Origin of the sequence: Bradyrhizobium sp. CCBAU 53421 (assembly GCF_015291625.1) — a bacterium.
GTDB lineage: Bacteria > Pseudomonadota > Alphaproteobacteria > Rhizobiales > Xanthobacteraceae > Bradyrhizobium.
Window position 1 is genome coordinate 6,690,624 of the sequence record NZ_CP030047.1, and the last position, 230,686, is coordinate 6,921,309.

Consider the following 230,686-nt stretch of genomic DNA (forward strand, 5'->3'; position numbering starts at 1 on the left):
ACGCTGTGCATCGGCGCCGCCAACCGCGACCCCGCACAATTCCCCAATCCCGAAGGCTTCGACGTCGCACGCACGCCGAACCGTCACCTCGCCTTCGGCACCGGCGCGCATCAATGCGCGGGGATGGCGCTGGCGCGGCTCGAAGGCGCCATTGCGATTTCGCGCTTCCTGGCACGCTTCCCGAACTACGCGCTCGACGGCGAGCCGGTGCGCGGCGGCCGGGTGCGCTTCCGCGGCTTCCTCAGCGTGCCCTGCAGCATCAACGCATAGCGAGCATTGTCCCCTGCGAATTTGGCCGGTGACCCTACTTCCCTGTGGAGGAACTGATGCCCAAATCAGTTGCGAGGCGCGCATTGATGTAATGTGGTGCGCGACAGCGGGAGTGACGCAGGATGAGTCCATCGGTCACTGATCTCCTCGCAACCGAAGCGCGGTTCGGCACCTACAATTACGAGCCGATCGGGGTCGTGCTGTCCCGCGGCGAAGGCATCTGGGTCTGGGACACCGACGGCAACCGGTATCTCGACTGCCTCTCCGCCTATTCGGCGGTGAGTCAGGGCCACTGTCATCCGAAGATCCTGGCAGCAATGATCGAGCAGGCGCGTCGGCTGACGCTGACCTCGCGCGCCTTCCACAACGACCAGCTCGCTCCGTTCTACCGCGAGCTCGCGGAGCTGACCGGCTCGCACAAGGTGCTGCCGATGAACAGCGGCGCCGAGGCGGTGGAGAGCGCGATCAAGTCGGTGCGCAAATGGGCCTATGAGGTCAAGGGCGTGCCGGACGGGCAGGCCGAGATCATCGTCTGCGCCAATAATTTTCACGGACGCACGCTCGGCATCGTCGGCTTCTCGACCGACCCGGGATCGCGCGACCATTTCGGCCCGTTCGCGCCAGGCTTCAAGATCATCCCGTTCGGCGATGCCGCGGCACTCGAGCAGGCGATCACGCCGAACACCGCGGCCTTCCTGGTCGAGCCGGTCCAGGGTGAAGCCGGCGTCATCATTCCCCCGCCGGGCTATTTCGCCCGCGTGCGCGAGCTGTGCACGGCGCGCAACGTGATGCTCGTGCTCGACGAGATCCAGACCGGGCTCGGCCGAACCGGCAAGCTGCTCGCCGAGCAGCACGAGGGCATCGAGGCCGACGTGACGCTGCTCGGCAAGGCGCTGTCGGGCGGCTTCTATCCGGTGTCGGCGGTGCTCTCGAACAATGCCGTGCTCGGCACGCTGCGGCCGGGCCAGCACGGTTCGACCTTCGGCGGCAACCCGTTGGCCTGCGCGGTGGCACGCGCAGCGCTGCGGGTGCTGGTCGAGGAAGGGATGATCGAGAACGCGGCGCAACAGGGTGCGCGCTTTCTCGCCGGACTGCAGGACATCCGCGCCAACGTCATCCGCGAGGTGCGCGGGCGCGGTCTGATGCTGGCGATCGAACTCCACCCGGAAGCCGGCGGCGCCCGCCGCTACTGCCTGGCGCTGCAAGCACGTGGCATCCTCGCCAAGGATACCCACGAGCACACCATCCGCATCGCCCCGCCGCTGGTGATCACGGCCGACCAAGTCGACTGGGCGCTGGAGCGGATCACGGCTGTCCTGACCCAGGATGTTTCCTGACGGTTCCCTGCGTCGGAGGACCGCACCGCCGGCTACGGCCAACAAGAACGATTTCGACGTCTGTGCGTTGAAGCTCTACGGGCAGGAATGGACGGAGAGCCACGCTCATGCCTCCCCGCGGGATCTACTTGGCTGTACTTTTCGTTGGTGCCGCGATGCTCGCGGCGAGCGGCGCGGCCGCCCAACCACAACACATAAAGGGTGGAGCGCCAGCAGCGGCGGCACGTCCCGCCGCGCCGCCAGCGATGGCGCGTCCTTCCGCGCCGATGGTGCACGCCGCCCCGCCTGCAATGGCAAGACCGCCTGCAATGACTCGGCCGGCCGCACCTGCGTTCCATGCCCCGCAGCGACCGGCGATGGCGCCGCGCCCGGCGCCGCATTTCGCCGCTCCATCACCGCGCCAGGCTCCCCATATCACCGCGCCACGCGTTGCAACGCATCGACCCGAATTCCGTCGTGGGGCACCGCCGCAGCGCCCTGCTCCCCATGTGGCCGCGCCATCGCGCCCGAGCCCACCGTCGCGCTTGAGCGAACGGCCGTCGCCGACCGATCGAATTCAACAGCGCGCGCAGCAGCGGCAGCAGCTCACCCAGCAACACCAGCAGGCCGCGCAGCAGCGACAGCGTGACACGCTCTCGCGCCAGACCGCGGAGCGGCAAACCCGGATCGATCGCCTGCAGCAACGCGTGCAGCAGCTGCAGTCGCAGAATGTCCAGGGCGCACGCGCGCAGCGCGTCCACGACCGTGCCCTGCAGGCGCAGAACCGCCTGCTGCAGCGCGAGCAGCGCTCACAGCAAGCCGATCTTTCCCGGCAGCAGCGATTGGGGCCGGCAGCGACGGTCGGGGCCGCCACCGCGACCACGGCAGCGACGCAGGCGGCCCAGCGCGAGCGATTTGCCGCACGCTTCCGCGAGCAGGCGGGCGCGCAAGACCAGGCGGCGCTTGCGGCGCGCCAAGGCGGCTGGGCGCCCCGGAATGCCTGGCGGCGCGGCCACCGCGCGGCGTTCGTGGCATGGCTTGGCCCGGTGTTCCTGCCTTACGCCTATTCAGACATCTTCGACTACACGTTCTGGTCCTATGCCTACGAGCCCGGCTATTGGGCCTATGCCTATGACGACTTCGTCGACACCGTGTTCTGGGACACCAACAGTCCTTACTCCGCCTATGCCAGCATTGAGCCCGGCGATTATCCGGCGACCGCAGGCCGCGCTCGATCCCGTCAACGCGCCGATACGAGCCCGCTGGCCATCAAGCAGCTGTGCGGTGAACCGGACAAGGGCGTCACGGCCTGGCCGCTTGCCGACATCGCGCGGGCGGTACGGCCGAGCCAGCAGCAGCGCGCCTTGCTGGACGACCTGAAGACATCAGCGGCGGAGGCTGCCAATGTCTTCAAGGACACTTGCACCGACAGCTATGCCATGACGCCAACCGGTCGCTTGCGGTCGATGCTGAACCGCATCAGCGCGACGCTCGAGGCGATCAAGATCGTGCGGCCCGCCCTGGAGAATTTCTACAGCTCACTCAGCGACGAACAGCAGGCCCGCTTCAATGCGCTCGGTCCACATGTCGGCGAGCGTTCGCCGCAACAGCAGGAAGCGACCGCGCAATCCGGCAATTGCGGCGATTCGAAATCCGACCTGGCCCGATTGCCGATCAACCGGATCGAGGCCTCGCTTCATCCGGCGGGCAAGCAGAAGGAAGCGCTCGATCGCTTGAGCGACGCGACCACAAGGGCCATTGCGGACCTGCAGGCGGCCTGCCCGAACGACGTGCCGCTGACCCCGGTCGGCCGGCTGGAGGCGATGCAGCATCGGCTCGAGGCCATGCAGAAGGCCGCGCAGCTGATCGAGCCCGCGCTGGACAAGTTCTACGCCACGCTGAGCAGCGAGCAGAAGGCACGCTTCAACACGCTGCAGCAGGTCGCGAGCCCCTGAGGCCGCCGGCCTGCGATCTTGACGCCCCGATGCGCGCGACACCGGTCCCCCGTCTTGCCTTTGCGGCCGCCGCACAGCAATGTTCGGCACCGGCATCCCGATGCCGTGTCGAATGACGGGGCAGGAATGAAACGCAGTTGGACGAGTATCGGCGAGCTGCGCGAGCGCTGGGGCGATTCCCTGCTGACCGTGCTCACTGTCCTGATCATGATCATGATGTTCGTGATAGCGCCGCTCCAAGCCCTCGGCCTGTTCGAATTCCAGATCTTCGAGCTGCTGCTCGCGCTGTTCCTCGTCGGCGGCGTGTTCCTGATGTCGGGAAGCGCAATCGCGGTCACCGCGATGCTGGTTGCGCTTGCCATGATCGTCACGGGCGGAGTCCTGAGGCTGCATTCGCCCTCGATCCTCGACCTCAATCTGTTCGCCGGCTCGTGGCTGATCGTCGGCATCACCCTCGCCGTGACGGTGGCTCGCGCGACGTTTGCGCCGGGCCGCGTCACCTATCACCGCGTGATCGGCGCCGTCTTGCTCTATCTCTCCGTTGCCGTGATCTTCTCGGCACTCTACACCTTCATCGGCACGCTGCTGCCGAACGCCTTTTCCGGGATGAAGATGGAGGACAGTCCGGCGCTGGCGAACCAGCTGATCTATTTCAGCTTCATGACGCTGACGACCACCGGCTATGGCGACGTCGCCCCGCTGCACCCGATCGCACGCAGCCTGTGCAATCTCGAGGCGATCTTCGGCCAGCTCTATCCCGCAACGCTGCTGGCGCGGCTCGTCACGCTCGAGATCACGCACAGCGATCAGGATTCGTGAGCGCGATGCAGGATAGCCGGGCGGCTATCTGAACCGCAGGTTTGCGCGAGAGAGCTGGCTGATCGAGGAGCACCCCATCAACCGCATGTCCCGCACCAGCTCCGCCTGCAAGAGACCAAGCGCCCGCTCGACTCCGGCCTGGCCGGCCGATGCCAGTGGATAGAGATAGAAGCGTCCAAGGCCGACGGCCTTGGCGCCCAGCGACAGCGCCTTGAGCACATGGCTGCCCCGCTTGATGCCGCCGTCCATCATCACGTCGATCCGGTCGCCCACGGCATCGACGATCTCGGCGAGTTGATCGAACGCCGCCCGCGAGCCATCGAGCTGCCGGCCGCCGTGATTGGACAGGATGATGCCGGTGCAGCCGATCTCGACCGCGCGTTTGGCATCGTCCACCGACATGACGCCCTTCAGGCAGAACTGGCCATTCCACTGCCGGACCATTTGCGCGACGTCGTCCCACGTCATGGCCGGATCGAGCATTTCGGTGAAATAGCGCCCGATCGACATGGTGCCGCCGCCCATGTCGACATGCTCATCCAGCTGCGGCAGCTTGAAGCTCTCATGGGTGACATAGTTGATGGCCCACGCAGGCTTGATGGCGAATTGCAGCATGCCGCCGAGCGTGAGCCGGAAAGGAATCGAAAACCCGGTCCTCAGGTCGCGCTCGCGATTGCCGCCGGTGATGCTGTCGACCGTTAGCATCATCACGTCGACGCCGGCCTGCTTGGCGCGCTGCATCATCGCCGTGTTCAGGCCGCGGTCCCGGTGGAAATAGAACTGGTAGACCTGCGGCGTCGCGTAGGCCTTGCGCAATTCCTCGAGGCTCACGGTGCCGAGCGAGGACACGCCGAACATCGTACCGAATTTCGAAGCCGCGGCAGCGACGGCCCGTTCGCCCTGATGATGAAACAGCCGCTGCAGCGCGGTCGGCGAACAATAGAATGGCGTCGCCAGCTTCTGCCCCATCACGGTGACCGAGAGATCGACGTTCTCCACGCCGCGCAGGACGTTGGGCACCAGGTCGCAACGCTCGAAGCTCGCGGTGTTCTGCCGAAGCGTCGCCTCATCGTCCGCTCCGCCGTCGATGTAATCGAAGATCGGCCCCGGAAGCCGCCGCCGCGCCAGCTCGCGAAAGTCATGGAAATTGTGGCAATGGCTCAAGCGCATGTCGTGCTCCGAAGGTCCGGACCGCGGCGTTCGACGGCCCCCAATTGCCGTTCACACCCACAGCCTCCGGAATAACGGGCATGCTTCGCCTTGTCCACCGAACCTGCCGTTGGGTCAGACCACCGAACGGTGCCGTTCGATGCAGGTCCGCAGCACCTCGTCCAGCGGCCGGCTCCACCAGTCGTTCGAGAAGATCTCGATCTCCGAATAGCCGGCAAATCCCTGCGCCTCGACCATCGCGCGCACCGACTTGATGTCGATCACGCCGTCACCCATCATGCCGCGGTCGTTGAGGATGTCCCTGGTCGGCACCAGCCAGTCGCAGACGTGGAACGCGAGCAGCCGGTCCTTGCCGGCGCGCGCGATCTGGCTCTTCAGCTCCGGATCCCACCAGATGTGATAGACGTCGAGCGCGACGCCGATCGCGCCAGTGCGGCCGGGATCGAGCGCATCGCAGATGTCGAGCGCGTGCTTCGTGGTGTTCACGCAGGCACGGTCGGCCGCATAGGCCGGATGCAGCGGCTCGATCGCGAGCGGAAGCTTTGCCTGTTTCGCATAGTCCAGCAGCTCGGCGATGCCGTCATGGACCTGATGGCGCGCTGCCGCGATGTCCCTGGACGCCGCGCTGCCCGGCCGCGAATATTGCGGCAGGCCGCCGACCACGAGCACGATGCAGGAGGCACCGAGCGCGGCCGCCTCGTCGACCGCGCGGCGGTTGTCGTCGCGCGCTTCGCTGCGATGCGCATCATCCGCCGTGAACATGCCACCGCGGCAATAGCCGGATAGATCGAGCCCGGCATCCTTCACCGCACGCGCAGCGCGGTCGAGGCCGACGGCTGCGACCTGGTCACGCCAGGGATCGATGGCGCGGATGCCGTGACGCGCGCAGGCCTCGATGATGGCGAGGAGATCGCCCTGCTTGCGGACGGTCGCCGTGTTCAGCGACAGCCAGCGGTGATCGTTGGAGAAGTCGCGCATCAGGCGTCGATACCTCGGGTGGCCAGGATCGTCGTCATCCGGCGCGTCGCGAGCTCCGGATTGGCGAGCAGTCCCGCCTGGTCGGCGAGCCGGAACAGCTCGGCGAGATGCAGGGTCGAGCGCGCACTCTCCTGTCCGCCGACCATCGTGAAGTGATCCTGGTGCCCGTTGAGGTAGGCCATGAACACGATGCCGGTCTTGTAGAAGCGGGTCGGCGCCTTGAAGATGTGGCGCGACAGCGGCACCGTTGGTCCCAGCACGTCGTGGAAGCCGGCCTCGTCGCCCGCAGCGAGCCGCGACAGTGCGTAGGACGCCGCGGGCGCGATCGCGTCGAAGATGCCGAGCAGCGCATGGGAAAATCCCTTGTCGTCGCCCGCGATCAGCTCCGCGTAGTTGAAGTCGTCGCCGGTGTACATCTTCACGCGCGGATCGAGCCGCCGCCGCATGTCGATCTCGCGCTGCTTGTCGAGCAGCGACACCTTGACGCCATCGACCTTGGCCGCATCGGCGTTGATGATCGCGACCGCCGTGTCCATCGCCTTGTCGAGATCGGCGGAGCCCCAATAGCCTGACAGCGCCGGATCGAACATGTCGCCGAGCCAGTGGATGATCACGGGCTCGCGGACCTGCGACAGCACGCGGTCATATACCTTGGCGTAATCCTCCACATTCCTGCCGAGCTTGGCCAGCGCGCGCGAGGCCATCAGGATGATGCGGCCGCCGGCCTTTTCGACCGCCGCGATCTGCTCCTCATAGGCACGGATCACGTCGTCGATCGACCTGGCATCTTCCACCGCGAGGTGGTCGGTGCCGGCGCCGGAGAACACCAGCGCGCTACCCTTGGCCTTTGCCGCGTTCACCGAGCGCTGGATCAATTCGAGCGAGGTGGCCCAATCCAGGCCCATGCCGCGCTGCGCGGTGTCCATCGCCTCGGCAACGCCGAGGCCGAGATCCCAGACGTGCTCACGAAACGCGATCGTCTTGTCCCAGTCGATTGCAGCCGTCAGCCAGGGATCGACGTCGGCGCGCGGATCGGCCACCACATGGGCGGCGGAGAACGCCACACGATTGAGCGTGCCCTCGAGCTTCGCCGGAAAGGTCCGCGACGCCGCGAGGCGATAGGTCTCGAGGCCGCCATCGGCAGTCGGCAGCTTCAGCGACAACGATGACTTTGTCAGGATAGGCTTGGGCCTGACCGGCTTGTTCATGACAACGTCCTTTCTCAGACCACGATCGGGGCGACGTCGATCCAGCGCCGCTCCTTCCAGCTCTTCAGCGCGCATTCGGCGAGCTGCACGCCCTTGGCGCCTTCGAGCAGGGTGTACTTGTAGGGTGCATCCTCGCAGACATGGCGGATGAACATCTCCCACTGCTCCTTGAAGCCGTTGTCGTAGACGACATTCTCAGGCAGCTTCTGCCAGTCGGCATAGAAATCGTGCAGCCGCTTCTCGTCCGGATTCCACACCGGCCGCGGCGTCGCCTGGCGCGCCTGGATCACGCAGTCGGTGAGCCCCGCCACAGCCGAGCCGTGGGTGCCGTCGACCTGGAAGGTGACGAGGTCGTCGCGGTAGACCCGCGTCACCCAGCTCATGTTGATATGGGCGATCACGCCGCCCTTCAGCTTGAAGGTGGCGTAAGCGGAATCGTCGGCGGTCGCCTGGTACTTCTTGCCCTTCTCGTCATAGCGTTCGGGGATATCGGTCGTCCCGATGCAGACCACGCTTTCGACCTCGCCGAAGAGGTTGTCGAGCACGTAGCGCCAGTGGCAGACCATGTCGAGGATGATGCCGCCGCCGTCCTCGGCGCGGTAGTTCCACGACGGCCGCTGCGCTTCCTGCCATCCGCCCTCGAACACCCAATAGCCGAATTCGCCGCGCACCGAGAGCATGCGGCCGAAGAAGCCGGAGTCGCGCAGGAAGGCGAGCTTCTTCAGGCCGGGCAGGAACAGCTTGTCCTGCACCGTGCCGTGCTTGAGGCCCTTGGCGTTGGCGAGCTTCACGACCGCAACCGCTTCCTCGAGGTTCGTTGCGATCGGCTTCTCGCAATAGACGTGTTTGCCGGCATTGATCGCCTTGGTCAACAGCGAGGGCCGCGCCTGCGTGGTGGCGGCGTCGAAGAACACGGTGTCGCCCTTGTCGGCGAGCGCACGATCGAGATCGGTGGCGTGGCGCTCGATGTTGTAGCGCTTTGCCAGGGCGCCCACCTTCTCGGCATCGCGGCCGACCAGGATCGGGTCAGGCATGATGCGATCGCCGTTGGCGAGCTGCACGCCGCCCTGCTCGCGGATCGCAACGATCGAGCGGATCAGATGCTGGTTGAGCCCCATCCGGCCGGTGACGCCGTTCATGATCAGGCCGAGGCGTTTGGTCGTCATACTGTCTGCTCCTGCGAAACGCGTGGTGTGGGCCGCTTGAGCGGCTGCATGGTGGACCAGTCCGGATGGATCGAACTGGCAAAGCCTGATGCTGTGGCGATCGATCCGGTCAGGAGATCGCCGTCATGGATCGCAAGGCGGACCTTGCCGCCGGCGCGCGTGTAGAGATCGAGATGCGCGGTGAGAAAGGCGTCGGCCTCGTCGGCCGGGGTGTCGGCAAAGCCGTCGACGTAATGATGTCCGTTGCGCTCGGCATGGGTAACGCCGATCAGCGCCCCGAGCGCAAGGTCCTGCTGCACGCCGAGCCCGGCCTGGCAGGTCAGGTCCTCGCCGCTGATGAAATACCGGCCACCATCCGTACTCCACGCCGCCGCACGGGTGGCGTTGATGACCGACTTGTAGATGCCCTTGCACGATTTCGAGGAGATGCCGCGATAGCCGAGCGCCCGCGCCTGCGGGAACGCATCGTAGGAATCGTCGGCCTCGTCGATGATGAAACTGCGCGCGGCCAGCCCCCCGAGCGGCGAAGCCTTCGTGATATCGCGCGGCATCGGCTGTTCGATATAGAGCAGGTTCGCCGCGATCGGCTCGAGCGCCGCGTCGTGATCGAGCCGATCGACCAGCGCGCTCAGCGCCGCAAGGTCGGCATATTGCTCGTTGGCGTCGAGCGTGATCTTCGTGGCGTAAGGCAGTTTTGCAAGCTCTCCGCCGATCCGCGCCAGCCGCGCGGCGTCATGGGCGGGATCGCCGTTCAGCTTGAGCTTGAAGTAGCGTGCACCGGCGTTCTCGTTGGGATCGGCGACGCCGCCCTCGCCTTCAACCTTGTCGTCCATCCCGACCGTGTGCCTGACCGCGACACGATCGAGCCGCCGGCGCGACGACAGGAACCGCGCGATGGCAGCCTCGTCGATATCCGGCGTCAACCGCGCATCGATGCCGGCGACATTCCCGGCCATGCCGTCGAAGAAGTTGATGCCGGCCGCGCGCAGCAACGCATCCAGGATCGCCTTGTCGATCTCGGCCGGGCCGAAGCTCGCGGCAAGCGGTGGAATGTCCTCCGCAGCGCAGGCCGCGACCTGCGGACCGATGCACGCGGCGTGCAGGCTGAATGCGGTGTCAAAGCCCCCACTCGCCAGATAGAGCTCGCGTGCAACGACGAGCGAGCGGCGCAGGCCGTCGAGCGACTGCGCCTCCGTCAGATGCGGCCGCTTGTCGAACCATTTCGGCGCCAGCATCTCGGCGCTGGCGCCGGTCGCCCGGCCCTTGCCCTCCACCTCGATCTCGGCCCGCACGAACAACTGCGTCGACGCGGTGATCGTCACCGCGCCGAAACGGAACGGCCGGGCGAACACCAGCGGCCGTTCGAAGAAGGCGATATCGTTGACCTTGAGGCGAAGCGGCATTGACAGCTCGGGTGTTAATCCAGCGACCCCTGCGTGAAGAAATGCTTGCGGATCCGCTGCACCAGTTCGGTGAAGACGGGATCGGACATCGTCTCGAGCGAGCGCGGCCGCGGCATCGGCACGTCGTAGATCGCGGCGATGGCGCCGGGGCGCTCGGTCATCACCAGCACGCGGTCGGCGAGGAATACGGCTTCCGGGATCGAATGGGTGATCAGGAGCACGGTCTTGCCGGTCTCGCGCTGAATCCGCATCAGCTCGACATTCATCCGCTCGCGCGTCATGGCGTCGAGCGCGCCGAACGGCTCGTCCATCAGCATGATCTTGGGATCGTGCACCAGCGCGCGGCAGATCGAGGCCCGCTGCTGCATGCCGCCGGAGAGTTGCCAGGGCAGCTTCTTCTCAAAACCCTCGAGCCCGACCAGCTTCAGCAGATTCTTGGCGCGGGCGAGATATTTGTCGCGTGGCAGGCCCTTCATGTCGATCGGCAGCATCACGTTGGAGAGGATATTGCGCCAGGGCAGCAGCAGCGCGTTCTGGAAAACGATGCCGACATTGCCGTGCGGCTTCGTCACCGGCTCGCCGTCGACCAGCACCTCGCCTGATGTCGGCGGCAACAGGCCCGAGATCATCTTGAGCAGCGTGGACTTGCCGCAGCCGGACGGCCCGACCACGACAAAGAACTCGCCGTCATTGATGGTGAAGTCGAGCGACCGCAGCGACGGCACGTCGCCGTCGCGCGAGCGGTAGGTCTTCGATACGCCGGACAGCTTGATGCCCGGCGTCGCGCCGGCCGCGCGGTCCGACACCAGGCGCAGATGCGCGGCGGGCTGACTGACGTCGGCTGGTTTGGTTGCAGGGATCATCACAGCCCTCTCCACCCGTCGTCCCTGCGAAAGCAGGGACCCATACGCCGTGTCCTCTCATTCGGGCACACGGGGAGGGACCTTCCGCAACAACTAACGCCGGGGCTTTTGGGTCCCTGCTCCGTGCGCAACAGCGCTCTCGGCAGTGACGACAGTTGAGTGTGGCTCACGAATCCCCCTTCGGCAGATAGTCGTTGGTGTAGAACGCCTTCGGATTGGCTTTGGCCTTGGCGTCGAGGCCGCCATATTCGACCATCAGATTGACCGACTCGGTCATGTTCTGGTCGGTGACCTGGAACGGCCGCTTGGCCTTGGTTTCCGCCGTGCGATAGAGCGGGATCGTCAGCTCGAAGCCTTGCGTCAGCGTGTCGATCTTGCCGCCCTTCGGGTTGGCGTCGAGGATCGACTGCGCCGCCGCCTTCGGCTCCTTCTCCGCGGCTTCCACCGCCTTGGTGGTCGCCGACATGAAGCGGCGCACTAGGTCGGCATTGGCCTTCACATAATCGGAGTTCGCGATGATGCCGGACGACACCATGTTGATGCCGTAGTCGGCGAACTTGATCGGATAGACGTCCTTAGCCGTCGCGTCCTTGATCTTCATCGACTGGTCCATGACGTAGCCGAGCAGCAAATCCGCCTGGCCGTTGATCACGGCGTTGAGCTTGGTCTGGCCATCGCCGGCGACGGTCTGGAAGTCGCTTTCCTTGAGGCCGGTCTTCTTCAGGAACAGCGGCCAGATCTGCGTCATCGAGTCCGCCGGCGTGATCGCGACCGTCTTGCCCTTGATGTCTTCCGGCTTCCTGATGTTCTTGTCGACGAAGCCCATCGCCGACATCGGACTGGTCTGCAGCAGCACGCCGGTGGCAATCACTGGCGCGCCCTTCACCGCCGCACGCATCATCGTCGGCACGTCGACATAGCCGAAATCGGCGGTCTTGGCGGCCGCCGCCTGCGTGGTGGCAGCCGAGCCGCGGCCCTCCTGGATCTCGAGGTCGATGCCCTCGGCGGCATAGATGCCCTTGGCCTTGCCGTAATAGAACGGCGCGTGCTCGCCATAGACGTACCAGTTCAGCATCAGCACGACCTTGTCGGCCGCGGCGGCTGGCGCCACGGCAAGCGCGGTCCAGGCCAGTGCGGCGCCGGCGACCGCAATCAAACGCTTCATGGTTGTTCTCCCTTTATTGTACCGCGGTCCTTGTTGTGTGGGCCGTTTGTCCGGTTGCTACGCTAGGACGCGAAGCTGATGTCGTCGCGCTGGCTGACGTGCCAGGGGATCACCAGCCGCTCGATGCGGTCGACGACCCAGAACAGAATGACGCCGAGCAGCGCCAGGATCACCAGCGCGGCGAACATCGTCGGCAGGTCGAAAGTCCCGATCGAGCGCTGCATCACATAGCCGATGCCGGAATTGGACCCGACGAACTCGCCGACCACGGCGCCGACCACGGCGAGCGTCACCGAGACTTTCAGGCCGGAGAAGATCGCCGGCATCGCATGCGGCAGGTTGACCGCGCAGAACACCTTGAAGCGGCTGCCCTGCATCGCGCGCGCCAGGTCAACCATGTCGGGATCGACCGCCCTGAAGCCCTGCACCGCCGAGACCACCACGGGGAAGAAGCCGAGCAGGAACGCGGAGATCACCTTGGGGATGATGCCGAAGCCGAACCACACCACGAACAGCGGCGCGATCGCGATCTTCGGCACCGATTGGGAGAACACCAGCAGCGGATAGACGTAGCTCTCAACCGTCTTCGAGCCCGCGATCAGCATGGCGACGGGAATACCGAACAGCGCCGAGAGCAGGAAGCCGCAGATCGTCGCATAGGTGGTCGGCCAGGACTGCCGCAGCAGCTCCGGCCAGTCGCTCCACAGCACCGCGACGACGTCGCCGGGCGACGGGATCTGATAGGCCGGGATGTGGAACAGGTGGATCGAAAGGTCCCAGGCCACCACGATGACCACCAGGAACAGGAACGGACGCACCCACGCCGCATTCAGCACCTTCGACACGCCCGAAGGGCTCTTCGCCTCCGCCACGTCACGCTCCCTTGCAGTCCCTGTTGTTGGTCCAGAAATTAACCCGTTGGATAAATACTGTCCAGCCCCTCGCGCGCGACAAAATCGCGCCGAAGCACGCGACTTTCGTCAGGCGAGATTTTTATCGATGAGGGATGCGTAGCCCGGATGAAGCGGAGTGCAATCCGGGACCACATCATCCGCAGATGCTACTCCCCGGATTACGCTTCGCTTCATCCGGGCTACGCGGCCGCCGGACCTCACACCACCCGGTGTTCCGCCGTGCGCAGCACCGGCATCGCGCTACCGAACGCCGCGGTGGATTTGCCGGTCAGCGCCGCCAATACCAGCGCGGTCATGTGCTCGAGGCGCTCGTCGCGGGCGTCCTTCTTGAGCAGGTCGCGGCCGAAGATCACGCTCAGCGTGGCGCTGTTGGAGAGATAGAAGAATGCCAGCCCCGCAATCGAGATATAGAGCTGCACCGGATCGACCGCGTCGCGGAAATCGCCGCTCTCGACCCCGCGCGTCACCACGGTGCGGATCATCTCGACAAAGGGCGAATGCATCGACTTCACCTTGGTCGAGCGCTTCAGATGCTTTGCCTTGGCGAGGTTCTCCGTGTTCAGCAGTGCCAGGAACTCGGGGTTGCGCAGAAAATAGTTCCACGTGAAGTCGATCAGGCGCCCGATCGCCTCGGGCGGGTCGAGATGCTCGAGATCGAGCGTGCGCTCCTCGGCGCGGATCTTCTCGTAGGCGCCTTCCAGCACCTCGAGATAGAGATCCTCCTTGTTGCCGACATGGTAGTACAGCATGCGCTTGTTGGCGTCGGCATTGGCCGCGATGCGGTCGACCCGCGCGCCCGCGAGGCCATGGGCGGCGAATTCCTGCTTGGCCGCCTCGAGAATCCGCAGCCGCATCCCCTGGGGGTCGCGCTGCCATCTCTGTACTCGCTTTGCCTTCGCCAACTCGACCGCCCGGTGATGCTGAATAGATGAATGTAGCATGACGCGCGGCGTTTGAGAACGAATGTTGTCGTGACGGCCATGCGGGAATATTTCTCGCAGCGGCCCGCTTCGTCATTCCCCGGTGCGCAATTGCGCACCTGAGGGCGTGCCACCGGGTCGCGCGAACGCGCCCGATGACAGGCTCGGCACGAACCCGGAATCCATTCATCCACGGCATTCATCCACGGAACGTGTTGCCTGATGGATTCCGGGTTCTCGCTTCGCGAGCCCCGGAATGACGGAGGAAATGAGCACTCATTTGCCCGCCGCGCACGCTGCCGTGACGACGCGCGGATGAGACGCGGCCTAGTCTGGCTTTCCCTGCGAGGGCTGCACCAGGAGCGTCGGCACACCGCAGGTGCCGTTGCGCACCGTCATCACGCGCGTGCCGGGCTTGCGTCCGGTGCGAATCTCCGAGACGTCGACGCCGGCGGCAACCAGCCGCGCGCGCGTGGCATCGATCTCGGCGACGCGCCAGCAGATGCCGCGCAGCCGGTCCGGCGCCTCCGCCTTGCCGCTTTCCTTGGCCGGCCGGTGCGTGACCTCGACCACGAGGTCGCCGCAGCGGAAGAACATCAGCCGGCCCCACTCGGGATGCGAGCGGTCGAGCGCCATGTCGAGCCCGAGCCGCGCGCCATAGAGCGCGGCGGCGCGTTCCGGGTCGGCGGTCGAGACCACCACATGATCCATCGCGGTGATCGAGGCGGGCGTGGTGCGCACCGACAGCGGCCGCTCCTGCTCCCGCTCCAGGAAGAACATGCGCACGCCGCGCGTCGCATCGGTCGCCGCGCGCGTCCGCTTCCACGACAGCGTGGCGCCGCTGGTCTCGTCGCGGCTCTCGACCTCGGCGACGGGCTCGGGCTTCAGCGTCAGCCGCTCGAGCCTGCGGTGTGTCCTTACGATATCGCTGGTGCGGAAGCAGAGGCTCGCGAGCCCCTCGCCTTGCGTGACGAGCGCACTGCGGACGCGCTGGGCGGCCTCGTCATCGCCGCGCGGCGCCATCAATTCCAGCGTCGTGTTGTCGAGCGTGAACAGCACGCGATCGGCGCCGTCGCCGCTGTTGCGCCAGGCCGGCGCCCGCGCGAACAGCGTCTCGTAGGCGGCACTGGCGGCCGTGATGTCGCCGGTGAGGACGACGACGTGATCGAGACCGGTAATCATGGCGTCGGCCTCCCCGAATCTGCCGTCATTGCACTGCTCCTTGCGAATCCCGGAACCGCAGCCCGCCGCGGGCCGTTATGCCGCATACCAGAACGGGGTGGCACCTCCATCATCTCTACCTGTAAACCAAGCAGGGTTGCGAATAATTTCAGCGATATCGGCCGATCAGCGGTGCTAGTCTCACGTTCGGCCGGGACCACACCAAGCGACGACAGGAAGCGAATGCAGGCCCTCTTCATTGGACAGACCTATATCGACGTCACCTTCATCACGGATCACATGCCAGTTGGCGACGAGAAACACGTTGCGGACGCCTATGCCGTGTCGTTCGGCGGCAACGCGGTGACCGCGGCGTTCTGCTGCGCCAAGCTCGGTGTCGAGCCGGACCTGATCGCCACCATGGCCAATGACTGGCTGGGACGGATGTTCTGGGACATGGCCGACCGGTATGGAATCTCGTTCCATCCCCGCAAGGTCAACTCCTCCTCGTTGTCCTTCATCATGCCCAATGACGGCAAGCGCGCCATCGTCCGCTGCCGCGACGACCAGCACATCCACCCTTTTCCGCTGCTGAACATCAAGGGCTGCCGCGCGCTGCACATCGACGGCCACCAGCCGGACGCCGCGATCCATTATGCGAAGCTGTGCCGCGAGGACGGCATCATGACCTCACTCGACGGCGGCGGCCTGCGCACCAACACCCACGAACTGCTCGCATTCATCGACGTTGCGATCGTCGCCGAGCGGCTATGCGAGCAGATGGACAAGACGCCGGAGCAGATGCTCGACTATCTCAAGGGCCGCGGCTGCAAGGTCGGCGGCGTCACCATGGGTGAGCGCGGCCTGCTCTGGTACGACGAGGCGGGCACGGTGCAAACGCTGCCGGCGTTTCCGATCCCGCGCAAGCGGGTGATCGACACCAACGGCGCCGGCGACGTCTTCCACGGCGCCTACATCTATTCCTACCTCGCGAATCCCGGCAAAGCCTGGCATGAGCATTTCGAGTTCGCGCGCGCGGCGTCGACCTTCAAGATCCAGAAGCTCGGCAACGAGGCCGGCCTGCCGACGCTCGCCGACATCGCCGCGGTCAGGCAGGAGTTTGGCGCCATGGTCTGACAAGGGTAACTGGGCATGGGGCGCGTCTTCGTCGCCGGCAGCATCAACATGGACGTGGTGGCGACCGCCGAGCGCCATCCGAAGGTCGGCGAGACCGTGGCCGGCGAGGCCGTGCTGTATTTTCCCGGCGGCAAGGGCGCCAACCAGGCGGTGGCATCGGCAAAGCTTGGCACGCCGACCACGCTCATCGGTCGGATCGGCATGGACGCGTTTGGCAAGGAGCTGAGAGCATTCCTTGCCGCGCAAGGCGTCGATCTCTCCTTCGTCAAGACCACGGACGGCACGCATTCGGGCACCGCGATCATCACGCTTGCCTATGCCGACAACACCATCGTCGTCGTGCCGGGCGCCAACGGGCTGGTCGATGCCGATGATGTCGCAGCCCCTGTGCTTGCCAGGGGTGACGTCGCCGTCAGCCAGTTCGAGATCCCGCTGCCGACGATCGCGGCGTTCTTCGGCCGAGCCCGCGCCGCCGGCGCCACCACGATCCTCAACCCGGCGCCGGCGAAACGCGCCGACAAGGCATTGCTCGATCTGGTCGATGTCCTGATCCTCAACGAGACGGAGCTCGGCCTGCTGACCGGGCGCGAGCTCAAGGACGAAGACGGATACGAGACATTCATGGAGGCCGCGCGGTCACTGCAGGTCCGCGAGGATCAGATCATCTGCGTAACGCTGGGCAAACGCGGCATTGTGGCCCTCATCAATGGCAACATGCACGTCGATCAGGGGCGAGCCGTCAAAGCCGTCGATAGCACCGGCGCTGGAGACTGCTTTGTCGGAGCCGTCGCGGCGCTGCTCGCGGACGGACAGCCGATCCAGGCCGCGATGTCATACGCCAACATTGCTGCGTCGATCTGCGTCCAGCGAATGGGTGCCGCACCGTCCATGCCGACGGCTGAAGAGGTGAAGGCCGTTCTCTCCACACGTCGTCCCGGCGAAGGCCGGGACCCATAACCACCGGATACAGTTTGGGGCACGCGTGCGTGACTGCGTTCATCTCCGCCAACCACAGCCGCGGATTATGGGTCCCGGCTCCGTGCGCAATCGCGCACTCGGCCGGGACGACGCTTGCTTACATTTGCGCCAGCGCACTCTTTAAATCAAAACTCGCATCCGCCGCCTGCTCCGGCGTGATCGAACCGCCTGCGCCGAGCAGACGGCGGCCGAACATATGGTCACCCGCGCGATTGACCGACTCGATGCCGAGCAGTTTGTCACCGCGATAGCAGAACGCCGAGAACGCGCCCGCCCCGCGGTCGCCGCGCACCACGACGCGGTCGTAGCCGGTGGTGAGCCCCGCCATCTGCAGCTTGTCGGGGCCCTGGTCGCTCCAGAACCACGGCAGCCCGTCATAGACCTCGGACTTGCCGGTCAGCCGCGACGCCACGCAGCGCGCATGGTCGGTCGCGTTCTGCACCGACTCCAGCCGCAGCGATCCGCCAAAACGCTTGCTGGTGTAGAGCGCGCAATCGCCGATCGCTGACACATTCGGATCGGCGGTCAGAAGATGCTCGTCGACGATGATGCCGGATGCGACCGGCAGGCCGGCCTCCGCGGCAAGCTCGACGTTCGGCAGCACGCCGACGCCGACCACGACGAGATCGGCCGGGATGTGCGTCCCGTTGCTCAGGCTGACGCCGGTGACCTTGGCGCCATCGGCCTCGATCGCCGTGACCTGCACGCCGAGATGAATCCGGATGCCGGCCGCGCCATGCCGCGACTGCGAGAATTCGGAGATCTCCGCGGTCACTGCGCGCGCCATCACGCGCGAGGCGAGCTCGACCACGTCGACCTCGAGGCCCTTGGCCCGCGCTGTGGCGGCGAATTCGAGTCCGATGAAGCCTGCGCCGATCACCACGACGCGCATGCCAGGCGCGATCAGATCGCGCAGCGCCTGGCTCTCATCCAGGATGCGCAGGTAGCGGACTGCGTCGAGCTTGGCGTTGGGAATATCGAGCAGCCGGTTCCGCGCGCCGGTCGCGAACACCAGATGGCCGTAATCGAGCGACGCGCCGGACGCGAGCGCCACCTTCCGCGCATTGCGGTCGACCGCATGAGCGCGATCGGTGATCAGCTCGATCTTGTTGTCCTGGTAGAACTTGTCGGGCCGGAACATCAGGGTCTCGGGCCCGCCGGTCCCCTTCAGATAGGCCTTCGACAGCGGTGGCCGCTGATACGGCAGATGGCCTTCGTCATTGATCAGGGCTATGCGCTCAGAAAAGCCGGCCTGGCGCAGCGACGCCGCGAGCTGGAAGCCGGCATGTCCGGCCCCGACGATGATGACCGAGCCTGTCATCGGAACAACCCAAATACGCGCGAGCAGGAGTGACCCATGCCGTTTCCTCTTGTCGATGTTAGCTTGCTTGCCCCGTCTCCACAGCGCTCGTGTCTGCGTACCGAAGGCGCGGGCCATTTGGCCCCATGGCTCGCGCCGATGCAAGGGGGGTCCGGGGCGATTCTGGACCTAACAAACGCCGGTCCCCGACGCCGGGCCGGATTGCCACGGCTCCCGCCAGGGCCTTAAATGTCCGGAACTAACAAGCCCAAGGTCTTCAAAATGCCAGCACCCGTCTCTCCCAACGACCCCGCTCTGCTCCGCATCGACGGCGCCATCGCCACCATCACGCTGAACCGGCCGGCCGCGTTCAATGCGATCGACCTGACGATCGCCAAGAAGCTCGAACAGCTCAGCGCCGAGGTCGAGGCCAGCAAGGACGTTCGCGTGCTGGTCATCGAAGGCGAAGGCCGCGCCTTCTGCGCCGGCGGCGATCTGCAGACCATCGGTGCCGCCGCCGAAGCCAACAATGTCACCCCCGTGGTCAGCGAGATGCTGCATCACTACCACGCCTTCATCGAGACGGTGCGGCGGATGCCGAAGATCGTGCTGTCCAGCGTGCATGGTTCGGCGGCCGGCGCCGGCATGGGCCTCGCCTTCGTCACCGACCTGTGTATCGCCGCGGAGGATGCCCGCTTCACGCCGGCCTATGCCAAGATCGGCGTGTCGCCGGACGGCGGCAGCACGGTCGGCATCGTCGGCACGGTCGGCACCCGCCGCGCGCTGCAGATATTCCTGGCCGAGGACGGCTTCACGGCGCAGCAGGCCTATGAATGGGGACTGGTCGTCAAGACCGTCCCGGCGACGGAGTTGAAGGCGGCCACCCGACAGCTCGCCGAGCGCCTGGCAAAGAATCCGCCCGCCGCGATCGCGGCAACCAAATCACTGGTCTATCAGGCTGCCACCACGCCGACCAGGCAGCAGCTCGATGCCGAGGAACACAAGATCATCATCTCGATGCACACCGAGGATTTCCGCGTCGCCGTGAAGAAGTTCACCAGCAAGTCGAAATAGGGGTGGCTAATTCGGGCAGATGTATCCGGTGCCGCCGGGTGCCTTGAAGCAGCCGACCGATTCCGGGATCACCTGCTTGGGCAGCCACAGCACGACCTTCGGGAAATAGATCGTGAAGCAGATCGTGACCAGGAACACGACGTAGATCGGCAGCGCCGCTCGCAGCGCTTTTGCAAAGCTGATGCCGACGAATTTCGAGGCCATCAGCAGCACCAGCCCGTAGGGCGGCGTGATCAGGCCGAAGGCCAGCGTCGCGATCAGCACCACGCCCATATGCACGCCGTTGATGTCGCCGGCCTGGGTCAGCGCGTTGACCAGCGGCATGAAGATGATGATGGTCGGCACCGGCTCGATGAAGTCGCCGACCACGGTGAACAGCAGCACCATCAGGAGCATGATGAGGTGCGGATCGTTGCCGGCGATCGAGGTGATCCAGTCGGCGATGTAGATCGCGCCGCGCAGATAGGCCAGCATCCAGCCGAATGCATTCGCCGCCCCGATCGTGATCAGCGGTAGCGAGAATATCAGGCCGGCGAGACAAAAATCATACGGGATCTTCTTCAGGTGCCCGCGGTTCAGCGCCGGGATCACCACGAGGATGATGTAGGCGACCGCGACCACGCCGGCCTCGGTCGGCGTGAACCAGCCGGTCAGGATGCCGCCGAGCAGGATCACCGGGATCATCAGCGGCAGCGCGGCGTCGCCGGCGGCGAAAACGACCTGGCGCAGCGGCGCGCGCGGCTTGCGCAGGCCTGATGGACCGAAGAAATAGCAATAGATCATCAGCCCGAAGCCGATCATCAGGCCGGGCACCACGCCGGCCATGAACAGGCCGGCGATCGAAACGTTGCCGACCGCACCATAGACCACGGCCGTGATGCTCGGCGGCACCAGCGCCGCGATCGTCGAGGCCGAGGCGATGATCGCGGCGATGAAGGCCGGCTCGTAGCCTTCGCGCCGCATCGGCCCGCCGAGCGCCCGGCTCATGACCGCGACATCGGCGGTGGTCGAGCCCGACATCTCCGAGAAGAACATGCTGAAGACGACGACGACCTGCGACAGCCCGCCCCTGATATGCCCGACCAGCGAGACCGACAAATTGGCGATGCGGACCACGACATTCGCCGAGCTCATGAGCTCGCCGACCAGGAGGAAGAACGGGATCGCAAGCAGCGCCTCGGAATCGACGCCATCGAATATCTTCTGGATGATCGCTGCGAGCGATACATCCGACAGCGCCGCGCCGATGAACACGCCGGCCATCAGCGAGAACGGCACGGGCACTCCGAGATAACCGAAGAACAGGAAGCAGGACGACATCAGCACGAGCACGACCGGTGCGCTCACGGCTGCACTCCCGTGGTCGCGCCGGTGTTGATCACCGGAATCGCAAGCCCCTCGTCCGGCGGCTCCGGATGATCAAAGCCGTGGCGGATGCCGTTGACGAGCTGCTCGATCGTGAACAGGCCGATCAGGATGCCGGACAGTGGAATCACCGCATAGAGCGACGCGATCGGTGTGCCCGACGGCAGGCGGAAACTGCCGAAGCCGCGGAGGTAATTTTGATAGCCGTACCAGACGAGGCAGAAGGCAACGCCCAGCACCACCAGTCGGATGATAATCTCGACGACCAGCCGCGCCCTGCCGTGCATCGCCTCCGAGAGCGCGGTGAGATAGAGATGGTCGTTGCGCCTGGTCGCAACCGCGGCGCCGATGAAGATTGCGTAGATGAACAGCGTCGAGGTCACCTCCTGCAGCCACAGCCAGGGATGACCGATGGTGCGGGTGACGATGTCGGCGGTGACCGAGAGCGAGAAGCCGAAACACAACAGGCCGCACAGCATCATCAGGATCAGCTCGAGCCGATCCAGTGCCTGCCATTTCAGATGCCGCTGCCGTTGCAGCACCAGTCTGTCGGCCATGGCCATGGCTCAAACTCCGTCGTCCCGGCGACGGCCGGGACCCATAACCACCGGCCTGAGTTGTTTGCAAGGAAAGGTGGCCACCGGATTGCACCACTGAGAAGCCGCGGCGTATGGGTCCCGGCTTTCGCCGGGACGACATGAATTGCCCTTAGTTGACCGCGCGGATCAGGTTCTTGATCTTCTCCGCGTGCGGACCGAGTTCCTTGGCGAGCTTGTCGAGATAGGGATCGGCGATCGCGGTGAAACTCTTCTTGTCCACGTCCTCGACAACCTTGACGCCGAACGACTTCAGCTTGGTTAGCGCTGTGCGCTCCAACTCGAAGGCCTTCTGCGGCTCCTTGGCACTGACCTCGTTGGCGGCGGCCTGCACCCACTGCTTCTGCTCGGCGGACAGGCTCTGCCAGAGCTTATCGGAGACGAACAGCAGGGCGTTGTTGGCCTCGTGCTCGGTGATCGACAGCACCGGCGCGACCTCGTAGTGCTTGTTGACGAGATAGACGTTGATGCTGTTCTCGGCGGCGTCGACCACGCCGGTTTGCAGCGAGGTGTAGACGCTGCCGAACGGCATATGCACGGTCTGCGCGCCATAGGCCGGGAACATGGTGTCCTCGGTCGCGGTCGCCTGCACCCGGACCTTCATGCCCTTGAGGTCGCCGACGTTGTGGATTTCCCGCTTGCTGTAGATGTGGCGCACGCCTTGCGAGCCGGTGCCGATCACATGCAAGCCCTGCGTGGTCTCATCGATCATGGTCTTGATCGCGTCGAACACCTGCGGGTCCGCCAGCGCCTTGATCACATGGGCGTCGTTGCGGAACAGGAAATGCAGCGACATCACACCGGCCTGCGGCGAGATCGTCGCAGTGTTGGCGGAGGAGATGATCGCGAACTCGATATCGCCTGATTTGACGAGCTGCAGCAGTTGCGGCTCCTGGCCGAGTTGCGCGCCGGGATATTGATCGACGATCAACGTGCCCTTGCTCAATTCCTTGAGCTTTTCGGAAAAGAGATCGCCGGCAACCGAATAGCCGGTGTTGCGCGGCTGGTCGTAGGCGAAGCGGAAGTGCTTGACCTCCTGCGCGCCGGCGCTCGCGGGCAGCAGCAACGCTGCTGCGGTCATGGCGATCCCGACGATCCTGGCTGAATAGCCCATCGCGACGTTCCCCCTGTTTTTTAATTGACGCGATCATCCCACCAGTCCCGCGGGATTGTCAATAAAACAGAGGTAAACAGCTCGTCATAGGCGCCAACGAGCGCCGCGTCGTAGAAATTATCGACAATTTGGCTGCTACCCCGAACTTTGCGCGTCACTTTCCCTTGGCGCGCATGAAGTCGAAGTCGCAGCCCTCATCGGCCTGCAGGATGGTCTCGTTGAAGAGATGCGCATAGCCGCGCTTCGCCCAGTCAGGCGTACCGGCCGGTGCGAGTGCTGCGCGACGCTTCTGCAATTCGGCCTCGTCGACCAGCAGATCAATGCTTCGCTTGGCGACATCGAGCCGGATCATGTCGCCGTTCCGCACCAGGCCGAGCGGACCGCCGACGGCTGACTCCGGCGTGATGTGCAGCACGATGGTGCCGAACGCGGTGCCGCTCATCCGCGCATCGGAGATGCGGACCATGTCCTTCACGCCGGTGCGCGCGAGCTTCTTCGGGATCGGCAGGTAACCCGCCTCCGGCATACCCGGCGCGCCCTTCGGGCCAGCATTGCGCAGCACCAGCACATCGTCGGCGGTCACATCGAGCGCGGGGTCGTCGACCCGCAGCGTCATGTCCTCGACCGACTCGAACACCACGGCGCGGCCGGTGTGCTGGAGCAGCTTCGGGCTCGCCGCCGACTGCTTGATCACGGCACCGCGCGGCGCGAGATTGCCATGCAGGATCGCCATCGCGCCTTCGGACTTGATCGGATTAGCCCTGGGGCGGATCGCGTCCTGTCCGGGCACGTCCTCGGCGCTGGCGACGACGTCGCGCAGGGTCTGGCCGGTGATCGTCCTGGCATCGAGATCGATGAGGTCGCCGAGCTGCGCCATCAGCTTCGGCACGCCGCCGGCATGATGGAAATGCTCCATATAGTGGTCGCCTGACGGCTTGAGGTCGACCAGCACGGGCACCTCGCGACCGAGCCTGTCGAATGCCTCGAGGTCGATCTTGTGCGGCGAGCGGTTGGCGATGGCGGTCAGATGAATGAGCCCGTTGGTCGAGCCGCCGATCGCCTGCATGACGACCTGGGCGTTGCGGAACGACGACGGCGTCAGGATCTCGCTCGGCTTCGGCCCCTTGGTCTTCGCCATTTCGGCGGCGACGCGCCCGCTGGCCTCCGCGGAGCGGAAGCGTTCGGCATGCGGCGCCGGAATCGTGGCGCTCATCGGCAGCGACAGGCCAAGCGCCTCGGTGATGCAGGCCATCGTGGACGCCGTGCCCATCACCATGCAAGTGCCGACCGACGGTGCGAGACGGCCGTTCACCGCCTCGATCTCGGTGTCGTCGATCTCGCCGGCGCGATACTTGCCCCACAGCCGGCGACAATCGGTGCAGGCGCCGAGCACCTCGCCCTTGTGATGGCCGACCACCATCGGCCCGACCGGGATCACCACCGTCGGCAGATCGGCGCTGATGGCGGCCATGATCTGCGCCGGCAAAGTCTTGTCGCAACCGCCGATCACGACAACCGCATCCATCGGCTGGGCGCGGATCATCTCCTCGGTATCCATTGCCATCAGATTGCGCAGATACATCGAGGTCGGATGCGCAAAGCTCTCGGCGATCGAGATCGTCGGGAACACGAACGGCATCGCGCCCGACAGCATCACGCCGCGCTTCACCGCCTCAATGATCTGAGGCACGTTGCCGTGGCAGGGATTGTAGTCGCTGTAGGTGTTGGTGATGCCGACGATCGGGCGATTGAGCGCATCGTCGGAATAGCCCATCGCCTTGATGAAGGCCTTGCGCAGGAACAGCGAGAAGCCGGCGTCACCATAGCTGGTCAGTCCCTTGCGAAGTCCGTCGGCCATTTTCTTCTCTTCCGGTGGTTGGTCGGCCGCACTTAAGGAGCGACTGGAATTATTGTCAATATGAGATAATTCGGCAGGGAAGCACGGCAGGTCTGCGGCAAAATCGCCCCCATTATTGACAATAACCCTGACGCCATGCTGACCTCCGGCGTCGATCCGAAGCCGAGCGCGCATGACAGCCGAGCCCACATTGCCCGAACTCCAGGCCCCCTCGCGTGAGGAGGAGCAGGCGGAAGTGATCCGCCGGCTGGAGGAGGACATCATCTTCGGCCGCTTCGCGCCCGGCCTACGGCTGGTCGAGGATACTCTGATGCAGCGCTACGGCGCGAGCCGGCATTTCGTCCGCCAGGCGCTGTTCCAGCTCGAACGTCAGGGCATCGTGCTGCGCGAGAAGAATGTCGGCGCCACGGTGCGGTTCTATTCGGCGGAGGAAGTGCGGCAGATCTACGAGGTGCGCGAGATGCTGACGCGGCAGGCCGCGCTGATGATCGCCCTGCCCGCGCCGGACAGCCTGATCGACCAGTTGAGCGAGCTGCAACGGCACTACTGCATCAAGGCCGAGGCGCAGGACATGCGCGGCATTCACGAAACCAACGATGCGTTCCACCTCGCGCTGTTCTCTGCCTGCGGCAATCCCTATCTGGTCCGCTCGCTGCAGGACTACATGAACCTGACGCTGCCGATGCGCGCCAAGAACCTCGCCGACAGCGATGGCCTCGCGCTGTCGCGCCGCCAGCACGAGCTGATGATCGAGCTCTTGAAGGGCCGTGACAGCTGGGCGCTGGCCCAGCTCTGCGTCGATCACATGCAGTACAGCAAGGCGGATTACCTCGTCCGCATCTCCAACGACAAAAAGCCGCAATAGCGCGATACGCGGCCTCCTCGTGAAGGAGACGGCGATGCGCTATGTGGCTTTGTTGATGGGATCGCTCGCCGTGCAGCTTGCGCTCGGCGGTGTCAGTGCAGCGGCCGATCCGCGCGCCACCGAGCTCAGCTATGAGCCCTGGAGCAAGACCTGCCTGACCCAGGCGAGCTGCTTCGTCGCGGCCGCCGCGCGCGGCCAGTGCGCGCCGTCGGGCGGCACCATCAGCATCTCGCCGCAGAGCAGCACGCGCGCACTGCTCACCGCCAATGTCGGAACGCGGACCATGCTGGAAGGCACCATCAGCCTCAAGATCGATCAGGACGAACCGATGCAGATCGCCAGGACGCACTGCTACACGCTCGGCTGCGGCGGCACGCTGGAGGCCAACGGCGGGCTGATCGAACGGCTGAAGCACGCGCAAACGATCGTGGTGGAAGCGAAGAATCTGACGGGACAGAAGATCAGCCTCACCTTCCCGCTCGCGCATTTTTCCCAGACCTATGACGGGCCCGGAAGCGCACCCAAGGCATCCGGGCAAAGCTCGAATGAGCCGCAGCGCCAGCACACCGAGGCCGTGAAGCAGCTGCCGCAGTGCGACGACTGATCACTTCTTCCAGTCGATCACCCTCGTCCGGTCGCCATCGAACTCCATGCTGCAGAACGTGCCGCCCTGGTAATAGTCGCCGACGGGATCCGGCGGCAGCTTGGCCTGCTCGGCCATCGCATGCTCGCGAAAATCTTCGCCACGCCCGGTCGGGCGATAGCCGAGATCGTAGGCGCGGTGATTGTCCCACCACGAGCGCTCATTGTAGGACGCGCCGTACAACACCTCGAAATGGATGTCGGGATGTTCGAGCCCGATCCGGCAGAGCTGAACCAGATCTTCCGGCTTGAGCCAGATCGAGAGCCTGCGGTGATCGAGCGGCGCCTCACCGAAATTGCCGATCCGGATACAGGTCACCTTGATGCCGTGCTTGTCGGCATAGAGCGCGCCGACGCCCTCGCCGAACACCTTGCTGACACCATAACGACTGTCCGGCCGCGCGGTGACGTCGGTACCGATGCGGTGATGGCGCGGGTAGAAGCCGACCGCGTGATTGGATGAGGCGAAGATCACGCGCTTGACGCCCTGCTTGCGCGCAGCCTCGAACAGATTGTACCCACCGATGATGTTGGCCTGCAGGATCGCATCCCAGGAACCTTCGACCGAATAGCCGCCGAAATGCAGGATGCCGTCGACGCCCTCGCAGATCGCCTCGACCTCTGCGAGGTCGGCGAGATCCGCCGCCTTGAATTTCTCGTTGCTGCCGAGGTCGGAGGGCTTCTTGATGTCGCTCAGCAGGAGGTCCGGATAGATCGGCGGCAGCAGTTTGCGCAGGCTGGTGCCGATTCCACCCGATGCGCCGGTCATCAATATGCGTGGCATGCCGTCCCTCGTCTTTCCTGTTTGCTGCAGCCGAATTGCGGTCGCAGGCCGACAATGATAGCAAACCATGCGCTCAAGGAAACACCATCGAAACACAACAACGAGAACAGCAAATGTCCGATGTTCATTCCGCCGGCTGGCGTCCCGCGACCTGTTATCCCGATCCCGCGATCCACGCGCTCGATCCGCGCTTCGAGAAATACTGGCTAAAACTCTCCGCCGTTGAGCGCATCGCCACCGGCCTGCGCTGGGCCGAAGGTCCGGTGTGGTTCGGCGACGGGCGCTATCTGTTGTGCAGCGACATCCCGAACCAGCGCATCCTCAAATGGGAGGAAGAGACCGGCGCGGTCAGCATCTTCCGCAAGCCGTCGAACTTCGCCAACGGCAACACCCGCGACCGCCAGGGCCGGCTGATCACCTGCGAGCATGGCGGCCGCCGCGTGGTGCGCACCGAATATGACGGATCGATTACGGTGCTGATCGATTCCTTCGGCGGCAAGCGGCTGAACTCGCCGAACGACGTCGTGGTGAAATCAGACGGCGCGATCTGGTTCACCGATCCGATCTTCGGCCTGCTCGGCAATTACGAGGGCTACAAGGCCGATCCCGAGATCGAGCCCAACGTCTACCGGCTCGATCCCGAAACCGGCAAGGCCAGCATCGTCGCCGAGGGCGTGCTCGGCCCGAACGGGCTGTGCTTCTCGCCGGACGAGAAGATCCTCTACGTCGTGGAATCCCGCGGCGAGCCGAACCGCAAGATCCTGGCCTACGATGTCTCCGCAGACGGCAAGACGATCTCCAACAAGCGCGTGTTCATCGATGCCGGCCCGGGCACGCCCGACGGCATGCGCTGCGACATCGACGGCAATCTGTGGTGCGGCTGGGGCATGGGCGATCCCGAGCTCGACGGCGTCGTCGTGTTCGCGCCCGACGGCGTCATGATCGGCCGCATCGCGCTGCCGGAGCGCTGCGCCAATCTCTGCTTCGGCGGCGTGAAGCGCAACCGTCTGTTCATGGCGGCGAGCCAGTCGATCTATGCGCTCTACGTCAACACCCAAGGCGCGCTCGGCGGGTAAGTCTCTTCGTCGTCCCGGCCGAGTGCGCAATTGCGCACGGGGGCCGGGACGACGATGAAAACTTCTACCTTCCGTAACGTCTGACGCCGGAGCAGTTGCCTGCCCCGGCGCCAGAAATCGTGTCTCTAGTACTTCAGCTTACGCGGCGTTGTAGCCGGCGACCGCCTTGGCCTCGAGATATTCTTCCAGGCCGTAGCGGCCCCACTCGCGGCCGTTGCCGGACTGCTTGTAGCCACCGAACGGCGCGGTGCGCTCGTTCGGCACGCCCTGCAGGTTGACGTTGCCGGCGCGGATCTGGCGGCCGACGCGGCGCGCGGTCTCCACGGTGTCGCCGTAAACATAGCCAGCGAGACCGTACGGCGTGTCGTTGGCGATCTTGACGGCTTCGGCTTCGTCCTTGGCGCCGAGGATGGTCAGCACCGGTCCGAAGATTTCCTCGCGGGCGATCGTCATGTCGTTGGTGACGTCGGCGAAGATCGTCGGACGGACATAGAAGCCCTTGTTGACGCCCTCGGGCAGGCCCGGACCACCAGCGACGAGCGTTGCGCCCTCGTCGATGCCCTTCTGGATCAGCGCCTGGATCTTGTCCCACTGGCCGCGGTTGACCACCGGACCGATCGTGGTGCCGTCGGCACGCGGATCACCGGCCTTGGTCTTGTCGGCGACGCCCTTCGCGATCGCGGCCACTTCCTTCATCTTGGAGAGCGGCACGATCATGCGCGACGGCGCGTTGCAGGACTGGCCGGAGTTGTTGAACATGTGCATCACGCCGCCGGTCACTGCCTTGGCGAGGTCCGCACCCTCGAGGATCACGTTCGGCGACTTGCCGCCGAGTTCCTGGCTGACGCGCTTCACGGTCGGCGCCGCGCGCTTGGCGACGTCGACGCCGGCACGGGTCGAGCCGGTGAACGAGATCATGTCGATGTCCGGATGCTCGCTCATCGCGGCACCCACCTCCGGGCCGAGGCCATTGAGCAGGTTGAACACGCCTTTCGGCACGCCGGCTTCATGGAGGATTTCCGCGAAGATCAGCGCCGAGGTCGGGGTGAACTCCGACGGCTTCAGGATCATGGTGCAGCCGGCAGCGAGCGCGGGTGCCACCTTGCAGGCGATCTGGTTGAGCGGCCAGTTCCACGGGGTGATCATGCCGACGACGCCGACCGGCTCGCGCACGATCACGGCGGTGCCCATGGTCTCCTCGAACTCGTACTTCTTGAGCACTTCGAGGGTATTCATGAGGTGGCCAAGGCCGGCGCCGGCCTGCAGCTTCTCGGCCATCGGCAGCGGCGCGCCCATCTCGTCGGAGACGGCGGCGCCGATCTCCTTCATGCGGCCCTTGTAGACCTCCACGACCTTGGTGAGCAGCGCGATACGCTCCTCGCGGCTGGTCTTGGAATAGGTCTCGAAGGCGCGCTTGGCGGCGGCGACTGCCTTGTCGACATCGGCCTTGGAGCCGAGCGCAATCTCATACATCGCTTCTTCGGTCGCCGGATTGACGACCGGGGTGGACTTGCCTTTGACGACGGGATCGACCCAGGCGCCGTCGATGTAGAATTGCATGCGATTGACCATCGGAAACCTCTTGTAGGGGGCGTATGGATAAGGGGAACGGAAAGCGTTCGGCAGGCATCCTTGCACGAAAGCAGTGCGAATTGAACCCGCCATATGCGGGGCGCGGCTCGTGCGCGCGAACGGGATATAAGGCGCGAGGCGCGCGGGTGGCAAGGCGTGCGTCACCCTCCCCTGGAGGGGGAGGGTGAAAGCAAGTGTCACACCGCCATCTTGCGATGCCGCACCGGGGCGCCGGCCGAAACGCTTTCCGCCGCATCGATGATCGCATTGGCGTCGATGCCATAGTGGCGGTAGAGGTCGCCGATCGTCCCGGTCTGGCCGAAATGCTCGACACCGAGCGCCTCGACCCGATGGCCGCGCACGCTGCCGAGCCAGCCGAGCGAGGCCGGATGGCCGTCGATCACGGTCACGATGCCGCAGTCGCGGCCGAGCGGCGCCAGCATGCGCTCGATGTGACTCAAATGCTGCACGCCGCGGCGGTCGCGGCGCAAATTCCGCGCGGCGGACCAACCGGCATAGAGCCGGTCGGCGGAGGTTACCGCCAGGAGACCGACATCGCGGTGGCTCTCGCCGATCAGGCCGACGGCCTCGATCGCCTCCGGCGCGACGGTGCCGGTATACGCAATGACGATGTCGCAGTTCGGGCCCGGCTTGCGCATCCAGTAGGCGCCCTCGGTGATGTCGCGCTGCAGGTCCGGTGTCATGATCCGTTGCGGCTGCTCCAGCGTTCGCGTCGAGAGTCGCAAGTAAACCGAACCGCCCTCGGCGCCCTCGCGCTGCATGTGGCCAAAGCCCCAGCCCATGATCACGGCAAGTTCATCGACGAAGCCCGGATCGAACGAGGCGAGCCCGTCCTGCCCGATCCCGATCAGCGGCGTCTTGATCGATTGATGCGCGCCGCCTTCCGGCGCCAGCGAGATGCCGGACGGCGTCGCCGCCACCATGAAGCGGGCGTCCTGGTAGCAGGCATAGTTCAAGGCATCGAGCCCGCGCTCGATGAAGGGATCGTACAGCGTGCCGACCGGCAGCAGTCGCGCGCCGTTGATCTGGTGCGACAGGCCGAGCGCCGAGAGCATGATGAACAGGTTCATCTCGGCGATGCCGAGCTCGAGGTGCTGCCCCTTCGGCGAATACTCCCAGGTATAAGCGGACGGGATCTTCTCCTGCCGGAACAGGTCGTGGTTCTCCAGTTTCGCGAACAGGCCGCGGCGGTTGACCCAGGCGCCAAGATTGGTCGACACGGTGACGTCGGGCGACGCGGTGACGATGCGCGAGGCGAGCTCGCTGTCGCCGCGTGCCAGCTCGTGCAGCACGAGGCCAAAACCCTGTTGCGTCGACATCTGCGCCGAAGCCTTGAAGGCCAGCCGCTCCGGCACGTCGATTTCAGGCGCCGAGAGACGGCGGCGTCCTTCGCGGTTGAACGGCGCCTCGGCCAGGAACGCCTCGAGTTGCGTGGGCTCTTGCGACAGGCCCTCGAACTTGTCCCACTCGTGGCCGGTGCGGATGTTCTGCGCGGCGCGCCACTTCTCCATCTGCGCCACCGTCATCAGGCCGGCGTGGTTGTCCTTGTGGCCCTGCATCGGCAGGCCGACGCCCTTGATCGTGTAGGCGATGAAGCAGACCGGACGATCGTGGTCGATCGCCTCAAAGGCCTCGATCATGCTCGCCATGTCATGGCCGCCCAGATTCGACATCAGCGCCAGCAGCTCGTCGTCGCTGCGGCGATCGATCAACGCCGACACCTCGCCCTGGTCGCCGATGTCGTCGCGCAGATGCTTGCGGAATGCCGCGCCGCCCTGGAAGCAGAGCGCCGCATACATCTGGTTCGGGCAATTGTCGATCCAGCGTCTGAGCGCCTCGCCGCCGGGCTCGGCAAACGCCTCGAGCATCAGCTTGCCGTACTTCACGATCACCACGTCCCAGCCGAAATTGCGGAACATGGTCTCGAACTTGGCCCACAGCCCCTCGCGCACCACCGCGTCAAGCGACTGCCTGTTGTAGTCGACTACCCACCAGGTATTGCGCAGGCCGTGCTTCCAGCCTTCCAGCAGCGCCTCGAAGATGTTGCCTTCGTCCATCTCGGCGTCGCCGACCAGCGCGATCATGCGGCCCTCGGGCCGCTCGCCCATCCAGCCATGCGCCTTGACGTAGTCCTGCACCAGCGAGGCGAACAGTGTCTGCGCCACGCCGAGACCGACCGAGCCGGTCGAGAAGTCGACGTCGTCGACATCCTTGGTGCGCGAGGGATAGGACTGCGCGCCCTTGTAGCCGCGGAAATTCTCCAGCTTGTCGCGGGTCTGGTGGCCGAACAGATACTGGATCGCATGGAACACCGGGCTCGCATGCGGCTTCACCGCGACGCGGTCCTGCGGACGCAGCACCGAGAAATACAGCGCCGACATGATGTTGGCGAGCGAGGCCGACGAGGCCTGGTGGCCGCCGACCTTCAGCCCGTCGGCCGAGGGCCGCACATGGTTGGCGTGGTGGATGGTCCACGACGACAGCCACAGCACCTTGCGGGCCAAAGCGGACAGCATGTCGAGGCGTTCAGGCGCGATTCCCATGTCAGTGTTCCTGGCAATGCTCCCAGCGATATCTTCGATGTTACTGCCGCGGGGGCCGCCGAAAATCTCAATTCCACGCGACAGCACAGGAAAAATTGGGATAAATTCCCACGATCCGGCCTCCACCAGCGAGTTCATCCCAATGCCTGCCCTCGATGCGATCGACCGCAAGATCCTGAGTCTGCTCCAGACCGACAGCCGCATGACCATGCAGGAGCTCGCCGACAAGGTCGGGCTGTCGGTGTCGCCCTGCCACCGCCGGGTCAAGCTGCTCGAGGAGCGCGGCGTGATCTCGCGCTACATCGCGACCGTCGACCAGAAATCGCTCGGGCTGCATGTCTCGGTCTTCATCTCGATCAAGCTCGCGCGCCAGAAGGAGGAAGACCTCAACCGCTTCGCGCGCGCGATCTCGAAATGGGACGAGGTGCTCGAGTGCTATTTGATGACCGGCAACCGCGACTATCTCTTGCGCGTCGTCGCCGCCGACCTCTCCTCCTATGAAGCATTCCTGAAGAACAAGTTGACCCGGCTCGACGGCATCGCCTCGATCGAGTCGAGCTTTGCGCTGAGCCAGGTGAAGTATTCGACGGCGCTGCCGGTGTGAGTGTTGGTGAGTGACTCCACCGTGCCAACACCACGCGTCGTCCCTGCGAAGGCAGGGACGACGATGAGGGTGGGCCGCGATTCAAGTTGCCACACCATGCGGGTCATCACCCGCTTTCGCGAGGGCTTTGCGAAAGTCGAACAGCTCGACGGGGCCGGACGGCTGTTGTTTGGGCCGGTTAGCGGCTGGACGGGCCAGCCATGATGGCGGTGCCTCGTTTGGTTAGGCGATGTGGGGTGGCGTCCTGGCCCATCGCTGGAGATTGATCGCGGTCGCGGCGAGCTGGAAAGCTGCGGCATTGCGTATCAGGCCCCGATAGCGGGCACGCGCAAGGCCGTAGACGCGCTTGAGCAATGCGAACAACGGTTCGATCGGCGCGCGTCGATGCGAGATGACCGCGTTACGACGCACCGCCCAAGGCCCCAAGCGAAGCCAGCGGTTGTGTCTGCGCATAATGCCGTCGCGAATATCCATCTGCTTCAGCCGCCCACGTCGCGCGATGGTATCGTAGGCTTTGTCAGCGTAGACTGTTGCCTCGTCGCCGCAGATCAGCTCGTCGGCGGGCACGGTGTCGTTGACATTGGCTGGCGTAAAGGCAAGGCGCCGGATGATGCGACTGCCTTGGTCCATCGCCACGTGCATCTTGTAGCCGAAGGCATATTTGCCGTCCTTCCTGGTCCAGGCGGCGTCAGGATCGTGAGGGCTTTTGACCAGCTTGCTGGCGGGGCGCCCGTCCGCATCCGGGGGCAAATCGGGATCCGGTGGTTCGGGCGGATTAACCGCCGAGCGGATCAGCGAAGCGTCAATCAATGTGCCGCGCTTCAAGACGAAGCCGGACTTCTCGATCTGCGCCGTAATCAGGGCAAAAGCGCGCTCCGCCAGCCCGCTCCTGGCCAGTTGTTCGCGGAAACGCCACAGCGTGGAATGATCCGGTACCGGCTCACTCAGCGACAGGCCCAGGAAGCGCCGGAACGACAGGCGGTCCACCAGCGCCTCCTCAAGGCCCGGATCGGACAACCCATACCATTGCTGCAGCAACAGCGCCTTAAACAGCGCCAGCGACGGGTAAGCGGGCGCTCCCATCGACCCGCTACGCAAGCCGCTCAGCAGCGCTTCAATCGCGCTCCAGTCGACCAGTTCCGATACTCGCTGCAAAGGCGCGTTGGCTCGAGCCGCGTCATTCACCAGCCCGTCGGTAAAGCTCAATTGACCAATCTGCCGCTCCGCCATCCGTTCCTCCGGCGAATCCTTCACCAAAGAGAATCATCCCGGCAGACTTCTGCAAAGCCCTCGCGAAAGCGGGTGATCCAGTATCCCAGAGCCGGGGTGCGGCCCGGCGCAGCTGAACGGGCCAAAGTCGGGCCTCGACAAGTCAAGCCTCGAATTGCGTCGATTTGTTTGGCGCGTGATCCCGGGCAATACTAGACTTGCTGCCATGGGACGCTCGAAAGATCCCGCCACAACGCACGGCCACAGCGACCAAGCCACCCGGACGTGACGGGCGGAGGGCGACCGGCCGGGAGGAAACCGGATGATCTCGGCCCGCTCGCATGTCGAGGAAATTGCGCATGTTGCCCTGGGCAAGGGCAGCCAGCGCGACGCGCCCGTGGTCCAGTCGTGGCTCCGGTGCCTCAACGATTATCGCCTCGATCCGGCCCATGCGCAGGAAGCCTATATCGTACCTGCGACCCAATTGAAGGAACATCGCGAGCAGTCGGACGAGTTGATCCGGATCGGCCGTTCGGCGGTCGAGGGCCTGTTCCGCCACGTCATGGACCAGCACTATGTACTCCTCCTCTCGGATGCCCGCGGCGTCACGGTTGATTTCATGGGTGACCCGACATTCGACAATCAATTGCGCCGCGCGGGCCTCTACCTCGGCTCGGAATGGTCCGAGAGCCGCGCCGGCACTTGCGCCGTCGGCGCCTGTATCGTCTCGGGCGATCCGGTCATCATCCACCAGGACGACCATTTCGACACCAGCCACATCGGCCTGACATGCACGGCGGCGCCGATCTTCGACACGCTCGGCGACCTGACCGCCGTGCTCGACATCTCGCAATTGCGCTCACCGACGGTCAAGGCGAGCCAGCATCTGGCCCTGCATCTCGTCACCACTACGGCCCGGCGGATCGAGCTCGCCAACCTGATGGCACGGACACGGCACGACTGGATCCTGAGGATTTCCCGTTCGCCCGATTTTCTCGATGTCGACCCCGAGGCGGCGATTGCCATCGACGCCAACGGCCGCATCTCCGGCCTGACGCATGGCGGCTTCCGCGCGCTCGCACGCATGTTCGATCCCCAGCCCGGCGCCACGCGCAGCGTGATCGGCACGCCGATCTCGCAATTATTCGACATCGACGTCGACGACCTGCCGCGCTTCACCCGCAGCCGGGCCGACCGGGAACGCGTGATCCGGACCCGTTCCGGCGTGATGCTGTTTGCAGGCGCGATCGCGCCGGTCACGCGCGCGCGCGGCCTGCCCGCCGCCGATCGCATCCCCCGCCCGTTGCGTGAACTGAGCTTTGGCGATGCCGCCATGGAAGCGGTGCAATTGCGGGCGTCCAAGCTCGCGCTACGGGACGTGCCGATCCTGATCCAGGGCGAGACCGGCGCCGGCAAGGAATTCCTCGCCCGCGCCATTCACGACATCCGCCCCAACCCCGGACGCTTCGTTGCGGTGAACTGCGCCGCCATCCCGGAGGCGTTGATCGAGTCCGAACTGTTCGGCTATGCAAGCGGCGCATTCACCGGTGCCGCACCGCGCGGCAAGGTCGGCCTGATCGAGGCCGCCGACGGCGGCACCCTGTTCCTCGACGAGATCGGCGACATGCCGATCGGACTGCAGGCGCGACTGCTTCGCGTGCTGTCCGAGGGCGAGATCACGCCAGTCGGCGCGCACCGGCCGAAGCCGGTCAGCTTCCGCCTGATCTCGGCATCGCATCACCGCCTCGATCAGCTCGTCGCCGACGGCCGTTTCCGTCGCGACCTGTTCTTCCGTCTCAATGCCGCGACGCTGATGTTGCCGGCCTTGCGCGAACGGCAGGATCTCGACGGGCTCGTCGATCACCTGCTTGGCCGGATCGGCGCCGACGAAGGCCGCGCCATCCGGCTCTCGCCCGCTGCGCGCATGGCGCTGCGCCGCCATCCCTGGCCTGGCAACCTGCGTGAGCTCGCCAACACGCTCCGCGTCGCCGTAGCTCTCGCGGACGGATCGGAGATCACGCCGGAGGATTTGCCCGTGACGCTGCGCAATCCTTCGGAGCCGGCGGCATCGGCAGGCGATGATCTCGCCGCCGAGCTCGCCGCCTGCGGTGGCAATGTCTCCGAACTCGCACGCCGGCTCGGTGTCGACCGGTCGACCATCCATCGCCGCCTCCGCCGCCTGAAACGAAGCTGACGCACCTGTGGCAGGTGTGGCGCCACAGCTGTGGCGCTGCCACGCTGCGCGACACGCTGACGCGTCCCTAAATGCTTGATTTCATGTGACCTGCTCGCCCGGCCTCCTTGGCATGCAGCTTGCGCTCCCTTGGCCGAACGCCGCGATCGCCGATCGCCGGCGTAATCACCAAGAGGAGGAAATGCATGCTGGACACCACTGCGAACGCCAAAGCTGAAGTTCTGCTCAGCCGGTTTGGCAAGGCACTCGAGGACGGCGACATCGACGCTGCTGTCGCGCTGTTTGCGACCGACTGCTACTGGCGCGATCTCGTCACCTTCACCTGGAACATCAAGACGGTCGAAGGCCGCGACGGAGTTCACGATCTGCTCACTCACACCCTCAGGACGGCCAAGCCGCGCCAGTGGCGCGTCGCGGAAGGTGAGACCGCCAGCGAAGCCGACGGCATCCTGGAAGCCTGGATCAGCTTCGAGACCGACGTCGCACGCGGCTACGGTCTGGTCCGCTTCCGCGACGGCCTGATCTGGACGCTGCTGACCACAATGGCCGAGTTGAAGGGGCATGAGGAGAAATCCGGCTTCACCCGACCGCTCGGCGCCAAGCACGGCGTCAATGCCGGCGCCAAGAGTTGGAAGGAGGAGCGCGAGGAGGAAGCCCGTTCCCTCGGCTACACCACGCAGCCCTATGTGGTGATCATCGGCGGCGGCCAGGGCGGCATCGCGCTCGGCGCGCGGCTGCGCCAGCTCAACGTGCCGACCATCATCATCGAGAAGAACGACCGGCCCGGCGACAGCTGGCGCAAGCGCTACAAGTCGCTCTGCCTGCACGATCCGGTCTGGTACGACCATTTGCCCTATATCGACTTCCCGAAGAACTGGCCGGTGTTCTCGCCCAAGGACAAGATCGGCGACTGGCTCGAGTTCTACACCAAGGTGATGGAGCTGAATTACTGGACCCGAACGACGGCGAAGCATGCTTCCTTCGATGAGACGACCAGGGAGTGGAATGTCGTCGTCGATCGCGACGGCGAGGAGATCGTGCTGAAGCCGAAGCAGCTGGTGTTTGCCACCGGCATGTCCGGCAAGCCGAACATCCCGAAGTTCAAGGGGATGGACCAGTTCAAGGGCGAGCAGCATCATTCCTCGCAGCATCCCGGGCCGGACGGCTACAAGGGCAAGAAGGTCGTCGTCATCGGATCGAACAACTCGGCGCATGACATCTGCGCCGCGCTTTACGAGAACGGCGTCGACGTCACCATGGTGCAGCGCTCCTCGACGCACATCGTCCGATCCGCGCCGCTGATGGAGGTCGGCCTCGGCGATCTCTATTCGGAGCGCGCGGTGAAGGCCGGCGTGACGACGGCGAAGGCCGACCTGATCTTCGCCTCGCTGCCGTACCGGATCCTCCATACCTTCCAGAAACCGGTCTACGACAAGATCCGCGAGATGGACGCCGATTTCTACGCCGCGCTGGAGAAGGCCGGATTCAATCTCGACTTCGGGACCGACGATTCCGGCCTGTTCATGAAGTACCTGCGGCGCGGATCGGGCTACTACATCGACATCGGCGCCTCGCAACTGATCATCGACGGCAAGATCAAGCTGGTCGGCGGTCAGGTCGAGGAGATCACGGCAAGCGGCGTCAAGCTCGACAATGGCCGCGAGGTCCCCGCCGACGTGATCGTCTACGCGACCGGCTACGGCTCGATGAACGGCTGGGTCGCCGACCTCGTCAACCAGGGGACCGCCGATAAGGTCGGCAAGGTCTGGGGCCTCGGCTCGGATACGCCGAAGGATCCCGGCCCCTGGGAAGGCGAGCAGCGCAACATGTGGAAGCCGACGCAGCAGGAAGCGATGTGGTTTCACGGCGGCAACCTGCATCAGTCGCGCCACTACTCGCACTACCTGGCGCTCCAGTTGAAGGCGCGCCTGGAGGGCATCCCGACACCGGTCTACGGACTGCAACAGACCCATCACAAAGGCTGAGACTCATCGTCCCGCCTGGTCTTTCGCTCCCGGACCAGGCGGGAATTTTTCACAGACAAGGGCTGGCCGGCCGCCCTCCGCATCTCGCCTGCACCAGGCTTTTCAGCCGCAGCCGAAGGCAAATCGCTCGCCTTCGTCGCCCTCGCCCCCATGTCCCGCCCCGCAAATTAAGTCGCCGCGACCGGATCGTCGCGGGAACCCGGCGGCTGGCCTCGATGTTGATGTCAGGCATCACTGAGTATCCGGAGGTGAGAACAGATGCTGAGGGCTGCCCGTAGCAAACACGCCGTGTTGACATTCGCCGCGATCCTCGCAGTCGCGGCATCGGCCGCGCTGTTCGCAGGCAGCGCCTACGCACGCGGCGGTGGCGGCGGTCACGGCGGCGGAGGCCACGGAGGCGGGGGTCATGGCGGTGGCGGCTTTCATGGGGGCGGCGGTGGTTTCCATGGTGGCGGCTTCCACGGCGGCGGATTTCACGCCGGCGGCGCGCGTGGCGGCGGCTTTCACACCATTCACCCCGCTGCAAGAGGCGGCACGAGGTTCAGCGGCGCTTCTGCTGCGCGTCATTCCCAATTCCGTCCAGCCGCTCACGCCGCGCGCACCGCGCCGAACATAGCTGCCGGCCGCCGCGCGGCCTCCCCGGCCGCGATGCGGCACAATGCGAGCGCCGTGGGGCACGCGCTAACCTCGCGCCAGGTCAGCACCGCCCTGCGCCAGCCCGGCGGCTTGCGCAATCCGATGACACGCGCCGCGATCACGACGGCCGCCGCCGGAGCCGCCCTGGGCGGCGCTGGGTGGTGGCGCCACTCGAACGGCGGCTATGGCTGGGTCGGCCCGGTCTTCTGGCCGTACGCCTATTACGATCTCTACGACTACGCCTGGTGGGGCTGGGGCTACGACCCGTACTTTTGGGATTACGGCTATGGCGATCTTTATGCCGGCCTGTTCGGTCCCTATGACTACGATGCCTTGAGCGGCTATGCCTATTACCTGCCCGGCTATGCCGGTCCCCGGCCGCCGGCCACGCGGCGATCACGCGCCATTGGTCAAACTACAGCCCTCGCCGACATGTGCGGCAGCGACAGGAGCGATATCGCGGGCTTCCCGATCGAGCAATTCCGCAGCGCCATTCAACCCAATGCGGAGCAGAGCGCAGCGCTCGACGACCTCGCCGGCGCATCGCAGAAGGCGTCCGCGACCATCCTCAATTCATGTCCCAGGGACGTGCCGTTGACCGCACCGAGCCGGCTCGCCTCGATGCAGCAACGGCTCCAGGCGATGCGCGACGCGGTCGGCATTCTTCAGCCGGCGCTGGAGAAGTTCTACGGGCTGCTCAGCGACGATCAGAAAGCCAAGGTGACGGCTCTGGTGGCAGATCAGCACCGCGGCCAGCGCGAGGCGACGGCGGACAACGGCAGTTGCAATACGGCGCAGCCTGCCCCCATCGCATGGCCCGGCGACGTCATCGAGCGCGATGTCAAGCCAACCGACGCGCAGCGGGCGAGCCTCGACGCCTTGCGGGATGCAGCGACAAAGGCCGAGGACACCTTGAAATCGTCCTGTCCGCCCATCGACGCGCGCACGCCACCGGCACGCCTTGCGGCGGTCGAGGCACGCCTCGATTCCATGCTGCAGGCGATCGGCACGGTGCGTCCGGCCCTGGATGGCTTCTACAGCGCGCTCAGCGACGAGCAGAAGGCCGCGTTCGATGCGATTGGCCCCGAGCGGGACGGCGGCAGGAGCGCGATGGCCGCCGCTAGCGGCGACGAACCGCCGCGAAGCCGTCATCGCCGTTACCACCATCATGGTCCCAATGTCGGCGGCATGATCTTCCGGATGATGGGCTTGTGAGGCGCGCGATCGCCTCACGTGCTTTGGCGGATACCAACTCGCGGCATCTCAGCGGGGCAACCGGCCGGAGCAACCGGGCTACGGCGCGATCCATATGCCGATCACGATGATAGCCAGCGAAACGGCGATCACCAGCATGTCGGTCGTGAGCCATTCGGGCATTCCATTTGATGGCTGCTCGCTCATGTCCGCGACTCCTTCTGTTCGCGTCGAGCCAATATGCTGAAGCCGAACAGCGCGAACGAGGATGAACTAGATCACATATCGGCGCGACAAGCGGTCGCTGCGAATTTCATGCATCCGCGCGCCCTCAAGTTGCAGCACGCGAGTGATCTGCCGCGCAGGTTTCTGAACATGTTCGATAGTGCCGGCGGTGCACGGTAGCACGTCATCGAACCGCGCGCTCTCAAAACCGCAAGCGACCGTCCTGGGGAAGACGGTGGGTTACGCTTCGCTAACCCACCCTACGCCCTCACAGCACCTTGCGCTGCGCCAGATTCTTCATCAGCGCACCGACGCCGAAGGTCCAGGGCTCGCATTCGTCGCTGCCCCGCATGCGGTTGACGAGTTTGCCGAGCTGCGGCGCGTCGATGGTAACGATGTCGTCGCGCTTGTGGGTGAACCCCTCGCCCTTGGCGTCGCGGTCCTTCACGGGCGCGAACATCGTGCCGAGGAACAGCGCGAAACCGTCGGGATATTGATGCACGGCGCCGATGGTCTGGGCGACCAGATCGGTCGGGTCGCGGCTGATCTTGCTGATCGAGGAATGGCCCTCGAGCACGAAGCCGTCGGCGCCTCTCACGGTAAGGCCGACATCCATCTTCCTGACGTCGTCGAGCGAGAAGGTCTGATCGAACAGCCGGAGCAGCGGGCCGATCGCGCAGGACGCATTGTTGTCCTTGGCCTTCGACAACAGCAGCGCCGAGCGGCCCTCGAAGTCGCGCAGGTTGACGTCGTTACCGAGCGCGGCGCCGACGATCTTGCCGGCGGCGGAGACCACAAGCACGACCTCGGGCTCCGGATTATTCCAGGTCGACTTCGGATGCAGCCCGGCATCCATGCCTGACCCGACCGAGGACAGCGTCGGCGCCTTGGTGAAGACTTCGGCGTCGGGACCGATGCCGACCTCGAGATACTGGCTCCAGGCGTTCTGGTCGATCAGCACCTGCTTCAACCGCATCGCCTGCTCGGAGCCCGGCTTCAGCTTGGAGAGATCGTCGCCGACGAGGCGCACCACCTCCTTGCGGATCGCCTCGGCCGACGACGGGTTGCCGCGTGCGCGCTCCTCGATCACGCGCTCGAGCATCGAGATCGCGAAGGTGACGCCGGCGGCTTTCAGCACCTGCAGATCGACCGGCGCGAGCAGGTGCGGTTTTGCCCTGTCGCGGCTGTCGGGCGGCGTGTTGGCGAGGATGGCGTCGAAATCGCCGATCCGCTCACCACGCGTGGCGCGCAAGGCTGCGGCGGGATCGGCTTCCTCGCACAACGCGCTCACGGTCGGGAAACGCGCGGTGACGTCGAACACGCCGTCCGCCCGCACCGCGACCACGGCCGGCCCGCCGGCCTGCGGCAGCCACACCCGTCCGACCAGCGTGCCGGCGGTGCCGTCCTCCGGCAGGACGTCTTTTGGCGTGAGCGAAATCATCGGCGTCTCCTTTTTTGATCTTGTGATCACTTGTTAGCACAGACCGCCCGGCAGCGTGAAACAGCAGTCATGCCAATGTCATAGAGGGGTAACATCGCCCGTCAATGCTCCCCGTCGTTCCATCTAACACACTGAAAGACGGACCTTCATGACCGCCTCCGCCCTCACCGACGAAGCCATGCGCGACGAAGCCCTGCGTGAGGAAGCTTTGCGCGCCCGCATCCATCAGGAAATGGCCGACAGCCTCGACGAGGAACTCGAGCTCGAGCTCGACGACATGAGGCTCGACGAGCTCGACCATGACGGCGCCGCCGGCAAGCCGTCGATCGACCGCAAGTTCTACTTCCGCGAATTGCTGCGGCTGCAGGGCGAACTGGTCAAGCTGCAGGACTGGGTGCAGCACGAGAGGAAGAAGGTCGTGGTGCTGTTCGAGGGCCGCGACTCCGCCGGCAAGGGCGGCGTCATCAAGCGCATCACCCAGCGGCTCAACCCGCGCGTCTGCCGCATCGCGGCGCTGCCGGCGCCGAACGAGCGCGAGCGCACGCAATGGTACTTCCAGCGCTATGTCTCGCATCTGCCGGCCGGCGGCGAGATCGTCCTGTTCGACCGCAGCTGGTACAACCGCGCCGGCGTCGAGAAGGTGATGGGTTTCTGCACCGACGAGCAATATGAGGAATTCTTCAATTCGGTGCCGGAATTCGAGCGCATGCTGATCCGCTCCGGCACCATCCTCTTGAAATACTGGTTCTCGATCACCGACGAGGAGCAGGCGTTCCGCTTCTCGATGCGGATCCAGGATCCACTCAAGCAGTGGAAGCTGAGCCCGATGGACGTCGAGGCGCGGACCCGCTGGGAGCTCTACACCAAGGCCAAGGAGACGATGCTGGAACGCACCCATCTACAGGACTCGCCGTGGTGGATCGTCGATGCCGTCGACAAGAAGCGCGCCCGGCTCAATTGCATCTCGCATCTGTTGAGCCAGATCCCCTATCAGCAGGTCACCCACCAACCGGTGGCGCTGCCGCCGCGGGTGCGCAACCCCGACTATCACCGCGGCCCGATCCCGCCGGAGATGTACGTGCCGGGAAGGTATTGATGCGGGCGCGCGCTCGCTCAGCTCCATCTCCCCGTTCTTACGGGGAGATGGTTGGGGCGAGGGGCTGCCTCCGCGCCGGCGGGTAATGTTACGCTCGCCGGGTGAGGCGCGCCTGCACAGTTTCGGAATAATAGAATAGTGCCACTGATTTGCCCGACATGTCAAGCTGCCGTGTCGAATGCCGGCACGCCGCCGGCTACTGTGCATGGGGTTGTTTTCGATATTTGGCAGAGCACCCCTGCGCAGGCCGGCTATACGCGATGAGCCTGCCGCAAGCTGGGACAAGGTGAAGAGATGGGCATCTTCTCTTCGCCACGCCTACCAATGGTGCAGGCGCGCGCCCTTGCTGGCAGAATGCCGGCACGCCGCCGGCTACTGTGCATGGGGTTGTTTTCGATATTTTGGCAGAGCACCCCTGCGCAGGCCGGCTATACGCGATGAGCCTGCCGCAAGCTGGGACAAGGTGAAGAGATGGGCATCTTCTCTTCGCCACGCCTACCAATGGTGCAGGCGCGCGCCCTTGCTGGCACCGGATACCGACGCTAGGCTTCCCCGATCTGGTGCAGGGAGGCCCGCTTGACTCAATCCGACGACATCGCAATTTCCGAAGATCGCCGCGACGCGCTGCGCTATGCGCTCGGGATCGGCAGCGGCGCGGCGCTCGCGGCCGCGATGGCCACCCCGGCCGCGGCGCAGGCGCAAGCCGACAATACACTCGACCGCATCAGGGCCAACAAGGTGCTGCGGATCGCCGTGCTGCCGGGCGAGCTGCCTTATTTCAACAAGGACCTCGCCACCGGCACCTGGTCCGGCTTCTCGATCGAGATGGCCAACGACCTCGCCAAGCTGCTCGACGTCAAGCTGGAATATGTCGAATCGACCTATGGCAACTCGATCCTCGACCTGCAGGCCAACAAGATCGACCTCGGCTTTGCGCTCAACCCGACCCCGCAGCGGGCGCTGGTGGTGGATTTCACCAATCTGGTGTTTCCGCATCCGTTCGGCGCGATGCTGAAGAAGGGGCTGGAGGCCAAGACCTGGGCCGACATCAACAAGCCCGAGGTCAAGATCGCGGTCGACGTCGGCTCGGCCAACGAGGCGGTGGCGCGGCGCTTTGCGCCGAACGCCACCATCAAGTCGCTAAAGTCGCGCGACGAGGTGATGCTGGAAATGTCGTCGGGTCGCGTCGACTGCGTGGTCAACGCGCTGGTGCTCGGGCTGACCGCGATCGCCAAAAACCCGAACCTCGGCACCTACAAGATCCTGGCCTCGCCGTCGGTGACGATCGCGAGCGGCACCGCGGTGCGGCGCGAGCAGGACAAGCGCTGGCGCGATTTCCTCTCGGTGTGGATCGACTACAACCGCGGCATCGGCCAGATGCGCGAATGGTTCGTCAAGGGCCTCGGCCTCGCCGGCGTCAAGCCCGAGGACGTGCCGGTGGAGCTGAATATCTGAGGTTGAGGATGTCTCCGCTTAACCTCGCCCCGCGCTTTGCGGGGAGAGGTCGGATCGCATCGCAGATGCGATCCGGGTAAGGGGCGAAGCACCTTGCTCAACAAGCACCGAACTGCTCGCCGGATAGAAGCCCCTCACCCCAACCCTCTCTCCGTAAGAACGGGGAAAGGGAGCGGAGAGGTCACACCTTGTCGTAGGTCAGCCCGCGCTCCAGCCGCCTCGCCACCAGCGTCGACGGAAACAGGATCGCAAAATAGATCAGCGCAACGATGGTGTAGACCTCGAGCGGCCGGTAGGTGTCGGCGTTGATCAGCGTCGCGTTGTAAACGAGATCGGGCACCGCGATGATCGAGACCAGCGAGGTGTTCTTGAGCTGCGTCACCGACTGGTTGACATAGGGCGCCATCATCGGCTTCAGCGCCTGCGGCAGGATCACGAGCCGCATCAGGCGCCAGCCGCGGAAACCGAGTGCCTTCGCCGCGTCCCACTGCCCGACCGGCACGCTCTCGATCGAGCCGCGCACGATCTCGGCATAGAACGCGCCGCCATAGAGCGACAGCACGCTGACGGCGGCGACATGCGCCGGGATGTTGACGCCGATCACGACCGGAAAGGCGTAGTAGAACCAGATGATCTGCACCAGCAGCGGCGTGCAGCGGAACAATTCGATATAGGCGATCAGCAGCCAGTCGATCACGGGAATGCGCCGCAGCCGCAGCATGCCGACGATCAGGCCGATCAGCGTGCCGAGGATGATCGTTCCGATCGTGTAGGCGATGGTCCAGCCGAGCCCGAGCCAGAACAGATGGCTGTACTTGGCGAGGATCCCGAAATCCCAGACGTAGTTCATCCTGCTCCTCGGTTGCCGCGCATGACGCTTTGCGCGCCCAGCATCGCAGGCGGCCTCGCGCGAGTCACGCGATATACCGGGCGGGCGAAAATGCCTTCATCTCGAACGGCAGCGTGGCGCCTGCGATCATCGCAGCGATCGCAGCGCCCGTTCCGGGGCCGGTGGTGAAGCCGATATGCTGGTTGCCGAAGGCGAGCCAGAGCCCGCGATGCCGCGGTGCCGCGCCGATCATCGGCAGGCTGTCCGGCAGCGTCGGCCGCGCGCCGCGCCAGCGCTCGCCGACCGCGTCGCCAAATTCGACCACCTCACGCGCCATCGGCACCACTGACTCCAGTTGCGCATAGTTCGATGGCGCGTCGCGGGCTGTGAGCTCGACGCCGCTGGTGACGCGAATGCCCTGCTCCATCGGCGTCATCAGGAAGCTACCCTCCGCATCATGGATCGGCCGCAGCAATTTGCGTGCCGGGTTCGGCACGAAATGCTGGTGATAGCCGCGCTCGAATGCGAGCGGCACGCGATAGCCGAGCGGCCGCAGCAGCTCCGCCGACCATGGGCCGAGCGCGACCACGACATGGCGCGCGGCGATCTCGCCGTCGGCAAGCTGCACGCGCCAGCCATCGTTCTGTTGCTCGATCCGCCGGATCTCGGATTGCCGCACCGTGCCGCCGCTGGCGGCGAGCATCTGCGCATAGGCCTTGACCACCGCGCCCGGTGAATCGACCGATGCCGTCTGGCTGTGCAGCAGGCCGACACGATAGGCGGGGATAATGTTCGGCTCGAGCGCGGAGATCGCCTGGCGATCGAGCACCTCGCTTTTGATGCCGAACTCGGCGAGCGCCGCCTGCTCGGCCTTGGCGGTCGCAAGGCCGTCGCCGCGCCAGGCCTTGAGCCAGCCGGTCTCGCGGATGCGATGGCCGGCACTGGCCTGCACGATCCAGTCGCGATGCAGGGTCAGCGACGTGCCGATCAGACCGTGCAGCGCCGCGGCGCGCGGTTTTGTTTGCGCCGGTGTCGCCGCGGCGAGGAAGCGGATCACCCAGCCGGCATTGGCGAGCGCCCACGGAAGATTCCAGCGCAGCGCCGGATGCGTGTTGGTGAGATATTTCGGTAGGTTCTTCAGCAGCGACGGCGTGTTCAGCGGCAGGATCGAGCCCGACGAGATGATGCCGGCATTGCCGTAGGAGGTCTCGCAGCCCGGCTCGCGGCGGTCGACGATGACGACGGAGAGTCCGCGCTGCCGTGCGGCAAGCCCGGCCGAGACGCCGACCATGCCGGCGCCGAGCACGACGACGTCAGCCTTCTGTGCGGACATGCTCTCGCTCATGCCGTCACACCAAGGTCAGGCCGCCATCGACCGGCAGCGTGGCGCCGGTGATGTGGCCCGCTTCCGGCGACAGCAGGAACGCCACGACCGCGGCGATCTCGTCGGGCTCGGCCAGCCGCTGCATCGGATTGGCTTTCGCCACGCGCTCCCAGGTCGCGGTATCAAGCGCGCCGAACAGGCCGGGATCCTTGCGCGTATAACCGGGCATCACGGCATTCGAGGTGGCGCCCGATGCGGCGAGCTCGATCGCCAGCGACTTCACCAGCACCTCGAGCGCGGCCTTCGCCGCAGCCGATCCCGGATAGGTCGCGCCCGGCACGAAGCGATGCGGCCCGAAGCTGGAGACCGCGACGACGCGGCCCCGCGCGCTGCGCGCGAGGTCGGGCAGCGCGGCGGCCGCGATCTCGTGGAAGGCCGCCGCCATCACGGCGAAGGCGCGCTCCAGTGCCTCGCGCGGCAGGCTGGCGAATTCGCGCCGGTCGGCAAAGCCCGCGGCGTGCACGATTGCATCGATCGGCCCGAACGCGGCACGCGCCGCCTCGACCAGCGACGTGCCCGCGCCGGCCTTGGCGAGATCGCCGGTCGCGATCGCAACCCTCGCGCCCTTGCCGCGGCATTCCTCCGCAACCGAATTCAACCGCGCGAGGCCGGCCGCCTCGGCGCCCTGGCCATGCAGCATCAGCCCCTGATCGGGGCCGGCGAGCCGGCGCGCAACCGCCGCGCCGATGCCGGAGCCGCCTCCCGTGATGATTGAAACGCGCATGCGGTGGGTGCTTCCAGAGGACAGCGAACTATAGGTTCGGTGTCACGAAATGCAAACCGCGCGACGCCATCGACTTAGCGCCACGGCTCGACCAGGATCTTGGTGTGCGCCTCCGGATTGGCGAGATCGGCAAAGGCCTGCGCGACGCCGTCGATGCCGACGCGGCCGGTGACCAGCGATGCGGCATCGACCTGGCCTTCCGCGATCAGGCGCAGCGAATAGGCGAACTCCTCCGGCGTGTAGCCGAGCACGTACTGGACGTTGAGCTCCTTGATGATGCCGAGCATCGGCTCGGACTTGTCGGTCTCCATGCAGACACCGACCACGACGACGCGGGCGCTGCGCGGAGCGCCCTCGAACACCTGCTGCAACACGCCGGGCACACCGACGCATTCGAAGATCAGCGCGGGCTTCAGCGGCGGCAGCAGCGCCTGCAGCGGCGGCCGTGCCGCCTTCTCCGCCTCGGTCATCTGGGCATGCTCGGCCCAGCTCGCATAGGGCTGCGTCCTGGCCGGATCGACCACGACATCGGCGCCCATCTTCTCGGCGAGCAGGCGCCGCGCCGGCGAGTAATCCGCGGCAACGATCGGACCGATCCCCTTGATCTTGAGCGCCGCAATCACCGCGAGCCCAACCGGGCCGCAGCCGATCACCAGCGGCACCTCGCCGCCTTTGATGCTGGCCATCGCCACCGCGTGCACGCCGACCGCAAGCGGCTCGGTGAGCGCGGCGTGCTCCGCCGCAAGGCCGTTCGGCACTTCGAGCAGCAGCGGCTCGCTGAGCAGCATCTGCTCGGCATAGGCGCCGAGATAATCGTTGGAATAGCCGATGCCCTTCGGGCCCTCCGGCGTCAGCAGCGCCGGCAGCGAGCAGACACGCGTGCCGGGCTTCAGCTTGCGCGTGGTGCCCGGGCCGTAGTCGAGGATCTCGCAGCAGAACTCATGGCCGAACACGACGTCGCGCGACAGATCCATAGGCGTGCGGCCGGGCAGGAACTTGCTCAGCTCCACCATGCGGTGGGCATGCTTGCGCGCGTGCAGGTCGGAACCGCAGATGCCGCAGGCGAGCGATTTGACCAGCACCTGTCCGGCGCCGGGCTTCGGCTCCGGCATCTGGTCGACGACAATCTCGCCGTTTCTGAAGATCGCTGCGCGCATGTTCTCTCCCGCGTGGGTTTCGCCCCACTCATTTTGATGCGTATTTCGTCCCGCGAAATACGCTGTCGCGGATCAAATCCGCGACAGGCTTTCGCCGCAGGAGGCTATAGCACGGAGGGTCACCACGTATAGCGCATAACGCCCTTGCCGGCGTAGGACTGGGTGACGTTGGAGAATTCACCCTCGAAAGTCGCAGCCGCCGACCAGCCGTTGCGCCACTTGATCTCCGCCGAGGCGGTGGTCAGCGCGGACTCGCGGGCCTGCGCCGCACCGTTGACCACGAAGGCCGCCCCCGGCAGCGCCTGGAACACGGACGCGGCGCTGCGGTTCGGGCTGAAATCGTGCGCCCAGGCGACGCGGCCGCGCAACGTCACGATCCCGCCATCGACCGCGAAGGATTTGTCGGAGCGCAGGCCGAGCTCGCTCCTGACGTCGGTGACGCTCTTCGCCGCATAGTTCAGCGCGAAGGCGCCGCCGCCGGAGACCACGCTCTCCGCGTAGTTCGGCAGCTCGAAGCTGGTGAACTGCGCCGCCGCATAGGGCGACAACCCGATCCACGGCGTGGCGTAGCGATAGCCGCCCTCGAACCGGCCAGACCAGGCGTTGGCATTGAAGTTTGCGCGCAGGTGATCGGCGCCTGCGGCGGTGACGATGCGGTCGGTGGTGATGTCCTGCCAGCCATAGGCGAGCGCTGCGCTCAGATACGCCGCACCGACGGTGTGACGGACGAACGCGCCGGCCTGGAACAGGTCCGAGCGGCCCCAGCCGAGACCGTTGGTGCTGAAGCTGGTGGCGCCGCCGGCGAGCGCAAAGCCTGCAATGGTGTTCGGCGAGAAACGGTAGTCGGCGCCGACTGCGGTGCCATAGAGGCTGCTGCTGGTGCTGTTGGAGCCCAGCACCGCGTTGCCGCTGGTGGTCTGCGAGCCGCCATAGCCCGCCGTCCAGACGCTCCAGCGCTGCACGAAGTCGAGCTGCGGCGGCGGCGCCTTGGCGTAAATCGCAGCCAGCGCATCGCGCGGCTCGGTCGTGCGCGCTGCATACGCCAGCGAAGCGCTCTCCTCGGCAAACGGAGTGGCGCTCGCGCCGCCACCAAAACCGCCATCGCGCCCGGCGATGAATGGATCGGTCAGCAGACCGAGGAACTGGTTCATCGCGTTGAACGTCGCCTGCTGCGAGCCGGTCGCGCTCTCGCCCGAAGCCTGGGTCAATCCATTCGGCGAGAGTCCCGCGTAAGTCAGTTTGATGCCGCCATTGGCACTAAAGAAGTTCTGCAGCGTCGCGGCAACATTGATCTGGTTGACGTTGAGCTTCGATTTCACGGCGTAATCAAGCGCGAGATTGAGATAGGCATTATTTGCGTCGTAGCCGAGCGTTGCAACCAGACCCGACGGCAGCCCGGATGAAGCGACACCGGCGAACACGCCGTTGCGACCGCCGGCCGCCGACAGGATGGTGTATTGCCTGGCGATCGTGCTGCCGGCAGCGATGCTGACACCCACCGATCCGGCAAGCGCCGCGGTGCCGGTCACCTTGGCTGATGTGGCGGCGGTCGCATTGAGCCCGACCAGATACAGCGCGCCAGACTGGAAGGCGAGATTGCCCGCCACGTTGAGGAATGCGCCCGGTGTCGCATTGCCTGGCAGCAGGATGCCACCGCTCGCAATCGTCGTATTGCCGACGGTGCCGATACCGGAGAGCGCGCCGCCTGAATTCACCGTGACTGAACTCGACGACACGATCGAACCATCGACTTGCAGGACGCCGCCATTGACAACGGTAGCTCCGGTATAGGTGTTGACACCCGAGAGAGTCAGCGTGCCACTGCCGGTCTTTTCCAGATTGCCAGGCCCGGCCGGGCCGCAACCGCAGGGATTGGAATCCGCGATCACGCCGCTGACGACTGTCGAGAGATTGTTGCCACCGACCGCGAGCGTATTGCCGCTACCGATGTAGTAGGTGCCCGAGCCCGCGATCGAACCTGCCGTGATGCGACCATCACCGTTCGGCCCAAGGCTGCCGCCGAAGTCGACATAGCCGGTTCCCTGGGTGATGAACTGCGCGGCACCGCCGGTCGCGTTGTCGACGAACTTGACGCTCGCGCCGCTCTCGGTCGTGATCATGGCGTTTCCGGCCGTCGCATATCCGGCAAAGATCAGCGCGCCGCCGGACCGGTTGGTGATCGTCGCGTTGCCTGCGGTCGGCGCTTCGGTCGCGTCGCCGAACGGGCCGAAATAGGTCAAGCCGCTGTTGTCGATGTTTGCGTTCGCCGCGGTGCTGCTCTGGAAGAAACTGATATAGCCGGTGGCGGACGTCGTCATCTTCGCCGACGCCGCCGACGAAAATCCGAGGAAATACGTCGAGCCGCCGTTGTTACCATTGGTGTTGTCACCATTGGTAATGGTGGAATTGCCGGCAGTGCTGCTGTCGCCAAACACCGTGGCGCCGAAATTCCGGTTGACGATCACGGCCGTCGACGCCGTCGTGGAATTGTAGAACGTCGTGCTGGCGAACCCGTTGAAGCCGTCGTTGACGATCTTGGTGATGCCCGCCGTGTTGGCGTTGACGATCTCGAACCTGCCGTTGACAGTGACTTCGCCGACGATCGAGGCGGTGTGGCTGGCGTCGCCGAGTTGCAGCGTTGCGCAATTGCAGATCGTGGTGCCGCCGGCATAGGTGTTGGAGCCTGTCAACACCACGCGGCCGAGGAAGGCCGAAGCGCCCAGCACTGACAGTCCACCGGCGCCGCCAATGTTGCCCGAGTAAGTGAAGGTGTATCCGTTGCCGTCGATGCTGCCGCCGGTGGCGTTGACCTGCGCGTTGTTCGCGATCGTGTAGTTGCCGCCGGCCTGCAGCGTCCCGCCGTCGAAGGTCAGTAGGCCGGTGCCGATCGCCGACGAGACGATCGCGCCCGGCGTACCCACGGTGCCGACGCCGACTTGCAGCACGCTGCTGCCGCCGGCAACGCCGCACGCAGTGCCGCAGATCGTGGTGCCGCCGGTATATGTATTCGCTCCGGACAGCACCAGCGTGCCGCCCCCGTTGAGCACGATATCGCCGGCACCGCTGATAGGCCCCGACATCGTGTTTGTGGTACCGGCGGCGACGGTGATGATGGGATCGCTGTTGATGACGATAGTGTTGGCGATGTTGAAACCGTTGCCGTCCAGCACCAGCTTGGTGAGACCGGCAAGCGTCTCGCCCATCTTCAGCGTGCCGCTGCCGAGTGCATTGCTGTTGCGGATGACGAGCGTTGATCCGTCGCTCACCGAGGTGCCGCCGGTGTAGGTGCTGGCACCGGTGACGATCAGCGAGCGCCCAGCATCCAGCTTGACGGCAACCGAGGCGTCGGTGGCCAAGCCATTGAGGCCCGTTATGCCGGAGATGGTGACATCGCCCGACGCGCCGGCCGCGCTGGTTTGCAGGAACGTCAGGCTGGCACCGACGCCATTTGCAATCGCAAGATTGCCACTGAGCGTTCCACCGATCGACGTCAGCGTATTGGCTCCGCCGGTGAAGCCGATCGCGTTGCCCTGCGCACCCGGGCCGCCGCCGCCGGTGATCGTCCCGCTGTTGATGATGGTCAAGCCGCTACCGACGATTCCGGAACCGCCCGTGCCTGCTGCACCGGGCTTCCCCCGCGTGCCGCCGGTGGACGGCTCGCCTTGATTCGCGTCGACATCGGACACCTGCGCGCCGCCACCACCGCCCGCACCGCCCGAGATCGAGCCGGAATTCCTGATCGTTGCGCCTGGCGCACTGACGACGATGCCGGTGCCGCCGTCACCTCCGCCGCCACCAACATCGCCGGCGCCGCCCGCACCGCCATTGCCGCCTGTGATGCTGCCGCTGTTTGAGTGGATTCCTGCGCCGGTGATGGTGAATGCACTGCCGCCCGCACCACCACCACCGCCGCCGCCAGCGATTTGGGCTGAAGGGTTCGAGGCGTTGACGCCACCGTCGCCGCCCCTGCCGCCATTGCCGCCCATCACTATCCCGTTATTGTTCAGCGTCGCGCTGGACGTTCCGCTGAGACCGCCGCCGCCACCGCCACCACCGCTCGCGGTAAATGAACCGATCGTTCCAGCAACGCCATCCTGTCCGGCCGCGCCACCGGCACCGCCGTCGGGAGAGGCGTTATTCCCGCCGGGGCCGCCGGCACCTCCGGCGGCGCCTTCAGCGCCGCCGCCGCCACCACCACCGGTGCATTGGCACGAGCGATTCGGAGCGCCGCCGTCGCCGCCGACGCCACCGCTCACACCGGGAATGCCGCCGGCGCCGCCATATTGTCCTGTCGACTGATAATTACCCTCGCCGCCGACGCCGCCGTTTTGTGCGACAACCGGCCCGGCGAGCAGAGCGGTTGAAAGGATGATCGCGACCATCAACCAGCCTCGCCGACGGATTCGCGCGCAGCCCCACTCCCGCATTGCCCCAGCCCCAAATCGATAGCGCCGCGCGGACGCGGCTTGACCCGAATGGGCTATCTTGCAACTCGCGGGAGGCGCGTCTTCTCAAGCCGTGCACAGTCAGCGCATCAGGTCGGATTCAGGGCGTCTGTTGTAAAATGGATACGCGCGGTTAGGCGTTCGGCGACGGCTCGCTGGCCACCGCCAACACTTGCGAGCGGCGGATGCGCTCGCGATGCGCGGTGTAGAGGCCGGAGGCGACGATGAAGCCGGCGCCGAGGATGGTCCAGTGATCCGGCACCTCACCGAAGATCAGGAAGCCGAGGATGCTGACCCACAGCAGCTGCGTGTAGGAGAACGGCGCCAGCACCGAGGCATCGCCGTAGCGGAACGCCAGCACGACGATCCACTGTCCGACGGTTGACGCGACGCCGATCAGGATGCCGAACATGATGTCGTGCCAGGTCGGCGTTACCCAGACGAACGGCACCAGCGCGCTGACGATGGCGACGCCGACAATGGACGAATAGGTCATCACGGTAATCGGACGCTCGCTGCCGCTCATCATGCGCGTCAGGATCAGCGTGGCGGCCCAGGCCAGCGCCGAGACGATCGGAAAGACCGCGGCGGGATGGAAGGCGCTGGTGCCCGGCCGCAGGATGATGAACACGCCGGCGAGGCCGACCGCGGTCGCGACCCAGCGCCGCATACCGACCTTCTCGCCGAGGAAAGCGATCGACAGCGCGGTGACGAACAGCGGCGAGACGAAACTGGTGGCCGAGGCCTCGGCGATCGGCAGGAAGCCCAGCCCCGTGATGAAGATCAGGGACGAGCCGAGCAGCGCGGCGCCGCGCAGCACGTGCAGGCCGGGACGGCTGCTGCGCAGCGCGAACAGCGGCGTGCCCGGCAGCATCGCCGGCGTCATGATCAGCGCGAACACCAGGAAGCGGATCCAGGCGATCTCGATCGAGGGCAGCGTGGACGACAAATATTTTGCAGTGACGTCGGACGTGCCCAGGAACACCGTCGACAGCAGGATCAGCGCAATGCCCCTGAACGGCCGGTCGGTGCGCGCCGGCGCTTTATCGCGTGCCACGCTTGTCTTTGCGGACGTCGTCTTTGCGGGCAATACGAGGGGAACGCTGTCCAGCCTGGCGGCTACGGCGGGGGGCGGTGTCACGGCAATCTCGATGAGCAAAATAAGGGGAATCTGCGGTTCACACAGAACGCCAATTCCGCAGCGAGAACAATGCCTGAAAACGGGACTCCGATATGCACCAGCGCGCGCGACCGCCCGTCGCAGCCTGTATGCGGCCGCAATTGCAACAGTTTGTTAAGAACTGTGTGGAGCGGAGCCGCGTGAATCCCGCGAATTAGAGCATCGGCAGCGAGCGCGGCTTCGGCCCGCGCGGGAACGCCGCGTCGAGCGCGGCAATCTCGTCGCCGCTGAGCTTGAGCGTTCCCGCCGCGGCATTCTCCGCCGCGTGGTCCGCGCTCGACGCCTTCGGAATCGCGAGCACTGACGGCAGACGCGTGAGGAAGCTCAGCGCGACCTGGCGCGGCGTCGCCCGGTGCGCCTGCGCGATCGATTGCAGCACCGCTCCTGATTTGCTCGACAGCGCGGGAAAATCATTGTGGCCGAACGGCGAGTAGGCGACCACGGCGACGCCATGCTGCTCGCACCACGGAATCACGGCGTGCTCGATGGCGCGCTCGCGCAGATGGTAGAGCACCTGGTTGCAGGCGATCTTGCCCTCGCCCGCGACATCGCGCAGTTCATCGAGATCGTCCGCGTCGAAATTGCTGACGCCCCAGGAGCGGATCTTGCCGGCCGCCATCAGTTCGTCGAACGCCGCGACCGTCTCGGCGAGCGGGTAGGTTCCGCGCCAGTGCAGCAGATAGCAATCGAGACGATCGGTCTTCAGCCGCTTCAGCGAGCGCTCGCAGGCGGTGATGGTACCGCGCCGCGACGCGTTGCTCGGCAGCACCTTCGAGACCAGGAACAGTTCGTCGCGGCGGCCGGCGATGGCGTCCGCGATCACGAGCTCGGCGTCGCCATACATCTCGGCCGTGTCGATATGGATCATGCCGGCATCGATGCCGCGCTTCAGCGCAGCGATCGCCGCCTTGCGGTCACCGCGATCGAGATACCAGGTGCCCTGCCCGATCACCGGGACCTGCGGGCCGCTGTTGCCGAATTTTCTGGTCTGCACGATTGCCTCATTCTGCGTGGGTCGTATCTCGCCCCGTGCAGAACGATAAACGAAACGCTCAACAATGTCTCCACACCGCCCGACGGTGTCTCCACATCGTCGTCCCGGCGAAAGCCGGGACCCATACTCCGCAGCAGGCGTAGTTGGTGGGACTCGTCATTCCAACTGTGCGCAACAACAGCCACTCGTGGTCATGGGTCCCGGCTTTCGCCGGGACGACACCTATTATGCGGCGCGTTATATGTGCGCGCTCGCGCGATCCCATCAGCGCGGATCCTCCGATCCGCGCCCTTATTGCCCGCGTTACGCGCGGTCAAACGTTGAGATTCATCCACACCGCCTTCGGCTCGGTGAAATTGTCGAGCGTGGCGGTGCCGTGCTCGCGGCCGAGGCCGGAGTCGCGCTCGCCGCCCCACGGCAGCCGCACGTCGGTATAGCCATAGGTGTTGATCCACACCGTGCCGGCGCGGGCCTTCTTGGCGAAGCGCTGCACACGTCCCATGTCGGCGCTCCAGACGCCGGCAGCGAGGCTGTAGGCCGTGCCGTTGGCGATGCGCAGCGCATCCGCCTCGTCCTTGAACTTGATCACGCTGACGACGGGACCGAAGATCTCCTCCTGCGAGATCCGCATCTCGTGCGCGACATTGGCGAACACCGCGGGGCTGATGAAGTAGCCGCGGTCGCCGACACGTTCGCCGCCGGTGGCGAGATGCGCGCCCTCGTTCTTTCCGATCTCGACATAATCGAGGATCGACCGCATTTGCTTCTCGGAGATCACGGGTCCGAGCGCGGTGGCGCGGTCCGCGGGATCGCCGATGCGCAAGGCTTCGGCGCGCGCGACCAGGCGCTCGACCACCTCGTCATAGGCCTTTTCCTGCACCAGGACGCGCGAGCCGGCCGAGCAGACCTGCCCGGCATTGAAGAAGATGCCGGCGGCCGCGGCCTTGGCGGCGGCCTCGAGATTGGCGTCGTCGAAGATCACATTGGCGGACTTGCCGCCGAGCTCGAGCGAGACGCGCTTAAAGTTGCCGGCGGCGCCCTTCATGATGCCGCGGCCGACGCCGGGCGAGCCGGTGAACGTCACCTTGTCGACATCGGGGTGATTGACCAGCGCGTCGCCGACGACCCGGCCGGGTCCGGTCACGATGTTGAGCACGCCCTTCGGCAGCCCGGCCTCGAGCGCGAGCTCGCCGATCCTAAGCGCCGACAGCGAGGTCAGCTCGGCCGGCTTCATCACCACCGTGCAGCCGCAGGCCAGAGCCGGCGCCAGCTTCCACATCCCGATCATCAGCGGGAAATTCCACGGCACGATCGCGGCGACCACCCCGACCGGCTCGCGCACCGTGTAGGTCAGCGCATCGTCGCGCGTCGAGACGACGTCGCCGCTGATCTTGTCGGCCCAGCCCGCGTAATAGGTCAGCGTGTCGATCGCGGCCGGAAAATCCTGGCGCAGCACCGCCGCGATCGGCTTGCCGGCATCGAGGCTCTCAAGTGCCACGATCTCGTCGGCGTTCTGCTTGAGCAGCTCAGCCCACCTCAGGAGGATGTGGCCGCGCTCGGCGGCGCGCATGGTGCGCCACGGCCCCTCGAAGGCGCGGCGGGCGGCCGCGACCGCGCGGTCGACGTCGAGCTCATTGCCTTCGGCAATGGTCGCGATCACCTGCTCGGTGGCGGGATTGAGCGATTTGAAGGCTTTTCCGGACAGCGAGCGGACGCGGGCGCCGTCGATCAGCAGCAGTTCGTCCCGGACGGGCGGGGCGTGGCTGAAGCCGCGCTCATAGTCATATGCAACCGACATCATATTTCCTCCTGGTGTTGCTCTTCAACCTAGGAGGCTTTGTCCAGCAGTAAATATGATATCTTGTGCCTATTGCATGCCAGGATATGAAATCAACTTCATAAATGGTGGCCACGATGCTGCAGATCGAGATCGAGACCGTCTGGCGCTTTCGGAAAGAAAACTCGCCGCAGACCGCGGTCGTGATGCTCGGCATCCTCAACGAGATCAGGAAGACCGGGAAGATCACCAGCGCCGCCAACGATGCGCAGCTGTCCTATCGCCATGTCTGGAACCTGATCGAGCAATGGTCCGAGTTCTTCGGCGTGCCGCTGGTGGAGACCCAGCGCGGCAAGGGCTCGAAGCTGACGCCGTTCGGCGAGAAGCTGGTGTGGGCCGGCGAGCGCATGCAGGCGCGGCTCGGGCTGCAGCTCGAGAACCTCGCGCAGGAACTGGTCACCGAGATCAAGCCGTTCCTCGAGCAGCGGCCGCAGGTCATCCGCGTTCATGCCAGCCACGGCTTTGCGGTGTCCAAGCTGCGCGAGTTCCTCGATCGCGCGGGCGGCGTCGGCGTCGACCTCCGCTACGTCAGCAACCAGAACTCGCTGGTCTCGCTGGCGCAGGGTGCCTGCGATCTCTCCGGCGTGCATCTGCCGCGCGGCGAATTGCGCGCGCAGAGCATCAAGGCCTGCCGCGAATGGCTCGACCCGCGCGAGGACCGCGTGATCAATTTCGTCACGCGCGAGATGGGCCTGATGGTCAAGCGCGGCAACCCGCTGAAGATCACCTCGCTGAAGGACCTGGTCGAGCGCAAGGCCCGCTTCGTCAACCGCGACCACGATTCCGGCACGCGGCTGCTGTTCGATCAATTGCTGGCGCAGCACAAGATCCCGCAAAGCCGGATCAACGGCGCCCAGCACATGGAGTTCACCCACGCCGCGGTCGCCGCCTATGTCGCAAGCGGCATGGCGGATGCGAGTTTCGGCGTCGAGGCCGCCGCACGGCAGTTCGGCCTCGATTTCATCCGCCTGCTCACGGAAGATTACTTCTTCGTCTGCAAGCGTGCCTTCCTCGAGACCGAGCCGATGCAGCGGGTGCTCGACATCATGAAGAGCAGCGAGTTCCACAAGGCCGTGGGTGCCCTTCCCGGCTATGTCGCCTCGAATACCGGCGCCGTCAGCGGCGTGAAGGATTTTCTCGAGAAGCTACATTCCGACCGCTGACCGGCCCCGCGCCGCGGCGGCTGGACTCGCCGTGACCCACCGCGCTATATTTGAGATTATATAGCGAAAAGACTGGACGTTCGAGATGCGACCACCCCGCTCCGCCATTGCCATCCGCCATGTGGCGTTCGAGGATCTCGGGCTGCTGGCCCCGATCATGGAGCGTGCCGGCTGGAGCGTGTCGTTCTGCGATGCGCCAGTCGACGACCTCGCCGATCGCGCGATTCGCGACGCGGACCTGCTGATCGTGCTGGGCGGGCCGATCGGGGTCTACGAGACCGAGACCTATCCGTTCCTCTCGACCGAGATCGCGCTGCTGGAACAGCGGCTGCGCCGCGGACTGCCGACGCTCGGCATTTGTCTCGGCGCGCAGTTGATGGCGCAGGCGCTCGGCGGCCGCGTGTTCCCGGGCAAGGTCAAGGAAATTGGCTGGGGCCCGGTCGAGCTGACGGCGGACGGCAAATCATCCTGCCTGCGCAACCTGCACAGCAAAGTGCTGCACTGGCACGGCGACACCTTCGACCTGCCCAGGGGTGCGGTACGGCTGGCCGCGAATGCCGATTACGAGAACCAGGCCTTCGCTTATGGCCGCAACGCGCTGGCGCTGCAATTCCATCTCGAAGCCGATCCGCGCCAGCTCGAGGAATGGTATGTCGGCCACGCCATCGAGCTGTCGGCGGCGAAGGTCTCGATATCAGAACTGCGCGCGGCGACGCATGCTCTGGCAAGGCCGGTCGCCGTGCAGGCCGAGCAAGTGTTCGGCGACTGGCTGTTGTCGATCGCACCAGGCGACAGCGTGCTTGGTTCCAGCGCAGGCGGCTGAGTCGGCGCGAACAATGCAGCCGAAGGGCGTGCAGTCGCCCTTGAAGCAGTCAGGAGTTCATGACCTGTTGCCCGCACTGACGGCGTAGCTGCCAGGCCCGAAGCTTGCGATCATCGCGAGTGCGCCGAGCAGGCCGAGGTTCTTCAGGAAGTTGATGGTCTGGGCGACGACCTGCGCCTCCGGTGCCGCCCAGAAATTGTGGAACATCAGCGTCGCGGCGATGGTGAACAGGAACAGGATGGCGGCGGCGGGGCGCGCGAACAGGCCAAGCACGAGCGCGATGCCGCAACCAAGCTCGACCGCGGTCGCGCCGGCCGCGAGCACGGCGCCGAGACCATCGGCCGCGCCGAGCCGTGCTGCGGTTGCCGAGAACGCCATCGCCTTGCCGATGCCGCTGTAGAGGAACAGCGGCGCGACGGCGAGGCGCGCGAATAGCAGCACCAGGGATTCCGGAAGTCGTGCAGCGCCGGTCTCTGTGGCGGCATAGGTAGAACCGGACATCAGTGGTCTCCTTTCGTGTCGATCGCTATTCCGCGGGTGCCGTGTCGATGGCGGCAGGCTGCACCGCGGTGGTAAGTCCAAGCGAGCCGATCGCGAACGCGCCGACGATCGCGGCCCCGCCGATCACCCAGAACACGATGTCGGGCCCGCCGGTCACCTGCTGCAGCAATCCGATCAGATAGGGCCCGAGGATCGCGCCGACCCGGCCGACACCCAATTCCATGCCGACGCCGCTGGCGCGCAGCAGGGTCTCGTACGAGCCCGCGGTGAAATTGTTGAGCACGTGCTGTGCGCCGATGATGCAGAAGCCGGCGATGGCGACGATCGCGAGATTGACGCCATGGCCGCTGACGAACACCAGCGCCAGCACGGCAATGCCACCGGTCAGCCACCATGTGGCAAGGTAGCGCGGCGTCAGCGACAGATTGCGATCGGCCAGCATCGCGAGCGTCAGCCCGCCGACGAACGACATCGCCTGCATCAGCGCGCCGAAACCGAACGATGCCGCAAACGTCTCGCCGCGCTTCTGCATGACCGTCGGGATCCAGCCGGTCAGACCGAAGATCGCGAACAGGCTGAGGAACGCGGTGATCCAGATCGTCAGCGAGACGCGGCGATAGCGCGGGCTCAGCAGCGCGGCGATCGGATTGGGCACACTGCCGGCATCGACCGAGACGAAGCTCGCGTTGCGATAGACCGCGGCGCGCTCCGGACGCAGCCGCCCGAGCAGCGCGCGCAACGCCTCGGTGCGGCGCCGCGCCGCCAGGAATTGCGGGCTTTCGGGCAGCACCGCGTGCGCGACGAAGGTCAAAGGGATCGACAGCGCGCCGAGGTAGTAGAGGATCTGCCAGCCGAAATGCGGCGTCAGATAGACGCCGACGAGCCCGGCGCAAACGCCGCCGAGCGACCAGCCCAGCGTCACGCCCCATAATGAAAACGCGTTGCTGACCCGGCGCGGCGCCAGCTCGTTGACGAAGGTCGTGCCCAGCGGCAGCAGCACGCCGAGACCGAGGCCGGTCGCGAAGCGCAACGCGCAGAAACTCCAGAAATCGCTGGCAACCGTTGCGGTCAGCAACGTGAAGACGTTGACGATCCAGAGCCCTGCCAGAAGCGTGCCGCGCCGGCCGAGCCGGTCGGCGACCGTGCCATGCCCGACCGCACCGAACAGGAATCCGACGAGGCCCGAGCTCACCAAAAACCCCGCTTGGCTCGGCGACAGCCCCCATGGCTTTGCCAGATAGTGGATGACATAGGCCGGATTGAACGTGTCATAGCCGTCGAACAGCGTGATGAGCGTGATCAGGATGCCGAGGAGGATGTGCAGCCGGCCGACGGCCGCACTGGACAACTCCTCATGCACGTCGAGTTCGGGCGAAGTGCTCACCGTTTCCTCCCTTGCAACAAATGATGCGCCCCTGCTCTGCGGCAGGCTTGATGCGCGCGCTTAGAGCCTGAACAGCCTGCGGGCGTTGTCGCGGCCGATCTTGATGCGATCGCCCTCGGCGATGGTCGCGCTGTCGAACCATTCAGCGGCATGGTCGATGTTCTCGAACGGCCAGTCGGCCGAGAACAGGATGCGGTCGGCGCCGATCTCGAGCATCGCGTCGATCAGCGCCTGGGTGCGGAAGTTGCCTGACGTGGTGATGTAGAAATTCTCGCGGAAGTAATCGGCGATCTTGCGCTTGGCCGGATAGACGTTCTGCGCGCGCATCCACTTGTTGTGGTTGTCGACCCGCCACATCGAGTACGGCAGGCCCTCGCCCATGTGGCCGAGGATGATCTGCAGCCGCTGATGGGCGTCGAACAGTCCCGAGCCCATCAGGCGCAGCGCGTGCACCGCGGTTTCCTGCCCGAAGGCCCAGGTCGGGCCCATCAGCCAGCGATGCCCCTCGTAGATCGCGGCGTCCTTCGCCAGCGGGTTGCGCGGATGCAGGTAGAACGGAACGTCGAGCCGCTCGACCTCGGACCAGAACGGCCAGAACTCCTTCCGGTCGTAGTAGACGGCGCCGTCATGGCCTTCGACCTCGCTGAAGCCGTTGACCAGCGCGCCGCGGAATTTCAGTGCGCTGACGCAGCGATCGAGCTCGCGCGCGGCGGCTTCCGGATCCTGCATCGGCAGCGCGGCCAGGCCCTGGAAGCGCTCAGGCCGCCGCGCGACCTGCTCGGCCAGGAAATCATTGGCGCGACGCGACAGCTCCAACGCGCGGTTGCGGTCGGGAATGGCCTGGATCGCCGGCGCGTTGAGCGACAGCAGCATCAGTTCGATGCCGTGCGCATCCATCTCGGCGAGCCGGCGGTCCTGGATGTCGAGCAGGCGGGCCTTGAGCTCGACCCAATCGTCGGCCGGCGAGAAGCCCGCGCTGTCGCGAACCGTCTCCTCGATGGCGAAGTGCTCCTCCAGTGCGATCTTTCCCTGCATCGGCTGCTCCCTTCGGGCCCGCGTCCTCGTTTCCGTGTTGACAGAGCAAAGCATCCGGTTCAAATATTTGTCAATGATAAAGTTGCAAATGCAAATGATTGAGATGCAACTGTTGTCGATGCGAAGACCGGCAGCTATTCCGGGCAGACATCTGCTGCCAGGAACTAACTCCATGTACCGATTTTCGAATTCGCTGCCCTACCTGCTCGCCCGGCTCGGCGTGCGGATGGGCGATCTGTTCGTCCGCGTCATCCGTCACGAGAAATTGACGCTGCCGATGTACCGCGTGCTCGCCGCGCTTTCCGAGCAGGGACACCCGCTGCGGCTCGGCGAGATCGCCGAACTGACTTCGGCCGACGTCTCGACCTTGTCGCGCATCGTTGCCGAGATGAGCCGCGCCGGCCTTTTGACGCGCAACCGGCCGGAGAACGACCAGCGCAGCCTGCAGGTCGCGCTGACGCCGAAGGGCGCCGAGCTGGCGTCCAGGCTGATGCCGATCGCCCAACACTATGAGGAAGTCGCAACCGGCGCGATGTCGGCGAAGGAAGCGGCCGAGCTCAAGCGGGTGCTGGTCGAGCTCTACAAGAATCTCGATCAGCTCGAGCACGAGGTCGAGGCCGGCCTGATCGAGGTGCCCGTAGCGGCGGCATCGAAAGAAGCGCGCGAGCCCAAGGTCGACATCAAGGGCAATGCCGGCCGGCGGCGCAAGATACCGAGGAAATAGAACCACCAGGGAGAGGACATGCGCAGGGATCCGATCATCATTGCAGGCGGCGGCATCGGCGGACTGGCCGCGGCGGTCGCGCTGGCTCGCAAGGGATTTGAGATCACCGTGCTGGAACGCGCGCCGCGCTATCAGGAGATCGGCGCCGGCATCCAGCTCGGTCCGAACGCCTTCCATGCCTTCGACCTCCTCGATCTCGGCGACGCCGCCCGCGCGATTGCGGTGTTCATCGACCAGTTGCGGCTGATGGACGCGATCTCGGCCGAGGAGATCACCAGCATCGATCTGACCAGCTATTTCCGCCAGCGCTTCGGCAATCCCTATGCGGTAGTGCATCGTGGCGATCTGCACGGCATCTTCCTGCGCGCCTGCGAGGCGCATCCCGGCATCACCTTACGCAGCGATTGCGATGTCGTCGGATATGACCAGGACGGCGCGACGGTCGTCGCGCGGCTGAAATCTGGCGAGCGCATCAAAGGTTGCCTACTGATCGGCGCGGACGGACTCAGGTCCCGGATTCGCCAGCAGATGGTCGATGACGGCCCGCCGCGAATCGCCGGCCACACCACCTATCGATCGGTGATTCCGACCGACCAGATGCCGGAGGATCTGCGCTGGAACGCCGCCACCCTATGGGCCGGCGCCAAATGCCATCTGGTGCACTACCCGCTGTCGGGCTGGAAGGTCTTCAACCTCGCCATCACCTGCCACAACGATCCCTTGGAAGCCTTTGCCGCGAAGCCAGTCACCCACGAGGAGGTGCTGGAAGGCTTTCGCGACGTCCATCCCCGCGCCAAGGCGATCATTCACCACGGCAAGGACTGGAAGGCCTGGGTGACCTGCGATCGCGATCCCGTCGAGCGCTGGGTCGACGGGCGCGCGGTGCTGCTCGGCGACGCCGCGCATCCGATGCTGCAGTACTTTGCCCAGGGCGCCTGCATGGCGCTGGAGGACGCGGTCTGGCTCGCCGAGCTGCTGGGCGAGATGCCCGATCGCATCGAGCATGCCCTGGAGAACTACCGGCAGGTTCGGCTGATGCGCACGGCGCGGGTCCAGCTTCAGGCCCGCGAACTCGGCACCCACGTCTATCATCCATCCGGCGTGCACGCGCTACTGCGCAATCAACTCATCCGCGAGACCAGCCTCGAGAAATTCTGCGACAAGCTGGCCTGGCTGTACGACTCGCCCTTCACGGAACGGCCGCGCGTCGCCGCCTAGCCGAGCCCGCTGATGTCGGCGACCAGCACCGTGCCCGTCACCGATTCCGTGATGTACAGCCGGTCGCGTTTGGCGCCGCCGATCGCGACATTGGTGCAACTTGGCCCGGCGCAGGACTTGATCCGCGCGATGCACTCGCCGTTCGGTGCGAACACGAAGACGTGGCCGAGCGAGGCGTGCGCGACGAACAATCGCCCGGCCCTGTCCATCGTCAGGCCGTCGGGGCCGCTGGGGCCGAACAGCGAGCAGAAGCGGCCCACTTTGGAGACGCTGCCGTCCTTCATGAACGGCGCACGCCAGACCGCATTGTCGCGCGTCATGGCGACGAACAGCACGGCCTCGTGCGGATCGAGCACCAGCCCGTTCGGGCTGATGCCGGTGTCGATCAGGCAGTCGAGCGCACCGCTCGTGCGCAGCCGATAGACCCGGCCGGTCGGATCGTGCAGCCCGGTCTGGCCCTGATCGGTGAAATAGATGTCACCGTTCGTGGCGATGTGCAGGTCGTTGCAGCCGCGGAACGATTCCGAATTGCGCGAACGCAGCAGCGGCGTGACCTCACCTGACTTGGCATCGAGCTCCATCAGCCCGTGCCGGTAATCGGCGATCAGGATGCGCCCCATCGGATCGATCTTCAGCCCGTTCGGCCAGCCGTCATATTCGGCGACCTGGGTCCATGACTTGTCCGGCGCGATCCTGAAGATGCGGCCGAACGGAATGTCGACGATGTAGAGATTGCCGTCAGCGTCGAATGACGGCCCTTCGATGAAGCAGTCGGTCACCGCGCCCGGCCGATTGGCGTCGGCCCACTCGCTCGCCACCTTGCGGCGGAACTCGGCCGGCACGGCGGAGAAGGTTTCGGTCGGGATCGGTTTCGGCGGCGTTTCCAGGAACATCATTTTTTTGGTTCACCCGTTGGCGGAACGGGGTGGACCATAGATCGATCTTTTCGTCATTGCGAGGAGCCCGCGCCAAAATTGCAAATGCAATTTTGCGCTGAAGCGAACGAAGCAATCCATCTCTCGGCAAGCGGAGATATGGATTGCTTCGCTTCGCTCGCAATGACGTGGATAGAGTTTCCGCTCGCAGCGGAACCGACGTCACGCGGCAAGCGCCGCCGACGACGACCGCCCTACTCCGCCGCCTGCGGGCCGCCATAGGCTTCCGAAATCATATAGCCCGACAGCGTGCCGTAGGCCGCCGTCCATGCAGCGGCGACATCGGGCGTCCAGGCGGCGCCGAGGCCTTTCTCCAAGGTCCAGAGCAATGCGCCGCCGACCACCGGATAGTGCTCGGGCCTCGCGCCATAGTTGACATGACGCTTGGCGAGTGCACTCGCGGCCGGCAGGATCGTGTCGAGATTGCTCAGCCCGTTGACGACGACGGCGAGCGTCGTCATCAGCTTCTTGCGCTGCTCCTTCATGTCGGCGGGAAACATTGCCTTTACGGCTGGCGCGACTTCGAACAAGCGATCGTAGAAAATGACCGCAGCTTGCTCCGAGATCGGCGCGACCTTGCCAAAGCTTTCCTGAACCAGCTTGATTTGGGCCGGATTCATCTCAACTCTCCTCGGTTCTGAAATGAATTCTGAAATGACTTTCCAAAATGCCAGCATTGGTAGCCGCATCCGGCGTTTCGGTTCAAAGCGGACGCGTTTGCCGCCGGCGTGATCATCAAGCCGCCTCGACGAAGCTGTGGCGCTCATAGAGGAATTCGAGCACGCGCTGCCGGCACTTCAGGTAGCCAGGGTTGTTCGCGAGCTCGAGCCGCTTGCGCGGGCGCGCCAAGGGTACCTCGAGCACCTCGCCGATCCGCGCGCTCGGGCCGTTGGTCATCATTACGATGCGATCCGACAGCAACACGGCCTCGTCGACGTCGTGGGTAATCATCAGGATGGTGTTGCCGAGCTTCTGGTGCAGCGCCATCACCGAATCCTGCAGATGCGCCCGGGTCAGCGCGTCGAGCGCGCCGAACGGCTCGTCGAGCAGCAGCACCTTCGGCTCCATCGCGAGCGCGCGTGCGATGCCGACGCGCTGCTTCATGCCGCCCGAGATTTCGCTCGGCCGCTTGTCCTTGGCATGCGCCATCTGCACCAGGCTGAGATTGTGCATCACCCAGGCGTCTCGCTCGACCCTGCTCTTGGTTCTGGCGAACACCTTGTCGACGCCGAGCTTGACGTTCTCGTAGACGGTCAGCCAGGGCAACAGGCTGTGGTTCTGGAACACGACGGCGCGATCAGGCCCCGGCGAGTTGACCTCGCGGTTCTCCAGCAGCACGCCGCCATTGGTGGCGCCGGTGAGGCCGGCCACGATGTTGAGCAGGGTCGACTTGCCGCAGCCGGAATGGCCGATGATCGAGACGTATTCGCCCTTCTCGATCGTCAGGTTGATGTCCTTCAGAACTTCCGTGGTAGCGTTGCCGCGGGTGAAAATCTTGTCGATGTGATCGAGCTTCAGATAGGCCTGCATGACTGGTCCTCCTCAGTTCGCCGCCGTGCCGCGGGTCACCACTTTGCCGAGGCCCGCAATGAGCCGGTCGAGCACGAAGCCGATGATGCCGACATAGAACAGCGCCAGGATGATTTCGCTGATGTGCGAGGAATTCCACGCATCCCAGATGAAGAAACCGATGCCGACACCGCCGATCAGCATTTCCGCGGCCACGATCGCAAGCCAGGACAGGCCGATGCCGATGCGCAGGCCGGTGAACATGTAGGGCGCGGCCGCCGGGATCATGATCTTGGTGAAGAACTCCAGCGGATTGAGCTGCACCACGGCAGCGACGTTACGGTAGTCCTGCGGGATGTTGCGGATGCCGACCGCGGTGTTGATGATGATCGGCCACACCGAGGTGATGAAGATGACGAAGATCGCCGACGGCTGGCCGTCGCGGAATGCGGCGAGCGACAGCGGCAGCCAGGCCAGCGGCGGAATCGTCCGCAGCACCTGGAACAGCGGATCGAGCCCGCGCATCGCCCAGACCGATTGCCCCACCAGCGTGCCGAGCGCGATGCCCGCGATCGCCGCCAGCGAGTAGCCGTAGGCGACGCGCTGGAGGCTGGCGGAAAGATGCCAGAACAGGCCCTTGTCGATGCCGCCATGGTCGAAGAACGGATCGAGGATCAGCTCCCTGGTGTCCTTGAACACTTTTGACGGCGGCGGCAGGCTGGAGCCGGCTCGCCGGCAGATCAGCTCCCACACCACCAGTAGCAGCGCGACCACGAACAGTGGCGGCACCACGCGCACCGCGGTCTCCTTCGCAATCCTCGCGTAGGTCTCTGCGCGCGGCGGGCGCTTCGGCGTCATGGTCACGACCGGCGCGGGGGCGGTCGGCGGAATCGCCACCGCCGACACTTCGGTCTTCATGGCAGGCATCGACATTGACAGATGATCTCCGTGAAAAAGGGAGAGCCGCGCGCGAGGCGCAGCTCCTCAAATCAGACGTCGACGCGCTTGATGGACAGCGACTTCAGGTAGGCGGCGGGATCGGCGGGATCGAACACCTTGCCGTCGAAGAAGGTCTCCTTGCCGCGCGAGGTCGAGGTCGGGATCTCCGATGCCGGCACGCCGAGCTCCTTGGCGGCCTCCTTCCAGAGATCCTCGCGGTTGACCTTGGCGATCAGCGCCTTGGTGTCGAAGCCGGCCTCATACTTGCCCCAGCGGATGTCCTCGGTCAGGAACCAGAGGTCGTGGCTCTGATAGGGATAGGAGGCGTTGTCGCTCCAGAACCGCATCTGCTGCGGCGAGTTCTCGACCACGCGGCCGGTGCCGTAGTCGAACTTGCCCTTCATGCGATCGCTGATGTCTTCCACCGGGCAGTTGATCCACTGCCGCTTGGCGCAGATCGCCGCGGTCTCCTCGCGATTCTCCACCTTCTCGCACCACTGCTGGGCTTCCATCACGGCCATCAGCAGCGCCTTCGCAGCCTTCGGGTTCTTGTCGACCCAGGCAGCGCGCAGACCGAAGGACTTCTCCGGATGCTTGTCCCAGAGCTCGCCCGTCGTGATCGCGGTGTAGCCGATCTCCTTATGGATCAGCTGCAGATTCCACGGCTCGCAGACGCAGAAGCAATCCATCGTGCCGACCTTCATATTGGCCACCATCTGCGGCGGCGGCACCACGATGGTCTCGATGTCCTTGTCGGGATCGATGCCGCCGGCGGCGAGCCAGTAGCGGATCCACAGATCGTGCGTGCCGCCGGGGAAAGTCATCGCGGCCTTCACCGCCTTGCCGGAGGCCTTCTTCTTCTCCAGCGCCGCCTTGAACGGCCCAGTGTCGATGCCGACCTTGAGATCGGCATATTCCTTGGCGACCGAGATGCACTGACCGTTCAGATTGAGCCGCGCCATGATGTACATCGGCGTCGGCTGATTGTTCTGCGTCACCTTGCCGGCCGAGATCAGGTACGGCATCGGGGTCAGGATGTGCGCGCCGTCGATGCCGTTGCCCTCGGAGCCGAGCACGAGATTGTCGCGCGTGGTGCCCCACGAGGCCTGCTTCTGCACCTCGACGTCGGGCATGCCGTACTTGGCGAAGATGCCCTTCTCCTTGGCGACGAACAGCGGCGAGGCGTCGGTGAGCGCGATGAAGCCGAGCTTGGCGCCCTTCACTTCCGGGCCCCCGCCCTGCGCGAATGCACCGGCGGGGAAGTTGAGCCTGGCCGCTGCGAGCAGCGCGGCGGCGCCGCCGGTTGCCTTCAAGAGCCGGCGACGGCTGATCGCGCGGCCCGGGGGCTTGATGGTGGGCTTGGTCATCGGTCGTCCTTTGCGTCGTTGCGTTGCGGTGATGCGGCTTTGCGTCGAGCGCCCTCCTTCGGGTGGCGACGCGCGCAGGGCGCAAATGGGCATGCACCGGGGAGGCCCCGGTCTGGCGGCGTCAGAAATCCGATGGGGTGGCCTCGAGGGACGGCTTCAATGGCGTCGGGGCTTGACTATTCAAGCCTTGTGCCAAGCTACCGCACCGCAAAAATCGATTTTATTGCAAAGTCTTGCGCAACATGTCGCAGCGCGCGTGGAGCTTGCGCGCGCTGCCAAAAATTGCGATTCGCTTAAATCTTGTGCGCCGCACAAGAATTGGGCAAGCGCCTTCGATGATCGCGATCAGGCGTCTTCGGCAACCTTGGTGCCGAGCGGCGCCGGCGCCATTCCGCCACCGGGCTTCACGCGGAATTCGTAGGTCATCAGGCTCCACGGACCATCCGACCGCGCGCCATCCGGCATCACAGCATCGGTGCGCCGCTCGACCTTGGCGATCAGCTCGTCCTTCACGCCGAACACGACGTCGGAATCGATGTACTCGTCGCCTTCGACGAACACATGCGTGATCAGCGGCTCATGGCCCTTGGCGTTGACCAGGAAGTGCACATGCGCCGGCCGCATCGGATGCCGGTTGGTCTGCGTGATCATCTGCCCGACCGGGCCGTCGGTCGGGATCGGATAGCTGCAAGGCACGATAGTGCGGAAGAAGAAGCGGCCGTCGGCATCGGTGATGAAGCGCGCCCGCGACGACGGGCCTTCGCTGGCATAGCTCGGCTTCTGCGAGTCGTAGAACCCGTCGTCGTCCGCGTGCCAGACATCGACCGGCACATTGGCCAGCGGCTTGCCGTCGAGATCGGTGACGCGGCTTTGCACGAACATGCGCTCGCCGGGCAGGCTCGCCGAGATGTCGGTGCCGTGCGGCGTCACCTTGTGCTCGCCGACATAGAACGGGCCGAGCACGGTGGTCTCGGTCGCGCCGCCGCGATCCCTGTGGTTGACCGCATCGACCAGCATCGACACGCCGAGCACGTCGGACAGCAGGATGAACTCCTGGCGGATGTCGGTGCACTTCTGACCGGTGCGGGTCAGGAAGCCGATGGCGTGGTCCCATTCCTCGAAGGTGAGATCGGTCCTGCGCACAAAATCGTGCAGCGACTTCACCAGTTCCTGCAGCAGGAACTTGGCCCGCGGATCTGGCGTCTGGTCGAAGCTGCGGATGACGGCGGCGGTGAGCTCGGTTTCGTTGAACTGGGTCATCTCGGCGTTTCCCTTGAGGGCCCTTCAGGGCGCGATTGCAGGGGCGACCGTACACCACCGGCCAGGTGCCGGTAAGCGGCAGCCGATTGCTGCAGCGGACACTTTTCGGCTATCAAGGCTGCCTCGCCAGCCGGAGAAAATCCCCGATGTTAGCTCCCACGCCCGCCTCGCCCGAATCCGCGGGAATGTCGACCACCGCCCTCAACCGCCTCGAAGCGCATTTGAAGAGCCGCTACATCGATTCCGGCCGCTTTCCCGGCACCCAGGTCCTGATCTACCGCCGCGGCAAGATCGTGCATTCCACCGTCCAGGGCTTCGCCGATCTCGAGCGCAAGGCGCCGATGAAGGACGACACCATTTTCCGCATCTATTCGATGACCAAGCCGATCACCTCGGTCGCCTTCATGATGCTGGTCGAGGAAGGCAGGGTCGCACTCGACGAGCCGGTCGCCAAATACATTCCGGAATGGAAGAACCTCGGCGTGTTCGTCGCCGGCACCGCGCCGGCGTTCCTGACCCGGCCGCCAACGCGGCCGATGCAGATCGTCGACCTCTTGCGCCACACTTCGGGCCTCACCTACGGCTTCCAGCAGCGCTCCAATGTCGACGCCGCCTATCGCGAAAAGAAGATCGGCGAGGTCATCAAGGCCGGCACGCTCGACAGCATGATCGAGGATCTGGCGAAGATCCCGCTGGAGTTCTCGCCGGGTGAGGCCTGGAATTACTCGGTCTCCACCGACGTGCTCGGCTATCTCGTCGGCAAGATTTCCGGCATGCCGTTCGAGCAGTTCCTGAAGGAGCGTATCTTCATGCCGCTCGGCATGAACGACACCGACTTCTTCGTGCCTTCAGACAAGGCGCACCGCTTTGCCGCCTGCTATTCCGCCGACCCGCAGGGTGGCTTCAACCCGCTCGCCGCCGAGCGCAAGGGCACGCTGACGCTGCAGGACGATCCGACCACCAGCTCGTTCCTGTCGCCGCCATCGCTGGTCTCGGGCGGCGGCGGACTGTGCTCGACCGCGGCCGACTATCTGACCTTCTGCCGCGCGCTGCTCAACGGCGGCGAGCTCGGCGGCGTCCGGCTGCTCGGCCCGAAGACGCTGAAGCTGATGGCCAGCAACCATCTGCCCGGCGGCGTGGACCTGCCGGCGATGTCGCGCTCGATGTTCGCCGAAGCCGCCTATAACGGCATCGGCTTCGGCCTCGGCTTCGCCGTCACCATGCACCCGGCGCAGACGCTGATCGCGGGCAGCCCGGGCGAATTCAACTGGGGCGGCGCCGCGACGACGTCGTTCTTCATCGATCCGGCCGAGGAGCTGATCACCATCTTCATGACCCAGGTGCTGCCGTCGAGCGCCTATCCGCTGCGGCGCGAGCTGCGCACCATGGTCTACGCCGCGATCACCGAGAGCAATCTCTGACCAAAAGTTCTTCCGCGGCGCACGGTGTGCGCCGCGGAATTTTCAGATTGCCGGTCATTTCCTTTGGCGGACTTTTCCCGCCTCCCCTACGCTCACCGCAAATGGGCACCGACCCGGGGACATCGTGCCGAAACTGACATTGCCAGTGCGTCTCGCGCTTCTGGTCACGGGGACGATGTTGCCGCTGATCGTTTTCGCGGTCGGGATCGTCTTCCACAACTACCAGCGGGATCGTCAGGCGGCCACGCAGCGCGTGCTGGAGACGGCGCGCAGCATCCGACTGCTGCTCGATGCGGAAATGCAGCGCATGACCGGCGGGCTGCAGGTGCTGGCGCTGACCAACTCGCTGCGCAACAGCGACTTCGACAACTTCCGCCGCGTCGCGGCCGGCTTCCTCGACCAATACGGCAAGGACGGTGTGGTGCTGGTGGCCGACCGCCGCGGACGCCAGGCGTTCTCCTCGCTGACGCAGGACACCGCGAGCCTGCCGCCGCGCAACAATCTCGAGATCGTCGAGAAGGTGTTTGCGACGCGGCAGCCGCAATACTCCAACCTGTTCTTCGGCGAGGTGAAGCAGCAACTGATCATCACCGTCGAGGTACCGGTGATCCGCGACGGCGAAGTGCTCTACGACATCTCCTTCAGCCCGCCGATCGAGGTGTTCCAGGCCATGATCGAGAGGCAGCGCCTGAACCAGGACTGGACCATCTCGATCTTCGACGGCGACGGCGTCAACCTCGCCCGCGTGCCAAATCCGCAGGCGACCATCGGGCAGCAGGCTTCGCCAACGCTGTTTGCCGAGATGTTCCGCCGCAGCGAGGCGACACTGCCGACCGTCTCGCTCGAAGGCGTGGCGTTGATCACGGGCTTCACCCGATCGCGCCTAACCGGCTGGACCGTCGCCGCTGGCATCGCCGAGAACTCGCTGGTGGCGCCGCTGTGGCGCTCGCTGGCGATCACCAGCGTGATCGGCGGCGTCCTGCTGCTGGTCGGCCTCGGCTTTGCGGTGCGGATGGCGACCACGATCGCGCGCGGCGAGATGCTGCACGATCTCCTGATCGAGGAGCTCAACCACCGCGTCAAGAACACGCTGGCGATCCTGCAATCGATCGCCACGCAGACCTTCCGCAGCGCGAGCCGCGCCGAGCGCGACAAGTTCGAGGGACGGCTCGGCGCACTCGCCGAGGCGCACAATTTGCTCTCCACCGACAAATGGCAGGGCTCCGACCTCCAGGACGTGGTCAGCCGCGTGCTGCGGCCCTATCTCTTGAACGCATCCGAGCGGGTCAGGATGTTCGGACCGCGCGTGCCGCTGTCGCCCCGGCTTGCCCTGGTGCTGTCGATGCTGCTGCATGAGATGGCGACCAACGCCGCCAAATATGGCGCGCTGTCCAACGACACCGGCACGGTGACGCTGGACTGGGAAATCCTCGGAGAGAGCCCCGGACCGAAGCTCCGGATGATCTGGACGGAGGCCGGCGGCCCACCCGTCACGGCGCCGGTGCAGCGCGGCTTCGGCTCCCGCCTGATCGAGCGCAGCGCCCGCGACCAGCTCGGCGGCGAGGCCAGCGTGGATTTCCTGCCCCACGGCGTCGTCTACACGGTGACCTGCACCCTCGAAACCGCCGACTGACCGGGCAAATGCCCCCCAAACCTGCGACATCTTGGCACGCAAGTTGCTAAGATGGGACGAGTTCGGCCGGCCAGAACACCGGCCAGAGACAGGGGGAGTTCATGTCGACCATCGCAGCGGAAGCCACAGTTGCACGCAAGCCGCTCTACACATCGTTGTTCGTGCAGGTGCTCGTCGCGCTGCTGCTCGGTATCATCATCGGCATGGCCGCGCCCGATTTCGCGATCGGGCTGAAGATCTTCAGCGACGCCTTCCTGAAGCTGATCTCGATGATCGTGGCGCCAATCGTGTTCTGCGTGGTGGTGCACGGCATCGCGGGCGCCGGCGACCTCAAGAAGGTCGGACGCGTCGGCGTCAAGGCGCTGGTGTATTTCGAGGCGATGACGACGGTCGCGCTGGTGGTCGGCCTGATCCTGGCCTACCTGTTCGGGCCCGGTCACGGCATGAACATCGACACCTCGACGCTGGATGCCAAGGCGCTCGGCAACTATGCCAGCAACGCGCAGAAGCTGAAGGGCGAAGGCATCGGCAGCTTCCTGCTCAACATCATCCCGACCACCTCGTTCGACGCGCTGTCGCGCAACGACGTGCTGCAGGTCTTGTTCTTCGCCATCATCTTCGGCGTCAGCCTGGCGCTGGTTGGCGGCGAGAAGGGCGAGAGGATCTCCTCGTTCATCGACGCGGTCTCGACCGTGCTGTTCCGCGCCATGGGCCTGATCGTGCGTTTCGCGCCGATCGGCGTGCTTGGCGCCGTCGCCTACACGGTCGGCAAATACGGCGTCGGCTCGCTGAAGCAGCTGCTGTCGCTGGTGGCGCTGTTCTACGTCTCGGTCGCGGTCTTCGTGCTCGGCGTGCTCGGCACCGTGATGGCGCTTGCCGGCATCAATATCCTCAAGTTCCTCGGCTACCTGCGCGAGGAGTTGATGATCGTGGTCGCAACCGCATCCTCCGACGCGGTTCTGCCGCAGGTGATGCGCAAGCTGGAGCGCTTCGGCGTCAAGGATTCGGTGGTCGGCCTCGTGATTCCGACCGGCTATTCCTTCAACCTCGACGCGTTCTCGATCTATCTGACGCTGGCGGTCGTCTTCATCGCGCAGGCAACCAACACGCCGCTATCGTTCGGCGACCTGCTGCTGGTGCTCGGCGTGTCGCTGATCACCTCGAAGGGCGCGCATGGCGTGCCGGGCTCGGCGATCGTGATCTTGGCGGCGACACTCAATGCCGTGCCAAGCATCCCGGCGATCGGCCTCGTGCTGGTGCTGTCGGTCGACTGGTTCATCGGCATGGCGCGCGCAGTCGGCAATCTGATCGGCAACTGCGTCGCCACCGTCGTGGTCGCGGCATGGGAAGGTGACCTGGACCGGGACAAGGCGCGCCGCGTGCTTGAAGGCACCGAGGCAGTCGACGTCACCGCGGGCTGAGTCGCGCGACACAACCCGGCGGCGTCCCGCGCACGGCGCGGGGCGCTGGCTTACTTGATCAGCCGCAGATACGGCGGCAACTGCCTGGTCACCGGTTCCTGCACCGGCTCATCCGACGCGATCATGTCACACAGCGCCTTCAACTCGGAATCCGTCACCTTGTGCAGTTCCATCCGAAGCTCGAGGATGGCAAGGGACAACAGCCGCGCCGTCTCCGTGTTCGCCCGGTCAGTCAGAAACGCCTGACATTCTTCCAGGGTTGCCAGCAGCGCCAGCAACCGTTCTTCCGTATTTGCGACCGGCATATCTTCCACTCCCGAAGCCGCGAGGTAGAGTCGAGGTGTTCCCCTCTTCCGCTTCATTTGGCCTCTCCTGCCAGAGTTCGCCGGCTTTCCGTAGGCGCACAATTGTTCCCGATGATTCAGAACTTTTAGGCAATTGTCCAGCAACATTCCGAAAGCCTGACTTGGACTTACGTCAAACTTTTGGTTTTCGCGGCGGTTCAGTCAAGCAACCGCAGACCGTCGCCGCGACCTCAGGATGCACTAGCTGGGGTTGCATCCATACTAGGACGCTCGTACAATATTGGCTGCCCGTAGAACTACGGGAGCAGTGCAATGCCGCCCAGTAAGCATGCGCGCAAAATCTGTGTCGATCAAACTCGCGCTAGTTGTGGTTTGGTCAATATTTTGCCAAATGTAGAGGGCGGGGTGTCGACAGACACCTTGGCGCGGTCGACTTCAGGTAGTCGACCGAGTCGGTACTTGGGTGTTTCCAATGCGCATGTGCGTTTGGATACTATCCCGCGATCTTCTTGGATTTCGTAGTTCAGACGAACTGACGATCCACTCGAGCTTAACGCGGTACATCATGAACGTGTCCCTGACCCGACCGGGCCAGGGATTCTCGATTTGAAGGACGGGTCACAAGAATGAACAGATCAGCAGCAAAGAAGATGAAGCAGCGCAGTGCCGGCAAGCCTGACATTGAGTTGGGTAAGCGGATTCGCCTGCGCCGTGTCGAGCAGAAGATCTCGCAGGCGGAGCTCGGCGACAAGCTGGGCGTCAGCTTCCAGCAGGTGCAGAAGTACGAGAAGGGCGTGAACCGTGTCGGCGCCGCCCGCCTTCAGCAGATCGCGAGCGCGCTGGACGTGCCGGTGACCTTCTTCTACGACGGCGACAACAAGGCCCGCGAAGTCGAGAGCCTGCTGTTCCTCGACAGCGCGTTCAGCCTCCGGTTGCTGCGCGCCTACAGCAAGATCAAGGACCAGACCGTGCAGCGCCAGCTGGTGTCGCTGATGGAATCGATCGCCGCCAACGAAGACTGACGGCAGCGCGGTACGGTCGCGAGACCGCGAGCGCGATCGACCAGAACGAGCGGATCGGCCGGCAGCCGGTCATGGAGCTGCCACGCGCCGGTCGAACCGGGAAGATATCGAAGCGCTGCCATCGGCGATGGCAGCGCTTTTTCTTTGTCCGTTCGGCGCCGCCAGGTCCTTGCCCCCGGCTTCGGCACAACGCGTGAGCGGTCTCCGCGTTGATGCGCGCCACAAGGTCGTGCGGCCGCGATGCCGACGATGGCGACAGCCCCAGGCCGGCAAGACGGTCACGGTAATGTTCCGACCGCAACCAAAACTTAATCAAGACGCAACGGTCTCGGGATAGATCATCACCTCCGGACGAACGCGCCGCCCCCTCCATTTTTCGCGCAAGCGACGCAGTCCGGAGAATCGAGATATGCAGAGAGTGACACTCGTCGTCGCAGCCACGATGCTTGCGGCTCTACCGGCATTCGCCCAAACCGCGGGCGCGCCCGGCCCGACTGCGCCGGTCCCGCCTCATCATGCGCTGCCGGCTGCGGCACCGGCGGCCACCCAGCCAAGCCAGGCCAAGTCGGCCTCGGTCGCGGAAACGCGATCGGCTGCCGCGCTCGCGTTGTCGCGCGAGCCAACCTACGACCAGGGCAGCGCACAACGCATTCGCGACGTGGCGAAGAGCTATTCCGATCTCGCCGCCCGCGGCGGTTGGCCTACGATCCCCGCGGACGCGAAATTTGCGTTGGGCATCCAGGGCGCCAATGACGATCTGCTGCGCAAGCGTCTGATCATCACCGGCGACCTTGCCGCCGACAAGGCCGCCGGCGCCTATGATGAAGTCCTGGCCGACGCGGTGAAGCACTTCCAGACACGCCACGGGCTCGCGGCGACCGGCACGGTGACGCCGCGGACGCTGGCTGCACTCAACGTTCCCGTGCAGAAGCGGATCAAGCAGCTCGAGGCCTCGCTGGAGCGGCTTGACCAGATGGATTTCCAGTTCGGCCAGCGCTATGTCGTGGTCAACGTTCCCGCCACCTTCGCCGAGGCCGTCGAGGACGACAAGGTCGTGCGGCGCTACCGCGTGATCGTCGGCAAGACCGAGAAACCCTCGCCGACGCTGACGTCCGAGATCACCGACGTCATTCTCAATCCGACCTGGACGGTGCCGTTATCGATCACCAAGACGGAGATCGCGGCGCATATGCGCAAGGATCCGACCTACCTGTCGCGCATGCACATGGACGTGCTCGACGCCCACGACAACCCGATCGATCCGCGTTCGGTCGACTGGTCGGGCGATCACGCGCAGAACATCACGGTGCGTCAGCAGAGCGGTGCATGGAATGCGCTCGGCGCGGTCAAGATCGACATGCCGAACTCCTATTCGGTCTACATGCACGACACCAATCAGCACAGCCTGTTCAACGACGACTATCGCTTCGATTCGCATGGCTGCTCGCGCGTCGACAATGTCCGCGACCTCGCGGCATGGCTGCTGAAGGACCAGCCGCAATGGACCCGCGCTGCCATCGATGCCGCGATCGCCGCCGGGCAGCGTCAGGACGTCCGCATGCTGAAGAAGGTGCCGGTGGCCTGGGTCTACCTCACGGCGTGGATGACGAAGGACCGGACCATCCAGTTCCGCAACGATGTCTACGACCAGGACCAGCAACTCCTTGAAGCCACCGCGGAGGAAGCTGCCTTCTTCAACAAGGCCGCCGAACATCCGCTGACCACGCAGTAGGCGCTTTTCCGCGAAGCGCGACCAAACGTCATCACGTCTTGTTTGCGCCTCGCCATTCTGTCGCGCGGCCAATTGTCGCCCGCGCATCGAGCGACCTCACAACTCCCGCATTTCCTGCGTTGAACCGGCGTCGCCGGAACCAAGTGCACCTGCCTGTCTTTTTGTCGCAGCAACGAAGTGGCCGCGTGGACGTTTTCAGGCTTCAACCAAGGAGATCTCAATGAATATCAAGCTTGCCGTTATTGGACTGGCCGCGCTCGGAAGCGCAGCTTTGATGTCCGGTGCGGCGTCGGCGATGCCGAACGGGCTTCCGCAGGCCAGCCACATCGCAGGCGAAACGTCCAATATCGACAAGGTGCGCCAGGTCTGCGATCGCTGGGGCCGCTGCTACTGGCAACCGGGCTACGGCTACGGACCGCGCCATCACGGCTGGCATCACCGTCCGCACTTCTACCCCCGCCATCATCACGGGCACCGTCATCACGGCGGAGGCGGACATCATGGTGGCGGCCATCACGGCGGCGGACATCACGGCGGACACCGGCGCTAATCGTCAGCGAGGGGGCTTCGGCCCCCTCACCTTTGCGCACCACAGCGTGGTGAGAACACAAAGCGCCGCCAGCTTCTGTTGCCGGGCGGCCAGTGCCGACTACGTCTGCCCCGCGCGGCGGACGAGCACATTCTCGAGGAAGAGATACTCGATGCCGGTACCGAGGAAGGTGTCGATGGCTTCGCGCGGCGTGTTGACGATCGGCTGCCCCTTCACGTTGAAGCTCGTGTTCAGCACCATCTCGCGGCCGGTCGCCCGGCCGACGGCCCGCAGCAGCGCGTGGAATTCCGGATTGTCCCTGGCGCCGACCGTCTGCACGCGGGCCGAGCCGTTGACATGGGTGATCGCCGGCAGTGCGGCGCGGTGCTCGGGGCGCACGTCGGCGGTCATGATCATGTAGGGAAGCTCGAGCCCTTTCGGGACCTCGAACCATTCATGCACCTGCTCGAGGCTGACCGCCGGCGCGAACGGGCGGAAGGCTTCGCGCATCTTGACCATCGCGTTGATGCGGTCGCGCATCTCAGGATGACCGGGATCGGCGAGGATGCTGCGGTGTCCGAGCGCGCGGGGGCCGAACTCCATCCGTCCACGATACCAACCGAGCACGCGTCCGGCCGCGATCAGCCTCGCCGCTGCCGCGCAGGTCTCGTCGAGATCCGCAAAGCGCGTGATCTCGACGCGGCCGGCGGTTTCGGCCAGTGCCCGGTTGATCTCGGTTTGCGCGTGTGCGGGGCCGAGAAAAGGCACCGGCATGCGGACGTTCTTCACGCCGCGGTCGCGCGATGCCGACCAGAGCGCGGCGCCGAGCGCGGAGCCATCGTCGCCGGCGGCCGGCTGCACGTAGATCTCGTCGAACAGGCCGGACTGCAGCAGGCGGCCGTTGGCAGTGCAGTTGAGCGCGACACCGCCCGCCATCGCGAGCCTGCGCAGGCCGGTGCTGCGGCCGAAATGACCGCAGATGTGGAGCATGACGCTGTCGAGGCATTCCTGCAGCGCCGCGGCGACGTCGCGATGGCCGTCGGTGACGTCGCCGTCGGGCGCGCGAGCCGGGATCAGATGCTCGCCGAGATGGCGTCGCGTCGCGCCGTAGGTCTCGCGATCCTTTCGCTCGGTGTTGAGGCGGAGCAGCGGAATCCTGATCAAGCCGTCGTCGCGCAGTTCCACGGTCCGCTCGAAGAAAGCACGGTGGCGGGCGGGATCGCCATAGGGAGCAAGCCCCATGATCTTGTATTCGTCGGAGTTGAAATCGAAGCCGAGATGCAGCGTCAGGGTGGAATAGAGGATGCCGATCGAATCCTGGGCGGTGATTTCCGCGAGCTTTTCGATCGCGTTGTCGTGCGCGTGATAGACAGTGACGGCGTGGACCTCGCCCATGCCGTCGAGCACCACCACCAGGCACTCGTCCCATCCTGAGGTGTAGTAGGCGCTGGCGGCGTGGGACAGATGATGGTTGACGTGATGGACCTTGCCGGCGGGAAATCCCGGCAGATGCTCATCCAGCTGTGAGAGCAGTTTTTCACGCGAAAACACCTCCCTGTATTGCCGGGCGGAGGTCGGATCCAGCATGAACGCGGCCTTGTAGGGCGCATAGTCGAAGCCGTGAGAGACCACGTCAATGTCGGATGGCTTCAGGCCAGCGGTGTCCAGGCAGTAGCTGACAGCGCCGATCGGAAAATCACCCGTGTGCTTCTTGCGATTGAAACGCTCTTCGGCGGCACCGGCGACGATCCTGCCATCGACCACCAGCACCGCAGCGGAATCGTGGCCTTGTGAGATCCGGTATTCGCGCTCCTCCAGGCCCGGCCAGTGCTTCCTCTTGAAGGGGATCGAGTTCTCGAATCCACTGATGCCGATCACTTTCGTCATATTCAACAACCCCTGGACGGATCACGCTCAAGGGAAACTCGAACAGGTTGCGCGGCATCGTTGCAGAGAAACCGGAGCAATCAAAGGGCCGCAAAAGGTGCAGTGCGCCGCCCCCGAATAGTTGGCGGAGCATTCGTTCCCATCCGCTTGACGGAGTACCACCTTTGCGTCGGGGGAGCTCACGAACGCATCTGCTACCATGACCCGGTTCTCCACCAGCCACGGCGTTTCGACGCCTTTTGGACGGAGGTGGATGATGGATATGTTTTCCGACATTCGGTTCGACGTCTTCAGCACGTGCCCGCAATCCGGCGCGGTGCAGTCGGCGGACTATGTCGAACGGGTGCAGGCCGTCGCCCGCTGGAGCGAAGAGGCGGGCTGCAAGGGAATCCTGGTCTATACGGAAAATTCCCTGGTCGATCCCTGGCTCGTCTCGCAGGTGATCCTGCAGAGCACCAAGGAACTCTGTCCGCTGGTGGCGGTGCAGCCGGTCTACATGCATCCGTACAGCGTCGCCAAGATGGTGAGCTCGTTTGCGCATATGTACGGGCGCCGGCTCTATCTGAACATGGTCGCGGGCGGCTACACGACCGAGCTTGCGGCACTCGGCGACGCGACGGCGCACGACAGGCGGTACGCGAGGCTCGTCGAATACACCGCCATCATCAAGCTGCTGCTGGAGAACGCCGAGCCGGTAACGCACGAAGGCGAATTCCATGCCGTCCGCAATCTGAGAATGACCCCGCCACTGCCGCGGGAATTGCTGCCCGGCATATTCGTGTCGGGCTCCTCGGAAGCCGGGCTCGCTGCCGCCAAGGTGCTGGGCGCAACACCGGTGAAGTATCCCAAGCCGGCCGCAGAGTACGGGCAGGCCGATACTGACTGCGTCGGGTCGGGCGTGCGCGTCGGCATCATCGCCCGCGCGAGCGCCGAGGAGGCCTGGCGGGTCGCGCATGAACGTTTCCCGACCGACAAGAAGGGGCAGCTGGCACACAAACTGGCCATGAAGGTCTCGGATTCGGCGTGGCACAAGCAGATGTCCGATCTCGCGGCCGAGACGGCCGCCCAGGACACGCCGTATTGGCTGGTGCCGTTCGAGAACTACAAGACCTTCTGTCCGTATCTGGTCGGCGACTACGGGGTCGTCTCCGACGAACTCGCGCGCTACGCCGCGGCCGGCTACGGGACCTTCATCCTGGACATCCCACCCACCCGCGAGGAACTGGTCCATACGGGCGAGGTCTTCGGACAGGCGCTGACGAAGGCCCGGCGTCTGAAGTCATCAGCGCTTCGCGATCCGGCGCGTCAGGGCCTTGCAGGCTAGTCTAGGCGATCGTTCGATGGAGTTGCGCGCGGACGGATCACGACGGTTGTGGACGGGCTTCCTGCGCTCGGCGAAGCTGTTTCCCGACCGTCCTGCCGTCATCGCACAAGGCACGTCGCTGTCGTATCGGCAGCTTCGCGAGGTTGCGATCCGCATCGCGGCCTGTATCCAGGCCCATCGCGAAGGGGCGTGGACGCCGCTGACTGCGGTGTTCGCGCATCGCAGCCCGACGGCGTTCGCCGGCGTGCTCGGATCGCTGCTGGCCGGAAACGGCTACGTACCGCTGAACCGTACCTTCCCGGTCGAGCGCACCAGGTCGATGCTCGTCCGCTCGGAGTGCCGCTCGATCATCGTCGACGCGGAATCCTTGCCGCAAATGGGCTCGCTCATGGCGGGCGTCGACGAGCCGCTGCTCGTGATCGCGCCCGATCTCGAAGATCCGCGCCCCTATCGCGAACGATGGCCGCGGCACACTGTCGTCGGCGCTGCCGATCTCGAAGGATATACCGACTGGCGCGATCCGGACGCGCGCGCGGACGCGATCGCCTATCTGCTGTTCACCTCCGGCAGCACCGGAATTCCGAAAGGGGTGATGGTCGCACACCGCAACGTCGCAGCCTATGTCGACCATGCCGCGGATCGCTTCGCCATCACGGAGCTGGACGTCGTCTCGCAGACCTTCGACATGACGTTCGACCTATCGGCTTCCGACATGTTCGTAGCGTGGGAACGCGGTGCCTGCGTGTGCTGCCCCTCGCAGAAGACGCTGATCAATCCGGGGCGGTACATCCGCGAGCAGGGATTGACGATCTGGTTCTCGGTGCCCTCGATGGTCGCACTGATGAAGCAGTCCGGCCTGCTGAAGCCGGGAGGGTTTCCCTCGCTCAGGCTCAGCCTGTTCTGCGGCGAGCCGCTGCCCGTCGCTAGCGTCGAGGCCTGGGCGATGGCCGCGCCGAACAGCGTCGTCGAGAACATCTACGGACCGACCGAACTGACCATCGCGTGCACCGGCTACCGGTGGGATCCGAAGCGCGGGCCGGCCGAAGCGGAGATGGGCATCGTGCCGATCGGCGCGCCGTTCCCGGGAATGGATGTGCTCGTCGTCGATGAGCACCTGAACGAGGTCGCGCCGGGCGCGGACGGCGAACTGCTGATGAGCGGTCCGCAGATGTCGCTCGGCTACTGGAAGGATCCCGGGAAGACCGCCGCGGCTTTCGTCGTCCCGCCCGGTCGGAAAGAGCTGTTCTACCGCACTGGCGACCGCGTGCGCCGGCCCGCCGGCGATGGTCCCCTGACCCATCTCGGCCGCTTGGATTCCCAGGTGAAGATCCTCGGGCACCGGGTGGAGCTCGGCGAGATTGAGGCGGTGGTGCGCGAGGCCTCGGGCGTCGATGGCGTCGTGGCGATCGGTTGGCCCATCAGCCCGAGCGGCTATGGCGGCATCGAAGTGCTTATCGAAGGCGGGCCGATTGATCTCGACGGGCTTCGCGCGGCGGTCGCCGCCCGGCTGCCGGACTACATGGTCCCGCGAAGATGGCACCTCCGCGGCCGGCTGCCCCGCAACGCCAACGGAAAATACGACCGCAAGGCCATGCCGGCGGTTCTGGGAGACAGTCAATGAGCGGTCCGACCACCGACGACGTCCGCGCATTCTTCGGCACTTTCCTCAACCGGAAGCTGGAGGACCGCGGACAGCGCCCGCTGCGTGATCTTCCCGACGACTACGACCTGCTGCTGTCGGGGGCGCTCGATTCGCTCGCCTTCGTCGAGATGATGATGGCGGCAGGCGAACACTTCGACAGGGAGATCGATTTCGAGAATCTCGATCCCGAACAGATGACGCTGATCGGGCCGCTGTGCCAGTTCGTGTCGGAGCAATTGGCGCAGCGTCGATTGCGAAACGGGCCGACCGGGTCGTCGCCGCCATACGGCTAGGGAGGGTTTTGATGGCCGGGACCCGTGTGCCGGCGCAAATTCAGACGCGCTCCAGGTATCACGCCGCCGATATCCTGCTCCGACTCCTGAAAAGCCGGCGTCGTCCTGCGTCCGCTCGAGCCGAAGCGGCAATGCTCTCCGGAAGCGCGTTGGCGCCGGCAAAGCAGCGGGAGGTCCGGTTCGCGGATTTCGAAAGCGTCGCGAGGCTGAAGGAACGCGGGGGCCTTGCGAAAGACAGCCCGGAGAACTGGGATCGGCTCTGGCGACAAAATCCCGCGATGGCCGCCGCCAAATCGCAGCCAAGCATGGGGTGGGTGCTGGAGACCGAGCAGGGGATTGTCGGGTACCAGGGAAACATTCCCGTGCTCTACCGGCTCGAAAGCCGAACGATATTCGCCGCGACAGCCGCTGGCTTGGTGATCGACCCGGCGTACCGCACCCGCTGCATCGGCCTGCTGGCTTCGTTCTTTCGGCAGCGAGATGTCGAGCTCCTTGTCATCACGAACTCGACAGCATCGGTGGTCAATCAATCAAAAGCCCTTCACGCGAGGTCGTTGCCTGACCCCGACTACGACAAGATCTTGTTCTGGATCCTGGATGTCCATCAGTTCGCGCGGGTGCTCGCAACGAAGTTCGACGTCGGGAGCGGAATGGAGTCTGTTGGAGCTTTCCTTGCCTCGTCGGCCATGCGTTTGGATTCGCTCCGCCGCGGACCACGGGGTTGTCTGACCGGAATAACGGAAATCGATGTGAAGGACATCGGCGACGAATTCGAAGCGCTGTGGCGACGCAAATTGGGCGAGGCCCCTCGGTTGTTGGCCGACCGAAGTGCCGCCTCTCTCAGGTGGCACTTCACGCTCCCTGGGAGCTCTTCGACGGTTGCCGTGCTTTGCTGTCATCGATTTCAGCGCTTGGCGGGGTATGCCGTCGTGCTGCATGCGGTCGACCGCGAGACAGGTTTGCGACGGTCGATGCTTGCCGACATCCTGGTGGAGCAGGATGACGCAGACGTGACCGAGGCGCTGCTCGAGGCGGCCTATGCGAACGCGGTCGCTTCGGGCGGTCATCTCTTCGAGCTGGTCGGCGTGCCCGGACATATCAGGCAGATCCTGATGAGATGGAATCCCTACGTCAGGACTTACCCGACCGATCCGCTCATCTACAAGGCGACGGACGAGGGCCTGGCTCGCGCCCTCGAAGACGAAAGCGCCTGGTACGCCGGCCCGTTCGACGGCGACGCAACGCTGCTGCCGTGATGGCTCCGCTCAGCCGGCGCGGCGGAACGAGGCGGGTTGGACTCGTCGCCGTCAAAGTGCTGCCAGCACGGCCTTCGCGACATCGGCGGTGCCGTTGCTGCCGCCGAACTCGAACGGCTTGATACCGCCGGCATAGACCTTGTCGACCGCGCGCTCGATGCTTTCAGCCGCTTCGGCAGCGCTCTCAAGCCCGTGCTTGTCGGCGAGCCAGTCCAGCATCATCGCAGCCGACAGGATCATCGCGGTCGGGTTGGCCTTGCCCTGCCCCATGATGTCGGGCGCCGTGCCATGGCACGGCTGAAACACCGCGTAGCGGTCACCGATATCGGCCGACGGCGCCATGCCCATGCCGCCGATCAGACCGGCGGTAAGGTCGGACAGGATGTCGCCGAACATGTTCTCGGTCACCAAGACGTCGAAGTCCCACGGGCGCTTGACCAACGCAGCCGCGGTCGCGTCGATGTAGAGGTGGTCGGCCCTGACGTCGGGATGGCGCTTCGCGGTTTCGTCGAAGATGCTCCGGAAGAACGCGAACGCCTTGAACACGTTTGCCTTGTCGACGCAGGTCAGTCCGCCACCGACGCGGCCGCGCGCCTTGCGGCGTTCGGCAAGCCGGAACGAGAACTCGAACAGCCGCTCCGAGGTCCGGCGCGTGATCACCATCGTCTCGCGCGCCTCGCTCTCGGTGACGACGCCCTTGCCCATTGATGCGAACAGGCCTTCGGTCGATTCCCTGATCACCACGAGGTCGATGCCCTTCTGGTCGGCACCGACGATCGTGCTCGGCACGCCCGAAATCAGCCGCGCGGGCCGCACGCCGGCGTAGAGATCGAAGATCATGCGCAATTCGATCTGCGGCGCGATCTCGGTGTTGTCAGGATAGCGTACCGACGGAAGGCCGCAGGCGCCGAGCAGGATCGCATCGGCCTCCTCGCAGAGCCGGATCGTGCTCTCCGGCATCGACTTGCCGGTCTCCTTGTAATGGCCAGCGCCGGCCGGCGCCTCGGTGAAGCGGAACTTGAGCCCGGCCGATGCCTCGATCTTGCGCAGCACCTCGAGCGCCGGCGCCATCACCTCGGGACCGATACCATCGCCACCGAGGACTGCGATATGGAGTGCGTCGTTGGCGGACATGGGAGACTCCGAAAAGATGATCGTCATTCCGGGGCGATGCGCAGCATCGAACCCGGAATCTCGGGATTCCGGGTCTGCTTCGCGCCCCGGAATGACAGCAGCGAAATCTACGGCGTCAGCACCGCGCGGCCAACGAGCTGGCCCTTCTGCAGATTGGTCAGCGCCTCGTTCGCCTTGGCGAGCGGCATCGGCGTCACCGGGATCGCCGGAATCTTCTTCTCGCGCACCAGGTCAAGCAGCTCCTGCGTCTCGCGCAGATTGCCGACATAACTGCCCTGGATGGTGACCGCCTTGATCGGGATCAGCGGCAACGCCCACGTCGCGCCACCGCCGAACAGGCCGACGATCACGAGCTTGCCGCCCTTGGTCAGGCAGTCGAAGCCGAGCTGCGAGGTCTGGGCGTTGCCGACCAGGTCGATCGCGGCGCGGATCGGCTGCCCCGCCTTCTTGATGAGCTGCTCCAGCGCGTCGGGCGCCTTGCCGTCGACGGTCGCGAGCGCGCCGGCGGCTTCGGCCGCCTCGCGCTTCCGGGCGTCGATATCGACCACGATCGCGCCCTTGCCGCCCATCGCCTTCAGCAGCGAGAGTGCCATCAGGCCAAGGCCACCGGCGCCGAAGATCACGATCGGCGTGTCGAGGTCCTTCTCGACCTTCTTCAGCGCGCTGTAGGTCGTGACTCCGGAGCAGGCGTAAGGCGCGGCCGTGACCGGATCGAGCCCCTTGAGGTTGAGCAGATATTTCGGATGCGGCACCGTCATGTGATCGGCATAGCCGCCGTCGCAATAAACGCCGAGCGCATTCGGCTTGATCGCGCACATGTTCTCGTCGCCGCCGAGGCAGGTCGGACATTTGCCGCAGCCGAGCCAGGGATAGGCCAGCGCGACATCGCCGACCTTGAGGCCGCCCTTGTCGGCGTCCTTGACGTCAGGCCCGAAGGCCACGATTTCGCCGACAGTCTCATGGCCCATCGTGCGCGGCAGCGAGACGCCGCGATCCTTCAGTGACAGGGGCTTGCGGCCGTGGCCGAGATCGTAGCCGCCCTCCCAGATGTGCAGGTCGCTGTGGCAGACGCCGGCGGCCTTCACCTTGATCAGCACCTGCGTGCCCGACGGCTGCGGCGTCGGCTGATCGACTTCTTTCAAGGGGGCGTTGAAATCGACGACCTGGAAACTCTTCATCGCTGTTCTCCCGAAGCTTGTTCTTGAGGCGGACCTTGCCACGCCAGCCCGCCCGGGACAAACGCTCAAGACCCCATTTTCGCGCAAGCCGCCATGCGGCCCGCTCGAATGCCAAGGCCTGACTTTCAAACCGTGACCATCAAGGCGTGACTATTCAGATCAGCGGATGATGGCAAGCCGCGAACTGGCCGGACGCAACCAGGCGCAGTTCCGGCACCTCGCTCGAACAGCGCGCATCGGCCCGCGGACAGCGGGTGCGAAAGCGGCAGCCGGAGGGTGGCGCGATCGGCGATGGTGGCTCGCCGACCGGCACGCTCTGGGTCGGCCGGATATCCGGATCCGGCACCGGGATCGCTTCGATGAGCAGCGCGGTATAAGGATGCGCGGGGCGCGCAAACAGCTGCTCCGACGGACCGACCTCGCAGAGCCGGCCGAGATACATCACCGCGACGCGATCCGAGACCGCCTTCACCACGGCGAGGTCGTGGGCGATGAACAGCAGGGTCAGGCCGTAGCGCGCCTTCATCTCCTCCAGCAGATTGAGGATCTGGGCACGGATCGAGACGTCAAGCGCGGATACCGGCTCGTCGCAGATCACGAATTCCGGATTGAGCACCAGCGAGCGCGCGATGCAGATACGCTGGCATTGTCCGCCGGAGAATTCGTGCGGCAGGCGCCCACTCACCAGCGCGGGATCGAGGCCGACCGCCGACAGCACCTCGCTGACGCGCCGCTTGCGTTCCTCGGGATCCTTGACGCCCGCGATCACCAGCGGCTCGGCGACGATATCGCCGATCCGCCGCCGCGGATTGAGCGAGGCAATCGGGTCCTGGAAGATCAGCTGCACGCGCCGGCGCATCTTGCGCAGCGGCTCGCCCTTCAGGGTGGTGAGATCGTGGCCGTCGAACAGCACCTTGCCGGAGACGGCCTGGCGCAACTGCAGCACGGCGCGGCCGAGCGTCGACTTGCCGCAGCCGGATTCGCCGACCAGCCCCAGCGTCTCGCCGCGCGCGATCTCGAGGCTGACGCCGGAGACGGCATGGATGGTCTTGCCCCCCACCGAATATTCGACGACGAGGTTTTCCACCTTCATCAGCGGATTGGATGCAGCCTGCAACATCAAGCGCTCCCTCCCGCCGCGATCGGATGGAAGCAGGCGTAGAGATGCTCCAACGTCTCCGCCGGACTGAGCCGCGGCTTCTCCGTGGTGCAGCGCCCGGCGGAATAGCGGCAGCGCGGCGAGAACGAGCAGCCCTTGAGCGGCCGGGTCGGATCGGGCGGCCGTCCGGAAATCGCCGGCAGCGGCGTATGCGGCGCGACATCGAGCTTCGGCAGCGCGGCAAGCAGCGCCTCGGTGTAGGGCATCCGCATTTGCTTGAACAAGGCTGGCGTCGGCGCGCGCTCGACGACCCGCCCCGCATACATCACCGCGACCTCGTCGGTGCGGCCGGCGACCACGCCGAGGTCGTGCGTGATGATGATCATCGCCATGTGCCGGCGCTGCTGCTCGCGCGCCAGGAGATCGAGGATCTGGGCCTGGATCGTGACGTCGAGCGCCGTGGTCGGCTCGTCGGCGATCAGCAGTTTTGGCTCGCAGGACAGCGCCACCGCGATCGCGACGCGCTGACGCATGCCGCCTGAGAGCTGATGCGGATACTGCGCCAGCCGCTGCTCGGGCGCGGGAATGCCGACCGCCGCCAAGAGTTCGATGCTGCGCTGCCTCGCCTGGGCAAGATCGAGCTCGAGATGTTCGACAATGGTCTCGATCAGCTGGGTGCCGATGGTCAGCACCGGATTGAGCGAGGTCATGGGATCCTGGAACACCACCGCCAGCGAGCGGCCGCGCAGCTTGCGCAATCTCTCCGCCGACAGTGTCGTGAGATCCTGGCCGTCGAACATCACGCGGCCGGACAGCTTCGCCTTCTTCGGCAGCAGCTGCAGGACAGCCCGCGACAGCATGGTCTTGCCACAACCGGACTCGCCGACAATGCCGAGCGTTTTGCCGGCGCCTACGGCGAGATCGACGTGATCGACCGCCCGCAGATTGCCGCGCGGCGTCGGCAGGTCGACCACCGCGTTCTCGACCGAAAGCAGCGCCCCGCTCATAGCGCACCCTGCCTGGGGTCGGTCAGCGCGCGCATCGTGTCGCCGATCAGGTTGAACGAAAGCACCGTCAGGAACATCGCGATCGCCGGAATGAAGGCGAGTTGCGGCGCCACCTCGAGGCTTTCACGTCCCTCCCCGATCATACTGCCCCAACTCGAGATCGGCGGCGGCACGCCGAGGCCGAGGAACGACAGCGAGCCCTCGACCACGATCGTCACGGCGACGCCGAGCAGGAAGAACGCGACCAGCGGCAGCAGCACGTTCGGCAGCAGCTCACGCAGCAGGATGCGCGCATGGGTGGCGCCGAGCGCCTGCGCCGCGACGACGAATTCGCGCCGCGCCAGCGTCAAGGTCGCGGCCCGCGCCACCCGCATGAAGGCGGGAATCCCGAGCACGCCGAGGATGCAGGTCAGGTTGAAGATCGACTGGCCGAGATAGGCGGTGACCGCAAGCGCCAGGATCAGTGGCGGGAATGCCAGCAGCACATCCATGCTGCCGACCACGAAGGATTCGAAACGGCCGCGGAAATAGCCGGCGAGGATGCCGAGCGCGCCGCCGATGGTGACCCCGATCATCGGTGCGCAGAGGCCGACGATCAGCGAGATGCGCGCGCCATAGATCAGCCGCGACAGCTCGTCGCGGCCGAGGCCGTCGGTGCCGAGCCAATGCTCGGCCGAGATCGGCGCCCGCCGCTCCAGCATGTCCATGTCGGTCGGGCTCGGCAGCGGCAGGAAGTCGGCGAAGATCGCGACCGCGAACACCAGCACCATCCAGCCGATCGCGAACCAGAACAGCATGCCGAGCCGGCGGCGCCGCACCGGTGTCGCAACGGCCTCGTCCTCGAGGCTCAGCTCAAGCGTGGCCATGGCGGATCCTCGGGTCGAGCACGGCGTACAGCAGGTCGACGATGAAGTTCATGATCACGAAGCCCGCCGCGACCAGCAGCACCACGCCCTGCAGGATGATGAGGTCGCGGGTATAGATCGCGCCGACCAGCAGGCGGCCGATCCCCGGCAGAGCGAAAATGGACTCGACGATGACGGCGCCGCCGATCAGACGGCCGATATTGATGCCGGTGATGGTGACGAGGGTCAGCGACGACGGCTTCAGCGCGTGCACGAACAGGATGCGCGCAGGCTTGAGGCCCTTCGCCTTGGCGAGCGCGATATAGTCCTCCTGCAGCGCTGCGATCATGTCGGAGCGCAACACCCGCATGATGCCCGGCCATTCCGCAAGCCCGAGCGTCAGCGCCGGCAGCACCATGAAGCGCAGGTTGGCGACCGGGTCCTCGGTGAACGGCACGTAGCCCGTTGCCGGCAACAGCCGCAGCTCGACCGCAAACAAATAGATCAGGAGGATCGCGGACAGGAAGGTCGGCACCGACAGCATGCCGAAGGCCGATCCGGTCATGAGGCGGTCGAACGCGGAGCCCGCCTTGGCGGCGCAGGCGATCGCGAGCGGCACGCCGATCACAAGCCCGATCAGCTCGGCCAGGATCATCAGCTCGAACGAGATCGGGACGCGTTCGCTGACCGCCTGCCACACGGTCTGCCCAGTGCGGAAGGATCGTCCGAAATCACCCTGCAGAATGTGCCACAGCCAGCCGAGATAGCGCAGCCAGATCGGCTGATCGAGCCCCAAGTCGTGACGCAGGGCCGCGACGTTCTCAGGCGTCGCCTGGTCGCCGAGGATCACGTAAGCGAGATCGCCGGGCAGCAGCGAGGCGATCACGAAAGTCAGGACCGAGACCGCGATCAGCACCGGCACCAGGTACAGGAGCCTGCGCGCGACAAAGAACAGCATGAAAGGCTATTCCTTCCAGGCGTAGGAGACGTCGAGCACTCCGTTGAACATTTTCGGCACGCCCTTCACCTTCACGCTCGAGAGCGCGTAGTAGGTGTTCTGGAAGGTCCAGAACCAGATCGCCTCCTTGTTGATCAGGCGGCTGATCGCGCAATAGTCCTCGGTACGCTGAGCGACATCGGCGGTGGTTCGCGCATGCTCCAGCAGCCGGTCGAGTTCCGGATTGGAGTAGTTCGCCAGCGCGACCGGGCTGCCGGTGTGGAAATTGGCGTACATCTGCGGATCGGGATCGGCGAGATCGACGATGCGCCACGGCGTGAGCTGGAACTGGCGCATGAAGGCGCGCGGCGGAATGGTCGCCTGATCGACCTGCTCGATCTCCATGTTGGCGCCGATGCGCTTCCAGAATTGCTGCAGCACCTGACCGCCAGTGCGGCCGCGCGGCGTCGCCGTGACCAGCATCTTGAACTCGACCGGTTTGCCGTAGTCCTTGAGCAGCGCCTTGGCCTTTTCGACATCGAACGGCAACGCGCCGTCATCCTTGCACTTCACCCAGGAACCGTCGCCGTAGGGATTGCTGGCCGGTCGCGCCAGGCCATTGGTAATCGCTTGCGACATCTTGTTGCGGTCGAGCGCCATCACCAGCGCCTGGCGCACGCGTACGTCGTCGAACGGCGGGACCTTGGTGTTGAAGGCAGCGACTGCGGCCCCCGAGCCCTCATAGGTATGGACGGTCAGACTCGTGTCCTTGCGCGCCTTGATAATGTTGTCGGCGTCGGCCTCGTCGTCCCAGATGATGTCGGCCTCGCCCGATTGCAGGGAGGCAAAGCGCGACTGCGCGTCCGGCAGCGGCTTCAGGATGATGCGGTCGAGATAGGGCTTGCCCTTGTCCCAATAATCCGGGTTCTTCTCCAGCACCATGCGATCGCCGGCAGTCCAGGATTTCAGGATGTAGGGGCCGGTGCCGACGGGATTGCGATTGTAGTCGTCGCCCTTGGTCTTCCAGGCCGTCGGCGACTGCATCACATTGTTGGAGCTTTGAATGGATTGCGTCGCCGGGAAGTTCACCGCCGGGTCGCTGAAATTGTAGCGCACCGTGAGGTCATCGATGACGTCCACGCTTTTGATGCTGGTAATGTAGAACGCGCAGCGGCACTTGTTGGCCGGATCCTTCTGGCGGTCGAAGTTCTCCTTCACCGCCTGCGCATTGAACGGCGTGCCGTCGTGGAATTTGACGCCCGGCCGCAGCTTGATGGTCCAGGTCTTGAAGTCCTCGGCATGCTCCCAGGACAGCGCGAGCTTCGGTACCGGCTCGCCCTTCCCGTCGAGCGTCATCAGCGTGTCGAAGATCGCGGCCGCCGCGGTGTTGGCCGATGTGTCGTAGACGCCGACCTTGAGCGGGTCGAAGCCCGGAATGTCCAGTTCCTGGCCGACGGTGAGCGTACCGCCCTGCTTCTGCGCATGGGCCGGTGCAGCGAACGCTGCTGCGCCTAATCCCGCCACAAGAAATATGCGCGCAACCGCGTGCGCGCGCCCGGCCAACTTCATCGATGCTCCCTCCCAAGTGGGCGACGTCCGGTGTTCCGGATCGTCGTATGTCGGGCGGCAGCTTGTCCGGAATCGTCGCGCGCGACAAGACCGTAAAACGGATGAAAAGCCGCAGGGCGATCACGATGCGATCTCGTAAGCTCGCATCGTGATCTCATCTGCTTGTTCGAGCATGATCTTTCGGAAAGCCGGTACCCACTTTTCCGGATCATGCTTTAACTGCTCGCCGCCTTTGCCGGTTGCGCTGCGAAGCCTGCGATCTGAACCTCGGAGAGGCCGATCTCATTCAGATAGGACAGCGTGTGCTCGCCGAGCGTCGACATCCGCTTGCGTGCGCCGACCGCAGCGCCCGACATCCGGAACGGCAGATTGAGCACCTTGAAGCTGCCCCCGCCGTCCGCAACCTCGGCCAATGCGCGGCGATGGGCGATTTGCGGATCGGCGAGTGCCTCGCGCACCGTGCGATAGGCCGACGACGGCACGCCATATTCATTGAGCGCGGCAAGGCAAGCCTGCGTGCTGACCGCGCGCGACCACGCCTCGACGCCCTCCATCAGGCCGGCCCAATTGTCCCGCCGATCGGAATATTTGGCGAAGCGCGGATCGGACACCCATTCGGGCCGGCCGATCACCTGCATCAGGTTCTGGAACGTCTTCTCGCTGGCGATCGCCACCATCACGTAGCCGTCGGTGGTTTCGATCGGGCCGAACATCGGCCGCTGGGTCTGCTTCACCTCGAATTGCGACCACTGCAACTCGTTCAGGGTCAGGCTCAGCATCGACTCCAGCATCGAGACATCGATGTGCTGGCCCTTGCCGCTGGCGCTGCGCTGATAGAGCGCAGCCGAGATCGCGCCGAAGGCGTAGACCCCGGTCAGCACGTCGGCGTGATAGATGCCGCAATAATCCGGCCGGCTGCGGCCCGGCTGGTAGGCGAGATGCGCCATCTCGTAGCCCGAGGCGGCATGGATCACCGGCGCATAGGCCGGCAATTCCGCCGACGGGCCGGTCTGGCCGTAGCCGGAGATCGAGCAAAAGATCAGCTTCGGATTGATGTCCCGGACCGAGGCATAATCGAGCTTGAGCCGCCGCATCACGCCGGGGCGGAAATTCTCCACCAGCACGTCGGCGGTGGCGATCAGCCGGCGCACGGCTTCGACGCCGGCCGGCGACTTCAGATCGAGCACCAGGCTGTTCTTGCCGATATTGAGCTGGCCGAACGCCGTCGAGCAATTGTTGCGCACCGGCGGCCGCGTCCGCATCGTCTCGCCCTCGGCGGGCTCGATCTTGATCACCTCCGCGCCCATGTCGGCGAGCATCCGCGTGCAATGAGGTCCGGCGATCGTGGTCGAAAAATCGAGCACGCGAAGGCCGTCAAAGCTCCGTGTCAAATTCCCCTCATCGTCAGCAGCTATTGTCGTTGCCAAGGCTTCCTCCAGCTTCGTCATGATGCGTCGTTCGGCGCGGCGTGACCCTAAAGTGAGCCGCCCTGACAGGAAAGCGTCTCGTCCAGACCGGGACCGCGGGCCGTCTTGCATTTTACTCAAAGGCAGATTGGACCCGATCTTGCATAGCCCTGTCACGGGCTGGAACGAGGGCGCTTGTTGAAGGTCTTATTCGTCACGACGGAGATGGACGATTTCGTCCGCGTGGGCGGGCTCGGCGCCGTTTCCGCAGCACTTCCCCGGGCGCTCCGCCCCTGGAGCGACGTCAGGATCATGCTTCCCGGCTACCGGGACGTGGTCGAACAGTTCACTCACATTGAAATCGTTGGACAATGCGCTGGCCTCGCCGAGATGCCGGCCTGCACGCTCGGCCGCGCAGCGACCAAGGACGGGCTGCCGGTCTATGTGCTGCTGTGTCCGCAACTCTACGACCGGCCGGGCAATCCCTATGGCGATGAGTCCGGCCGCGACTGGCCCGACAACGACATCCGTTTCGGCCGCTTTGCCTCAGCCGCTGCCGAACTTGCAGCCGGAACGCTGGACAAGAATTGGGCAGCGGACCTCGTTCACGCCAACGATTGGCAGGCCGCGCTCACACCGGCCTACCTCGCATGGCGCGAGGCGCGGATTCCGTCGATCCTGACCATCCACAATCTCGCCTATCAGGGCCTGTTCCCGAAGGACTCGCTGCGGCGGATCGGCGCACCGGAAAGCTCTTTCCACATCGACGGGCTGGAGTTCTACGACAAGCTGTCCTTCCTCAAGGGCGGCCTCGTCTACGCTTCGCATCTGACCACCGTCAGCGCGACCTATGCGAAGGAGATCACCACCGCCGAGCTCGGCTGCGGGCTGGAAGGCCTGCTGCGCGTCCGCTCCGACGCCGACCAGCTGACCGGCATCCTGAACGGCATCGACGAGAGCTGGGACCCGCGCCACTGCGCGCAACTGGCTCAGCCGTTCGGCGCCGGCGACTGGAAGGGCAAGCAGGCCAACGCCGACTATGTCCGCCGGCAGTTCGGGCTCGCGGTCTCGCGCGGGCCGATCTTCGGCCTGGTCGCGCGGCTCGTGCATCAGAAGGGCGTCGACCTCGTGCTGTCGGCCGCCGACGAGATCATCAGGGACGGCGGACAGATCGTCGTCACCGGCAGCGGCGAGCCCGCGATCGAGGATGCGCTGGTGGCCGCACATCGGCGCCGGCCCGACGCGATCGGCGTCATCATCGGCTTCAATGACGCGCAGGCGCGCCGGATCTTCGCCGGCAGCGATTTCACCCTGATGCCGTCGCGCTTCGAGCCCTGCGGCCTCAGCCAGATGTATGCGCAGCGCTTCGGCTCGCTGCCGATCGGCCACCAGACCGGCGGGCTTGCGGAAACCATCGCCGACGGCGAGACCGGCTTCCTGTTCGCGCAGCCATCGGCGGAATCCTTCCTCGGCGGCGTCAGGCGCGCCTTCGACGCCTACCGCGCCAAGGATCGCCTCAACGCCATGCGCGCCAGCGCAATGGCCAAGTCCTACAGCTGGGATCTGTCAGCCGCGTGCTACAGCGCGCTGTACAAGAGGCTGATCATGCGCCGGACAGCCGCACAAAGTGCCCGCCTCGCAAGCTTGTGAAGTCGGCCACGCTGGTATTCCAGCCGCCTTGTAACATTCAGCCTCCGCCGCCGCACCTATTCGTGCGATCATGTCGGCGCCCACGGCCTTTTGCCTGGACGATTGCGCACACATGAAATTGGCAATGATGGACTTTTTGCAAAACCCCTTTGCGATGGAGCAACATCATGGACGTCAACGAGGAGCGTCTTAATTCATTCATGGGAAAGATGATTGGCGATGTCGGCGCGGCGATGAACGCCTCACTGATGCTGCTGGGAGACAAGCTCGGGCTCTACAAGACGCTCGCGCAGCAAGGACCGATGAATGCCGCGGCCCTCGCCAAGGCAACGGGAACAGCCGGGCGTTACGTTCAGGAATGGCTCTCGGCACAGGCCGCTTCCGGCTACGTCGAGTACGACAGCGCGACCGGAAAATTCTCGATGCTGCCCGAGCAGGCGCTCGCGCTGGCCGACGAGGAGAGCCCGGTCTTCCTCGGCGCGGTGGGAAGCCTCGTCGGCGCGACCTTTCTCGACGAGCCGCAAATCACCGACGCGTTCAAGACCGGCAAGGGCGTCGGCTGGAACAAGCGCAGCGAGTGCCTGTTCTGCGGCACCGCGCGGTTCTTCCGCACCAGCTACAAGCACTATCTGGTGCAGGAATGGCTGCCGGCGCTCGAAGGCGTCGTCGACAAGCTGAAGAAGGGCGCCGTCGTCGCCGACGTCGGCTGCGGCCACGGCGTCTCGACCCGGTTGATGGCGGAGGCGTTTCCGAAATCAACCTTCTATGGCTTCGACTATCACGACGGCTCGATCCAGGCGGCGCGGCTGTCCGCGAAGGAGGCCGGATTGTCGGATCGCGTCCATTTCCAGACCCATTCCGCCAAGGACTTCCCTGCCAACAAGTATGACCTGGTGTGCTTCTTCGACTGCCTGCACGACATGGGGGATCCGGTCGGTGCCCTCAAGCACACCCGTGCCACCCTCGCCGACGACGGCACCTGCCTGTTGATCGAGCCGTTCGCCAATGACCGGCTGGAGGACAACCTCAATCCGATCGGACGCGTCTACTACGCGGCCTCGACGATGATCTGTACGCCGGCGTCGCTGGACCAGGAGGTCGGGCTTGCACTCGGCGCGCAGGCCGGCGAGACCAGGCTGCGCGAGGTGGCGCGTCAGGGTGGCTTCTCGCGCTTCCGCCGGGCGGCGGAAACGCCGTTCAACCTGATCCTGGAAGCTCGCCCATAACATCGCTCGCGCGATTGGGCGGCGGTGCCACACCGCCGTCCGACGCTCAGCGTGCCGCCTGATCCCTCGGCTGCGCCCTGCTACCAGTCCTGCTGCGATTGCCAGTAGTACTGGCCGCCGCGGCGACGCGGATTGGCGGCTTGCGGGTTGCCGTAATACGGGGAACCGTACTGGGTCGGCGCTTGAGGATTGCCGTATTGAGGATAGCCGTATTGGGTGCCGGACTGGGGATTCCAGCTGCGCTGAGAGAAGAAGCCAAAACCGTCCCCGTCCCCGCTCGCCACCATGTCGTCGCCATCCATCGGCCGGGTCGGCTTGCGGGTGATGAAACCACCCTGGGGCTGGTTGCTCAGCACGGCGACGAACTCGGTGCGGTAGTTGGTCTCGGCGCTCAGCGGCTCGTCCGAGATGATGATCGACGAGCGCGGTACGGCGGTCGGCGCAATGCGATCCAGCACATCCTGCGGGATGGTGACGCGGTCGAGCGCATCTTTCGCGTTGTCGCCGTCGTCGATCGTGACTTCGGTCCAGCGCAGGCCGCCGTCGTTATTGCGCGCCATCGCCGTGAAGATATGCGTGCCGATCGGCCTGTCCGGATCGCGGATGGTGACGGGAACCTCGATGCTCGAGTCGAACACCTCGCCGCCGTCGGCCCATGGCTTATGGGTGTTGCGCCGGACGTAGAGCTTCTGCGTCGAGCGGCTGATGTAGACCGAGACCGGCTCGAGCGCGAGCTTCGCCTCGGTCGCCGCCTTCTGGGTATCGGCCTTCTTGGTCTCGGCCGCCTTGGCGGCGTCCTTCGCCGCTGCCGCGGCGTCGAGCTTCGGCTTCGCATCGCCCTGGGCCGCCTCGAACTGCGTCGCCGCTTCGGCGGCCTTGGCGGCAGCCTTCTGCTTCAGATCCTCGGCGCGCGCCTTGGCCTGATCGGTCTTGGCGTTGGCGAGCGTCTTGTCGGCGAACGCAAGCTCGGCGTCGGCACGGGTCTTTGCTTTCTCCAGCTTGCGCAGTGACGCCGGCGTGAACAGTGCAGCTTCCTTGGTCGCGGCCGCGGAAGCCTTCTTTGCCTCGTCGGCCACCTTGGCGGCATCCGCTGCCTCGCGGGCGAGTTTCTCGGCACGCGCCGGCGCCGCGGCGATAGCCTGGGCGTTCGGCACGAACAGCGCCGGATGGGTGAAATCCTCCGGGGCCGGGTCGTTCGGCGCGATGATCACCCGCATCCCGATCCGGGTCCTGTCGAACAGCTTCTCGGCAAAGTCATAGGGCATCCGCACGCAGCCGTGCGAGGCGGCATAGCCGGGCAGCGGGCCGCCATGCAGCGCGATGCCGTTCCAGGTGATGCGCTGCATATTCGGCATCCAGGCATCGTCATAAAGGGTCGAGTGGTGATCCTTGTCCTTCTCGATCAGGGCAAAGACGCCGGCCGGCGTTTCGCGTCCCTTGACGCCGCTCGACACCGGCGCGCGGTAGATCCAGCCGTCGGCGTCGTAGAAGGTCACCTTCTGGGCCTGGATCGACACGATCGCCATGATCGGCTCGCCCGCGGCGCGCGACGCGGTCGCCTCGACCGTTGCCGCAGGACGCTGCTGCTTTGCAGCGGCGCCGCCGGTCAATGACGCAAGTGTGACCATCGCTGCGAAAGTCACAAAGGCGGGAGGGCCCCAACGCCGCATCGCTCCGGTGATTTGCGCCGTCGTCGTACGATTTTCCATGCCATTCCTCGGTCGAAATGCCTGCCCGCGCTGCGCCGATCCGTACCAGATCGCGATTTTGGATTGATTAATCCCAGGGTCCATCAGCTCGTTCCAGCAGCAAATCACTCATATATGACGGCGCATGCATGAGGAAGGGTGCCGGGGGCCAAACCTGCCTGCATCATGCCGTTCGCCGCGTCTCCGGCATCACCAGCCAGATCACGAACAGCCCCAGCGCGGCGACGCCGGCGAGGCCCATGAAGGCGGTGCTGCTGCCGAGCTTGTCGCTGACATAGCCGGCCAGCACCGTGCTGAGCGACGCGCCGATCCCGACGGCGGTGCCGACGATGCCCTGCGCCAGGTTGAAATGGCCGCTGCCGAACGCCACGTCGGCCACGATCAGCGGCACCATGACGCTGAAGATCGCCGCGGTGATGCCGTCGAAGATCTGCACCATGACGAGCAGATAGGGATCCCTCACCGTTGCGAACAAAACGCCGCGGATCGCCAGCGAAGCGAAGGCCAGCAGGAGCAATGGCCGCCGGCCCAAAGCCTGCGCCTTGCGGCCGACCGACGGCGAGCACAACGCGACGATCGCCTGCGGCACAATGATGCAGGCCGCTATCAGGACCGGCGCCCATTGGCTCGACCGCGCAGTGACCACGCCCGCCATCAGCGGCAGCATCGCGGCATTGGCCAGCTGGAACAGCATCATCGCGCCGGCAAAGATCAGGAGTGTGCGGTGCCGCACCAGCGTGAAGACGCTGGTGGCGCGCTTGTCGGGAACCTCACGCTTCACCTCACCATGAGCCTGCGCGATGTCGATCTCGCGCTCGCGGATCCGTGCCAGTGACAGCAGCGTCGGGATCGCCAGGATGAAGGTCACGAGGAACACGGAACGGCTCGACAAGAAATAGCCGCAGGCGCCCATCAGCGCCGCGGCGGAGCCGCTGCCGAGCGAGGCAAAGCGTGCATTGCGGCCGAGCCGCTCGCCGATCGCCAGCGGCCCGACCAGGCCGAGGCTGATCGCGGCGATTGCCGGACCCAGCACGCAGCTCGCGAGCGCGTGCAGTGTCGCGGCAAGCGTCACCACGGGAAAGATCGGCCACAGCGCGTAGGCCAGCGCGCTGGCGCCGATGGCGGCGACCGCGCAGCCCGCCACGACCCGCTCGGAGCGCGCCGCATCGACGATCGCGCCGCCGGGCATCTGGCCCAAGAGGCCGATGATGCCGCCGATCGAGAGCACGAAGCCGATCTCGACCTGGGTCCATTTCTGCGTCGTCAGATAGACCGCGATGAACGGGCCGAAGCCGGTCTGCACGTCGGCCAGGAAGAAGATGAACCAGTCGAGCCCGCGCTGGCTTTCGCGCGACGGCCCGCGCGGCTGCTCCTGATTGGGCTGGTTGGGAACAATTGACACAACGTTGGTGCCGCCGGCAGATCGCTCGCCACGATCGTCGCCAACCGTCTCGAAGGAAGAGTTCGGACGCGCGACCAGCTTTTGCCCCCTAATGTTCGTAATCCCATGGATGGAGATTGCCGGCCGCGCCGAGCACGATCAGCGGCGTATCTTCCTTGTATTCCGGCGCAGCGCTCACCTGCTGCTTGTTCAGGTCCAGCGTGATGCTGTCGCTCTTGCTGGAAACGCCGGCAAAGCGCAGCGCGTTCCAGTCGACCACGATCTTACGGCTGCCGACGCCGAGAAAGCCGCCGAAATCGATCACCGCAGCGCGGACCTTGCCGTCGCGGTCGACGATGACGTCGACGATCCGCCCCATGTCCTCATTGGCGGAACTGCGCACGTCGCGGCCGAGAATGCCGTGCGCATCGCGCGCGCCGATCACGGTCACCGAGGGTGGCGGCGACAGCTCCTTGGACGATTCTTTGGACGGCTCCTTGGCCTGCTCCTTCGGTGGCGCAGAGGCGACGGGCGGCGCAGGCGTTGCAGGCGGCGCCTGGATTGCTGGCGGCGCCTGCGCCGCCGGTGGCGCTGGTGTTGGCGACGGCGATTCATCCTCGGCGGCGCGAACACCGGCGCATGTCAGCAGCACCGCTGCGGCCAGCATCACCATGATCCTCAAACGCATCCTACTCTCCCCACGATTTCCTGGCGCGCGCCTGCCGTGCGACGACGCTCAATGCGTCAGCACGATCGATACCTGGATCTGGCCGCGCGTGCGCAACACCTCGAGTGACACCTCGTCGCCGTGGCGGCGCAGCCGCAGATCGACGCTGGATGCGCCGAGCCTGAGGTCGCGCAGCACCACGTTGTTGAGGAACTCCGGCAGCCGCGGATCACGCAAGCGTATCTCGCCGCGTGCGATATCGAACTCGAGGCCAAGCGCGGCCTCCAGCAGCGTGAACGGCGTCGCGCTGGCCCAGGCCTGCGGTGCGCAAGCGACGGGATAGAGCACCGGGCCGCGCCGGCGCTCGCGGCGGAAGCCGCAGAACAGCTCGGGCAGCCGCCGCAGCTCCATATAGCTCGCGGCATCGAACAGGCCCTTGAACAGATGCGCGACCGAATGCTTCAGCCCGTAGCGGGCAAATCCGAGTGCGATCAGCGCATTGTCATGCGGCCAGATCGAGCCGTCGTGATAGGACATCGGGTTGTAGCGCGCCTCGCCCGTGGCGACGGTGCGGATGCCCCAGCCCGAGAAGAATTTCTGACTCATCAGGTCGGCGGCGACCCGGCGCGCGCGGTCCTCCCGCACCATGCCGGAAAACAGGGCTTGTCCGGCATTCGACGTCCGCACCTTGCACGGCCGCTTGGCGCCGTCGAGCGCGAGCGCGTAGGTGCCGAGCTCCTCGCACCAGAACGCCGCCTCGAACCGCTCGCGCAGCCGCTCGGCCTCGGCTTCGAGCTTGGCGGCCTTGTCCGCGAAACCGAGCTGGCGGGCCGCGCGCGCGGCCAGCTGCTTGCCCGCGAACACATAGGCCTGCACTTCGCAGAGCGCGATATTGCCCTCGGCGAGCGTTCCGTCGGCGTGGAAGATCGCGTCGAACGAGTCCTTCCAGCCCTGATTGCGCAGCCCTTCATCGGTCGCGCGCTGGTACTCAATGAAACCGTCGCGATCGGGATCGCCGGGGCCGTCGATCCATTGCAATCCGGCCTCGACCGCCGGCCACAGCTCGCGCAACGTCTCCACATCGCCGGTGCGCTCCAGATAGAGTCCGGCGAGCAGCACGAACAGCGGGGTCGAATCGACGCTGCCGTAGTAATGCGCGAACGGCACCTCGCGCAGCGCGGCCATCTCGCCGCCGCGCATCTCGTGCAGGATCTTGCCCGGCGCCGCATCGGACAGCGGGTCGACCGCCTTGGCCTGGAACAGCGCAAGCCGCTTCAGCACGCCCCTGGCGATCCGCGGATCGAGCCACAGCATCTGCAGCGCGGTAATCAGCCCGTCGCGGCCGAATGTCGTCGAATACCAGGGAATGCCGGCATAGGGATACCGGCCCTGCGGCGTCTCCGTCATCAGCATGTTGAGGTCGGCCATCGCCTGGCACAGCACCTCGTTGAAGATGTTGTTCGAGGTCTCGATGCTGGCGGCACCGGCCGACGAATTCCGCATCTCGCGGCGATGCGCCAAGAGCCCGCGGAAGAACGGCACCGGCTTCTGCATGATCGGCTTGTTGCAGGACACCGCGACGAACAGCGAGGTGACCTGCCCCGGCTCCAGATCGAAATGATAGGTCGCGGCGTTGACCGACAGCCGCGTCGGCCGCGGATCGAAATGCAGCGCAGTGATCCGGGTCTGCTCGTCGAGGCCGCAATATTCCAGCACGACGTCGGTCGGGCCGAGCAATTTGCTCGAGCCGATGCCGCGCCTCGGCCGCCGCTCGCCGCGCACCTCGAACAGGTCGGCGAAATCATTGTCGAACAGCAGCGTGAGATCGAAGCTCGCGGCTTGATCGCCGTGGTTCTGCAGCCCGATGCGCTGATACGCGGTGCCGCGCCACAGGAAGATCGAGCGCACGATGTGCAGCGTGTCCTTCTGCAAGGTCAGGTGGCCGTCGCGATAGACGTCGGAATTGGTGAGATCGACCGTCAGCGCCGAATTGTCGTCGCGCATATTGGAGCCGAGCAGCAGCGGCTGCACGTCCTCCAGCACCATTTCCAGCCGCGCGAGGTAGCGCGTGTCGGCGTTGAACAGGCCGTCCGGCCCGCCGGCCGAGGCGCCGATATCGCCATGGCTGTCGAGCACGATGAAGGTGTCGTCATGCTTGAGCGAGCGCCGCGGCCGCGCCGCGGGCCCGGTCATCGGAATGTAGAACGGCGATTCGGCGACGTGCTCAGTGATGCGAGCAGTGATGATCTGCGTAACGACGTCAGCTGCCATCTGAACCTCTGGCGACTTTTATTGGCCGTTTCCTGACTCGAACGAACGCACTGGAACGCAAGAACAGGTCTGATGACGCGGGGTCAGGCCGCGCTGGTGGAGAGGCGGCCCATCTCGCGCGCGACCAGGTCGCGGTAGGGACCCCTGCCCTTCACGAGGATATCGGGCGGACCGTCCTCGACAATCCGGCCGCCCTGCAGCACGACCACGCGGTCGAAGCTGCGCAGCGTCGCGAGGCGGTGCGCGATCGCCACCACCGTACGCCCGCGCATCAGGCGCGACAACGCCTCGCGGATCGCCTCCTCGGAGTCCGCATCGAGCGCCGCGGTGGCCTCGTCGAGCAGCAGGATCGGCGCATCCTTCAGGAAGGCGCGCGCGATCGCGATCCGCTGGCGCTGACCGCCGGAGACCTTGACGCCGCGATCGCCGACGATGGTGTTCATGCCCTCGGGCAGGCTTTCGATGAAGTCGCAGCGCGCCGCGATCGCTGCCCGCAGCACCTCGTCGTCGGTGGCGTCCGGCCGGCCGTAACGGATGTTCTCCAGGATCGAACGGTGGAACAGCGAGATGTCCTGCGGCACCACCGAGATCGCCGCGCGCAGGCTGAGCTGGGTGACGCGGGAGATGTCCTGGCCGTCGACTGTGATGTTGCCCTGCTCGACGTCGTAGAAGCGCTGCAGAAGGGTAAACAGTGTTGACTTGCCGCCGCCGGACTGGCCGACCAGGCCGACCCGCTGACCGGGCTGGATGCGCAGGCTGAAGCGCTCGAACACCTGCAGGCCACCAGGATAGCGGAACGAGACATTGTTGAAGGCGATCGCGGCGCCGCTCTTCACCAGCACCTCGGCTTCCGGATGGTCCTTCAGCTCGTGCGGCTGCAACAGCGTTGCCAACGCCTCGGTAAGGCGGGCGACATGCTGGGTGACGTCGACCAGCGCGACGGCGAGATCGCGGGTGGCGCTGAGGATCGAGATGCCGAGCGTGCAGACCAGCACGACATCGCCGGTGGTGGCCTGGCCCTGCTGCCAGAGCGAGAGCGCCCAGGCCAGCATCGCGATCGTCAGAATGACCGTCACGGCGGCGTGAACGAGGCGGAGCTTTTCGAGGTAACGCAGGGAACGACCGCGCGCGACGAGTTCCCGATTGACGGTCGCGTCGAAGCGGTCGTGCTCGTAGCCGAGGCCGCAGAATGCGCGCACCAGCGGCAGGTTGTTGATAACGTCGACCATTTCGCCGTCCACGGCCGCGGCCCGGTTGGCGAAATCGTCATGCAGCGGCCTGCCGGCGGCGGCCATGCGGAACATCGCCACCACCATGGTTCCCGCGATCAGGATCAGCACAGCTGACATTGTCACGCTGACGGTTCCAACCAGGGTGATCGCGGCGAAGGTCGCGATGCAAGGCGGCAACACGTTCCATACGAACATGTTCTCGACGGTGAAGACCGCGTTCGAGGTTGCGGTGATCCGGCTGGTCAGCATGCCCGGCAGCCGGTCCGTGAAATAGCTCGGCGCATGGCCGGTGAGATGGCGGAACATGTCGCGGCGCAGATCGCCGGTGACGCTGACAAAGGTGTAGCTCGCGGTCCAGCTCGCGATCCGCCACATGAGGTTGTCGGCTGCGATCAGCGACATGAGCAGAGCGAATGCCAGCCATACGCCATTCGCGGCCGACGGTCCGGCCGACAACGCGTCGACCAGATTCTTCACGCCATACTGCGTGCCTACCGAGCAGGCAACCGCCGCGACGACGGTCGACAAGATCACAGCATGCGACGGAAGCCGCCGGCGCAGATAGCGCAGCACAAAAGGAAAGGGACGGTGCGCGTATCCTGACAGATGGTCCATGACGTCCTGCAAAAGCTGTTGAAGGTGAACGAGAAAATTTTAGTCGAAGCTCTCGTGCACGATGACGTGAAGGGCGGCGGTGGGATTCCTCGATGCCGCCATCACTGCGCAACAATTTTGCAACGCTGGCGTCGGCAAAAACGTGTTGGAGCGAGATGGCATCAGCAAGACCACAGTGTGATGGAAGAAAGAAGCGGGAATTCACACACCCATAAGGAACCTCGCACGTGCGAGAACGTTCCCGTCTTCGGCATGTCAGTGCCATCACAGGGCTGAGGGGTCTGGTTCATCCACATTACAAACAGGAGACGGAGAAATGCGCATCGCGCAGGTTGCCCCGCTGACGGAGGCTGTTCCCCCCAAGCTCTACGGCGGCACCGAACGGGTCGTGCACTGGCTGACCGAAGAACTTGTAACACTTGGACATGACGTGACGTTGTTCGCCAGTGGCGATTCACAGACCTCCGCGAAGCTCGATGCGACCTGGCCGAAGGCACTGCGGCTCGACGGCTCCGTCCGCGACCCCAATGCGCTGCACATGGTGATGCTGGAGCGCGTGCGGCAGAAGGCCGACGATGACGAGTTCGACTTCCTGCACTGTCATCTCGACTATTATCCGTGGTCGCTGTTCGCGCGGCAGCCGACGCCGTTCGTGACCACGCTGCACGGACGGCTCGACCTGCCGGAGCATCAGCCGGTCTTCAACACCTTCTCCAGGATCCCGGTGATCTCGATCTCCAACGCGCAGCGGCGGCCGGTGCCGCAGGCACACTGGGTGCGCACCATCCATCACGGCCTGCCGGAGAATCTGCTGACGCCGCAACCGGCCAAGCAGTCCTATCTCGCGGTGCTCGGACGCATCGCGCCGGAGAAGGGCGTCGATCGCGCGATCAAGATCGCGACCCGCTGCGGCATTCCGCTGAAGATCGCCGCCAAGGTCGATCGCGCCGACCAGGAATATTACGACGAGTTGATCAAGCCGCTGATCACCAACAATCCGCTGGTCGAGTTCATCGGCGAGATCAGCGACCGCGAGAAGCCGGACTTTCTCAGCGGCGCGATCGGGTTGCTGGTTCCAATCGACTGGCCCGAGCCGTTCGGCCTCGTGATGATCGAGGCGATGGCCTGCGGCACGCCCGTCATCGCCTACAACCGCGGCTCGGTGCCCGAGATCATCGAGGATGGCCTGACCGGCTTCATCGTCGAGGACGAGATCAGCGCGATCTCCTCGGTCGGCCGGCTTTCGACGCTCAACCGCGATGCGATCCGCAAGCAGTTCGAGACCCGCTTCACCGCACGCCGCATGGCGCTCGACTACCTCGCCGCCTATCGCAGCCTGATGGAAGCCAAGCCGCGCTTCAAGCTGGTGGCGAGCGCGGAATAGCCGTTGCAGCGGCCGATCGAATGATCCGGCGGGCCGGCCGGCACTATCTGTGCCGATCCGTTGGGTCATTCGATTGTCAATAATGCCGTCGTATCCTACGGCAACTCCTACGCAGCGAAGCTGCTCACACGGGTGCGCCGCGCGATTGCTGCGACGCACCGTGGCAACGCGTGTCCCCATGAGCGCGGCCGATATCGCCTTTGCGATTGGCGAATTACGTGCTCTTATGCGCCCCGCTTGAGCAAAAAATAATAAGCGCGCGGACGGAGCAACCGTGCCGCGGCCGCACAGGGGGAACGCCATGACAGGGGACCGGAAGCCGTCGGCCATTAATAATGCCCCGCCAACCAAAGCCTCGTGGAGGAGGCTGACCCGCCGTAAATTCCTGGCCAAGACCGGCGGCGCGCTCGCGGCCAGCGCATTCGGCGCCGTCCCAATGCGCGGCTGGGCCGCCGACCCGATCAATATCGGCGCGCTCTATCCGAGCACGGGCAGCATGGCGCAGATCGGCATCGGCTGCGTTGCAGCGGCGAAGCTCGCGGTCGACATGGTCAACGAAGCCGGCGGCATCAAGTCGCTCGGCGGCGCCAAGCTCAACCTGATCGTCTCCGACGTGCAGAGCGACACCACGGTGACGCGCACCGAGACCGATCGTCTCATCACCGGCAACAAGCTGTCGGCGATCCATGGCTGCTACGCCAGCGCGCTGACCCTGATCGCAAGCGAGGTCTGCGAGCGCGCCCGGGTTCCGATCATCACCGGATCGAGCTCCGACCAGCTCAACAAGGGACGCAGCTACACGTTCACGCCGTTCGCGCGCGCCTCGCAATTCGCCAAGGCGCAATTGCAGATGGCCAAGCTGGTCAGCGAGCAGGCCAAGATCGCCGTCATCTTCGAGAACACCGCGTTCGGCACCTCGACCTCGAACGGGCTGAAGGAGCTGGCGCCCAGCGAAGGCGTCGAGATCGTGATGTTCGAGCCCTACTCGGCCGGTTTCACCGATGCCAGCCCGCTGATCAACAAGGTCAAGGCGTCCGGCGCCAACACGCTGTTCTCGCTGTCGTATCTCAACGACCTGATCCTGATCGTGCGCACCGTGAAGCAGGTCGGCCTCGACATCGCGATCAATGGCGGCTCGGGCGGCTTCGTGATGCCGGATTTCTACAAGAATGTCGGCAAGGCGGCCGAGGGCCTGCAGGGGGTCGCGCACTGGAACCACGACGTCAACGAGGATGCGCAGAAGGTCAACGCCGAATTCAAGAAGCGCACCGGCGAGTTCGCGTTCGAATATGCCGGCGGCCTGGTCGCGCAGACCTTCATGCTGGCCGACGCGCTGGAGCGCGCCGCCTCCGCCGATCCGAAGAAGGTGCGCGAAGCGCTGTCGACGCTCGACGTCTCCTCGGGCTTTGCTGCGATGGCGCCCGGCGGCAAGGTGAAGTTTGGCTCCGACGGCAAGAACGTCTATGGCCGTCCGGTCGGCGTGCAGTGGCAGAATGCCGACCTCGCCAGTATCTTCCCCAAGGAAGACGCCCGCGCCCCGCTGATGAAGACCTGAACCACGGTCGCATCGCATGTGGGAGACACTGGCCCAGGCTGTGATCAACGGCCTGCTCATCGGCGGCATCTACGCGCTGGTCAGCATCGGCGTCACGCTGATCTTCGGCGTGGTCAAGATCGTCAATTTCGCCCAGGGCGAGTTCGTGATGATCGGGATGTATATCTCGTTCTTCCTCGCCACCCAGTTCGGCATCGATCCGCTGGTCTCGCTGGTGGTCTCGATGCCGGTACTGTTCCTCGCCGGTGTCCTGATCCAGCACTTCCTGATCCGCAGGGTGCTGGGGCCGAACGACATGCCGCAGATCTTCCTGACCTTCGCGCTGTCGCTATTGCTGCTCAATCTCTCGCTGATGCTGTTCAGCGCCAACTACCGCACGGTCCACACGTCCTATTCGGATGAAGCGTGGCACATCGGCGGGCTGTACATTCCAGTGGCAAAACTGATCGCGTTTGCGGTCGCGATGGCGCTCAGCGGGCTGCTCTGGGTCTTCCTGCACACCACCGATCTCGGCCGCGCCATGCGCGCGGCGTCGCAGAACCGCGATGTGGCGATGCTGATGGGGATCAATCCCAACCGCGTGTTCGCGGTCGCGTTCGGCACCGCACTGGCGCTTGCCGGTGCCGCCGGCTCGCTCTTGATGCCGTTCTATTCGGCCTATCCATTCGTCGGCCAGGTGTTCGTGCTGATGGCGTTCGTCGCGGTCGTGATGGGCACGCTCGGCAATGTGATGGGCGCGCTGGTCGCGAGCCTGATGATGGGCGTCGCGGAATCACTCGGTATCCAGTTCGTCGGCGCGGACTCCGGCCTGATCGTGGTGTTCGCGCTGCTGCTGCTGACGCTTGCCTTCAGGCCGAGCGGGCTCGGCGCCAGGAGGGGCCGGTGATGCAGACCTCCGGCAACATGAAATGGCTGTGGCTCGCGATCGGGGCCGTCGTGATGCTGGCCCTGCCCCAGCTCGTCACCTCGTCGTTCGCGATCGACATCTTCATCCGCATCCTGCTGTTCTCCTTCATCGGCGTCGCCTGGAACCTGATGGGCGGCTATGCCAAGCAGCTGTCGCTTGGGCACGCCGCCTATTTCGGGCTCGGCGCCTACACCTCGACCATCATGCAGGTGAACTACGGCATCTCGCCCTGGATCGGGATGATCGCGGGCGGCGTGGTGGCGATGCTGGCGAGCCTGCCGATCGGCTGGCTGTGCTTCCGCCTGCGTGGGCCCTATTTCACCATCGCCACCATCGCGACCGCCCAGGTGCTGATGCTGATCTTCCTCAAATTCCGCGACTTCGCCTGGGGCGCCGAAGGCACCACGATCCCGAACCTCGGCAGCGCGCCGCTGATGATGCAGTTCGAGGAGAAGTCGTCCTATTACTACGTCGTGCTCGGCCTGCTCGTCGTCGGCCTCTGGATCACCCACAAGATCGAGACATCCCGGATCGGATATTACCTCGTTGCGATCGGCGAGGACGAGGACGCTGCCGAGGCGATCGGCGTCAACGCGCCGAAGGTCAAGCGCGACATCTATATGATCAGCGCGTTCCTGACCGCGCTCGCCGGTACCTTCTACACCCAGTACATCTACTTCATCGATCCTGCGACCGCGTTCAGCTTCAACGTCTCGATCGAGGCGGCGCTGGTGTCGATCGTCGGCGGCATCGGCACGCTGTGGGGGCCGGTGATCGGCACCGTGCTGCTGGAGACCACCTCGGCGCTGCTGCAAAGCTGGCTCGGCAGTTCGGTCGGTGGCATCCAGCTCACCGTCTACAGCCTGATCCTGATGGCGGTGATCCTGTGGCGGCCGACCGGGCTGATCGGGTTCGCGACCGATATCTATCACCGCACCATCCGGCGCAAGCCGGCGCGCGCCTGAGGTCACGGCGATGGCAGAAGCACTGGTCATCAAGGGTCTCAGCAAGCGCTTCGGCGGCCTGCGCGCGGTGCAGGACGTCAGCTTCACGGTGCAGGAGAACGAGACGGTCGCGCTGATCGGGCCGAACGGCGCCGGCAAGACCACGAGCTTTCATTTGATCACGGGATTTCACCGGCCGGACTCCGGTTCGGTGCGCGCCTTCGGTCACGAGGTCGTGGGGCTCAAGCCGCACGACGTCTGCGCGCTCGGCATGGCGCGCACCTTCCAGGTGGCAAAGCCGTTCGGCGCGATGACGGTGCTCGACAATGTGATGATCGGCGCCTTCCTGCGCGACCGCCACGTCGCCGCCGCCCGCGACAAGGCGCGCGACGCGATCGAGTTCGTCGGCCTCGGCGCCAGGGAGCAGACCCCCGCGAAGGACCTCACCACCATCGACCAACGCCGGCTGGAGATGGCGCGCGCGCTGGCGACGCAACCCAAGATCCTGCTGCTCGACGAGGTGATGGCCGGCCTCAACCCGGCCGAGATCGACCAGGCGGTGGCGTTGGTGAAGAAACTCTCGGCCAGCGGCCTGACCATCGTGATCGTCGAGCACGTGATGCGCGCGATCATGGCGGTGGCCCGTCACATCGTGGTGCTCGACCACGGCCAGAAGATAGCCGAGGGCGCCCCGAAGGAGATCGTGGAGAATCCGGAAGTGATCCGCGCCTATCTCGGCTCCTACGTGCATCCGCCGGCGCCAGGGGACGCCCATGCTTGAGCTCTCCCGTGTCAGCGCCAGCTACGGCTCGGTCCCCGCCATCACCGATGTCAGCATCTCCATCGGCGAGGGCGAAGCCGTCGGCCTGCTGGGCGCCAACGGCGCCGGCAAGAGCACGACGCTGCGCGCCGTCTCCGGCCTCGTCAAGCTGTTCGCCGGCAAGGTCACCTTCGACGGCGTCGATCTCGCGACGCTGCCGCCCTACCGGATCCCCGAACTCGGCATCGCACACGTCCCGGAAGGCCGCCAGGTGTTCCCGGAGATGACGGTGCAGGAGAATCTCGAGATCGGCGCCTATACGCCGAAGGCCAAGGCCGATCGCGCGCGCACGATGGAGCTCGTCTACAGCATCTTCCCGCGGCTCGCCGACCGCAGGAAACAGCTCGCCGGCACCATGAGCGGCGGCGAACAGCAGATGGTCGCGGTCGGCCGCGGATTGATGCTTAAGCCCCGCCTGCTGATGCTGGACGAGCCGTCGCTCGGCCTCGCCCCCGTGATGACCGACGTCACCTTCGAGAAGATCGGCGAGATCCACAAGATGGGCACCGCGATCCTGCTGGTCGAGCAGAATGTCAGCCGCGCGCTGTCGCTGGTGCAGCGCGCCTATGTGCTGGAGAGCGGCAACGTGATCATGCAGGGCTCGAGCGCGGAGCTCGCGGGCAACAAACAGGTGCAGGCGGCGTATCTCGGGATATGAGCGCGCCTTATCAACCCGTCATCCTGAGGTGCGAGCCTTGCGGCGCAATTGCGCCGCTGGGCGAGCCTCGAAGGATGAATCGGCCACCGGCCGGGCCGTCGACCCTTCGAGACGCGCGCAAGAGCGCGCTCCTCAGGGTGACGGGTATAGTTCTTGGTGTGCGGCCTTACGTCACCATCGTCCGCTTCGGTTCGACGATCTCGAACATCCGCGGGAATTCGTCCATCAGCATCATCAATTCGCCGAGCCGCAGCGGCTCGCCCGATACCTTGACCTTGCCGGCGCCGACGGCTTCCGGGAACGTGGTCAGCTTGGCGATGACCTCGTCGAGCACGCTTCGCGCCAGCGTGAAGCTGGCGTGCGCATCGGCTGCCTGCGCGCCCTTGACGTAGGTCAGGGCCGAATTCTCGAGGTTGAGCACGAAGGTCTCGCCCGTGTCGGTAAAACTCCAGTTCAGCACGATGCGCTTGTCTTCGGCCTTCGGGCCGTTGAGACGGACACCGAGCACGTCCCAAAGCTGCTCGGTGCGCAGCGCAGCCAGCGTCTCGCGCGGCATCGGCGAGCGCGGCGGCGTCTTCGGCATGCCCTGCCGCAGCTCCTGGGCGCCGAACAGATAGGCGTTGCGCCAGGTCGAGCTCTCGGCGGCATAGCCGAGCTGCTCGAACGTGTCGGCCAGCAATGCACGGGCCGCCTGGTTGTCCGGCTCGGCGAACACGAGGTGGCTGACGGCCTGCGCGACGAAGCGGAATTCACCCTTGGCGAAATCCGCGGTGGCGCGTTTCAGGATCGCATCGGCGCCGCCCATATACTCGACATACTTCTTGCCGGCCTCGACCGGCGGCAAGGCATCGAGATTGACCGGATTGGCGTCGTACCAGCCGAGATACTTCTGGTAGATCGCCTTCACATTGTGCCTGATGTGGCCGTAATAGCCGCGGCCATGCCAGGCGCCCTCCAGGCTCTGCGGCAGGCGGATCGTCTCGGCAATCTCGGCCGCGTTGAGGCCGTGGTTCATCAGCCGAATTGTCTGGTCGTGCGCGTATTTATAGAGGTCGCGCTGCTGGCGGATCATGGTATCGATCCGCTCCTTGCCCCACACCGGCCAATGGTGCTGGCCGCACATCGCCTCGGCCTTGCCGCCCCACATCTGCAACGCCTCGCCGAGATATTTCGACCACGCCAGCGCATCGCGCACGTCGGCGCCGCGGAACGGGAGCAGGTTGTGGAAATTGTGCGTGCAGTTCTCCGCGAGGTTCAACAGCTTGTAGCGCGGGATGTAGAAGTGCATCTCCGCCGGCGCCTCGCTGTTCGGCGCCATCTGGAATTCGAACTCGATCCCGTCGATCACGCGCTTGTCGCCCGTCGTGATGATCAGGTCGGTCGGCCGCAGCAGCGCGACGCCGCCCGCCGCCATGGTCTTGCCGAGGCCGCAATCGACCTGGCCGCGCACGCCCTTGGCGAGGAACGGTCCGAACTGGTATTGCGCGCGGCGCAGCATCGCCGGCCCCGCGATGATGTTCTCGGAGACCGCGTGCTCCATGAAGAAGTTCGGCGCGATGATCGGCACGCCGGCCGCCAGCATGGCGTCGTCGAGCACGCCGCGCGCGCCGCCCCAGTGGTCGGTGTGGGTATGGGTGAAGATCACGGCGGCGACCGGCTTCTTGCCGCGATGCTGGAAGTACAGCTCCATCGCGGCGCGCGCGCCCTCGATCGAGGTCAGGGTGTCGACCACGATGACGCCCTTGTCGCCCTCGATCAGCGTCATGTTGGCGATGTCGAGCCCGCGCACCTGGTAGACACCCGGCACCACCTCGAACAGGCCATGATGCATGTTGAGCCGCGACTGCCGCCACAGGCTCGGATCGACGGTCGCAGGCGCTTTCTCCTCGGAGAGGAAGCCGTAAGGCTCGAGGCTCCAGACCACCCTGCCCTGCGCCGAGGTGACGCGCGCGTTCTCGATCGTGCCGAGGAAGCCGCGCGCAGCGTCGTCGAAATCCCTGGTGTCGGCGAACGGCAGCTCCTTCAGCGTCGCCTCGTGCTGCGCAATGACCGGCGCGGATGCCGCCTTCGGACCTTCGTGCGACGTCTCACCTGCGGTTGTCTGGGTCATACTCAGGCACTCCCTCGTTTGGCAGAAATCAGTCCCGATCGCGTCGTTCAGCGGAATTGCAGGCCTTCGAACTGACCGCTGTTGCGCCACCCGTCGATATATTTGAAGTAAGCCAACGCGCCCGCCGGATAGCCGACATTGAGCTTGGCCGCGGGCCCCGGCTCGCGGCCCTCATTGTTGTAATAGCCGGGCGTGCAATCGGGCCCGCCGATCATCCGGCCGACCGCGGTCAGCAGCAGCTCGACCCAGCGGTTCTCGGCTTCCTTGCTGACTTCGATTTCCTTGAAGCCGTTGTCCTGCGCATGACCGACCATCAGGGCGATGGTGCGCGCCGCTTCCGTCAGATTATGCGGCACGTTGGAGATCAGGTTGGCGCCCTGTGTCGGCTGCACGAAGAACAGGTTGGGGAAGCCATGCACATGGATGCCGTGCTTGGTGCGCATGCCCTCGGCCCAATACTCCGACAGCTTGGTCCCGTCGCGGCCGGTGGCGTCGAAACCCGCCCGCCGCTTGTACTCGGTGCCGACCTCGAAGCCCGACGCGTAGATGATGCAGTCGAGCTGGTATTCCTTGCCCGCGACGACGATCCCGTTCTCGGTGATCTCCTCGACGCCCTTGCCGTCGGTGTCGATCAGTTGCGTGCCGGGCGTGTTGAATGCCTGAAGATAGGCGTCGTGAAAGCATGGCCGCTTGCAGAGCTGGCCGTACCAGGCCTTGAGGTTCTTGGCGGTCTGGGGATCGCCGACGATGGTGTCGACCCGGTTGCGGATCTCCTCCATCTTCTCGAAGTCGGAATCCTCGAACACGGCCCGCATGTTTTCCACGGTCCGCTGCTCGCGCGGCAGCAGCATCACCTTGGCGCGGATCCGCTTCGACAAATCGGTCCAGCCGTCCTGCACCAGATCTTCCTCGGCCGACCCGCCGGCCTGGTTGGCGGTGAAATTCTCCAGCCAGCGCTGCTGCCAGCCCGGGGTCGCGATATCGGCGAACCAGTCCGGGTCGATCGGACCGTTGCCGCGCACGTCGACCGACGAGGGCGTGCGCTGGAACACGTAGAGCTCCTTGCAGGCTCGCGCGAGGTACGGAATGCACTGCACCGACGTCGCGCCGGTTCCGATGATGCCGACCCGCTTGTCGGCAAGCTTATCCATCGGCGCGCCTTTGGGATCGCCGCCGGTGTAGTCGTAATCCCAGCGGCTGGTGTGGAACGAGTGGCCCTTGAAGCGCTCGATGCCGGGAATGCCTGGCAGCTTCGGCACATGCAGCGGGCCGGTGCCGATACCGACATATTGTGCGGTGAAGGTATCGCCCCTGGTGGTGCGGATGATCCAGCGCGATTGCGCCGCATCCCAGTCGAGGCTCGTCACCTCGGTGTGAAACAGCGCGTTGTCGTAGAGATTGAACTGCCGGCCGATCCGCTGGCAGTGCGCCAGGATTTCCGGCGCATGCGCGTACTTCTCCGACGGCATGTGGCCGGTCTCTTCGAGCAGCGGCATGTAGACCATCGACGCCGTGTCGCACTGTGCGCCGGGATACCGGTTCCAGTACCAGGTGCCGCCGAAATCGCCGCCCTTCTCGACGATGCGGACGTCCTTGACGCCGGCCTCGGTCAGCCGCGCCGCGGTGGCGAGCCCGGCAAAGCCGCCACCGATGAAGGCGAAGGTGACATGGTCGGTCTTCGGCGCGCGCTCGACGACCGGCGTATAGGGATCCTCGAGATAATGCGCGAGCTGGCCCTTGATCTGGAGATACTGGTCATTGCCGTCGGGACGCAGCCGCTTGTTGCGCTCCTCCTGATACTTCAGGCGCAGCCGATCCTTGTCGATCGCGGCGGGCTTTGCGTCTGGGGCATGCTCGGTCATCGTCATCGGAAGGGCGCCTCGTTTCAGGATAATTCGGTGGACACTCTAGCGCCGGTCAGGCGGGATGTGCAGCAAGATAGGGCGAGTTGGCGATCGACCATTCCGGCATCGGCTCCATCCGGAATATCTGCCGCAGATGCACCTCGTCGGGCCCGTCGCCGATCCGCAGCAGCCGTCCCCACGCCAGCGCCTGATGGATCGGCGTATCGTCGGAGCCGCCCATCGCGCCGAACACCTGCATCGCGCGGTCGGCGATCTTCTGCAGCATTGCGGGCACCGCGACCTTGATCAGCGAGACGTCGCGCCAGGCGCCGTGATGGCCGGCCTGATCGAGCCGCCAGGCGCAGCGATACGCGAGCAGCCGCGCCTGCTCGAGCTCGACGCGGGCTTCGGCGATCCAGCGCTGGACGGTGTCGTACTGGATCACGGTGCGCCCGAATGCACTGCGCTCCGCGGCGCGCGCCATCATCAACTCGATCAGGAGCTCGCACAGCCCGATCGAGCGCATGCAATGGTGGATGCGCGCCGGTCCGAGCCGGATCTGCGCGACCTTGAAGCCCTCGCCCTCCGCACCGATCAGATTCTCCGCCGGCACCCGGACATTGTCGAACGCGAGCTCGCCGATCGGCGCTGTATGATCTTCACAGCCCATCCAGCGCAGCCGCCGCACCAGCCGCACGCCGGGCGCATCCATCGGCACGATGATGCAGGAATGCCGGCTGGTCCGCTCGGCGCCGGCATCGGTGACGCCCATCACGATCAGGAAGCTGCAGCGGGGATGCGCCGCACCGGTGATGAACCATTTGCGGCCGTTGAGGACGTAGTGATCGCCGTCGCGCTCCATCCGCGTTGCGATGTTGGTGGCGTCGGACGATGCGACATCCGGCTCGGTCATGCCGAAGGCGGAACGCGTCTCGGCGTTGAGCAGCGGATGCAGCCAGCGCTTCTTCTGCTCCGGCGTCGCGCAGGCTTGAAGCGCGATCATGTTCGGCACGTCGGGCGCCTGGCAGTTGAACACCTCCGGCGCCCAGAACAGCCGCCCCATGATCTCCGCCAGCGGCGCGTAGTCGAGATTGGAGAGGCGCGTGCCCGGCTCATCCTCCGCCAGTTCGGGCAGGCCGAGATTCCACAGGCCCGCCGCGCGCGCCTGCTGCTGCAGCTCGGCCATGAAGGGCGGCGTGTCGCTGTGGGCGCGGACATGGTCGAGCCAGGCGCGATGGCGCGGCAGCACCGCCTTCTCGAAGAAGGCCAACAGATCTTTCCGCCACTGCTCCGACCGTTCGGACAGATCGAAATCCATGCCGCCTCCCGTCCTTTTGCGCGGCAGATAAGCCCATATCGAAATGATTTGCAAATTCATTTCGATATATTGACAAACTGACCTATTTGCGATCATTATTTCGCATGGCGGTATTGTCCTCGCTCGAATCTCAGACGGATCCCTCCTTTGCGACCACCCTGGCGCACGGGCTCGATCTACTCGCCGCCTTCCGCAACCACAGCGGCCCGCTCTCGAATGCGGAGCTTGCCGAGCACACCGGCCTGTCGCGGCCGACCGTCTCGCGCCTGACCTACACGCTGGAGCAGCTCGGCTATCTCAGGCGCGACGCCAAGGGCCGCTTCGTGCTCGGGCTCGGCGTGCTGGCCGCCGCCTATCCGGTGCTGTCGTCGCTGAAGGTCCGCCAGCTCGCGCGTCCGCTGATGCGCGACTTCGCCGCCTATACCGGCGGTACCGTGTCGATCGCGATGCCGTTCGGGCTCGACTTCATCTATGTCGAGACGCTGCGCACGACGGACGCGGTGCCGCACGTGCCTGACGTCGGCTTTGTTTCCTCGCTGGCGCCGACCGCGGTCGGGCGCGCGCTGCTGTCGCTGTTCACGCAGGACGAACGCGACGCCTATGTCGCGCGCGTCAAGGCCGAGCGCCCTGAGGAGCTCGACTACGTCGAGCGGCGCACGCTGCCGGACATCGAGCTCTGCAACGAGCGCGGCTTCGCGGTTTCGCTCGGCGAATGGCGTCGCGAGATTTTTGGCGTCGCCGCGCCGCTGTACCGCACCCCCGCCGGCGAATGCCTGTCGGTCAATTGCGGCATCCCTTCGTTCCGCTTCAGCGCGGAGCAGATCGAGCGCGAATGCGGGCCGCGCATCCTCGGGCTCGCCCGCAGCATCCGCTCGCTGGTGGCCAACGGCTAGACCACGCATCGCACGAACGATGCGGGAGATATCGGGAGGGAGAGATGCGCGGCATTACAACCGCCATAGCTTTGCTTGCGGCCATGATCACGGCGGCGTCCGGCAGCATTGGGGCTCGGGCGCAGGACAACTACCCGAGCCGGCCGATCCACATCATCGTGCCCTACCCTGCCGGCGGCATCGTCGATATCGTCGCACGCGCCGTGACCGAGCAGGTCGGCCGCGACTGGAAGCAGACCGTCGTGGTGGAGGCGCGGCCCGGCGGCAACAGCAATATCGGCACATCAGCCGTCGCGCGCAGCGAGCCGGATGGCTACACCTGGCTCGTCACTGGCCCCGCTTTGCTGGTCAACCCGGATCTCTACAAGGACGCCGGCTGGAACGCGGCGAAGGATTTCAGGTGCGTCGGCCTTGCGGTCTGGAATCAAAGCGTGGCGCTGGTGCATCCTTCCATGCCTGTGAAGACCATCGGCGAATTCGTCGAGCTGGCCCGCAAGCGGCCCGGAGAGTTCAACTTCGGCAATCCGGGCACGGGATCGTCGATCGACCTCAGCGCCCAGAAGCTGTTTCAGGTCGCCGGCATCAAGCTGACCAATGTCGGCTACAAGGGCCAGCCGCAGGCGCTGATCGACCTGATGACCAACCTGATGCATTTCGAGATCGTCTCGCTCGAGCTCGCGCTGCCGCACATCAAGGCCGGCAGCGTCAAGCCGCTCGCGGTGTTCACCGACAAGCGCGTCCCCGATTTGCCCGATGTCCCGACCATCGCGGAGGCCGGCTTTGCCGAGGCCGCCTACGTGCCGTGGTACGGCATCTACGTGCCGGCCGCGACGCCGGCGCCGCTACTTGAGAAGATCAATGCGGCGATCAACGCGGCGTTGCAGAATCCCGACGTGCAGCGCCAGCTCTCGCTGGCCAACATTCCGGGCAAGCCGATGTCGCTCGATGAGCTCGCCGCCCTGATGAAGGCCGATCAGCAGAAGCTGACGACCGTGATCAAGTCTGCCGGAATGGCGTTGCAATAGCGCCTGCTCAGTCATGCGACGCCGGCCCGCTGTCGCGATACGCCCACAGGCACTCGCGCGGCAGCGCGACCGGCGCCTCGACGCCGACCTGATGGCGCGCGGCAGTGCCGAGCTCGATCGCCTCCAGGCGCTTGCCGAACAGCTCGATGCCGTAGGCGGTCTGGGTGCCCTGATATCTGCGGTCGAGTACCTTGGCCGAGAACGTATTAGCGCCATCGGGCCGGCCGATCGCGATGTTCTCGGGCCGCAGCGCAATCCGCACCTTGTCGTCGGGATGAAGCGTCTGGCACAAGGCCACCTCGCCTTGCCGGCCATCGCCGAAATCGACCGTGCCATAGCCGCCGTTGCATGCGACCAGCGTGCCGGCGAGCTCGTTGGTCGCGCCGGTGAAGTTGGCGACGAACAGATCGGCCGGCCGGTTGTAGATCACGTCGGGCGTGTCCATCTGCAGCAGCTTGCCGTCGCGCATCACGCCGATCCGGTCGCCGAGCACGACCGCCTCGGCCTGATCATGGGTGACATAGAGCGCGGTCATCCCGGTCTGCTTGAGAATGACGCGGAGATCGTCGCGCAGCCGCAGGCGCAGTTTGGCATCGAGGTTCGACAGCGGCTCGTCGAGCAGCAGGAGTTGCGGCCGGTACACCATGCTGCGCGCCAGCGCGACACGCTGCATCTGCCCGCCTGAGAGCGCCACCACCGGCCGGTCGGCATAGTCGGACAGCCCGACCAGCGCCAGTGCGTCCTCGACCATGCGCGTGGCGTCGGTGCGCCCGACCGTGCGGTGCTTGAGCGGATAGATCACGTTCTGCCGCACCGTCATATGCGGCCACACCGCATAGGACTGGAATACCATGCCGAGGTTGCGCGCGCGCGGCGGCACCAGGATGCCACGTGCAGGCGACGACACCACCCGGCCGGAAATGCTGATCTCGCCGTCGGTCGGATGCTCGAGCCCGGCGACGCAGCGCAGTGTCGTGGTCTTGCCGCAGCCCGACGGTCCCAGCAGCACGACGATCTCGCCGGCCGGCACGCCAAAGCTGACGCCGTCGATCGCCGGGCGGCCGATCGCGAACTGCTTCCTGAGATTGGTGACCTCGAGCGTCGCCGTCATCGCTTGCCTCGCCGCCTATTGCCGATAGCCGAACGTCTTGTCCCAGTCCGCGACCCACGCGGCGTGCAGCTTCACGTAGTCGTCGAACTTCGGGTACCAGAGCTTGACCACCTTCGGATCGAACCCTTCCGGAAATGCCGGCGGCTCCTTCAAGGAGGTGAGATTGCCGAGCTCCTTGATCATGAAGGTCTGCCCTTCCTTCGACAGGCACCAGTTCAGGAACAGCTTTGCCGCGTTGGGATGGGCAGCCGTCTTCGGGATGCCGCTCGCATAGGGATTGACCGGAGCTCCCTCAGGCGGAAAGAAGATCTCGATCGGCGCGCCGTCCTTCTTCTTCTGGTAGATCACGTTGTAGAGCAGCGGCGCGATCGCGATCTCGCCGCGCACCAGGGCATCGGCGGTCGGCGCGCCGGAGGGATAAAGCACGGGATGGGTCGCGGCCTGCTTGGCCCAGTAGTCCTCGCCGAGCACCTGACGCTCGAACATGATCCGGGTCCAGGTGGTGCCGCCGGACTGCGCGAACACCTGCCCGATCAGCTTGTCGTATTGTGGCTTGGTCAGGTCCATCCAGGATTTCGGCGGATCCTTCACCAGCTCGGTGTTGTAGCCGATCGACCATGCGATGGTGGCGCGCGGCCATAGCTTCGGCGAGATCAGCGCGTCCTTGCTGTAGTCGGCCGCGTTCGGCGGCGCGTAGTCCTGGAACAGATCTTCCAGCGGCTGCATCAGCGCGCGGTCGGAATGGTCGACGACGTCGGCGATCAGCTTGCCGGCCGCGGCTTCCGTCTTCACGCGGGTGATCAGCTGGCCGCCGGGGGCGCGGACCATCTCGACCTTGATCTCGGGAAAGCGCTTGTTGAAGGCCTTGATGACCTGCTGCTCGATCTCGGCAAAATTCGCGGTGTAGAACACGAGCTTGCCTTCGGCCTTCGCGGCGGCAATCAGTTCCGCCGAGCCGAACTCCTGGGCTAGCGCTGCCGGCGCCAGCGCGAGCGTTGCGGCGCTCGCCAAGGCCAGTGTTACGGCCAGCGTGGTGAAGGTTCGTCTATCCATCGCCAATCCTCCCCATATTTATTGTTATCCGGTTCGCGCCACATCGCTCTGCGCCGCGCCGCGCGACAGCCAGTTGGCACCGCCGATCAGCACGCCGAGCAGCACGGTCTGCACCAGGCTGAAGGCCGCGGTCTTGCCGATGTTGCCGCCCTCGTAATAGTCGAGCAGCAGCACCGACATCACCATGGTGTTGCTGGTGTAGAGGAACAGTGACGAGCCGAGCTCGCGGATCGCCAGCACGAACAGCAGCGTCATCGACGCCAGCACGCCCGGCCGCGCCAGCGGCAGCACGATCGTCGCGATGGTGCCGAGCGTGCCCCGGCCGCAGACCCAGGCCGCCTCCTCGAGCTCGCGATGGATCTGCAGGAACGAGGTCGACAGCGCCTTCACGGTGTCGGGCATGAAGCGCGCGATGAACGCGAGCGCGAGGATCCAGATCGTGCCGTAGAGCCCGCCCGGCACGCCGATCCAGGCCCAGAGATAGGCAACGCCGACCACGAGCCCGGGGATCGCGACCGGCAAGGTCGAGATCAGGTCGATGGCGCCGCGCCCGGCGACGCGGGTGCGATGGATGGTGTAGCCGATCGCAAAGGCGAGCGCGCCGCCGACCACCGCCGTGATGACCCCGACCTCGATCGCGTTGTAGATCGACTTCATGGTCAGCGGATTGTCGAAGATGCTCTCGAAATGCGTCAGCGAATACTGCCGCATGTCGAACAGGCTGGCCGCGTCGCGGATGAACATGAACTTGCGGAACGCGGCGACGATCAGCGCCAGCGACGGCAGCACCACGACGACCAGGAGATAGACCATCCCGAGCGCGAAGGTGAGCCAGCGCCACGGCCCGAGATCGAGGCTGCGTGGCCGGAACGCCTTGCCGGCGACGGTGGTGTAGCTGCGCCCGCTCAGCAGTTTCTGCTGCAGATAGACCAGCAGCCCCGTGACCACCATCAGGATGATCGCGACCGCGGCTGCGGTGTTGTAGAGCGGCGGCGACCAGTTGGTGAGCTTGAAGATGTAGGTCGTCAGCACGTTCAGATTGGTCGGCGCGCCAAGCACTGCCGGGATGCCGTAGATGCCGAGCATCACGATGAACGACAGCAGCATGCCCGAGACGATCGCCGGCATGATCAGCGGGAACGTCACCGTGAACAGGGTGGCGAACGCGCCGGCGCCGGAAATTTCAGCGGCCTCCTCCAGGCTCGGGTCCATGTTGCGCAACGCCGACGACGTGAACATGTAGACATAGGGCGCGTAGTAGATGCCGAACACGAACACCAGGCCCCACATCGAATAGAGATCGATGCGCAGGTCGGAGCCCATCCACTTGAACACCGTGTTGATCAACCCGGTCTTCGGCGAGCCGAGGATCGCCCAGGCGACGCCCGCCACCAGCGGCGGCGCGAACAGCGGCAGGATGCTGGCCGCGGCGATGAAGCCCTTGAACGGCGTGTTGGTGCGAACCACGATCCACGAGAACAGCAGCCCGATTGCAACCGCGATGAGGGTGCCGCCGCCGCAGGCGATCAGCGTGTTGAGCAGCGCCTCGGCGACGTTCGGATTGGCCAGCACGGCGAGGAAATTGGCGATCGACAGATGGCTCAGGCTGAGCCGGATGCCGTCGACCACCGGATTGGTGTCGGTGAGCGCGCCGAGCAGCAGCATCAAGACGGGATAGATGACGAGGAAGCTGAGGATCGCCAGCAATCCCGCGACCCAGAGGCCGGTGAATGCGCGGCGCTGGGTTCCCTCGCTGGCGCTTCGCATGGCTTCACCGCGCCGGTCGGCCTGTCCGTGCAATGCGCGCGTCCCCTCTTGCGGCCCGATCTGACGTCGCGCCTCCTTGTATGCCAAGCGTAGTCGATCGCGACGATGACGCAAGCTATCCGAAAGTCGCTCCGGCGCGCTTCTGTGACGCAGCGCGGGAACACGAATTCGATCGATCGCGCTCACGCGCCACAAACGCTGTGTCGTCCTGGCGAAGGCCAGGACCCATAGCCGCCGAATTGGATTGTGGAAGGGATCGCCGCCCCAGCGACGCGCAACAATTCTCATTTGGGGTAATGGGTCCTGGCTTTCGCCAGGACGACGATGAGGATGGTTCTCGCGCGATATGACGCACCGTCTTTGCGTACTTCATCCCGGTGTCATCGCCCTCTCGGCCGCAGCCTGCCGGCGTTCCCGGCAAGGCCGCTTCGCATACGCATCATGCAACAGCGCGGCTGGGGAACGTCGGGCCGGCGTAGTACATGGCGGTCCCGGAGACGATTTCAGGCATGCTCGAGAAGACCCCGACCACCGGCGCGGCTGCTGCGCCGATCACCGATGGACTGCCCGATGGCTTGCCTTGGGAACGCCGGCGCTGGGCGGTGGCCGCGATCTTCACGGCGCTGGCGATGGCCTCGCTCGATACCGCGATCGCAAACATCGCGCTGCCCGCGATCGCCAGCGATCTGCATGTCAGCCCTGCCGACGTGGTCTGGGTCGTCAACGTCTACCAGATCGCCCTGGTCGCGACGCTGCTGCCGCTCGGCGCACTCGGCGAAATCGTCGGCCACCAGCGGATCTATCTCGGTGGTCTCCTGCTGTTCACGGTGGCGTCACTCGGCTGCGCGCTGGCGTGGTCGCTGCCGAGTCTCCTGGTCGCGCGTACCTTGCAGGGGCTCGGCGCCAGCGGCCTGATGAGCGTCAACACCGCGCTGGTGCGCTTCGTCTATCCGAGCCGGATGCTCGGCCGCGGCTTCGGCCACAATGCGCTCGTGGTCGCGAGCGCCATGTCGCTCGGGCCGACCATCGCCTCCGGCATCCTCGCGCTCGGTCCATGGCCGTGGCTGTTCGCCGTCAACATTCCCTTTGGCGTCGTCGCCTTGCTGATCGGCATGAAAACGCTGCCGAAGACGCCGCGCGCCACCCACGCCTTCGACTTCGCCGGCGCCGCACTGGCCTGCGCCTGCCTCGGCCTGTTCATCATCGGCATCGGCAGCGCCGCGCACAAGGCCGCGCCCGCGCTGGTCATCGCCGAGCTGGTCGGCGCCATCCTGTTCGGCTGGATCCTGACCCGGCGGCACGCCGATCATCCGGCGCCGATGCTGCCGATCGACCTGTTTCGCCGGCCGATCTTCGCGCTGTCGGCCGCGACCGCTGTCTGCTCATTTGCTGTGCAGGGCCTCGCCTTCGTCTCGCTGCCGTTCTACTTCGAGGACATACTGCACCGCTCGCAGGTCGAGACCGGCTTCTTCATGACGCCCTGGCCGCTGGTGGTCGCCTTCATGGCTCCGATCGGCGGCCGGCTGTCGGATCGCTATCCGGCCGGCATCCTCGGCGGCATTGGCATGCTCCTGCTCGGACTTGGCATGGTGCTGCTCGCAACCCTGCCGGCCGAGCCCAGCATCGCCAACATCGTCTGGCGCACGATGATCTGCGGCATCGGCTTCGGCTTCTTCCAGACCCCCAACATGAAGGCGATCATGTCGAGCGCGCCGTCACATCGCAGCGGCAGCGCCAGCGGCATCGTTGCGACCGCACGGCTGATCGGGCAGACCACCGGCGCTGCACTCGCTGCGCTCTGCTTTGCATTGGCCGACCGCGAGGGCGCCACCGTCGCGCTGGCGCTCGGGGCCGGATTTGCCGCGCTCGGTGCGGTCATGAGCTTCCTGCGTCTGGCCGTCGCCTCGCCGCAAAAGACATGACAGGCATGTCGCGCGTGAGGGCGTGACCAAACACCGCGCTATCAACTTTCTTCCGCACTGCAAACGCGTTTTCTTGATTTGAACCGTTCCAGTTTCGAGGCCAACATCGCCCCGAAGTCCAATCGGAGGATTGGACCATTCAGGGGAAAGCGATGGCAAACCTCAAGATCAACGGCAAGACAATCAATGTAGACGTCGAAGACGACACGCCACTGCTGTGGGCGATTCGCGAGAATGTCGGACTGACGGGGACCAAATACGGCTGCGGCATTGCACAATGCGGCGCCTGCACCGTGCATGTCGACGGCGTCGCGATGCGCTCCTGCGGCGTCACGGTCGGCGAGACAGCCGGCAAGGAGATCACCACCATCGAGGGTCTCGCGGCGGGCGGCGTGATGCACAAGGTGCAGCTCGCCTGGATCGCGAGCGACGTGCCGCAATGCGGCTATTGCCAGAGCGGCATGATCATGGCGGTCGCGGCGCTGCTTAAGGACAACCCGAAGCCATCAGACGACGACATCAACGACGCCATCACCAATATCTGCCGCTGCGGCACCTTCCAACAGGTGCGCGAGGCGATCCATGCTGCCGCGAACGCGTGAGGAGGCAGCCATGAATCTGCACGTCAACCAGCACCTCATGCCAAAGCTCTCTTCACGCCTCAATCGCCGCGCTTTCGTGATCGGTACGGCAACCGCCGGCGCCGGTCTCGCGCTCGGCCTCGATCTGCCGTTCGGCGGCCCCGCCGTGGTGCGCGCAGCTGACGGCGCACCTGAGGTGAACGCTTGGGTCGTGATCCGGCCCGACGACACCGTGGTGATCCGCATCGCCCGCTCCGAGATGGGCCAGGGCACGCTGACCGGCCTCGCCCAGCTCGTCGCCGAAGAACTGGAGTGCGACTGGTCGAAAGTCACCACCGAATATCCGACGCCGGGCCAGAGCGTCGCCCGCAAGCGCGCCTGGGGCGATTTCTCCACCGGCGGCAGCCGCGGCATCCGCACCTCGCAGGACTATGTCCGCAAGGGCGGCGCCACCGCGCGCGTGATGCTGATCCAGGCCGCGGCGAACGAGTGGAAGGTGCCAGCCGCCGAGTGCAAAGTCTCCAACGGCGTCATCACCCATACGGCATCGGGCAAGACCACGACCTACGGCAAGGTGGCGGAAGCAGCGGCCAAGCTCGAGCCGCCGGCCGACGTCAAGCTGAAGGACCCGAAGGACTGGACCATCGCCGGCAAGGGCCTGAAGCGGCTCGACACCGTCGACAAGACCACCGGCAAGATGACCTACGGCATCGACGTCAAGCTGCCGGGCATGCTGAACGCCGCGATCAAGGATTGCCCGGTATTCGGCGGCAAGTTGAAGAGCTTCGACGAAGCCAAGATATCAGGCATGAAGGGCGTCAAGAAGGTGGTGCCGGTCGGCGACAGCGCCGTTGCCGTCGTCGCCGACACCTGGTGGCACGCCAAGACTGCGCTCGACGCGCTGCCGATCGTCTGGGACGAAGGCGACAATGCCAAGGTCTCCAGCGAGACGATCGCGAAGTGGCTCGCCGAAGGCCTCGACAATGCGCAGCCGGCCTATGTCGGCAACCAGAACGGCGACGCCAAGGCGGCGATCGCCAGCGCGGCCAAGAAGGTGGAGGCGGTCTACAGCTACCCCTACCAGAACCACGCCACGATGGAGCCGATGAACGCCACCGTACTCTACACGCCTGACAAATGCGAGGTGTGGTGCGGCACGCAGAACGGCGAGGCAGCGTTCGCGGCGGCGCTCGAGGCCTCCGGCCTGCCGGCGGAGAAGGTCGACGTGCACAAGCTGATGCTGGGTGGCGGCTTCGGCCGGCGCGGCATGACCGACTATGTCCGCCAGGCGGTGGCGATCGCCAAGCAGATGCCGGGCACGCCGATCAAGCTGTTGTGGTCGCGCGAAGAAGACATGCAACACGGCAAGTATCACCCGGTCACGCAGTGCAAGCTGACCGGCGCGTTCGATGCCGACAGCAACCTGGTCGCGCTGCATTACCGGCTGTCGGGTCAATCCATCCTGTTCTCGGTGCGGCCGGAAGCGCTGCAGAACGGCATGGACCCCGCCGCGTTCCAGGGCGTCGCGCAATCCGGTGAGGCCGCGATCGGCTATGCGGTGCCGAACTTGCTGGTCGAGCACTCGATGCGCAATCCGCACGTCCCGCCGGGCTTCTGGCGCGGCGTTAACGTCAATCACAACGCGATCTACATGGAATGCTTCATGGACGAGCTGGCCCAGGCCGTCGGCCAGGACCCGCTCGAATTCCGCCGCAAGCTGATGGGCAAGCACCCCAAGCATCTCGTCGTGCTCAACGCCGTGGCCGAGAAGATCGGCTGGGGCACGCCGGCGCCGCAGGGCGTCTATCGCGGCATTGCGCAGGTGATGGGCTATGGCAGCTATGTCGCCGGCGCCGCCGAGATCTCGGTGACCGACGGCAGCAAGATCAAGGTGCATCGCATCGTCGCCTCCACCGATCCCGGCTATGTCGTCAATCCGGCGCAGGTGGAGCGGCAGATCGCGGGCTCCTTCGTCTACGGCCTCAGCGCGCTGTTTTATGGCGGCTGCACCGTGAAGGACGGCCGCATCGAGCAGACCAATTTCGACACCTACAACTCGATGCGCATCAACGAAATGCCGAAGGTGGAATCCGTGATGGTGCCGAGCGGCGGGTTCTGGGGCGGCGTCGGCGAGCCGACCATCGGCGTTGCGGCGCCGGCGGTGCTCAACGCCTATTTCGCGGCGACGGGAAAGCGCATCCGCTCCTTCCCGCTGCGCACCCAGAACATCTCCTTCGCCTGATCAAACCCGAAGCGGCGGCCCGACCGGCCGCCGCTTCCTTTTCTCGGATTCTCGTGCATGGCCGTCACGCGTCTGCCGACGCGCAGGGATGTGGTCCGTGGCTCCGCTGCCGTCGCAGCGGCGGCATTGGCGCGTCCGGCCCTGGCGCAAGCCGCCCCGCGCATCGCGGTGATCGGCGGCGGCTTCGGCGGCGCGGCTTGTGCGCGGGCGCTGCGGCGGCTCGATGCCAAACTCCAGGTTACGCTGATCGAGCCGAACAGGACCTTCACCGCCTGCCCGTTCAGCAACGAGGTGATCGCTGGCCTGCGTGAACTTTCCGCGCAGCAATTCAGCTACGACAAGGTTGCGGCCGACGGCGTCACGGTCGCCGCACAGGCGGCCATCAAGGTCGATGCGCAGGCGCGCAGCATCACGCTTTCCGATGGCACGACGCTGTCCTATGACCGGCTTGTGCTGGCCCCCGGCATCGACATGCATTTCGACGCCCTGCCCGGCTATGACGAGGCAGCCGCCGAGAAGATGCCGCACGCCTGGAAGGCCGGCGCGCAGACCATGCTCCTGCGCAAACAACTCGAAGCCATGGACGACGGCGGTCTCGTCGTGATCGCGGTGCCGGCCGCGCCGCTGCGCTGTCCGCCGGCGCCTTACGAGCGCGCCAGCCTGATCGCGCATTACCTCAAGGCCATGAAGCCGAAGTCGAAGATCCTGGTGCTCGACGCCAAGGACAATTACTCGCAGCAAAAGCTGTTCGAGAAGGCCTGGGCGGAGCTCTATCCCGGCATGATCGAGCGGATCGCACTGTCGCAGGGCGGCCGCGTGACGTCGGTCGATCCGGCGATCAACGAAATCGTCACCGACTTCGGCAACTACACCGCCGCGGTGGCGAATGTGATCCCGCCGCAACGGGCCGGCCGGATCGCGGAGATCGCGGGTGCCGCCGACCACACCGGCTGGTGCCCGATCGATCCGGTCAGCTTTGCCTCGAAGCTCGTGCCCAACATCCACGTCATCGGCGATGCCGCGATCGCCGGCGGCATTCCGAAATCCGCCTCGGCGGCGGCCGCGCAAGGCCGGGCTTGCGCAGCCGCGATCGTCAACGCGCTTGCAGGCAAGCCACCGGAGACGCCGCGGCTCGATGGCGCCTGCTACAACACCGTCGCTCCCGGCTACGCCTTCTCGCTCAAGGGCATCTATCAGCCCAAGGAGGATCAGTATGCCGAGGCGGAGGTGACCACGAGCCCGGTCGACGCGCCGCGCGAGCTGCGTCAGCGCGAGGCCGATCAGGCGCTCGACTGGTTCAAGACCATTACGGGAGATGCCTTTGGCTAGGCTCGCCCCGATAACGTTGCTGGCCGCGGCATTGTTCGCAGCCTGCGCGCCGGCCAGCGCCGAAGAGTTGCGCCCCTATACCGTGGTCGGCGATGCGATTCCCGCTTCGCTAACCGGAACCAAAGGCGACGCGACCCGCGGCCGCGCTTCGATCGTCGAGCGTTCCTCCACTTGCATCCTCTGCCACAGCGGCCCATTTCCCGAGCAGGCGTTCCAGGGCGACCTCGCGCCGAACCTGGCTGGAAGCGGCGGCCGCTGGTCGGAGGGACAGTTGCGGCTCCGGCTGGTCGATGCGGCGCATCTCAATGCGGCGACGATCATGCCGTCCTATTATCGCGTCGACGGGCTCACGCGCGTCGGCGCCTCGTGGCGCGGCAAGCCGATCCTGTCGGCGGAGCAGATCGAGGATATCGTGGCCTATCTTGTGACACTGCGGAACTAGGACCAAGCGATGGCGAATTCAATCCACACCTCACGCCGCACGGTTCTGAGCCTCGCCGGAGGTGCCGCAGCGCTGGTGATCGTGCGTCCCGCCGACGCGACGCCGGCGATGCTGCAGACCGCGATCCGCAACGTCGTCGGCGAAGCCAATGTGCGAACCGGCAAGGTCAAACTCGACATCCCGCCATTGGTCGAGAACGGCAACACGGTGCCGATGACGGTCAGCGTCGCGAGCCCGATGACCGCGGACGAGTATGTGAAGAGCATCCACGTCTTCAACGAGAAGAACCCGCAGCCGAACATCGGCAATTTCTATCTGGGGCCGCGCGCCGGGCGTGCCCAGGTGTCGACGCGCATCCGCCTCGCCGACAGCCAGAAGGTCACCGCCATCGCGCGGCTCTCGGATGACACGTTCTGGTCGGCGACCGCTGACGTCGTGGTGACGCTCGCCGCCTGCACCGAGGAGGCGATCTGATGCCGTCCGCCCTGATCAACGTGCCGAAGAAGGCCAAGCGCGGCAGCGTCATCGAGATCAAGACGCTGATGTCGCACATCATGGAGACCGGCTATCGCCACACCGCGTCGGGCGACGTGGTGCCGCGCGACATCATTACGAGCTTCACCTGCCGCTTCAACGGCACGGAAGTGTTCCGCGCCGATCTTTATCCTGCGATCGCGGCCAATCCGTTCATCACCTTCTTCACCACGGTAAGCGAGAGCGGCAAGTTCGAGTTCGAGTGGATCGGCGACAAGGGATTTTCGGAGACCGCGCAGGCTTCGATCACGGTCGAATGAGGATTGCGGTCTGCATCGCGCTGCTGACGGCTGTGGCAGGCGCGGCGCTCGCCACTGAGATTCCGCAAGCCGAACGCCGCTCCGGCTATAGCTTCATGAGCCCGGACACCAGGGCGATGCAGGACGAGGACACCGCCAATCCCGGCATGCTGTTCGTGCTCGACGGCGAGGCGCTGTGGAAGCGCAAGGCCGGCAGCGCCGACAAGGCCTGCGCCGACTGCCACAATGATGCGCGGCTCACCATGAAAGGCGTCGCGGCGCACTATCCCGCGTTCGAGAAGGCGCTGGGGAGACCGGTCGACCTCGAAGCGCGGATCAACCTCTGCCGCACCAACCACCAGCAGGCCTCGCCATTCGTCTATGAGAGCCGCGAGCTGCTGGCGCTGACGGCCTATGTCGCGCAGCAATCACGGGGAATGCCGATCGCGGCCGGCGACGATCCGGAGCTCGCGCCATCCATTGAGAAGGGCCATGCGCTGTTCACGCAGCGGCAGGGCCAGCTCAATCTGGCCTGCGCGAATTGCCACGACGACAATTGGGACAAGAAGCTCGCGGGCAGCCCGATCACGCAAGCGCAGCCGACCGGCTATCCGCTCTATCGGCTGGAATGGCAATCGCTGGGATCGTTGCAGCGGCGGCTGCGCGCCTGCATCACCGGCATCCGCGCGCAGGCTTATGATTATGGCTCGCCCGAGCTGATCGAGCTCGAGCTCTATCTGATGTCGCGGGCGCGCGGCATGCCGATCGAGACGCCCGCGGTCAGGCCCTAACGCATCAGCCCATCGCAAGCGACGCGAAGCAATCCATTGCTCCCGGCTGTACCGGAAGATGGATTGCTTCGTCGCTTCAGCGCAAAATTGCTGTGCAATTTTGCCGTGAACTCTTCGCAACGACGGGGCTGGAGATCAGCGCGAAGCTTTAGCGCTCGGCGAACGCCTTCTCCACCACGAACTGCGCTGGCTCGCCGTGATTGCCCTCAGCGAAGCCGCGGCCATTCAGCAGCGTGCGGGTGTCGGCGACCAGCGCCGGCGAACCGCAGATCATGACGCGGTCATGCGCGGCATCGAGCGCCGGCAGGCCGATGTCGGCGAACAGCTTCCCCGAGGTGATGAGGTCGGTGATGCGGCCGCGGTTGCGGAACGGATCGCGCGTCACGGTCGGATAGTAGATCAGCTGGTCGCGCACCAGCTCGCCGATCAGTTCGTCCTGCGGCAGCTTCTCGGTGATCATCTCGCCGTAGGCGAGCTCCTTGACGCGGCGGCAGCCGTGCAGCAGCACGACCTTCTCGAACCGGTCATAGGTCTCGGGATCCTTGATCACGCTGAGGAACGGCGCGAGGCCCGTGCCGGTGCCGATCAGATAGAGGTTGCGGCCGTCCTCGAGATTGTCGATGACCAGCGTGCCGGTGGCCTTGCGGCTGACGATGATCTCATCGCCTTCCTTGAGGTGCTGGAGGCGCGAGGTGAGCGGACCGTCCGGAACCTTGATCGAGAAGAATTCGAGCGTGTCCTCGTAATTCGCGCTGGCGACGCTGTAAGCGCGCAGCAGCGGCTTCTCGCCGACCTTGAGCCCGATCATGGTGAACTCGCCGTTGCGGAAGCGGAACGACGGATTGCGCGTGGTCTTGAAGGAAAACAGCGTGTCGGTCCAGTGATGGACGCTGAGGACGCTTTCCTGGTTGAAATTGCTCATCGCACCAACCCCTGATTTGTGCTGCGGCGGGCAAGGACTTGAACCAGTTGACCGGCCGGATCGTTTGTATACGATCATTCGTATACAAACGAATAATCCGGCTTGATCGAAAAGTCAAGCCGGGCTCAAATTCCCGGGCAATTTCGGAAAGAAAACAGAAGGAAAACACCCATGGCTCACGACGCGCCCCAGGCCACCGGTCCCAGCAAGCTGGTGATCCGCAATATCGGGCTATTGCTGTCGGGAGCGCTGGAGAAGCCGATCCTGGACGCCGATACCATCGTCGCCGAGAACGGCAAGATCACTGCGATCGGCCGCCTCAAGGACGTCGACACCGACGGCGCCACCACGATCGTCGACGCCATGGGCACGACGGTCGCGCCCGGCCTGATCGACAGCCACGTGCATCCCGTCGCCGGCGACTGGACGCCGCGGCAGAACCAGATCAACTGGATCGACAGCTATCTGCATGGCGGCGTCACCACCATGATCTCCGCCGGCGAAGTGCACATGCCCGGCCGGCCGCGCGACGTGGTCGGCGTGAAGGCGATGGCGATCTTCGCGCAGCGCGCGTTCTGGACGCTGCGGCCGGGCGGCGTGAAGGTGCACGCCGGCGCGCCCGTCATCGAATGCGAGATGGTCGAGGACGATTTCAAGGAAATGGCCGCCGCCGGCGTCAAGCTGCTCGGCGAGGTCGGGCTAGGTGGCGTGAAGGACGGACCGACGGCGCGGAAGATGGTCGGCTGGGCGCGCAAATACGGCATTCAAAGCACGATCCACACCGGCGGCCCGTCGATCCCGGGCTCCGGCCTGATCGACAAGGACGTGGTGCTGGAGGCCGACACCGACGTGGTCGGCCACATCAACGGCGGCCACACCGCCCTGCCCGACGACCAGATCCGCTGCATCTGCGAGGGCTGCAAGCGCGGGCTCGAGCTGGTGCATAACGGCAACGAACGCTCGGCGCTGTTCACCTTGCGCACCGCGCGCGAGATGGGCGATCTGCACCGCGTCATCCTCGGCACCGACGCACCGGCCGGCTCCGGCGTGCAGCCGCTCGGCATCTTGCGGATGGTCTCATTGCTGTCCTCGCTCGGCGAGCTGCCTGCTGAGCTCGCATTCTGCCTTGCGACCGGCAACACCGCGCGGATGCGCGAGCTCGACTGCGGCCTGATCGAGGTCGGCCGCTCCGCCGATTTCGTGCTGATGGACAAGGCGCAGCACTCGCCGGGCAAGAACATCCTGGAGAGCGTTCAGCTCGGCGACCTCCCTGGCATCGGCATGACCATCATCGACGGCATCGTCCGCACCCAGCGCAGCCGCAACACGCCGCCCGCAGGCAAGGTGCCGGAGATCGTCGCGAAGTAGTGGGCGAGAACAACTCTTAATCCGTCCCCCCCCCCCCCCCGCGCAACGGCTCTGCCGTTGTCGCTGGAGGTGCACGCGCAGCGTGCCTCGAAGGCTGCCCGGCCCGCAGCCGGGCCGTCTACCCTTCGAGACGCGCTGCGCGCTCCTCAGGGTGACGGTGAGACATTGGTTCCGCAGGGACACACAGCGAGGCTTGCCCAACCTCTTGAAGGGGCTGCCGGATCATAGGCTCGGCACCGCGTGGCTTTGCCGCGCCGCTTCCGTAACTTGTTTCCACCCGTCATCATTGAGGTGTATCGTGCCGCCACGCGAACCTAGCCGGCGGCGCTCGCAAGAGCCACGCGACGATTAAGTTCCCGTCGCATGCCGCCGTGCCGTGTTGGTCCACACCAGGCAAACAGGAGGCAGCACGATGACGATGAGGCCAGATCCCACGTTTCATGCGTCGCCGAAGCTTGCGATGGAAGCTCCGGCGGAGAACTTCGCCTACACCGTGCTGCTCAGCCCGGATTTTTCCAAGCCCGACGCGCTTGCCGTCATCGACGTCAAGCCGGGCTCGCCGACCTACAGCAAGATCGTCCACACCGTGACGATGCCCAACAAGGGCGACGAGTTTCACCATTTCGGCTGGAACGCGTGCTCGTCGGCATTGTCCCCGCTTGCGGGCCATGCCTTCATCGAGCGCCGCTATCTCATCGTGCCCGGCATGCGGTCGTCGCGGATCTACGTCATCGACACCAAGCCGGATCCGACGCAGGCCAAGATCCACAAGATCATCGAGCCTGAGGAGGTGTTCAGGAAGACCGGCTATTCGCGGCCGCATACCATCCACTGCGGACCGGACGGCATTTATGTCTCCACGCTCGGCGGCGGCGGCAAGGACGGCACCGACGGGCCGCCCGGCGTCTTCATCATGGATTGCGAGACCTTCGAGGTGCTCGGACGCTGGGAGATCGATCGCGGTCCCCAGACCAAGCACTATGATTTCTGGTGGAACCTGCCGCGCGACTACATGGTGAGCAGCGAATGGGCGCTGCCGCCGCAATTCGAGAACGGCATCGCGCCGGAAGACCTGCTCTCGAACAAATACGGCCATCGCATCCACTTCTGGGATCTGCGCGCGCGTCGCAATGTGCAGACCATCGATCTCGGCGCCAACCATCAGATGGCGCTGGAGGTGCGGCCAGCGCACGATCCGGTTCGCGAATACGGCTTCGTCGGCGTCGTGGTCGACACCACCAACCTCGAAGGTTCGATCTGGACCTGGTGGCGCGAGGGCGGCAAGTTTCACATCGAGAAGACGGCGACGATCCCGCCCGAGCCCGCGCCCAAGGAGCAGTTGCCGCCCCTGCTGCAGGGTTTCGGCGCCGTGCCGCCGCTGGTGACCGACATCGACCTGTCGATGGACGACAGGTTCCTGTACGTCTCCTGCTGGGCCACCGGCGAGATGCGCCAATACGATGTCCGCGATCCGCGCAAGCCGAAGCTCGCCGGATCGGTGCACATCGGCGGCATCGCCCGGCGCACCCCGCATCCCAACGGCCAGACATTTGCCGGCGGTCCGCAAATGGTCGAGATCAGCCGCGACGGCAAGCGGGTCTACTGGACCAATTCGCTGTACTCGACCTGGGACGACCAGTTCTATCCCGACGGCATTCCCGGCGCCGAGGTGATGGCGCATGCCAGCCCGGGCGGCGGGCTTGAACTCGCCAAGGACTACTGGGTCAGCCTCCCCGACGGGTACCGCGCGCACCAGATCCGGCTCGACGGCGGCGACTGCTCGACGGATTCGTTCTGCTATCCATCGGCGTGAATGTGAGTGCAGCCGACTGGACACCGGCTTGGTTGTGGCTGGCGGTGATTGCGAGCGGCCTCTACCACGGGATCAACCCGGGCATGGGCTGGCCGCTCGCGGTTTCGGCCGGATTGATGCAGAGGAGTTCGCGCGCGCTGCTCGCCGCGCTTGGCCCGCTCGCAATCGGTCATCTGCTGGCGATGCTGCTCGTGATCCTGCCCTTCGCGCTGCTGATCACCCTCGTCGAATGGCAGCGCACGATCCGGATCGGCGCGAGCGTGCTTGTAATCGGCTTCGGCATCTATCGGCTGATCGACCGGCGCCATCCGCGGGCTCTGGCGCGGATACCGCCGACGCAGCTCGCTTTGTGGTCGTTCGCGGTGGCGATCGCCCATGGCGCGGCGCTGATGCTGGTGCCGATCTATCTCGGACTATGCCGCGCAGCCGAGCCGGACCAAGGCCATGCGGCGGCCAACAGCCTGATCGACACCAGTCTCACCATGGCCGTGCTGGTCTCCATCGTCCATGCCGGCGCAATGATCGCCGCCGGTGGATGCCTGGCGTGGCTGGTCTACCGCTATCTCGGTCTCAAATTCGTGGCCCGGAGCTGGTTCAACCTGGACACGGTGTGGGCCCTCAGCCTGGTGCTGGTCGGTGCCGTTGCGCTGGCGTTCGGCCTGAGATCGTAGGGCGGGTAGAGCGAAGCAAAACCCACCATCTCGCCGCCGGTACCAATGATGGGTTTCGCTGCGCTCTACCCATCCTACGGTGCGCGATCGTGGCGAAGTAGGGAGCGCGAACGATGTGTCCCGTCATCCCCGCGCAACGGCTTCGCCGTTGTCGCTGGAGGTGCGAGCGCAGCGAGCCTCGAAGGATGCACGGCCCACGTGGGGCCACGGCCGGGCCGTCGACCCTTCGAGACGGTCGCTTCGCGACCTCCTCAGGGTGACGGTGATAGATTGCGTCAGCGTAATTTCCCGAGCAGTGCCATCAGCGTCTCGCGCTCCTTGGCGTCGAGCGGCGCCAGCGTCTCGCGGGAGATCACAAGCGCATTCGGAGCTGCCTTGTCGGCCATCTGCTGGCCGGCGCGCGTCAGGCTCACCAGCAGGCGGCGGCCGTCGTCGGGATCGGGCGAGGTCTCGGTCAGGCCGCGCGCGGTCAGGCGATCGATCACGCCCTTGATGGTCGCAACGTCCATCGAGGTGAGCCGCCCGAGCTGGTTCTGCGAGCACGCCCCGACCTCCGACAGCTTCGACAGCGCGGCCCACTGCGTCGGCGTCAAATTGATGCCGATCTCGCGGGCGAAGATCACGGCGTGGCGCTGCGACACCTGGCGCAGGATGAAGCCGATCTGCTCGTCGAGCACGTAACCGGGCTTGGCCGCCTTGACGCTTCGCTTCTGTGCAGCACTCCTCGCCATTGTCCACCCCGCCCTTTACAGCGACAGATGCGCGTCGCGGACATCCGGACGCGCATCGAGTTCCGCCATGGTGCCGCCGAAACAGATCCGGCCGCGCTCGATGATGTAGGCGCGATCCGAGATCAGCCGGGCGAAATGCAGATTTTGCTCTGACACGACGATGCTGACGCCCTCTTTCTTCATCGCCAGGATCGCATCGACCATCTGCTCGACGATCTTCGGCGACAGACCTTCCGACGGTTCGTCGAGCAGCACCAGCGACGGATTGCCCATCAAGGTGCGTGCGATCGTCAGCATCTGCTGCTCGCCGCCGCTCATGCGCCCGCCCGGCCGGCCGCGCATCTCGCCGAGGTTGGGGAACAACTTGAACAATTTGTCGCGATCCCATTGCGGCGCACCCGGCCGCTTCGGCTGGCGGCCGACCTCGAGATTCTCCTCGACCGTCAAATCGGTGAAGATGCGCCGCTCCTCCGGCACATAGCCGAGCCCGCCGCGCACGATCGCATGGGTCGGCAGCTCAGAGACGTCTCTGCCCTCGAACATCACGCGGCCGGAGCGGTTCTCGACCAGGCCGACGATGGAGCGGAACGTGGTCGACTTGCCGGCGCCGTTGCGGCCGAGCAACGCGACCACTTCGCCCTCGCCGACCTCGAGCGCGATGTCGAACAGGATATGCGCCGGACCGTAGAAGCTGTTGAGGTCCTTCACCGTGAGCTTCATGCCGATGCTCCCTCGCGGTGCCGCGCGTCGTAGACCAGGCCTTCGCCGAGATAGATCGCGCGCACCTGGGCGTTGCCGCGGACCTCTTCGGGCGAGCCCTCGGCGATCAGGCTGCCGCGGTTGAGCACCAGGATGCGGTCGGCATGCTCGAACACCACGTCCATGTCGTGCTCGGTGAAGAGAACACCGATCGACTGCTCGCGCGCGATCCGCGCCGTCAGCCGCATCAGCTCGACGCGCTCGCGCGGCGCCATGCCGGCGGTTGGTTCATCCATCAAGAGCAGCTTCGGCTGGTTGGCGAGCGCGATCGCAAGCTCGAGCCGCTTGACGTCGCCATAGGCGAGCTCGCCGCAGGGCCGCTCCGCATAGGCACCCATGCCGACCAGATCGAGCAGCCGACCGGCCTCGTCGCGGGCGTGCCGCGCGGTCGAGGCCCACAGGTTGAACAATTGCCCGCCATGCGAGACCAGTGCGACCTGCACGTTCTCGCGCACCGTCATGGTCGGGAACGTCGCCGCGATCTGGAAGGTGCGACCGACGCCCATCCGCCAGATCACGCGCGGCTTCTTGCCGGTGGTCTCCGCCCCCAGCACGCGGATGCGGCCGCTATCGGGGATGTTCTGGCCGTTGAGCATATCGAAGCAGGTGCTCTTGCCCGCCCCGTTCGGTCCGATCAGCGCCAAAATCTCGCCGGCGCGCAGTTCGAACGAGACGCCGCGCACGGCATGCACGCCGCCATAGGATTTGGTCAGCCCCTCGACCGACAGCAATGTGGGGACCATGCTCATTCGGCAGTCTCGATGCGGGAGGTCAGCGCGGGCGACGCCGACGACGAAGATTTGCGCCGACGATGCAGGAAAGCTTCCAGCGTGCCGACGATGCCCTTCGGGAAGGAGACCACGATCAACACGACGAAGGCGCCGAGCACGAGCTTCGACCAGTCGGTCTGGCTGACCAGCCAGATGTTGAGCGCCTTGTAGACGATCGCGCCGACCACCGCGCCCGACACCGTCTCGACGCCGCCGAGCAGCACCATGACCAACGCATCGACCGACAGCGAGATGCCCATGTTGTCGGGGAACACGCTGCCCTTGAGATAAGCGAACAGCGCGCCGGCAAGGCCGGCAACCGTGCCCGCGATCACGAAGGCGGTCCACTGGATCCGCTTGCCGTTGATGCCGACGGCTTCGCTGCGCAGCGGCGAATCGCGCGTGGCGCGCAGCGCAAAGCCGAACGGCGAGAACACGATGATACGCAGGATCACGACCGCGAGCGCGGCGATGCCGAGCGACAGCCAGTAGAAATGCGACGGGCTCGCCGCCCATTTTTCCGGCCAGACCCCGAGGATGCCGTTGTCGCCGCCGGTGACCGACACCCACTGGAACGCGATCGACCAGACGATCTGGGCAAACGCCAGCGTCAGCATCGCGAAATAGACGCCCGAGAGCTGCACCGCGAAGAAGCCGAACACGGCGGCGCCCAGGAGCCCCAGCAGCGGGCCGAGCAGCAGGCAGGCGATCATCGGCAGACCCGCCATCTTGGCAAGCAGCGCCACGCCATAGGCGCCGAGGCCGAAATAGGCGGCGTGGCCGAACGAGGCGAGCCCGCCGACCGACATCAGGAAGTGCAGGCTGACCGCGAAGATCACGAAGATCGCGATCTCCGAGCCGACGGTGAGCAGGTAATTGCCGGCGACGAACGGCAGCGCGGCGGCGACAATGAGCACCGCTATCGCGGCCATCCGTTCATTCATCGTCAGCGGCCGCCACGGATTGACGGTGAGGCCCGGCGTGCGCCGCACTGGGGCCTCCGGCTTGCCGAACAGCCCCCACGGACGGACGATCAGCACCACCGCCATCACCAGGAATACCAGGATGATGGAGATCTTCGGGAAGATCAGGATGCCGAAGGCATTGAGCTCCGAGACCAGCACCGCCGCGACGAAGGCGCCGATGATGCTGCCGAGGCCGCCGATCACGACCACGACGAAGACCTCGACGATGACGCGCAAATCCATCGCATGGTTGACCGCATCGCGCGGGATCTGCAGCGCGCCGCCGAGGGCGGCGAGGAAGACGCCGAGCGCGAACACGCTGGTGAACAGCCATTTCTGATTGACGCCGAGCGCCGCGACCATATCGCGGTCCTGCGTCGCCGCGCGCACCAGCACGCCCCAGCGGGTGCGCTGGAACAATAGCCAGAGCACGCCGAGCACGACCGGCCCGAGCACGATCAGGAACAGATCATAGCTTGGGATATTCTGGCCGAAGAAATCGATCGCGCCCTTGAAGCCGGGCGCGCGGCGGCCGACCAGATCGTCCGGCCCCCAGATCAGCACCACGAGGTCCTCGACCATCAGCGTGAGGCCGAAGGTTGCGAGCAATTGGAACAGCTCCGGCGAATGATAGATCCGGCGCAGCAGCACCATCTCGACCAGCACACCGATCGCAGCAACCGCCAGCGCCGCGACGATGATGCCGCCCCAAAAGCCGAACGCGCCGGCGAAGCGCTCGGTCAAGGTGAAGGCGACGTATGCGCCGAGCATGTAGAACGCGCCGTGTGCGAAATTCACGATCCGCGTCACGCCGAAGATGATCGACAGGCCCGAAGCGACCAGGAACAGCGACGCCGCGCTGGCAAGACCGGTCAGGAACTGGACGACGTAGAAAGCCATGGGCGGTCCGCGTTGGAGATTACAAGCGTCACTTTCCTTCACCTCGCCCCGCTTGCGGGGAGAGGTCGAATTCAAGCGCCAGCTTGAATTCGGGTGAGGGGGACTCTCCACGCGCTCGCTCGCGGAGATAGCCCCTCACCCCAACCCTCTCCCCGCAAGAGCGGGGCGAGGGAGTAAAAAGCTCAATCCTTCGGCCGCAGCTTCTCGATCTCGGCATCACCAGGCAGATAGTCCGAGCCCTTGCGATAGGCGGTGTCGACCATGATGCCCTTGCCGTCCTTCAGCGCGGTCTTGCCGGTGAAGGCCCCGAGCGTCGACTGGTGATCGATCTTGCGGAAGGTGATCTCGCCGAACGGTGACGGCATCGAGATGCCTTCCGCCGCCGCGATCAGCTTCTCCGGATCGCTCGAGCCGGCTTTGGCGAGGATCGCCGCCGCCGCCTTGATGGTCTGGTAGCCGACGATCGAGCCGAGCCGCGGATAGTCGTTGTACTTGGCCTGATAGGCCTTCAGGAACGCGTCGTGCTCGGGCGTCTTGATCGAGTACCAGGGGTAACCGGTGACGATCCAGCCTTCCGGCGTCTCGTCCTTCAGCGGGTCGAGATATTCCGGCTCGCCGGTCAGGAAGCTCACCACCGTGCGGCCCTTGAACAGGCCGCGGGTGTTGCCTTCGCGCACGAGCTTGACGAGGTCGGCGCCGAAGGTGACGTTGAGGATCGCCTCGGGGTTCGCCGCAGCCGCCGCCTGCACCACCGGGCCGGCGTCGATCTTGCCCTGCGGCGGCCACTGCTCGTCGACCCACTGGATGTCGGGCCGCTTCTCCGACATCAGCTTCTTGAACACCGCGACCGCCGACTGGCCGTATTCATAGTTCGGCGCGATCGTCGCCCAACGCTTTGCGGGAAGTTTTGCGGCTTCTTCCACCAGCATCGCCGCTTGCATGTAGTTCGACGGCCGCAGGCGGAACGTGTAGCGGTTGCCCTTCGACCAGGTGATGGCGTCGGTCAGCGGCTCAGCCGCGAGGAAAAACACCTTCTTCTGGTTGGCGAAATCGCTGACGGCAAGGCCGATATTGGACAGGAACGTGCCGGTGAGCATCGCGACATTCTCGCTCGACACCAGTTCGTTGGCCGCGGTCTGCGCATCCGCAGGCTTGCCGCCGTCATCCTTGGAAACGACGACGAGCTTCTTGCCGTTGATGCCGCCGGCCGCGTTGATCTCCTCCACCGCGAGCTGCCAGCCCTTGCGATAGGGCTCGGTGAACGCCGGCAGCAAGGAATAAGAGTTGATCTCTCCGATCTTGATTTCGCTCTGCGCCATGGCCTGCGTTGTCATGGCACTCGTTGCCATGGTCGCGACCGCGATCGCCAATCCCGCCCCTACGAAATAACCACGCATCCCGTCCTCCAGTTTTTCTTCAAAGAGATTATCGCAATCCGTCTTCGCCCTTGATCTCGCCGACCGTCAGCCCGCCGACGCGCGGCAGCGGCCGTCCGCTGTCGGTGACCGCAACCGCGACCATGATCTCGTTGGCCCGCGGCGCGTCGTTAATCTGCACCTCCATGCCGTCGAAATGGCTGCGTACGAAGGCAGCGTCCTTGTGCCCGAGCGGAATATCCAGCGTGGTGCCGGGACCCGAGCGCTTCTTCGACGATGGGATCAGCGCGGCGCCCTTGGAGAGCACCTTGCGGACCGGCGCGCCCATCTTGGGGTGCAGGATCGCCGCCGCGTGCTCGAGCTCGCCGTTTTCGCCGACGGCGGCGGCCTTGCCGTAGCTGTGCGCCTTGGCGCCGTCGATGCCGAGCGCGGCAATTGCCCGCTTCGACAGCAATTCGCCGAGCTCCTCGCCGATCGTGATCAGCGGCGACAAATCCTCGACATAACGGCCGGCAAAGGGGTTCTCGATCACGGCGATCGCAGCGGCCCGCCTTGTCGGCGGTGCAATGGTCTTGCCCATCTCCAGATGGGTCTCCTCGACCACGGTGACGATCTTGCGAATGACGGCGCTCATCTTGCCTCGCTCCCGGTCATGCCTGCAGCATGATTTCTGACGTTCTTCCTTGAAACGCGTGCGACGCCGGCGTCTCGTTCCCAGTTGCACCGACAAGCCGCGTTTCGCCCAGTAGACGCAATGCCGCGCCCTCGATCAATCCCGACATCAGGAGGTCGCGTGCCCGCGCCGCCCCCGCCTCGAGCGCCTGATCGATCTCGTGTTCCGCGAGCCGTCCGACGTCGCGAGTCACCAGCCGCGCGCCGAGATCGCTGTCCGGCTGCAATTCGCACGCCGGAATGCGCAGGATCGCGGGATGGCTGGGCAGATCGACCGCATTGGCGATCACGGTTGCGGCGGCATCGGCCTGTGCTGCCGTCCGCGCCAGCACGGTGACGGCATCGGCGATGCCGAGCGAGAAGCTGCGGCCGTGGCGGCCGCTGGTCGCAATGCCGCGGACCGGCATGTCGCTATCTACGGTCATGGTGCGCATCACGCCATGGCGGTCCGGCCGATCCATCAGGCCGACGGTGAACTGTTCGTTGGCTGCGAGATGCAAGGCAATGTCGCCGCCGTTGTTGACATAGGCGCGGTCGAGCACCGCCGCCTGCCGCATCGCGCCGAGGATTTCCTCTGCGACCGAACCCGCGACGGCCGCCATCGGCGTGATGAAACCGTCGGCGGCAAACGGCGCGACGGCCGCATGCATGCGCCGGGCGACCACGCCCTTCAACGTGCACCGCTGCGGATCGGCCGCACTGCGTAGCCCGGCTAGTTCCGCGCAGAGTTCGTCAAGCAAACCGGTGAAGCGCGCTGCCGCGGCCCGATAGGCGGCACTGACGTCCGCATCCCGGCCCTTGGCCTCGATGACCAGATCAATCGGACCGTCCTGCAAATGCAGCCGCTTGCCGTCAGGAAGAAGCGCGATTTGCGGGAGCCGGCTCATGCGCGCCGTCCTGGGAGGAATGGCATCGGCCGGACTTCGGCGCTGTCCCGCAGCGACGACAGCGGCCGGACGTAGTCCATATGACCGCCGAGCGCCGCGTAATCCGACAGCCGCATCGTGAACTCGATCGGCGCCACCAGTGCCGGGGTCGGCACGTAACCGAAGGCGCCGGCCGGCATCTGCGTGACATCGACCATGAAGGTGATGCCGCCGCCGGGCCAAACATAAACCGGCGCGCCGCCGCTAGTCACCCTTGTGAGCGCATCCTTCACCGAGCGGGTCAGCCGCACCGGATTGTCGGTGACGCCGGCGCGCAGCGATCCGCCCGCGCCGCCCATGAACAGCACGGTGCACAGCGCCGGCTCGCAATTCTCCTGGATGCGCTCGACCGAGAATTTCAGATCCGCCGGCATCTCGGTCTCGACCGGCCTCAAGACCTCGTCGAGCACGTAGTACGAGGCATGCTCGCCTGTCGTCGAGACCATCAGCATGGTCAGTCCCGGCCGCGCCTCCTTGGCATTGAAGGGCCCGAGGATCGACAGCGGATCTGAAATGTTGGTGCCGCCCCATCCGGTGCCGGGATCGGCGACCTGGAAATAGCGACCGGGCGTCGAACGGCGGCCCTTCATCTTGATGCCGGTGTCGGCGATGTCGAGCAGCTTACCGGCCTGATGCTCGCTGAGCACGCCGGTGATGTGGTCGTCGACCACCACGACTTCATCGACCTTGCCGTGCCATTGCTTGGCGAACATGCCGATGGTCGCCGAGCCGCAGCCGACCCGCATGCGCTCTTCGGCCGTGCCGTTGACGATCGGCGGCTTGCCGGCTTGCACCACGACGGTGGCGCCGCCGTCGATGGTCAGCTCCACCGCCTTGCAGTTGGAGAGATCCATCAGCGTGTCGCAGGTGACGCGGCCTTCCTTCTTGGAGCCGCCGGTCAGATGATGCACGCCGCCGAGCGAGAGCATCTGCGAGCCATATTCACTGGTCGTGACATGGCCGACCGCCTCGCCGTCCGCGCGCACGGTCGCGGTCTCCGGCCCGAGATAGCGGTCGGTGTCGATCTTCACCTTGACGCCGCAATAGGAGAAAATGCCCTCGGTCACCACCGTGACCATGTCGATGCCGTCGACCTCCGACGACACGATGAAGGGCGCCGGCTTGTAGTCAGGATAGGTGGTTCCGGCGCCGATCGCGGTGACGAACAGTTCGGGCTGACGGACGATCTTGCCGTCCCAGTCGCCGCTCACCTGGAACGGCACCAGCTTGCCGCCATGCGAGACGGTGCGCTCCAGCACGACATGCGGATCGACGCGCACCAGCGTGCCGTCGTGATTGGCATAACGGTCGCAGGCGCCGGCCGCGCCCGGCTTGATGTAGCACATCACCGGACAGGCATCGCAGCGGATCTTGTCGCCGGCGGCGACGGTCATTGTGTCAGCCATCGTGACCAAGCCTGGACTTGTGGTGGCGGTCGATCATACTGCGCTTCCGCCTCCCTGCCTATATCGTTCGTATACGAATGATCCTGCGCGCGAGCCTCAAGCCTGTCAAGCAGCCTTTGCAATCAAACCCTGCCATTCGCTTGCGCACCCTGTTCATAAAGCGTGCACTCGCTGCAGCGCGGCATGCCGCCGCTTGCACGTTTGTATACAAACGTTATCCTCACCGGCGGATTTGACGCTGACGTTGCAGCGCAAACATCAGGGGAGAACCAGGGCAATGCGCCTGACCGTCAACGGCAGGAATCATGATGTCGACGCCGCTCCCGACACCGCATTGCTTTATGTGCTGCGCAACGATCTCGAATTGAACGGACCGAAATATGGCTGCGGGCTCGGCGAGTGCGGCGCCTGCGCGGTGCTGATCGACGGCGTCGCGGCGCGCTCCTGCGTGATTCCGATCGAGGGCTGTGCGGGGCACGACATCGTCACGCTCGAGGGCCTCGGCAGCCGCGAGCATCCCGATCCGGTGCAGGATGCATTCATTCGCGAACAGGCCGCGCAATGCGGCTATTGCCTCAACGGCATGATCATCACCACCAAGGCGCTGCTCACGCGCAATGCAAATCCGTCCGAACACGAGGTGCTGGAAGCGCTGCGCTACAATCTCTGCCGCTGCGGTGCCCATATCGAGATCATCCGCGCCGCGATGCGCGCCGCCGGCCACGCGCTCGAGGCGCGCGATTAATGACGGACGCGCGGTCTCCAGAGCAACGCATGCTCGGCTCACTGTCGGTCGTCCGCCCCGCGGTGCTGGGCGCGGAAGGCGCGTTCGAGACCTTCATCACCATCACGGCCGATGGTTCCGTCAACGCTTACAACGGCCATGTCGATCTCGGCACCGGCATCCGCACCGCGCTCGGACAGATCGTCGCCGAAGAACTCGACGTCTCCTTTGCCCGCGTGGTCGTGATCCTCGGCGATACCGCCGTGGTGCCGAACCAGGGCGCGACGATCGCAAGCGAAACCATCCAGATCACCGCTGTTCCCTTGCGCAAGGCCGCTGCGCAAGCGCGGCACTTTTTGCTCGCGCGCGCGGCCGCGCGGCTCGAATTGGCGGAGAGTGACCTCACGATCGAGGATGGGCTGGTCCGCGGCCATGACAACCGCAGCGTCAGCTATGGCGAGTTGATCGCGGACGAGACCATCCGGCTCGAGCTCGCCGACGACGTTGCGGTCAAGGAAGTGAGTGCGTATTCCGTGGTCGGCAAATCCGTGCCGCGCGTCGACTTGGCGGCGAAGGCCACCGGAGAACTCGTTTATGTTCACGACGTGCGCGTGCCAGGCATGCTGCACGGCCGCGTCGTCCGCCCGCCCTATGCCGGCGTCGATGCCGGCCCGTTCGTCGGCACCAGCTTGATCGCAGTCGATGAAGCCTCGGTGCGCGATATCCCCGGCCTCGTCGCGGTGGTGCGGATCGGCGATTTCGTCGGCGTCGTCGCCGAGCGCGAGGAGAACGCGATCAAGGCCGCCGCGCAGCTCGAGGTGAGCTGGAAGCCGGGGCCTGTTTTGACCGATCTCTCCGACATCGAACAGGCGCTGCGCGCCAATCCCTCGACGCCGCGGCAGCTGATCGACAAGGGCGACGTCGATGGCGCGATCAAGGCGGCGGCCAAGCCGATGCAGCGGACGTACGTCTGGCCCTACCAGATGCACGGCTCGATCGGCCCGTCCTGCGCGGTCGCCGACTGCGGCGAGGGCGCGGTCCGGGTCTGGTCCGGCACCCAGAACCCGCACATCCTGCGCGGCGATCTGGCGCTGTTGATCCAGCGGCCGGAATCCGAGATCGACGTGATCCGGATGGAGGCCGCCGGCTGCTACGGCCGCAACTGCGCCGACGACGTCTCCGCCGATGCGCTGCTGCTGTCGCGCGCGGTCGGCCGGCCGGTGCGCGTGCAGCTTACCCGCGAGCAGGAGCACGCCTGGGAGCCGAAGGGCACCGCGCAGCTGATGGACGTCAATGGCGGGCTCAATGCCGACGGCAGCGTCGCCGGCTACGATTTTGCCACGCGCTATCCCTCAAACGGCGCGCCGACCCTGGCGCTGCTGCTCACCGGGCGGATCGCGCCTGAAGCGGCCGTGTTCGAGATGGGCGACCGCACCGCGATCCCGCCCTACGACTACGAGAACATGCGCGTGGTCGCCAACGACATGCCGCCGATCGTGCGCGCCTCCTGGCTTCGCGGCGTCTCGGCACTGCCGAACACCTTCGCGCATGAATCCTATATCGACGAGCTTGCCGCCGAGGCCGAGGTCGATCCGATCGAATACCGGCTGCGGTATCTAAAGGACAAGCGTGCGATCGATCTCGTCAACGCGGTTGCCGAGCGCGCCGGCTGGACGCCGCGCCCGGTGTGGAAGGAGCCTGAGGCGAACGGCGATATCGTCCGCGGCCGCGGCTTTGCCTATGCGCTCTACATGCACAGCAAGTTTCCCGGCTACGGCGCGGCATGGTCGGCGTGGATCGCCGACGTCGCCGTCAACAAGACGACCGGCGACGTCAGCGTGACGCGCGTGGTCGCCGGCCAGGATTCCGGGTTGATGATCAACCCGGAAGGCGTGCGGCACCAGATCGAAGGCAACGTGATCCAGTCGACCAGCCGCGCGCTGATGGAGGAGGTCTCATTCGAACGCGGCGCGGTGACGGCACGTGAATGGGGCGCCTACCCCATCATCAAGTTTCCTGAGCTGCCGAAGATCGACGTGCTGATGCTGCCGCGGCAGGACCAGCCGCCGCTCGGCGTCGGCGAATCCGCCTCGGTGCCGAGCGCGGCTGCGATCGCCAATGCGATCTATGACGCGACCGGCGTGCGTTTTCGCGAATTGCCGTTCACGCCGGAACGCATCCTGAAGGGCTTGCACGGCGAGCAGCCCGCAGCGCCCGCCCCTCTTCCGCCGCCTGCGCGGACGGCTGATCTCAACAGGTGGCAGAATCCTTTTGCGAAGCGCAGCGGCCTGCTCGCCGGCATTGCCGCGCTCTGCGCCGCCGCTATTGGTGTCGGCGCGGCGGTGCTGCCCTGGCGCGCGATCGCGCCGATCGCCCGGCCCGACGCCTCGGTCTATTCCGCCGCGACGATCGCGCGCGGCAAGGAGCTTGCGTCACTCGGCGCCTGCGCCGTCTGCCACACCTCGGAGCATGGAATCGCGAACGCCGGCGGCCGGCCGCTCGAGACGCCGTTCGGCACCATCTACACCACCAACATCACACCCGACGTCGCAACCGGGATCGGCGCCTGGTCCTATCCCGCCTTCGAGCGCGCGATGCGCGAGGGCATTCATCGCGACGGGCGCCATCTCTATCCGGCGCTTCCGTACACGCATTTCGCCAGGACCAGCGATGCCGACCTGCAGGCGCTCTATGCCTATCTGATGGCGCAGGCGCCGGTGAGCGCCGAGGCGAAGGCGAACGCGCTGGCCTTTCCGTTCAACCTGCGGCCGCTGCTCGCCGGATGGAATGCGCTGTTCCACCAGCCCAGCACGTTCCAGCCCGGTCCATCGAAGTCGGCGATATGGAATCGCGGTGCCTATCTGATCGAGGGCCTCGGCCATTGCAGCGCCTGCCACTCGCCGCGCAACGCGCTCGGCGCCGAGCGGCAAGCGGCCTATCTCGCCGGCGGTTTCGCCGAAGGCTGGGAGGCGCCGGCGCTGACGTCGCTGTCGAAGGCGCCGATCCCCTGGAGCGAGGACGAACTCTACGCCTACTTGCGCACCGGCGAGTCGCGCCTGCACGGCGTCGCCGCCGGCCCGATGGCGCCCGTCGTGCAGGAACTCGCCGCGCTGCCCGATCAGGACATCCGCGCGATGGCGGTCTACCTCGCCTCGTTCAACGAGGCCGCCGATCGGCCGGCCCACGATGCGCTTGCCGCGAAGCTCGAGACCAGTACCGCCGTCACCACCGCCGCCTCGACCGGCGCGCGGATCTATCAGGGCGCCTGCGCGGTCTGCCACGAGGTCGGCGGCCCGCCGCTGTTCGGCAGCCGGCCGTCGCTGGCGCTGAACAGCAATCTGCACAGCGATGCGCCCGACAATCTGATCCAGGTGATCCTGCACGGCATCACGAAGCCGGCCGTGACCGATCTCGGCTACATGCCGGCCTTCAAGGACAGCATGAGCGACGGCCAGGTCGCCGAGCTCGCCACCTTCCTCCGGCGGCAATTTGCCCCGGACAAGCCGGCCTGGACCGATGTCGCCGCCAAGGTCGGCCGTATACGGCAGACCATAGCGCGCTGACCTGCCATGTTCCGCCCGATACCCACTGGGCGGCCGCCGCGGGGCAGGCTAAGGTTCCCGCATGACCGTGACAGATATCGCGACCCGGACCTACAACCACGGCTGGCGGCTCGACCCGATCGTGCGCAGCCTGCTGGACACCGATTTCTACAAGCTGTTGATGCAGCAGATGATCCGGGAAAGCTATCCGGACACCCGCACGACCTTTTCGGTGATCAACCGCTCCACCCATATCCGGCTTGCCGAGGTCATCGACGAGGGCGAGCTGCGCGCCCAGCTCGACCATGCGCGCACCATCCGCTTCGCCAAGAAGGAACTGATCTGGCTCGCCGGCAACACGTTCTACGGCAAGACCCAGATGTTCTCGCCCGATTTCATCAACTGGCTCTCGACCTTCCGCCTGCCCGAATACGAGCTGCACAAGGTCGACGGCCAGTATGAGCTGCATTTCCACGGGCCGTGGACCCACACCACGATGTGGGAGATTCCGGCGCTCGCGATCCTCAACGAGCTGCGCTCGCGCGCGGCGACCAAGACTTACGGCCGCTTCGCGCTCGACGTGCTCTACGCCCGCGCCAAGGCCAAGCTGTGGGCCAAGGTCGAGCGGCTGCGCAAGCTGGACGGATTGCGGCTGTCCGATTTCGGCACGCGCCGCCGTCACGGCTTCCTGTGGCAGCGCTGGTGCGTCGAGGCGGTGAAGGAAGGCCTCGGCCCGTCCTTCACCGGAACGTCGAACGTGCTGCTCGCGATGGACAACGACCTCGAGGCGATCGGCACCAATGCGCACGAGCTGCCGATGGTGGCTGCCGCGCTCGCCAACGACGACCAGGAGCTGCGCTGGGCCCCCTATCGCATCCTCGACCAATGGCGCCACGCCTATGGCGGCAACCTGCTGATCGCGCTGCCCGATGCGTTCGGCACCAAGCCGTTCCTGCGCGATGCGCCGGACTGGGTCGCCGACTGGACCGGCTTTCGTCCCGACAGCGCGCCGCCGATCACGGCCGGCGAAGAGATCATCAAGTGGTGGAAGCAGAAGGGCCGCGATCCCAAGGAGAAGCTCCTGGTGTTCTCCGACGCGATGGATGTCGGCTCGATCGAGGAGACGTTCCATCACTTCAAGGGACGCGTGCGCGTCAGCTTCGGCTGGGGCACCAACCTCACCAACGATTTCGTCGGCTGCGCGCCTGACGGAACCGCCGAGCTCGACCCGATCTCGATCGTGTGCAAGGTGACGTCGGTCGACGGACGCCCGGCCGTGAAGCTCTCCGACAATCCGGAGAAGGCGACCGGCATCCCGTCCGAGGTCGAGCGCTATTTGCGCGTGTTCGGCAATGTCGGCCGCGTTCGCACCGCAGTTCACGTCTAACCTCACGCGGTAATTACATTCATCGACTGACCTGACGAGCTTCGCATGCCCGCACCCAAGCCGCCTGCCTTCGAAACCCTGAGCCTGCACGCCGGCCAGCGCCCTGATCCCGCGACCGGCGCGCGCGCGGTTCCGATCTATCAGACCACGTCCTACGTCTTCCAGGACGCCGACCATGCCGCTGCGCTGTTCAACCTGGAACGTGCCGGCCACATCTACACGCGCATCTCGAACCCGACGACCGCGGTGCTGGAAGAGCGCATCGCCGCGCTCGAATGCGGCGTCGGCGCGATCTGCACCGCCAGCGGCATGGCCGCGATGCATCTTGCGATCGCGACGCTGCTCAATGCCGGCGACCACATCGTCGCCTCCGCCTCGCTCTATGGCGGCACGATCAACATTTTGGCGCACACGTTGCCGCGGTTCGGCATCACCACGACCTTCGTGAAGCCCCGCGCGCTCGACGAATTCCGGGCCGCGATCAAGCCGAACACGCGGCTCGTGATCGGCGAGACCATCGGCAATCCCGGCCTCGAAGTGCTCGATATCCCGGCGGTCGCTCAAATCGCGCATGATGCGAAGATTCCGCTGTTGATCGACAACACCTTCGCGACGCCCTATCTGAGCCAGCCGATCGAGCTCGGCGCCGACATCACCATGAACTCGGCGACCAAGTGGATGGGCGGCCATGGCATCGCGATCGGCGGCGTCATCGTCGACGGCGGCCGGTTCGACTGGCGCGCCTCCGGCAAGTTCCCGCAGCTCACCGAACCCTATGCCGGCTATCACGGCATCGTCTTCGACGAGCAGTTCGGCAAGGCCGCCTTCATCATGCGCGCCCGCACCGAGGGCCTGCGCGATTTCGGCGCCTGCCTGTCGCCGACCAACGCTTTCCAGCTGCTGCAGGGCATCGAGACGCTCGGCGTCCGCATGGACCGCCACATCAGCAACACCCATGCGGTGCTGGACGCCCTCGCCGCCAACAAGGCGGTCGACTGGGTGCTGCATCCGTCGCTGGAGACGCATCCGGACTACTCGCTGGCCAAGAAGCTGCTGCCGCGCGGCGCCGGCTCGATCATCAGCTTCGGCATCAAGGGCGGCCGCGCCGCCGGCAAGAAGTTCATCGAGTCCCTGAAGCTGATCAGCCATCTCGCCAATGTCGGCGACGCCAAGACGCTGGTGATCCACCCCGCCAGCACCACGCACCAGCAGATGGACGCCGAACAGCTCAAGGCCGCCGGCATCGGCGAGGAGCTGGTGCGGCTGTCGGTCGGCATCGAGACCGCGCAGGATATCATCGACGATCTCGGCCAGGCGCTGCGCGCCTCGCAAAGGACTTGAGCCCATGCAGCTTTCCGTCAACGGGTTGGACACCTTCATCGCGACCGGCGGCAAGCCGTTCGATGCTTCGTTGCCGGCTGTGGTGATGATCCACGGCGCCGGCTTCGATTCCTCGACCTGGGCGCTGCACAGCCGCTGGTTCGCCCATCACGGCTATTCCGTGCTGGCGCCTGATCTACCCGGCCACGGCCGCTCCGCCGGCAAGCCGCTCGCGACCATCGCCGAGATGGCCGACTGGGTCGCGGCGCTGATCACCGCCGCCGGTGCATCGAAGGCGCGGCTGATCGGCCATTCGATGGGCTCGCTGATCGCGATCGAGACCTCGGCGCGGCATCCCGACAAGGTGTCCGGCCTCGCGCTGATCGGCACCGCCGCGACCATGACGGTCGGCCCCGATCTGTTGAAGGCCGCCGAGGCCAACGATGCCGACGCTATCGACATGGTCTCGATCTGGGGCCTCGGCTTCAAGGCCGAGCTCGGCGGCAGCCTCGCGCCCGGCCTGTGGATGCACCAGGGCGCGCAGCGGGTGTTGCAGGAGGCCAAGCCCGGCGTGCTCTACAACGACCTCAACGCCTGCAACGCCTACCAGAACGCGCTCACCGCAGCAGCCGCGGTCAAGGTGCCCGCGACCTTCGTGCTCGGCGAGCGCGACATGATGACCCCGGCCAAGGCCGGCAAGGCGCTCGCCGCGGCGACGCCGAATGCCCGCATTGTGGTGCTTCCAGGCGCCGGTCACATGATGATGGTCGAGCAGCCCGACGAGCTGCTGGCGGCGCTGCGGTAGGCGAGCGCACACAAAATATCGAAAACAACCCCATGCAAAGTAGCCGGGGCCGCCGGCCCCCGGACCAGTAACTTGACACGTCGGGCAACTCAGCGATATCTTCTATTATTCCGAAGTTATGCAGCGATAGGTTTTGGCTGAATAGGCTGTGCTATCGACCGACCTCTCCTTGGGAGAGGTCGATTTGCGCAGCAAATCGGGTGAGCGGTTGCGGTCTATCGAGAGAGCGAGAGGAGGAGGAGGCGCCCGCGCGCGGCCGCCTTCATGTACGATGCCGGTCGGATAGTCTCGCTAGTGAAGCTTGTCGCCCCTCAATTCTCGCCAGCGGCTCGGCGTCACACCTTCCCGATCCCGGAACGCGCGATAAAAGGAACTTGTATCCTGGTAGCCCAGAAGACAGGCCACCTCGTCGATTTCGGCGGAAGGGTCCAGGAGAAGCTGCCGCCCGAGCTCTTGCCGTGCTTCGGCAAGTAGCTCACGGAAGCTCGCGCCTTCCTCGGTAATCCTTCGTTGCAGCGTGCGTTCGCTCAAGCCGAGATCGCGCGCCACGTCCGCCAACTCCGGCCGTCCGCTGGCAAGGCTTCTCTTGAGAACGACCTTCACTTGTTCCTTGATCGAGCTGCACGCTTGTAACTCGCCGAGCGCCGAGGCCAAGGCCGGTGTGAGAATTTCGAGCAGTTCCTGGTTGTGTCCCGGAAATGGCCGGTCGAGGTCCGATGGTTTGAGGATGAGGCGGTTCTGCGCGACACCAAAGCGGACCGGGCATTCGAAATAGTTCTGATATACAGCGCTTTTGGGACGTTCGCGGACGAGTTCGACACGTAAAGGAGCAAGTGGCTGCCCGGTACCCCGGCGTCCAAGCTCAACGAGCGAAGCAAAGGTCACATCTGTTGAGATCGCGGGCTCGGGTTCGGTGGCGTAAGGCCATTCGACCGTAACCGCGCATTCTTCCCTGCCTTGCGCCACACGGACTTGTTCGGGCGAGCAGAGCCGCTTGAACCGCGCGATGCGAAGCAAGCCATCGCGAAAGTCCCGCGCATAGAACGCGGCGAGGCTAGAGGGCGGATGCACGGCCGTATCCGTGCTCTGAACGAGCGTGAGACCGAGACCCGGCTCCGGCTTCAGTTCTTCCAGTGCCCGCCACAGCGCAAAATACTGCGCCGTCGTGACCTGCCCCTGGCCGTTCACATGCAAGGTGGCCGGAAGCCGTGCCTGCCGGAGCAGCGCGGCTGGCGGCACGCCGATGCGCTCGGCGGTCTGCCAGAACGCCTGCGGCACCTTGCACCGATCTGCTGCCACTCCACGCATAGCCGCCCCTAGCGCATCTGGCTCATGATCATGCGATCGAACATCCGATCGCCGAACCATTCGCGGATCTTGATCATGGGCAAGGCGTATCTACCCGCGACGTAGCGCGTGCGCGGCTTCGCCGCCTTCACGGCCTTCGACACGACGCCGGCGACGACGTTGGGATCAGTGCCACGGCCGTGGCCGTAAGCGTCCTTTGTCGACTTGGCGACCGCTTGCGTTTGCTTGGCATACGGTCCCGAGCCTGAACGCTTCAGGAGGCCATTGGCTACCACATCGCCAAAACCCGTCTCGATCAGACCGGGCTCGACGACGACGACCTTGATGCCGAAGGGGGCGAGTTCAAGGCGCAAGCAATCGGACCAGCCTTCGAGCGCATGCTTGGTCGCGTGATACCAGGCCCCGAGCAGCGTATAAATCTTGCCGCCCATGGAAGTGATGTTCACGATGGTACCGCTGCGCTTCTCCCGCATCTTTGGCAAGAGCAGTTGCGTGAGGCGCGCCGCGCCGAACAAGTTCACTTCGAACTGGTAGCGCGCTTCGTCGATGCCGACCTCTTCGACGGGACCATAAAGGCCGAACCCGGCGTTGTTCACGAGTACATCGACACCGTCGGTTTCACGCAAAATCGTATCAACCGTCGCCATGATCTCGGCCTCGTTCGAGATGTCCATGCGCAACGCCCGCGCGCCGAGCTTGACGAGGTCATTCATCTTGTCGGTATGCCGCGCCGCGACAAAGACCTGAAAGCCGTCCTTGATCAGGCGCTTTGCGATTTCCTTGCCCATGCCGGACGAAGCTCCGGTCACGAGCGCTGTTTTCTTTCGTCTGTCGTCCATCGTAACCTCTCACAGTGTGCAACCAACCTAGCGCCTTCGGTCACCCACACACTGGCGAAGCCCGCCAATAGACTTGCATATCACGCCAATCATCGCCAGTGACGCCAGAACAAGAACGCTCGTGGAAACAGCGCCTTGGTCGCTAATTGGCGCAACTCAGCCCCTCCCCGCAACAGGTAGCCGGGAGTCACGACTGATCCCGGCGTCGAGGCCATGCCCCCCCGAAGAGACCCGCCGCGTACTGAACCACCGTCGACAACAGCAACCCATGGGAAGGCATGACAGGAACGAGCTTCTCTTGCGGCGAGCGTGTCAGCCGCGAACGCGATGGAAGGTGCGGGTCTGTCCCATCGCCGGAATGCCGAGATAACCCCGCAATCCCATCTTTCCGTTCCTGATCTCGGCCTTGCAATTGTAGGTGCGGCCGGACGAGGCATCGTAGATCGAACCGCCGCTCCATTCGCCCTCAGTCCAGCGCAGACCCGTGATGAACACGATGTTCTTCAGCGAGCGCGAGCGCAGCGCCGGGTCCGGATTGTTGGCGTCTTTCTTGAACGTGACGTTGTCGGCTTCCACGATCTCGTTGCCGTAGAGCATATGCGCCTGGAATTCCGATCCGGCCTTGAACATGTCGAGCTTCACCGTGCCGTCATCGGCCTCCCAGATTCCGACCAGCGCATCGGCCGGCAAAGGTTCGGCATCAGCCGCGGGCATCATGAACAGGGCCGAGGTGGCAAGTGCCAGCGCCAGCGCGGCGCGTCGGGTATATCTAGGTGCTTGCATGGGCGTCCTTTGACCTTGGGGGACCGTCGCTGAATGGCGGGCATGAACGAGCAAAGCGGTATCATGCGAAGCCACAACAAATGACCGACGGAGCGAACGTCGTCCGATCGGCTTGCCCACAGTTTGAATGTGTTTCGCTGCGAGCGCTTTGAACCTGGATTTTCTCAGAGGGCGGGACAGTGACAGATCGCGCCAATCGAATTGCGCGTGACGCCATCAGAGCATGCCGCATCGGATGCGCTCGCTACCGGTCCCACTCTTATGTCCGCCTTGGATCACAGCCGGCAAAGCCGAGGACGGCGCAAGATTTCCGCTCGCTCCAGACCGTCGTGCGCCGTGCCAAGAAAGATCCGGGCGATCCGACGGTTTGACGCCCAAGGGGACAGGTTCCCTTGGGCATTCAAGCCGATCAACAGCGTCCTCAAATGCCCGGGGCCACCGATCATTCAGGAAGTCCGGCTCGCCATCAGGAGCAAGGCAGCGAAGCAACCGATCGGTACGAGATGGGAAAACTCCCGATGTCGCAGGATGGTCAAAGCTGCCGCGGCGAGAATGACGGCGCAGAGGATCAAGCCTGCTGCACGGGTTGCCGGTAGTGCGACCAGGATCGCGGCCGATATCTCCAATCCGCCGGTGACCCGGCACCACCACGCGGGATACCCCCATCGAACAAAGTTGCTCCGCGTCGTCGGCGTCGCGATCGCATTGAACAGACCTGCACTGGCGAAGGCAGCGGCAAGCAGCCTGATGAATATCGTGTGCATGACCTAAGCGACCGCCAACGCATAAGCGCGCAACTCGTCGATGATCGATCCTCGCGAAGGGTTCCAGCCGAGTTCGCGCTTCGCCTTCTCGCCCGAGATGATCTGATCGGAGGCGATGGCATCGGCGAAACCCCAGAGGATCTTGCGCGCCTCTTCGAGCGGCCATGCCGCTACCCGGCCGCCGGCACCGCCCAACTCGCTCGCTGCGCGTGCGATCTCGACGAGCCGCGGCGCCGAACCGTGCGCGCCATTGAAGACGGATCCCGCCGGTGCCCGATCGAGCGCGAGCGCATAGAGATCGGCCAGATCGTCGGCATGCACGGTCGACCAGCGATTTTGACCGTCACCGACATGAAGCGCCGCACCATGTTCCTTGGCCGATGCGACCATCATCATCGCGGCGCCGCCCCAGTTGCCATATACCCAGGCAGGCCGGATAACGACCGAATGGACGCCCTCGCCTTCGGCCGCGAGGATTTCGCGTTCCAGCGGCTGGCGCCAGCGGACCATCTCGACCGGGTTCAATGGCGTGCGCTCGGTCACTGGCGTGTCACCCGTGGAGCCGTAGACCAGGCTGCCACTGGTATAGATGAAGCGCTGACCCGTTCCGCGCTGGGCTGCGAGGATCGCACGCGTCGCAATCTCATCGAGAGAGGCAGCGTTCTGATCGTTGGGCGAAGCGGCATGGACGACGGCGTCCACGCCCCGCACCGCCGAGGCCAGGCTCACCGGGTCGGCAAGCTCACCTGTCTCCGCCACGAAGCCTCGGTCGAGCAGCTTGGCCGCGCTGGCTTCCGACCGGGCGAGTCCCACGACTTCATGACCTCCCTCTTTCAACCGGTGCGCTACCGCACCGCCGATCAGGCCAGTCGCGCCTGTTATCAAAACTCGCATGTCGATCACTCTTCAATTTCGGTGAATCCAACAAAGCGGAACGGCAATGCGGATGGAAATCGCGAGTTCTGATGTGGCGCTATCGATCGCGCCGATGGCGTCAAGCCGAGGCGGCGATTTTGGTGATGATGCCGCGCAGCCAGGCAATAGCCCCATGCGTATCCGCCCGCCGGTGCCACATCAGGTGAAGTGGCCAGGTGGGCAGTTCGAGCGGCGGATCATAAATCGCTATGCCTGCTCCGGTACCAGCGAACCTTCGTGCGACCCGGCAGGCCAGCGTCGCGACAAGGTCGGTCCCGGCGATCACGAAGGGGGCGGCCAGGAATTGTGGCAGGCTCAGCACGACGCGCCGTTCGAGGCCGAGATCGGCAAGCCTCAGATCGACGATCCCGGAGCGGTCGCCTTCCGGAGAGACCAGAAGGTGCGGCGCCGCTGCGAAAGCCTTCAGGCTTGGACCATCCGCGAACGCCGGGTGCCCCTCCCGCACGACGCAGGCGAAACTCTCAAAAAAGAGCGGGCTGCTGATGATGCGCGCCGACGTCTCGACGGGGAAACCGATCGCCAGATTCGCCTCGCCGCTGTCGAGCAGCGTGATGGCTTCGTCGCGTCCGAATATCCCGCAGACCCGCACGTTGACGTGCGGGGCATCGATGCTGAGGCGGGCCATGAGTGGCGGCAACAAGACGAACGCCGCATAGTCGCTCATCGCGAGCGTGACGGTATTGTCGGCCCTCGCGGGATCGAAGCTATCGGCCTGTAGCGCGCTCCGGAGCAGCCGGAGCGCATCCGAGACGGGACCAGCAAGGTCATGGGCGCGGGGCGTTGGCTGCATGCCTGAAGGCGTTCGCACGAAGAGCTCGTCCCCAAGAAGCTCTCGCAAGCGCGTGAGCGCGCCGCTCATCGCCGACTGGCTGAGGCCGATCCGCGATCCGGCGCGCGTCACGTGGCGCTCCGCGTACAGCGCATCAAAGGCCTTCATCAAGTTGAGGTCGAAGCCGGCTATATCCATGTGGCCGACCATAAGGGAATGCGCCGAACGGGGATAGCGGCCGTGCGTCGACCGCTCGCCGCCTGGAAGGCGGCGCAGTCTGCAAAGGGTCGATAGGCGCCGTCTTCCTTTCAGTCTATGCTAATGTGGTGCGTCATTTGGTGCACATGGAGCGTGCACTCTCAGGTCAGGAGGCCGATGCATGAAGATGAAGATTGCGAGCTTCGCGTGCGCTCTCGGAGCAGCCCTGGTGCTGTGTAACCTCGGAGTGTCCAGTGCTGAAGCCCGGGCGCGGAAGGCACAAGTCGTTCATGAACGGGCGAGGGTCGTTATCACGACGCCCGTGATCACGCCGACTCCGTGGGATTATTATATTGTTCCACGCTATCGCTATCGCCCTGAAGACGACCGGGTCGATCCATACGGACCGCCTGTGGTGTCGTCTTGGGACCTCTATGAGGGGTGGCGGTGGCCATACTGGTGGTGAACAGCGATCACGCGAAGCGGATCGCATTCCGACGAGCTGCTGGCGGCGTTGCAGTAGGGTGTGTGGCTCACGAGCGGCACCAAATACTCAGTGTCGTCCCGGCGAAAGCCGGGACCCAACCACTGAAGCCATTGGTACGCAACGCTGGGGCCACAGCCTTTCTCAACAATCCAACCCTGTGGTTATGGGTCCCGGCTTTCGCCGGGACGACACCGGGTATGTTGCATCGCTTTCAGCCCATCATCCTAAAGGAGCGCGGAACGCGCGCCTCACCATGAGTGGCTGATATCAGCGCACCGCCCCTCACTGCTTCGCCGGCTTGCGCCCGATCGGGTGGATGTCGATCGCGCGCAGGCGGCCGAGGCGGAGCACGTCCATCGACAACGTGCGGTCGATCCGGCTGTGATCGAGCGCGCGGATCAGGTCGTCGACGCCGTTGATCTCGATACCGTCGAGCCTGATCACCACGTCGCCGGGCAGCAGGCTGGCGCGCGCGGCCGGGCTGTCCGGCTCGATCTGCATCAGCAGCGCGCCCATCTTGTTCTCGACGCCGGCCAGCACCGCATGGCGCCGCGGCACCGGCGCGGTCTGTCCGGCAACGCCGATATAGGCGCGGCGGACATAGCCGTGGCGGATGATCTCCGACAGCACGAACTGCGCGGTGTTAGAGGCGACCGCAAAGCAGATGCCCTGCGCGCCATTGATGATCGCGGTGTTGATGCCGATCACCTCGCCCTTCGACGACACCAGCGGCCCGCCGGAATTGCCCGGGTTGAGCGCGGCGTCGGTCTGGATCACGTCCTCGATGGTGCGGCCGCTAACCGAGCGGATCGAGCGGCCGAGCGCCGACACCACGCCGGCGGTGACCGTCGATTCGAAGCCGAGCGGATTGCCGATCGCGACCACGAGCTGGCCGCGGCGCAAGGTCTTGGAATTGCCGAGCGAGGCATAGGGCAGATCGCGCGCGCCATCGGCCCGCAGCAAGGCGAGATCGGTGTCGGGATCGACGCCGAGCACATGGGCGTCGGTGACGAAGCCCTCAGTGTCGCGCAGCCGGATCTCCTTGGACGATCCGACCACATGGCTGTTGGTCAGCACGAAGCCGTCGGGCGAGATCACGATGCCCGAGCCGAGCCCGCCGCGCTCGCGCGCGTTGCGCACTTTCGGCCCGGTTTCGACCCGGACCACGGCCGGACCGACGCGGTCGGTCACGTCGATCACGGCATTCGAATAGGCATCCAGCAAGGCCCGGTCATCGACCTGGCTTTTGACTTGGCCTGTAACTTGGGTAGCGTCAGCCGCCCGCGGCGACGTCGTGTCACCGGCGGCATCTGAGGTAATATCCAGCATGGCGAGAGTCCTTTGGTCACCTCAGATGGTGACCGGCTCCCGCTACCGCAAGTGGTTACGCCTGTACCTGCCCGAATGGCTAGGTCGCCCGCCGCAGCGTACCGCCCCTTGCCTTGACCGGGTCGAGCAGCGACCAGTCGCCGTCCGGCAGCACGTGGCCCTTGGGGAACGGGGCGCGCAGCTCGAGCCCGAGCGAACGCAGCACGCGGTCGTCGCGGTAGTAGCATTGCAGCACCACGCGGACGAGCGTCGCCGCGGCAGCGCCGCCAAGCTTGCGAAACTCCCGCGCCACCGCGTCGCGCCCGGCATCGTCGAGCTCGGCGAGCGGCTTGCCGGCAAGCTGCGCCAGACGATCCAGCGCCTGCGCGACCAGCGCGGTATCGCGGCCGAGCGTTGCCAGCATGTCGGCCTGGATCGCGGCATCATCAGCACCCGGCACCCTGTACTCGGCGCTTTCGGGGACGATCATCGCGGCGACGGTGCGCAGATCGGCGCGTTGGGCTGCGGTCAGTTGTTTTACTTCGGACATGGTAGCCTCAGTCGAACAGGTTGGCGAGGCGCTGCTTCATCTGGTCGGCGATGTAGAGCGCGAGGGCCTGGATGGTGGAGGTCGGGTTCACGCCGCCCGAGGTGACGAAGATGCTGCCGTCGACGATGAACAGGTTCTTCACGTCGTGCGAGCGGCCCCATTCGTTGACCACGGAGCGCGCGGGATCGGTCCCCATCCGCGCGGTGCCGAGCAGATGCCAGCCGCCCCACGGGATCGGATCGTTGATGCAGATGTCGGTGGCGCCGGCGGCCTCGAGAATCTCGCGGCCGCGCGCCAGCCCATGGTCCATCATCTTCCGGCTGTTTGCGCTGATCGTGTAGTCGATCTTCGGCGCGGGGATGCCATGGCTGTCCTTCAGATCAGGATCGAGCGTGACGCGGTTGTGCTCCTCCGGCAGATCCTCGCAGATCGCCGACACCGCAAGGCGGTGGCCGTTGAGCTTGCGGAACACGCGGTGATGGTCCTTGCCCCAGGGCAGGATGCCCTTCTGCTCGCTTGCGACAGCCTCGAACACCGGCCCGGCGCCGCGACCGAACTGGATGCCGTAACCGCGGACGAAGCCGCGCGACAGGTCCGTGTCGTAGAACTCCTTGCTCCACAGGCAGGTCGGCGGTGCGCGGTTGCTGTCGGTCGGCTCCTTCACGAAGCCGTAGATCTGCGCGTAGGGGTGGAACATCAGGTTCTTGCCGACCAGGCCGGACGAATTGGCGAGGCCGTTCGGAAACTTGCCCGACACCGAATTGAGCAGCAGCCGCGGCGTACCGACGCCGTTGCAGGCGATGATGACGACCTCGGCCGGCTGGAATTGCTCGACGCCGTCCTTGTCGTAATAGACGACGCCGGAGGCCATGCCGTGCTCATTGGTCAGGATCTCGCGCACCCGGCAATGGGTCTTGAGCTCGACCCCGGCGCGGATCGCGTGCGGCCAGTAGGTGATGTCGGTCGAGGCCTTGGCGCCTTGCGCGCAGGCCGGCGTGCAATGGCCGAGATTGATGCAGCGCGCCCTGCCCTCGTAGTCCATCGTCGCAACCGTCGTGTCCGACGGCCACCAGTGCCAGCCGAGCTTGTTCATGGCCTTGCCGATCAGCGGGCCTGACAGGCCGAGCGGCTGCTGCGGCATCGGCGGATGGCTCAGCGGCGACAGCGGATCGCCCGACAGGCCCGACGTGCCCATCATGCGATCGTTCTCCTCGAAGAACGGGGTGAGCGCGTCGTAGTCGATCGGCCAGTCGTCGGCGACGCCGTCGAGCGTCTTCACCTTGAAGTCGGACGGATGCAGCCGCGGCCAATGCGCGGTGTACATCACGGTCGAGCCGCCGACGGCGTTGAAGTTGACGACCTTGATCGGTGAGTTGTCGTCGTTGATCGGGTAGTCCTCGGGCCGCTTGCGGACATTGGGGCTGGACGACCACTCGCCGTAGAATTTCGCCTCCCAGTCGCGCCCGGTGCTCGGATATTCGGCAGGGTTCATCCAGCCGCCCTGGTCGAGGCAGAGGATGTGCATCTTGGTATCGGCGAGGCTCCAGGCTATCGCGGCGCCGGATGCGCCGGCGCCGATGATCAGGACGTCAACGGGATCGTTCTTCATTGTTATTTCCTGGAGTTTCTTCTTGTGTCATTGCGAGCGAAGCGAAGCAATCCACCTCTCCACTTGTGGCTCCATGGATTGCTTCGCTTTGCTCGCAATGACGGGGTGATGCGGCTCAATCGGCGATTCTCACCGGCAAGCTTCGTATACCGCGGATGAAATTGGAATAGAGCCGTTGCGGCGGGCCCATCAGCGTAAAACGCAGATCGCGCGCCAGGACCTCCTCCCAGAGGATGCGCAATTGCTGCTCGGCGAGGCGATCGCCGACGCAGCGGTGGATGCCGGCGCCGAAGGCGAGGTGCTGGCGCGGCTTGGCGCGGTCGATGATGAATTCATCGGCCCGCTCGATCTTGTCCTCGTCGCGGTTGCCGGAGATGTACCACATCACCACCTTGTCGCCCTTTTTGATATCGCGGCCGGCGAGCTCGACATCGTTGCGCGCGGTGCGGCGCATGTGCAGCACCGGCGTGTGGTAACGGATGGTCTCGGACACCAGGTTGGGGATCAGCTCGCGGCGGGCGCGGACCAGCTCGAACTGCTCCGGATTCTCGCACAGCGCCATCAGGCCTGCGGACATCGAATTCCGCGTGGTGTCGTTGCCGCCGACGATCAGAAGCCCGATGGTGCCGATGAACTCGCGCGGCTCCAGATTCCGCGTCGCCGGCGAATGGGCCAGCATCGAGATCAGGTCGAAGGTCGGCGGCGCATCGATCCGCGCGTCCCATAATTTTCGGAAATATTCTCCCATCTTGACCAGCTCAGCGGTGCGTTCGGCCTCCGAATGCACCACCGCGTCGGGGGATTCGACGTTGGCAATCGCGACATCCGACCACCAGGTCAGCTTGGCGCGATCCTCCGAGGGGAAATCGAACAGCGTCGCCAGCATCATGTTGGTGAGGTCGACCGAGACCCGCTCGGCCCAATCGAAGGTCTCGTTGCGCGGCAGCGCATCGAGCACGGCCGCGGTGCGCTGGCGGATCAGCGCATCGAAATTGGCGAGGTGCGACGGCGCCACGATCGGCGCCACCGTGCGGCGCTGCGCGGTGTGGCCAGGCGGGTCCATGCGGATGAAGCTCGGCCGCTCCTGCCCCTTCGGCTGGTCAGCGACCTGGATACCGCCAAGCTCGGAAGCCGAGGAATAGTTCTGGTGATCCAGCTCGACCGCAAAGATGTCGTCGTAGCGCGTCACCGACCAGTACGGGCCGTAGGCCGACGCCTCGCAATAATGCACGGGATCGTCGCGGCGGAGCTGCGCGAACAGCGGCCGCCAGGTGTCGTCCTGATAAAGCCGGGGATTGCTGACGTCTGTTGCCGTCGGCCTGCGCGGCGCCTCTCCCATCGCTCACTCCCGTCAGGTTCCGTCGCCGCTTGACGGGCGATCGTCTTGTCGGGCCGACGATAGAGGCAATCCCACGGCCGAGTAAAGCCGCGGAGCGAACAGTCCGCCGCGCGGAATGCGCGCAGCTTACGCACCCGGCAAATCCCGATAGCTGCCCCGCTGTTCGATGTTTGTCGGCGGCAGGAAGACCGGCTAGCCTTGGCGGCAATCAACCCAGCAGGGAGCGACGACAGGTGGCCGCAACGCGCCAGGACAACAGCCCCGAGAAGGCTGCGCTGGACTCCGACGTCATCATCATCGGCGCCGGCCTGTCCGGCATGTACCAGCTTTACCGGCTGCGCGAGCTCGGCCTCACCGCGCGCGTGTTCGAGGCCGGCACCGGCGTCGGCGGCACCTGGTACTGGAACCGGTATCCCGGCGCACGATTCGATTCCGAAAGCTACTCCTACGGCTACTCGTTCTCGAAGGAGCTGCTCGAGGAATGGGAATGGTCGGAGCATTTCGCCGGCCAGCCCGAGACCTTGCGCTACTGCAACTTCGTCGCCGACAAGTTCGATCTGCGCCGCGACATCCAGTTCGAGAGCCGCGTCACCTCTGCGACCTACCAGGACGACACGCGAAGCTGGCGGGTCACGCTGGAGAGCGGCGCGCAATACAGTTGCCGCTTCCTGATCACCGCGATCGGCCCGTTGTCGACGCCCACTTTGCCGCGCATCGAGGGCCGCGACGATTTCACGGGGCAATCGTTTCACACCGCGCGCTGGCCGAAGCAGAAGGTGGATTTCACCGGCAAGCGCGTCGCCGTGATCGGCACAGGCGCGACCGGCATCCAGACCATCCAGACCATTGCCGGCGAGGTCGGGCACCTCACCGTGTTCCAGCGCACCGCCAACTGGGCAGCCCCGCTGCACAACGGCAAGATCGACGCGGAAACGCAGGCGAAGATCAAGGCCGGCTATCCCGAGATTTTTGCACGCTGCAAGGAGACCTTTGCCTGCTTCGTGCATACGCCCGATCCGCGCGGCGCTTTCGAGGTCAGCGATGCCGAGCGTGAGGCGTTCTACGAAAAACTCTATGGCGAGCGCGGCTTCGGCATCTGGCAGGGCAATTTCAGGGATATCCTGATCGATCGCGCGGCCAATGCGACGATCAGCGACTTCGTCGCGCGCAAGATCCGCCAGCGCGTGAAGGACCAGGCGGTGGCCGAAAAGCTGATCCCGAAGAACCACGGCTTTGGCACACGGCGACTGCCGCTCGAGACCTTCTATTACGAAGTCTACAACCGCGACAATGTCGAGCTGGTCGATCTGAAGCAGACGCCGATCGAGCGGATCACGCCCGAGGGCATCCGCACGACCGACAGGGACTACGCCTTCGACATCATCATCTACGCCACCGGCTTCGATGCCATCACCGGCAGTTTCGACAAGATCGATATCCGTGGTGCCGGTGGCGCGCGACTGAAGCAGAAGTGGGCGCACGGCCCGGAGACCTATCTCGGGCTGATGGTCGACGGCTTCCCCAACATGATGATGCTGATGGGCCCGCACACCGCGCTCGGCAACATCCCGCGCAGCATCGAATACAGCGTCGACTGGGTCACCGGCCTGATCCGCTTCGCGAAAGCGAGAGGCCTGACCTTCCTCGACGCCACCCCTGAAGGCACTGCCGGCTGGACCGATCACGTCAAGGCGCTCGGTGTCGGGCTGTTGTCCAACGAGGTCGATTCCTGGATGACCGGCATCAACCGCAACGTCGAAGGCAAGCAAACCCGCATCGTCGCCCGCTACAGCGGCAGCGCGCCGGCCTATCGCGCACGATGCGATGAGGTGGCGGCGCAGGGGTATGCGGAGCTGCGGTTGGGCTAACGTGCGGTCGCTCACGCCCGACACCGCCAGCGGTGCGAGGCGCCCGCCCATCCACCGCCGTCGTCCTGGCGAAGGCCAGGACCCATAACCACCGCATTCAGTGACGAACGGATCGCGGCCCCAGTATCGCGCAACAATCAATATTTGGGGTAATGGGTCTTGGCTTTCGCCCGGACGACATCGGTGGATGGCGCCTGATTCAAGATGTCAAAGATGCGGTGTCATCACCCGCGAAAGCGGGTGATCCAGTATTCCAGAGACGGTGGTTATCGAGCCGGGAAGCCGCGGCGCACTGGATCGCCCGGTCGAGCCGGGCGATGACAGTTGGGGTGGGAACGCAGCTCCGTCCTCACTACCACGCATCGATGCACGGCCGCTTGCGGTGCGTACGCGGCTCTGCCTTCGGCACCGAGCGGAGGCCGACCATGATCCAGTGCCGGGTGTCAGCGGGGTCGATCACCTCGTCGATCTCGAGCACCGAGGCGATCGAGACCGCCTTGCCGTTGGCGTAGAGCTCGGCGACCTTGGTCTGGAAGTACTTCTCGCGCTCGACCGGGTCCGCGATCGCCTCCATCTCCTTGCGGAAGCCGAGGCGGACATAGCCTTCCAGGCCCATGCCGCCGAATTCGCCGGTCGGCCAGGCCACCGTGAAGAACGAGGCGTGGAAGCCGCCGCCGATCATCGATTGCGCGCCGAGACCGTAGCCCTTGCGCAGCACGACGCCGAACAGCGGCACCGTGATGCTGGCGCCGGTGACGAACATCCGCGCGACATGGCGCACGATCGCGGTCTTCTCGGCCTCGGGGCCGACCATGAAGCCCGGCGTGTCGCACAGCGAGACGATCGGGATGTCGAAGGCATCGCACAGCTGCATGAAGCGCGCGGCCTTGTCGCCGGCCGCAGCGTCGATCGCGCCGCCGAGATGCTTCGGATTGTTGGCGATCAGGCCGAACGGCTTGCCTTCGATGCGGATGAAGGCCGTGATCATGCCGACGCCGAAATCCCTGCGGATCTCCAGCACCGAGCCTTCGTCGGCGATCAGGTCGATCACGTTGCGGATGTCGTAGACCCGCAGGCGATTTTCCGGGATCGCGCGGCGCAGCAGCCGCTGGTCCGGCGCCTTCCAGTCCTGCACCGCGCCCTGGAAGTAGGAGAGATATTTCTGCGCCACCGTCGTGGCCTCTTCCTCGTCTTCGACCAGGATGTCGATCACGCCGTTCGGCGACTGGAACGAGACCGGGCCGACCTCGGCCGGATGATAGACGCCGAGGCCGCCGCCCTCGATCATCGCGGGGCCGCCCATGCCGATCGAGGCGTTTTTGGTCGCGATGATGACGTCGCAGACGCCGAGCATCGCGGCGTTGCCGGCGAAGCAATAGCCCGAGACCACGCCGACCACGGGCACCAGCCCGGAAAGCTTTGCGAACTGTACGAAGGACGGGCCGTCGAGGCCGGTCATGCCGAGCCGGTCGGTATCGCCGGGACGGCCGCCGCCGCCCTCGGCATAGAACACCAGCGGCATGCGCCACTGCTCGGCAAGGCCGAGCATGCGGTCGATCTTCTTGTGGTTCATATGGCCTTGCGTGCCCGCGAGCACCGTGTAGTCGTACGAGATCACCATGCAGCGCGCGCCGTCGGCGCCGAAATCCCTGGCGTTGACGGTGGCGACGCCGGCGATCAGGCCGTCGGCCGGCGTGTTCTTGATGAGATCCTCGACCTTGCGGCGGCGGCGCTGCGCCGCAATCGCAAGCGAGCCGTATTCGACGAACGAGCCGTCATCGACCAGCTGCGCGATGTTCTCGCGCGCGGTGCGCTGGTTGGTCTTGCGGCGGCGCTCCACCGACGCCGGGCGATTCTCGTCGAGCGTGATCGCCCTGCGCGCGATCAATTCGCCGAGGTCGGGACGGATGTGATCGAGATCGATCGCGGCCTCTTCCGCCGCGGCATGACCGTCGACCTCGGCGGGCTCGAGGAACAGGATCGGCTCGCCATGCATCAGGGTGACGCCGGGACCGCCCGCAATCCTGGTCACGCGGCCGCCATGCGGCGCGGTGACGAGATGCTCCATCTTCATCGATTCCAGCACCGCGATCTGCTGACCGGGGCGAACCAGATCGCCCTCCGCGACCTCGATGGCGACGATGGTGCCCTGCAACGGCGCCGGCACCGGCAGCGATCCTTCGGGCGCCGCCTCGATAGCGACGGCCTTGGTCGCCGCCGCCTCGCTCACCTCGAGCAGCGGCGCGGCATGCTCCTGCGCGGCGCCGACCAGCGCCGCGACGTGGGTATCGATGAAGTTGGTGCTGATCTTGTTCCGGGCAAAACTCTGGTGCGCCAGGATCGCGCCGAGGAACGGGATGTTGGTGGCGACGCCGCCGATGCGGAATTCGCGTAACGTGCGCGATGCCTTGTGCACCACGTCGGTCCATTTCGGGCTCGGCGAATGCACGATGACCTTCGCCAGCAGCGAATCGAACGCGGCAGAGGTCCGGTAGCCGGAATAGCCGAACGTATCGACGCGGACGCCGGGACCGGACGGCAGGTCGAACACGCTGAGCGTGCCGCCGGTCGGCTTTGTCACGCCCTTCTCGTCCATCACCTCCATGTTGACGCGCAGCTGCATGGCATAGCCGCGCGGCAGCGGCACCGCTGACTGCGCCAGCCCGAGCGATGCCAGCGTCGCGCCGCCAGCGACCGCAAGCTGCGACCGCACGAGGTCGACGCCGAGCACCGCCTCGGTGACGGTGTGCTCGACCTGAAGGCGCGGATTGGCCTCGATGAAGGCGAACGCGCCCTCACCTTCGCCGGCCTCGTCATCGACCAGGAATTCGAAGGTGCCGAGATTGTCGTAACGCGCCGCGGTCGCGAGCTGCTTTGCCGCCTCGATGATGCGGGCGCGCATTCCATCGCTCAGCGACGGGCTCGGCGCCACCTCGATCAGTTTCTGGTTGCGGCGCTGGATGGTGCATTCGCGCTCCCAGAGATGGCTGATCGCGCCATGGCGGTCGCCGATGATCTGCACCTCGATGTGACGCGCTTTCCGGATCAACCGCTCGACATAGACGGCGTCGCTCCCGAATGCCGCCTTGGCCTCCGACTGGCAGCGCGCATAGGCTTCATCGAGCTTCGCCAAGTCCTCAACCACCCGCATGCCGCGCCCACCGCCGCCGGCGATTGCCTTGATCATGACAGCGGCATTGGCGCCGAGCGAGGTGAAGAAGGCCTTTGCCTCGTCAAGCGACGTTGCGCCCGAGGTGCCGGCGATGATCGGCACGCCGCATTTCTTCGCCAGCGCCTTGGCCTTGGCCTTGTCGCCGAACAGGTCGAGCGCCTCCGGCGATGGGCCGACGAAAGTGATCTTCTCCTCGGCACAGCGCCGCGCGAGCTGGGTGTTCTCGCTGAGGAAGCCGTAGCCCGGATGCAGCGCGTCGCAGCCGGTGGCCTTGGCCGCAGCGATGACAGCCTCGATGTCGAGATACGCCCGCGCACCGTGACCGGGAATCTCGTGGCTCGCATCGGCGGACCGGACATGCAGCGAGGCGGCATCGTCGGCCGGATAGATCGTGACAGTCGCGATACCGCTCTCGGCCGCGGCGCGGGCAATGCGGATCGCGATCTCACCGCGGTTGGCAATCAGCAATTTCTTGAACGACATGGACGGTTCCGTTAGAGGTCAACGATCCTTCATCGTGGGATCGAGCACGACACGCAAGGATTCCCCGAGCGCATTGAACGCCAGGGAAACGACGAGAATGGCAACGCCCGGCGCATACATCTGCTCCGGGGCGATTTCCATATATTGATAGGCGCGCGCCAGCATGGCGCCCCAGCTCGGGTCCGGCGGCTGGATGCCGAGGCCGAGGAACGACAGGCTGGCCTCGGCCAGCAGCGCCGCGGCGAGCAGCAGCGTCACCTGCACGATCACGGGCTGCAGCGTGTTCGGCAGCACATGGCGCCATAGCACATGCCAGGTCGGCGCGCCGAAGCCGCGCGATGCGTCGACATAGAGCTCCTGCCGAACGATCAGGGTACGGGCGCGGACGATCCGAGCCAGCGCCGGAAACATCGTGATGCCGATCGCGATCATGCCGTTGGTGAGCCCGATTCCGAGCGCGCCGGTGACGGCGATCGCCAGCACGATGGCGGGGAACGACAGGAAGGTGTCGATGATGCGGCTGATGATGTCGTCGATCCAGCCGCCGAAATAGCCGGCGATCAGGCCGACCGGCAGCCCGATCAGAACCGCGACGCCGACCGCGAGCAGGCTGGCATAGACGGTCGCCGGCGCGCCGTAGATCAGGCGCGAGAAGATGTCGCGGCCGAGATCGTCGGTGCCGAGCAGATGCAGCGGCCCCGGCGGCGCCAGCATGTTGTTGACGTCCTGCGCGGTCGGCGCATAGGGCGCGATCCAGGGCGCGCCGATCGCGACGATCACGAGCACCGAGAGCACCAGGATCGACAGCGCGGCACGCAGGTCGCCGGCGAGCCAGCGCAGGAAGCGGCCCAGCCGGGTCGGCCTGGCGGGTGCCTTGAGCGGAGCGAGCGCCGTGTCGGTCATTGCTCGATCCTCGGATCGACCGCGGCGCACAGCAGGTCGGTGATCAAATTCACTGCGATGACCACGACCACCATCGTGAAGACCACGCCCTGCACGATCGGGAAATCGCGCTGGATCGCGCCGCGCACGATCAGGCTGCCGAGGCCGGGAATGGCGAACACCGCCTCGATCACGACGGTCGCCGCCAGCATGCGGTTGACCAAAAGGCTGACGATGGTCAGCAGATTGACGCTGACATTCTTCAGGCCGTGCTGCCAGAGGATCCGCGACATCGACAGCCCCTTGGCATGCAGCGTGCGGACATATTGCGAGGACAGCACCTCCAGCAATGCGCCGCGCAGCTGGCGTGCGACCTCGGCCATGCCATAGGCCGCGATCGCGATCGCAGGCAGCAGCGCGTGCCGGATCGCATCGATCGGCGAGACGCTGAAGGATTTGGCGCCGGTCGCCGGCAGCCAGTTCAGCTTCAGCGAGAACTCCGCCACCAGGATCATCGCGAGCCAGAAGCCGGGCACCGCGACGCCGAGCGAGGCGATCATGCTGATCAGCTTGTCGACCCAGCCGTTCGGCTGGATCGCGGCCATCACGCCCATCGGGATGCCGGTGACCAGCGCCAGCAGCAGCGCGATCACGACAATCAGCAGCGTGTTCGGGAAAGCGCGGCCGATCGAAACCGCGACCTTCTCGCCGGTCAGCAGCGATTGCGACAGATCACCCTGCGCGACATGGCCGAGCCATGTGCCATATTGCACCAGGAACGGCCGGTCGAGGCCGTAGATCTTCCTGATCTCGGTGATCCGCGCGTCGGTCGCGTTGTCGCCCGCCAAGGTCACGGCGACGTCGCCGGGCACCAGCTTGAGCAGCGCGAACACCATGAAGGTCGCGAGCAGGATCACGGGCAGCGCCTGCACCAGGCGGCTGCCGATGACCCGGACTGGTGACCGTCGCGCCATCGATTAGCTCTCCAGCCAGACGTCGTCGTATTTCGGCTTGCCCAGCAGATTGGGCCGATAGCCCTGCACCTTCTTGTTCATGGCGACCAGCTCGAACTGGAACGCCAGCGGCACCACGAAGGCATTCTCCATCACCAGCCGCTGCACGGTGGAGAACGCCTTGCGCCTGACCTCGATATCTTCAGAGGCGCGCGATTCCTTGATCGCCGCTTCGAGTTCCGGCGGCACCGGCGCCCGGCCGCCATTGTAGTAGGCGTCCTTGGTGAACATCAGCGAATAGGTCAGGCTCGGGTCGGGACGTCCGGTCCAGGCCGACAACAACCCCGCCCCTTTCTTCTCCGGACCGAAGAAGGCAGCAGAGGCTTCCGCGACCGTGCCGTTGACGAAACGCACGGTGATGCCGGCCTTCCGCAATTGCTCGATCAGGATCTCCTCGCGCTGTACCGAATCCTGATCGGAATAGCCGCCGATCTCGATTGGGGTGCCTTCCTTGAAGCCGGCCTCGGCAAGCAGCTTGCGGGCCTTGTCGGGATCATAGGGATAGAGCTTGGCGACCTCGGCGTCATAAGCCCAGTGCGACTTCGGCAGGTTCATGTAGGCCGGCTCGGCGAGGCCGGCGAGCGCGGCCTTGGCGAAGGATTCGCGGTCGATCGCGAAGTTCAGCGCCTGGCGGACCTTGATGTTGTCGAACGGCGGCTTGGCCCAGTTCAGGAAGATCTGGAACACATAGAGCGTCGGACCGTGCACGACCTTGACGCTGGAGGCGCGCTCGATGATCGCCTTCTGCCGCGGCGGCAGCTGGTAGATCAGATCGTTCTGGCCCGCGGTGACCGAGCGGGCGCCGGTGGTGAGTTCGGGAATGATCGAGATCTCGATCGCGTCGGGATACGGCCGGTCCGGCTTCCAGTATTTCTCGTTGCGCTTGACCACGATCTTCTCGCCATCGGCCCAGCTCACGAACGAATAGGCGCCGGCGCCGACCGGCTTGCGGGTCACGACGCCGCCCTCGGCCGCCTTCAGCGCCGTCGGCGACACCATCATGCCGGCGCGATCGGAGAGGATGCCCGGCAGCGCGGTGTCCGGCGTCTTCAGCTTCAACGTCACCTGCTGCGGCCCGGTGACCTCGACGGCGGCAACCGAGAGCAGGTCGGCCTTGATATTCGACTTCGCATCACTGCGGTTGCGATCGAGGTTGAACTTCACGGCCTCCGCATCGAGCGGCGTGCCGTCATGGAAGGTGACGCCGGCGCGGATGTTGAGCACCAGCGTATTGGGATCGGTGAACTTCCAGCTCTCGGCAAGCCCCGGCTTCGGCTTCAGCGTGTCGAACTCCCATTCGGTCAGCGTGTCGTACATCGTGAACAGGAAAGCATGGTCGGAGCCGGCGCCGCCGGTTGCGGGATCGAGGCTCGACGGATTGGCCGGCGCGGAGATGCGCAAGGTGCCGCCCTTCTTCGGCGCGCCTTCCGCAAACGCACGGCCGCCGAGCGTGGTGCTGGCGAGTGCGCCCGAAATCAGCGCCATGGCCTCGCGTCGTGTGGTCATTGTCATGGCGTGGTCTCCGGTTGTGAGTTCGGCGAAAAATGCGGGCGGCCGGCGAAATGGCAGGCCACCCAGTGATCGGGCTTCAGCTCGCGCCACTCCGGCACACGCTCGGTGCAGAGCGGCTGCGCATGCGGGCAGCGGGTGCGGAAGCGGCAGCCCGACGGCGGATCGATCGGGCTCGGCACCTCGCCCTGCAGCACGATGCGGCTCTCCTGCCGCATCGAAGACGGCAGCGGCCGCGGCTCGGCCGACAGCAGCGCAATGGTGTAGGGATGCAGCGGCCGCTCGGCGACCTCTTCGGTGGGCCCGAGCTCGACGAACTGGCCGAGATACATCACCGCGACGCGCTCGCTGATATGCGACACCACGGCAAGATCGTGGGTGATGAAGACATAGGTCAGGCCGAGGTCGCGCTGCAGGTCGGCAAACAAATTGAGCACGTCGCCGCGGATCGACATGTCGAGTGCGGCCACCACCTCGTCGCAGACGATCAGCTTCGGCTTGAGCGTCAGCGCGCGGGCGATCACCACGCGCTGCTTCTGGCCGCCGGAGAGCTGATGCGGATAGCGCTCGCCGAATTCCTGCGGCAGGCCGACGCGCTCAAGCGCCTCCCGCGCCTGCCGCTCGCGCTCGGCCCGGCTGCCGACACCGGCGAGCTCCAGCGGCTCCAGCACCGAGGCCAGGATCGTCATGCGCGGGTTCAGTGCGGCGTTCGGATCCTGGAAGATGATCTGGTAGTCGCGGCGATGGCTCTGGAATTCGCGGCGCGGCAACGCCAGCGGATCGATGCCATCGTGCAGGATGGCGCCCGCGCTCGGCTTCAGCAGGAACACCAGCGCGCGGCCGATCGTGGTCTTGCCCGAGCCGGACTCGCCGATGATGCCAAACGTCTCGCCGCGGCGGACGTCGAAATTGACGCCGTCGACCGCCTTCACGGTGGCGCGGCGGTCCGAGGTCTGGAAGCGGACCTGGAGGTCGCGCACCGAGACGATGGGCTCGCGGCGCTGTTCAGCGGATGCTGCGGTCATTGCGTCGCGACCCTCGCAGCAGCCGGCCTATCGGGCGGATGCAGCGCGCCCGGCAGATTGAGCTCGGCAAAGCGCCAGCAGCGCACCTTGCGGCCGCCGCCGGCATCCCGCAGCTTCTGCTCGGCCTCGCAGCCCTTCGTCGCGTGCGCGCAGCGGGCGCGGAAGCGGCAGCCGGCCGGCATCTCCGCGATCGACGGCACCCGGCCCGGGATCGACGGCAGCCGGCCGTGACGCGGGCTCAGATGCGGCAGCGAGCGCAACAGGCCCGACGTATAAGGATGCAGCGGCCGCACCAGCGCCTCGTCGACGCTGGCGTCCTCGATCACCTCGCCGGCATACATCGTGATCATCCGCGTGCAGGTCTCGGCGACCACGCCGAGATCGTGGGTGATCAGCATCAGCGCGGTCTTCGAGGTCTCGCTGATGTCGCGCAGCAGCTCGAGGATCTGCGCCTGCACGGTGACGTCGAGCGCGGTGGTCGGCTCGTCAGCGATCAGGAGCTGCGGGCCGCAAATCAGGCTCGCCGCGATCATCACGCGCTGGCGCATGCCGCCGGAGAGTTGGTGCGGATAGTCGTCGATCCGCCGCTCCGGCGAGGCGATGCCGACGCGGCGCAGCATCTCCAGCGTCCTGGCGCGTGCTTCCTCGTAGCCGACATCAGTATGGACGCGCAGCGTCTCGGCGATCTGGTGGCCGACGGTGAAGACCGGATCGAGCGCGCTCATCGGCTCCTGGAAGATCATCGCGATCCGCTTGCCCCTGATGGCGCGCATCTGCCGCGCGCTGCAGGAGGCGAGATCGATGCCATCGAACAGGATCTTGCCGTCGAGACCGGCAAAATTGCCCGGCAGCAGCCGCAGGATCGATAGTCCCGTGATGGTCTTGCCGCAGCCGCTCTCGCCGACGATGCCGACGCGCTCGCCGGGCGCGATGTCGAAATCGATCCGCCGCGTCGCCTGCCAGACGCCTTGCGCGGTCTTGAAACGGATGCCGAGCCCGCGCACCGACAGCAGCGGCCGCGCGCCGTCGCGCGCACCCTCCGTCCTGCGCTGTGCCGGTGGCCCTGCTCCCATCAGCCCGCCGCCCGCTTCTTCTGTTTCACCAACTGCTCCTCCATCAGCATCTCGGTGCCGATGATGCCCTCGCGGCTGAGCTCTTCGAGCTCGGCGTCGGAGAGGCCGAGCATGCCGGACAGGATCTCGCGGTTGTGCTCGCCGAGCGTCGGCGGCACCGAGCGGATCGCAAACGGTGCATCGGCCTCGCGGAACGGCATCGATGGCTGCGGGTGCTTACCGATGAAGGCGCGGTCGACCTGCTGGATGAAGCCGCGGGCGTGCAGCTGCGGATCCTCGAGGAGATCGATCGGCAGCCGCGCCACGCCGGAGGCGACGCCGGCGCCTTGCAGCTCAGTCATTGCAGTGTCTGGATTGCGGGTCGAGGTCCAGGCCGTGATCGCAGCCTCGATCTCGGCTTCGATGGCGCGGCGGCCCGCGGCGGTCCTGAGCCTGGCGTCCGTCGCCCAGTCCTCGCGGCCGAGCAGCCGCGCGAGTTTCGGCCACATCGCGTCATCGGACACCGCGACCACGATCCAGTTGTCCTCGCCATCGCAGCGAAAGCAGCCATGCGGCACGAAATCCGGATGGCGGTTGCCGTATTTGATCGGCGGTTTGCCACTGGTCGCATGCGCGACGATCCAGGGCGCGGCGAACGGCATCATGCATTCGATCTGCGCGAGATCGACGAACTGGCCCTGCCCCGTCAGCCTGGCGTGGATCAGCGCGGTCAGCACCGCGGCAGCGCCATTGAGCCCGCCGACGGCATCGCCGAACGCGGTATGGCTCATCACGGGCGGGCCGCCGGGATCACCGACGACGCTGGGCAGGCCGGAGCCCTGCTCCAGTGTCGAGCCGTAAGCTCGGCAGTCGCGATGCACGCTGCCGGCGCCGAACGCCGACATCGACATCATCACGAGCTTCGGATTGAGCTTGCTCAGCACATCGTAACCGAGGCCGAGCTTGGGCAGCACCTCGACCGAATAATTGTCGACCACGAGGTCGGCATCGGCGAGCAGGCGTTTTGCGAGCGCGAGCCCCTTCGGCCGGGTCAGATCGAGCGTGATGCCGCGCTTGTTGCGGTTCATGATGCAGTAGCGCACCGACTTCTCGTACATCTGCTCTAGCACATAGGCCGGGCGGCGATCGACGCCGCGCCACCAGTCCGGATACTGGGTCGCCTCGATCTTGATGACGTCGGCGCCGAGATCGGCGAGCGTGCGGGTGCAGATCGGCCCGGCCCAGCCCATCGAGAAGTCGACGACGCGGATGCCCTCGAGCGGCAGGCGATTGGCCGGAGCCGGCTTCGGTACCGGCACGCGCGGTGCCGCCTCCCGCCTCGCCTGCTGCTCGTCGAGGTCGGGCACCCGCCCGCCCCGCAGCGGCGGCGTTCCCGTCAGCCGCTGCATCGTGCCGGCGGAAAAGTCGGTCTCGTCGCCGACCGAGATCGGAACGATGGCGCCGCGGGCGCGCTTCTCCTCATCGGCGATGAGATCGGCGATCTCCGGCACCGGCACGATCGGGATCTTGCGCTTGAGGCCTTCGACGAACCATTCCTGCGCGGTGCGCTGCTTCAGCTTCGGCAGGATCTTGCCTTCGATCTCGGCGACGTGCTGCAGCCGGTCGACGCCCATCACCAGCGTCGGGTCGTCGCGCAGATCGGTGAGATCAAGCATCTCGCAGAACGCGCGCCACTGCGCCGGGGTCACCGTGGTGACGCCGAGCCAACCCTGCCTGGTCTCGTAGATGCCGACCGGAAAGGTCGGCCAGAACCGGTTGACGCCGATCCGCCGCATGATGTCGCCGCGCGAAAACGCCTCGAACATGATGTATTCGGTGACCGCGATAGAGGCCTCGAACAGGCTGAGATGGCTTTCGCGCCCGCGCCCGTCCTGCATGCGGCCGAGCACTGACGAGGCGGCCGCGATGAAGCCCCACAGCCCGCCCAGAATGCCGGTCTGGAAATCCGGCGCGTGCATCGGCGGGCCCTGCTCGGGTCCGACCAGCTTCACGAGGCCGGTGAGCGCGCGGATCGTGGAGTCCGTTGCCGCGAAATCGGCATAGGGACCGCGATCGCCGAACCAGGCGAGGTCGAGATGGATCAGGCCCGGATTGTCGCGCTTGATCGCGTCGAGATCGATGTCGGGACAATCAGCCGCAGCGATGCCGCGCCCATCGAGCAGGATGTCGCAGCCGGTGATCAGCTCGCGCAGGCGCGACGCGGCGTCCTTGTCGAGAACGACACTCGATTTGTTGAAATTGAGAAACGCAAACCACGCGCTGTGCCCGTGCGGCGTCAGCGGCGCGGTGCGGCGAATCGGATCACCCTCAGGCGGCTCGACCTTCTGCACGTCGGCGCCGAAATCGGCGAATAGCCGCGCGCAATAGCTCGTCGCCGCAGCACTTCCGATCTCGACAATCCGCAGATGCGACAACGCGCCCATCAGGCTTCCTCGCCAACAACATGACCAGCCGCTGACAGCGGTTGATTCAGTTTCTTGTTGGGGTGAACTTGAAGCCGCGCCGACTGTGTGATGCAAGTGGAATTTTCTTCCGCTTGACGGAATTAGCGCGCGTACGATCGGCGCTGCTGCTCAGCGCGAAGCGAGGATTGCGCAGCTAATTGCAGGTTGGCTGCGCTTCGAACCAGCCTTGCAGCTGATGCGACAATCGCGGCCATGCGCGCAAGACATGCGCGTATGTGGCCGCGCTGGCGCGATGGATGTCCCGCAGTTCGTGCTCCATGGCGGGAAGATCAACACCGAGGCACCGGCCGGCCTGTGCGACGGTGCGACTATCGACCACAAGCTCTGATATCAGCGACGCATTGCCGCGCGCGAACAGGAGGTCGAGCGGATCGGCATCAAGAATCTGATCGCGCTCGAGCCGGGCGAGATCGATGCTAACGAAATCGGCCGGCGCGCCGACGGCGAGCTCGCCGGTTCCCGGCGCGCCGGTGGCGCGGCGGCCGTTGCGGATCGCGAGTGCGAAGAATTCCTGCGGGGTCCAGCTGCGTTTGAAGCCGAGGCCGCCGTGCATCATCTGCACCAGCCGCATCTCGCGCAGCACGTCGTCGTCTTCATCGAGCGCGAGGCCATCGACGCCGACCGCGATCGCGCAGCCACAACCGTGAGCCGCGGCGATCGGCGCCAGGCCGGAACGCAGATGCAAATTGGAGGAGAAATTGGTGACGATGCGCGCGCCTGACGCCGCGATCATCTCGATCTCGTCGGGCCGCGCGTGAATGCAATGCGCCAGCGTCAGCCGCTCGGAGAGCAAGCCGATATCGCGGAGATAGCGGACGATGCCGCCGGGAAAGTGCTCATCCGCCCAGGCGCGCTGATAGATCGTCTCGAGCAGATGCATGTGAACGCGGCGGCCGGTCCGCGCCGAATTGTCCGCGACCGCCTCCAGCAGCGGCTTCGAGCACCATTGCACTCCGGCCGGCCCAAGCTGCACGTCGACCTTCGGCCCGCCGATCGCCGCAGCGATCGCGTCGGTCAGCTCGATATAGGCTTTTGGCGACATCGGGGTACGGACGAACAGCTCCTCGATCGTCTTGCGCTCGTCGCCGGCGAGCCCTGCAAGCACCGGCTCGCTGTCGCCATAGACGATCGGATTCTGGTCGCGCACCGCGATGGCAAAGGCGATGCGAATACCGACATCGCCGGCGGCGCGGCCGATCGCCTTGACCTCGTCGAGCAATGGCATGGTGCCGCTCGGCCGTGTGTAGTGCACCATCATCGCCGCGCAGCCGGCCCGCGCTGCGCGGGCAAACGCCGAGGCTGCGGTGAGATAGGGATCGACCGGCGTGCCGACCACCGTGCGCAGGATCCAGCTCTCCAGGGGCATGCCGACCGCGCCGAAGCTGGATGCCCGCGGACGGGCGTGGTCGTGGGCGTTGATGAAGGCCGGGAGGATGAGGGAGCGCGGGCCCGTTGCCGGGGCTGCTGCTTCCGAAATATCGGTGATGAGACCGCCATCGTGACGGAGCACGATGTTGTTGCGAATGCCGCGGTCAGTGCCGGAGAACAGACGGGTTGCCGTGACGTCCATGAACGCGCTCCACTCGGGCGTCATTGCGAGCCACCCGGTCGGCGCGAAGCGCCGCCGGATGACAGGCTCCGGGAAGCAATCCATATCGCCGCATGCGGAAAGATGGATTGCTTCGTCGCTTCGCTCCTCGCAATGACGAACTGCGTCAGTTCGCAGTATACACCAACTCCCGCTCCGCGCGCGGCGGTAGGAACTCGCGCGAGAACACCTCGGCAGGCGTCGGGGTGCGGGCGAGCTGGTAGCCTTCGACGATGAAGCCGATGGCGCGGGCCATGCGGTCGTCCTTGACGTCACCGATGCCGATGTCCTTCATCTCCGGCGAGACGATCAGCTTCTCGAAGGAATATTGCAGCCGGCGCTTCTCGACATCGACATTGATCAGATTGTCGTAGTTCAGCGCCGCCTTCATCGCGGCGTTCTGGTCCTTGGCGACCGCGATCGCGCCCTTGTTGATGGCGCGCACCAGGCCGGCGACCGCCTTCGGGTTCGCGGCGATCAGCTTGCGCGAGACCATCACGCCGTTGGAATAGAGATCGAGCCCGTAATCGCCGAACGAGAACCACTTGAAGTCCTTGTCGGGGTCCTGGCGATTGAGCACCAGGTTGAAATAGCTCGTGATGTTGAACACCAGCGCGGCATCGATGTCGCCCTTGATCAGCATCGGCTCCTGCAGGTTCGGTGCCATGTTGGAGATCTTGATCTTCTCGCCGTCGAGCCCGTTCTTGTGCACGAACACCGGCAACAATCGCGTGGTCGGCGTACCCTGCGCGCCACCCAGCGTATGCCCCTCGAAATCCTTGATCGACGTGATGCCGCTCGAATTCTTGGCGACGATCGCGAACGGCGGCTGGTTCCACATCATGTAGACCATCACGGGCGCGTCCTGCGGCTTGGTCGCAGCGTTCTGGATGATCGCGTTGACGTCACCGAAGCCGGCGTCATAGGCGCCCGACATGATCCGCGTCACCGTCGCACCGGAGCCCTCGCCCTGGTCGATCACGACGTTGAGGCCCTGCTCTTTGAAGTAGCCGTTGTCCTTGGCATAGAAGAACGCGGCATCGCTGCCTTGCGTCTTCCAGCCCAGCGTGAACTTGATCGTGGTTTCCTCGGCGCGCGCGGGCCCCGCGACCAGGGCCAATCCCAGCAGTGCGGCGCTCATTGTCTTCAGCATGACGACCTCCTCAACTCCAGTGAACGGCGAAACGATTCAGGTGGCGATGACGTTGTCCTTGCGCGTCGCCCAACCCGTCACCCGGCCCTCGATCAGCGAGAACAGGACGTAGAGCGCGACGCCGAGGCCGGCGAGCACGAACAACCCGGCGAACACCAGCGGCACGTTGAAATTGGAAGACGCGGTCATCATGACGTTGCCGATGCCGCGGTTCGAGGCGACAGTCTCCGACAGCACCGCGCCGACGAAGGCGTAGGACACCGCGACCTTCAGCGAGGCGAAGAAGAACGGCATCGTGCGCGGCAGCCCGACATTCCACAGGATGTCGAACTTGCTGGCGCCGAGTGGCTTGAGCACGTCCTCGAGCTCGGGCTCGGTGGTGGCAAGGCCGGTCGCGATGTTGACGACGATCGGGAAGAAGCAGATCGACAGCGAGGTCAGCACTGCCGGCACGGTGCCGGAGCCGAACCACAGCACGAAGATCGGCACCACCGCGACCTTCGGGATCGAGGAGAACCCGACCAGCAGCGGGTAGCAGGTGTCGTAGGCGGTCTTCGACACCCCGATCACGGCGCCGAGCGCAACGCCCAGCGCCACGCCGAGCACGAAGCCGATCATCGTGGTCAGCAATGTCTGGATGATGTGCGGCCAGAGGATCGGGAATTTTTCGAACAGCGTGACGAATATCTGCGACGGCCGCGGCAGCACGAGGTCCGACATGCCCGTCATCAGGCAGAACAATTCCCAGGCCACGAAGAACAGCACGATCAGGGCCACCGACCAGGCTTTCTGCCTGATCTCTGATGTGGGCATGGTCAGGCTCCCTCTCGAGCAGCGGTGCGCGCATCGACGATGAAGGCGCGGAGCTTCTGGTTGAGCGCCACGAAATCGGGCTCAAAGGTCATCGCCACGGTGCGCGGGCGGGCGAAATCGACACGGCTGTCGTCGAGAATGCGGCCCGGCCGCGCGCTCATCACGCAGATGCGGCTGGCGAGGAAGCCGGCCTCGCGCAGATCGTGGGTGACCAGCAGCACGGTCGGCTTGTGGCTGATCCAGAGCGCTTGCAGGATCCCCCACAGCTCCTCGCGGGTGAACTGGTCGAGCGCGCCGAACGGCTCGTCGAGCAAGAGCATGCGCGGCTCGTGGATCAGCGCGCGGCACAGATTGGCGCGCTGGAGCATGCCGCCGGAGAGCTGCCAGGGATAGCGGCCGCCAAATCCCTTCAATCCAACCTGCTCGAGCAGCGCATTGGCCTTGTCGCGAAACTCGGTCTTGCGCAGCTTGCGGAATTGCGAGCGGAACGGCTCGACGATCTTCAGCGGCAGCATGATGTTCTTTTCGATCGTCATCCACGGCAGCATGGTCGGGTTCTGGAACGCCATCCCGACCCGCATCGCGCGCGCCGCGACCTCGCGGCCGCCGACAATGACGACGCCTGTGGTCGGCCGCGCCAGGCCCGACACCAGCCGCAGGATGGTCGACTTGCCACAGCCGGACGGCCCGACCAGCGCCACGAACTCGCCATCGGCGATCCGCAGCGTGGTTGTCGAGAGGGCCGGCACGGCGCGGGCGCCGCGGCCGAAGGTGACGGAGGCTTCCGACAGCTCGATCGCGGTCGGCGCGGAGCCGGCGGCAACAGGCTCGCCGGCAAATTCGGAGTTTGGTTGCATGCGCATCACGGTCAAAGTGCATGCAAGCTGGATGCCAGTGCACGACCCGTTGAAAATCAAAGGGATCACACGACCGGTGCCTTGGAGCGCCGGATTCCTTTTGGGCAATCCACAGCCGAGACTGCATGCAATTCGGGCGGTCGATTGCTTTTGCGGTATGATAGAGAGGCGATCCAAGCACCTTTCGAGAGGGATTCGCGGCAATGGCGGGGCGCGACAGCACGAGCAAGACGGCTGAATCGACCGACAAGGTCGGCGTGATCTGCCGTGCGCTGCGACGCGCGATCATCGAGCAGGCATTGGAGCCCGGCGCCAAGCTGCCGGAGGATTCGCTCGGCGAACGGTTCGGCGTCAGCCGCACCATTGCGCGCCATGCGCTCGGGCAACTGGCCGCGGAGGGCCTTGTCGAACTGCGCCGCAACCGCATCGCGGTGGTGGCGACGCCGAGCTGGCAGGAGGCGCGCGATGCCTTCGACATCCGCATCGAGCTCGAGCGGCTGGTGGTGCGCCAGCTCGCGGGCAAGCTGACCAAGCCGCAGATCGCCGAACTCACCGCCCATGTCGACGCCGAGGATCGTGCCCGCGACGGCACCGATGCGGTCTCGATCCGGCTCGCCACCGAATTCCACATCCTGCTCGCCCAGATGACGAACAGCCCGATCCTGGTGCGCTATGTCAGCGAGGTCGCCTACCGCTGCTGCCTGACGCTGTCGCTGTACAGCCGGCCGCATTCGTCGGAATGCGCGATCAACGAGCACCGCGCGATCATCGCGGCGCTGGTGAAGGGCGATGTGGCCAAGGTGATGGAGCTGATGCACCACCATCTGGATTCCGTCGCGACCCGCGCGCTGGTCGCACCGAGCCCGCAGCGCGGCCGCGATCTGCTGGATATCCTGGCGCCTTACGCGGACGAGGCGAGCGGGTGGTGAAGCTATCGAAGGCGGCGCGGCGCTAGCCATCAAGCGCACTCCATCAGCGTCATGCTCTATCCCCGTCACCCTGAGGAGCGCGCCCATGCGCGCGTCTCGAAGGGTCGACGGCCCGACTGTGGCCGATTCATCCTTCGAGGCTCGCTTCGCTCGCACCTCAGGATGACGGGGAAGAGGCGACGCGTTCCCCTACGCCTCGATCCCCCGCTGCACCAAAATCCGCTCGGCGCTGTCGTTCCAGACGTCCATCTTGACGATCTGCCCGCCCTCCACCACGAAGCGGTCGACATAGCGGTTGCCCTCGAACGGGGTGCCGTCGATCCATTCGCCGTAGAGCGTACCGACGCTGTAGACGACGGTCTCGCCTGTACCCGGGCAGACATCGAAGCGGTCCATCCGCTTCTTCACCCAGCGATAGCGCTTGGCGTTGAAGCCGGTCGGCCCGCGCGGATGGTCGAATTCGCGCCCGCCAGTGAAGTGATCACCGTGCCCGGCTTCATATAGGCCGCGGCCGCATCCGGATCGGGGATCATCGACGCCGTCAGATACGCCTCGACGATCTCGGCATCGGACAGCGGGCGGGCGTCGGCTTTGGCGGTGACGGACATTGCGGGCCTCCTGGGCTGATCGGGACTCTACAATCTGCCCGGCAAAGTGTATGCATATTTTTTAGACAATCTGGTGATCAATCTGCACACAATCTAGTGCTGCCGGTTCCCGCTCCTTTCGCTAGGCTCAAACCATCCTGATATTTCCCCGATGATCGCGAAACCTGCCTTCGACCTGGTCTTCCGTAATGCCGTGACGCGCCGATCCGCGTCGGCGGTCGATATCGGCGTTGCCGACGGCAGGATCGCCGCGGTCGCGCCGCAGCTTGCCTGCGAGGCCGTCGAGGTCGATCTGGGCGGACGGCTGGCGCTGCCGGGCTTCGTCGACACCCATATCCATCTCGACAAGGCCTGTCTGCTCGGCCGCTGCGGCCACGATCACGCCAGCCTCTCGGAAGCGATCCGCGCGGTATCGGCGATGAAGCGCGACTTCACCGTCGAGGACGTCTATGCGCGCGGCGCAAAGGTGATCGAGCGCGCGATCACCGCGGGCACCACGCGGATGCGGACCCATGTCGAGATCGACCCGCGGATCGGACTGCGCGGTTTCGAGGCCGTCAAGGCACTGAAGCGCGATTATGCCTGGGCGCTCGAGCTCTCTCTTTGCGCCTTCCCGCAGGAGGGCCTGACCAACGATCCCGGCGCCGACGAGCTGCTGGTGGCCGCGCTCAACGACGGCGCCGAGGCGGTCGGCGGCTGTCCCTATGTCGACACCGATCCGAACGCGCATATCGCACGCATCTTCGATCTGGCGCAGCAATTCGACGTCGACGTCGACTTCCACCTCGATTTCGACCTCGACCCCTCCTGGTCGCACATGGAGGAGGTCTGCCGGCAGACCGAGCGGCGCAATTACCACGCACGCGTCGCGATCGGGCACGCGACCAAGCTGTCCGCGCTGCCGCCCGACCGGCTGAAGGCGGCGAGCGCGCGTCTCGCCGCGGCCGGCGTCGCGGTCACCGTGCTGCCGGCGACCGACCTCTATCTGATGGGGCGCGACGCCACGCATAACGCCCCGCGCGGGCTGACGGCGGCGCACCGGCTGGTCGCCGACGGCGTGCTCTGCTCGGTCGCGACCAACAATGTGCAAAATCCCTTCACGCCGTTCGGCGATGCATCGCTGCTGCGGATGGCCAACCTCTACGCCAACGCCGCGCATGCCGGAATCGGCGAGTTCGACACCTGCCTCGATCTCGTCACCGACCTGCCGGCGCGGCTGATGAACCTGAGGGATTACGGCATCGCGGTCGGCAATCCCGCCGACATCATCGTGCTCGATACCGACAGCGGAACCAACGCCATCGCCGAACTGCCCGACGTGCTGATGGGCTTCAAGCGCGGCCGCAAGACGTTCGAGCGCCAGCGGCCGACATTGTTCCGGCCCGGCACGAATCTCTCCCCGTCATCCTGAGGTGCGCGCTCTTGCGCGCCTCGAAGGATGCACGGCCCCCGCTAGACCCACACGGAGAGAGCCGGGCCGTCGACCCTTCGAGACGCGCGCAAGAGCGCGCTCCTCAGGGTGACGGTGAACGTAAAGGCGGGTGCCGCCCTACTGATACGCATTGTCGCCTTGCCCTGGCGCGAATTGACGCGTCCGTCGATCCGTTGTTGGTATCCCCTCAACACCAACAACAGCCGGGCAGGAAACCATGAGCAAATCCACCACGATCAAAAGCGTCGAGACGCTCGCCTGCGATGCCGGCTGGCGGAATTATCATTTCGTCAAGGTGACGACCACGGACGGGCTGGTCGGCTGGAGCGAATATGACGAAGGTTTTGGTGCACCCGGCGTGACCGCGGCGATCGAGCGGCTGTCGGCGCGCGTGGTCGGCAAGAATGCCTTCGAGCACGAGCGGATCCATGTCGAGCTGTTCGCCGCGACACGCCCTGCCGCCGGCGGCGTAGTGGCGCTGGCGCTCGGGGCGATCGAGAACGCGCTGCTCGACGTCAAGGCCAAGGCGCTCGGCGTGCCCTGCTACGATCTGCTCGGCGGCAAGATCCGCGACCGCGTGCGGGTCTACTGGTCGCATTGCGCGACCTGGCGCATCAATCATCCCGACTGGTACAAGCCGGCAATCACCGATCTCGACGGCGTCAAGGCGATCGGGGCCGAGGTGCGCGAGAAGAAGTTCTCGGCGATGAAGACCAACATCTTCGTCTACACTGACGGCAAGCCGCAGGGCTGGCGCCCCGGCTTCGGCTCGCCGTTCCAGCCCGAGATCAATATCGACCGCACCGTGCTCCGCAATCTCTGCATGCATCTGGAAGCGATCCGCGACGGCGCGGGGCCGGATGTCGATCTCCTGCTCGACCTCAACTTCAACGCCAAGACCGAGGGCTATCTCAAGATCCTGCGCGCCATCGAGAAGATGGACATGTTCTGGGTCGAGATCGACACCTTCAACCCGCAGGCGCTCGGCTATATCCGCCGCCAGAGCCCGCACCCGATCTCGTCCTGCGAGACGCTGCTCGGCCTGCGCGAATTTCTGCCTTACTTCACCGAGCAGGCGATGGACGTCGCGATCATCGACACGCCGTGGAACGGGGTCTGGCAGTCGATGAAGATCGCCGCCGCCGCCGAGCATTTCGAGGTCAACGTCGCGCCGCATAATTTCTACGGCCACCTCTGCACCATGATGAACGCGCATTTCTGCGCCGCGGTGCCGAACCTGCGCATCATGGAGACCGACATCGATCGCCTCGCCTGGGACCACGAGTTGTTCACCCACGTGCCGGAGTTCGTCGACGGCCATCTCGTGATCCCGGATCGCCCGGGCTGGGGTACCGAGCCGAACGAGGAAGGCCTGCGCGCGCATCCGCCGAAGAACAAGGGCGGGCTGCTGAATTATGGACTGAAGAAGTAGGTGGTTACGCTATCAGACCCGTCATCCTGAGGTGCGAGCGCAGCGAGCCTCGAAGGATGCACGGCCACAGTGGGGCCGTCGACCCTTCGAGGGCCGCTGAAGAAGCGGCCACCTCAGGGTGACGGTGATAGAGCGACGAACTTCGCAGACCGCGAAGCAAATCGTCGCCAACAACACCACTGTTACTCCGTCATCCTGAGGTGCGAGCGGAGCGAGCCTCGAAGGATGCGCGGCCACAGTGGGGCCGTCGACCCTTCGAGACGCGCGTTCCGCGCTCCTCAGGGTGACGGTCGTGGAGAACGACCTCAATTATCCTCACGCACCGGCGTGAACGCGCTCTCGATCACGTCGCCGATCGGCTGCCAGGCGTTGCCGTCGAACTGCACCAGCCGCATCTGCTTGATCGGGCGGAAATCCTTCGGCCCGGTATTGATCACGATCCCGGGCAGCGCGATCGGGCTCTGATAGTCCTTCAGCGAGGCGGCCTGCCGCATGATGTTCTCGCGCGACAGGTCGTCGCCGCACTGGCGCAGCACCTGCATCAGCGTGTCGGCGGCGGCATAACCGAACACGGCGTAGATGTCGTCCTTGTCGCCGTCGGGATAGTATTTGTCCATGAAGGCGTCCCACGCCTTGATCTGCGGATCGTTCTTCCAGGAGGCGTCGCCGGCGTCCTTCAGGAACGAGGTCGAGATCACGCCGAGCGAATTCTGCAGGCCCGCCGGCCGCAACGCGCTGGCGATCGAGGCCGATGCATTGTCGAGGATGAACACCGGATGCCAGTCGAGGTCGGCGGCGACGCGGATCGCGCGCGCCGCGATCGCCGGCGCGCCGTCGAACACCAGGATGTCGGCGCCGGAGCCTTTCAGGATTCCGATCTGGTTCTGGATCGCGGTCTCCGACGCGTCGAAGGCAAGATCGGCGACGATCATCCCTGCGGTGTCGCCGAGCCCTTCCTGCAAGCCCCGGAACAGATCGCGGCCGAACTGGTCGTTCTGCCACAGCACCGCGATCTTGCGGGAGGGATAGGCGGCCTGGATGTAGTTGGCATAGATCCGTCCCTCGGCGCGGAAGGTCGGTTGCCAGCCCATGGTCCAGGGAAAGGTCTTCGGGTGTGCCCACTCCTCGTCGCCGGAGGCGACGAACAGCTGCGGGATGTTCTTTTCGTTGAGGTATTTTCGGACCGCGAGATTGCTCGGCGTGCCGAACGAGCCGAACATCAACAGCACGTCCTGCTTCTCGACCAGGTCGCGGGTCTGCTCGATCGCGGTCTTCGGATTGGAGCTGTCATCGACCGAGATGAACTTGACCTTGCGGCCGTTGATGCCGCCATGCTCGTTGACCATGTCGAAATAGGCCGCTTCCGCCCGTCCGATGGTCGCGAACGCGGCGAGCGGCCCGGTGTAGGGCATGACATTGCCGACACGGATCTCGCCGCCGGCCGCGTCCTGCGCCTGCTGGGCGCGCAACGGCGCCGCCGCGAGAACAGCTGCGAAGGCGAGCGAAATCGAAAGCGCAGTTTGTCGTTTTGTTTGCATCAACATCGCCACAACGCCGGCACCAGGCCGGCGCTCCCTCCCAGCGCATAGAGCTTATCGCCCAAGCCAATGCCGGAAAAATGAAATGTTGATGGCGGAGGCACGCCTCAGCGCAATGTTATGTCGAGCCAGCCCAGCGGGTTGACCGTGACGCGGTCACCGCTGTCGACCAGAACCGTGGTGGTCTCGGCCTCGATGATCGCGGGACCGGCCAGCACATTGCCGGGCTTGAGATCGTCGAGCGCATAGACCGGCACCTCGCGCCAGGCGCCGAACCAGGCCTGCCGCTTGCCGCGCGGCACACAGGGCGCGGCTGACGTCGCCTCGCCGGCATCGCTGCTGCGCGGCGCGACCTTGCCGACCGCGGCGACGCGGGCGTTGACGAACACCACCTCCTGCCCGCGCGAAGCATAGGTGTAGAGCTCCTCGTGGCGGCGATGGAAGCGTTCCTCGATCTGGGCGACGAGATCCGCGGCGCCGAGATCGAGGTCGCCGAGCGGCACGTCGATCTCGAACACCTGCTCGCCATAGCGCATCTCGGCCGAGCGCTCGATCGCGATGTCGCCCTTGAACCAGTCGCGCAAACGCCCTGCGGCCTGCTCCTCCAGCCCGGCGAACAGCGCCCTCACCTCATCGGCGGAGATCCGGCCGGTGCCGTAATGCGTGCGGCTGACCTCGTAACGCAGATCGCTGGTCAGCATGCCCCAGGCCGAGAGCACGGAGGCAACCGTCGGCACGATGATGCGCTTGATCTCGAGCTCGCGCGCGACTTCGGCCGCATGCATGCCGGCGGCGCCGCCGAAGCTGAGCAGCGCGAATTTGCGGGGATCGACGCCGCGGCGCAGCGTCATCAGGCGGATGCCGTCGGCCATCTTCAGATTGATCATCTTGTAGATGCCGGCGGCAGCCTCGATCCGCGACAGCTCGAGCGCCGTCGCGATCCGATCCACCGCGGCTTCCGACGCCGCGCGGTCGAGCGGCCGTGCGCCGCCCATGAAGGCGCTCGCATCGAGATAGCCGAGCACGACATTGGCGTCGGTGACGGTGGCAGCCGTTCCGCCATTGCCGTAGCAGGCCGGGCCCGGCACCGAGCCCGCGCTCTCCGGCCCGACCCGCAAGGTGCGGCTGCCGTCGACACCGGCAATCGAGCCGCCGCCCGCCGCGATGCTGGCGATATCGAGGCTGCGCAGCGCGATGCGCTGGCCCGCAAGCATGCCGTCGGCCGACAGCGACGCCTCGCCGTCCGCGATCAGCGAGATGTCGGTCGAGGTGCCGCCCATGTCGAACGGCACGAGATCGGGAATCCCGAGCATCTCGGCGCAGCGGCGGCTGCCGGAAATGCCGCCGGCCGGGCCCGACAGCACGGTGCCGGCGGCGAGCCGCGAGGCTTCCTCGACCGGCGCCATGCCGCCATGCGACAGCACGACGAACAGCGAGCCTTTGAAGCCGGCCTCGTGCAGGCTGCGCTCCAGATTGGTGAGATAGCGCCGCACCGTCGGCTCGACATAGGCGTTCACGATCGTGGTCGAGACGCGCTCATATTCCTTGATCTGCGGCAGCACGTCGCTGGAGCGCGACACGCTGACATCGGGCAATTCCTTCCTAAGCCGCTCGACCGCGGCGAGCTCATGCGCCGGGTTGAGATAAGCGTGCAGGAAGCAGACCGCGACCGAGTTCGCACCGGATCGTTTCACCTCGGCGAGGACGCCGCCGAGCGCTGTGGCATCGAGCGCAACCGCCGCGCTGCCGTCGGCCTTCAGCCGCTCGCGCACGCCGAAGCGGCGCTCGCGCGGCACCAGCGGCTCGGGCGGCGGCGTGCGCAGATCGTAGCGATCCGGCTTCAGCCCCTCGCGCATCTCGACGACGTCGCGATGGCCCTCGGTGGTCAGCAGCGCGACCTTGGCGCCCTTGCGCTCCAGCAGCGCATTGGTCGCGACCGTCGTGCCGTGCACCAGCCGATCGGTCGCAGCCAGCATCGCTGCGCGCGTGACGCCGAGGCGGCGCGCCAGCTCCTCAAGTCCCGCCATGACACCGACCGACTGATCGGCCGGCGTGGATGGTGATTTCGCGAAAACGGTGCGCCCGGTTTGATCCGTCGCAACCAGGTCGGTGTAGGTGCCGCCAACGTCAACCCCAATCGTATACATCGCTGCCCTATACCGCCTTCGAAACCAGACCTTGCGCTGCGTCGCGCGCCCGCGCCTCCGCCGATCGCTTCTCGGGCGGACCCCAGCCGCCGCCACCGGAGGAGCGGATCTCCAGGCAATCGCCGGGCCGCAATTCGATGCCGACCTCCTTGGTCTTCAGCACCCGCGGCTCGCGGCCTTCCGACAGCAGGCGATAGCGATGCGGCTCGCCGTCCTTGCCGCCGAGCATGCCGCAAGGGCCGTGACGCGCGCCGTCGCCGGCGGTGTTGCCCTTGGCCGGCTTCCCAGTCTCCAGCACCATGTCGAGCGCGACGCCAAGGCCGCCGCGATGCTGGCCGTCGCCGCCGGAATCCGGCCGGAACTCGTGCTGGCGGAAATGCAAGGGAAAGCGCACCTCGGCAACTTCGATGCTGCCGAATTTGAGGCCGCCGACCGAATGCCACTCGCCGATCGAGGAGTAGCCGTCGCCGCCGGGCGATGCGCCGCCGCCGGGCCGCGCCTGGAACATGTGCCAGATGAAATTGCGTCCGTTGCGCGGATCCTCGCCCTGGATCGCGATACGGAACCTGCGGCCCCATCCGCCCATCACGCGATCCGGGCAGGACGCCGACATCGCCTTGATGATCGCTTCGACGATCTCGTTGGAGGGATGGCTGGTGCACAGCGTCACCGGGCGGCCGGGATCGGCCCACACGATGGTGCCCTGTTTGGCCACCACCTTGAGCGGCCGCAGCGCGCCGGTGTTCTTCGGAATGTCGGCGTCGATCAGATAGGCAAACGCCATCGCGACCGCGGCCTGCATGTTGGCGTGCGAGGAATTCACAAAGCTCGTCGACTGCGGATCGGAGCCGGTGAGATCGACCTCGATGTCGCTGCCCTTCTTGGTCACCTTGGCCGCGATCTTGATGTCGGAGCGGCCGTGGCCGTCATCGTCGAGCAAGGCCTCGCCGTAGAACACGCCGTCCTTCCAGGTCGACACCACGGCGCGGGTCTGCTGCTCGGTGGCGTCGAGGATCGCCTCGATCGCGGCTTCGACGGTCTCGGCGCCGAACTCGCTGAACAGCTTTGCGACGCGGCGCTCGCCGAGATGCGCCGCACCCAGCATCGCCGCGAGGTCGCCGCGGAATTCCCGGGGGTTGCGGATGTTCAAAGCCAACAGGTCGAGCAGGTCCTCGCGCGGCTTGCCGGCCTCATAGAGCTTGATCGGCGGAATCCGGATGCCTTCCTGATAGATCTCGGTCGCGGCCGGATTGTAGGCGCCATGGGTGGCGCCGCCGATGTCGCTCTGATGCGCGCGCACGATGGTCCAGAGCAATCGCTTGCCGCCGTCGAACACCGGCACGAAGGCGGTGAGATCAGGCAGATGGCTGCCGCCCTGATAGGGATCGTTGAGCAGGATGACGTCGCCGGGCGCGACATCCTTGAAGCGCTCCTCGACCGCGAGCGTCGCCCACGGCAAGGCGCCGACATGCACCGGGATGTGGTCGGCCTGCGCGATCAGCCGCCCGCTGGTGTCGCAGATCGCCAGCGAGAAATCGCGACTGGAATTGAGGATCTGCGAATAGGAGGTGCGAAGCATGGCTTCGCCCATCTCCTTCACGATCGACGACAGGCGGTGCTGGACGACGGAACGGGTGATCGGATCGATCTTGGCGGACATCTTGGCCCTTATTGGCGCCCAGGTGGCGCGGGGAGGATCGAGAAACCGGCTGGTTGGAACCGGAATTCCCTCTTTATAACCAGACGCTTCCAGATCGCAAACCGCTGCTCAGCGGTCGAAGAATTTATTCCGTCGTTCAGTAATTCGTGATCGGCACGATTCTTCGCTCCTCGACCGGAATAGAATTCGCCGCTCCGCGTCCCACCCGTGCAAGCCAACTTACAGGGTGAACGTGATGATCCTGCGATTCTTCAGACCCGGCATCGGTGCCGCGCTGCTCGGCGCGCGTGTGCTGTTTGCCGTTGTTCTCTCCCCAGTGGCGCTCGCGCAAGAGGCGCACCAACCGGCACCGACGGCGCAGTCGGCCGAAGAGAGCGCCTTCCTCGCCGAGAACGATGCGGCGATGACCAAGATGATGAATGACATGGCGGCCAAGCCGAGCGGCGACATCGACCGCGACTTCGTCGCGATGATGACGCCGCACCACCAGGGTGCGATCGACATGGCCGTGATCGAGCTGCGCTACGGCAAGAACGAGCGGCTGCGCCGGATCGCCCAGGAGATCATCGTCGAGCAACGCCAGGAGATCGACGCCATGAAGCTCGCGATCGGCGAGCCGGTCACGGACACGACACCGGCCCAGACACAACAACCCGGCGCCACACCGGGCGCGGCGGCGACGATCCACGATCACATGCACATGCACCACGACATGATGAAGCAGGAGACCAAGTGATGACGAGCCAGTTCATGAAGGGCCTGTTGGCGACCAGCATGATCGTGCTGTCGACGTCGGCGTTTGCCGGACAGGCGCCGGGCGCCGTGTCCGCGCCCGACATTGCGATCAGCCATCACGACCGCGTCTACGCGGCCGAGCAGTTCTCGAACACCGTGTCGGTCACCGATCCGGTCGACAACAAGCTGCTCGGCGTGATCCGGCTCGGCGACCCGCAGCCCGGCAATTTCAGCCCGCTCTACAAGGGACAGGTGCTGGTCCACGGCATGGGATATTCGCCCGACCACCACACCCTCGCCATCGTCTCGATCGGCTCGAATTCGGTGACCTTCATCGACACGGCGACCAACGCGGTCAAGCACGTCACCTATGTCGGGCGTTCGCCGCACGAGGCCTTCTTCACGCCGGACGGCAAGGAGGTTTGGGTCACCGTGCGCGGCGAGAATTACATCTCGGTGATCGACGCGCAGAGCTTCAAGGAGACGATGCGGATCGAGGTGCCGGCGGGACCGGGCATGCAGATCTTCTCGCCCGACGGCAAGTACGGCTACATCTGCTCGTCGTTCAATCCGGAGACCGATGTGGTCTCGGTGGCCGACCATCAGATCGTCGCCAAGGTGAAGCAGGAGAGCCCGTTCTGCCCGAACATCGCGGCGACGCCCGACGGCGAGCAGGTGTGGTTCACGCTGAAGGATACCGGCAGGACGCAGGTCTTCAACGCCAGGCCGCCGTTCAACCCGATCAAGACCATCGACACCGGCCCGATCACCAACCACGTCAATTTCGCCAACACCGCCAAGGGGACTTTTGCCTATGTGACGATCGGCGGCACCAACCAGGTCAAGGTGTTTCGGACCGACGACTTCTCGCAGGTCGCGACCATTCCGGTCGGCAATCTGCCGCATGGCGTCTGGCCATCCGGCGACGGCACGCGGATCTATGTCGGCCTTGAAAATGCCGACGCGCTGGCCGCGATCGACACCGCGACCAACAAGGTGATCGCCAATATCCCGATTGGCCAGGCACCCCAAGCGATCGCCTATGTGCCGAACGCCGTGCCGAATCCCGATGATCGCCAGAACTTGCAGGCGCTTGGCGCTGCGGGCCAGGTCGCCCACCTCGCGCTCGCGGCAAAGAACCAGGCCAAGGGCGACAATCCGCCGACCAGCGTCTCGCTGTTCGATCAGGGATTGATTCAGGTGCTGCAAGCATCGGTCACCGGGCTCGAACCCAAGCAGCACTACGTGCTAGGATTGGCCGAACGTGCCGACGGCACGGGCTCGGTGGAGCCACTGGCAGCCTTCATGACCAATCCCGCCGGCTCCGCCATCGTCAACACCACCGGGCCGATCCGGCAGATCGTGCAAAGCGCGGCCAAGGCCGAACGACGCTATCTCGTCATCACGTCAGGCGAGCCGGCCAAGCTCGGCGCCGTCGTGCAGGTGCAAACGCCATGAACGACATGCTGCGCCTGGTCGAGCCGCTGATCCCCGCCTTGCGGCGGTATGCGCGGGCCCTGGTTCGCGACCACGCCGCGGCCGACGACCTGGTGCAGGATTGCCTAGAACGCGCCGTGATTCACTGGGAGCAGCGGCGGTCGGACAATCCCCGGCCGTGGCTGTTCGCGATCCTGCATAATCTCGCCATCAATCAGTTTCGCCGCGCAACGACGCGCGGCGTCCACGTCGCGATCGACGAAGCGAACGAGAATGCATTCGGCCAGGACGCGGACCAGGAGCAGAAGGTGATGTACCGCGACGTCATGGCGAAGCTCGCAAGGCTTCCGCATGACCAGCGTGCGGTCCTGCTGCTCGTCGGCGTCGAGGATTTGTCCTATGCCGACGCCGCGAAGGTGCTCGGTGTGCCCATCGGCACGGTGATGTCACGCCTGGCGCGCGCCCGCGAACGGCTGCATCAGGAGCTGGAGGGCCCTGCCGGCCAACTGGATAGTAATGTCGTGCAATTGCGGAATAAGACATGAACAGTCGACCCATTACCGAAGACGATCTGCACGCCTATGTGGATCGCGCGCTCGAGCCGGAACGCGAGGCCGAAGTCGCGGCCTATCTGGAGAAGCATCCTGACGTGGCCAAGCGCATCGCCGCCTATTCCGACGAGCGTAATCTTTTGCGATCGGCCCTGCTGCCGATCACCGAGGAGCCGCTGCCGCCGCAGCTCAACCTCGCCAGGATGCTCGAGAGCCCGCGGCGCCGCCCCTCGTCGTTGCGCTGGGCCATCGCGGCGATGCTGATGCTCACGATCGGCGGCCTCGGCGGATGGGTGATGCGTGGCGCGACGCTGGCGCCGGCGGGCGGGCTTGCGGCGCTCGCCGAGGAGGCCAGCGATTCCTACAAGGTGTTCGCCTCCGATCGCACCCGGCCGGTCGAGCTGCGCGACAATGCCGAGCTGGTGCAATGGGTCTCCAACAGGCTGCACCAACCGGTCAAGCTGCCGGATCTGACCAAGTCGGGATATCGCCTGATGGGTGGACGCGTGGTGCCGACCGCGCATGGTCCGGCGGCGATGTTCATGTACGACGATGATCGCGGCGAGCGGCTTGTGGTCCTCACCCGCCCGATGACGACAGATCAGAACGCGCCGATGGCCGCGCATTCGGCCGGCGATATCGCCGGTTTCTCCTGGGCGGACGGCGGCACCGGCTACAGCCTGGTCGGGCCACGCGGGATCGACTCGTTGCGGCCGCTTGCCAACGAGATCCGCAAGCAGGCGCAGACGATCTAGTTACCGGAGGGTTTGGTGTAGACCAGGAACAGCACGATCCCGATCACCAGCGCGCCCGCGATGAACAGCAGCACCGCGGGCAGCCCGAACAACGCCGCGACACCGGCGGTGCTGAATTGCAGCAGCGCCGCGCCGAGGAAGAACGCAAGATTGACCGACGACAACGCCTTGCCGGTGTTCTGGGCGGCGACGAGCTGCCGCGTCATGCCGTAGATCAGCGGCTGCGCCGAGGTCGCAAACCCGATCAGGACCAGCAGCACCAGGTCATATTGCACCGGCATCACGGAAACGCCGAGCAGGTTCGCGACCAAAAAATGCGGCGCGCCGGCCGCCATCAACACCAGCAGCAGCGCTGCGACGGCATGCGTCGACGCCACCATGGTGCGGCGATGCCCGAACTTGCGATCGATGGCGCCGATACAGGCCGGGCCGATGATCATCGCCAGCGTGAACAGGCCAAGCAAATTGCCGGCCTCGATGCGGCTCAACCCCTTCACATCCATCAGCCACGGCCCGCCCCACAATCCGCGCAGCACCAGCGAGGCGCCGAGCGACACCAGCGACAGCGCGATCAATCCGCGCAGGCCACGCGACAGGCCGAGCCGCAGCACCTCGGCCATCTGCCGCAAGGGCGAGGAATCATCGGCATGCGCCGCCGGCTGGCGCGGCACCAGCGCGAACACTGCGATCAACACCACAATGCCGAAGCCGGCCGAGCCCCAGAAGCCGGCGCGCCAGCCGAACTGATCGACCACGAAGGCCAGCGGGCTGGCCGACAGCAGCATGCCGATATTACCGATCGAGAGGATCAGGCCGGACCACAGGCCGAACTTTGCCGCCGACATCTGCTTGGCGGCCAGCGTCATCGGGCACATCAGCATGCCCGAGGTCGCGATGCCGAGCATCAGTTGCCCGAGCACGAAGCTCGCGGGCCCCGTCGCGAGCGCCGAGACCAAAGTCCCGACCACGGTACCACCGAGCAAGCTCAGCGACACCGGCCGCACGCCGAAGCGGTCCATGGCGGCGCCGACCGGGATTTGCGAGGCGGCAAACGAGAAATGATAGATCGCGGTGAGGCTCGCCAGCGCCTGCGGCGAGGTGCCGAAATCCCGCGCCATCAGATCGAGGCTGATCGCGGGGATCGTGCGCAGCAGCGTCGACAGCATGTGGCCCGAGGCCAATGCCAGAAGTGCAAGGACCAGGGCGCGGAACCCGATCCCCGCTGCTCCCTTCGTCACCACGCCGTCCATGAATCGCCCTTTCCCCGAGCAGTTAAGGGGACGGGCGTAACACTATTGGACTGACGGTGCCAACTTTGGCGGCAAAGTGGATTCGTGCTGCCGTCCTTGCCTCTCCCGCTTGCGGGGGAGGCCGGAGCGCATCGTCAGATGCGGTCCGGGTGGGGGTTCTCTCCACAATACGACTCGTGGAGAGAGCCCCCACCCCAACCCTCCCCCGCAAGCGGGAGAGGGAGCGCATCTCTTATGCCGTAACGTTCTTCATCAATGCTTGTGGAACACCAGGGTGCGCAGCTCGATGCTCTCGCGCGGCGCGGCGTCTGCGGGCGTGGTCGGATCGACGAAGGCGGTGTGCGGCCCGAACCGGGTCCGGCCGTCGGTCGCCGAGTCGTAGCATTTCAGCAGGATCGCCTCGTCCGGTGTCATCTCGGGAATGTAGAACCAGCGATGGTTCGGATTATACTTCACCGAATAGGTCTCGCCGCTGCGGTTCGGGTAGATCAGGTCGGAGGCGATCAGATCTTCAGGCGCGATCGTGGTGCCGTCGGCCATCGCAAGCGGTGAATCGCGCAGCGGACCGCGGATCGGTCGCCACAGATTGATCACCTGGACGCGGCCCTTGACCAGTTGCTCGGCCTCGTCGGGCAGATGCTCGAACACCCGGTTGTGGCCGGAGACGGCGGTCTGGTCGACATGGACGCGGGTCGCGGGCTGGCGCGGGCCGCCGCCGCGGATATCGGCCGCGCCCTCGACGCGCTTGCGCACGGTGTGGTCGAAGATGAAGACGCGGTCCGCCTTCAGCGTCGCCTTCAGGAAGGCTTCGACGGCCGGGTAGTAGACATTGCGGACTTCGTTGTCGTCGTAATAGTCCTTCACGATGGTCGGGTGCTTGACCAGCGCAAAGCCCTCGCGGTCGAGCGAGAAGCTGTCTGCGATCAGGCGCCCGTCGAAGATCGGGACATTGTGGGCTTCGGGCAGTGCGGTGGATTTGGGTTCGCCGGGCGGCGGATCAAAAGCGTAAGTCCGGGGCTTGCCCGGCGTCGGCGCGAGGTAGTTCAGTTCAGCGGTCACAAACGGCAGCGACTCGATGCGAGTTTCTTGAAGGCCCATGGTGATCTCCCGGACTCGATTGTTCGTCTGTTTGATCTTGGCGGTGCGGGTGGATGCGACAAGGGTGCGGCGAAAATAGCAACATTGCGGTTTTGGTCAGTAAGGAATGGGGAAAATCCTTCCGGCGTCGTACACGCCACGTGGTTGGTTATTTCGCAGCCACACGAACAGATGCGTTCGTGGCCTACCCCTCTCCCCGCCCTCCCCCGCAAGGGGGGAGGGAGCCCGACCAACGTGCTCACCTCGCGAAGGTAAGGATCCTGGTAGCTGCACCGATGTGAGGGAGGCAAGGACGGTACGGTTCCCTCCCCCCTTGCGGGGGAGGGTTAGGGAGAGGGGTGCCACACGGCGAACTCTCTCTACATGCGCGGCGCAAGTGCCAGAGGTCGCGCATTCGCACGGTTAGAGTCCCGCGCCCTTCTCCACGGCCCCGCCAAACGACCGGTCGACGATATCCGCAGCGTCGATCTTCTGCCGGATCAGGCTCCAGCGATCGTAGAGGTCGATGGTCTTCTGCTCGTCGGCCACCACGCTGTCGTCGATCGGCACGATGCGGATTTTTGCCCGCGTCAGCCAGTTCACCGCCACCGCGGGCGGGATGTTCATCAGCCTGCCCCAGGTCGCGGCATAGCCCTCGACATTGTGCTGCGACCAGGCACGCGCGGCCGCGAGGCGGCGCACGAAATCCTCGAGCTCGGCGCGCTTGCCTTTGATCGCATCAGGCGTTGCCACCTGGAAGCCGAGGCCGGGCGTGATGCCGTCGGCCGTGACGACGCGGCGCGACTTGAACAGCACCTCTTCCTGGCTGACGTAAGGCTCCCAGGTCGACCAGGCGTCGACCGCGCCCTGCGTGTAGGCGACCTTGGCATCCGACGGCGCGAGAAACACGATCTGCACGTCGCTCGCCTGCCAGCCCTTCGATTCCAGCGCCGCCAGGATCAGCTGATGGCCGATCGAGCCGCGGCCGGTCGCGATCTTCTTGCCGCGCAGATCGTCGAAGCTCTTGATGGCGGAATTCTCCGGCACCACGATTGCAAGCCCCTCACCCGACTGCCTGACCGCAGCGATCGCCCTGACCGGGACGTTGGCGGCGGCGGCAAACGTGAACGGCGCGTCGCCGACCAGGCCGGTGTCGATCGCACCCGCCCCGAGCGCCTCCAGCAGCGGCGCGGCGGCGGCGAACTCCTTCCATTCGATCTTGTACGGAACGTCCTTGAGCACGCCGGCCGCTTCCATCACGGCCTGCGAATTGCCCTTCTGGTCGCCGACGCGCAGCGCGGTCTGCGCGACGGCCGCGTCGATGGCGGCGAGCGCAAGCGCCGCCGCGACAATGAGACGAATCATTCTGCGGCGATCCCGCGCTGCTGGTCGCGCGCTTCGATCAGCTTGCGGGTCAAGGGGATCAGCGCGCGGCCGTAGTCGATGGCGTCGACCAGCGGATCGAAGCCGCGGATCAGGAAGTGGCTGACGCCGAGATCGTAGTAATCCGCGAACACCTCGGCGACCTGCTCGGGCGTGCCGACCAGCGCCGTCGTGTTGCTGTTGGCGCCGGTGAGCTTTGCGATCTCGGTCCACAGCCGCTTGTCGATGCGCGTGCCCTGATCGGCGAGCGCCAGCAGCCGCTTGGCGCCGTCGGTCGCGTGATTGGGCCGGCGGTAGCCGGTCTGGTCCTGCAGCGCGGTGGCGCGCTCAAGGATATGTTCCGCCTTCGCCCACGCCTTCTCCTCGGTGTCGGCAAGGATCGGCCGCACCGACAGGCTGAAGCGCGGCGTCGGCCGGCCGTGCTTGGCCGCGGCTGCGCGCACCCGCGCGGTGACGTCGCGCACCTGGGCGTAGGATTCACCCCACAGCGCGAACGTGTCGGCGTGCTTGCCCGCGACCTCGACCGCGGCATCCGAGCCGCCGCCGACGAAGGTGTAGATGCCGCCCTTCTGCAACGGCTTCACCTGCGAGAAGCCGTTCTCGACGTTGTAGTACTTGCCGCTGTAGTTGAACGGCTTCTCGCTGGTCCATTCCAGCCGCACCACGTCGAGGAATTCGCTGGTGCGGGCGTAGCGCTCATCCTTGTCGTCGAGCGTGTTGCCGTCCTGGCGCAGCTCGATGGCATTGCCTCCGGTGATGACGTGCAGCGAGACCCGGCCGCCATAGAACTGGTCGAGCGTCGCGAGCTGGCGCGCCAGCAAGGTCGGCGCGGTGAAGCCCGGCCGCTGCGCGATCATCACCTTGAGCTGCTTGGTGATGGTCAGGACATGCTGCGCGACCTGCAACGCATCCGGCGTGGTCGAGTGGAACGCCAGCAGCGCGCGATCGAAACCGGCGAGCTCATGGGCCTTGGCAACGGTCTCGATATAGGGCGGATCGAGCACCGGTCCGGACCGGACGATGGTCTCGGAGGCATTGTTGTTGGTGATGAAGCCGATGAACTCGACCGGCATGACTGACAACTCCGTTGTTGTTGGCTGTTGTTTTCAGACGCCCAGCGCGAAGCGTCCGGCGGAGACACGGGTGGCATCGTCTTGCGGGGTATGGACGCGGCCGCAGAGCACATCGCGGTAATGCCGCTCCAGCGGATTGGTTCGCGACAGGCCGTGATTGCTGGTCAGCGACAAGGCATCCTCCACCACTGCCGCGGCGTTATTGGTCACCGTCAGCTTGATGATGTTAGACTCGATCGCGGACAGCGTGAAGCCGTTATCGAAATCGGCGGCAAAGCTGTCGATCAGGCGGGCATTGACGGCAAGGCGGGCCTCGATACCGCCGACGACCTCCTGCATGCGCGGCAGCGTCGCCAGCGGCGCGCCGAGATTGGCTGGCACCCGCTCCTTGAGGAATCTGACCAACCAGTCGCGGGCCGCGCGGGCGATGCCGTCGTAGATCGCGGCGACGAAGATCGCGTGCACGGTCGCCTGGGTGACGTCGGGAACCTTCCAGTCGTCGGGCCGGCGGACGTCGATCTCGTAATCCAGCGGAAACACCACGTCGTCGAAGATCACGGTGTGGCTGCCGCTGGCGCGCAGGCCGAGATGATCCCAGGTCTCCTCGATTCGCGTTCCCGGCAGACCGGCGGGAACCAGAAACAATCCGACACGGGTTTCCGACTCGTCGGTTTTCGCCCACACCGAATACCATTTCAGGATCGGCGCGCCTGTCGAATAGATCTTGCGGCCGGTCAGCCGCCAGCCGGTTTCGGTGCGGCGCGCCGTGGTCGCCGGCAAGCCGCCACGCGCGGGCGAGCCGAGCTCGGGTTCGACGCGCAGCGCGTTGATCAGCGCCACGCCTTCGACCGTCTCCCTGGCGAGCTTGCGCGCCAGCCGGCCTGGCCACCGCGTGCTGCGCGCCATCACCAGATGCTGGATGTAATGCATCGACAGCACCAGCGCGGTTGACGGGTCGGCCTTGCCGACGATGCCGAGCACGCGCGTGGCATCGCGCGCACCCGCCCCGCCTCCGCCGAGCGCGGCAGGCACGGTCAGCGCCAGCAGGCCCTCGCGCGACAGGTCCGTGAAATTCTCGAACGGAAAGCTGGCGTCGCGATCATGCGCTGGTGCGCGCGCGGCGAACACCTCGGCGAGCCGCAACGCGCGCACGATGTGCTCCGACTCGTCCGCTGACGGCAATTCCCTGACGGCCGTCGTCACCATGTCGCCTCCAGTCCGAGCAGGCCGAGGATCTGCTTGCGCAGGTCGGCCAGATAAGGGTCGCCGCGATGCCGCGGGTATGGCCGCCCGACAGCGATGTCGGCCTTGATCCGCGCCGGACGATCGGAGAGCACGATGACGCGGTTGGCGAGCACCAGCGCTTCCTCGACGTCATGGGTGACCAGCAGCGTGGTAAAGCCCTTGCGCTGCCACAGCGCCACGAGCTCGGCCTGCATCGCGATCCGCGTCAGCGAGTCGAGCTTGCCGAGCGGCTCGTCGAGCACCAGTATTTTGGGATCGTTGACCAGCGCCCGCGCCAGCGCCACGCGCTGCGCCATACCGCCGGACAGCTGGTGCGGATAGGCATTGCGGAACGAGGACAGCCCGACCAGCTCGATCACGGCATCGACGCGGTGGCGCTGCGCCTTCAGGATGCCCTGCGCTTCGAGGCCAAGCGCGACATTGTCCCACACCGTGCGCCACGGAAACAGCGTCGGATCCTGGAACACGACCACCCGCGACGGATGCGGTCCGGTGATGCGGACTTCATCTTCGCGCAGCGAGCCGCTGCGCGGCTTCTCCAGCCCAGCCACCAGCCGCAGCAAGGTCGACTTGCCGCAGCCGGACGGGCCGAGCAGCGCGACGAATTCGCCGGGCGCGATCGAAAGGTTCACGTTATCCAGCACCGGCAGGACTGCGCCGTCGATATCGAAGGCGTGGCTGACGCCCTCGATGTCGAGCTCGGCGCCGACGGCGGGATAGGTGATCGCCTCGGCTGCGGATTGCACTACCATTTGACGACGCCCTTCTGCCAGACCAGCAGGCGGTCGCGGGTGCGGAACAGCAGCGTGATCGCGCCGGAGCAGAGCAGCGACATCACGATCAGCGCCGCATACATGTTGGCATAGGCCGCCCAGCCCTGCGCCCATTGCAGGTACCAGCCGAGCCCGGCCTTGACGCCGATCATTTCGGCGACCACGAGCACGGCAAAGGACGAACCAAGCCCCATGAACAGGCCGACGAACACGTGCGGCAGCGCGGCGGGGATCGCGACCTTCAGCACCAGGAACGACGGCTTGGCGCCGAGCGTACGTGCGACATCGTAATAGGCGCTGCTGACGCTCGCCACGCCCGACCAGGTCAGCACCGTCACCGGAAAACCGGTGGCCAGCGCGATCAGGAAGGTCGAGGCGCTCCAGCTCGACGGGAAAGTGAAGAACGCGATCGGCAGCCAGGCGGTGGCCGGCAGCGGACCGATGAAGCGCAGCACCGGATGCACCCAGTAGCCGATCTTCTGCGACCAACCGATCGAGACGCCGGTTATGAAGCCGACGGTCGCGCCGATGATATAGCCGCCGAGCTGCAGCTTGATTGAGGCGAACACGCTGTCGAGCAGTTTTGGCAGGTCGTCGGTGTAGACCTCGAGGATCGACTGCGGCGGCGGGAAGAACGGCAGCGGCAGCCAGGCGAATTTCGCGGTGGCAACCTCCCACAGCGTGACGAACGCGCCAAACGCCACCAGCCAAGGCGCACGCTTGCGCAACGCCTGCCCGGCGCTGCCGAGGTAATCGGCGCTGAATGTGCCGAACAGGATGAAGGCCGCGATGACGATCGCACCGATGCCGAGCGATCCGGTCCGCGACCAGTCGCCGACATCGGGCCAATAGAGGCACGACAGACCAAAGGCCAGCCAGACGAGGCTCGCCGCAAGCCCGACACCGTAGCTGCCGGAGAGGTTCGAGAACGTGACCGCAGCGCGCGGCGCGGCCGCGGCCGTCGCGTCAGACACTGAATACGTCGACATAGATCCGCTCCGCGAATTTGGCCGTGTCGGTGCTCTGCTTGAACACCTGCACCGATTTCAGATCGTCGGCGTAGCCCTTCAGCTCGCGCTTGAGCACCTCGCCGGTCGGATGGTGGTGATGGGTGTGGTAGCGCGCCATCGCCTCGAGATCGGCGAGGCTCGCCGCCTTCGGCGCGTAAGGCTGGAACGACTTCGCCGCCTTGTCCGGATTCTGCGAGGTGAACATCGCGGCATCGAGCAGCGCCTGCGTAATGGCGCGCGCGACATGCGGCTCTTCCCGCACCAGACTGCCGCGCAGGCCGACGATGCAGCAGCTCTTGTCGCGGTACTCGCCGTCGAGATTGGAGGCGACCTCCTTGTACTGCGTGTCCTTCAGCCAGAGATAGGCCAGCGGGTCCGACGACAGGAAGGCCTGCACCTCGCCCTTCTCGACCGCGACGTTCAGGAGATTGCCGGGATAGGCGCGCCAGTCGACATCCCTGACCGGGTCGATGCCGAGCTTGGAGAGCTGGATCGAGAAGAAGTTCTTGTCGGGACCTGCGAGATCGCCGACCGCGACGATCTTGCCCTTGAGGTCGGCGAGCTTTTCGACGCCGGAATTGGTGCGGGTCAGGACGCGCATGCAACCGCCATGGGTGCCGGCGGCGATCTTGACGTCGAACCCCTGCTCCAGCGGCTTCAGCCAGCGCAGCGCCATGCCGAGCCCGGCGTCGCTCTTGCCGGTGGCGATCGCCTCCAGCAGCTGGTCGGTCGAGCCGGAATAGTTGACGAGCTCGACGTCGAGGTTCTGCTTCTGGAAGAAGCCGTGATCGATGGCGACCGGCAACGGCGCGAGGCAGACCGCGCCGGCGTTCCAGGACAACTTCAGCTTGCGCGGCGCACCTGATAGCGGCGGCGCATCGGAGGCGGCCTTGCAGATCGGGAATTCGGAGAAATCGATCGCGGGCGTGATCGCCCGCGGCACGAAGGCCTGCGCGCTGTAGGCACCGATCGGCGCGGCAAAGGCTGCGGCGGCGCCCGCCCGCAGCAAGGTGCGGCGATCCATCACCGTCTTCTTGTTCGTCGACATCATCACTCCTGCATTTCGGCAAGGCTCCGCCCCGCGCGCAGAACGTCTCCGTCTGCGCGCCCCGTCGTTCGAAGCTCATGGTTCAGAAAAAGCGGATTTCTCCGGCGCGATTGCGTTCAAAGCAACGTGTAAATGATGCGGCGCGACAAGTTCACCGTCAATGAAATGGAATTTCGAATGTGGTCGGCGCGGCAGCTGAACTCTCCACGATCGCAGCGCGCGACGATGAAAGGATTTTCGCGGTCGGCACGGCGCAAACACGCAACAGAACGGGATCGATTGCACCAGATTTGAGCGAACGACGGCCGCTTGCGCAATGTCTTCTACGCATGACGGCTCGGCGAGATCATCCTTGCTGCGCGCGGTCCGATTTCAGTTTTCCGTTTCGTTGACGGCGAACGGCTTGGTCATAGACTCGGTCGAACGCTGCCGCGCTTTCCGCCGAGCAGCGAATGAATCAGAAAGAAAATCCATATGCGCAAACTGACCCGCCCGGGTTCTCGCTACACTCTCACCCGCCGCACCGCGGCCGCGCTGATCACGGCGGTGATCACGCTGTCGACATCGGCCGCGGCATTCGCCGCTGATGCGATCGTGCTGCGCGTCGGCGACCAGAAAGGCGGCAACCGCTCACTGCTCGATATCTCCGGCCTCGCCAAGGATCTGCCCTACAAGATCGAGTGGTCGGAATTTCCGGCCGCAGCGCCGATCCTGGAGGCGATCAATGCCGGCGCGCTCGACGTCGGCTACACCGGCGACCTGTCCTTCCTCACGGTCTATGCCTCGGGGGCGCCGATCAAGGCGATCGGCGGCACGCGCTCCGACGCGCGGACCCAGGCGATCCTGGTGCGCGGGGATTCGCCGATCAAGACGGCGGCTGACCTGAAGGGCAAGCGCCTTGCCGGCACGCGCGGCGGCTGGGGCCAGTTCCTGATCAACGCGACCTTGGAAAAGGCCGGCAGCAGGATCGAGGACGCGACCTTCGCCCCGCTCGGTCCGGTCGATGCCAAGATCGCGCTGCTCGCCGGCTCGATCGACGCCTGGGCGGTGTGGGAGCCCTACATCTCCTATGCCAGGCTGAAGGACAACGCGCGCGTCGTCGCCGATGGCGAGGGCCTGACGCCGACCATCACCTTCATCGTCGCCTCCGACAACGCGATCGCGACCAAGCGCGCGGCGGTGCAGGACCTCGTGCAGCGCCTCAACAAGGCGCGTCTGTGGTCGCTCGACCATCTCGCCGAATACGCGAAGAGCACGGCCGACCTCACAAAACTGCCGGAAGACGTGCTGCTCGCCGCCTACACCGCGCAGAAGACCTCACCGATCGCGATCGACGAAGCCGTGGTGAAGGAAGTGCAGGCCGCATCCGACCGCGCCACGCGCTACGGCATCCTCGGCAAGACGCTCGACGTCGGCAAGGCCGTCGACCGCAGTTTTACGGCGGCCGCAAGTTTGAACTAGCCGGCGCTTTCACCTCCCCTTGAAAAGGGGAGGTCGGTTTGCGCGGCAAACCGGGTGGGGATCCCGCCTCCACAGGCACCGGCGTCCGTGGAGAGCAACCCCCACCCCGCCCCCCCCTTTCAGGGGGAGGGAGACAGGCGGCAGTGCTCATCTTACTGCGCACGCAGCGGCACACCACCATGGAGACCTCCGATGTCCGGCCCGCTCCATCTCGCACTGATCATCACGGCACACCTGCTCTGCATGACCTTGTTGGTCGCGCTGTCGGTTTGATAGCGTCGTCTCCGGGACCTTGATCCATCGGAGAACAACAATGAACCTATCAATGAAGGACCGCGTCGCGGTGGTCACCGGCGGCAGCAAAGGTATCGGGATCGCGGTGGCGCGGCGGTTTGCGGAATCCGGCGCCAAGGTCGCGATCCTCGCCCGCGGCGCGGCCGACCTCGCCGCGGCGCGCGAGGCGCTGGCCAAGGACGGCCTCGCGGTACGCGACTATGTCTGCGACGTCGCGAAGGCCGCCGACATCAGCAGGGCCTATGACCAGATCGTCGCGGATCTCGGCAAGATCGACGTGCTGGTCAACAATGCCGGCACCGCGCGCACGCTGGCGTTCGAGAGCATCAGCGACGAAGCCTGGCAGGAAGACCTCGACCTGAAACTGTTCGCCGCGATCCGCTTCAGCCGGCTGGTGTGGCCGGGCATGAAGCAGCGCAAGTGGGGCCGCATCATCAACGTGCTCAACACCTTTGCGAAGGCGCCGGCCGGCAATTCCGCGCCGACCTCGGTGTCGCGCGCCGCCGGCATGGCGCTGACCAAGGTGATGGCCAATGAAGGCGGCGAGCACAACATCCTGGTGAATGCGCTCTTGGTGGGTCTGATCATGAGCGATCAATGGGTCAAGCGGCATGCTGCCCAGGCGCCGGACACGGATTTCGGGGAGTTCGCCAAGGGCCTTGCCAAGGGCACGCCGCTCGGCCGCATCGGCACGGCGGAGGAGTTCGCCAACCTCGCCTGCTTCCTGGCCTCGGAGCAAGGCTCCTACATCACCGGCACCGCCATCAATGTCGATGGTGGCCGGTCGCCGGTGGTCTAGAGCTCCGGTCCTGGTTCGACCGGACCGGAGCTCCAGATCTGCTTTGGCGCGTTTTCTTCACGCGAACCGGTGTCCACTGCGCTCGAAAACGCTCAAGCGGGCAACCAACGGCAGGAAGCGACGGCTCAAAAGCAAAAGGCCTCCGTCACCGGAGGCCTTTCATCTTAAACCGCGTCCTTGGCGGCCTTGACCGGCCGTGCGCGGACGATCTTCCGGGCCGGCTTGGCCTTGAACATCATCTCTTCGCCGGTGAAGGGGTTGGTGCCCTTGCGCGCCTTGGTCGCAGGCTTCTTGACCACAACGAACTTCGCGAAGCCGGGGACGAGGAACACCCCGTTCTTCTTCAGCTCCTTGTGGCCGACATCGACGAGCGAGTCCAAAACGTTCTTGACGTCGCGCTTGGAGAGTTCGGTGGTGGTCGCGATCTTCTCGATCACTTGCGACTTCGACAGTTGGGTAGCCATGGTTGCTCCATTGATTCTGGAGTGGGCACGATATGGCGGAAAACGCCGAGAAAAACAGTGTTTTCTGCACTCACCCCACCAATATCGCTGTGGACAGCCCCCGAATCAGGGGTTTTTCCAGTGTTTTTTACAGTCAAGTCGCTTCCGACCCCTAATTTTACAGCGTTTGCGCCGCTTCGGGGCTCCCGAAACGGCCCCTTGAAGAGAATCACCCGGCGCATCTCCCGCCGTCCGCATGCGCGCAATCCGGGTTGCGATGCGCTGCGGCGCGCCACTTCAGGTTTCGGAAACGATCCTCCAAAAGACCGAGGCATTAGAAAATGACTCGGGTTCCCATTCCATCGTAACATCGCGAAAGGGCGCCACGGCCGATCGGCCGGCCACCTGCTGCAAGCCTTTATGTATGTTCTGGAGACCCCGCGTATGGATTTGTCCCGCCTTGAGATCAACCGCCGCACGGCCCTTCTGACTTCGGCCGCGATTGCGGCCAACGTCATCAATCCGATGCGGGCATTCGCGCAGGAAACCCCGCGCAAGGGCGGCGTGTTCAACGTCCATTACGGTGCCGAGCAGCGCCAGCTCAACCCGAGCATCCAGGCCTCGACCGGCGTCTACATCATCGGCGGCAAGATCCAGGAGAATCTGGTCGACCTCGATGCCAACGGCCAGCCGGTCGGCGTGCTGGCCGAGAGCTGGGAAGCGACGCCGGACGGCAAGACCGTCACCTTCAAGCTGCGCAAGGGCGTCACCTGGCACGACGGCAAGCCGTTCACGTCGGAGGACGTCGCCTTCACCGCGATGAACATGTGGAAGAAGATCCTCAACTATGGATCGACGCTGCAGCTGTTCCTCACCTCGGTCGATACGCCAGATCCGCAGACCGCGATCTTCCGCTACGAGCGGCCGATGCCGCTGAACCTGTTGCTCCGCGCCCTGCCCGACCTCGGCTACGTCTCGGCAAAACATCTCTATGAGAGCGGCGACATCAGGCAGAACCCGACGAACCTGGCGCCGGTCGGCACCGGCCCGTTCAAATTCGTCAAATACGAGCGCGGGCAATACATCATCGCCGACCGCAATCCGGATTACTGGCGGCCGAACGCCCCCTATCTCGACCGCATCGTCTGGAAGGTGATCACCGATCGCGCCGCCGCGGCCGCCCAGATGGAGGCCGGCGAGCTGCACTACAGCCCGTTCTCGGGGCTGACGATCTCGGACATGGCGCGGCTCGGCAAGGACAAGCGCTTTATCGTCCAGACCAAGGGCAACGAGGGCAACGCCCGCACCAACACCATCGAGTTCAACTTCCGTCGCAAGGAACTGTCCGACATCCGCGTCCGCCGCGCCATCGCGCATGCGATCAACGTCCCGTTCTTCATCGAGAACTTTTTGGGCGATTTCGCCAAGCTCGGCACCGGCCCGATCCCGTCGACCTCGACCGACTTCTATCCCGGGTCGAACACGCCGCAATATCCATACGACAAGGCCAAGGCGATCGCGCTGCTCGACGAGGCCGGCTTCAAGGCCTCCGGCGGCAACCGCTTCGCGCTGAAACTGCTGCCGGCGCCGTGGGGCGAGGACATCTCGCTGTGGTCGACCTTCATCCAGCAGTCGCTGGGCGAAGTCGGCATCCAGGTCGATATCGTGCGCAACGACGGCGGCGGCTTCCTCAAGCAGGTCTATGACGACCACGCCTTCGATCTCGCCACCGGCTGGCACCAGTACCGCAACGACCCCGCGGTCTCGACCACGGTATGGTACCGCTCCGGCCAGCCCAAGGGCGCGCCGTGGACCAACCAGTGGGGTTGGGAGGACAAGACCGTCGACAAGACCATCGACGACGCCGCGACCGAGGTCGATCCGGTCAAGCGCAAGGCGCTCTATGCCGACTTCGTCAAGGAGGTGAACACCGAGCTGCCGGTCTGGATGCCGATCGAGCAGATCTTCGTCACCGTGATCGCGGCCAAGGCGCGCAACCACTCCAACACGCCGCGCTGGGGCTCGGCGAGCTGGCACGATCTTTGGCTTTCGGCCTAGCCCGGGATCAGTCAAAATAGCGGCATGCGTATCCTGAGCCTTGCGGGGCGGCGGCTCGCCGCCTCGATTCCGACCTTGTTCCTGATCCTGATCGGCGTGTTCCTGCTGTTGCAGCTCGCGCCGGGCGACACCGTCGATGCGCTGATGGCGCAGATGGGCGGCGGCGATGCCGCGACCGCGCAAGAGCTGCGCAAGTTCTACGGGCTCGACCTCTCGGTTCCGGCTCAGCTCGGCAACTATCTGTGGCACCTGGTGCGGCTCGATCTCGGCTTCTCCTCGATCTACGGCAAGCCGGTGGCGACCGTGATCCTGGAGCGGCTGCCGCCGACCATCCTGCTGATGACCGCGTCGCTGTCATTCGCTTTCTTCTTTGGCCTCGTGTTCGGTGTGATCGCCTCGCGCGGCGTCAACCGCTGGCCGGACACGATGATCTCGACGCTTGGCCTGATCTTCTACGCCACCCCCTCGTTCTGGTTCGGGCTGATGGCGATCGTGGTGTTCTCGGTCTATCTGCAATGGCTGCCGCCCGGCGGCTTCGAGGACATCGGCACCGTGCAGACCGGGATCTGGCGCGTGCTCGATATCGCCGCGCACCTGGTGCTGCCGACGCTGACGCTCGGGCTGATCTTCCTTGCGATCTATCTGCGCATCATGCGGGCCTCGATGCTGGAGGTGCTGAACCTGGACTTCGTCCGCACCGCCCGCGCCAAGGGGCTGGACGAGACCCACGTCATCACCCGCCATGTGCTGCGCAACGCGCTGCTGCCGATGGTGACGCTGATCGGCTTGCAGGCCGGCACCATGCTCGGCGGCTCGGTCGTGGTGGAAAGCGTGTTCTCGCTGCCCGGCCTCGGCCGCCTCGCCTATGAATCGGTGGTGCAGCGCGACCTCAACACCCTGCTCGGCATCGTCTTCGTCTCCGCGCTGCTGGTCATATCAGTGAATTTCGTCGTCGACCTGCTCTACGCGCGGCTCGATCCGCGCATCGCGGCGGAGGGCTGACGATGGACGCGGTGAAACGCTACTTCCGCAGCCCGGCCGCGGTGATCGGCCTGATCCTGCTGCTGCTCATCGTCGCGATGGCTGTCAGCGCGGGCTTCCTCTATCCGCGCGATCCGCTCGCGTTGGCCGGCCGGCCGCTGGTCTGGCCATTCTCCAATCCGCGTTTCCTGCTCGGCACCGACAATTCCGGGCGCGACATCGCCGCGCAGATCTTCTACGGCGCGCGAATCTCGCTGCTGATCGGCGGTGTCGCCACCGTGATCGCGATCATGATCGGCATCCTGGTCGGCGCCTTCGCGGGCTATTACGGCGGCTGGGTCGACAATGTCCTGATGCGGATCACCGAGGCGTTCCAGACGCTGCCGAACTTCGTGCTGCTGCTGGTGCTGGTCGCGGTGTTCGGCTCGACCCTGACCACGGTGACCATCGCGGTCGGCGTGGTGTCATGGCCGGCGCCGGCGCGGCTGACCCGCGCCGAGTTCCTGTCACTGCGCAACCGCGAATTCGTCCAGGCCGGCAAGACGCTCGGCATGAAGGACGTTCAGCTCATCCTCGGCGAAATCCTGCCCAATGCGCTGCCGCCCGTGATCGTCTATGCCAGCGTGGTGATGGCGGTCGCGATCCTCCTGGAAAGCGCGCTCGCGTTCCTGAGGCTGTCCGATCCGAACGTCGCCTCCTGGGGCAATCTGATCGGGCTCGGCCGCGACGTGCTCCGGGTGCAATGGTACGTCTCGGCGATCCCCGGCATTGCGATCCTCGTCACCGTGCTCGCGGTGTCGCTGGTCGGCCAGGGCCTGAACGATGCACTCAATCCGAGGCTGAAGAGCCGATGAGCGACGCAGTTCTTTCGCTCGACAGGCTGACGGTGCGCCTGCCCAAAGGCGCCGACCGGCTGCATGCGCTGTCCGATGTCTCGCTGTCGGTTGCGTCGAACGAGATCCTCTGCGTGGTCGGCGAGTCCGGCTCCGGCAAGTCGATGATGGCGAACGCGATCATGCGGCTGCTGCCGAACGAAGTCACGATCGAACGGGGCCGGATGATGTTCGACGGCCGCGACCTCTGCGCCGCCGATCCGGCCGAAATGCGCGAGGTGCGCGGCGCCGGGATCGCGATGATCTTCCAGGAGCCGATGACCGCGCTCAATCCACTGCGCACCATCGGCGACCAGATCGGCGAGATGTTTGCGATCCACACCGCGCTCTCGAAGGCCGAAATCAACGCCCGGGTGCTGGCGCTGCTCGAGGACGTCCGCATCCCCGACCCCAAGGCGGCCGCGAAGGCCTATCCGCACGAGCTGTCCGGCGGCCAGCGCCAGCGCGCCATGATCGCGATGGCGCTCGCGCTCGACCCGAAGCTCCTGATCGCGGACGAACCGACGACCGCGCTCGACGTCACGACCCAGGCGCAGATCCTGAAGCTGATCCGCGATCTGCAGCAGCGCAAGAAGACCGCGGTGCTGTTCATCACCCATGATTTCGGTGTCGTGGCGGAGATTGCCGACCGCGTCGTGGTGATGCAACACGGCGCAATCGTCGAGCAGGGCAAGGCCGACAACGTACTGAACGATCCGCAGCATGCCTACACCAAGCAGCTGATATCAGCCGTTCCGCCGCTGACGGCGCCGCCGCCGCGCATCCTCTCCGGCAAGGACATCCTGACCATCGACGGGGTTTCAAAAACCTATCGCACCGGCGGCTTCCTCGGCCGCGGCGCGCGGGTCACCGAGGCGGTCAAGAACGTCTCGCTGCGCCTGCCGCGCGGTGCGACGCTCGGCATCGTCGGCGAGTCCGGTTCGGGCAAATCGACGCTGGCGCGCTGCATCGTGCGGCTGATCGATCCCGACAGCGGATCGATCGTGCTCGACGGCAAGGACTGGGCGAAGCTCGGCCGCGACGAGATCAGGCGCGAGACACGCCACATCCAGATGGTATTCCAGGATCCGTTCGCCTCGCTCAACCCGCGCCGCAAGGCGGCGGAGCTCGTGGCGCAGGGACCGATCGTGCACGGCACCGACCGCGCCATCGCGATCGCGGAGGCGCGAAAACTGTTCGAGCTGGTCGGCCTCGATCCGTCCGCCGGCGATCGCTATCCGCACGAATTCTCCGGCGGCCAGCGCCAGCGCATCGGGCTCGCACGTGCACTGGCGTTGAAGCCCGACGTGCTGGTCGCCGACGAGCCGGTCTCGGCGCTCGACGTCTCGGTGCAGGCGCAAGTCCTGAAGCTGCTTGCCGGGCTGCGTCAACAGCTCGGCCTCTCCATCATCTTCATCACCCATGATCTGCGGGTCGCCGCGCAGATCTGCGATCTCGTCGCCGTGATGAAGGATGGCGCCGTGGTCGAGCAAGGCCTGACCGCCGAGGTGTTCGGCAAGCCCCAGCATCCCTATACGCAAGCGCTACTGTCGGCGATTCCCGGCGGCGCGTTCGCGCGCGAGCACGATACCGCGACCGTGTAGCCGGGCGCGCGCGGTCCCTACTCCGCCGCTTGTGGCTTTGGCTCCTCGCGCAGCCGAAAGCGCTTCAGCAATCCGGATACCGTGTCGCGGAAGCCGCCATATTCCAGCTCGGAATAGGGTAGCATCGCGGCACCGGACCAGCCCTGGCTGCGCATCTCGATCGCCTTGCGCTGCGCCCGCTGGCGGACCTCGTCCCACGCAAGGTTGTCAAAGAAATCGGTATAGGACTCCGAGAACTTCCCGTCCCGGTCGATCGAGAAGCCGACGCAGGAAACGATCGGCAGGCAGTACATCCCCGTCACCGGGGTGTTGAGCGGCACCGGCATCAGCGGCATCACATGCGAGCCGCGCGCATCGCCGCCCACGAAGTGCGCCTTGGCGAAGGGCGAGATGATTTCTTCGGGCGCCGCGAAAATGCCCTGGTTCCTGACGACCGCGACCGGATCATCCTTGCCGGTGTACTTGCCTGCGATGGAGTGAAGGCGCTGCGCCGAAACGGCGACGGCGACCTCGCCATAGGTTTTCGAGACGATGCGGTCAATGCCGAAGCGCTCGTTGTCGCGAAGCAGCGCCGCAATGTGGTAGCCGTCCGCGGGCGCATCGAGTTCGATCACGCTGTCGCCGGCGGTGTTGTCCATATCGATGATATGGAAACGGAAGCCCTTGATCATCGGGGGCAGCATCAGCCCCGCGCAATACATGGGATCGGCAAAAGCCAGATAGAGCGGCAGGTTGTAGGCGCCGGGGCCGCATTTGTCTGCGGCGAACACCATGAAGGACTCCGCGGGTCTCGCGCCCGAGAGGCTGTGGTCGAAGCTGAGTTCGGCGACGGCGGGGCCCGCGCCGCGAACGTTTCCCGAAGGGGCGTCGACGAGAAGATCCTGGCCGGCGCCGTAGAGCCCGGAGGTCTTCGCAACCGCAGTGGCCGCGAGAAACGTCTTCCAGGCGAATTGGTGGACTTCGGAGCTCCCTTCGCCCCGCGTGTGCGTCATGATGATCGCGATGTCGTCGCCGGTATGGCGCACGAAACCGTCGATCAGGAGACCGTTGTCGATCGCTTTCGCGACCTCCCCTTCGACTGCCGCCATCATGCGCGCAGATGGTTTCGTGTGGCCCCCAACGGAGCCAATGTCAGCCTTGATGACCGAAATGGTGAGTTTCATGAGCATCCCTCCGACCGCAGCGCAGCGCCTTCGCCTCGGCGCTCGCTGCGCCGGGGGCGACGGCGCGCTCATTTGCGAAAAAGAACGTCGTGTGGTGCGACAGGTTCCCCGCGCAAATTCGTTGCGGAACTATGGCTCCTCCGTCACCGCGTGTCGATACGGGATATCGACGCATCTGGAATAGCTCGTCATGCTCGATGGGGTTACCACCCGCCCTATGAAGCGCGGTTGAGAAAGATCGGCAGGCCCCGCTTGTTGGAATAGAGAGGACGGTAGCGCTCCGTGTTGTACGCGCTGGCGACGTCCAATTTGCGTGGCCCGAGCTTGGCGTCGGGGATCGGCACGAGGTCGTAGCGGCCCTCGACCAGCGCCGACATGAGGCCGGTTTTGCCTTCCAGGATTGCATCGTAGGCCATATTGCCGAACGTCAGCGCCACCAGCTTGTCGATGAAGTCCGGATCGCCTGACCGAAGGTCGTAGGTGAGGTCAGAGACGATCGTCTCCTCGCCGGTGCGCCGCTTGATCTCGTCCGCGAACGCTTCGGCCACGCTCGCCTTCCTGCGGTGACCGTAGGCGTCAGGCTCGCCGAATTCCTGCACCTTGTAGCCCTCCCACTCGGCGCCCTCGCTGAGCACGATCAGCGCGTAGTTGCTTGGGTTGCCGTGCTTGTCATCGACAAGAAGCTGGATCAGCTTGTCGAGATTGACCTTGTGCTCCGGTATGGCGCATCGGATAGAGGTTGCGTATGCGGTATAGAGTGCCGTAAAGCCGGCATCGCGGCCAAAGACGCGGAAAATGCCGATTCGCTCGTGCGAGCCGACGGTGGTGCGCTGGCGCTGGATGGCATCGCTGGCACGGGTGATCGCGGTCGAGAAGCCGATGCAGTATTCGGTGTTGCGAACGTCGTTGTCCATCGTCTTCGGGATGGCAATGATCTTGACGCCGAGCCCGTTGAGCTTATCCGCATAGCTGAGAGTATCGTCGCCACCGATGGCGATCAGATGCTCGATGCCGAGCCCCGCGAGGTTCGCTAGCACCTGGCTGGTGAGATCGCACGTCGTGGTTGCGATGCCACCCTTAGTGCTCCGGGAAACCGGAAAGTCGCGGCCCGCGAGATGATCGGGCAATTTCTTCATTTTGGAGGGATTGGTGCGGCTCGAGTGCAGCACGGTGCCGCCGCGCCGATCGATGACACGGGTGTTTTCGCGGTTCAGCGGGATGATGTAGTGGGACTTGCTGGCCGGGTCGTCGAGGTTCAGGTGTGTGAGGGCCTCCCAGCCGCGGCGGAGACCGACAACCTCGATGTCGTCCTCGCTGCCGCGATAAGTCACGCTCTTGATCACGGCGTTGAGGCCAGGGACGTCACCGCCGCCCGTGAGAATACCAATGCGCTTCCTCGCCATGCCCACCTCCCAGGACTCGGTATGTGGCAATAACGCCTGCGTCGCGTCGGGGTTTCCACAACACTGTCCGCCAACGGCGGAATCCTCGTGATCGCGGCGCTCCACCGGACCAGTTTGGGCTCCCATTCTTCGAAGCGCAACGTTGGTCCGCGTTCACCTTGACCGGCGCGAGGCGAGGAAATACTCGGCCCAACGCAGCAATTCGAAGCGATCGCCCTTGATCAGCTCCTGTGCATCGCGGCGCCGGTAGAGCAACAGCATCCAGGGCGCGAGCTTGCGCAGCAATCCGTGCGCCATGTACTGCACCGTCTCGGTGAACGGCAGCGCCAGCTCGCTGTCCGGCACGCCCTGCACGGCCCGCGCCAATTCGCGGCCGAGCGGGATCGTCAGTGCGACGGCGCGGCCGTTGCAGCCGGTCCAGCCATAGGCATTCGGTCCGAGGCGATGCATGCGCGGCAGGAAATCCGCCGTCATCCCGACATAGCCGTTCCAGACATAGTCGAAGGAGACGTCGCCGATCTGCGGCCACAGGCGCTGCAGCCGCTCGGTCACCCGCGCCTTCAGCCGCCCGGTCTTGTCGCCGGGGCCGAGCACGGCGCCGCCGGTGACCAGCCGATTGCGGGCGTCGTAGCGCGCGAAATACAGCTCGCCATGGGTGTCGGACATCGCCTGTCGGCCGGGGATGATGGTTTTGCGGACATTGTCCGACAGCGGCTGCGTCGCCATCTGCCACGACAGCACCGGCATCACTTCGGTGGCGATCTCAGGCACCAGCGATTTCGCGAACTCGCCGCTATAGGCGTTGGTCGCGACCACCAGCGCGCGACCGGAGATTTCGCCCCTCTCGGTCTTCACCACCCAGCGATCGCCGCGGCGTTCGAAACTGAGCGCAGGCGAACGGGCGTAGATCCGCGCGCCGAGGCCGAGCACGGTGCGCGCAAGTCCCCGCGCCAGCGCCAGCGGGTTGACGTGACCGCCGGTCTTGTTCCAGAAGCCGCCATACCACGCATCCGAGCCGAGCATGTCCCTGGTCTGGTCGCGCGACAGCAATTCGACCGGAGCGCCGAATTTCGACCATTGCTTTACCCGCCGCTCCGCGATCTTGATCCGGCCTGGGGAATGCACCGGCTGCACCCAGCCGGCCTGCTCCTGCTCGGCCTCGATGTTGTAGCGCTTGACGACGTCGAACAGGATTGCCGCACTGTCGCGCAGCATCGCGACGAAGCGCTCGCCGGCCGCGCCATGTCTTTTGATGATGTCGTCGGGATCGGGGCGCGACAGCGTCGGGATCACCTGGCCATTATTGCGACCGGAGGCGCCCCAGCCCGGCTCGGCGGCCTCGACGATCGCGACGTCGACATTGGCCTCGCGCAGGTGCAGCGCGGTCGATAGACCCGTGAAGCCGCCGCCGATGATGACGACATCGGCCTGTTGCGCGCCGGTCAATTCGGGACAATCGGGGCCGGGTGGCGTCACTGCTGCCCAGAGCGAATTGGGCCAGCGTACGGCATTGCTGCTCATCATGATCCTTTCTTGCGGGCGCCCGATCATTCTGGTTAGCTTTATAGCGTTTTCGAGCGAAGGGGATACACCTTCGCGCCAAGAAAACGTCACAGCAAATTCCAGCCGGGAAGACAACAAGTGGCACTCAAGAACGTCATTGGAATCGATCACGCCGTGGTCATGGTGAAGGACCTCGACAAGGCCGCCGAGAATTACAAGCGGCTCGGCTTCACCGTGTCGCCGCGCGGCACCCACAGCGCGCATATGGGATCGGGCAACTACACCATCATGTTCGACCCCGACTACATGGAGTTGCTCGGCGTGCTGACGCCGACAGAGCACAATGCGCCGGCGCGCGCCTTTCTCGAGAAGCGCGGCGAAGGCATCGAACGCATCGCGTTCACCGCGTTGGATTCGGCGCTAGGCGCCGAGGAGACCCGCGCGCGCGGCTATCCGCCGATCGGCCCGACTGATTTCGAACGGCCGGTGACCTTGCCTGATGGCACCGTCTCGGCGGCGAAATTCCGCACCTTCCAGTGGCCGACCGCGGAAGCACCCGGCGGCGTCCGCATCTTCGCCTGCCAGCACAAGACCCGCGAGACGGTGTGGATTCCCGAACTGATGACCCACGCCAATGGGGCAAAGCGCCTCAAGCAGGCGCTGATCGTCTCGCCGGATCCCGCAAGCGATGCCGCGCATCTCTCCAGGATGATCGACATCGCCGTCAGGCGCGATCCCGACGGTGCGGTTGCGGTGCCGTCCGGCGGCGACCGCGCCGATTTCGTGTTCCTGACCCGGGATCAGCTCGGCAAACGCTATCCCGGCGTGTCGCTGGATGGCCTGCCTGAGCGCGGCGGCGCCGGCCTCGTGCTCGCCGCCGACCTCACCGCCACCGAGAAGGCTCTGGGCGCGACCGGTGTGAAGAGCGGTGGCGGCATCACCGTGCCGCCGGCCGCTGCGAACGGCACCCTGCTCGCTTTCGTCAAGGCATAGCCGCCATACCATGCGCGGCGTTATGCAACGGCGCCGCGCATGTGGGGGCTAGGCACGGAAAGTTGAGACGCTAGTATCTCTCCCAAACAAGAACCGTCCAGGGAGAGAAACATGTCGCATCACCTGATCTCGCGCCGGCAGATGCTGGCCGGCACGGCTGCCGCGGGCGCCGTCGGATTGACCGGATTTCCGGCCCGCGCCGAGGTCAACTGGAAGAAATACGCGGGCACCACGCTCGAAGTCAGCCTCGCCAAGGGACCGCGCGGCGACAACTTACAAAAATACATCAAGGAATTCACCGAGCTCACCGGTATCAAGGTCGAATCGGAGCAGGTCCCCGAGCAGCAGCAGCGCCAGAAATGCGTGATCGAGCTGTCCTCGGGCAAGCCGAGCTTCGACGTCGTGCACCTCAGCTATCACGTGCAGAAGCGGCAATTCGAGAAGGCCGGCTGGCTCGCCGACATGTCGGGCTATCTCAAGGATCCGAGCATGACGCTGCCGGATCTCGTTGAGAGCGATTTCTCCGCCGCCGGCCTGCAATATGCGCGCAACGACAAGGGCCAGATGCTGTCGCTGCCGTGGTCGGTCGACTATTTCATCCTCTACTACAACAAGGAGCTGTTCCAGAAGAAGGGCGTCGAGGTCCCGAAGACGCTGGACGAGATGGCGGTCGCCGCCGAGAAGCTCACCGATCCGAAGGAAGGCATCTACGGTTTCGTCGGCCGCGGCTTGCGCAACGCCAACATGGCGATGTGGACCAACTTCTATCTGAACTATGGCGGCGAATTCCTCGATGCGAAGGGCAACATCCTGACCGACGGCCCCGAGGCGGTCGAAGCCACAAAACTCTATCAGCGGCTGTTGACGAAATGCGCGCCGCCCGGCGTCGCCGGCTTCAACTGGATGGAGTCGATGGCCTCGTTCACGCAAGGCCGGTCGGCGATGTGGATCGACGCCGATGGCTGGGCGCCGCCGCTGGAAGACCCCAACGCCTCGCGCGTCGTCGGCAAGGTCGGCTACACGCTGGTGCCCGCCGGCCCCAAGGGCAAATTCTCGTCGACCTATGGCGACGGCGTCGGCATCGCCGCGGCAAGCAAGAACAAGGAAGCCGCGTACCTGCTCTGCCAATGGGTGGTCTCGCGGGGACAGGGCGCCCGCCTGCTGCAGGCCGGCGGCGGCGTGCCGTTCCGCAACTCCATCGTCGACGATGCCGAGGTCGCCAAGGGCGTCAAGACCAAGGAATGGCTGCAGTCGGTGGTCGATTCCGCCAAGATCTCGAAGCTCGGCCTGCCGGTCATCATCCCGGTCGCCGAGTTCCGCGACATCGTCGGTGCGGCGCTGACCGCGACGCTGTCGGGCGCCGATCCCGCCACCGAGCTGAAGAAGGCGCACGAGCAATTCCGCCCCATCCTGGAGCGTAGTGAAAAAGCGTGAGCGCGGTGACAGAAGCTTCGCCGGCGGCGACCGAAAACGAGCCGCCGGCGCGTGAATGGCGTCCGCCGTCCTACTGGCCATTCGTGATTCCGGCGCTCGTCGTGGTGCTGGCGGTGATCATCTTTCCCTGGGTGTTCACGATCTGGATGAGCCTGCAGGAATGGAAGGTCGGCTCGCCGACCGTCTTCGTCGGGCTCGCCAACTATTTGCGGCTGCCGACCGATCCGCGCTTCGTCGAGGCGGTCGGGCATACGCTGTCCTACACCGCGCTGTCGGTGCTGCTGCCGCTGGTGTTCGGCACGCTGGCGGCAGTGGTGTTTCACCAGAAATTCGCCGCGCGCGGCTTCCTGCGCGGCATCTTCATCATGCCGATGATGGCAACCCCGGTGGCGATCGCGCTGGTGTGGACCATGATGTTCCACCCGCAGCTTGGCGTGCTGAACTACCTGCTGTCGCTGGTCGGCCTGCCGCCGCAGCTCTGGGTGTTCAACCCGACAACGGTGATCCCATCGCTGGTGCTGGTCGAGACCTGGCAATGGACGCCGCTGGTGATGCTGATCGTGCTCGGCGGCCTCGCCGCGATCCCGACCGAGCCCTATGAGAGCGCGCAGATCGACGGCGCTAATTTCTGGCAGGTGTTCCGCTTCATCACGCTCCCCCTGATCATGCCGTTCCTGTTCATCGCCGGCATGATCCGGATGATCGACGCGGTGAAAAGCTTCGACATCATCTTCGCGATCACGCAAGGCGGGCCGGGCTCGGCGTCGGAGACCATCAACGTCTATCTCTACAGCGTCGCCTTTGTCTATTACGACCTCGGCTACGGCTCGGCGATCGCGGTGGTGTTCTTTCTGCTGATCGTGGCGCTGGCGGCGCTGCTGCTCTATCTGCGCAAGCGCCTGCTTTGGTCCTCAGAGCTCGGGGGCGAGGCATGAATCAGCGCTATATAGCCTTGAATCAGATTCTGGGCCGGATCGGGCTGTGGCTGTCGGTGTTCGTCATCGTCTCGCCGGCGATCCTGTTCTTCCTCTGGATGGCCTCGCTGTCGCTGAAATTCGAGATCGACAACGCCTCCTATCCGCCGGTGTTCATCCCGGAGCACTTCGCCTGGAAGAACTATGCCGACGTGTTCGCCTCCAACCGCTTCCTGACCTATTTTAGCAACAGCCTCGTCGTCACCGGCTGCGCCACGGCGCTCGCGATGCTGGTCGGCGTGCCTGCCGGTTACGGCATTGCGCGGATGGCCGCGCATAAATCGGCGATCGTGATCCTGATCGCGCGCATCACGCCGGGCCTGTCGTACCTGATCCCGCTGTTCCTGCTGTTTCAGTGGCTCGGCCTGCTCGGCACGCTGGTGCCGCAGATCATCATCCATCTGGTGGTGACGGTGCCGATCGTGATCTGGATCATGATCGGCTATTTCGAGACCACGCCGCTGGAGCTGGAGGAAGCCGCGCTGATCGACGGCGCCACGCGCTGGCAGGTGTTCCGCCATGTCGCGCTGCCGATCGCCAAGCCCGGGCTCGCGGTCGCCTTCATCCTCGCGGTGATCTTCTCCTGGAACAACTTCGTGTTCGGCATCGTGCTGGCCGGGCGCGAGACGCGCACGCTGCCGGTCGCGGTCTACAACATGATCTCGTTCGACCAGCTGAGCTGGGGCCCCCTCGCCGCCGCCGCGCTGATCGTGACGGCGCCGGTGTTGCTGCTCACCGTGCTGGCGCAGCGGCAGATCGTCGCCGGCCTCACCGCGGGCGCGGTGAAAGGCGGCTAGAGCTAGATGGAGCTATGAGGCCGTCGCAGGGGCGCTGCCAAAATATCGAAAACAACCCCATGCAAAGTAGCCGGCGATGGCCGACGTCCGACCTACGACTTGACACGTCGGGCAACTCAGGGATATTCTTCTAATATTCCGAAATTGTGCAAAAGTCCCCGCCCCAAGGCGATCGCATCATTCAGCCGCAATTCCCGCTTCGACCGGGCGCGGAACGACCTTGCGGGCACCGCGACGGCTGAAGCGGTGAAGCGCGAGGTAGACCACCGGCGTGGTGTAGAGCGTCAGGAATTGCGACACCAGCAGGCCACCGACGATCGCGTATCCGAGCGGTTGCCGGATCTCCGATCCGGTCCCGTGCCCGAGCGCAAGCGGAAGGGCACCGAGCAATGCTGCAAACGTCGTCATCATGATCGGGCGGAAGCGCTTCAATGCCGCTTCGAAGATCGCATCCCTGGGCTCCATCGCCTCATCATGTTCTGCATGGATTGCAAAATCGATCATCATGATGGCGTTCTTCTTGACGATGCCGATCAGCAGGATGATGCCGATCAGCGCGATAACGCTGAGCTCGAGGTTGAATGCCATCAGAATGAGAAGTGCGCCGACGCCGGCGGAAGGGATCGTCGAAAGGATCGTGATCGGATGGATCAGGCTCTCATAGAGCGCACCCAGGATGATATAAACCGCGATCAGCGCTGCGAGGATCAGGAGAGGCTGGGTCTTGAGCGAGTCCTGAAATGCCTGAGCGTTGCCCTGGAACGAGGTGATCAGGGTGGCCGGGACGTTGAGGTCTCGCTTTGTTTTCTCGATCACCTCGACGGCCTCTCCGAGCGCGGTACCTGCGGCCAGGTTGAACGACAGCGTGATCGCCGGGAACTGGCTCTGATGGCTGACCGATAGCGACCGCACGGTGTGCTTCTGTTCGACCAGTGCGCTCAGCGGCACCTGCCGCCCGCTGCTGGATGGCACGTAGATCAGATCGAGCGCGTTGGAATCAAGCTGGAATTGCGGGTCGACTTCCAGGATCACCCAGTAACTGTTCTGCTGCGTGAAGTATTGCGCGACCTTACGCTGCCCGAACGCATCGTAGAGCGTGTCGTCGATCGCCTGCGTGGCGACGCCGAGCCGCGATGCGGCATCTCGATTGATCTCGAGTCGCAGGGTCGGACCGGCGATCTGCTGGTCGGTCGCGACGTCGCGCAGCAACGGAATTCCTTGCAAGGATCGAAGCAGGATCGGTGCCCAGTGATCGAGCTCGTCGAGGTCGCTGTCCTGCAGCGTAAATTGATACTGCGTGCGGCTCGCGCGTCCCCCGACATTAATGTCCTGCGACGCCTGCATGAACAGGGCGATGCCCTGCACAGCGGCAAGTTTCGGCCGCAGCCGGTCGATGATCTGGCTGGCGCTGGCATCGCGCTGGTCGCGTGGCTTGAGATTGATGAACAAGCGGGCGTTGTTCACGGTCTGGTTGACTGTGCCGGCGCCGACCGCCGACATCACGCCGTCGATGCCGGGATCGGCCATAAGGACGCGTACCAGTTGCGACTGACGCTCCAGCATGGCTGGATAGGAAATGTCCTGCGAGGATTCCGATACGGCGACGATGAATCCGGTGTCCTGCTGCGGAAAGAAGCCTTTCGGAATCAGGACATAGAGATAGCCGGTCAGGATGATAGTCGCGACGCTCGCAATCAGCGTGAGCCGCTGGTGACGCAGCACCCAGCGCAGACCGGCCTCGTAAGCCGCGAGCATGCCATCGAAGAACCTTTCGCTCAGCGCATAGAGCCGGCCGTGCCGCTTGCCCCTTTCGTCCTGCAACAGTTGCGCACACATCATCGGCGTCAGCGTCAACGAGATGACGGTCGACACCAGGATTGCCACGCTCACCGTGACGGCAAATTCGCGGAACAGCCGCCCGATGATGCCGCCCATCAGCAACACCGGAATGAACACCGCGATCAGCGACAGGCTCATCGAGATGATGGTGAAGCCGATTTCGCGCGACCCCTTCAGCGCGGCCGCGAGCGGCGAATGGCCCTGCTCCAGGTACCGCGCCACATTCTCAACCATCACGATCGCGTCGTCGACGACGAATCCTGTCGCTATCGTCAATGCCATCAGTGAGAGGTTGTCGAGGCTGTAGCCGAGGACATACATCACCGCGAATGTGCCGACCAGCGACAGCGGAACGGTGATGCCGGGGATCACGGTGGCCCAGCCGTTGCGCAGGAACAAGAAGATCACCATCACCACCAGCGCGATGGTGAGCATCAGTGTGAACTGAACCTCTTCGACCGAGGCACGGATGGTCTGGGTGCGGTCGGTAACGATATGGACGTCGACGGCGGACGGGATCGCGGCCTTCAGTCGCGGCAACGCCGCCTTGATGTGCTCGACGGTGTCGATGACGTTGACGCCGGGTTGCCGCTGAATGATCAGGATGGCCGACGGTTGTCCATTGAAGGTGCCGGACCCCCGAATGTTTTCGGCGCCATCCAACACGGAGCTGACGTCGCCGAGCCGGACGGGCGAACCGTTGCGCCAGGCGACGATAACCTGCCGATAGCCGGCGGCGTTGAACAACTGATCGTTGTTCTCAATCGTAACGCCCTGGCGCTCGCCGTTCAGCGTGCCCTTGGGGGCATTGAGCGTGGCGGTCGCGATCGCCGACCGCAGATCCTCCAGGCTCAGGCTGCGGCCAGCGAGCTCGAGCGGATTGGCTTCGACGCGCACGGCAGGCTTCAGCGCGCCGGCGATCAGCACGGTGCCGACCCCGTCGACCTGCGAAAGTTGCTGCGCGAAAATATTGTCGGCAAGGTCGCTTACCGTCGTCATCGGCAGGGTGTCCGATGTCATCGCCAGCACCATCACCGGCGGGTCCGACGGATTGGTTTTCCGATACGTCGGCGGTGACGGCAGATTCTTCGGCAATTGCCCGCCGGCGGCGTTGATCGCGGCCTGCACGTCCTGCCCGGCGGCATCGATATTGCGGTCAAGGTTGAACTGGATCGAGATCACCGATATTCCGATGCCGCTCACGGAGGTGAGCTGGGCTACGCCGGACATCTGCGCCAACTGCCGTTCCAGCGGGCTTGCGACCGAGGAAGCCATCGTTTCCGGGCTCGTGCCTGGCAACTGGGCCGTCACCTGAATGGTGGGAAAGTCGACCTGCGGCAGCGGCGCGACCGGCAAGAGCAAATAAGCAACGAGGCCGACCATTGCGAGGCCTGACATCGCCAGCGCGGTTGCGATCGGACGTCGGATAAAGGGTTCGGAAATATTCATCGTGCGCCGCCTTAGTCCCGGCCTTGTGCGGTTGAGGCGGTGCGTTCTTTCGCGGGAGCCGCCGGCGAGGGAACGGGCGCGATGCGTGTGCCGGGCCGGAGCTTGTAGTGACCGTCCAGCACGATCGTTTCACCGGCAGCAAGGCCGCTCTCGATTAGCGCCTCGCCATTGCGGCTGACGGCGATCCGTACCGGGCGGGTTTCGACCGTGGAGTCCTGTCGGACGACGAACGCATAGCTGCCGTTGGGTCCCGATTGCAGCGCGGATCCCGGCACGACCGGTCCGCGGCGGACGCCGAGCAGCAGGCGAGCGCTGACGAATTGGCCGGGCCAAAGTCGCCCGTCGAGATTCTGAAAGATCGCTTTGAGCCGGATCGAGCCGGTGCCTTGATCGATCTGGTTGTCGATCAGCTCGAGACGGCCGTCGGCAAGCTTGACGCGGTCGTCCTGATCATACGCCGATACAACAAGCGCCCCTCCCCGCATCGCATCGACGATCTCCGGGAGATATTTCTGCGGCAGGGTGAATATCAGGCCGATCGGCGCCAGCTGCGTGACGACGACAAGTCCGCCCGAATCGGAGGCATGAACGATGTTGCCCTGATCGATCAAGCGGATGCCGGTGCGGCCGGCGAGTGGCGAGACGATCGTTGTATACCCGAGCTGCACGCGTGCATTGTCGATCACCGCCTGGTCACGCGCGATCGCAGCTTGATACTGCGCGACCAGCGCCTCCTGGGTATCGACGCTCTGGCGGGTGGCGAACTCCTTGATCACGAGCTTGCTGTAACGCTCCAGATCAAGCCTGGCATTGGCGAGCAGCGCTTCGTCGCGCGCCTTGTCGGCCTCGGCTTGATGCAGTTGTGCCTCATAAGGGCGCGGATCAATTTGCGCTATCAGGTCGCCGACCTGCACGTCCTGGCCTTCGCGAAACGCGATCTTTTGCACCTCGCCATCGACACGCACCTTCACCGTCACGGTGTTGTAGGCCTGGACCGTGCCGAGCCCGACGCGCGAAATCGCGAAGTCCTGATCCTTCACCACACCGGCCGTCACGGGCACGGGCCGCGCAGGCGCGGTATTGGCGGCTGACTTCACGACGCTGGACGGAATGCCTTCGCGCCACAGATAAGTGCCTGATAGCGCAACGGCGGCAGCAGACAGTCCCACAATCCAAAATTTAGGAATTGTCATCCTGTTGTCCTGTCATTTGCTATCCCGGGATAGGGCATTATTTATACGATGTATAACTTATACGACGTTAAAGCAAGCCCATTTGGCGCCGAGGAGCTCGGCTCACAGGATCTTGAAAACGACGTTGCGGAGGCAGCCGATCATGGGGAAGCGGTGACATGCGCGGCATTGGCGCGGTTCGGCACCGAATTGAGGGCCGCGCAAAGCCTCGCTCCGCGCAATCGCGCAGAAGGGTCCACTGCCTCAAAGCCGGGAGTGGCTACACCCCGCTCGACACCGAGTGCAAGGCATGGCCGGTCGGGCTTCCAGAACTAGTCCACTTTGAAAAGAAACGGACTGACCGTAACGAGCGGCCTTCCGTCGGTCGTTTGCTTCACGCTAAATTCTATTTCTTTCTCCGCGCTCGTATCCAAAACGGCAACAGACAGAATCGCAATGCAAGTGACTTCGCGCGCTGCTTTGTCCCTTGACTTCACGAGTATGGTGCCATCCAGGCTGTAGACGGCGCTTTTTCGCGCGGTCTGCAAGATCGCCGACTTTTCAGTTTCCGATTTCGCGGCATCCATCATTGCGTCGAGCGAACTCGAGTATTTGAGGGTAAAGGTCACCAGCTTATTGTTTTCATCGTTCGAGAATACCTTGAGTACCGAACTGCGAGCATCCGGAGCACGGCAGGCGTGCTCCGCCGCTTGGTCCGCTTCTCCTTCTCCGCAGCCGCTCAACAACAGCAGCAGAACGAAGCGTGCCAAAAGCGCCGGCGCTTCCCTAATAGGTCTCATTGAACTGCCTGCGTCCGTAGGTGCGGAGCACCGCGTCAAAACGCCGGGTCCACGTTACTTGAATTCGGCGGCATGAAGTTTCACGAAATCGCGCATGTTCATGGGTGCCTGGCCAGTCAGCTTTCGCACGGTATCCGTCATGCGGTCGTAACGCCCCTCCTTGTTCAACTCGGTCATGGCCGAGAGATGGCTGACGACGTGCTCAGGAAACCCCGCTCGCCGCAGGCCTTCGCTCCAGGCGGAGAGCGGGACGTCGCGATATTGGATCGACCTGCCGAGCGCTTCGGAGAAAGCACGCGCATGATCGTTCAAGTCGGCGGATTCCGGTCCCGTCAGATCGTAGATCTGGCCGATATGCGGCGCGGGATCGTCGAGGATGACGGCAACCGCGCGCGCCACGTCGACAGCCGAGATCGGCGAGGTCTTGCCGTCACCCATCGGCAGCGCCAGCGTGTCGGAGGCCCGCACGCCGCGGGCGGCGATCGTGAGAAAGAAGCCCTCGAGGAAGACCGTCGGCCGCACCGTGACGACCGGCAGGCCCGACCAAGCCAGGGCCTGCTCCGCCAGCCAATGCAGCTTGTGTTGCGGACTGTCGGTGGTCTCGTTGATGCTCATCTGCGAGACCGTCATCTGCGACATGTTCACGAAAGCCTCGACACCGTGGTGGCGGGCCACAGCGGCGACGTTAACGGTGGCCTCCAGGTAGGCCGCCGAGACCGACATTCCGAAATAGATGCGCCTGCAGCCTTCGATGGCGCGGTGCATTGCGGCGAGGTCCGTCAGGTCGCCCTGTACGACCTCGGCGCCGAGTTGCCGCAGAGCTTCGGCGCGGGCGTCCTCGCGCCGAACCAGGGCGCGTACCTTGTGGCCCTTGTCGATCAGGCATTCGGTGAGGCTACGGCCGATGCCGCCCACAGCGCCGGCTGCGCCGGTCACGAGAATTGGGTTATCGTGAAGATGTCTCGTCGTCATGTTGCTGACCCTTCGGTTGCGTCCAAAAGACGAACCGGCGTGATATCTCTGATGCTTGGGACTTGAATTCAGGTGCGGCGCGCATTGTACGGCGACCCGATCTTAGCGGATTGGCAATCCGGCCTGCCGCATGACGAAGCGCTGAATCCGCGGGACGACAATGATCAGCATCGGGACTATCACGAGGTAGCTCGTTGCCGCGGCCTTCAGCCAGCGCAGAGCAAAGTCGGGCTGAAACCCATAGTTCAAGGCGAGACCAACGAACGACATGCTGGACGACGTGATCAGGCCGGTGATCAGGGAAATCGACGGTCCCACCAGTTTCGGGGAAAGGGCCATTTGCTTGCTCCTGGGAGTAGGTCTATTATTTAGACATCGTATAACTTTTACAGTGTAAAAGCAACAGAGCCAATGCCAAGAACTGCCGATCCGGAACTGCCTCACAGAATCTTGAAGGCCGCAGACGCGCTGTGGCAGTCGGGCGGCGAGGAGGCCGTGACGATACGCGGCGTCGCGGCGGAAGCAGCTACCACGACGCCGACGGTCTATAGCTATTACGCCGACCGGGAGGCGTTGCTGATGGCGTTGCGCAAGCTTGCTTTCCAGCGCTTCTCTGCCCACTTGGCAAAATCGCGCGACTTCCACGACATGTGTGCACGACATCTCGAGTTCGGCACCAACCAACCCCGGGATTATGAACTGCTCTACGGGCGCGGCTGGATGGAGCGCGTCACAACGGGTGCGCAAGCCAGCGAGATCGAACGATACACCACCCATATCGTGCGCGCCGGTGTCGATGAAAGCAAAGCCGCGCACGTCGCTTATCCGATCATGATGATGCTGCACGGCGTGGTGATGCATCGGCTCTTGAACAAGAAGCCGGGGCCGCTTGGCCGAACGATTGCTGCAGCCTGTCTCGATGCCTGCATGACGCTGCTCGAAAGTGCGCGGCAGGGGAAATAGCAGTTGCGGCCTGGAACTGTGGAGACAGGATGGGCACGCCATGTCGCGTCCTGTGCCTTGCCCGTCCGCGGCATCAGGATTGTGCGCCTGCGAGTCCATGATGTCAGAGAACCCACGACGCTCCGATTCTCGACCGCCGAATGGCCGGCGCAGCACCGGCTCGCGATACGGCGCGAGGCGATCGGACGCCGCGTGCCTTCGCTCATGGTGATACCCAAGCGCGCCCCTACCGCTTTCGTATTGCGAGGATCACTGCGCGCGCTGATTTCAAAAACCTTTCGACCACAGGCGTGGTCGATCTGTGTTTCAACCGTTGGATTACGATCGGAAGCGTCTGCGAACATTCGAGCGGCAGCGCGTGCAATTGCCACCGGTCGGCGGCATGGTGATAGGCGTGTTCAGATATGACGGTTAAATATTTGCCCGTCGCCACAAGTTGCAGGCGTAGTTGCATCGAGTAGGTCGCGACCGCGGCATCCGGCACCGGCAGTCCTCGTTGCCTGAATTGATCTTCCAGGATGAGACGGGCAATGCTGTCAGTAGCAGCAAGAATCCACGTCTCTCCCGTCAAATCACTCCAGCTGACCTCGTTCCGCCGCGCAAGATGATGGGTCGAACTTGCTACGACCTTAAGTTTCTCCTCGAGCAGATGTTCGACAAACAATTCGCCGTCGATGTTTTCGTGCGGCCGCCGCCCTAGAAGAACGTCTACGCCGCGCTCCATGAGTGAATGGTACTCGGGCGCCGAGACGCGCATGCTGGTCTCAAAGACATGCACAGCAATGCCGGGATAGCGGGTTCGGAGATGCGTGATGATGTCAGCCATCAACCCTCCGGCGATGAAAGCCATGTCGGCGCCGACACGTACGACGCCTCGGCCACCATCGGTCAGGAACGCGATATCGCGCATACCGAGATCGAGTGTATCGAGCGCCTGGCGCCCGCGGGCGACTAAGGCTTCGCCAGCTGCGGTCAGCACCGCCCCGCGCGGACCGCGGTCAAGCAAACGAACGCCGGCGAACCGCTCAAGGTCGGCGATAGCCTGCGATACTGCGGGCTGCGTAACTGCCAAGAACGTGGCAGCTTTCGCCATACTACCAAGTTCGGCGACGATGGTGAGCGTGTAAAGGTCACGCAGCTTCAGTGACCGCCGAAGCCGAACCCTCGCGGCGTCTTCTCGCGTAGCCATAACCATTCCTTATATCGATATTTTAGCTTTGGCAATTCTGCGCGCTGGCTCTCCTGCTCATGTTTGACCCACTGATCGGTGATCCTTAGGACCGCCGACAAGTTTGCAATCGAGACATTTCGCTCCGTCACAGCACACGCGATCCAGGGTGTGTTGGCAGTGACTTTTGGTTTCCAAGGAGGACCTTGTCATGATTACTGTCGCAATCGTCTTTCACTCGGGCAACGGGCACACTCTCAAGCAGGCGAAAGCCGTTGCTGAAGGCGTACAGGGTGTCGATGGAGCTCGCGCCCAGCTCATTTCAGTCGAGAAGTTCGACGACCACTGGGGCGATCTCGAAAAGGCCGAAGCAATCATCTTCGGTGCGCCGACCTACATGGGCAGCGCTTCGGCCGAGTTCAAACGATTCATGGATGCTTCGAGCAAGGTTTGGTACGCCCAAGGTTGGAAGGACAAGATCGCTGCGGGCTTCACCAATTCGGCGAGCCAAAGCGGCGACAAACTCAACACGCTGCTCCAGTTCGTGATATTCGCCGGTCAGCACAGTATGACGTGGATCAACTCCGGCATGTTGCCGGGCAACAACAACTCCAAGGGAAGCATCGAGGATCTGAATCGCCTTGGCGGCTTCATCGGTGCCATGGCGCAGAGCAACTTCGACGAGCCGGCCGACGTCGCCCCTCCTGCGACCGACCTGCGCACGGCGGCCAAATTCGGCGCGCGGGTTGCGGAGGCGACAATACGCTGGACTGACGGCAGGAAGGCCCCCGCGGCACAATCAGCCGTCAGCAAGTTCGAAGCTGTCCACGCGACCTGAAGGAGGCCATCATGGCTCTCAAAGGCAAACCACGCGACATGAAGGAGTGGCGGCAAGTTCTCCTCGACCCGAATGTTCGATTTCCCGGCGAGTCGAGTGACTACCGGCGCGCGCGCAATGAGCTTCTGGAGGCGGAGGCAGAGCTTCGGCTTCTGAACGAGAAGGTCGCCGCCAAGCGGCGAGCACTCCCGGCGGGCGGCCTCATCAAGGAAGACTACGTCTTCGAATCTGCAGCCTACGGCAACAAGGTGAAGTTCTCGGAGTTGTTCGCACCGGGCAAGAACTCGCTGGTCATCTACAACATGATGTTCCCGCGCTGGCCGAAAGATCAACGAGCGGGCGCCGCAGAAGGCAAGACAGCGGAGCTGCCCCTTGTCGAGCAGCCTTGTCCGTCGTGCACCTCCGTGGTCGACGGACTCGAGGGCGCTGCCTTTCACCTCGCTGAGCGCACGAATCTTGTCGTGATCGCGAAGACAAGTCCCGACCGACTCGGCACCTACGCAAATGAGCGCGGGTGGCGCAACATTCGGCTGTTGTCCTCGCGCAACAATAGCTTCAATCGCGACTACCACGCAGAAACACCGGACGGCGTTCAGCTTGCGGTCTTGCACGTGTTTTCTCGCGACCACGACGGCATACGTCACCATTGGGCGAGCGAAGGGGTATTCAAGCGCGGCGACACCAGTCCGATCGATCCGATCTGGCCGATCTATGGAGTTCTGGATTTGACACGCGAGGGGCGTGGAGACAGCGCCGCCTATCCCAATCTGCAGTACTAGAAGGATGTTAAATCCGCGCGTTCGTGCGCCCGGCAATTGGACCGCCGCGGCGGGAGGAGAATCCGACCATGCCGTATCTGCATCTCGACCTGGCCAAAACCTATCCGTCGCAAACCAAGCGCGAACTCGCGGCTCGCCTGTGTCGTCTCTACGCGGACGTGATGCAGACGCAGTTGTGGCGTCCCAATGTGGGCATCGCGGAGCTTGGCGAGGATAACCTGTTCCATCTTGGCGCCGACGGTCTTGAACCGGTCACGATGGTGCTCGTCGAGACTCGGCGGGGCCGCTCGCCCGATCAACGTCTCGAACTCGGGCGGGGTATCGTCGACATCTGTAGCGAAGTACTGGGAGTTCCCAGGAAAACGGTACTCGTCGAATTCACCGCTCATAGCGGCGACGAGATGCTTCGTGATGGCGAGTGGACCAATGACTGGACTGCTGCCGAAGCATGCGCGGCGGGGCCAGCTTCGTCTTCGTAAGATTGCAGGCATCGACATGACACCAACGCCGAAGCACCACACCGTTCGCGTCAACGGGATCCGAATGCATTTCGCGGAGGCTGGGGAAGGCCCGCCCGTCGTCCTGCTCCACGGCTACCCCGAGACGTGGTACGCGTGGCGCAAGCAATGGCCCGATCTGGCCCGCGACTACCGCGTCATCATGCCGGATCTGCGCGGCTACGGCGACACCGACAAGCCCGACATCGGCTATGACAAGCGGACGATGGCGGAAGATATCCGGCAGTTTGTCGCACATCTCGGCTATCACCGGATCGCCCTCGTCGGCCATGATCGCGGCGCCCGGGTCGCGACGCGCTTCGCCAAGGATCATCGGGGCGTGGTCGATCGGCTGGCGGTACTGGACAACATCCCGACTCGCGTAGTCTTCAATGCGACAGACGCGAGGCTCGCCAGGCTTTACTGGTTCTTCCACTTCCAGCAGGTCCCGCATCTGCCCGAAGCGTTGATTCAGGGGCGCGAGGAAATCTTCCTTCGTCATTTCTACAGCACGTGGTGCTACGACCCTCGTGCCATCGAAGACGCCGCGGTCGCCGAGTATGTCCGCGCCTACTCCCAGCCTGGTGCCCTACGCGGAGCGTTCAACGACTATCGGGCGGGACCGGTCGATCTGGAGCAGGACATCGAGGACCAGGGCAGTCTGATCGATTGCCCGGTGTTGGCAATCTGGGGATCCGAGTTTGAACTCGTCGGCAAAGCCTTTGATGTATTGGAGGTTTGGAAGGGGTTGGCGCGCAATGTGCGCGGCGTCGCCATCCCCGAGTGCGGGCATCTCCCTCAGGAGGAACAGCCGGAACGCGTGAATCAGGAACTGCGCGACTTCCTTCGCGGATGGGGCGGGTGAAGCCATCGCGACTCGGCCATCACTTCCACGCGCCCGCCCGACGCGTCAAAGTCGGTCAGAAAGACTTGCGGCCGAAAGGCGTGCTCCAGCGAACGCTGATCGCCGCTGACCGCGCAAAAACGGCAGATTTTGGCGTGCCAGTTCTGTACGGCAAGTAGCGCGCCTCAAGGACGCGAACCGGCCCGAAGACGGCAACGGGTCATTCTCACCGATTTCAACGTGGCTTCGCGATGACCGCTTGTTCTGCGGAAGCGGACATCGCCGCGCGACCACGACGCGTCGGTTTTAGGCCAACACCAGACATTTGACTTCGGGATTTCTGATACCATGACGACCTATGTCCCGGCGCTTGAGCGCCGGTCACGCCTGGGGGGATGAATACATGGATAAAGATACCGCGTTGGTGTGCATCGTTGGCGCTGGTCCCGCTGGGCTAGTGCTCGCCCATATCCTTCACCAGTCGAACATCTCGTTCGTGATCCTGGAACGTGAGCAATCAGGCGAGCTGCGCAGCCGGACGAAAGCCGGACTGATTGAGCAACGCGCAGTCGCCGCACTCCGACCCTTCGGTCTTGCCGACACCATCACGGAGCGCGGAGGCCGCAATGGAATCTGCGAATTCCGTATTGATGGCGAAGTTATCGTCTGCGATTACGGAGCTCCCAGCGATGATGGTCAGGGGCACTACATCTACCCGCAGCAGGAGCTTGTCGGCGACTGGGCTGACGCGCTCGTCGCAAAAGGCGGTCAAATTCGCTTCGGAGTAAAGGTCGTCGATGTCGCGGAGAACGAGACCGATGTGGAGGTGCGGGCGGTTACGGCAGCGAACGATGAACCTTTCACAGTCCGGGCCGAAGCTGTCGTGGCCTGCGACGGCGCTGGAAGCGTGGTCGCGCGGGCGGCCGGGTTCGAGACGTTCGAGGTCGCCCACCCGTTCCGTTGGCTTGCGGTCATTGCTGCAATTGCCCCGCCAAGCCCTCGCACCGTTTACGCGCTGCACCCTAGAGGGTTCGCGGGGCAGTTTCGGCGCTCCGCGACGTCGACAAGGTATTATTTAGAAGTGCCCATTACCGACAAGCTTGCCGACTGGCCTG

Annotated in this window: 189 protein-coding genes and 1 pseudogene (2 of these 190 only partly in view); 80 read left to right on the top strand and 110 right to left on the bottom strand. The window is 65.2% G+C overall.

All coding sequences use genetic code 11. The features are described from left to right. From XH92_RS31560 to XH92_RS31575, 4 genes are all read left to right on the top strand, one after another. Nucleotides 1-270: the final stretch of a cytochrome P450 gene (locus tag XH92_RS31560; protein ID WP_194455616.1), read on the top strand. Its footprint begins 954 nt before the window's first position; 270 of the gene's 1,224 nt are visible here — the last part of the coding sequence; its start codon lies off the left edge, out of view; it ends in the stop codon at nucleotides 268-270. Nucleotides 271-392: 122 nt separating this feature from the next. After that, nucleotides 393-1,607 (top strand): ornithine--oxo-acid transaminase, encoded by a 1,215-nt coding sequence (gene rocD, locus XH92_RS31565; protein ID WP_194455617.1) that lies wholly within the window; start codon nucleotides 393-395, stop codon nucleotides 1,605-1,607. Nucleotides 1,608-2,131: 524 nt separating this feature from the next. Then, a complete protein-coding gene (locus XH92_RS31570) occupies nucleotides 2,132-3,541 on the top strand; it encodes a Spy/CpxP family protein refolding chaperone (protein ID WP_246787761.1) in 1,410 nt (469 codons plus the stop codon). 126 nt (nucleotides 3,542-3,667) lie between these two features. Then, nucleotides 3,668-4,360, top strand: coding sequence for a potassium channel family protein (locus XH92_RS31575; protein ID WP_194455618.1), 693 nt, complete (start codon nucleotides 3,668-3,670; stop codon nucleotides 4,358-4,360). Nucleotides 4,361-4,384: 24 nt separating this feature from the next. Here XH92_RS31575 and XH92_RS31580 read toward each other — a convergent pair whose 3' ends face one another. The 10 genes from XH92_RS31580 to XH92_RS31625 all read right to left on the bottom strand — a co-directional run bounded on the left by XH92_RS31580 (nucleotide 4,385) and on the right by XH92_RS31625 (nucleotide 15,329). Next, entirely contained in the window at nucleotides 4,385-5,530 is a 1,146-nt protein-coding gene (locus tag XH92_RS31580) for an alpha-hydroxy acid oxidase (protein ID WP_194455619.1), read from the bottom strand. Between the two features lie 114 nt (nucleotides 5,531-5,644). Further along, nucleotides 5,645-6,508 (bottom strand): sugar phosphate isomerase/epimerase, encoded by an 864-nt coding sequence (locus tag XH92_RS31585; protein WP_194455620.1) that lies wholly within the window; start codon nucleotides 6,506-6,508, stop codon nucleotides 5,645-5,647. Further along, nucleotides 6,508-7,716 (bottom strand): dihydrodipicolinate synthase family protein, encoded by a 1,209-nt coding sequence (locus XH92_RS31590; RefSeq protein WP_194455621.1) that lies wholly within the window; start codon nucleotides 7,714-7,716, stop codon nucleotides 6,508-6,510. The genes XH92_RS31585 and XH92_RS31590 overlap by 1 nt, the downstream gene beginning before the upstream one ends. Before the next feature lie 14 nt (nucleotides 7,717-7,730). Further along, a complete protein-coding gene (locus XH92_RS31595; protein ID WP_194455622.1) occupies nucleotides 7,731-8,882 on the bottom strand; it encodes a Gfo/Idh/MocA family protein in 1,152 nt (383 codons plus the stop codon). After that, entirely contained in the window at nucleotides 8,879-10,285 is a 1,407-nt protein-coding gene (locus XH92_RS31600) for a hypothetical protein (RefSeq protein ID WP_194455623.1), read from the bottom strand. The genes XH92_RS31595 and XH92_RS31600 overlap by 4 nt, the downstream gene beginning before the upstream one ends. A 14-nt stretch (nucleotides 10,286-10,299) precedes the next feature. Continuing rightward, on the bottom strand, nucleotides 10,300-11,148 hold the full coding sequence (locus XH92_RS31605) for an ABC transporter ATP-binding protein (RefSeq protein ID WP_194455624.1): 849 nt from the start codon (nucleotides 11,146-11,148) through the stop codon (nucleotides 10,300-10,302). A gap of 166 nt (nucleotides 11,149-11,314) precedes the next feature. Beyond that, on the bottom strand, nucleotides 11,315-12,313 hold the full coding sequence (locus XH92_RS31610; RefSeq protein WP_194455625.1) for an ABC transporter substrate-binding protein: 999 nt from the start codon (nucleotides 12,311-12,313) through the stop codon (nucleotides 11,315-11,317). Nucleotides 12,314-12,375: 62 nt separating this feature from the next. Continuing rightward, a complete protein-coding gene (locus XH92_RS31615) occupies nucleotides 12,376-13,185 on the bottom strand; it encodes an ABC transporter permease (protein ID WP_194455626.1) in 810 nt (269 codons plus the stop codon). 239 nt (nucleotides 13,186-13,424) lie between these two features. Further along, entirely contained in the window at nucleotides 13,425-14,081 is a 657-nt protein-coding gene (locus tag XH92_RS31620) for a TetR/AcrR family transcriptional regulator (protein ID WP_246787763.1), read from the bottom strand. A 393-nt stretch (nucleotides 14,082-14,474) separates the two neighbouring features. Beyond that, nucleotides 14,475-15,329, bottom strand: coding sequence for a VOC family protein (locus tag XH92_RS31625; RefSeq protein ID WP_194455628.1), 855 nt, complete (start codon nucleotides 15,327-15,329; stop codon nucleotides 14,475-14,477). A 222-nt stretch (nucleotides 15,330-15,551) separates the two neighbouring features. On the opposite strand from XH92_RS31625, the gene XH92_RS31630 reads away from it, so the two are divergent. Both XH92_RS31630 and XH92_RS31635 read left to right on the top strand, forming a co-directional pair. Continuing rightward, entirely contained in the window at nucleotides 15,552-16,445 is an 894-nt protein-coding gene (locus XH92_RS31630) for a sugar kinase (RefSeq protein WP_194455629.1), read from the top strand. Between the two features lie 15 nt (nucleotides 16,446-16,460). Beyond that, entirely contained in the window at nucleotides 16,461-17,402 is a 942-nt protein-coding gene (locus XH92_RS31635) for a ribokinase (protein ID WP_194455630.1), read from the top strand. A gap of 118 nt (nucleotides 17,403-17,520) precedes the next feature. Here the strand turns inward: XH92_RS31635 and XH92_RS31640 are convergent, their stop codons facing one another. Next, the gene (locus XH92_RS31640) at nucleotides 17,521-18,744 is read right to left on the bottom strand and encodes an NAD(P)/FAD-dependent oxidoreductase (RefSeq protein ID WP_194455631.1); all 1,224 of its coding nucleotides are present in this window, start codon (nucleotides 18,742-18,744) and stop codon (nucleotides 17,521-17,523) included. Between the two features lie 261 nt (nucleotides 18,745-19,005). On the opposite strand from XH92_RS31640, the gene XH92_RS31645 reads away from it, so the two are divergent. Further along, nucleotides 19,006-19,797, top strand: a complete 792-nt coding sequence (locus XH92_RS31645) for an enoyl-CoA hydratase/isomerase family protein (protein ID WP_194455632.1) — start codon at nucleotides 19,006-19,008, stop codon at nucleotides 19,795-19,797. A gap of 6 nt (nucleotides 19,798-19,803) precedes the next feature. On the opposite strand, the gene XH92_RS31650 is transcribed toward XH92_RS31645, so the two are convergent. The 4 genes from XH92_RS31650 to XH92_RS31665 all read right to left on the bottom strand — a co-directional run bounded on the left by XH92_RS31650 (nucleotide 19,804) and on the right by XH92_RS31665 (nucleotide 24,730). Next, nucleotides 19,804-21,144 carry a TRAP transporter large permease gene (locus XH92_RS31650; protein WP_194455633.1) on the bottom strand — a complete coding sequence of 447 codons (1,341 nt, stop codon included), beginning with the start codon at nucleotides 21,142-21,144 and terminating at the stop codon, nucleotides 19,804-19,806. Beyond that, nucleotides 21,141-21,725, bottom strand: a complete 585-nt coding sequence (locus tag XH92_RS31655) for a TRAP transporter small permease (RefSeq protein WP_194455634.1) — start codon at nucleotides 21,723-21,725, stop codon at nucleotides 21,141-21,143. Before XH92_RS31655 ends, XH92_RS31650 begins: the two co-directional genes overlap by 4 nt. Nucleotides 21,726-21,870: 145 nt before the next feature. Beyond that, nucleotides 21,871-22,872 (bottom strand): TRAP transporter substrate-binding protein, encoded by a 1,002-nt coding sequence (locus XH92_RS31660; RefSeq protein ID WP_194455635.1) that lies wholly within the window; start codon nucleotides 22,870-22,872, stop codon nucleotides 21,871-21,873. A 154-nt stretch (nucleotides 22,873-23,026) separates the two neighbouring features. Beyond that, nucleotides 23,027-24,730: an IlvD/Edd family dehydratase gene (locus tag XH92_RS31665; protein WP_194455636.1), complete on the bottom strand. Its 1,704-nt coding sequence runs from the start codon at nucleotides 24,728-24,730 to the stop codon at nucleotides 23,027-23,029. A 172-nt stretch (nucleotides 24,731-24,902) separates the two neighbouring features. Here XH92_RS31665 and XH92_RS31670 point away from each other — a divergent pair, with 172 nt between their 5' ends. Together XH92_RS31670 and XH92_RS31675 are read left to right on the top strand one after the other, a co-directional pair. Next, nucleotides 24,903-25,595: a GntR family transcriptional regulator gene (locus XH92_RS31670; protein ID WP_194455637.1), complete on the top strand. Its 693-nt coding sequence runs from the start codon at nucleotides 24,903-24,905 to the stop codon at nucleotides 25,593-25,595. A 34-nt stretch (nucleotides 25,596-25,629) separates the two neighbouring features. After that, nucleotides 25,630-26,199: an invasion associated locus B family protein gene (locus tag XH92_RS31675; RefSeq protein WP_194455638.1), complete on the top strand. Its 570-nt coding sequence runs from the start codon at nucleotides 25,630-25,632 to the stop codon at nucleotides 26,197-26,199. Here XH92_RS31675 and XH92_RS31680 read toward each other — a convergent pair whose 3' ends face one another. Continuing rightward, on the bottom strand, nucleotides 26,200-27,021 hold the full coding sequence (locus tag XH92_RS31680) for an NAD(P)-dependent oxidoreductase (RefSeq protein ID WP_194455639.1): 822 nt from the start codon (nucleotides 27,019-27,021) through the stop codon (nucleotides 26,200-26,202). Nucleotides 27,022-27,134: 113 nt separating this feature from the next. Here XH92_RS31680 and XH92_RS31685 point away from each other — a divergent pair, with 113 nt between their 5' ends. Next, nucleotides 27,135-28,097: an SMP-30/gluconolactonase/LRE family protein gene (locus XH92_RS31685; protein WP_194455640.1), complete on the top strand. Its 963-nt coding sequence runs from the start codon at nucleotides 27,135-27,137 to the stop codon at nucleotides 28,095-28,097. Nucleotides 28,098-28,235: 138 nt separating this feature from the next. Here XH92_RS31685 and XH92_RS31690 read toward each other — a convergent pair whose 3' ends face one another. Further along, the gene (locus tag XH92_RS31690; RefSeq protein WP_194455641.1) at nucleotides 28,236-29,669 is read right to left on the bottom strand and encodes an aldehyde dehydrogenase family protein; all 1,434 of its coding nucleotides are present in this window, start codon (nucleotides 29,667-29,669) and stop codon (nucleotides 28,236-28,238) included. A 197-nt stretch (nucleotides 29,670-29,866) separates the two neighbouring features. Further along, a complete protein-coding gene (locus XH92_RS31695) occupies nucleotides 29,867-32,233 on the bottom strand; it encodes a transketolase (protein WP_194455642.1) in 2,367 nt (788 codons plus the stop codon). Between the two features lie 142 nt (nucleotides 32,234-32,375). On the opposite strand from XH92_RS31695, the gene XH92_RS31700 reads away from it, so the two are divergent. After that, on the top strand, nucleotides 32,376-32,837 hold the full coding sequence (locus XH92_RS31700) for an Lrp/AsnC family transcriptional regulator (protein WP_024579268.1): 462 nt from the start codon (nucleotides 32,376-32,378) through the stop codon (nucleotides 32,835-32,837). Between the two features lie 222 nt (nucleotides 32,838-33,059). Here XH92_RS31700 and XH92_RS31705 read toward each other — a convergent pair whose 3' ends face one another. Beyond that, nucleotides 33,060-34,067 (bottom strand): IS5 family transposase, encoded by a 1,008-nt coding sequence (locus XH92_RS31705; protein WP_194455643.1) that lies wholly within the window; start codon nucleotides 34,065-34,067, stop codon nucleotides 33,060-33,062. A gap of 301 nt (nucleotides 34,068-34,368) precedes the next feature. On the opposite strand from XH92_RS31705, the gene XH92_RS31710 reads away from it, so the two are divergent. The 3 genes from XH92_RS31710 (at nucleotide 34,369) to XH92_RS31720 (ending at nucleotide 40,076) form a co-directional block, all read left to right on the top strand. Continuing rightward, entirely contained in the window at nucleotides 34,369-36,240 is a 1,872-nt protein-coding gene (locus tag XH92_RS31710; RefSeq protein ID WP_194455644.1) for a sigma-54-dependent Fis family transcriptional regulator, read from the top strand. Nucleotides 36,241-36,425: 185 nt separating this feature from the next. After that, nucleotides 36,426-38,225, top strand: a complete 1,800-nt coding sequence (locus XH92_RS31715; protein WP_194455645.1) for an NAD(P)/FAD-dependent oxidoreductase — start codon at nucleotides 36,426-36,428, stop codon at nucleotides 38,223-38,225. A 288-nt stretch (nucleotides 38,226-38,513) separates the two neighbouring features. Then, complete coding sequence (locus XH92_RS31720) at nucleotides 38,514-40,076, top strand: Spy/CpxP family protein refolding chaperone (protein ID WP_371817842.1); 1,563 nt, start codon at nucleotides 38,514-38,516, stop codon at nucleotides 40,074-40,076. Nucleotides 40,077-40,548: 472 nt separating this feature from the next. Here XH92_RS31720 and XH92_RS31730 read toward each other — a convergent pair whose 3' ends face one another. After that, complete coding sequence (locus XH92_RS31730; protein WP_194455647.1) at nucleotides 40,549-41,721, bottom strand: fumarylacetoacetate hydrolase family protein; 1,173 nt, start codon at nucleotides 41,719-41,721, stop codon at nucleotides 40,549-40,551. A 148-nt stretch (nucleotides 41,722-41,869) separates the two neighbouring features. Here XH92_RS31730 and ppk2 point away from each other — a divergent pair, with 148 nt between their 5' ends. Further along, nucleotides 41,870-42,817: a polyphosphate kinase 2 gene (gene ppk2 / locus XH92_RS31735; RefSeq protein ID WP_371817843.1), complete on the top strand. Its 948-nt coding sequence runs from the start codon at nucleotides 41,870-41,872 to the stop codon at nucleotides 42,815-42,817. Between the two features lie 576 nt (nucleotides 42,818-43,393). Next, the gene (locus XH92_RS31740) at nucleotides 43,394-44,272 is read left to right on the top strand and encodes a transporter substrate-binding domain-containing protein (RefSeq protein WP_194455648.1); all 879 of its coding nucleotides are present in this window, start codon (nucleotides 43,394-43,396) and stop codon (nucleotides 44,270-44,272) included. Between the two features lie 181 nt (nucleotides 44,273-44,453). Here the strand turns inward: XH92_RS31740 and XH92_RS31745 are convergent, their stop codons facing one another. The 8 genes from XH92_RS31745 to XH92_RS31780 all read right to left on the bottom strand — a co-directional run bounded on the left by XH92_RS31745 (nucleotide 44,454) and on the right by XH92_RS31780 (nucleotide 56,783). Further along, entirely contained in the window at nucleotides 44,454-45,122 is a 669-nt protein-coding gene (locus XH92_RS31745) for an amino acid ABC transporter permease (protein ID WP_016839817.1), read from the bottom strand. 64 nt (nucleotides 45,123-45,186) lie between these two features. Further along, nucleotides 45,187-46,434 (bottom strand): FAD-binding oxidoreductase, encoded by a 1,248-nt coding sequence (locus XH92_RS31750; RefSeq protein ID WP_246787765.1) that lies wholly within the window; start codon nucleotides 46,432-46,434, stop codon nucleotides 45,187-45,189. Nucleotides 46,435-46,450: 16 nt separating this feature from the next. Beyond that, a complete protein-coding gene (locus tag XH92_RS31755) occupies nucleotides 46,451-47,209 on the bottom strand; it encodes an SDR family NAD(P)-dependent oxidoreductase (RefSeq protein WP_194455650.1) in 759 nt (252 codons plus the stop codon). A 74-nt stretch (nucleotides 47,210-47,283) separates the two neighbouring features. Continuing rightward, nucleotides 47,284-48,366 (bottom strand): zinc-binding dehydrogenase, encoded by a 1,083-nt coding sequence (locus XH92_RS31760; protein WP_194455651.1) that lies wholly within the window; start codon nucleotides 48,364-48,366, stop codon nucleotides 47,284-47,286. A 119-nt stretch (nucleotides 48,367-48,485) separates the two neighbouring features. Then, a complete protein-coding gene (locus tag XH92_RS31765; RefSeq protein WP_305825692.1) occupies nucleotides 48,486-52,748 on the bottom strand; it encodes an autotransporter domain-containing protein in 4,263 nt (1,420 codons plus the stop codon). A gap of 196 nt (nucleotides 52,749-52,944) precedes the next feature. Then, nucleotides 52,945-53,901 (bottom strand): DMT family transporter, encoded by a 957-nt coding sequence (locus tag XH92_RS31770; protein WP_194461512.1) that lies wholly within the window; start codon nucleotides 53,899-53,901, stop codon nucleotides 52,945-52,947. A 244-nt stretch (nucleotides 53,902-54,145) separates the two neighbouring features. Then, nucleotides 54,146-54,985 carry an aldo/keto reductase gene (locus tag XH92_RS31775; protein ID WP_194455652.1) on the bottom strand — a complete coding sequence of 280 codons (840 nt, stop codon included), beginning with the start codon at nucleotides 54,983-54,985 and terminating at the stop codon, nucleotides 54,146-54,148. A 313-nt stretch (nucleotides 54,986-55,298) separates the two neighbouring features. Beyond that, a complete protein-coding gene (locus XH92_RS31780) occupies nucleotides 55,299-56,783 on the bottom strand; it encodes an aldehyde dehydrogenase family protein (RefSeq protein ID WP_194455653.1) in 1,485 nt (494 codons plus the stop codon). A gap of 116 nt (nucleotides 56,784-56,899) precedes the next feature. On the opposite strand from XH92_RS31780, the gene XH92_RS31785 reads away from it, so the two are divergent. Both XH92_RS31785 and XH92_RS31790 read left to right on the top strand, forming a co-directional pair. After that, nucleotides 56,900-57,985: a substrate-binding domain-containing protein gene (locus XH92_RS31785; protein WP_194455654.1), complete on the top strand. Its 1,086-nt coding sequence runs from the start codon at nucleotides 56,900-56,902 to the stop codon at nucleotides 57,983-57,985. Between the two features lie 85 nt (nucleotides 57,986-58,070). Continuing rightward, nucleotides 58,071-58,808: a glutamine amidotransferase gene (locus tag XH92_RS31790; protein WP_194455655.1), complete on the top strand. Its 738-nt coding sequence runs from the start codon at nucleotides 58,071-58,073 to the stop codon at nucleotides 58,806-58,808. 57 nt (nucleotides 58,809-58,865) lie between these two features. Here XH92_RS31790 and XH92_RS31795 read toward each other — a convergent pair whose 3' ends face one another. Genes XH92_RS31795 through XH92_RS31805 form a run of 3 tightly spaced genes read right to left on the bottom strand, consistent with a single transcriptional unit; the run spans nucleotide 58,866 to nucleotide 61,728 of the window. Beyond that, nucleotides 58,866-59,309, bottom strand: a complete 444-nt coding sequence (locus XH92_RS31795; protein WP_194455656.1) for a DoxX family protein — start codon at nucleotides 59,307-59,309, stop codon at nucleotides 58,866-58,868. 25 nt (nucleotides 59,310-59,334) lie between these two features. After that, nucleotides 59,335-60,693: an MFS transporter gene (locus XH92_RS31800; protein WP_194455657.1), complete on the bottom strand. Its 1,359-nt coding sequence runs from the start codon at nucleotides 60,691-60,693 to the stop codon at nucleotides 59,335-59,337. 60 nt (nucleotides 60,694-60,753) lie between these two features. After that, entirely contained in the window at nucleotides 60,754-61,728 is a 975-nt protein-coding gene (locus XH92_RS31805; protein WP_194455658.1) for an amidohydrolase family protein, read from the bottom strand. A 172-nt stretch (nucleotides 61,729-61,900) separates the two neighbouring features. On the opposite strand from XH92_RS31805, the gene XH92_RS31810 reads away from it, so the two are divergent. Together XH92_RS31810 and XH92_RS31815 are read left to right on the top strand one after the other, a co-directional pair. Next, nucleotides 61,901-62,452, top strand: a complete 552-nt coding sequence (locus tag XH92_RS31810; RefSeq protein WP_194455659.1) for a MarR family winged helix-turn-helix transcriptional regulator — start codon at nucleotides 61,901-61,903, stop codon at nucleotides 62,450-62,452. 18 nt (nucleotides 62,453-62,470) lie between these two features. Then, nucleotides 62,471-63,670, top strand: coding sequence for a 3-hydroxybenzoate 6-monooxygenase (locus XH92_RS31815; protein ID WP_194455660.1), 1,200 nt, complete (start codon nucleotides 62,471-62,473; stop codon nucleotides 63,668-63,670). On the opposite strand, the gene XH92_RS31820 is transcribed toward XH92_RS31815, so the two are convergent. From XH92_RS31820 to XH92_RS31845, 6 genes are all read right to left on the bottom strand, one after another. Continuing rightward, entirely contained in the window at nucleotides 63,667-64,566 is a 900-nt protein-coding gene (locus tag XH92_RS31820) for an SMP-30/gluconolactonase/LRE family protein (RefSeq protein ID WP_194455661.1), read from the bottom strand. The two genes, XH92_RS31815 and XH92_RS31820, sit on opposite strands and share 4 nt — an antisense overlap. A 233-nt stretch (nucleotides 64,567-64,799) precedes the next feature. Next, complete coding sequence (locus XH92_RS31825; RefSeq protein ID WP_194455662.1) at nucleotides 64,800-65,225, bottom strand: globin family protein; 426 nt, start codon at nucleotides 65,223-65,225, stop codon at nucleotides 64,800-64,802. A gap of 115 nt (nucleotides 65,226-65,340) precedes the next feature. Next, nucleotides 65,341-66,135 (bottom strand): ABC transporter ATP-binding protein, encoded by a 795-nt coding sequence (locus XH92_RS31830; protein ID WP_194455663.1) that lies wholly within the window; start codon nucleotides 66,133-66,135, stop codon nucleotides 65,341-65,343. A gap of 12 nt (nucleotides 66,136-66,147) precedes the next feature. Then, nucleotides 66,148-67,047: a nitrate ABC transporter permease gene (gene ntrB, locus XH92_RS31835; protein ID WP_194455664.1), complete on the bottom strand. Its 900-nt coding sequence runs from the start codon at nucleotides 67,045-67,047 to the stop codon at nucleotides 66,148-66,150. 56 nt (nucleotides 67,048-67,103) lie between these two features. Then, nucleotides 67,104-68,420 (bottom strand): CmpA/NrtA family ABC transporter substrate-binding protein, encoded by a 1,317-nt coding sequence (locus tag XH92_RS31840; protein ID WP_194455665.1) that lies wholly within the window; start codon nucleotides 68,418-68,420, stop codon nucleotides 67,104-67,106. 345 nt (nucleotides 68,421-68,765) lie between these two features. Then, on the bottom strand, nucleotides 68,766-69,680 hold the full coding sequence (locus tag XH92_RS31845) for an intradiol ring-cleavage dioxygenase (protein WP_194455666.1): 915 nt from the start codon (nucleotides 69,678-69,680) through the stop codon (nucleotides 68,766-68,768). 146 nt (nucleotides 69,681-69,826) lie between these two features. Here XH92_RS31845 and XH92_RS31850 point away from each other — a divergent pair, with 146 nt between their 5' ends. From XH92_RS31850 to XH92_RS31860, 3 genes are all read left to right on the top strand, one after another. Beyond that, nucleotides 69,827-71,101: a serine hydrolase gene (locus tag XH92_RS31850; protein ID WP_194455667.1), complete on the top strand. Its 1,275-nt coding sequence runs from the start codon at nucleotides 69,827-69,829 to the stop codon at nucleotides 71,099-71,101. Between the two features lie 175 nt (nucleotides 71,102-71,276). Then, nucleotides 71,277-72,734: a sensor histidine kinase gene (locus XH92_RS31855; RefSeq protein ID WP_194461513.1), complete on the top strand. Its 1,458-nt coding sequence runs from the start codon at nucleotides 71,277-71,279 to the stop codon at nucleotides 72,732-72,734. A 101-nt stretch (nucleotides 72,735-72,835) separates the two neighbouring features. Further along, entirely contained in the window at nucleotides 72,836-74,155 is a 1,320-nt protein-coding gene (locus XH92_RS31860; RefSeq protein ID WP_194455668.1) for a dicarboxylate/amino acid:cation symporter, read from the top strand. Nucleotides 74,156-74,205: 50 nt separating this feature from the next. Here the strand turns inward: XH92_RS31860 and XH92_RS31865 are convergent, their stop codons facing one another. After that, nucleotides 74,206-74,517: a hypothetical protein gene (locus XH92_RS31865; RefSeq protein ID WP_194455669.1), complete on the bottom strand. Its 312-nt coding sequence runs from the start codon at nucleotides 74,515-74,517 to the stop codon at nucleotides 74,206-74,208. A 569-nt stretch (nucleotides 74,518-75,086) separates the two neighbouring features. Between XH92_RS31865 and XH92_RS31870 the strand changes: the two genes are divergently transcribed. From XH92_RS31870 to XH92_RS31880, 3 genes are all read left to right on the top strand, one after another. Beyond that, nucleotides 75,087-75,482 carry a helix-turn-helix domain-containing protein gene (locus XH92_RS31870; RefSeq protein ID WP_094194089.1) on the top strand — a complete coding sequence of 132 codons (396 nt, stop codon included), beginning with the start codon at nucleotides 75,087-75,089 and terminating at the stop codon, nucleotides 75,480-75,482. Between the two features lie 409 nt (nucleotides 75,483-75,891). Continuing rightward, nucleotides 75,892-77,214 carry a murein L,D-transpeptidase gene (locus XH92_RS31875; protein WP_194455670.1) on the top strand — a complete coding sequence of 441 codons (1,323 nt, stop codon included), beginning with the start codon at nucleotides 75,892-75,894 and terminating at the stop codon, nucleotides 77,212-77,214. Nucleotides 77,215-77,434: 220 nt separating this feature from the next. Further along, a complete protein-coding gene (locus XH92_RS31880) occupies nucleotides 77,435-77,764 on the top strand; it encodes a hypothetical protein (RefSeq protein WP_194455671.1) in 330 nt (109 codons plus the stop codon). A gap of 99 nt (nucleotides 77,765-77,863) precedes the next feature. On the opposite strand, the gene XH92_RS31885 is transcribed toward XH92_RS31880, so the two are convergent. Further along, nucleotides 77,864-79,630: a carbamoyltransferase C-terminal domain-containing protein gene (locus tag XH92_RS31885; protein WP_194455672.1), complete on the bottom strand. Its 1,767-nt coding sequence runs from the start codon at nucleotides 79,628-79,630 to the stop codon at nucleotides 77,864-77,866. Nucleotides 79,631-79,886: 256 nt separating this feature from the next. Here XH92_RS31885 and XH92_RS31890 point away from each other — a divergent pair, with 256 nt between their 5' ends. Genes XH92_RS31890 through XH92_RS31905 form a run of 4 tightly spaced genes read left to right on the top strand, consistent with a single transcriptional unit; the run spans nucleotide 79,887 to nucleotide 84,145 of the window. After that, nucleotides 79,887-80,954 (top strand): LLM class flavin-dependent oxidoreductase, encoded by a 1,068-nt coding sequence (locus XH92_RS31890; protein ID WP_210345486.1) that lies wholly within the window; start codon nucleotides 79,887-79,889, stop codon nucleotides 80,952-80,954. A gap of 16 nt (nucleotides 80,955-80,970) precedes the next feature. Then, entirely contained in the window at nucleotides 80,971-82,575 is a 1,605-nt protein-coding gene (locus tag XH92_RS31895) for an amino acid adenylation domain-containing protein (RefSeq protein WP_194455674.1), read from the top strand. Then, nucleotides 82,572-82,889 (top strand): acyl carrier protein, encoded by a 318-nt coding sequence (locus XH92_RS31900; protein ID WP_194455675.1) that lies wholly within the window; start codon nucleotides 82,572-82,574, stop codon nucleotides 82,887-82,889. The genes XH92_RS31895 and XH92_RS31900 overlap by 4 nt, the downstream gene beginning before the upstream one ends. An 11-nt stretch (nucleotides 82,890-82,900) precedes the next feature. Beyond that, on the top strand, nucleotides 82,901-84,145 hold the full coding sequence (locus tag XH92_RS31905; RefSeq protein WP_194455676.1) for a hypothetical protein: 1,245 nt from the start codon (nucleotides 82,901-82,903) through the stop codon (nucleotides 84,143-84,145). Nucleotides 84,146-84,196: 51 nt separating this feature from the next. On the opposite strand, the gene XH92_RS31910 is transcribed toward XH92_RS31905, so the two are convergent. The 8 genes from XH92_RS31910 to XH92_RS31945 all read right to left on the bottom strand — a co-directional run bounded on the left by XH92_RS31910 (nucleotide 84,197) and on the right by XH92_RS31945 (nucleotide 93,362). Then, nucleotides 84,197-85,279, bottom strand: coding sequence for an isocitrate/isopropylmalate dehydrogenase family protein (locus XH92_RS31910; RefSeq protein WP_194455677.1), 1,083 nt, complete (start codon nucleotides 85,277-85,279; stop codon nucleotides 84,197-84,199). A gap of 107 nt (nucleotides 85,280-85,386) precedes the next feature. Beyond that, a complete protein-coding gene (locus tag XH92_RS31915; protein ID WP_050629650.1) occupies nucleotides 85,387-86,457 on the bottom strand; it encodes an alcohol dehydrogenase in 1,071 nt (356 codons plus the stop codon). Nucleotides 86,458-86,611: 154 nt separating this feature from the next. Continuing rightward, complete coding sequence (locus XH92_RS31920; RefSeq protein WP_194455678.1) at nucleotides 86,612-87,577, bottom strand: ABC transporter ATP-binding protein; 966 nt, start codon at nucleotides 87,575-87,577, stop codon at nucleotides 86,612-86,614. After that, nucleotides 87,577-88,563, bottom strand: a complete 987-nt coding sequence (locus XH92_RS31925) for an ABC transporter ATP-binding protein (RefSeq protein WP_194455679.1) — start codon at nucleotides 88,561-88,563, stop codon at nucleotides 87,577-87,579. The genes XH92_RS31920 and XH92_RS31925 overlap by 1 nt, the downstream gene beginning before the upstream one ends. Further along, the gene (locus XH92_RS31930) at nucleotides 88,560-89,429 is read right to left on the bottom strand and encodes an ABC transporter permease (protein ID WP_194455680.1); all 870 of its coding nucleotides are present in this window, start codon (nucleotides 89,427-89,429) and stop codon (nucleotides 88,560-88,562) included. Before XH92_RS31930 ends, XH92_RS31925 begins: the two co-directional genes overlap by 4 nt. Then, complete coding sequence (locus XH92_RS31935; RefSeq protein WP_194455681.1) at nucleotides 89,416-90,366, bottom strand: ABC transporter permease; 951 nt, start codon at nucleotides 90,364-90,366, stop codon at nucleotides 89,416-89,418. Before XH92_RS31935 ends, XH92_RS31930 begins: the two co-directional genes overlap by 14 nt. A gap of 6 nt (nucleotides 90,367-90,372) precedes the next feature. After that, nucleotides 90,373-91,914 (bottom strand): ABC transporter substrate-binding protein, encoded by a 1,542-nt coding sequence (locus XH92_RS31940; protein WP_194455682.1) that lies wholly within the window; start codon nucleotides 91,912-91,914, stop codon nucleotides 90,373-90,375. Between the two features lie 215 nt (nucleotides 91,915-92,129). After that, complete coding sequence (locus XH92_RS31945; protein ID WP_194455683.1) at nucleotides 92,130-93,362, bottom strand: CaiB/BaiF CoA-transferase family protein; 1,233 nt, start codon at nucleotides 93,360-93,362, stop codon at nucleotides 92,130-92,132. Nucleotides 93,363-93,518: 156 nt separating this feature from the next. Here XH92_RS31945 and glgA point away from each other — a divergent pair, with 156 nt between their 5' ends. Together glgA and XH92_RS31955 are read left to right on the top strand one after the other, a co-directional pair. Continuing rightward, nucleotides 93,519-94,970: a glycogen synthase GlgA gene (glgA, locus tag XH92_RS31950; protein ID WP_194455684.1), complete on the top strand. Its 1,452-nt coding sequence runs from the start codon at nucleotides 93,519-93,521 to the stop codon at nucleotides 94,968-94,970. 167 nt (nucleotides 94,971-95,137) lie between these two features. Then, nucleotides 95,138-96,196 carry a class I SAM-dependent methyltransferase gene (locus XH92_RS31955; RefSeq protein WP_194455685.1) on the top strand — a complete coding sequence of 353 codons (1,059 nt, stop codon included), beginning with the start codon at nucleotides 95,138-95,140 and terminating at the stop codon, nucleotides 96,194-96,196. A gap of 80 nt (nucleotides 96,197-96,276) precedes the next feature. On the opposite strand, the gene XH92_RS31960 is transcribed toward XH92_RS31955, so the two are convergent. The 5 genes from XH92_RS31960 to XH92_RS31980 all read right to left on the bottom strand — a co-directional run bounded on the left by XH92_RS31960 (nucleotide 96,277) and on the right by XH92_RS31980 (nucleotide 104,071). Further along, a complete protein-coding gene (locus XH92_RS31960) occupies nucleotides 96,277-97,905 on the bottom strand; it encodes a L,D-transpeptidase (RefSeq protein WP_194455686.1) in 1,629 nt (542 codons plus the stop codon). Between the two features lie 163 nt (nucleotides 97,906-98,068). After that, the gene (locus XH92_RS31965; RefSeq protein ID WP_194455687.1) at nucleotides 98,069-99,307 is read right to left on the bottom strand and encodes an MFS transporter; all 1,239 of its coding nucleotides are present in this window, start codon (nucleotides 99,305-99,307) and stop codon (nucleotides 98,069-98,071) included. Between the two features lie 88 nt (nucleotides 99,308-99,395). After that, entirely contained in the window at nucleotides 99,396-99,974 is a 579-nt protein-coding gene (locus XH92_RS31970) for a PRC-barrel domain-containing protein (RefSeq protein WP_246787768.1), read from the bottom strand. Nucleotides 99,975-100,022: 48 nt separating this feature from the next. Then, nucleotides 100,023-102,224: an amylo-alpha-1,6-glucosidase gene (locus XH92_RS31975; RefSeq protein WP_194455688.1), complete on the bottom strand. Its 2,202-nt coding sequence runs from the start codon at nucleotides 102,222-102,224 to the stop codon at nucleotides 100,023-100,025. Between the two features lie 83 nt (nucleotides 102,225-102,307). Then, the gene (locus tag XH92_RS31980) at nucleotides 102,308-104,071 is read right to left on the bottom strand and encodes an ABC transporter ATP-binding protein (RefSeq protein ID WP_194455689.1); all 1,764 of its coding nucleotides are present in this window, start codon (nucleotides 104,069-104,071) and stop codon (nucleotides 102,308-102,310) included. Nucleotides 104,072-104,387: 316 nt separating this feature from the next. Between XH92_RS31980 and XH92_RS31985 the strand changes: the two genes are divergently transcribed. The 6 genes from XH92_RS31985 to XH92_RS32010 all read left to right on the top strand — a co-directional run bounded on the left by XH92_RS31985 (nucleotide 104,388) and on the right by XH92_RS32010 (nucleotide 110,339). Continuing rightward, the gene (locus XH92_RS31985) at nucleotides 104,388-105,455 is read left to right on the top strand and encodes a glycosyltransferase family 4 protein (RefSeq protein WP_194455690.1); all 1,068 of its coding nucleotides are present in this window, start codon (nucleotides 104,388-104,390) and stop codon (nucleotides 105,453-105,455) included. Nucleotides 105,456-105,756: 301 nt separating this feature from the next. Next, nucleotides 105,757-107,010 (top strand): ABC transporter substrate-binding protein, encoded by a 1,254-nt coding sequence (locus XH92_RS31990; RefSeq protein ID WP_194455691.1) that lies wholly within the window; start codon nucleotides 105,757-105,759, stop codon nucleotides 107,008-107,010. Nucleotides 107,011-107,026: 16 nt separating this feature from the next. Then, on the top strand, nucleotides 107,027-107,896 hold the full coding sequence (locus XH92_RS31995; protein WP_092124918.1) for a branched-chain amino acid ABC transporter permease: 870 nt from the start codon (nucleotides 107,027-107,029) through the stop codon (nucleotides 107,894-107,896). Beyond that, nucleotides 107,896-108,882, top strand: a complete 987-nt coding sequence (locus tag XH92_RS32000) for a branched-chain amino acid ABC transporter permease (protein ID WP_194461515.1) — start codon at nucleotides 107,896-107,898, stop codon at nucleotides 108,880-108,882. Before XH92_RS31995 ends, XH92_RS32000 begins: the two co-directional genes overlap by 1 nt. Nucleotides 108,883-108,892: 10 nt before the next feature. Then, nucleotides 108,893-109,642, top strand: a complete 750-nt coding sequence (locus XH92_RS32005; RefSeq protein WP_194455692.1) for an ABC transporter ATP-binding protein — start codon at nucleotides 108,893-108,895, stop codon at nucleotides 109,640-109,642. Next, nucleotides 109,635-110,339 (top strand): ABC transporter ATP-binding protein, encoded by a 705-nt coding sequence (locus XH92_RS32010; RefSeq protein WP_194455693.1) that lies wholly within the window; start codon nucleotides 109,635-109,637, stop codon nucleotides 110,337-110,339. The genes XH92_RS32005 and XH92_RS32010 overlap by 8 nt, the downstream gene beginning before the upstream one ends. 166 nt (nucleotides 110,340-110,505) lie before the next feature. Here XH92_RS32010 and XH92_RS32015 read toward each other — a convergent pair whose 3' ends face one another. Genes XH92_RS32015 through XH92_RS32025 form a run of 3 tightly spaced genes read right to left on the bottom strand, consistent with a single transcriptional unit; the run spans nucleotide 110,506 to nucleotide 115,611 of the window. Then, nucleotides 110,506-112,449, bottom strand: a complete 1,944-nt coding sequence (locus XH92_RS32015) for an alkyl/aryl-sulfatase (protein WP_194455694.1) — start codon at nucleotides 112,447-112,449, stop codon at nucleotides 110,506-110,508. Nucleotides 112,450-112,496: 47 nt separating this feature from the next. After that, a complete protein-coding gene (locus XH92_RS32020; RefSeq protein WP_194455695.1) occupies nucleotides 112,497-114,317 on the bottom strand; it encodes an NAD(P)/FAD-dependent oxidoreductase in 1,821 nt (606 codons plus the stop codon). A 49-nt stretch (nucleotides 114,318-114,366) separates the two neighbouring features. Further along, nucleotides 114,367-115,611 (bottom strand): acyl-CoA dehydrogenase family protein, encoded by a 1,245-nt coding sequence (locus XH92_RS32025; RefSeq protein WP_194455696.1) that lies wholly within the window; start codon nucleotides 115,609-115,611, stop codon nucleotides 114,367-114,369. A 104-nt stretch (nucleotides 115,612-115,715) separates the two neighbouring features. Between XH92_RS32025 and XH92_RS32030 the strand changes: the two genes are divergently transcribed. Both XH92_RS32030 and XH92_RS32035 read left to right on the top strand, forming a co-directional pair. Next, on the top strand, nucleotides 115,716-116,504 hold the full coding sequence (locus tag XH92_RS32030) for an IclR family transcriptional regulator (protein ID WP_194455697.1): 789 nt from the start codon (nucleotides 115,716-115,718) through the stop codon (nucleotides 116,502-116,504). A gap of 44 nt (nucleotides 116,505-116,548) precedes the next feature. Further along, entirely contained in the window at nucleotides 116,549-117,529 is a 981-nt protein-coding gene (locus XH92_RS32035; RefSeq protein ID WP_194455698.1) for a tripartite tricarboxylate transporter substrate binding protein, read from the top strand. Between the two features lie 7 nt (nucleotides 117,530-117,536). Here the strand turns inward: XH92_RS32035 and XH92_RS32040 are convergent, their stop codons facing one another. Genes XH92_RS32040 through XH92_RS32050 form a run of 3 tightly spaced genes read right to left on the bottom strand, consistent with a single transcriptional unit; the run spans nucleotide 117,537 to nucleotide 121,460 of the window. Then, complete coding sequence (locus XH92_RS32040; RefSeq protein WP_194455699.1) at nucleotides 117,537-118,640, bottom strand: ABC transporter ATP-binding protein; 1,104 nt, start codon at nucleotides 118,638-118,640, stop codon at nucleotides 117,537-117,539. Between the two features lie 15 nt (nucleotides 118,641-118,655). After that, entirely contained in the window at nucleotides 118,656-119,693 is a 1,038-nt protein-coding gene (locus XH92_RS32045; protein ID WP_246787770.1) for an ABC transporter substrate-binding protein, read from the bottom strand. A gap of 24 nt (nucleotides 119,694-119,717) precedes the next feature. Beyond that, on the bottom strand, nucleotides 119,718-121,460 hold the full coding sequence (locus tag XH92_RS32050; protein WP_194455700.1) for an iron ABC transporter permease: 1,743 nt from the start codon (nucleotides 121,458-121,460) through the stop codon (nucleotides 119,718-119,720). Nucleotides 121,461-121,969: 509 nt separating this feature from the next. Between XH92_RS32050 and XH92_RS32055 the strand changes: the two genes are divergently transcribed. The 8 genes from XH92_RS32055 (at nucleotide 121,970) to soxA (ending at nucleotide 129,540) form a co-directional block, all read left to right on the top strand. Beyond that, nucleotides 121,970-123,382 (top strand): MFS transporter, encoded by a 1,413-nt coding sequence (locus tag XH92_RS32055; protein WP_194455701.1) that lies wholly within the window; start codon nucleotides 121,970-121,972, stop codon nucleotides 123,380-123,382. A 152-nt stretch (nucleotides 123,383-123,534) separates the two neighbouring features. After that, nucleotides 123,535-123,984, top strand: a complete 450-nt coding sequence (locus XH92_RS32060) for a (2Fe-2S)-binding protein (protein ID WP_194455702.1) — start codon at nucleotides 123,535-123,537, stop codon at nucleotides 123,982-123,984. Between the two features lie 10 nt (nucleotides 123,985-123,994). Beyond that, nucleotides 123,995-126,205: a xanthine dehydrogenase family protein molybdopterin-binding subunit gene (locus XH92_RS32065; RefSeq protein ID WP_194455703.1), complete on the top strand. Its 2,211-nt coding sequence runs from the start codon at nucleotides 123,995-123,997 to the stop codon at nucleotides 126,203-126,205. A gap of 57 nt (nucleotides 126,206-126,262) precedes the next feature. Next, nucleotides 126,263-127,534, top strand: a complete 1,272-nt coding sequence (locus XH92_RS32070; RefSeq protein WP_194455704.1) for an NAD(P)/FAD-dependent oxidoreductase — start codon at nucleotides 126,263-126,265, stop codon at nucleotides 127,532-127,534. Then, nucleotides 127,521-127,976, top strand: coding sequence for a sulfur oxidation c-type cytochrome SoxX (gene soxX / locus XH92_RS32075; protein WP_194455705.1), 456 nt, complete (start codon nucleotides 127,521-127,523; stop codon nucleotides 127,974-127,976). Before XH92_RS32070 ends, soxX begins: the two co-directional genes overlap by 14 nt. Nucleotides 127,977-127,985: 9 nt before the next feature. After that, nucleotides 127,986-128,450 (top strand): SoxY-related AACIE arm protein, encoded by a 465-nt coding sequence (locus tag XH92_RS32080; RefSeq protein ID WP_246787773.1) that lies wholly within the window; start codon nucleotides 127,986-127,988, stop codon nucleotides 128,448-128,450. After that, nucleotides 128,450-128,770 carry a thiosulfate oxidation carrier complex protein SoxZ gene (gene soxZ, locus XH92_RS32085; RefSeq protein ID WP_194455706.1) on the top strand — a complete coding sequence of 107 codons (321 nt, stop codon included), beginning with the start codon at nucleotides 128,450-128,452 and terminating at the stop codon, nucleotides 128,768-128,770. Before XH92_RS32080 ends, soxZ begins: the two co-directional genes overlap by 1 nt. Beyond that, nucleotides 128,767-129,540 (top strand): sulfur oxidation c-type cytochrome SoxA, encoded by a 774-nt coding sequence (soxA, locus tag XH92_RS32090; protein WP_194455707.1) that lies wholly within the window; start codon nucleotides 128,767-128,769, stop codon nucleotides 129,538-129,540. Before soxZ ends, soxA begins: the two co-directional genes overlap by 4 nt. Nucleotides 129,541-129,688: 148 nt before the next feature. Here the strand turns inward: soxA and XH92_RS32095 are convergent, their stop codons facing one another. Continuing rightward, nucleotides 129,689-130,462 carry a ferredoxin--NADP reductase gene (locus XH92_RS32095; RefSeq protein ID WP_194455708.1) on the bottom strand — a complete coding sequence of 258 codons (774 nt, stop codon included), beginning with the start codon at nucleotides 130,460-130,462 and terminating at the stop codon, nucleotides 129,689-129,691. Between the two features lie 171 nt (nucleotides 130,463-130,633). Between XH92_RS32095 and XH92_RS32100 the strand changes: the two genes are divergently transcribed. The 3 genes from XH92_RS32100 to XH92_RS32110 all read left to right on the top strand — a co-directional run bounded on the left by XH92_RS32100 (nucleotide 130,634) and on the right by XH92_RS32110 (nucleotide 134,314). Next, complete coding sequence (locus tag XH92_RS32100) at nucleotides 130,634-131,830, top strand: amidohydrolase family protein (RefSeq protein ID WP_146985184.1); 1,197 nt, start codon at nucleotides 130,634-130,636, stop codon at nucleotides 131,828-131,830. 412 nt (nucleotides 131,831-132,242) lie between these two features. After that, on the top strand, nucleotides 132,243-133,643 hold the full coding sequence (locus tag XH92_RS32105) for a selenium-binding protein SBP56-related protein (RefSeq protein WP_194455709.1): 1,401 nt from the start codon (nucleotides 132,243-132,245) through the stop codon (nucleotides 133,641-133,643). A 2-nt stretch (nucleotides 133,644-133,645) separates the two neighbouring features. After that, nucleotides 133,646-134,314 (top strand): hypothetical protein, encoded by a 669-nt coding sequence (locus XH92_RS32110; RefSeq protein ID WP_194455710.1) that lies wholly within the window; start codon nucleotides 133,646-133,648, stop codon nucleotides 134,312-134,314. Nucleotides 134,315-134,589: 275 nt separating this feature from the next. On the opposite strand, the gene XH92_RS32115 is transcribed toward XH92_RS32110, so the two are convergent. The 8 genes from XH92_RS32115 to XH92_RS32150 all read right to left on the bottom strand — a co-directional run bounded on the left by XH92_RS32115 (nucleotide 134,590) and on the right by XH92_RS32150 (nucleotide 142,819). After that, the gene (locus XH92_RS32115; RefSeq protein ID WP_194455711.1) at nucleotides 134,590-135,045 is read right to left on the bottom strand and encodes a MarR family winged helix-turn-helix transcriptional regulator; all 456 of its coding nucleotides are present in this window, start codon (nucleotides 135,043-135,045) and stop codon (nucleotides 134,590-134,592) included. A gap of 15 nt (nucleotides 135,046-135,060) precedes the next feature. Further along, nucleotides 135,061-135,765: an ABC transporter ATP-binding protein gene (locus XH92_RS32120; protein ID WP_194455712.1), complete on the bottom strand. Its 705-nt coding sequence runs from the start codon at nucleotides 135,763-135,765 to the stop codon at nucleotides 135,061-135,063. Next, the gene (locus tag XH92_RS32125) at nucleotides 135,762-136,553 is read right to left on the bottom strand and encodes an ABC transporter ATP-binding protein (protein WP_016842451.1); all 792 of its coding nucleotides are present in this window, start codon (nucleotides 136,551-136,553) and stop codon (nucleotides 135,762-135,764) included. The genes XH92_RS32120 and XH92_RS32125 overlap by 4 nt, the downstream gene beginning before the upstream one ends. Continuing rightward, entirely contained in the window at nucleotides 136,550-138,439 is a 1,890-nt protein-coding gene (locus XH92_RS32130; protein WP_194455713.1) for an ABC transporter permease, read from the bottom strand. The genes XH92_RS32125 and XH92_RS32130 overlap by 4 nt, the downstream gene beginning before the upstream one ends. A gap of 182 nt (nucleotides 138,440-138,621) precedes the next feature. Next, nucleotides 138,622-139,836, bottom strand: coding sequence for an ABC transporter substrate-binding protein (locus XH92_RS32135; RefSeq protein WP_194455714.1), 1,215 nt, complete (start codon nucleotides 139,834-139,836; stop codon nucleotides 138,622-138,624). A 28-nt stretch (nucleotides 139,837-139,864) separates the two neighbouring features. Further along, nucleotides 139,865-140,449 (bottom strand): amino acid synthesis family protein, encoded by a 585-nt coding sequence (locus tag XH92_RS32140; protein ID WP_194455715.1) that lies wholly within the window; start codon nucleotides 140,447-140,449, stop codon nucleotides 139,865-139,867. Between the two features lie 16 nt (nucleotides 140,450-140,465). Then, the gene (locus XH92_RS32145; protein WP_194455716.1) at nucleotides 140,466-141,374 is read right to left on the bottom strand and encodes a UPF0280 family protein; all 909 of its coding nucleotides are present in this window, start codon (nucleotides 141,372-141,374) and stop codon (nucleotides 140,466-140,468) included. Continuing rightward, nucleotides 141,371-142,819 carry a 6-hydroxynicotinate reductase gene (locus XH92_RS32150; protein ID WP_194455717.1) on the bottom strand — a complete coding sequence of 483 codons (1,449 nt, stop codon included), beginning with the start codon at nucleotides 142,817-142,819 and terminating at the stop codon, nucleotides 141,371-141,373. Before XH92_RS32150 ends, XH92_RS32145 begins: the two co-directional genes overlap by 4 nt. Before the next feature lie 277 nt (nucleotides 142,820-143,096). Between XH92_RS32150 and XH92_RS32155 the strand changes: the two genes are divergently transcribed. The 5 genes from XH92_RS32155 to XH92_RS32175 all read left to right on the top strand — a co-directional run bounded on the left by XH92_RS32155 (nucleotide 143,097) and on the right by XH92_RS32175 (nucleotide 150,597). Then, on the top strand, nucleotides 143,097-143,564 hold the full coding sequence (locus tag XH92_RS32155) for a (2Fe-2S)-binding protein (RefSeq protein ID WP_194455718.1): 468 nt from the start codon (nucleotides 143,097-143,099) through the stop codon (nucleotides 143,562-143,564). Beyond that, entirely contained in the window at nucleotides 143,564-147,106 is a 3,543-nt protein-coding gene (locus XH92_RS32160; protein WP_194455719.1) for a molybdopterin cofactor-binding domain-containing protein, read from the top strand. The genes XH92_RS32155 and XH92_RS32160 overlap by 1 nt, the downstream gene beginning before the upstream one ends. Before the next feature lie 61 nt (nucleotides 147,107-147,167). Beyond that, nucleotides 147,168-148,472 carry a nicotinate phosphoribosyltransferase gene (pncB, locus tag XH92_RS32165; RefSeq protein ID WP_194455720.1) on the top strand — a complete coding sequence of 435 codons (1,305 nt, stop codon included), beginning with the start codon at nucleotides 147,168-147,170 and terminating at the stop codon, nucleotides 148,470-148,472. Nucleotides 148,473-148,517: 45 nt separating this feature from the next. Next, complete coding sequence (locus tag XH92_RS32170; RefSeq protein WP_194455721.1) at nucleotides 148,518-149,813, top strand: O-acetylhomoserine aminocarboxypropyltransferase; 1,296 nt, start codon at nucleotides 148,518-148,520, stop codon at nucleotides 149,811-149,813. 4 nt (nucleotides 149,814-149,817) lie between these two features. Then, nucleotides 149,818-150,597 (top strand): alpha/beta fold hydrolase, encoded by a 780-nt coding sequence (locus tag XH92_RS32175; protein ID WP_194455722.1) that lies wholly within the window; start codon nucleotides 149,818-149,820, stop codon nucleotides 150,595-150,597. 291 nt (nucleotides 150,598-150,888) lie between these two features. Here the strand turns inward: XH92_RS32175 and XH92_RS32180 are convergent, their stop codons facing one another. The 10 genes from XH92_RS32180 to XH92_RS32225 all read right to left on the bottom strand — a co-directional run bounded on the left by XH92_RS32180 (nucleotide 150,889) and on the right by XH92_RS32225 (nucleotide 161,487). Beyond that, nucleotides 150,889-151,905 carry an AraC family transcriptional regulator gene (locus tag XH92_RS32180; protein WP_194455723.1) on the bottom strand — a complete coding sequence of 339 codons (1,017 nt, stop codon included), beginning with the start codon at nucleotides 151,903-151,905 and terminating at the stop codon, nucleotides 150,889-150,891. Nucleotides 151,906-151,913: 8 nt separating this feature from the next. Beyond that, nucleotides 151,914-152,744 (bottom strand): oxidoreductase, encoded by an 831-nt coding sequence (locus XH92_RS32185; RefSeq protein ID WP_194455724.1) that lies wholly within the window; start codon nucleotides 152,742-152,744, stop codon nucleotides 151,914-151,916. 312 nt (nucleotides 152,745-153,056) lie between these two features. Continuing rightward, the gene (locus tag XH92_RS32190; RefSeq protein WP_194455725.1) at nucleotides 153,057-153,527 is read right to left on the bottom strand and encodes a DUF2147 domain-containing protein; all 471 of its coding nucleotides are present in this window, start codon (nucleotides 153,525-153,527) and stop codon (nucleotides 153,057-153,059) included. Between the two features lie 446 nt (nucleotides 153,528-153,973). Then, entirely contained in the window at nucleotides 153,974-154,291 is a 318-nt protein-coding gene (locus tag XH92_RS32195; protein ID WP_194455726.1) for a DoxX family protein, read from the bottom strand. Between the two features lie 3 nt (nucleotides 154,292-154,294). Beyond that, nucleotides 154,295-155,185, bottom strand: coding sequence for an NAD-dependent epimerase/dehydratase family protein (locus XH92_RS32200; RefSeq protein WP_246788599.1), 891 nt, complete (start codon nucleotides 155,183-155,185; stop codon nucleotides 154,295-154,297). A 100-nt stretch (nucleotides 155,186-155,285) separates the two neighbouring features. Continuing rightward, nucleotides 155,286-156,194 carry a LysR family transcriptional regulator gene (locus XH92_RS32205; protein ID WP_194455728.1) on the bottom strand — a complete coding sequence of 303 codons (909 nt, stop codon included), beginning with the start codon at nucleotides 156,192-156,194 and terminating at the stop codon, nucleotides 155,286-155,288. Nucleotides 156,195-156,963: 769 nt separating this feature from the next. Next, the gene (locus tag XH92_RS32210; protein WP_194455729.1) at nucleotides 156,964-158,010 is read right to left on the bottom strand and encodes a S1C family serine protease; all 1,047 of its coding nucleotides are present in this window, start codon (nucleotides 158,008-158,010) and stop codon (nucleotides 156,964-156,966) included. Between the two features lie 79 nt (nucleotides 158,011-158,089). Further along, entirely contained in the window at nucleotides 158,090-158,539 is a 450-nt protein-coding gene (locus XH92_RS32215) for a hypothetical protein (protein WP_194455730.1), read from the bottom strand. 7 nt (nucleotides 158,540-158,546) lie between these two features. Beyond that, the gene (locus tag XH92_RS32220; RefSeq protein WP_194455731.1) at nucleotides 158,547-160,148 is read right to left on the bottom strand and encodes a GMC family oxidoreductase; all 1,602 of its coding nucleotides are present in this window, start codon (nucleotides 160,146-160,148) and stop codon (nucleotides 158,547-158,549) included. 115 nt (nucleotides 160,149-160,263) lie between these two features. Continuing rightward, nucleotides 160,264-161,487: a cytochrome P450 gene (locus tag XH92_RS32225; RefSeq protein WP_194455732.1), complete on the bottom strand. Its 1,224-nt coding sequence runs from the start codon at nucleotides 161,485-161,487 to the stop codon at nucleotides 160,264-160,266. Nucleotides 161,488-161,720: 233 nt separating this feature from the next. Here XH92_RS32225 and XH92_RS32230 point away from each other — a divergent pair, with 233 nt between their 5' ends. Then, the gene (locus tag XH92_RS32230; protein ID WP_194455733.1) at nucleotides 161,721-163,355 is read left to right on the top strand and encodes an NAD(P)/FAD-dependent oxidoreductase; all 1,635 of its coding nucleotides are present in this window, start codon (nucleotides 161,721-161,723) and stop codon (nucleotides 163,353-163,355) included. A 352-nt stretch (nucleotides 163,356-163,707) separates the two neighbouring features. On the opposite strand, the gene XH92_RS32235 is transcribed toward XH92_RS32230, so the two are convergent. The 11 genes from XH92_RS32235 to XH92_RS32285 all read right to left on the bottom strand — a co-directional run bounded on the left by XH92_RS32235 (nucleotide 163,708) and on the right by XH92_RS32285 (nucleotide 179,388). Then, the gene (locus XH92_RS32235; protein WP_194455734.1) at nucleotides 163,708-167,010 is read right to left on the bottom strand and encodes a carboxyl transferase domain-containing protein; all 3,303 of its coding nucleotides are present in this window, start codon (nucleotides 167,008-167,010) and stop codon (nucleotides 163,708-163,710) included. A gap of 18 nt (nucleotides 167,011-167,028) precedes the next feature. Further along, the gene (locus tag XH92_RS32240) at nucleotides 167,029-167,913 is read right to left on the bottom strand and encodes an ABC transporter permease (RefSeq protein WP_194455735.1); all 885 of its coding nucleotides are present in this window, start codon (nucleotides 167,911-167,913) and stop codon (nucleotides 167,029-167,031) included. After that, complete coding sequence (locus XH92_RS32245; protein WP_194455736.1) at nucleotides 167,910-168,866, bottom strand: ABC transporter permease; 957 nt, start codon at nucleotides 168,864-168,866, stop codon at nucleotides 167,910-167,912. The genes XH92_RS32240 and XH92_RS32245 overlap by 4 nt, the downstream gene beginning before the upstream one ends. A gap of 3 nt (nucleotides 168,867-168,869) precedes the next feature. After that, nucleotides 168,870-170,417 carry an ABC transporter substrate-binding protein gene (locus XH92_RS32250; RefSeq protein WP_194455737.1) on the bottom strand — a complete coding sequence of 516 codons (1,548 nt, stop codon included), beginning with the start codon at nucleotides 170,415-170,417 and terminating at the stop codon, nucleotides 168,870-168,872. Then, the gene (locus XH92_RS32255) at nucleotides 170,414-171,439 is read right to left on the bottom strand and encodes an ABC transporter ATP-binding protein (RefSeq protein WP_194455738.1); all 1,026 of its coding nucleotides are present in this window, start codon (nucleotides 171,437-171,439) and stop codon (nucleotides 170,414-170,416) included. The genes XH92_RS32250 and XH92_RS32255 overlap by 4 nt, the downstream gene beginning before the upstream one ends. Then, nucleotides 171,436-172,512, bottom strand: coding sequence for an ABC transporter ATP-binding protein (locus tag XH92_RS32260; protein WP_194455739.1), 1,077 nt, complete (start codon nucleotides 172,510-172,512; stop codon nucleotides 171,436-171,438). Before XH92_RS32260 ends, XH92_RS32255 begins: the two co-directional genes overlap by 4 nt. Beyond that, on the bottom strand, nucleotides 172,512-174,935 hold the full coding sequence (locus tag XH92_RS32265) for a CaiB/BaiF CoA-transferase family protein (RefSeq protein WP_194455740.1): 2,424 nt from the start codon (nucleotides 174,933-174,935) through the stop codon (nucleotides 172,512-172,514). Before XH92_RS32265 ends, XH92_RS32260 begins: the two co-directional genes overlap by 1 nt. Before the next feature lie 175 nt (nucleotides 174,936-175,110). Next, a complete protein-coding gene (locus tag XH92_RS32270; RefSeq protein ID WP_194455741.1) occupies nucleotides 175,111-176,547 on the bottom strand; it encodes an amidohydrolase family protein in 1,437 nt (478 codons plus the stop codon). 145 nt (nucleotides 176,548-176,692) lie between these two features. Further along, nucleotides 176,693-177,718 carry an ABC transporter substrate-binding protein gene (locus XH92_RS32275; protein WP_194455742.1) on the bottom strand — a complete coding sequence of 342 codons (1,026 nt, stop codon included), beginning with the start codon at nucleotides 177,716-177,718 and terminating at the stop codon, nucleotides 176,693-176,695. 36 nt (nucleotides 177,719-177,754) lie between these two features. Continuing rightward, nucleotides 177,755-178,531, bottom strand: a complete 777-nt coding sequence (locus XH92_RS32280; RefSeq protein WP_194455743.1) for an ABC transporter permease — start codon at nucleotides 178,529-178,531, stop codon at nucleotides 177,755-177,757. A gap of 2 nt (nucleotides 178,532-178,533) precedes the next feature. Further along, nucleotides 178,534-179,388 (bottom strand): ABC transporter ATP-binding protein, encoded by an 855-nt coding sequence (locus XH92_RS32285; RefSeq protein WP_194455744.1) that lies wholly within the window; start codon nucleotides 179,386-179,388, stop codon nucleotides 178,534-178,536. Between the two features lie 203 nt (nucleotides 179,389-179,591). On the opposite strand from XH92_RS32285, the gene XH92_RS32290 reads away from it, so the two are divergent. Next, a complete protein-coding gene (locus tag XH92_RS32290; protein WP_194455745.1) occupies nucleotides 179,592-180,317 on the top strand; it encodes a GntR family transcriptional regulator in 726 nt (241 codons plus the stop codon). Nucleotides 180,318-180,506: 189 nt separating this feature from the next. Here the strand turns inward: XH92_RS32290 and XH92_RS32295 are convergent. Beyond that, a pseudogene (locus tag XH92_RS32295) lies at nucleotides 180,507-180,925 on the bottom strand (nuclear transport factor 2 family protein). 151 nt (nucleotides 180,926-181,076) lie between these two features. Between XH92_RS32295 and XH92_RS32300 the strand changes: the two are divergent. Next, a complete protein-coding gene (locus tag XH92_RS32300) occupies nucleotides 181,077-182,336 on the top strand; it encodes an amidohydrolase family protein (RefSeq protein ID WP_194455746.1) in 1,260 nt (419 codons plus the stop codon). A 238-nt stretch (nucleotides 182,337-182,574) separates the two neighbouring features. Beyond that, complete coding sequence (locus XH92_RS32305) at nucleotides 182,575-183,789, top strand: mandelate racemase/muconate lactonizing enzyme family protein (RefSeq protein WP_194455747.1); 1,215 nt, start codon at nucleotides 182,575-182,577, stop codon at nucleotides 183,787-183,789. Between the two features lie 305 nt (nucleotides 183,790-184,094). On the opposite strand, the gene XH92_RS32310 is transcribed toward XH92_RS32305, so the two are convergent. The 3 genes from XH92_RS32310 to XH92_RS32320 form a co-directional block, all read right to left on the bottom strand. Continuing rightward, nucleotides 184,095-185,327 (bottom strand): ABC transporter substrate-binding protein, encoded by a 1,233-nt coding sequence (locus XH92_RS32310; RefSeq protein ID WP_194455748.1) that lies wholly within the window; start codon nucleotides 185,325-185,327, stop codon nucleotides 184,095-184,097. 107 nt (nucleotides 185,328-185,434) lie between these two features. Continuing rightward, entirely contained in the window at nucleotides 185,435-187,474 is a 2,040-nt protein-coding gene (locus XH92_RS32315; protein ID WP_194455749.1) for a hydantoinase/oxoprolinase family protein, read from the bottom strand. Between the two features lie 7 nt (nucleotides 187,475-187,481). Then, nucleotides 187,482-189,134 carry a hydantoinase B/oxoprolinase family protein gene (locus XH92_RS32320; protein ID WP_194455750.1) on the bottom strand — a complete coding sequence of 551 codons (1,653 nt, stop codon included), beginning with the start codon at nucleotides 189,132-189,134 and terminating at the stop codon, nucleotides 187,482-187,484. Nucleotides 189,135-189,369: 235 nt separating this feature from the next. On the opposite strand from XH92_RS32320, the gene XH92_RS32325 reads away from it, so the two are divergent. The 4 genes from XH92_RS32325 to XH92_RS32340 are packed head-to-tail and all read left to right on the top strand — an operon-like array spanning nucleotide 189,370 to nucleotide 192,612. Beyond that, nucleotides 189,370-189,870, top strand: a complete 501-nt coding sequence (locus XH92_RS32325) for a DUF305 domain-containing protein (RefSeq protein ID WP_194455751.1) — start codon at nucleotides 189,370-189,372, stop codon at nucleotides 189,868-189,870. Then, nucleotides 189,870-191,327 carry a YncE family protein gene (locus XH92_RS32330; RefSeq protein WP_194455752.1) on the top strand — a complete coding sequence of 486 codons (1,458 nt, stop codon included), beginning with the start codon at nucleotides 189,870-189,872 and terminating at the stop codon, nucleotides 191,325-191,327. The genes XH92_RS32325 and XH92_RS32330 overlap by 1 nt, the downstream gene beginning before the upstream one ends. Next, on the top strand, nucleotides 191,324-191,851 hold the full coding sequence (locus XH92_RS32335) for an RNA polymerase sigma factor (RefSeq protein ID WP_194455753.1): 528 nt from the start codon (nucleotides 191,324-191,326) through the stop codon (nucleotides 191,849-191,851). The genes XH92_RS32330 and XH92_RS32335 overlap by 4 nt, the downstream gene beginning before the upstream one ends. Next, nucleotides 191,848-192,612, top strand: coding sequence for an anti-sigma factor (locus tag XH92_RS32340; protein WP_194455754.1), 765 nt, complete (start codon nucleotides 191,848-191,850; stop codon nucleotides 192,610-192,612). The genes XH92_RS32335 and XH92_RS32340 overlap by 4 nt, the downstream gene beginning before the upstream one ends. Here the strand turns inward: XH92_RS32340 and XH92_RS32345 are convergent. From XH92_RS32345 to XH92_RS32380, 8 genes are all read right to left on the bottom strand, one after another. Then, nucleotides 192,609-193,862: an MFS transporter gene (locus tag XH92_RS32345; protein ID WP_194455755.1), complete on the bottom strand. Its 1,254-nt coding sequence runs from the start codon at nucleotides 193,860-193,862 to the stop codon at nucleotides 192,609-192,611. The two genes, XH92_RS32340 and XH92_RS32345, sit on opposite strands and share 4 nt — an antisense overlap. Nucleotides 193,863-194,114: 252 nt before the next feature. Then, nucleotides 194,115-194,960, bottom strand: coding sequence for a CmcJ/NvfI family oxidoreductase (locus tag XH92_RS32350; protein WP_194455756.1), 846 nt, complete (start codon nucleotides 194,958-194,960; stop codon nucleotides 194,115-194,117). A gap of 402 nt (nucleotides 194,961-195,362) precedes the next feature. After that, nucleotides 195,363-196,304 carry an ABC transporter substrate-binding protein gene (locus tag XH92_RS32355; RefSeq protein WP_194455757.1) on the bottom strand — a complete coding sequence of 314 codons (942 nt, stop codon included), beginning with the start codon at nucleotides 196,302-196,304 and terminating at the stop codon, nucleotides 195,363-195,365. Next, nucleotides 196,301-197,395 carry an LLM class flavin-dependent oxidoreductase gene (locus XH92_RS32360; RefSeq protein WP_194455758.1) on the bottom strand — a complete coding sequence of 365 codons (1,095 nt, stop codon included), beginning with the start codon at nucleotides 197,393-197,395 and terminating at the stop codon, nucleotides 196,301-196,303. The genes XH92_RS32355 and XH92_RS32360 overlap by 4 nt, the downstream gene beginning before the upstream one ends. Nucleotides 197,396-197,428: 33 nt before the next feature. Continuing rightward, nucleotides 197,429-198,601: an acyl-CoA dehydrogenase family protein gene (locus tag XH92_RS32365; RefSeq protein WP_194455759.1), complete on the bottom strand. Its 1,173-nt coding sequence runs from the start codon at nucleotides 198,599-198,601 to the stop codon at nucleotides 197,429-197,431. Next, on the bottom strand, nucleotides 198,595-199,392 hold the full coding sequence (locus XH92_RS32370; protein ID WP_194455760.1) for an ABC transporter ATP-binding protein: 798 nt from the start codon (nucleotides 199,390-199,392) through the stop codon (nucleotides 198,595-198,597). The genes XH92_RS32365 and XH92_RS32370 overlap by 7 nt, the downstream gene beginning before the upstream one ends. Beyond that, nucleotides 199,386-200,402 (bottom strand): ABC transporter permease, encoded by a 1,017-nt coding sequence (locus XH92_RS32375; RefSeq protein ID WP_194455761.1) that lies wholly within the window; start codon nucleotides 200,400-200,402, stop codon nucleotides 199,386-199,388. The genes XH92_RS32370 and XH92_RS32375 overlap by 7 nt, the downstream gene beginning before the upstream one ends. Further along, nucleotides 200,380-201,471: an ABC transporter substrate-binding protein gene (locus tag XH92_RS32380; protein WP_371817845.1), complete on the bottom strand. Its 1,092-nt coding sequence runs from the start codon at nucleotides 201,469-201,471 to the stop codon at nucleotides 200,380-200,382. The genes XH92_RS32375 and XH92_RS32380 overlap by 23 nt, the downstream gene beginning before the upstream one ends. Before the next feature lie 474 nt (nucleotides 201,472-201,945). On the opposite strand from XH92_RS32380, the gene XH92_RS32385 reads away from it, so the two are divergent. Together XH92_RS32385 and XH92_RS32390 are read left to right on the top strand one after the other, a co-directional pair. Further along, nucleotides 201,946-202,932 carry an ABC transporter substrate-binding protein gene (locus XH92_RS32385; protein WP_194455763.1) on the top strand — a complete coding sequence of 329 codons (987 nt, stop codon included), beginning with the start codon at nucleotides 201,946-201,948 and terminating at the stop codon, nucleotides 202,930-202,932. 313 nt (nucleotides 202,933-203,245) lie between these two features. After that, complete coding sequence (locus XH92_RS32390; RefSeq protein ID WP_194455764.1) at nucleotides 203,246-204,025, top strand: SDR family oxidoreductase; 780 nt, start codon at nucleotides 203,246-203,248, stop codon at nucleotides 204,023-204,025. Nucleotides 204,026-204,189: 164 nt separating this feature from the next. Here XH92_RS32390 and XH92_RS32395 read toward each other — a convergent pair whose 3' ends face one another. Beyond that, nucleotides 204,190-204,489, bottom strand: coding sequence for an HU family DNA-binding protein (locus XH92_RS32395; RefSeq protein ID WP_016843119.1), 300 nt, complete (start codon nucleotides 204,487-204,489; stop codon nucleotides 204,190-204,192). 423 nt (nucleotides 204,490-204,912) lie between these two features. On the opposite strand from XH92_RS32395, the gene XH92_RS32400 reads away from it, so the two are divergent. The 4 genes from XH92_RS32400 to XH92_RS32415 are packed head-to-tail and all read left to right on the top strand — an operon-like array spanning nucleotide 204,913 to nucleotide 209,983. Then, nucleotides 204,913-206,526: an ABC transporter substrate-binding protein gene (locus XH92_RS32400; protein WP_194455765.1), complete on the top strand. Its 1,614-nt coding sequence runs from the start codon at nucleotides 204,913-204,915 to the stop codon at nucleotides 206,524-206,526. A 24-nt stretch (nucleotides 206,527-206,550) separates the two neighbouring features. Further along, the gene (locus XH92_RS32405; RefSeq protein WP_194455766.1) at nucleotides 206,551-207,528 is read left to right on the top strand and encodes an ABC transporter permease; all 978 of its coding nucleotides are present in this window, start codon (nucleotides 206,551-206,553) and stop codon (nucleotides 207,526-207,528) included. A 2-nt stretch (nucleotides 207,529-207,530) separates the two neighbouring features. Beyond that, nucleotides 207,531-208,361, top strand: a complete 831-nt coding sequence (locus XH92_RS32410; protein ID WP_194455767.1) for an ABC transporter permease — start codon at nucleotides 207,531-207,533, stop codon at nucleotides 208,359-208,361. Beyond that, nucleotides 208,358-209,983: an ABC transporter ATP-binding protein gene (locus XH92_RS32415; protein ID WP_194455768.1), complete on the top strand. Its 1,626-nt coding sequence runs from the start codon at nucleotides 208,358-208,360 to the stop codon at nucleotides 209,981-209,983. The genes XH92_RS32410 and XH92_RS32415 overlap by 4 nt, the downstream gene beginning before the upstream one ends. A gap of 17 nt (nucleotides 209,984-210,000) precedes the next feature. On the opposite strand, the gene XH92_RS32420 is transcribed toward XH92_RS32415, so the two are convergent. The 3 genes from XH92_RS32420 to XH92_RS32430 form a co-directional block, all read right to left on the bottom strand. Beyond that, entirely contained in the window at nucleotides 210,001-211,218 is a 1,218-nt protein-coding gene (locus XH92_RS32420; protein ID WP_283063110.1) for a fructose-1,6-bisphosphatase, read from the bottom strand. Between the two features lie 143 nt (nucleotides 211,219-211,361). Next, nucleotides 211,362-212,549, bottom strand: a complete 1,188-nt coding sequence (locus tag XH92_RS32425; RefSeq protein WP_194461518.1) for a 6-phosphofructokinase — start codon at nucleotides 212,547-212,549, stop codon at nucleotides 211,362-211,364. A 153-nt stretch (nucleotides 212,550-212,702) separates the two neighbouring features. Then, nucleotides 212,703-214,070, bottom strand: a complete 1,368-nt coding sequence (locus XH92_RS32430) for an FAD-binding oxidoreductase (RefSeq protein WP_194461519.1) — start codon at nucleotides 214,068-214,070, stop codon at nucleotides 212,703-212,705. A 120-nt stretch (nucleotides 214,071-214,190) separates the two neighbouring features. Here XH92_RS32430 and XH92_RS32435 point away from each other — a divergent pair, with 120 nt between their 5' ends. The 4 genes from XH92_RS32435 (at nucleotide 214,191) to XH92_RS32450 (ending at nucleotide 218,250) form a co-directional block, all read left to right on the top strand. Further along, nucleotides 214,191-215,045 carry a VOC family protein gene (locus XH92_RS32435; protein ID WP_194455769.1) on the top strand — a complete coding sequence of 285 codons (855 nt, stop codon included), beginning with the start codon at nucleotides 214,191-214,193 and terminating at the stop codon, nucleotides 215,043-215,045. Nucleotides 215,046-215,156: 111 nt separating this feature from the next. After that, nucleotides 215,157-216,479 carry a sugar ABC transporter substrate-binding protein gene (locus tag XH92_RS32440; RefSeq protein WP_194455770.1) on the top strand — a complete coding sequence of 441 codons (1,323 nt, stop codon included), beginning with the start codon at nucleotides 215,157-215,159 and terminating at the stop codon, nucleotides 216,477-216,479. Continuing rightward, the gene (locus tag XH92_RS32445; protein WP_194455771.1) at nucleotides 216,476-217,414 is read left to right on the top strand and encodes a carbohydrate ABC transporter permease; all 939 of its coding nucleotides are present in this window, start codon (nucleotides 216,476-216,478) and stop codon (nucleotides 217,412-217,414) included. Before XH92_RS32440 ends, XH92_RS32445 begins: the two co-directional genes overlap by 4 nt. After that, a complete protein-coding gene (locus tag XH92_RS32450) occupies nucleotides 217,411-218,250 on the top strand; it encodes a carbohydrate ABC transporter permease (protein ID WP_371817846.1) in 840 nt (279 codons plus the stop codon). Before XH92_RS32445 ends, XH92_RS32450 begins: the two co-directional genes overlap by 4 nt. Before the next feature lie 177 nt (nucleotides 218,251-218,427). On the opposite strand, the gene XH92_RS32455 is transcribed toward XH92_RS32450, so the two are convergent. The 5 genes from XH92_RS32455 to XH92_RS32475 all read right to left on the bottom strand — a co-directional run bounded on the left by XH92_RS32455 (nucleotide 218,428) and on the right by XH92_RS32475 (nucleotide 224,821). Continuing rightward, nucleotides 218,428-221,538: a multidrug efflux RND transporter permease subunit gene (locus XH92_RS32455; RefSeq protein WP_194455772.1), complete on the bottom strand. Its 3,111-nt coding sequence runs from the start codon at nucleotides 221,536-221,538 to the stop codon at nucleotides 218,428-218,430. An 11-nt stretch (nucleotides 221,539-221,549) separates the two neighbouring features. Beyond that, the gene (locus tag XH92_RS32460; RefSeq protein WP_194455773.1) at nucleotides 221,550-222,731 is read right to left on the bottom strand and encodes an efflux RND transporter periplasmic adaptor subunit; all 1,182 of its coding nucleotides are present in this window, start codon (nucleotides 222,729-222,731) and stop codon (nucleotides 221,550-221,552) included. Nucleotides 222,732-223,042: 311 nt separating this feature from the next. Continuing rightward, nucleotides 223,043-223,480 (bottom strand): hypothetical protein, encoded by a 438-nt coding sequence (locus XH92_RS32465; RefSeq protein WP_210345488.1) that lies wholly within the window; start codon nucleotides 223,478-223,480, stop codon nucleotides 223,043-223,045. 84 nt (nucleotides 223,481-223,564) lie between these two features. After that, a complete protein-coding gene (locus tag XH92_RS32470; RefSeq protein WP_246787779.1) occupies nucleotides 223,565-224,425 on the bottom strand; it encodes an NAD(P)H-binding protein in 861 nt (286 codons plus the stop codon). 159 nt (nucleotides 224,426-224,584) lie between these two features. Next, nucleotides 224,585-224,821 carry a DUF2798 domain-containing protein gene (locus tag XH92_RS32475; protein WP_194455776.1) on the bottom strand — a complete coding sequence of 79 codons (237 nt, stop codon included), beginning with the start codon at nucleotides 224,819-224,821 and terminating at the stop codon, nucleotides 224,585-224,587. 111 nt (nucleotides 224,822-224,932) lie between these two features. On the opposite strand from XH92_RS32475, the gene XH92_RS32480 reads away from it, so the two are divergent. Next, nucleotides 224,933-225,445 (top strand): TetR family transcriptional regulator, encoded by a 513-nt coding sequence (locus XH92_RS32480; protein WP_194455777.1) that lies wholly within the window; start codon nucleotides 224,933-224,935, stop codon nucleotides 225,443-225,445. Nucleotides 225,446-225,671: 226 nt separating this feature from the next. Here the strand turns inward: XH92_RS32480 and XH92_RS32485 are convergent, their stop codons facing one another. Next, entirely contained in the window at nucleotides 225,672-226,634 is a 963-nt protein-coding gene (locus tag XH92_RS32485; RefSeq protein WP_194455778.1) for a LysR family transcriptional regulator, read from the bottom strand. A gap of 190 nt (nucleotides 226,635-226,824) precedes the next feature. Here XH92_RS32485 and XH92_RS32490 point away from each other — a divergent pair, with 190 nt between their 5' ends. The 5 genes from XH92_RS32490 to XH92_RS32510 all read left to right on the top strand — a co-directional run. After that, the gene (locus XH92_RS32490) at nucleotides 226,825-227,451 is read left to right on the top strand and encodes a flavodoxin family protein (RefSeq protein WP_194455779.1); all 627 of its coding nucleotides are present in this window, start codon (nucleotides 226,825-226,827) and stop codon (nucleotides 227,449-227,451) included. An 11-nt stretch (nucleotides 227,452-227,462) separates the two neighbouring features. After that, entirely contained in the window at nucleotides 227,463-228,230 is a 768-nt protein-coding gene (locus XH92_RS32495) for a DUF899 family protein (protein WP_246787781.1), read from the top strand. 68 nt (nucleotides 228,231-228,298) lie between these two features. Further along, nucleotides 228,299-228,709, top strand: coding sequence for a hypothetical protein (locus XH92_RS32500; RefSeq protein ID WP_194455780.1), 411 nt, complete (start codon nucleotides 228,299-228,301; stop codon nucleotides 228,707-228,709). Further along, entirely contained in the window at nucleotides 228,657-229,592 is a 936-nt protein-coding gene (locus XH92_RS32505) for an alpha/beta fold hydrolase (protein WP_246787783.1), read from the top strand. The genes XH92_RS32500 and XH92_RS32505 overlap by 53 nt, the downstream gene beginning before the upstream one ends. 382 nt (nucleotides 229,593-229,974) lie before the next feature. Further along, a protein-coding gene (locus XH92_RS32510) for an FAD-dependent monooxygenase (RefSeq protein WP_194455781.1) crosses the window boundary here: on the top strand, nucleotides 229,975-230,686 show its 5' portion. Its footprint extends 476 nt past the window's final position; 712 of the gene's 1,188 nt are visible here — the first part of the coding sequence; it begins with the start codon at nucleotides 229,975-229,977; the stop codon falls past the right edge of the window.

Bases quoted from the DNA above. Each gene is read 5' to 3' on its own strand.
- XH92_RS31925 (WP_194455679.1), bottom strand. From the start codon at position 88,563: ATGAGCGGGGCGCTGCTTTCGGTCGAGAACGCGGTGGTCGACCTGCCG.
- XH92_RS32420 (WP_283063110.1), bottom strand. From the start codon at position 211,218: ATGAGCGCGCCGTCGCCCCCGGCGCAGCGAGCGCCGAGGCGAAGGCGC.
- XH92_RS31715 (WP_194455645.1), top strand. From the start codon at position 36,426: ATGCTGGACACCACTGCGAACGCCAAAGCTGAAGTTCTGCTCAGCCGG.
- XH92_RS31760 (WP_194455651.1), bottom strand. From the start codon at position 48,366: ATGCGCGCAGCGATCTTCAGAAACGGCGAGATTGTCGTCGACCAGATG.
- XH92_RS32325 (WP_194455751.1), top strand. From the start codon at position 189,370: ATGATCCTGCGATTCTTCAGACCCGGCATCGGTGCCGCGCTGCTCGGC.
- XH92_RS31940 (WP_194455682.1), bottom strand. From the start codon at position 91,914: ATGAAGTTGGCCGGGCGCGCGCACGCGGTTGCGCGCATATTTCTTGTG.
- XH92_RS32270 (WP_194455741.1), bottom strand. From the start codon at position 176,547: ATGGACGTCACGGCAACCCGTCTGTTCTCCGGCACTGACCGCGGCATT.
- XH92_RS31675 (WP_194455638.1), top strand. From the start codon at position 25,630: ATGCGCTATGTGGCTTTGTTGATGGGATCGCTCGCCGTGCAGCTTGCG.
- XH92_RS32375 (WP_194455761.1), bottom strand. From the start codon at position 200,402: ATGTCGACGTATTCAGTGTCTGACGCGACGGCCGCGGCCGCGCCGCGC.
- XH92_RS32105 (WP_194455709.1), top strand. From the start codon at position 132,243: ATGACGATGAGGCCAGATCCCACGTTTCATGCGTCGCCGAAGCTTGCG.
- XH92_RS32050 (WP_194455700.1), bottom strand. From the start codon at position 121,460: ATGCGAAGCGCCAGCGAGGGAACCCAGCGCCGCGCATTCACCGGCCTC.
- XH92_RS32125 (WP_016842451.1), bottom strand. From the start codon at position 136,553: ATGAGCATGGTCCCCACATTGCTGTCGGTCGAGGGGCTGACCAAATCC.
- XH92_RS31920 (WP_194455678.1), bottom strand. From the start codon at position 87,577: ATGTTGCAGGCTGCATCCAATCCGCTGATGAAGGTGGAAAACCTCGTC.
- XH92_RS32290 (WP_194455745.1), top strand. From the start codon at position 179,592: ATGGCGGGGCGCGACAGCACGAGCAAGACGGCTGAATCGACCGACAAG.
- XH92_RS31785 (WP_194455654.1), top strand. From the start codon at position 56,900: ATGCTGCAGATCGAGATCGAGACCGTCTGGCGCTTTCGGAAAGAAAAC.
- XH92_RS32100 (WP_146985184.1), top strand. From the start codon at position 130,634: ATGGCTCACGACGCGCCCCAGGCCACCGGTCCCAGCAAGCTGGTGATC.
- XH92_RS31780 (WP_194455653.1), bottom strand. From the start codon at position 56,783: ATGTCGGTTGCATATGACTATGAGCGCGGCTTCAGCCACGCCCCGCCC.
- XH92_RS31970 (WP_246787768.1), bottom strand. From the start codon at position 99,974: ATGCGTTTGAGGATCATGGTGATGCTGGCCGCAGCGGTGCTGCTGACA.
- XH92_RS31910 (WP_194455677.1), bottom strand. From the start codon at position 85,279: ATGTCCGCCAACGACGCACTCCATATCGCAGTCCTCGGTGGCGATGGT.
- XH92_RS32005 (WP_194455692.1), top strand. From the start codon at position 108,893: ATGGCAGAAGCACTGGTCATCAAGGGTCTCAGCAAGCGCTTCGGCGGC.
- XH92_RS31890 (WP_210345486.1), top strand. From the start codon at position 79,887: ATGGATATGTTTTCCGACATTCGGTTCGACGTCTTCAGCACGTGCCCG.
- XH92_RS32405 (WP_194455766.1), top strand. From the start codon at position 206,551: ATGCGTATCCTGAGCCTTGCGGGGCGGCGGCTCGCCGCCTCGATTCCG.
- XH92_RS32260 (WP_194455739.1), bottom strand. From the start codon at position 172,512: ATGGGAGCAGGGCCACCGGCACAGCGCAGGACGGAGGGTGCGCGCGAC.
- XH92_RS31980 (WP_194455689.1), bottom strand. From the start codon at position 104,071: ATGGACCATCTGTCAGGATACGCGCACCGTCCCTTTCCTTTTGTGCTG.
- XH92_RS32140 (WP_194455715.1), bottom strand. From the start codon at position 140,449: ATGAGCGCCGTCATTCGCAAGATCGTCACCGTGGTCGAGGAGACCCAT.
- XH92_RS31900 (WP_194455675.1), top strand. From the start codon at position 82,572: ATGAGCGGTCCGACCACCGACGACGTCCGCGCATTCTTCGGCACTTTC.
- XH92_RS32080 (WP_246787773.1), top strand. From the start codon at position 127,986: ATGGCGAATTCAATCCACACCTCACGCCGCACGGTTCTGAGCCTCGCC.
- XH92_RS31680 (WP_194455639.1), bottom strand. From the start codon at position 27,021: ATGCCACGCATATTGATGACCGGCGCATCGGGTGGAATCGGCACCAGC.
- XH92_RS32425 (WP_194461518.1), bottom strand. From the start codon at position 212,549: ATGGCGAGGAAGCGCATTGGTATTCTCACGGGCGGCGGTGACGTCCCT.
- ppk2 (WP_371817843.1), top strand. From the start codon at position 41,870: ATGACCGCCTCCGCCCTCACCGACGAAGCCATGCGCGACGAAGCCCTG.
- XH92_RS31690 (WP_194455641.1), bottom strand. From the start codon at position 29,669: ATGGTCAATCGCATGCAATTCTACATCGACGGCGCCTGGGTCGATCCC.
- XH92_RS32220 (WP_194455731.1), bottom strand. From the start codon at position 160,148: ATGAAGAACGATCCCGTTGACGTCCTGATCATCGGCGCCGGCGCATCC.
- XH92_RS32500 (WP_194455780.1), top strand. From the start codon at position 228,299: ATGCCGTATCTGCATCTCGACCTGGCCAAAACCTATCCGTCGCAAACC.
- XH92_RS31575 (WP_194455618.1), top strand. From the start codon at position 3,668: ATGAAACGCAGTTGGACGAGTATCGGCGAGCTGCGCGAGCGCTGGGGC.
- soxA (WP_194455707.1), top strand. From the start codon at position 128,767: ATGAGGATTGCGGTCTGCATCGCGCTGCTGACGGCTGTGGCAGGCGCG.
- XH92_RS32400 (WP_194455765.1), top strand. From the start codon at position 204,913: ATGGATTTGTCCCGCCTTGAGATCAACCGCCGCACGGCCCTTCTGACT.
- XH92_RS32190 (WP_194455725.1), bottom strand. From the start codon at position 153,527: ATGCAAGCACCTAGATATACCCGACGCGCCGCGCTGGCGCTGGCACTT.
- XH92_RS32330 (WP_194455752.1), top strand. From the start codon at position 189,870: ATGACGAGCCAGTTCATGAAGGGCCTGTTGGCGACCAGCATGATCGTG.
- XH92_RS31830 (WP_194455663.1), bottom strand. From the start codon at position 66,135: ATGCAGGCCTATCTGAAGCTCGATCACATCGACAAGATTTTCACCCGC.
- XH92_RS32380 (WP_371817845.1), bottom strand. From the start codon at position 201,471: ATGTCGACGAACAAGAAGACGGTGATGGATCGCCGCACCTTGCTGCGG.
- XH92_RS32025 (WP_194455696.1), bottom strand. From the start codon at position 115,611: ATGGATTTCGATCTGTCCGAACGGTCGGAGCAGTGGCGGAAAGATCTG.
- XH92_RS32150 (WP_194455717.1), bottom strand. From the start codon at position 142,819: ATGGCTGACACAATGACCGTCGCCGCCGGCGACAAGATCCGCTGCGAT.
- XH92_RS32015 (WP_194455694.1), bottom strand. From the start codon at position 112,449: ATGACCCAGACAACCGCAGGTGAGACGTCGCACGAAGGTCCGAAGGCG.
- XH92_RS32135 (WP_194455714.1), bottom strand. From the start codon at position 139,836: ATGCGTGGTTATTTCGTAGGGGCGGGATTGGCGATCGCGGTCGCGACC.
- XH92_RS31855 (WP_194461513.1), top strand. From the start codon at position 71,277: ATGTTGCCGCTGATCGTTTTCGCGGTCGGGATCGTCTTCCACAACTAC.
- XH92_RS31620 (WP_246787763.1), bottom strand. From the start codon at position 14,081: ATGCGGCTGCGGATTCTCGAGGCGGCCAAGCAGGAATTCGCCGCCCAT.
- XH92_RS32155 (WP_194455718.1), top strand. From the start codon at position 143,097: ATGCGCCTGACCGTCAACGGCAGGAATCATGATGTCGACGCCGCTCCC.
- XH92_RS31670 (WP_194455637.1), top strand. From the start codon at position 24,903: ATGACAGCCGAGCCCACATTGCCCGAACTCCAGGCCCCCTCGCGTGAG.
- XH92_RS32055 (WP_194455701.1), top strand. From the start codon at position 121,970: ATGCTCGAGAAGACCCCGACCACCGGCGCGGCTGCTGCGCCGATCACC.
- ntrB (WP_194455664.1), bottom strand. From the start codon at position 67,047: ATGTCGATGCCTGCCATGAAGACCGAAGTGTCGGCGGTGGCGATTCCG.
- XH92_RS32460 (WP_194455773.1), bottom strand. From the start codon at position 222,731: ATGACAATTCCTAAATTTTGGATTGTGGGACTGTCTGCTGCCGCCGTT.
- XH92_RS32280 (WP_194455743.1), bottom strand. From the start codon at position 178,531: ATGCCCACATCAGAGATCAGGCAGAAAGCCTGGTCGGTGGCCCTGATC.
- XH92_RS32300 (WP_194455746.1), top strand. From the start codon at position 181,077: ATGATCGCGAAACCTGCCTTCGACCTGGTCTTCCGTAATGCCGTGACG.
- XH92_RS31875 (WP_194455670.1), top strand. From the start codon at position 75,892: ATGCAGAGAGTGACACTCGTCGTCGCAGCCACGATGCTTGCGGCTCTA.
- XH92_RS32185 (WP_194455724.1), bottom strand. From the start codon at position 152,744: ATGGACGACAGACGAAAGAAAACAGCGCTCGTGACCGGAGCTTCGTCC.
- XH92_RS32455 (WP_194455772.1), bottom strand. From the start codon at position 221,538: ATGAATATTTCCGAACCCTTTATCCGACGTCCGATCGCAACCGCGCTG.
- XH92_RS32245 (WP_194455736.1), bottom strand. From the start codon at position 168,866: ATGGCGCGACGGTCACCAGTCCGGGTCATCGGCAGCCGCCTGGTGCAG.
- XH92_RS32040 (WP_194455699.1), bottom strand. From the start codon at position 118,640: ATGACGGCGACGCTCGAGGTCACCAATCTCAGGAAGCAGTTCGCGATC.
- XH92_RS32060 (WP_194455702.1), top strand. From the start codon at position 123,535: ATGGCAAACCTCAAGATCAACGGCAAGACAATCAATGTAGACGTCGAA.
- XH92_RS32170 (WP_194455721.1), top strand. From the start codon at position 148,518: ATGCCCGCACCCAAGCCGCCTGCCTTCGAAACCCTGAGCCTGCACGCC.
- XH92_RS31695 (WP_194455642.1), bottom strand. From the start codon at position 32,233: ATGGGAATCGCGCCTGAACGCCTCGACATGCTGTCCGCTTTGGCCCGC.
- XH92_RS31870 (WP_094194089.1), top strand. From the start codon at position 75,087: ATGAACAGATCAGCAGCAAAGAAGATGAAGCAGCGCAGTGCCGGCAAG.
- XH92_RS32195 (WP_194455726.1), bottom strand. From the start codon at position 154,291: ATGCACACGATATTCATCAGGCTGCTTGCCGCTGCCTTCGCCAGTGCA.
- pncB (WP_194455720.1), top strand. From the start codon at position 147,168: ATGACCGTGACAGATATCGCGACCCGGACCTACAACCACGGCTGGCGG.
- XH92_RS31975 (WP_194455688.1), bottom strand. From the start codon at position 102,224: ATGGCAGCTGACGTCGTTACGCAGATCATCACTGCTCGCATCACTGAG.
- XH92_RS31930 (WP_194455680.1), bottom strand. From the start codon at position 89,429: ATGGCCACGCTTGAGCTGAGCCTCGAGGACGAGGCCGTTGCGACACCG.
- XH92_RS32250 (WP_194455737.1), bottom strand. From the start codon at position 170,417: ATGACAATGACCACACGACGCGAGGCCATGGCGCTGATTTCGGGCGCA.
- XH92_RS32275 (WP_194455742.1), bottom strand. From the start codon at position 177,718: ATGCTGAAGACAATGAGCGCCGCACTGCTGGGATTGGCCCTGGTCGCG.
- XH92_RS32255 (WP_194455738.1), bottom strand. From the start codon at position 171,439: ATGACCGCAGCATCCGCTGAACAGCGCCGCGAGCCCATCGTCTCGGTG.
- XH92_RS31895 (WP_194455674.1), top strand. From the start codon at position 80,971: ATGGAGTTGCGCGCGGACGGATCACGACGGTTGTGGACGGGCTTCCTG.
- XH92_RS31580 (WP_194455619.1), bottom strand. From the start codon at position 5,530: ATGCGCTTGAGCCATTGCCACAATTTCCATGACTTTCGCGAGCTGGCG.
- XH92_RS32095 (WP_194455708.1), bottom strand. From the start codon at position 130,462: ATGAGCAATTTCAACCAGGAAAGCGTCCTCAGCGTCCATCACTGGACC.
- XH92_RS32385 (WP_194455763.1), top strand. From the start codon at position 201,946: ATGCGCAAACTGACCCGCCCGGGTTCTCGCTACACTCTCACCCGCCGC.
- XH92_RS31595 (WP_194455622.1), bottom strand. From the start codon at position 8,882: ATGACGACCAAACGCCTCGGCCTGATCATGAACGGCGTCACCGGCCGG.
- XH92_RS31825 (WP_194455662.1), bottom strand. From the start codon at position 65,225: ATGAATCCGGCCCAAATCAAGCTGGTTCAGGAAAGCTTTGGCAAGGTC.
- XH92_RS32370 (WP_194455760.1), bottom strand. From the start codon at position 199,392: ATGGTAGTGCAATCCGCAGCCGAGGCGATCACCTATCCCGCCGTCGGC.
- XH92_RS32430 (WP_194461519.1), bottom strand. From the start codon at position 214,070: ATGAGCAGCAATGCCGTACGCTGGCCCAATTCGCTCTGGGCAGCAGTG.
- XH92_RS32035 (WP_194455698.1), top strand. From the start codon at position 116,549: ATGCGCGGCATTACAACCGCCATAGCTTTGCTTGCGGCCATGATCACG.
- XH92_RS32205 (WP_194455728.1), bottom strand. From the start codon at position 156,194: ATGGATATAGCCGGCTTCGACCTCAACTTGATGAAGGCCTTTGATGCG.
- XH92_RS31635 (WP_194455630.1), top strand. From the start codon at position 16,461: ATGGGGCGCGTCTTCGTCGCCGGCAGCATCAACATGGACGTGGTGGCG.
- XH92_RS32340 (WP_194455754.1), top strand. From the start codon at position 191,848: ATGAACAGTCGACCCATTACCGAAGACGATCTGCACGCCTATGTGGAT.
- XH92_RS31885 (WP_194455672.1), bottom strand. From the start codon at position 79,630: ATGACGAAAGTGATCGGCATCAGTGGATTCGAGAACTCGATCCCCTTC.
- XH92_RS31610 (WP_194455625.1), bottom strand. From the start codon at position 12,313: ATGAAGCGTTTGATTGCGGTCGCCGGCGCCGCACTGGCCTGGACCGCG.
- XH92_RS31790 (WP_194455655.1), top strand. From the start codon at position 58,071: ATGCGACCACCCCGCTCCGCCATTGCCATCCGCCATGTGGCGTTCGAG.
- XH92_RS32000 (WP_194461515.1), top strand. From the start codon at position 107,896: ATGCAGACCTCCGGCAACATGAAATGGCTGTGGCTCGCGATCGGGGCC.
- XH92_RS31600 (WP_194455623.1), bottom strand. From the start codon at position 10,285: ATGCCGCTTCGCCTCAAGGTCAACGATATCGCCTTCTTCGAACGGCCG.
- XH92_RS31730 (WP_194455647.1), bottom strand. From the start codon at position 41,721: ATGATTTCGCTCACGCCAAAAGACGTCCTGCCGGAGGACGGCACCGCC.
- XH92_RS31985 (WP_194455690.1), top strand. From the start codon at position 104,388: ATGCGCATCGCGCAGGTTGCCCCGCTGACGGAGGCTGTTCCCCCCAAG.
- XH92_RS32310 (WP_194455748.1), bottom strand. From the start codon at position 185,327: ATGCAAACAAAACGACAAACTGCGCTTTCGATTTCGCTCGCCTTCGCA.
- XH92_RS31625 (WP_194455628.1), bottom strand. From the start codon at position 15,329: ATGATTACCGGTCTCGATCACGTCGTCGTCCTCACCGGCGACATCACG.
- XH92_RS31605 (WP_194455624.1), bottom strand. From the start codon at position 11,148: ATGATCCCTGCAACCAAACCAGCCGACGTCAGTCAGCCCGCCGCGCAT.
- XH92_RS31905 (WP_194455676.1), top strand. From the start codon at position 82,901: ATGGCCGGGACCCGTGTGCCGGCGCAAATTCAGACGCGCTCCAGGTAT.
- XH92_RS31640 (WP_194455631.1), bottom strand. From the start codon at position 18,744: ATGACAGGCTCGGTCATCATCGTCGGGGCCGGACATGCCGGCTTCCAG.
- XH92_RS32390 (WP_194455764.1), top strand. From the start codon at position 203,246: ATGAACCTATCAATGAAGGACCGCGTCGCGGTGGTCACCGGCGGCAGC.
- rocD (WP_194455617.1), top strand. From the start codon at position 393: ATGAGTCCATCGGTCACTGATCTCCTCGCAACCGAAGCGCGGTTCGGC.
- XH92_RS31700 (WP_024579268.1), top strand. From the start codon at position 32,376: ATGCCTGCCCTCGATGCGATCGACCGCAAGATCCTGAGTCTGCTCCAG.
- XH92_RS31955 (WP_194455685.1), top strand. From the start codon at position 95,138: ATGGACGTCAACGAGGAGCGTCTTAATTCATTCATGGGAAAGATGATT.
- XH92_RS32070 (WP_194455704.1), top strand. From the start codon at position 126,263: ATGGCCGTCACGCGTCTGCCGACGCGCAGGGATGTGGTCCGTGGCTCC.
- XH92_RS32490 (WP_194455779.1), top strand. From the start codon at position 226,825: ATGATTACTGTCGCAATCGTCTTTCACTCGGGCAACGGGCACACTCTC.
- XH92_RS31805 (WP_194455658.1), bottom strand. From the start codon at position 61,728: ATGCAGGGAAAGATCGCACTGGAGGAGCACTTCGCCATCGAGGAGACG.
- XH92_RS31915 (WP_050629650.1), bottom strand. From the start codon at position 86,457: ATGAAGAGTTTCCAGGTCGTCGATTTCAACGCCCCCTTGAAAGAAGTC.
- XH92_RS32365 (WP_194455759.1), bottom strand. From the start codon at position 198,601: ATGGTGACGACGGCCGTCAGGGAATTGCCGTCAGCGGACGAGTCGGAG.
- XH92_RS31745 (WP_016839817.1), bottom strand. From the start codon at position 45,122: ATGAACTACGTCTGGGATTTCGGGATCCTCGCCAAGTACAGCCATCTG.
- XH92_RS32410 (WP_194455767.1), top strand. From the start codon at position 207,531: ATGGACGCGGTGAAACGCTACTTCCGCAGCCCGGCCGCGGTGATCGGC.
- XH92_RS32395 (WP_016843119.1), bottom strand. From the start codon at position 204,489: ATGGCTACCCAACTGTCGAAGTCGCAAGTGATCGAGAAGATCGCGACC.
- XH92_RS32265 (WP_194455740.1), bottom strand. From the start codon at position 174,935: ATGGGCGCGTTGTCGCATCTGCGGATTGTCGAGATCGGAAGTGCTGCG.
- XH92_RS32350 (WP_194455756.1), bottom strand. From the start codon at position 194,960: ATGGGCCTTCAAGAAACTCGCATCGAGTCGCTGCCGTTTGTGACCGCT.
- XH92_RS31630 (WP_194455629.1), top strand. From the start codon at position 15,552: ATGCAGGCCCTCTTCATTGGACAGACCTATATCGACGTCACCTTCATC.
- XH92_RS32225 (WP_194455732.1), bottom strand. From the start codon at position 161,487: ATGGGAGAGGCGCCGCGCAGGCCGACGGCAACAGACGTCAGCAATCCC.
- XH92_RS32495 (WP_246787781.1), top strand. From the start codon at position 227,463: ATGGCTCTCAAAGGCAAACCACGCGACATGAAGGAGTGGCGGCAAGTT.
- XH92_RS31705 (WP_194455643.1), bottom strand. From the start codon at position 34,067: ATGGCGGAGCGGCAGATTGGTCAATTGAGCTTTACCGACGGGCTGGTG.
- XH92_RS31845 (WP_194455666.1), bottom strand. From the start codon at position 69,680: ATGACCCAGTTCAACGAAACCGAGCTCACCGCCGCCGTCATCCGCAGC.
- XH92_RS31990 (WP_194455691.1), top strand. From the start codon at position 105,757: ATGACAGGGGACCGGAAGCCGTCGGCCATTAATAATGCCCCGCCAACC.
- XH92_RS31660 (WP_194455635.1), bottom strand. From the start codon at position 22,872: ATGGGCTATTCAGCCAGGATCGTCGGGATCGCCATGACCGCAGCAGCG.
- XH92_RS32210 (WP_194455729.1), bottom strand. From the start codon at position 158,010: ATGCTGGATATTACCTCAGATGCCGCCGGTGACACGACGTCGCCGCGG.
- XH92_RS31810 (WP_194455659.1), top strand. From the start codon at position 61,901: ATGTACCGATTTTCGAATTCGCTGCCCTACCTGCTCGCCCGGCTCGGC.
- XH92_RS31960 (WP_194455686.1), bottom strand. From the start codon at position 97,905: ATGGAAAATCGTACGACGACGGCGCAAATCACCGGAGCGATGCGGCGT.
- XH92_RS31865 (WP_194455669.1), bottom strand. From the start codon at position 74,517: ATGAAGCGGAAGAGGGGAACACCTCGACTCTACCTCGCGGCTTCGGGA.
- XH92_RS32145 (WP_194455716.1), bottom strand. From the start codon at position 141,374: ATGAGCCGGCTCCCGCAAATCGCGCTTCTTCCTGACGGCAAGCGGCTG.
- XH92_RS32285 (WP_194455744.1), bottom strand. From the start codon at position 179,388: ATGCAACCAAACTCCGAATTTGCCGGCGAGCCTGTTGCCGCCGGCTCC.
- XH92_RS31665 (WP_194455636.1), bottom strand. From the start codon at position 24,730: ATGGCCGACGGACTTCGCAAGGGACTGACCAGCTATGGTGACGCCGGC.
- XH92_RS31880 (WP_194455671.1), top strand. From the start codon at position 77,435: ATGAATATCAAGCTTGCCGTTATTGGACTGGCCGCGCTCGGAAGCGCA.
- XH92_RS31755 (WP_194455650.1), bottom strand. From the start codon at position 47,209: ATGCGCGTTTCAATCATCACGGGAGGCGGCTCCGGCATCGGCGCGGCG.
- XH92_RS32180 (WP_194455723.1), bottom strand. From the start codon at position 151,905: ATGCGTGGAGTGGCAGCAGATCGGTGCAAGGTGCCGCAGGCGTTCTGG.
- XH92_RS32240 (WP_194455735.1), bottom strand. From the start codon at position 167,913: ATGACCGACACGGCGCTCGCTCCGCTCAAGGCACCCGCCAGGCCGACC.
- XH92_RS32065 (WP_194455703.1), top strand. From the start codon at position 123,995: ATGAATCTGCACGTCAACCAGCACCTCATGCCAAAGCTCTCTTCACGC.
- XH92_RS32020 (WP_194455695.1), bottom strand. From the start codon at position 114,317: ATGACGATGACCGAGCATGCCCCAGACGCAAAGCCCGCCGCGATCGAC.
- XH92_RS31685 (WP_194455640.1), top strand. From the start codon at position 27,135: ATGTCCGATGTTCATTCCGCCGGCTGGCGTCCCGCGACCTGTTATCCC.
- XH92_RS31655 (WP_194455634.1), bottom strand. From the start codon at position 21,725: ATGGCCATGGCCGACAGACTGGTGCTGCAACGGCAGCGGCATCTGAAA.
- XH92_RS32010 (WP_194455693.1), top strand. From the start codon at position 109,635: ATGCTTGAGCTCTCCCGTGTCAGCGCCAGCTACGGCTCGGTCCCCGCC.
- XH92_RS32200 (WP_246788599.1), bottom strand. From the start codon at position 155,185: ATGCGAGTTTTGATAACAGGCGCGACTGGCCTGATCGGCGGTGCGGTA.
- XH92_RS32130 (WP_194455713.1), bottom strand. From the start codon at position 138,439: ATGGCTTTCTACGTCGTCCAGTTCCTGACCGGTCTTGCCAGCGCGGCG.
- XH92_RS32320 (WP_194455750.1), bottom strand. From the start codon at position 189,134: ATGTCCGCCAAGATCGATCCGATCACCCGTTCCGTCGTCCAGCACCGC.
- XH92_RS31860 (WP_194455668.1), top strand. From the start codon at position 72,836: ATGTCGACCATCGCAGCGGAAGCCACAGTTGCACGCAAGCCGCTCTAC.
- XH92_RS32335 (WP_194455753.1), top strand. From the start codon at position 191,324: ATGAACGACATGCTGCGCCTGGTCGAGCCGCTGATCCCCGCCTTGCGG.
- XH92_RS32360 (WP_194455758.1), bottom strand. From the start codon at position 197,395: ATGCCGGTCGAGTTCATCGGCTTCATCACCAACAACAATGCCTCCGAG.
- XH92_RS31645 (WP_194455632.1), top strand. From the start codon at position 19,006: ATGCCAGCACCCGTCTCTCCCAACGACCCCGCTCTGCTCCGCATCGAC.
- XH92_RS32115 (WP_194455711.1), bottom strand. From the start codon at position 135,045: ATGGCGAGGAGTGCTGCACAGAAGCGAAGCGTCAAGGCGGCCAAGCCC.
- XH92_RS32505 (WP_246787783.1), top strand. From the start codon at position 228,657: ATGACTGGACTGCTGCCGAAGCATGCGCGGCGGGGCCAGCTTCGTCTT.
- XH92_RS31820 (WP_194455661.1), bottom strand. From the start codon at position 64,566: ATGATGTTCCTGGAAACGCCGCCGAAACCGATCCCGACCGAAACCTTC.
- XH92_RS32235 (WP_194455734.1), bottom strand. From the start codon at position 167,010: ATGTCGTTCAAGAAATTGCTGATTGCCAACCGCGGTGAGATCGCGATC.
- XH92_RS32485 (WP_194455778.1), bottom strand. From the start codon at position 226,634: ATGGCTACGCGAGAAGACGCCGCGAGGGTTCGGCTTCGGCGGTCACTG.
- XH92_RS32045 (WP_246787770.1), bottom strand. From the start codon at position 119,693: ATGGATAGACGAACCTTCACCACGCTGGCCGTAACACTGGCCTTGGCG.
- XH92_RS32450 (WP_371817846.1), top strand. From the start codon at position 217,411: ATGAATCAGCGCTATATAGCCTTGAATCAGATTCTGGGCCGGATCGGG.
- XH92_RS32355 (WP_194455757.1), bottom strand. From the start codon at position 196,304: ATGATTCGTCTCATTGTCGCGGCGGCGCTTGCGCTCGCCGCCATCGAC.
- XH92_RS32305 (WP_194455747.1), top strand. From the start codon at position 182,575: ATGAGCAAATCCACCACGATCAAAAGCGTCGAGACGCTCGCCTGCGAT.
- XH92_RS31815 (WP_194455660.1), top strand. From the start codon at position 62,471: ATGCGCAGGGATCCGATCATCATTGCAGGCGGCGGCATCGGCGGACTG.
- XH92_RS32315 (WP_194455749.1), bottom strand. From the start codon at position 187,474: ATGTATACGATTGGGGTTGACGTTGGCGGCACCTACACCGACCTGGTT.
- XH92_RS32160 (WP_194455719.1), top strand. From the start codon at position 143,564: ATGACGGACGCGCGGTCTCCAGAGCAACGCATGCTCGGCTCACTGTCG.
- XH92_RS32120 (WP_194455712.1), bottom strand. From the start codon at position 135,765: ATGAAGCTCACGGTGAAGGACCTCAACAGCTTCTACGGTCCGGCGCAT.
- XH92_RS31585 (WP_194455620.1), bottom strand. From the start codon at position 6,508: ATGCGCGACTTCTCCAACGATCACCGCTGGCTGTCGCTGAACACGGCG.
- soxZ (WP_194455706.1), top strand. From the start codon at position 128,450: ATGCCGTCCGCCCTGATCAACGTGCCGAAGAAGGCCAAGCGCGGCAGC.
- XH92_RS31590 (WP_194455621.1), bottom strand. From the start codon at position 7,716: ATGAACAAGCCGGTCAGGCCCAAGCCTATCCTGACAAAGTCATCGTTG.
- XH92_RS32215 (WP_194455730.1), bottom strand. From the start codon at position 158,539: ATGTCCGAAGTAAAACAACTGACCGCAGCCCAACGCGCCGATCTGCGC.
- XH92_RS31935 (WP_194455681.1), bottom strand. From the start codon at position 90,366: ATGCTGTTCTTTGTCGCGCGCAGGCTCCTGTACCTGGTGCCGGTGCTG.
- XH92_RS31765 (WP_305825692.1), bottom strand. From the start codon at position 52,748: ATGGTCGCGATCATCCTTTCAACCGCTCTGCTCGCCGGGCCGGTTGTC.
- XH92_RS32415 (WP_194455768.1), top strand. From the start codon at position 208,358: ATGAGCGACGCAGTTCTTTCGCTCGACAGGCTGACGGTGCGCCTGCCC.
- XH92_RS31710 (WP_194455644.1), top strand. From the start codon at position 34,369: ATGATCTCGGCCCGCTCGCATGTCGAGGAAATTGCGCATGTTGCCCTG.
- XH92_RS31750 (WP_246787765.1), bottom strand. From the start codon at position 46,434: ATGTCCGCACAGAAGGCTGACGTCGTCGTGCTCGGCGCCGGCATGGTC.
- XH92_RS31995 (WP_092124918.1), top strand. From the start codon at position 107,027: ATGTGGGAGACACTGGCCCAGGCTGTGATCAACGGCCTGCTCATCGGC.
- XH92_RS31840 (WP_194455665.1), bottom strand. From the start codon at position 68,420: ATGACCAAGCCCACCATCAAGCCCCCGGGCCGCGCGATCAGCCGTCGC.
- XH92_RS32440 (WP_194455770.1), top strand. From the start codon at position 215,157: ATGTCGCATCACCTGATCTCGCGCCGGCAGATGCTGGCCGGCACGGCT.
- XH92_RS32030 (WP_194455697.1), top strand. From the start codon at position 115,716: ATGGCGGTATTGTCCTCGCTCGAATCTCAGACGGATCCCTCCTTTGCG.
- XH92_RS31795 (WP_194455656.1), bottom strand. From the start codon at position 59,309: ATGTCCGGTTCTACCTATGCCGCCACAGAGACCGGCGCTGCACGACTT.
- XH92_RS32175 (WP_194455722.1), top strand. From the start codon at position 149,818: ATGCAGCTTTCCGTCAACGGGTTGGACACCTTCATCGCGACCGGCGGC.
- XH92_RS31945 (WP_194455683.1), bottom strand. From the start codon at position 93,362: ATGACGAAGCTGGAGGAAGCCTTGGCAACGACAATAGCTGCTGACGAT.
- XH92_RS31850 (WP_194455667.1), top strand. From the start codon at position 69,827: ATGTTAGCTCCCACGCCCGCCTCGCCCGAATCCGCGGGAATGTCGACC.
- soxX (WP_194455705.1), top strand. From the start codon at position 127,521: ATGCCTTTGGCTAGGCTCGCCCCGATAACGTTGCTGGCCGCGGCATTG.
- XH92_RS32475 (WP_194455776.1), bottom strand. From the start codon at position 224,821: ATGGCCCTTTCCCCGAAACTGGTGGGACCGTCGATTTCCCTGATCACC.
- XH92_RS32345 (WP_194455755.1), bottom strand. From the start codon at position 193,862: ATGGACGGCGTGGTGACGAAGGGAGCAGCGGGGATCGGGTTCCGCGCC.